The organism is Pseudomonas agarici (assembly GCF_001543125.1).
Taxonomy (GTDB): Bacteria; Pseudomonadota; Gammaproteobacteria; order Pseudomonadales; family Pseudomonadaceae; genus Aquipseudomonas; species Aquipseudomonas agarici.
In genome coordinates this window covers 3,673,337-3,904,022 of the sequence record NZ_CP014135.1, presented here as the reverse complement: position 1 = coordinate 3,904,022, position 230,686 = coordinate 3,673,337, and the positions used below count along the sequence as shown (strand labels likewise).

General features: G+C 59.4%; 201 protein-coding genes, 6 tRNA genes, 1 other RNA gene, 8 pseudogenes and 1 riboswitch (1 of these 217 only partly in view). Of the genes and pseudogenes, 82 read left to right on the top strand and 134 right to left on the bottom strand.

The window, feature by feature from the left end; genetic code table 11:
• The 12 genes from rlmN to trmJ form a co-directional block, all read right to left on the bottom strand.
• Positions 1-887, bottom strand: partial view of a dual-specificity RNA methyltransferase RlmN gene (gene rlmN / locus AWM79_RS17175; RefSeq protein WP_060783359.1) — the 5' portion only. 256 nt of this gene lie to the left of the window's left edge; 887 of the gene's 1,143 nt are visible here — the first part of the coding sequence; it begins with the start codon at positions 885-887; its stop codon lies off the left edge, out of view.
• 28 nt (positions 888-915) lie between these two features.
• On the bottom strand, positions 916-1,341 hold the full coding sequence (gene ndk / locus AWM79_RS17170; protein ID WP_017131694.1) for a nucleoside-diphosphate kinase: 426 nt from the start codon (positions 1,339-1,341) through the stop codon (positions 916-918).
• 92 nt (positions 1,342-1,433) lie between these two features.
• Positions 1,434-1,634, bottom strand: coding sequence for a Fe-S cluster assembly protein IscX (iscX, locus tag AWM79_RS17165; protein WP_017131693.1), 201 nt, complete (start codon positions 1,632-1,634; stop codon positions 1,434-1,436).
• A gap of 14 nt (positions 1,635-1,648) precedes the next feature.
• Positions 1,649-2,032, bottom strand: coding sequence for an ISC system 2Fe-2S type ferredoxin (gene fdx, locus AWM79_RS17160; RefSeq protein WP_017131692.1), 384 nt, complete (start codon positions 2,030-2,032; stop codon positions 1,649-1,651).
• Positions 2,033-2,034: 2 nt separating this feature from the next.
• A complete protein-coding gene (gene hscA, locus AWM79_RS17155) occupies positions 2,035-3,897 on the bottom strand; it encodes a Fe-S protein assembly chaperone HscA (protein WP_017131691.1) in 1,863 nt (620 codons plus the stop codon).
• 51 nt (positions 3,898-3,948) lie between these two features.
• Positions 3,949-4,470: a co-chaperone HscB gene (gene hscB, locus AWM79_RS17150; protein WP_017131690.1), complete on the bottom strand. Its 522-nt coding sequence runs from the start codon at positions 4,468-4,470 to the stop codon at positions 3,949-3,951.
• 8 nt (positions 4,471-4,478) lie between these two features.
• Positions 4,479-4,802, bottom strand: coding sequence for an iron-sulfur cluster assembly protein IscA (gene iscA, locus AWM79_RS17145; protein WP_017131689.1), 324 nt, complete (start codon positions 4,800-4,802; stop codon positions 4,479-4,481).
• A 37-nt stretch (positions 4,803-4,839) separates the two neighbouring features.
• The gene (iscU, locus tag AWM79_RS17140; RefSeq protein ID WP_003248539.1) at positions 4,840-5,226 is read right to left on the bottom strand and encodes a Fe-S cluster assembly scaffold IscU; all 387 of its coding nucleotides are present in this window, start codon (positions 5,224-5,226) and stop codon (positions 4,840-4,842) included.
• A 102-nt stretch (positions 5,227-5,328) separates the two neighbouring features.
• Positions 5,329-6,543, bottom strand: coding sequence for an IscS subfamily cysteine desulfurase (locus AWM79_RS17135; protein WP_026013141.1), 1,215 nt, complete (start codon positions 6,541-6,543; stop codon positions 5,329-5,331).
• A 49-nt stretch (positions 6,544-6,592) separates the two neighbouring features.
• On the bottom strand, positions 6,593-7,084 hold the full coding sequence (gene iscR / locus AWM79_RS17130; RefSeq protein ID WP_026013140.1) for a Fe-S cluster assembly transcriptional regulator IscR: 492 nt from the start codon (positions 7,082-7,084) through the stop codon (positions 6,593-6,595).
• A gap of 252 nt (positions 7,085-7,336) precedes the next feature.
• Complete coding sequence (gene cysE / locus AWM79_RS17125) at positions 7,337-8,119, bottom strand: serine O-acetyltransferase (protein WP_026013139.1); 783 nt, start codon at positions 8,117-8,119, stop codon at positions 7,337-7,339.
• Between the two features lie 2 nt (positions 8,120-8,121).
• Positions 8,122-8,892, bottom strand: a complete 771-nt coding sequence (gene trmJ, locus AWM79_RS17120) for a tRNA (cytosine(32)/uridine(32)-2'-O)-methyltransferase TrmJ (RefSeq protein WP_060783358.1) — start codon at positions 8,890-8,892, stop codon at positions 8,122-8,124.
• A gap of 145 nt (positions 8,893-9,037) precedes the next feature.
• Between trmJ and suhB the strand changes: the two genes are divergently transcribed.
• On the top strand, positions 9,038-9,853 hold the full coding sequence (suhB, locus tag AWM79_RS17115; RefSeq protein ID WP_017131684.1) for a type III secretion system regulator SuhB: 816 nt from the start codon (positions 9,038-9,040) through the stop codon (positions 9,851-9,853).
• A gap of 85 nt (positions 9,854-9,938) precedes the next feature.
• Here suhB and AWM79_RS17110 read toward each other — a convergent pair whose 3' ends face one another.
• The 6 genes from AWM79_RS17110 to queA form a co-directional block, all read right to left on the bottom strand.
• Positions 9,939-10,487 carry a glycine zipper 2TM domain-containing protein gene (locus AWM79_RS17110; RefSeq protein ID WP_017131683.1) on the bottom strand — a complete coding sequence of 183 codons (549 nt, stop codon included), beginning with the start codon at positions 10,485-10,487 and terminating at the stop codon, positions 9,939-9,941.
• A 120-nt stretch (positions 10,488-10,607) separates the two neighbouring features.
• Entirely contained in the window at positions 10,608-11,522 is a 915-nt protein-coding gene (gene secF, locus AWM79_RS17105; protein WP_017131682.1) for a protein translocase subunit SecF, read from the bottom strand.
• A gap of 9 nt (positions 11,523-11,531) precedes the next feature.
• Positions 11,532-13,400, bottom strand: coding sequence for a protein translocase subunit SecD (secD, locus tag AWM79_RS17100; RefSeq protein WP_017131681.1), 1,869 nt, complete (start codon positions 13,398-13,400; stop codon positions 11,532-11,534).
• A gap of 62 nt (positions 13,401-13,462) precedes the next feature.
• Positions 13,463-13,801 (bottom strand): preprotein translocase subunit YajC, encoded by a 339-nt coding sequence (gene yajC / locus AWM79_RS17095; RefSeq protein ID WP_017131680.1) that lies wholly within the window; start codon positions 13,799-13,801, stop codon positions 13,463-13,465.
• 182 nt (positions 13,802-13,983) lie between these two features.
• Positions 13,984-15,099 (bottom strand): tRNA guanosine(34) transglycosylase Tgt, encoded by a 1,116-nt coding sequence (gene tgt, locus AWM79_RS17090; RefSeq protein ID WP_167375466.1) that lies wholly within the window; start codon positions 15,097-15,099, stop codon positions 13,984-13,986.
• Between the two features lie 14 nt (positions 15,100-15,113).
• Positions 15,114-16,178 (bottom strand): tRNA preQ1(34) S-adenosylmethionine ribosyltransferase-isomerase QueA, encoded by a 1,065-nt coding sequence (queA, locus tag AWM79_RS17085; protein ID WP_060783357.1) that lies wholly within the window; start codon positions 16,176-16,178, stop codon positions 15,114-15,116.
• 108 nt (positions 16,179-16,286) lie between these two features.
• On the opposite strand from queA, the gene AWM79_RS17080 reads away from it, so the two are divergent.
• The 5 genes and pseudogenes from AWM79_RS17080 (at position 16,287) to AWM79_RS17065 (ending at position 18,938) form a co-directional block, all read left to right on the top strand.
• Positions 16,287-16,371: transfer RNA gene (locus AWM79_RS17080), tRNA-Leu, on the top strand.
• A gap of 262 nt (positions 16,372-16,633) precedes the next feature.
• A pseudogene (locus tag AWM79_RS17075) lies at positions 16,634-16,867 on the top strand (transposase); the annotation flags it as partial.
• A gap of 164 nt (positions 16,868-17,031) precedes the next feature.
• A pseudogene (locus AWM79_RS25675) lies at positions 17,032-17,221 on the top strand (hypothetical protein); the annotation flags it as partial.
• Positions 17,222-17,474: 253 nt separating this feature from the next.
• Positions 17,475-17,963 (top strand): annotated as a pseudogene (locus AWM79_RS17070) (Hcp family type VI secretion system effector).
• Positions 17,964-17,972: 9 nt separating this feature from the next.
• Positions 17,973-18,938, top strand: coding sequence for a hypothetical protein (locus AWM79_RS17065; protein WP_060783356.1), 966 nt, complete (start codon positions 17,973-17,975; stop codon positions 18,936-18,938).
• A 417-nt stretch (positions 18,939-19,355) separates the two neighbouring features.
• On the opposite strand, the gene AWM79_RS17055 is transcribed toward AWM79_RS17065, so the two are convergent.
• Together AWM79_RS17055 and AWM79_RS17050 are read right to left on the bottom strand one after the other, a co-directional pair.
• Entirely contained in the window at positions 19,356-19,919 is a 564-nt protein-coding gene (locus tag AWM79_RS17055; protein ID WP_244159570.1) for an ankyrin repeat domain-containing protein, read from the bottom strand.
• Positions 19,920-20,057: 138 nt separating this feature from the next.
• Positions 20,058-21,584 (bottom strand): catalase, encoded by a 1,527-nt coding sequence (locus tag AWM79_RS17050; RefSeq protein ID WP_017132733.1) that lies wholly within the window; start codon positions 21,582-21,584, stop codon positions 20,058-20,060.
• Between the two features lie 761 nt (positions 21,585-22,345).
• On the opposite strand from AWM79_RS17050, the gene AWM79_RS17045 reads away from it, so the two are divergent.
• The 5 genes from AWM79_RS17045 (at position 22,346) to AWM79_RS17025 (ending at position 28,443) form a co-directional block, all read left to right on the top strand.
• Positions 22,346-22,675 (top strand): hypothetical protein, encoded by a 330-nt coding sequence (locus tag AWM79_RS17045; protein WP_017132732.1) that lies wholly within the window; start codon positions 22,346-22,348, stop codon positions 22,673-22,675.
• Positions 22,676-23,289: 614 nt separating this feature from the next.
• Positions 23,290-23,766 (top strand): formate dehydrogenase subunit gamma, encoded by a 477-nt coding sequence (locus tag AWM79_RS17040; RefSeq protein WP_017132731.1) that lies wholly within the window; start codon positions 23,290-23,292, stop codon positions 23,764-23,766.
• Positions 23,763-25,325, top strand: a complete 1,563-nt coding sequence (locus AWM79_RS17035; protein WP_176986779.1) for a formate dehydrogenase beta subunit — start codon at positions 23,763-23,765, stop codon at positions 25,323-25,325. Before AWM79_RS17040 ends, AWM79_RS17035 begins: the two co-directional genes overlap by 4 nt.
• Positions 25,322-28,225 (top strand): formate dehydrogenase subunit alpha, encoded by a 2,904-nt coding sequence (fdhF, locus tag AWM79_RS17030; RefSeq protein ID WP_017132730.1) that lies wholly within the window; start codon positions 25,322-25,324, stop codon positions 28,223-28,225. The genes AWM79_RS17035 and fdhF overlap by 4 nt, the downstream gene beginning before the upstream one ends.
• Positions 28,222-28,443, top strand: a complete 222-nt coding sequence (locus AWM79_RS17025; protein WP_017132729.1) for a formate dehydrogenase subunit delta — start codon at positions 28,222-28,224, stop codon at positions 28,441-28,443. Before fdhF ends, AWM79_RS17025 begins: the two co-directional genes overlap by 4 nt.
• 2 nt (positions 28,444-28,445) lie before the next feature.
• On the opposite strand, the gene AWM79_RS17020 is transcribed toward AWM79_RS17025, so the two are convergent.
• Positions 28,446-28,937, bottom strand: coding sequence for a sterol desaturase family protein (locus tag AWM79_RS17020; protein ID WP_017132728.1), 492 nt, complete (start codon positions 28,935-28,937; stop codon positions 28,446-28,448).
• Positions 28,938-29,334: 397 nt separating this feature from the next.
• Between AWM79_RS17020 and AWM79_RS17015 the strand changes: the two genes are divergently transcribed.
• Positions 29,335-30,732: an amino acid permease gene (locus AWM79_RS17015; RefSeq protein WP_017132727.1), complete on the top strand. Its 1,398-nt coding sequence runs from the start codon at positions 29,335-29,337 to the stop codon at positions 30,730-30,732.
• A 52-nt stretch (positions 30,733-30,784) separates the two neighbouring features.
• Here the strand turns inward: AWM79_RS17015 and AWM79_RS17010 are convergent, their stop codons facing one another.
• On the bottom strand, positions 30,785-31,978 hold the full coding sequence (locus tag AWM79_RS17010; RefSeq protein WP_017132726.1) for a phospholipase D-like domain-containing protein: 1,194 nt from the start codon (positions 31,976-31,978) through the stop codon (positions 30,785-30,787).
• 299 nt (positions 31,979-32,277) lie between these two features.
• On the opposite strand from AWM79_RS17010, the pseudogene AWM79_RS26110 reads away from it, so the two are divergent.
• Positions 32,278-32,394: pseudogene (locus AWM79_RS26110) on the top strand (REP-associated tyrosine transposase); the annotation flags it as partial.
• Positions 32,395-32,453: 59 nt separating this feature from the next.
• On the opposite strand, the gene AWM79_RS17005 reads toward AWM79_RS26110, so the two are convergent.
• Genes AWM79_RS17005 through AWM79_RS16990 form a run of 4 tightly spaced genes read right to left on the bottom strand, consistent with a single transcriptional unit; the run spans position 32,454 to position 36,597 of the window.
• A complete protein-coding gene (locus AWM79_RS17005; protein WP_017132725.1) occupies positions 32,454-33,101 on the bottom strand; it encodes a MotA/TolQ/ExbB proton channel family protein in 648 nt (215 codons plus the stop codon).
• A gap of 40 nt (positions 33,102-33,141) precedes the next feature.
• Positions 33,142-35,421: a TonB-dependent receptor gene (locus AWM79_RS17000; protein WP_060783353.1), complete on the bottom strand. Its 2,280-nt coding sequence runs from the start codon at positions 35,419-35,421 to the stop codon at positions 33,142-33,144.
• A gap of 25 nt (positions 35,422-35,446) precedes the next feature.
• Positions 35,447-36,187: an energy transducer TonB family protein gene (locus AWM79_RS16995; RefSeq protein ID WP_060783352.1), complete on the bottom strand. Its 741-nt coding sequence runs from the start codon at positions 36,185-36,187 to the stop codon at positions 35,447-35,449.
• A gap of 2 nt (positions 36,188-36,189) precedes the next feature.
• Positions 36,190-36,597 carry an ExbD/TolR family protein gene (locus tag AWM79_RS16990; RefSeq protein ID WP_060783351.1) on the bottom strand — a complete coding sequence of 136 codons (408 nt, stop codon included), beginning with the start codon at positions 36,595-36,597 and terminating at the stop codon, positions 36,190-36,192.
• A 189-nt stretch (positions 36,598-36,786) separates the two neighbouring features.
• Between AWM79_RS16990 and AWM79_RS16985 the strand changes: the two genes are divergently transcribed.
• Positions 36,787-37,341, top strand: a complete 555-nt coding sequence (locus tag AWM79_RS16985; RefSeq protein WP_060783350.1) for a GNAT family N-acetyltransferase — start codon at positions 36,787-36,789, stop codon at positions 37,339-37,341.
• 19 nt (positions 37,342-37,360) lie between these two features.
• The gene (locus AWM79_RS16980; RefSeq protein ID WP_060783349.1) at positions 37,361-38,962 is read left to right on the top strand and encodes an alkaline phosphatase D family protein; all 1,602 of its coding nucleotides are present in this window, start codon (positions 37,361-37,363) and stop codon (positions 38,960-38,962) included.
• A gap of 31 nt (positions 38,963-38,993) precedes the next feature.
• Here AWM79_RS16980 and AWM79_RS16975 read toward each other — a convergent pair whose 3' ends face one another.
• Genes AWM79_RS16975 through bcsQ form a run of 9 tightly spaced genes read right to left on the bottom strand, consistent with a single transcriptional unit; the run spans position 38,994 to position 53,697 of the window.
• Complete coding sequence (locus tag AWM79_RS16975; RefSeq protein ID WP_060783348.1) at positions 38,994-40,142, bottom strand: alginate O-acetyltransferase AlgX-related protein; 1,149 nt, start codon at positions 40,140-40,142, stop codon at positions 38,994-38,996.
• Positions 40,142-41,557 (bottom strand): MBOAT family O-acyltransferase, encoded by a 1,416-nt coding sequence (locus tag AWM79_RS16970; protein WP_060783347.1) that lies wholly within the window; start codon positions 41,555-41,557, stop codon positions 40,142-40,144. The genes AWM79_RS16975 and AWM79_RS16970 overlap by 1 nt, the downstream gene beginning before the upstream one ends.
• Positions 41,558-41,576: 19 nt before the next feature.
• Positions 41,577-42,254 (bottom strand): cell division protein FtsQ, encoded by a 678-nt coding sequence (locus tag AWM79_RS16965; RefSeq protein WP_017132717.1) that lies wholly within the window; start codon positions 42,252-42,254, stop codon positions 41,577-41,579.
• A complete protein-coding gene (locus tag AWM79_RS16960; protein ID WP_017132716.1) occupies positions 42,251-42,937 on the bottom strand; it encodes an SGNH/GDSL hydrolase family protein in 687 nt (228 codons plus the stop codon). Before AWM79_RS16960 ends, AWM79_RS16965 begins: the two co-directional genes overlap by 4 nt.
• 18 nt (positions 42,938-42,955) lie before the next feature.
• A complete protein-coding gene (locus AWM79_RS16955) occupies positions 42,956-46,846 on the bottom strand; it encodes a cellulose biosynthesis protein BcsC (protein ID WP_060783346.1) in 3,891 nt (1,296 codons plus the stop codon).
• Positions 46,828-48,033, bottom strand: coding sequence for a cellulose synthase complex periplasmic endoglucanase BcsZ (bcsZ, locus tag AWM79_RS16950; protein ID WP_017132714.1), 1,206 nt, complete (start codon positions 48,031-48,033; stop codon positions 46,828-46,830). The genes AWM79_RS16955 and bcsZ overlap by 19 nt, the downstream gene beginning before the upstream one ends.
• Positions 48,030-50,339, bottom strand: a complete 2,310-nt coding sequence (gene bcsB / locus AWM79_RS16945; protein ID WP_060783345.1) for a cellulose biosynthesis cyclic di-GMP-binding regulatory protein BcsB — start codon at positions 50,337-50,339, stop codon at positions 48,030-48,032. The genes bcsZ and bcsB overlap by 4 nt, the downstream gene beginning before the upstream one ends.
• Positions 50,336-52,561, bottom strand: a complete 2,226-nt coding sequence (gene bcsA, locus AWM79_RS16940) for a UDP-forming cellulose synthase catalytic subunit (protein ID WP_060783344.1) — start codon at positions 52,559-52,561, stop codon at positions 50,336-50,338. The genes bcsB and bcsA overlap by 4 nt, the downstream gene beginning before the upstream one ends.
• Complete coding sequence (gene bcsQ / locus AWM79_RS16935; RefSeq protein ID WP_060783343.1) at positions 52,558-53,697, bottom strand: cellulose biosynthesis protein BcsQ; 1,140 nt, start codon at positions 53,695-53,697, stop codon at positions 52,558-52,560. The genes bcsA and bcsQ overlap by 4 nt, the downstream gene beginning before the upstream one ends.
• 349 nt (positions 53,698-54,046) lie before the next feature.
• Between bcsQ and AWM79_RS16930 the strand changes: the two genes are divergently transcribed.
• Positions 54,047-54,751 carry a hypothetical protein gene (locus AWM79_RS16930; protein WP_060783342.1) on the top strand — a complete coding sequence of 235 codons (705 nt, stop codon included), beginning with the start codon at positions 54,047-54,049 and terminating at the stop codon, positions 54,749-54,751.
• Positions 54,752-55,912: 1,161 nt separating this feature from the next.
• Here AWM79_RS16930 and AWM79_RS16920 read toward each other — a convergent pair.
• Positions 55,913-56,188 carry a hypothetical protein gene (locus AWM79_RS16920; protein ID WP_017132707.1) on the bottom strand — a complete coding sequence of 92 codons (276 nt, stop codon included), beginning with the start codon at positions 56,186-56,188 and terminating at the stop codon, positions 55,913-55,915.
• Between the two features lie 473 nt (positions 56,189-56,661).
• Between AWM79_RS16920 and AWM79_RS16915 the strand changes: the two genes are divergently transcribed.
• The gene (locus AWM79_RS16915) at positions 56,662-57,165 is read left to right on the top strand and encodes a RidA family protein (protein WP_017132706.1); all 504 of its coding nucleotides are present in this window, start codon (positions 56,662-56,664) and stop codon (positions 57,163-57,165) included.
• Here AWM79_RS16915 and AWM79_RS25050 read toward each other — a convergent pair.
• The 8 genes from AWM79_RS25050 to hmpA all read right to left on the bottom strand — a co-directional run bounded on the left by AWM79_RS25050 (position 57,160) and on the right by hmpA (position 64,983).
• Positions 57,160-57,330: a hypothetical protein gene (locus AWM79_RS25050; protein WP_156430122.1), complete on the bottom strand. Its 171-nt coding sequence runs from the start codon at positions 57,328-57,330 to the stop codon at positions 57,160-57,162. The genes AWM79_RS16915 and AWM79_RS25050 overlap by 6 nt on opposite strands.
• Positions 57,331-57,339: 9 nt before the next feature.
• Positions 57,340-58,227: a heme o synthase gene (gene cyoE, locus AWM79_RS16910; protein WP_060783340.1), complete on the bottom strand. Its 888-nt coding sequence runs from the start codon at positions 58,225-58,227 to the stop codon at positions 57,340-57,342.
• 10 nt (positions 58,228-58,237) lie between these two features.
• The gene (gene cyoD / locus AWM79_RS16905; RefSeq protein WP_060783339.1) at positions 58,238-58,567 is read right to left on the bottom strand and encodes a cytochrome o ubiquinol oxidase subunit IV; all 330 of its coding nucleotides are present in this window, start codon (positions 58,565-58,567) and stop codon (positions 58,238-58,240) included.
• Positions 58,568-59,194 carry a cytochrome o ubiquinol oxidase subunit III gene (locus AWM79_RS16900; RefSeq protein ID WP_017132702.1) on the bottom strand — a complete coding sequence of 209 codons (627 nt, stop codon included), beginning with the start codon at positions 59,192-59,194 and terminating at the stop codon, positions 58,568-58,570.
• Between the two features lie 3 nt (positions 59,195-59,197).
• Positions 59,198-61,219: a cytochrome o ubiquinol oxidase subunit I gene (cyoB, locus tag AWM79_RS16895; RefSeq protein ID WP_060783338.1), complete on the bottom strand. Its 2,022-nt coding sequence runs from the start codon at positions 61,217-61,219 to the stop codon at positions 59,198-59,200.
• A 3-nt stretch (positions 61,220-61,222) separates the two neighbouring features.
• Entirely contained in the window at positions 61,223-62,149 is a 927-nt protein-coding gene (cyoA, locus tag AWM79_RS16890; RefSeq protein WP_060783337.1) for a ubiquinol oxidase subunit II, read from the bottom strand.
• A 788-nt stretch (positions 62,150-62,937) separates the two neighbouring features.
• Positions 62,938-63,447 carry a disulfide bond formation protein B gene (locus AWM79_RS16885; RefSeq protein ID WP_017132699.1) on the bottom strand — a complete coding sequence of 170 codons (510 nt, stop codon included), beginning with the start codon at positions 63,445-63,447 and terminating at the stop codon, positions 62,938-62,940.
• Positions 63,448-63,801: 354 nt separating this feature from the next.
• The gene (gene hmpA / locus AWM79_RS16880; RefSeq protein WP_017132697.1) at positions 63,802-64,983 is read right to left on the bottom strand and encodes an NO-inducible flavohemoprotein; all 1,182 of its coding nucleotides are present in this window, start codon (positions 64,981-64,983) and stop codon (positions 63,802-63,804) included.
• 157 nt (positions 64,984-65,140) lie between these two features.
• Between hmpA and norR the strand changes: the two genes are divergently transcribed.
• The 4 genes from norR to AWM79_RS16860 all read left to right on the top strand — a co-directional run bounded on the left by norR (position 65,141) and on the right by AWM79_RS16860 (position 68,579).
• Positions 65,141-66,691: a nitric oxide reductase transcriptional regulator NorR gene (norR, locus tag AWM79_RS16875; protein ID WP_060783336.1), complete on the top strand. Its 1,551-nt coding sequence runs from the start codon at positions 65,141-65,143 to the stop codon at positions 66,689-66,691.
• A 131-nt stretch (positions 66,692-66,822) separates the two neighbouring features.
• Entirely contained in the window at positions 66,823-67,725 is a 903-nt protein-coding gene (locus AWM79_RS16870) for a chemotaxis protein (RefSeq protein WP_060783335.1), read from the top strand.
• A 1-nt stretch (position 67,726) separates the two neighbouring features.
• A complete protein-coding gene (locus tag AWM79_RS16865; protein WP_060783334.1) occupies positions 67,727-68,218 on the top strand; it encodes a GNAT family N-acetyltransferase in 492 nt (163 codons plus the stop codon).
• A 37-nt stretch (positions 68,219-68,255) separates the two neighbouring features.
• On the top strand, positions 68,256-68,579 hold the full coding sequence (locus AWM79_RS16860) for a hypothetical protein (RefSeq protein WP_060783333.1): 324 nt from the start codon (positions 68,256-68,258) through the stop codon (positions 68,577-68,579).
• Between the two features lie 142 nt (positions 68,580-68,721).
• Here AWM79_RS16860 and AWM79_RS16855 read toward each other — a convergent pair whose 3' ends face one another.
• The 8 genes from AWM79_RS16855 to AWM79_RS16820 form a co-directional block, all read right to left on the bottom strand.
• Complete coding sequence (locus tag AWM79_RS16855; RefSeq protein WP_060783332.1) at positions 68,722-69,900, bottom strand: transporter substrate-binding domain-containing protein; 1,179 nt, start codon at positions 69,898-69,900, stop codon at positions 68,722-68,724.
• Between the two features lie 171 nt (positions 69,901-70,071).
• Positions 70,072-70,314, bottom strand: a complete 243-nt coding sequence (locus AWM79_RS16850; protein WP_060783331.1) for a hypothetical protein — start codon at positions 70,312-70,314, stop codon at positions 70,072-70,074.
• A gap of 84 nt (positions 70,315-70,398) precedes the next feature.
• Positions 70,399-71,379, bottom strand: coding sequence for a fimbrial protein (locus AWM79_RS16845; protein ID WP_060783330.1), 981 nt, complete (start codon positions 71,377-71,379; stop codon positions 70,399-70,401).
• Positions 71,376-72,155 carry a fimbrial biogenesis chaperone gene (locus AWM79_RS16840; RefSeq protein WP_060783329.1) on the bottom strand — a complete coding sequence of 260 codons (780 nt, stop codon included), beginning with the start codon at positions 72,153-72,155 and terminating at the stop codon, positions 71,376-71,378. The genes AWM79_RS16845 and AWM79_RS16840 overlap by 4 nt, the downstream gene beginning before the upstream one ends.
• A complete protein-coding gene (locus AWM79_RS16835) occupies positions 72,152-74,593 on the bottom strand; it encodes a fimbria/pilus outer membrane usher protein (RefSeq protein ID WP_060784003.1) in 2,442 nt (813 codons plus the stop codon). The genes AWM79_RS16840 and AWM79_RS16835 overlap by 4 nt, the downstream gene beginning before the upstream one ends.
• A gap of 250 nt (positions 74,594-74,843) precedes the next feature.
• Entirely contained in the window at positions 74,844-75,578 is a 735-nt protein-coding gene (locus AWM79_RS16830; protein WP_060783328.1) for a fimbrial biogenesis chaperone, read from the bottom strand.
• Positions 75,579-75,639: 61 nt separating this feature from the next.
• Complete coding sequence (locus AWM79_RS16825) at positions 75,640-76,197, bottom strand: fimbrial protein (RefSeq protein ID WP_060783327.1); 558 nt, start codon at positions 76,195-76,197, stop codon at positions 75,640-75,642.
• 412 nt (positions 76,198-76,609) lie between these two features.
• Positions 76,610-76,942, bottom strand: a complete 333-nt coding sequence (locus tag AWM79_RS16820) for a type 1 fimbrial protein (protein ID WP_156430120.1) — start codon at positions 76,940-76,942, stop codon at positions 76,610-76,612.
• A 375-nt stretch (positions 76,943-77,317) separates the two neighbouring features.
• Here AWM79_RS16820 and AWM79_RS16815 point away from each other — a divergent pair, with 375 nt between their 5' ends.
• From AWM79_RS16815 to AWM79_RS16800, 4 genes are read left to right on the top strand one after another with little or no spacing between them, the layout of a single operon-like run.
• A complete protein-coding gene (locus AWM79_RS16815; RefSeq protein ID WP_060783325.1) occupies positions 77,318-78,481 on the top strand; it encodes an efflux RND transporter periplasmic adaptor subunit in 1,164 nt (387 codons plus the stop codon).
• A complete protein-coding gene (locus AWM79_RS16810) occupies positions 78,478-81,573 on the top strand; it encodes a multidrug efflux RND transporter permease subunit (protein WP_060783324.1) in 3,096 nt (1,031 codons plus the stop codon). Before AWM79_RS16815 ends, AWM79_RS16810 begins: the two co-directional genes overlap by 4 nt.
• A 9-nt stretch (positions 81,574-81,582) precedes the next feature.
• Positions 81,583-82,263: a heavy metal response regulator transcription factor gene (locus AWM79_RS16805; RefSeq protein WP_017132683.1), complete on the top strand. Its 681-nt coding sequence runs from the start codon at positions 81,583-81,585 to the stop codon at positions 82,261-82,263.
• Positions 82,253-83,617: a heavy metal sensor histidine kinase gene (locus tag AWM79_RS16800; protein ID WP_017132682.1), complete on the top strand. Its 1,365-nt coding sequence runs from the start codon at positions 82,253-82,255 to the stop codon at positions 83,615-83,617. The genes AWM79_RS16805 and AWM79_RS16800 overlap by 11 nt, the downstream gene beginning before the upstream one ends.
• Positions 83,618-83,705: 88 nt before the next feature.
• Here the strand turns inward: AWM79_RS16800 and lpxC are convergent, their stop codons facing one another.
• From lpxC to rsmI, 18 genes are all read right to left on the bottom strand, one after another.
• Positions 83,706-84,617: a UDP-3-O-acyl-N-acetylglucosamine deacetylase gene (gene lpxC / locus AWM79_RS16795; protein WP_017132681.1), complete on the bottom strand. Its 912-nt coding sequence runs from the start codon at positions 84,615-84,617 to the stop codon at positions 83,706-83,708.
• 112 nt (positions 84,618-84,729) lie between these two features.
• The gene (gene ftsZ / locus AWM79_RS16790) at positions 84,730-85,914 is read right to left on the bottom strand and encodes a cell division protein FtsZ (RefSeq protein ID WP_017132680.1); all 1,185 of its coding nucleotides are present in this window, start codon (positions 85,912-85,914) and stop codon (positions 84,730-84,732) included.
• Positions 85,915-85,986: 72 nt separating this feature from the next.
• The gene (gene ftsA / locus AWM79_RS16785; protein ID WP_017132679.1) at positions 85,987-87,252 is read right to left on the bottom strand and encodes a cell division protein FtsA; all 1,266 of its coding nucleotides are present in this window, start codon (positions 87,250-87,252) and stop codon (positions 85,987-85,989) included.
• A 14-nt stretch (positions 87,253-87,266) separates the two neighbouring features.
• Positions 87,267-88,136 carry a cell division protein FtsQ/DivIB gene (locus AWM79_RS16780; RefSeq protein WP_017132678.1) on the bottom strand — a complete coding sequence of 290 codons (870 nt, stop codon included), beginning with the start codon at positions 88,134-88,136 and terminating at the stop codon, positions 87,267-87,269.
• Between the two features lie 4 nt (positions 88,137-88,140).
• Entirely contained in the window at positions 88,141-89,121 is a 981-nt protein-coding gene (locus AWM79_RS16775; protein ID WP_060783323.1) for a D-alanine--D-alanine ligase, read from the bottom strand.
• Positions 89,118-90,578, bottom strand: a complete 1,461-nt coding sequence (gene murC / locus AWM79_RS16770; RefSeq protein WP_017132676.1) for a UDP-N-acetylmuramate--L-alanine ligase — start codon at positions 90,576-90,578, stop codon at positions 89,118-89,120. The genes AWM79_RS16775 and murC overlap by 4 nt, the downstream gene beginning before the upstream one ends.
• Positions 90,571-91,641, bottom strand: coding sequence for an undecaprenyldiphospho-muramoylpentapeptide beta-N-acetylglucosaminyltransferase (gene murG / locus AWM79_RS16765; RefSeq protein ID WP_060783322.1), 1,071 nt, complete (start codon positions 91,639-91,641; stop codon positions 90,571-90,573). The genes murC and murG overlap by 8 nt, the downstream gene beginning before the upstream one ends.
• The gene (ftsW, locus tag AWM79_RS16760) at positions 91,631-92,845 is read right to left on the bottom strand and encodes a putative lipid II flippase FtsW (protein WP_060783321.1); all 1,215 of its coding nucleotides are present in this window, start codon (positions 92,843-92,845) and stop codon (positions 91,631-91,633) included. Before ftsW ends, murG begins: the two co-directional genes overlap by 11 nt.
• The gene (gene murD / locus AWM79_RS16755) at positions 92,842-94,188 is read right to left on the bottom strand and encodes a UDP-N-acetylmuramoyl-L-alanine--D-glutamate ligase (RefSeq protein WP_060783320.1); all 1,347 of its coding nucleotides are present in this window, start codon (positions 94,186-94,188) and stop codon (positions 92,842-92,844) included. The genes ftsW and murD overlap by 4 nt, the downstream gene beginning before the upstream one ends.
• 5 nt (positions 94,189-94,193) lie before the next feature.
• The gene (gene mraY / locus AWM79_RS16750) at positions 94,194-95,276 is read right to left on the bottom strand and encodes a phospho-N-acetylmuramoyl-pentapeptide-transferase (protein WP_017132671.1); all 1,083 of its coding nucleotides are present in this window, start codon (positions 95,274-95,276) and stop codon (positions 94,194-94,196) included.
• A complete protein-coding gene (locus tag AWM79_RS16745) occupies positions 95,276-96,658 on the bottom strand; it encodes a UDP-N-acetylmuramoyl-tripeptide--D-alanyl-D-alanine ligase (protein ID WP_060783319.1) in 1,383 nt (460 codons plus the stop codon). Before AWM79_RS16745 ends, mraY begins: the two co-directional genes overlap by 1 nt.
• A complete protein-coding gene (locus AWM79_RS16740; RefSeq protein ID WP_017132669.1) occupies positions 96,651-98,114 on the bottom strand; it encodes a UDP-N-acetylmuramoyl-L-alanyl-D-glutamate--2,6-diaminopimelate ligase in 1,464 nt (487 codons plus the stop codon). Before AWM79_RS16740 ends, AWM79_RS16745 begins: the two co-directional genes overlap by 8 nt.
• Complete coding sequence (locus AWM79_RS16735) at positions 98,114-99,850, bottom strand: peptidoglycan D,D-transpeptidase FtsI family protein (protein ID WP_167375464.1); 1,737 nt, start codon at positions 99,848-99,850, stop codon at positions 98,114-98,116. Before AWM79_RS16735 ends, AWM79_RS16740 begins: the two co-directional genes overlap by 1 nt.
• Positions 99,850-100,143: a cell division protein FtsL gene (ftsL, locus tag AWM79_RS16730; protein ID WP_026013247.1), complete on the bottom strand. Its 294-nt coding sequence runs from the start codon at positions 100,141-100,143 to the stop codon at positions 99,850-99,852. The genes AWM79_RS16735 and ftsL overlap by 1 nt, the downstream gene beginning before the upstream one ends.
• Positions 100,140-101,087, bottom strand: coding sequence for a 16S rRNA (cytosine(1402)-N(4))-methyltransferase RsmH (gene rsmH / locus AWM79_RS16725; protein ID WP_060783318.1), 948 nt, complete (start codon positions 101,085-101,087; stop codon positions 100,140-100,142). Before rsmH ends, ftsL begins: the two co-directional genes overlap by 4 nt.
• Positions 101,084-101,539 (bottom strand): division/cell wall cluster transcriptional repressor MraZ, encoded by a 456-nt coding sequence (mraZ, locus tag AWM79_RS16720; RefSeq protein WP_026013246.1) that lies wholly within the window; start codon positions 101,537-101,539, stop codon positions 101,084-101,086. Before mraZ ends, rsmH begins: the two co-directional genes overlap by 4 nt.
• Positions 101,540-101,849: 310 nt before the next feature.
• Positions 101,850-102,203: RNase P RNA component class A (gene rnpB / locus AWM79_RS16715), an RNA gene on the bottom strand.
• A gap of 144 nt (positions 102,204-102,347) precedes the next feature.
• Complete coding sequence (rsmI, locus tag AWM79_RS16710; protein WP_167375434.1) at positions 102,348-103,190, bottom strand: 16S rRNA (cytidine(1402)-2'-O)-methyltransferase; 843 nt, start codon at positions 103,188-103,190, stop codon at positions 102,348-102,350.
• Positions 103,191-103,419: 229 nt separating this feature from the next.
• Between rsmI and AWM79_RS16705 the strand changes: the two genes are divergently transcribed.
• The 4 genes from AWM79_RS16705 (at position 103,420) to AWM79_RS16690 (ending at position 107,046) form a co-directional block, all read left to right on the top strand.
• Positions 103,420-105,231 (top strand): penicillin-binding protein activator, encoded by a 1,812-nt coding sequence (locus tag AWM79_RS16705; protein WP_060783316.1) that lies wholly within the window; start codon positions 103,420-103,422, stop codon positions 105,229-105,231.
• Positions 105,231-105,602, top strand: a complete 372-nt coding sequence (locus AWM79_RS16700; RefSeq protein ID WP_060783315.1) for a YraN family protein — start codon at positions 105,231-105,233, stop codon at positions 105,600-105,602. Before AWM79_RS16705 ends, AWM79_RS16700 begins: the two co-directional genes overlap by 1 nt.
• A gap of 275 nt (positions 105,603-105,877) precedes the next feature.
• On the top strand, positions 105,878-106,471 hold the full coding sequence (locus AWM79_RS16695) for a phosphoheptose isomerase (RefSeq protein WP_017132661.1): 594 nt from the start codon (positions 105,878-105,880) through the stop codon (positions 106,469-106,471).
• The gene (locus AWM79_RS16690) at positions 106,468-107,046 is read left to right on the top strand and encodes a BON domain-containing protein (protein ID WP_060783314.1); all 579 of its coding nucleotides are present in this window, start codon (positions 106,468-106,470) and stop codon (positions 107,044-107,046) included. The genes AWM79_RS16695 and AWM79_RS16690 overlap by 4 nt, the downstream gene beginning before the upstream one ends.
• A 68-nt stretch (positions 107,047-107,114) precedes the next feature.
• On the opposite strand, the gene AWM79_RS16685 is transcribed toward AWM79_RS16690, so the two are convergent.
• From AWM79_RS16685 to rplM, 7 genes are all read right to left on the bottom strand, one after another.
• On the bottom strand, positions 107,115-107,528 hold the full coding sequence (locus AWM79_RS16685; protein WP_060783313.1) for a ClpXP protease specificity-enhancing factor: 414 nt from the start codon (positions 107,526-107,528) through the stop codon (positions 107,115-107,117).
• Positions 107,529-107,539: 11 nt separating this feature from the next.
• Positions 107,540-108,157 carry a glutathione S-transferase N-terminal domain-containing protein gene (locus AWM79_RS16680; RefSeq protein WP_060783312.1) on the bottom strand — a complete coding sequence of 206 codons (618 nt, stop codon included), beginning with the start codon at positions 108,155-108,157 and terminating at the stop codon, positions 107,540-107,542.
• Positions 108,158-108,341: 184 nt separating this feature from the next.
• Complete coding sequence (locus AWM79_RS16675) at positions 108,342-109,124, bottom strand: cytochrome c1 (RefSeq protein ID WP_060783311.1); 783 nt, start codon at positions 109,122-109,124, stop codon at positions 108,342-108,344.
• Positions 109,124-110,335 carry a cytochrome b gene (locus tag AWM79_RS16670; protein WP_017132656.1) on the bottom strand — a complete coding sequence of 404 codons (1,212 nt, stop codon included), beginning with the start codon at positions 110,333-110,335 and terminating at the stop codon, positions 109,124-109,126. Before AWM79_RS16670 ends, AWM79_RS16675 begins: the two co-directional genes overlap by 1 nt.
• Positions 110,332-110,928 (bottom strand): ubiquinol-cytochrome c reductase iron-sulfur subunit, encoded by a 597-nt coding sequence (gene petA, locus AWM79_RS16665; RefSeq protein ID WP_026013244.1) that lies wholly within the window; start codon positions 110,926-110,928, stop codon positions 110,332-110,334. The genes AWM79_RS16670 and petA overlap by 4 nt, the downstream gene beginning before the upstream one ends.
• Positions 110,929-111,182: 254 nt before the next feature.
• Positions 111,183-111,575 (bottom strand): 30S ribosomal protein S9, encoded by a 393-nt coding sequence (rpsI, locus tag AWM79_RS16660; RefSeq protein ID WP_017123589.1) that lies wholly within the window; start codon positions 111,573-111,575, stop codon positions 111,183-111,185.
• A gap of 14 nt (positions 111,576-111,589) precedes the next feature.
• Positions 111,590-112,018, bottom strand: a complete 429-nt coding sequence (gene rplM, locus AWM79_RS16655; RefSeq protein ID WP_060783310.1) for a 50S ribosomal protein L13 — start codon at positions 112,016-112,018, stop codon at positions 111,590-111,592.
• A gap of 245 nt (positions 112,019-112,263) precedes the next feature.
• Here rplM and AWM79_RS16650 point away from each other — a divergent pair, with 245 nt between their 5' ends.
• The 6 genes and pseudogenes from AWM79_RS16650 to AWM79_RS16625 all read left to right on the top strand — a co-directional run bounded on the left by AWM79_RS16650 (position 112,264) and on the right by AWM79_RS16625 (position 119,882).
• Positions 112,264-113,304, top strand: coding sequence for an NADP(H)-dependent aldo-keto reductase (locus AWM79_RS16650; protein WP_060783309.1), 1,041 nt, complete (start codon positions 112,264-112,266; stop codon positions 113,302-113,304).
• Between the two features lie 416 nt (positions 113,305-113,720).
• On the top strand, positions 113,721-114,641 hold the full coding sequence (locus AWM79_RS16645) for a GlxA family transcriptional regulator (RefSeq protein WP_176986801.1): 921 nt from the start codon (positions 113,721-113,723) through the stop codon (positions 114,639-114,641).
• Positions 114,642-115,070: 429 nt separating this feature from the next.
• Positions 115,071-116,510: pseudogene (locus tag AWM79_RS16640) on the top strand (FAD-dependent oxidoreductase); the annotation flags it as partial.
• 201 nt (positions 116,511-116,711) lie between these two features.
• Positions 116,712-117,599: a nitrilase family protein gene (locus AWM79_RS16635; RefSeq protein ID WP_017132650.1), complete on the top strand. Its 888-nt coding sequence runs from the start codon at positions 116,712-116,714 to the stop codon at positions 117,597-117,599.
• 18 nt (positions 117,600-117,617) lie between these two features.
• The gene (locus AWM79_RS16630; protein WP_060783308.1) at positions 117,618-118,826 is read left to right on the top strand and encodes a hypothetical protein; all 1,209 of its coding nucleotides are present in this window, start codon (positions 117,618-117,620) and stop codon (positions 118,824-118,826) included.
• A 78-nt stretch (positions 118,827-118,904) separates the two neighbouring features.
• Positions 118,905-119,882: an asparaginase gene (locus AWM79_RS16625; protein WP_060783307.1), complete on the top strand. Its 978-nt coding sequence runs from the start codon at positions 118,905-118,907 to the stop codon at positions 119,880-119,882.
• A 126-nt stretch (positions 119,883-120,008) separates the two neighbouring features.
• Here AWM79_RS16625 and zapE read toward each other — a convergent pair whose 3' ends face one another.
• The 3 genes from zapE to AWM79_RS16610 form a co-directional block, all read right to left on the bottom strand.
• Complete coding sequence (zapE, locus tag AWM79_RS16620) at positions 120,009-121,103, bottom strand: cell division protein ZapE (protein WP_060783306.1); 1,095 nt, start codon at positions 121,101-121,103, stop codon at positions 120,009-120,011.
• Between the two features lie 90 nt (positions 121,104-121,193).
• Positions 121,194-122,546, bottom strand: coding sequence for a tryptophan--tRNA ligase (locus AWM79_RS16615; protein WP_060783305.1), 1,353 nt, complete (start codon positions 122,544-122,546; stop codon positions 121,194-121,196).
• Between the two features lie 25 nt (positions 122,547-122,571).
• Entirely contained in the window at positions 122,572-123,201 is a 630-nt protein-coding gene (locus tag AWM79_RS16610) for an alpha/beta hydrolase (protein WP_060783304.1), read from the bottom strand.
• 149 nt (positions 123,202-123,350) lie between these two features.
• Here AWM79_RS16610 and AWM79_RS16605 point away from each other — a divergent pair, with 149 nt between their 5' ends.
• Positions 123,351-123,788 (top strand): Z-ring associated ZapG family protein, encoded by a 438-nt coding sequence (locus tag AWM79_RS16605; RefSeq protein ID WP_060783303.1) that lies wholly within the window; start codon positions 123,351-123,353, stop codon positions 123,786-123,788.
• Between the two features lie 82 nt (positions 123,789-123,870).
• Here the strand turns inward: AWM79_RS16605 and AWM79_RS16600 are convergent, their stop codons facing one another.
• Both AWM79_RS16600 and AWM79_RS16595 read right to left on the bottom strand, forming a co-directional pair.
• Positions 123,871-124,650: a YiaD family glycine zipper/OmpA-like lipoprotein gene (locus AWM79_RS16600; RefSeq protein ID WP_017132644.1), complete on the bottom strand. Its 780-nt coding sequence runs from the start codon at positions 124,648-124,650 to the stop codon at positions 123,871-123,873.
• A gap of 205 nt (positions 124,651-124,855) precedes the next feature.
• The gene (locus tag AWM79_RS16595; protein ID WP_060783302.1) at positions 124,856-125,641 is read right to left on the bottom strand and encodes a FadR/GntR family transcriptional regulator; all 786 of its coding nucleotides are present in this window, start codon (positions 125,639-125,641) and stop codon (positions 124,856-124,858) included.
• Positions 125,642-125,798: 157 nt separating this feature from the next.
• On the opposite strand from AWM79_RS16595, the gene AWM79_RS16590 reads away from it, so the two are divergent.
• From AWM79_RS16590 to otnI, 5 genes are read left to right on the top strand one after another with little or no spacing between them, the layout of a single operon-like run.
• Entirely contained in the window at positions 125,799-127,109 is a 1,311-nt protein-coding gene (locus AWM79_RS16590; RefSeq protein WP_060783301.1) for an MFS transporter, read from the top strand.
• Positions 127,110-127,124: 15 nt separating this feature from the next.
• Positions 127,125-128,099: a D-erythronate dehydrogenase gene (denD, locus tag AWM79_RS16585; RefSeq protein WP_017132641.1), complete on the top strand. Its 975-nt coding sequence runs from the start codon at positions 127,125-127,127 to the stop codon at positions 128,097-128,099.
• Positions 128,100-128,119: 20 nt separating this feature from the next.
• On the top strand, positions 128,120-129,412 hold the full coding sequence (gene otnK, locus AWM79_RS16580) for a 3-oxo-tetronate kinase (protein WP_060783300.1): 1,293 nt from the start codon (positions 128,120-128,122) through the stop codon (positions 129,410-129,412).
• Positions 129,409-130,047, top strand: a complete 639-nt coding sequence (otnC, locus tag AWM79_RS16575; protein WP_017132639.1) for a 3-oxo-tetronate 4-phosphate decarboxylase — start codon at positions 129,409-129,411, stop codon at positions 130,045-130,047. Before otnK ends, otnC begins: the two co-directional genes overlap by 4 nt.
• A gap of 42 nt (positions 130,048-130,089) precedes the next feature.
• Positions 130,090-130,893, top strand: a complete 804-nt coding sequence (gene otnI / locus AWM79_RS16570; RefSeq protein WP_017132638.1) for a 2-oxo-tetronate isomerase — start codon at positions 130,090-130,092, stop codon at positions 130,891-130,893.
• 144 nt (positions 130,894-131,037) lie between these two features.
• On the opposite strand, the gene AWM79_RS16565 is transcribed toward otnI, so the two are convergent.
• Entirely contained in the window at positions 131,038-131,934 is an 897-nt protein-coding gene (locus AWM79_RS16565; RefSeq protein ID WP_017132637.1) for a LysR family transcriptional regulator, read from the bottom strand.
• A 110-nt stretch (positions 131,935-132,044) separates the two neighbouring features.
• Here AWM79_RS16565 and AWM79_RS16560 point away from each other — a divergent pair, with 110 nt between their 5' ends.
• On the top strand, positions 132,045-132,803 hold the full coding sequence (locus AWM79_RS16560) for a sulfite exporter TauE/SafE family protein (RefSeq protein ID WP_017132636.1): 759 nt from the start codon (positions 132,045-132,047) through the stop codon (positions 132,801-132,803).
• A gap of 60 nt (positions 132,804-132,863) precedes the next feature.
• On the opposite strand, the gene AWM79_RS16555 is transcribed toward AWM79_RS16560, so the two are convergent.
• The 6 genes from AWM79_RS16555 to AWM79_RS16530 form a co-directional block, all read right to left on the bottom strand.
• A complete protein-coding gene (locus tag AWM79_RS16555; protein ID WP_060783299.1) occupies positions 132,864-137,174 on the bottom strand; it encodes a CHASE domain-containing protein in 4,311 nt (1,436 codons plus the stop codon).
• A gap of 73 nt (positions 137,175-137,247) precedes the next feature.
• Entirely contained in the window at positions 137,248-138,942 is a 1,695-nt protein-coding gene (locus tag AWM79_RS16550) for a two-component system response regulator (protein WP_060783298.1), read from the bottom strand.
• Positions 138,943-139,293: 351 nt separating this feature from the next.
• Positions 139,294-140,658 (bottom strand): DUF1329 domain-containing protein, encoded by a 1,365-nt coding sequence (locus tag AWM79_RS16545; RefSeq protein ID WP_060783297.1) that lies wholly within the window; start codon positions 140,656-140,658, stop codon positions 139,294-139,296.
• A gap of 29 nt (positions 140,659-140,687) precedes the next feature.
• The gene (locus AWM79_RS16540) at positions 140,688-142,562 is read right to left on the bottom strand and encodes a DUF1302 domain-containing protein (protein WP_060783296.1); all 1,875 of its coding nucleotides are present in this window, start codon (positions 142,560-142,562) and stop codon (positions 140,688-140,690) included.
• Positions 142,563-142,875: 313 nt separating this feature from the next.
• Complete coding sequence (locus AWM79_RS16535; protein ID WP_017132631.1) at positions 142,876-144,558, bottom strand: fatty acid--CoA ligase; 1,683 nt, start codon at positions 144,556-144,558, stop codon at positions 142,876-142,878.
• Between the two features lie 148 nt (positions 144,559-144,706).
• Positions 144,707-145,891, bottom strand: coding sequence for an MFS transporter (locus AWM79_RS16530; RefSeq protein WP_060783295.1), 1,185 nt, complete (start codon positions 145,889-145,891; stop codon positions 144,707-144,709).
• Positions 145,892-145,995: 104 nt separating this feature from the next.
• On the opposite strand from AWM79_RS16530, the gene AWM79_RS25670 reads away from it, so the two are divergent.
• A complete protein-coding gene (locus AWM79_RS25670) occupies positions 145,996-146,160 on the top strand; it encodes a hypothetical protein (RefSeq protein WP_244159569.1) in 165 nt (54 codons plus the stop codon).
• Between the two features lie 15 nt (positions 146,161-146,175).
• On the opposite strand, the gene AWM79_RS16525 is transcribed toward AWM79_RS25670, so the two are convergent.
• A complete protein-coding gene (locus AWM79_RS16525; RefSeq protein ID WP_017132629.1) occupies positions 146,176-146,805 on the bottom strand; it encodes a LysE family translocator in 630 nt (209 codons plus the stop codon).
• Between the two features lie 92 nt (positions 146,806-146,897).
• Here AWM79_RS16525 and AWM79_RS16520 point away from each other — a divergent pair, with 92 nt between their 5' ends.
• From AWM79_RS16520 to AWM79_RS16510, 3 genes are all read left to right on the top strand, one after another.
• Positions 146,898-147,863: a 2-hydroxyacid dehydrogenase gene (locus AWM79_RS16520; protein WP_017132628.1), complete on the top strand. Its 966-nt coding sequence runs from the start codon at positions 146,898-146,900 to the stop codon at positions 147,861-147,863.
• Positions 147,864-147,896: 33 nt separating this feature from the next.
• A complete protein-coding gene (locus AWM79_RS16515; protein ID WP_017132627.1) occupies positions 147,897-148,895 on the top strand; it encodes a class I SAM-dependent methyltransferase in 999 nt (332 codons plus the stop codon).
• Between the two features lie 40 nt (positions 148,896-148,935).
• Positions 148,936-149,057: riboswitch (yybP-ykoY riboswitch) on the top strand.
• Between the two features lie 87 nt (positions 149,058-149,144).
• Complete coding sequence (locus AWM79_RS16510) at positions 149,145-149,729, top strand: TMEM165/GDT1 family protein (RefSeq protein ID WP_017132626.1); 585 nt, start codon at positions 149,145-149,147, stop codon at positions 149,727-149,729.
• 57 nt (positions 149,730-149,786) lie between these two features.
• On the opposite strand, the gene AWM79_RS16505 is transcribed toward AWM79_RS16510, so the two are convergent.
• From AWM79_RS16505 to AWM79_RS16490, 4 genes are all read right to left on the bottom strand, one after another.
• Positions 149,787-150,605 (bottom strand): M48 family metallopeptidase, encoded by an 819-nt coding sequence (locus AWM79_RS16505; protein ID WP_060783294.1) that lies wholly within the window; start codon positions 150,603-150,605, stop codon positions 149,787-149,789.
• Positions 150,606-150,851: 246 nt separating this feature from the next.
• Positions 150,852-151,472, bottom strand: a complete 621-nt coding sequence (locus AWM79_RS16500) for an SOS response-associated peptidase (protein WP_060783293.1) — start codon at positions 151,470-151,472, stop codon at positions 150,852-150,854.
• A 33-nt stretch (positions 151,473-151,505) separates the two neighbouring features.
• Positions 151,506-151,766, bottom strand: a complete 261-nt coding sequence (locus AWM79_RS16495; RefSeq protein ID WP_017132623.1) for a putative signal transducing protein — start codon at positions 151,764-151,766, stop codon at positions 151,506-151,508.
• 13 nt (positions 151,767-151,779) lie between these two features.
• The gene (locus AWM79_RS16490; RefSeq protein WP_060783292.1) at positions 151,780-151,962 is read right to left on the bottom strand and encodes a CPXCG motif-containing cysteine-rich protein; all 183 of its coding nucleotides are present in this window, start codon (positions 151,960-151,962) and stop codon (positions 151,780-151,782) included.
• A 288-nt stretch (positions 151,963-152,250) separates the two neighbouring features.
• Between AWM79_RS16490 and AWM79_RS16485 the strand changes: the two genes are divergently transcribed.
• Complete coding sequence (locus tag AWM79_RS16485; RefSeq protein WP_208599952.1) at positions 152,251-153,414, top strand: 1-acyl-sn-glycerol-3-phosphate acyltransferase; 1,164 nt, start codon at positions 152,251-152,253, stop codon at positions 153,412-153,414.
• Between the two features lie 33 nt (positions 153,415-153,447).
• Here the strand turns inward: AWM79_RS16485 and AWM79_RS16480 are convergent, their stop codons facing one another.
• On the bottom strand, positions 153,448-153,735 hold the full coding sequence (locus AWM79_RS16480) for a hypothetical protein (RefSeq protein WP_176986800.1): 288 nt from the start codon (positions 153,733-153,735) through the stop codon (positions 153,448-153,450).
• A 172-nt stretch (positions 153,736-153,907) separates the two neighbouring features.
• Here AWM79_RS16480 and AWM79_RS16475 point away from each other — a divergent pair, with 172 nt between their 5' ends.
• Positions 153,908-154,114, top strand: a complete 207-nt coding sequence (locus AWM79_RS16475) for a hypothetical protein (RefSeq protein ID WP_017132619.1) — start codon at positions 153,908-153,910, stop codon at positions 154,112-154,114.
• A 68-nt stretch (positions 154,115-154,182) separates the two neighbouring features.
• Here the strand turns inward: AWM79_RS16475 and AWM79_RS16470 are convergent, their stop codons facing one another.
• Positions 154,183-154,767 (bottom strand): YajG family lipoprotein, encoded by a 585-nt coding sequence (locus tag AWM79_RS16470; protein WP_017132910.1) that lies wholly within the window; start codon positions 154,765-154,767, stop codon positions 154,183-154,185.
• Between the two features lie 866 nt (positions 154,768-155,633).
• Here AWM79_RS16470 and mqo point away from each other — a divergent pair.
• Positions 155,634-157,142, top strand: a complete 1,509-nt coding sequence (mqo, locus tag AWM79_RS16465) for a malate dehydrogenase (quinone) (protein WP_017132909.1) — start codon at positions 155,634-155,636, stop codon at positions 157,140-157,142.
• Between the two features lie 114 nt (positions 157,143-157,256).
• Here the strand turns inward: mqo and AWM79_RS16460 are convergent, their stop codons facing one another.
• A complete protein-coding gene (locus AWM79_RS16460) occupies positions 157,257-157,544 on the bottom strand; it encodes a PA4642 family protein (RefSeq protein WP_017132908.1) in 288 nt (95 codons plus the stop codon).
• A gap of 226 nt (positions 157,545-157,770) precedes the next feature.
• Between AWM79_RS16460 and glsB the strand changes: the two genes are divergently transcribed.
• Positions 157,771-158,679, top strand: a complete 909-nt coding sequence (gene glsB / locus AWM79_RS16455; RefSeq protein ID WP_060784001.1) for a glutaminase B — start codon at positions 157,771-157,773, stop codon at positions 158,677-158,679.
• 164 nt (positions 158,680-158,843) lie between these two features.
• On the opposite strand, the gene AWM79_RS16450 is transcribed toward glsB, so the two are convergent.
• The 3 genes from AWM79_RS16450 to AWM79_RS16440 all read right to left on the bottom strand — a co-directional run bounded on the left by AWM79_RS16450 (position 158,844) and on the right by AWM79_RS16440 (position 162,480).
• On the bottom strand, positions 158,844-160,577 hold the full coding sequence (locus AWM79_RS16450; RefSeq protein ID WP_017132906.1) for an ABC transporter ATP-binding protein/permease: 1,734 nt from the start codon (positions 160,575-160,577) through the stop codon (positions 158,844-158,846).
• An 86-nt stretch (positions 160,578-160,663) separates the two neighbouring features.
• Entirely contained in the window at positions 160,664-161,224 is a 561-nt protein-coding gene (locus AWM79_RS16445; protein WP_017132905.1) for a response regulator transcription factor, read from the bottom strand.
• Positions 161,221-162,480 carry an ATP-binding protein gene (locus tag AWM79_RS16440; RefSeq protein ID WP_017132904.1) on the bottom strand — a complete coding sequence of 420 codons (1,260 nt, stop codon included), beginning with the start codon at positions 162,478-162,480 and terminating at the stop codon, positions 161,221-161,223. The genes AWM79_RS16445 and AWM79_RS16440 overlap by 4 nt, the downstream gene beginning before the upstream one ends.
• A gap of 782 nt (positions 162,481-163,262) precedes the next feature.
• Between AWM79_RS16440 and AWM79_RS16435 the strand changes: the two genes are divergently transcribed.
• The 13 genes and pseudogenes from AWM79_RS16435 to AWM79_RS16380 all read left to right on the top strand — a co-directional run bounded on the left by AWM79_RS16435 (position 163,263) and on the right by AWM79_RS16380 (position 178,259).
• Positions 163,263-163,559, top strand: coding sequence for a polymorphic toxin type 15 domain-containing protein (locus tag AWM79_RS16435; RefSeq protein ID WP_156430177.1), 297 nt, complete (start codon positions 163,263-163,265; stop codon positions 163,557-163,559).
• Positions 163,560-163,746: 187 nt separating this feature from the next.
• Positions 163,747-164,457 (top strand): SIMPL domain-containing protein, encoded by a 711-nt coding sequence (locus AWM79_RS16430; RefSeq protein ID WP_060783289.1) that lies wholly within the window; start codon positions 163,747-163,749, stop codon positions 164,455-164,457.
• 106 nt (positions 164,458-164,563) lie between these two features.
• A pseudogene (locus AWM79_RS16425) lies at positions 164,564-166,165 on the top strand (ABC transporter substrate-binding protein).
• Between the two features lie 258 nt (positions 166,166-166,423).
• The gene (locus tag AWM79_RS16420) at positions 166,424-168,049 is read left to right on the top strand and encodes an ABC transporter substrate-binding protein (RefSeq protein ID WP_017132894.1); all 1,626 of its coding nucleotides are present in this window, start codon (positions 166,424-166,426) and stop codon (positions 168,047-168,049) included.
• Between the two features lie 294 nt (positions 168,050-168,343).
• The gene (locus tag AWM79_RS16415; protein WP_060783288.1) at positions 168,344-169,942 is read left to right on the top strand and encodes an ABC transporter substrate-binding protein; all 1,599 of its coding nucleotides are present in this window, start codon (positions 168,344-168,346) and stop codon (positions 169,940-169,942) included.
• A 168-nt stretch (positions 169,943-170,110) separates the two neighbouring features.
• Positions 170,111-171,511, top strand: coding sequence for an OprD family porin (locus AWM79_RS16410; protein WP_060783287.1), 1,401 nt, complete (start codon positions 170,111-170,113; stop codon positions 171,509-171,511).
• A 77-nt stretch (positions 171,512-171,588) separates the two neighbouring features.
• Positions 171,589-173,184 (top strand): ABC transporter substrate-binding protein, encoded by a 1,596-nt coding sequence (locus AWM79_RS16405; protein ID WP_060783286.1) that lies wholly within the window; start codon positions 171,589-171,591, stop codon positions 173,182-173,184.
• 75 nt (positions 173,185-173,259) lie between these two features.
• The gene (locus AWM79_RS16400) at positions 173,260-174,270 is read left to right on the top strand and encodes an ABC transporter permease subunit (RefSeq protein WP_060783285.1); all 1,011 of its coding nucleotides are present in this window, start codon (positions 173,260-173,262) and stop codon (positions 174,268-174,270) included.
• A gap of 10 nt (positions 174,271-174,280) precedes the next feature.
• The gene (locus AWM79_RS16395; protein ID WP_017132889.1) at positions 174,281-175,192 is read left to right on the top strand and encodes an ABC transporter permease subunit; all 912 of its coding nucleotides are present in this window, start codon (positions 174,281-174,283) and stop codon (positions 175,190-175,192) included.
• A 10-nt stretch (positions 175,193-175,202) separates the two neighbouring features.
• Positions 175,203-176,171, top strand: coding sequence for an ABC transporter ATP-binding protein (locus tag AWM79_RS16390; protein ID WP_060783284.1), 969 nt, complete (start codon positions 175,203-175,205; stop codon positions 176,169-176,171).
• On the top strand, positions 176,171-177,139 hold the full coding sequence (locus AWM79_RS16385) for a peptide ABC transporter ATP-binding protein (RefSeq protein WP_060783283.1): 969 nt from the start codon (positions 176,171-176,173) through the stop codon (positions 177,137-177,139). Before AWM79_RS16390 ends, AWM79_RS16385 begins: the two co-directional genes overlap by 1 nt.
• Before the next feature lie 273 nt (positions 177,140-177,412).
• On the top strand, positions 177,413-177,736 hold the full coding sequence (locus tag AWM79_RS25040; RefSeq protein ID WP_156430117.1) for a hypothetical protein: 324 nt from the start codon (positions 177,413-177,415) through the stop codon (positions 177,734-177,736).
• Positions 177,726-178,259, top strand: coding sequence for a hypothetical protein (locus AWM79_RS16380; protein ID WP_060783282.1), 534 nt, complete (start codon positions 177,726-177,728; stop codon positions 178,257-178,259). The genes AWM79_RS25040 and AWM79_RS16380 overlap by 11 nt, the downstream gene beginning before the upstream one ends.
• Positions 178,260-178,373: 114 nt before the next feature.
• Here the strand turns inward: AWM79_RS16380 and AWM79_RS16375 are convergent, their stop codons facing one another.
• Complete coding sequence (locus AWM79_RS16375) at positions 178,374-178,625, bottom strand: hypothetical protein (protein ID WP_060783281.1); 252 nt, start codon at positions 178,623-178,625, stop codon at positions 178,374-178,376.
• A 260-nt stretch (positions 178,626-178,885) separates the two neighbouring features.
• Complete coding sequence (locus AWM79_RS16370) at positions 178,886-180,469, bottom strand: peptide chain release factor 3 (RefSeq protein ID WP_060783280.1); 1,584 nt, start codon at positions 180,467-180,469, stop codon at positions 178,886-178,888.
• Positions 180,470-180,810: 341 nt separating this feature from the next.
• Between AWM79_RS16370 and AWM79_RS16365 the strand changes: the two genes are divergently transcribed.
• The 7 genes and pseudogenes from AWM79_RS16365 to AWM79_RS16335 form a co-directional block, all read left to right on the top strand.
• Positions 180,811-181,527 carry an ABC transporter permease gene (locus tag AWM79_RS16365; RefSeq protein WP_060783279.1) on the top strand — a complete coding sequence of 239 codons (717 nt, stop codon included), beginning with the start codon at positions 180,811-180,813 and terminating at the stop codon, positions 181,525-181,527.
• Positions 181,528-181,541: 14 nt separating this feature from the next.
• Positions 181,542-182,435, top strand: coding sequence for a glycine betaine ABC transporter substrate-binding protein (locus tag AWM79_RS16360; RefSeq protein WP_017132883.1), 894 nt, complete (start codon positions 181,542-181,544; stop codon positions 182,433-182,435).
• 9 nt (positions 182,436-182,444) lie between these two features.
• Positions 182,445-183,098: an ABC transporter permease gene (locus AWM79_RS16355; protein ID WP_017132882.1), complete on the top strand. Its 654-nt coding sequence runs from the start codon at positions 182,445-182,447 to the stop codon at positions 183,096-183,098.
• Positions 183,095-184,252: an osmoprotectant ABC transporter ATP-binding protein OsmV gene (locus AWM79_RS16350; protein ID WP_060783278.1), complete on the top strand. Its 1,158-nt coding sequence runs from the start codon at positions 183,095-183,097 to the stop codon at positions 184,250-184,252. The genes AWM79_RS16355 and AWM79_RS16350 overlap by 4 nt, the downstream gene beginning before the upstream one ends.
• Positions 184,253-184,580: 328 nt before the next feature.
• Positions 184,581-185,744 carry a type III PLP-dependent enzyme gene (locus tag AWM79_RS16345; RefSeq protein ID WP_060783277.1) on the top strand — a complete coding sequence of 388 codons (1,164 nt, stop codon included), beginning with the start codon at positions 184,581-184,583 and terminating at the stop codon, positions 185,742-185,744.
• A 104-nt stretch (positions 185,745-185,848) separates the two neighbouring features.
• A pseudogene (locus AWM79_RS25665) lies at positions 185,849-185,944 on the top strand (type II toxin-antitoxin system HicB family antitoxin); the annotation flags it as partial.
• 265 nt (positions 185,945-186,209) lie between these two features.
• Positions 186,210-187,376: pseudogene (locus AWM79_RS16335) on the top strand (PepSY-associated TM helix domain-containing protein); the annotation flags it as partial.
• Between the two features lie 15 nt (positions 187,377-187,391).
• Here the strand turns inward: AWM79_RS16335 and AWM79_RS16330 are convergent.
• The 4 genes from AWM79_RS16330 to ptsP form a co-directional block, all read right to left on the bottom strand.
• The gene (locus AWM79_RS16330) at positions 187,392-188,933 is read right to left on the bottom strand and encodes an alkaline phosphatase D family protein (protein WP_060783276.1); all 1,542 of its coding nucleotides are present in this window, start codon (positions 188,931-188,933) and stop codon (positions 187,392-187,394) included.
• Positions 188,934-189,150: 217 nt separating this feature from the next.
• Complete coding sequence (locus AWM79_RS16325; RefSeq protein ID WP_017132875.1) at positions 189,151-190,881, bottom strand: PTS fructose-like transporter subunit IIB; 1,731 nt, start codon at positions 190,879-190,881, stop codon at positions 189,151-189,153.
• A gap of 11 nt (positions 190,882-190,892) precedes the next feature.
• The gene (gene pfkB / locus AWM79_RS16320; protein WP_060783275.1) at positions 190,893-191,834 is read right to left on the bottom strand and encodes a 1-phosphofructokinase; all 942 of its coding nucleotides are present in this window, start codon (positions 191,832-191,834) and stop codon (positions 190,893-190,895) included.
• Entirely contained in the window at positions 191,834-194,695 is a 2,862-nt protein-coding gene (gene ptsP / locus AWM79_RS16315; RefSeq protein ID WP_060783274.1) for a phosphoenolpyruvate--protein phosphotransferase, read from the bottom strand. The genes pfkB and ptsP overlap by 1 nt, the downstream gene beginning before the upstream one ends.
• Before the next feature lie 550 nt (positions 194,696-195,245).
• On the opposite strand from ptsP, the gene cra reads away from it, so the two are divergent.
• Positions 195,246-196,241, top strand: coding sequence for a catabolite repressor/activator (cra, locus tag AWM79_RS16310; protein ID WP_017132873.1), 996 nt, complete (start codon positions 195,246-195,248; stop codon positions 196,239-196,241).
• Between the two features lie 2 nt (positions 196,242-196,243).
• Positions 196,244-197,035 (top strand): TatD family hydrolase, encoded by a 792-nt coding sequence (locus AWM79_RS16305; RefSeq protein WP_017132872.1) that lies wholly within the window; start codon positions 196,244-196,246, stop codon positions 197,033-197,035.
• Here AWM79_RS16305 and AWM79_RS16300 read toward each other — a convergent pair.
• The 4 genes from AWM79_RS16300 to AWM79_RS16285 form a co-directional block, all read right to left on the bottom strand.
• Positions 197,010-197,393 (bottom strand): hypothetical protein, encoded by a 384-nt coding sequence (locus tag AWM79_RS16300; RefSeq protein WP_039792707.1) that lies wholly within the window; start codon positions 197,391-197,393, stop codon positions 197,010-197,012. The genes AWM79_RS16305 and AWM79_RS16300 overlap by 26 nt on opposite strands.
• Positions 197,394-197,746: 353 nt before the next feature.
• Positions 197,747-198,586: a regulatory signaling modulator protein AmpE gene (ampE, locus tag AWM79_RS16295; RefSeq protein WP_017132870.1), complete on the bottom strand. Its 840-nt coding sequence runs from the start codon at positions 198,584-198,586 to the stop codon at positions 197,747-197,749.
• Complete coding sequence (ampD, locus tag AWM79_RS16290; protein ID WP_017132869.1) at positions 198,583-199,146, bottom strand: 1,6-anhydro-N-acetylmuramyl-L-alanine amidase AmpD; 564 nt, start codon at positions 199,144-199,146, stop codon at positions 198,583-198,585. Before ampD ends, ampE begins: the two co-directional genes overlap by 4 nt.
• Before the next feature lie 85 nt (positions 199,147-199,231).
• Entirely contained in the window at positions 199,232-201,454 is a 2,223-nt protein-coding gene (locus AWM79_RS16285) for a DUF1631 domain-containing protein (protein WP_060783273.1), read from the bottom strand.
• A gap of 375 nt (positions 201,455-201,829) precedes the next feature.
• On the opposite strand from AWM79_RS16285, the gene nadC reads away from it, so the two are divergent.
• On the top strand, positions 201,830-202,678 hold the full coding sequence (gene nadC / locus AWM79_RS16280) for a carboxylating nicotinate-nucleotide diphosphorylase (protein WP_060783272.1): 849 nt from the start codon (positions 201,830-201,832) through the stop codon (positions 202,676-202,678).
• Positions 202,679-202,756: 78 nt separating this feature from the next.
• Here the strand turns inward: nadC and AWM79_RS16275 are convergent, their stop codons facing one another.
• The 5 genes from AWM79_RS16275 to AWM79_RS16255 form a co-directional block, all read right to left on the bottom strand.
• Positions 202,757-203,254, bottom strand: a complete 498-nt coding sequence (locus AWM79_RS16275) for a methylated-DNA--[protein]-cysteine S-methyltransferase (RefSeq protein ID WP_017132867.1) — start codon at positions 203,252-203,254, stop codon at positions 202,757-202,759.
• Positions 203,251-204,747: a DNA-3-methyladenine glycosylase 2 gene (locus AWM79_RS16270; RefSeq protein ID WP_017132866.1), complete on the bottom strand. Its 1,497-nt coding sequence runs from the start codon at positions 204,745-204,747 to the stop codon at positions 203,251-203,253. The genes AWM79_RS16275 and AWM79_RS16270 overlap by 4 nt, the downstream gene beginning before the upstream one ends.
• Positions 204,748-204,869: 122 nt before the next feature.
• Positions 204,870-204,945, bottom strand: a tRNA-Thr gene (locus tag AWM79_RS16265).
• Positions 204,946-204,984: 39 nt separating this feature from the next.
• Positions 204,985-206,391 carry an O-antigen ligase family protein gene (locus AWM79_RS16260; RefSeq protein WP_051000651.1) on the bottom strand — a complete coding sequence of 469 codons (1,407 nt, stop codon included), beginning with the start codon at positions 206,389-206,391 and terminating at the stop codon, positions 204,985-204,987.
• A 77-nt stretch (positions 206,392-206,468) separates the two neighbouring features.
• Positions 206,469-206,900, bottom strand: coding sequence for a pilin (locus AWM79_RS16255; RefSeq protein ID WP_017132864.1), 432 nt, complete (start codon positions 206,898-206,900; stop codon positions 206,469-206,471).
• Between the two features lie 226 nt (positions 206,901-207,126).
• On the opposite strand from AWM79_RS16255, the gene pilB reads away from it, so the two are divergent.
• Genes pilB through yacG form a run of 5 tightly spaced genes read left to right on the top strand, consistent with a single transcriptional unit; the run spans position 207,127 to position 211,741 of the window.
• Positions 207,127-208,827 (top strand): type IV-A pilus assembly ATPase PilB, encoded by a 1,701-nt coding sequence (pilB, locus tag AWM79_RS16250; RefSeq protein ID WP_060783271.1) that lies wholly within the window; start codon positions 207,127-207,129, stop codon positions 208,825-208,827.
• Between the two features lie 3 nt (positions 208,828-208,830).
• Complete coding sequence (locus AWM79_RS16245) at positions 208,831-210,048, top strand: type II secretion system F family protein (RefSeq protein WP_017132862.1); 1,218 nt, start codon at positions 208,831-208,833, stop codon at positions 210,046-210,048.
• Entirely contained in the window at positions 210,049-210,921 is an 873-nt protein-coding gene (locus AWM79_RS16240) for a prepilin peptidase (protein WP_017132861.1), read from the top strand.
• The gene (gene coaE, locus AWM79_RS16235; RefSeq protein WP_060783270.1) at positions 210,918-211,541 is read left to right on the top strand and encodes a dephospho-CoA kinase; all 624 of its coding nucleotides are present in this window, start codon (positions 210,918-210,920) and stop codon (positions 211,539-211,541) included. The genes AWM79_RS16240 and coaE overlap by 4 nt, the downstream gene beginning before the upstream one ends.
• Positions 211,538-211,741, top strand: a complete 204-nt coding sequence (gene yacG, locus AWM79_RS16230) for a DNA gyrase inhibitor YacG (protein ID WP_017132859.1) — start codon at positions 211,538-211,540, stop codon at positions 211,739-211,741. The genes coaE and yacG overlap by 4 nt, the downstream gene beginning before the upstream one ends.
• Before the next feature lie 69 nt (positions 211,742-211,810).
• Here the strand turns inward: yacG and AWM79_RS16225 are convergent, their stop codons facing one another.
• Entirely contained in the window at positions 211,811-212,509 is a 699-nt protein-coding gene (locus AWM79_RS16225; RefSeq protein ID WP_060783269.1) for an energy-coupling factor ABC transporter permease, read from the bottom strand.
• Between the two features lie 135 nt (positions 212,510-212,644).
• Between AWM79_RS16225 and AWM79_RS16220 the strand changes: the two genes are divergently transcribed.
• From AWM79_RS16220 to AWM79_RS16210, 3 genes are all read left to right on the top strand, one after another.
• On the top strand, positions 212,645-213,274 hold the full coding sequence (locus AWM79_RS16220; protein ID WP_017132857.1) for a DUF1780 domain-containing protein: 630 nt from the start codon (positions 212,645-212,647) through the stop codon (positions 213,272-213,274).
• Positions 213,275-213,342: 68 nt separating this feature from the next.
• On the top strand, positions 213,343-213,516 hold the full coding sequence (locus AWM79_RS16215; protein ID WP_017132856.1) for a DUF3094 family protein: 174 nt from the start codon (positions 213,343-213,345) through the stop codon (positions 213,514-213,516).
• Positions 213,517-213,579: 63 nt separating this feature from the next.
• Positions 213,580-214,881: an NAD(P)/FAD-dependent oxidoreductase gene (locus AWM79_RS16210; protein ID WP_017132855.1), complete on the top strand. Its 1,302-nt coding sequence runs from the start codon at positions 213,580-213,582 to the stop codon at positions 214,879-214,881.
• Positions 214,882-215,002: 121 nt separating this feature from the next.
• On the opposite strand, the gene AWM79_RS16205 is transcribed toward AWM79_RS16210, so the two are convergent.
• The 17 genes from AWM79_RS16205 to rluD all read right to left on the bottom strand — a co-directional run bounded on the left by AWM79_RS16205 (position 215,003) and on the right by rluD (position 229,169).
• A complete protein-coding gene (locus tag AWM79_RS16205; RefSeq protein ID WP_017132854.1) occupies positions 215,003-215,782 on the bottom strand; it encodes a cephalosporin hydroxylase family protein in 780 nt (259 codons plus the stop codon).
• Entirely contained in the window at positions 215,769-216,491 is a 723-nt protein-coding gene (locus AWM79_RS16200) for a WbqC family protein (protein WP_060783268.1), read from the bottom strand. The genes AWM79_RS16205 and AWM79_RS16200 overlap by 14 nt, the downstream gene beginning before the upstream one ends.
• Positions 216,492-216,498: 7 nt before the next feature.
• Positions 216,499-217,011, bottom strand: a complete 513-nt coding sequence (locus AWM79_RS16195; RefSeq protein WP_017132852.1) for a GNAT family N-acetyltransferase — start codon at positions 217,009-217,011, stop codon at positions 216,499-216,501.
• Positions 217,008-218,162, bottom strand: a complete 1,155-nt coding sequence (locus tag AWM79_RS16190) for a class I SAM-dependent methyltransferase (RefSeq protein ID WP_060783267.1) — start codon at positions 218,160-218,162, stop codon at positions 217,008-217,010. Before AWM79_RS16190 ends, AWM79_RS16195 begins: the two co-directional genes overlap by 4 nt.
• Before the next feature lie 3 nt (positions 218,163-218,165).
• Positions 218,166-219,008 carry a phytanoyl-CoA dioxygenase family protein gene (locus AWM79_RS16185; RefSeq protein ID WP_060783266.1) on the bottom strand — a complete coding sequence of 281 codons (843 nt, stop codon included), beginning with the start codon at positions 219,006-219,008 and terminating at the stop codon, positions 218,166-218,168.
• A 48-nt stretch (positions 219,009-219,056) separates the two neighbouring features.
• Entirely contained in the window at positions 219,057-220,157 is a 1,101-nt protein-coding gene (locus tag AWM79_RS16180; RefSeq protein ID WP_060783265.1) for a DegT/DnrJ/EryC1/StrS family aminotransferase, read from the bottom strand.
• Positions 220,154-221,377: a class I SAM-dependent methyltransferase gene (locus AWM79_RS16175; RefSeq protein ID WP_017132849.1), complete on the bottom strand. Its 1,224-nt coding sequence runs from the start codon at positions 221,375-221,377 to the stop codon at positions 220,154-220,156. The genes AWM79_RS16180 and AWM79_RS16175 overlap by 4 nt, the downstream gene beginning before the upstream one ends.
• Positions 221,374-221,925: a dTDP-4-dehydrorhamnose 3,5-epimerase gene (rfbC, locus tag AWM79_RS16170; protein ID WP_017132848.1), complete on the bottom strand. Its 552-nt coding sequence runs from the start codon at positions 221,923-221,925 to the stop codon at positions 221,374-221,376. Before rfbC ends, AWM79_RS16175 begins: the two co-directional genes overlap by 4 nt.
• Entirely contained in the window at positions 221,922-223,001 is a 1,080-nt protein-coding gene (rfbG, locus tag AWM79_RS16165) for a CDP-glucose 4,6-dehydratase (RefSeq protein ID WP_017132847.1), read from the bottom strand. The genes rfbC and rfbG overlap by 4 nt, the downstream gene beginning before the upstream one ends.
• A complete protein-coding gene (rfbF, locus tag AWM79_RS16160; RefSeq protein ID WP_060783264.1) occupies positions 222,998-223,768 on the bottom strand; it encodes a glucose-1-phosphate cytidylyltransferase in 771 nt (256 codons plus the stop codon). The genes rfbG and rfbF overlap by 4 nt, the downstream gene beginning before the upstream one ends.
• A gap of 223 nt (positions 223,769-223,991) precedes the next feature.
• Positions 223,992-224,068: transfer RNA gene (locus AWM79_RS16155), tRNA-Pro, on the bottom strand.
• 107 nt (positions 224,069-224,175) lie between these two features.
• A tRNA-Lys gene (locus AWM79_RS16150) sits at positions 224,176-224,251 on the bottom strand.
• A 5-nt stretch (positions 224,252-224,256) separates the two neighbouring features.
• A tRNA-Pro gene (locus AWM79_RS16145) sits at positions 224,257-224,333 on the bottom strand.
• A gap of 9 nt (positions 224,334-224,342) precedes the next feature.
• Positions 224,343-224,418: transfer RNA gene (locus tag AWM79_RS16140), tRNA-Asn, on the bottom strand.
• 316 nt (positions 224,419-224,734) lie between these two features.
• Positions 224,735-227,299, bottom strand: coding sequence for an ATP-dependent chaperone ClpB (clpB, locus tag AWM79_RS16135; protein ID WP_017132845.1), 2,565 nt, complete (start codon positions 227,297-227,299; stop codon positions 224,735-224,737).
• A gap of 185 nt (positions 227,300-227,484) precedes the next feature.
• Positions 227,485-228,210 carry a peptidoglycan editing factor PgeF gene (gene pgeF, locus AWM79_RS16130; RefSeq protein WP_060783263.1) on the bottom strand — a complete coding sequence of 242 codons (726 nt, stop codon included), beginning with the start codon at positions 228,208-228,210 and terminating at the stop codon, positions 227,485-227,487.
• On the bottom strand, positions 228,207-229,169 hold the full coding sequence (gene rluD / locus AWM79_RS16125) for a 23S rRNA pseudouridine(1911/1915/1917) synthase RluD (RefSeq protein ID WP_060783262.1): 963 nt from the start codon (positions 229,167-229,169) through the stop codon (positions 228,207-228,209). Before rluD ends, pgeF begins: the two co-directional genes overlap by 4 nt.
• 150 nt (positions 229,170-229,319) lie before the next feature.
• Between rluD and AWM79_RS16120 the strand changes: the two genes are divergently transcribed.
• Entirely contained in the window at positions 229,320-230,336 is a 1,017-nt protein-coding gene (locus AWM79_RS16120; RefSeq protein WP_017132842.1) for an outer membrane protein assembly factor BamD, read from the top strand.
• 151 nt (positions 230,337-230,487) lie between these two features.
• Here the strand turns inward: AWM79_RS16120 and AWM79_RS25305 are convergent.
• A partial coding sequence (locus AWM79_RS25305; protein ID WP_167375432.1) for a Tc toxin subunit A-related protein occupies positions 230,488-230,686 on the bottom strand: 199 nt, incomplete at its 5' end.

Sequence of the window (230,686 nt, the reverse complement as noted above, 5' to 3'; positions counted from 1 at the left end):
ATCTTGCACGGCGTATCCTTGAGCAGCTCGATCATCTCAAGCGCATGCTCGACCTGATCATTGACATCCTTGAGCAGGGTGTATTCAACGGTCAGGACGCGCTTCTCGCCAAGGGTCGCCATATAGCGACGGCACGATTCGAGCAACATCTTAAGCGGATACTTCTTGTTGATCGGCACCAATTGGTTACGCAATGCGTCATTCGGTGCGTGCAGCGACAACGCCAGGGACACGTCGATATGCTCGGCCAGCACGTCGATCATCGGCACCACGCCGGAAGTCGACAAAGTCACCCGACGCTTGGAGATGCCGTAGCCCAGGTCGTCCATCATCAGGCGCATGGCGGCAATGACATTGTCGAAGTTGAGCAACGGCTCGCCCATGCCCATCATCACCACATTGGTAATGGCGCGGTCGATGGTGGCCGGGACGCTGCCGAAGGATTTGTTGGCAATCCACACCTGGCCGATCACTTCGGCGGCGGTGAGGTTGCTGTTGAAACCTTGCTTGCCAGTGGAGCAGAAACTGCAATCCAGGGCACAGCCTGCCTGGGACGAAACGCACAAGGTGCCACGCTTGCCCTGGGGAATGTAGACGGTCTCGACACAGCTGCCGGACGCCACGCGCACCACCCATTTACGGGTGCCATCGGCGGAAATGTCCTCGCTGACGATTTCAGGACCGCGAACCTCAGCAACAGCCTTGAGCTTTTCGCGCAAGGCCTTGCTGACGTTCGTCATGGCATCGAAATCATCGACGCCAAAGTGGTGAATCCACTTCATGACCTGACCGGCACGGAAACGCTTTTCCCCGATTGAGTCGAAGAATTGTTCCATTTCCGGTTGAGTCAAACCCAACAGGTTGGTTTTGCCGATCGATGTCGTCATGGTTTCATCCTCACTCCAAAGCCTTCGCTTAGCGAGTGGTTACTTCGGTAGCCGCGAAGAAGTACGAGATTTCGCGAGCAGCAGCGGCTTCGGAGTCCGAACCGTGTACAGCGTTGGCATCGATGGATTCGGCGAAATCGGCACGGATGGTGCCGGCGGCGGCTTCTTTAGGGTTGGTGGCGCCCATCAGTTCACGGTTCAGAGCGATAGCGTTTTCGCCTTCCAGAACCTGGACAACCACAGGGCCGGAGATCATGAAAGCCACCAGATCGCCGAAGAAACCGCGAGCGCTGTGCTCAGCGTAGAAGCCTTCGGCCTCGGCCTTGGACAATTGCTTGAGTTTCGACGCGACAACGCGCAGGCCGGCTTTTTCGAAACGGGTAGTAATCTCGCCGATAACGTTTTTTGCAACAGCGTCAGGCTTGATGATGGAGAAAGTGCGTTGAACAGCCATGGTGTAACTCCAGAAACGATAATTTGCGAAAAATTAAACCCGCGAATTATACGCGGGTTCTCGGGTATTGCCTAACTGCGTAGGGTGCAAACTCAGCCCGCTTCATCGATCCAGGCGAGCTGAATAGCTTCGAGAACCTTTTCGCCACCGCGCTTAGGATCGTCATCAAACCCCGGCAACGTGACGACCCAATTGTGAAGATCGACGAAGTTCACGTAACGCGGGTCCACCTCAGGCCTGCGTTCCGCCAGCTCGATGGCGATGTCCGACACATTAGTCCACTTGAGACTCATCACAACTCCCCGAGTCAGTGCGGCGCCTCGGCCGCAAGGTTGAGCGTATACTTAGGAAACTCTATCGTCAGATCTTCCTCCCCGACGACTATCTGGCAGGACAAGCGTGATTGCGCCTCCAGCCCCCAAGCCTTGTCCAGTAAATCTTCTTCCAGTTCGTCGGCCTCGTTCAGCGAATCGAAGCCCTCGCGAACAACACAGTGGCAGGTGGTACACGCGCAGACACCACCGCAGGCACTCTCGATTTCGATTTCGCCATCGTGACCATGCCCATACTCAAGCCGCTGCTCGTTGTTATACTTCTTTACCAATTCGAAAATGGAAGTACCCGGTTCAGCGTCCAAAACCGCCCCTTCCGGACAGAACTTCTCATGGGGAAGAAAAATCACCTGCGGCATTGTTATTCCTCAATCTCATTCAGGTTGCGCCCCGCCAGGGCAGCTTTCACCGTTGAATCCAGGCGGCGGGCGGCAAAGGCATCGGTCACTTGCGACAGGCGCTTGGTTTGTTGCTCGATGGCATAACCGTCGGTGCCTTTCATCAACTCACCCAATTCTCGCATCTGCAGCTCGATGACCCTGCGCTCTTCGTCATCAAGCAGGCGTTTGCCATCTGCCTCAAGGGCGCCCTGCACCGCTTCGATCAAGCGCTGGGCATCGACCTGTTGCTCGCGCAGCACGCGGGCAACCTTATCGTCGCCGGCATATTGGAAGGAATCCTTGAGCATCCGGGCCACTTCACCATCGGTCAGGCCATACGATGGCTTGACCTGGACGCCCGCCTCGACACCCGAACCCAGCTCGCGGGCCGTGACATTGAGCAGGCCGTCGGCATCGACCTGGAAGGTCACGCGGATCTTCGCCGCACCGGCAACCATCGCCGGAATACCTCGCAGTTCGAAGCGAGCCAGGGAACGGCAGTCGCTGATCAGCTCACGTTCGCCTTGCAGCACGTGAATCGCCATGGCCGACTGACCGTCCTTGTAGGTGGTGAAATCCTGGGCACGGGCCACGGGAATAGTGGTGTTGCGCGGGATCACCTTCTCCATCAACCCGCCCATGGTCTCCAAGCCCAGGGACAGCGGAATCACATCGAGCAGCAACAACTCGTCACCGTCGCGCTTGTTGCCAGCCAGTGTATCGGCCTGGATCGCGGCGCCGATGGCCACTACTTGATCCGGGTCGATTTCGGTCAGCGGCTGGCGACCGAACATCTCGGCCACGGCCTCGCGCACTCGGGGTACGCGGGTCGAACCGCCCACCATGACCACCGCACGCACTTCTTCAAGCTCGACATTCGAATCACGCACGGCACGCCGGCACGCCTTGAGACTGCGGGCGACCATCGGTTCGATCAGCGCGTCAAACGCTTCACGAGTCAGTTGCCCGTGCCACACGCCATAGCTCACCTGGACCGAGGCAATGTCGGTGAGGGCTTCTTTCGCCGCACAGGCTGCCTGTAGCAAGCTGCGCTGAGCACCCGGATCGAGATCGGCGGACAAACCAGCCTGCTCGATGATCCAGCCGGCAATCGCGTGATCGAAGTCATCACCGCCCAGGGCGCTGTCGCCGCCGGTAGCCAAGACCTCGAAGACCCCGCCGGTCAGGCGCAGGATAGAAATATCGAAAGTGCCCCCACCCAGGTCGTAGATCGCGACCAGGCCTTCGGCATGCTGGTCCAGGCCATAAGCCACGGCGGCGGCGGTGGGCTCGTTGAGCAGGCGCAGCACGTTCAGGCCAGCCAGCCGGGCCGCATCCTTGGTCGCCTGGCGTTGAGCATCGTCGAAATAGGCCGGCACGGTGATCACCGCCCCTACCAGTTCACCACCCAGGGTCGCCTCGGCGCGGCGGCGCAACACCTTGAGGATATCGGCGGAAACTTCGACCGGGCTTTTGGGACCTTGGACAGTGTCGATGAACGGCATGTGCGACTCACCGCCGACAAAGCGGTAAGGCAGTTGCTCGCCCAATTGCTTGACGTCCTCCAGGCCACGACCCATCAGGCGCTTCACGGACAACACGGTATTGAACGGATCACTGGTGGCGGCAAGCTTGGCTGACTGGCCGACTTCGATGCGGTCGGCGTGATAGCGCACCGCAGACGGCAGGATCACCTGCCCGTCGGCGTCGGCCAGCGGCTCGCAAAGACCACTGCGCAATGCAGCGACCAGCGAATTGGTAGTACCCAAGTCAATCCCGACCGCCAGGCGACGCTGGTGCGGTTGGGGACTTTGGCCGGGTTCGGCGATCTGCAGTAGGGCCATCGTTATCTGGACTTATCTGAATATCAGGCGTGCCACCGCAGCGGCACTGGGTTAATCGTCGAGGCGCTCTTCTAACTGGCGCACTTCGTAGGTGAGCTTGTCGAGGAACTGCATGCGCCGCATCAGGCGTTCGGCCTGCTCACGTTGCGCGGCATCGTTCCAGCAGGCTGCGAAGCTGTCGTTCAATTGATTCTGCGCGGCCTTCAGGCGCTGCTTGAACACGACGATGCCCGGCAGGTCGGCATCGTCCTGCAGCTCCTCAAGCTCCTCGCGCCATTGCATCTGCTGCATCAGGAAGTCGGGGTCATGCACCGTGACTTCCAGCGGCAACTCACGACCGCCCATGGCGAGCAGGTAACGCGCGCGCTTGGCCGGACTCTTGAGCGTCTGGTAGGCCTCGTTGAGGCTCGCGGATTGCTCCAGGGCCCGCCGCTGCTCACGCTCGGAAGCGTCGGCAAAGCGATCCGGATGAACAGCGCGCGCCAACTCTCGGTAACGCACGGCCAACTGCTCGAGATCCAGCGTAAAGCTCGGCTGCAGCTCGAATAAAGCGTAATGACAAGGAGTACCCACACATAGCCTCAGATGTTGAAGCTTTCGCCGCAGCCACACTCACCGCGCACGTTGGGGTTGTTGAATTTGAAGCCTTCGTTCAACCCTTCCTTGACGAAATCCAGTTCGGTGCCATCCAGGTACGTGAGGCTTTTGGGGTCGATGATCACTTTCTCGCCGTGACTCTCGAACACCTGATCCTCGGAAACCACCTCGTCGACGAACTCCAGCACATAGGCAAGGCCGGAACAGCCCGTGGTGCGAACACCCAGACGAATCCCTTCACCCTTGCCGCGCCCGTCAAGGGAGCGTCGCACGTGCCGAGCAGCCGCTTCTGTCATGCTGATAGCCATCGTTGACTCCTTACTTTTCGCTTGAACGCCGGATCCTTCAGATCAGGCCTTTCTTCTGCTTGTAGTCGCGAACGGCAGCCTTGATGGCGTCTTCGGCGAGTACCGAGCAGTGGATTTTCACCGGCGGCAGAGCCAGCTCTTCAGCCAACTGAGTGTTCTTGATGGTCTCTGCTTCATCCAGAGTCTTGCCTTTCATCCACTCGGTCGCCAGGGAGCTGGAGGCGATGGCCGAACCGCAACCGTAGGTCTTGAACTTGGCATCTTCGATAACGCCCTGCTCGTTGACTTTGATCTGCAGGCGCATCACGTCGCCGCACGCCGGCGCGCCGACCATGCCGGTACCGACATCCGGGTCCTCGGCATTCATCTTGCCGACGTTGCGCGGGTTTTCGTAGTGGTCGATGACCTTTTCGCTGTAAGCCATGATACTTAATCCTCTCTCATCAGGGCCGCTCTTGAGACCCTGTAGTTGCGCTTGCGTCAGTCGCCGCGTCACTACAGGAGCTGTACCCGGCGGCTTCTATGGTTAGTGTGCCGCCCACTCGATCTTCGAGATATCGACGCCGTCTTTGAACATGTCCCACAGCGGCGACAGAGCGCGCAGCTTGGTCACGGCCTCGCAGACTTTCTGCGCGGCGTAATCGATTTCTTCCTCGGTGGTGAAACGGCCGAAGGTGAAGCGGATCGAGCTGTGTGCCAGTTCGTCGTTGCGGCCCAAGGCGCGCAACACATAGGAAGGCTCCAGCGAGGCGGAGGTACAGGCCGAACCGGAGGAAACCGCCAGATCCTTGAGCGCCATGATCAGCGACTCGCCTTCGACGTAGTTGAAGCTCAGGTTCAGGTTGTGCGGTACACGGGCGGTCACGCTGCCGTTGACGTACAGTTCTTCCAGGTGCTCGACCTGCTTGTAGAAACGGTCGCTCAGAGCCTTGATTCGCACGTTCTCGGTGGCCATGTCTTCTTTGGCCACACGGAAGGCTTCGCCCATGCCGACGATCTGGTGGGTCGCCAGGGTGCCGGAGCGCATGCCACGCTCATGGCCGCCGCCGTGCATGGTCGCTTCGAGGCGCACACGCGGCTTGCGGCTCACATACAGCGCACCGATACCTTTGGGGCCGTAGGTTTTGTGGGCCGAGAAGGACATCAGGTCGACCTTCAGCTTCTGCAAATCGATCTCGACCTTGCCAGTCGATTGGGCGGCATCTACGTGGAACAGCACACCGCGCGAACGGGTCAGCTCACCGATGGCGGCAATATCGTTGACGGTACCGATCTCGTTGTTCACGTGCATGATCGACACCAGGATGGTGTCGTCGCGCAAGACAGCTTCGACCATGGCCGGCGTAATCAGACCATCTTCACCGGGCTCGATGTAAGTGACCTCGAAACCCTCACGCTCCAATTGGCGCGTGGTGTCGAGAACCGCCTTGTGCTCGATCTTGCTGGTGATCAGGTGCTTGCCCTTGGTGTGGTAGAAATGCGCGACACCCTTGATCGCCAGGTTGTCGGACTCGGTGGCACCTGAGGTCCAGACGATTTCACGGGGGTCGGCATTGACCAGATCAGCGACCTGGCGACGTGCGTTCTCGACGGACTCCTCGGCTTTCCAGCCAAACACGTGGGAACGTGAAGCCGGGTTGCCGAAATTTCCGTCAACCAATAGACACTCACTCATTTTCTGCGCGACACGCGGATCAACCGGTGTAGTTGCAGAGTAATCAAGGTAAATCGGCAATTTCATCAACTATCTCCTAATCAGGCTGGCTGGCGCACCGCGGGCTCTTTGGCTGTCATTCGACGGCGGACGCTTCGATCTTATCCAGGCGTGGCGCCTTGCCATTACAGCGGCGCTGATCCTGACGCTGGGCGACTTCTTGTACCTCACGGCGAGTCACAAGGTCCGCCAAGCTGATACCACTGAGAAATTCGTGGATCTGCAGGCTGAGGTCGCACCACAAGTGATGGGTCAAGCAGGTGTCGCCGGAGTGGCAATCACCGAGCCCCTGGCACTTGGTGGCGTCAACCGATTCATTCACTGCGTCGATCACCTGAGCAACCTGGATCCCCTGCATGTCACGCGACAGCTGGTAGCCGCCGCCCGGACCACGGACACTGGAGACCAGGTTGCTGCGACGCAACTTGGCGAAAAGCTGTTCGAGGTAGGACAGGGAGATGCCTTGGCGCTCGGAGATATCGGCCAGGGACACCGGCCCGTGCTGCGCGTGCAACGCCAGATCGAGCATGGCGGTCACGGCATATCGGCCTTTTGTAGTCAGTCGCATGGACAATTACCACGGAGTTACGGGATAGGTACGAGTATGCAATTCCCGAGTATTTAAGTCAACTATAAGACCCAGTACTTTAGTCAGGTTTACCCGTAAAAGAGCGCGCGCATTATAGCAAAGTCCCCAGCGCAATGGCACTGATGCTAGCTCGGTGCGACTACTGACTCAGTGGCGCCCTTTCGGACGCCTGCGCCAGCGAGCCCATGGGAGCCGGTTCGCCAACGACGCGGCTGGCAAACCCAACGAGGATCAACCTGTCTTGGCCTCACCCTCATTCTCATCTTTCACTTCGACAAAACCCTCACAGTGCAACTCCGGCAAGTCCTTGGCGCGGTAGTTGCTGCCCAGATCCTTCAGCGCACCGCACATGTCTTCCAGACGTCCGTCGACCGCCTGCAAATGATCGAGCATCTGGCCGATGGCCCGCGCCACTGGGTCCGGCATATCCTCACCGACACCATAAGCATCGAAGCCCAGCTTCTCGGCCATCGCTTTGCGCTTGGCCTGCTGCTGATCGTCGGATTTCATGATAATCCGTCCTGGGATACCCACCACCGTCGCCCCCGGCGGAACCGCCTTGGTCACTACCGCATTGGAGCCAACCTTGGCTCCAGCGCCGACAGCAAACGGCCCCAGCACCTTGGCCCCGGCACCGATGACCACGCCGTCCTCCAGGGTCGGATGACGCTTGCCCTTGTTCCAGCTGGTCCCTCCCAGGGTGACGCCTTGATAAATGGTCACGTCGTTGCCGATCTCGGCGGTTTCGCCAATCACGATGCCCATGCCATGGTCGATAAAGAAGCGTCGCCCGACCTTGGCGCCTGGGTGAATCTCGATGCCGGTCAACCAGCGGCCAAAGTTCGACACCACCCGCGCCAGCCACTTCCAGCCCATCCCCCACAGCCAATGACTGAGGCGATGCAGCCAGATGGCGTGCATGCCGGGGTAGCAGGTCAGTACCTCAAAAGCATTGCGCGCCGCCGGGTCACGATGGAATACGCTCTGGATATCTTCACGCAAACGCTCGAACATCATTAATCCTTCCGTTTAAGAAGCTCGCCACGGGCCGCTTTCTGGGTTTCCGTGAGAATGCCACGCAATATATTCATTTCCGCTCGACTAACCGAGCTGCGTCCGTAAAGGCGGCGCAGGCGCGCCATCAGGTGCCGGGGCTTTTGCGGATCGAGAAACTCGATGGCCGTCAGCGTTTGTTCCAGATGCTCATAGAATCGCTCCAACTCATCCATGGTCGCCAGCTCACCACTGCGGGTGGACGCCACTTCATCCTTCTCGATCTTGTGCGGTTGGCCTTCGGCCGCCAACCACGCCATGCGCACCTCATAACTCAACACCTGCACCGCCGCCGCAAGGTTCAGCGAGCTGAATTCGGGATCCGATGGGATATGCACGTGGTAATGACAGCGCTGCAACTCGTCGTTTGTCAGGCCGCTGTCTTCACGACCGAACACCAGGGCGATCTGCGCATCGTGTGCCGCCGCCTCGACCACCTTCACACCGCACTCGCGAGGATCGAGCAACGGCCACGGAATCCGCCGATCCCGCGCACTGGTACCGAACACCAGTTTGCAGCCGCTCAGCGCATCCTCCAAGGTGGCGACGACCTGGGCGTTTGCAAGGATATCGGTGGCGCCGGCGGCACGTGCGTCAGCCTCATCGGACGGAAAGGTACGTGGTTCAACCAACACCAGGCGCGACAACCCCATGTTCTTCATGGCTCGCGCAGCCCCGCCGATATTGCCCGGATGACTGGTATTGACCAAGACGACACGAATATTTTGCAACACGAAGAGGCGCTCTCGGACAGGGCAAAGGGGAGCAAATCTTACAGAAGCGCTCAGGTTTACGCCACGAAGCTGAATGTCGTCCTTCACCGATAATACTTTTCTGTTAGAATATTCGGCTTTCTTTAACACTCTAGGTGAAACGTCCATGCAGCCCATGCTGAATATCGCGCTGCGCGCCGCCCGCAGCGCCAGTGAATTGATTTTCCGCTCCATCGAGCGCCTGGATACCATCAAGGTCGACGAAAAAGACGCCAAGGACTACGTGTCCGAGGTAGATCGCGCCGCCGAACAGAAAATCATCGATGCGCTACGCAAAGCGTATCCGACCCACGCCATTCGCGGCGAAGAAACCGGCTTCCATGCCGGCAGCGGTGAAGGCGAAGATTACCTGTGGATCATAGACCCACTTGATGGCACCACCAACTTCCTGCGCGGCATCCCCCACTTCGCGGTCAGTATCGCCTGCAAGTATCGCGGCCGCCTTGAGCACGCCGTGGTTCTGGACCCGGTTCGCCAGGAAGAATTCACCGCCAGCCGTGGCCGTGGCGCCCAACTGAACGGTCGTCGCCTGCGCGTCAGCGGTCGCACCAGCCTCGACGGCGCCCTGCTGGGTACCGGTTTCCCGTTCCGTAATGACCAGATGGACAATATCGACAACTACCTGGGCATGTTCCGCGCCCTGGTCGGCCAGACCGCCGGTATTCGCCGCGCAGGCGCTGCAAGCCTCGACCTGGCCTATGTGGCTGCCGGTCGTTTCGACGCTTTCTGGGAATCTGGCCTATCCGAATGGGACATGGCGGCGGGCGCCCTGCTGATTCAGGAAGCAGGTGGCTTGGTGAGCGATTTCACCGGCAGTCACGACTTCCTTGAGAAAGGCCATATCGTCGCCGGCAACACCAAGTGCTTCAAGGCCGTGCTGACCGCGATCCAGCCGCACTTGCCGGCCTCGCTGAAGCGCTAAGCGCCAGAGAATGAAAAAGCACCCCGAGGGGTGCTTTTTTTGTACCTGTGATTCGTCAACCGACCCCACAGGGGACAATCAACATTTACTGGCCGGGCTGGTTCTGGCTGAGAATCAGGCGACCTTCCTTGTCGACTGGAATCTGGTTGCCAGGATCGCGATCCATGCGCACCTTGCCCTCCTTGCCGTCGAGCTGGTAGCGCACGTCATAACCGACGACCTTGTCGCTGATATCATTGACCGTGTTGCAGCGGGTCTGGGTTGTGGTGTAAGTGTCACGCTCCTGCATGCCCTCCTGCACCTTGTTACCGGCATAACCGCCACCCACCGCGCCAACCACAGTGGCCAGGGTCTTGCCCTTGCCGCCACCGACCAGACTGCCCAGCAGGCCACCGCCCACTGCGCCCAACGCCGTACCCGCCAGGCGATGCTCGTCCTGGACCGGTTTCTGCCGGGTCACGGCCACATCCTTACACACCTCACGCGGCGTCTTGATCTGCGTTTTCACAGGCTCGACCGCCAACACCTGTGCATACTCGGGGCCGCTTTTCACCATGCTGTAGGTCGCAACAGCACCTCCGGCAGTGACACCGACAGCACCTAATACCGCACCCACCAGCAACGATTTGTTCACGTGAACCTCCAGACCATCTCAAGCGGAAAATATCCGCACTCTCCTAGCCTTGGAGCATAAAAAAAGGCGCGAGTTCAATACTCGCGCCTTTCAAGGCGACAGCCGGAAGGGAAACCAGCGTCAAGGACGGTCGTCGATTTCCTTCTGGGTGTTGGCCGCAGGAATCAGGTCCTCGCTACTCAGGTTCAGCCAGATCAACACCACGTTGGCGATATAGATCGATGAGTAGGTACCGGCCATCACACCGACGAACAGTGCAATGGAGAAGCCGAACAGGTTGTCGCCACCAAAGAACAGCAAGGCCGCAATCGCCAGCAACGTGGAGATCGACGTCGCCACGGTGCGCAGCAAAGTCTGGGTGGTCGAGATGTTGATGTTCTCGATCAGGCTGGCCTTGCGCAGGACCCGGAAGTTCTCGCGAACCCGGTCGAATACCACGATGGTGTCGTTGAGCGAGTAACCGATGATCGCCAACACCGCCGCCAGCACCGTCAGGTCGAAGGTAATCTGAAACAGCGACAGGATCCCCACGGTCACGACCACGTCGTGGATCAACGACACGATGGCGCCGACCGCGAACTTCCACTGAAAGCGAAAGGCCAGGTAGATCAGCACGCCGCCCAGCGCCATCAGCATGCCGAGACCGCCCTGGTCGCGCAGCTCCTCACCCACCTGCGGGCCGACGAATTCGACACGCTTGACCTGTGCCGGGTTGTCGCCACCGGTCTTCTGCAACGCCTCGGCGACCTGGTGACCCAGTTGCGGGTCTTCACCCGGCATCCGCACCAGCAGGTCGGTGGTTGCACCGAAGCTTTGCACAATCGCATCGTGATAACCGGCCTCGGCCAGTTGCGAGCGCACCTTCATCACATCGGCCGGACGCTCATAGGTCAGCTCGATCAGCGTACCGCCGGTGAAATCCAGACCGTAGTTCAAGCCCTTATGGAACCAGCTGAACAACGCCAGAACGGTAAGGAGCACAGTGACGCCGAACGCAACGTTGCGAACGCCCATGAAGTTGATAGTACGTAACATGGCAGCCCCTTAAATCCACAACTTCTTGAAGTCACGACCGCCGAAGATCAGGTTGACCATCGCACGAGTCACCATGATGGCCGTGAACATCGAGGTAAAGATCCCGAGGGACATGGTCACCGCAAAGCCCTTGACCGGACCGGTACCCATGGAGAACAGGATGCCGCCCACCAGCAACGTCGTCAGGTTGGCGTCGACAATTGCCGTATAGGCGCGATTGAAGCCCTCGTTGATCGCTCGCTGAACCGTCATGCCTGCGGCGATCTCTTCACGGATCCGCGAGAAGATCAGTACGTTGGCGTCGACCGCCATCCCCATGGTCAAGACGATACCGGCAATACCCGGCAGAGTCAGGGTCGCCCCCAACAGCGACATCAATGCCAACAGCGCGACCATATTGAAGGCCAGCGCCACGGTGGCGATGATACCGAAGAAGCGATAGATGGCGATGATGAACAGAGAAACGAACAGCATCCCCCACAGCGACGCGTCGATACCCTTGGTGATGTTGTCGGCACCCAGGCTCGGGCCGATGGTACGTTCTTCAGCGAAGTACATCGGCGCAGCCAGACCACCGGCACGCAGCAGCAGAGCCAGTTCCGACGATTCACCCTGACCGTTCAGGCCGGTGATACGGAACTGCGCGCCCAACGGCGACTGGATAGTCGCCAGGCTGATGATTTTCTTGTCTTCCTTGAAGGTCTGCACCGGCACATCTTTCTCGACACCGTCGACCATCTGCTTGGTGTAGGTGGTGACCGGACGCTGCTCAATGAAGATCACCGCCATCTGGCGACCGACGTTACTGCGCGTGGCACGGCTCATCAGTTCGCCGCCGTGGCCATCCAGGTGGATGTTCACTTCCGGGCTACCGTGCTCGCCGAAACCGGCCTTGGCATCGGTCACCTGGTCGCCGGTGATAATCAGGCCACGCTCGATCAGCGCGGGAGGGCGATTGCCTTCACGGAACTCGAACTCTTCGGAAGTCGCCTTCGACGCTCCCGGCTCGGCGGCCAGGCGGAACTCGAGGTTGGCGGTCTTGCCCAGAATTCGCTTGGCTTCAGCGGTGTCCTGCACACCCGGCAGCTCGACCACGATGCGATTGGCACCCTGGCGCTGAACCAGTGGCTCGGCCACACCCAGTTCGTTGACGCGGTTACGGACCGTGGTCAAGTTCTGCTTGATGGAATATTCACGGATTTCCGCCAGCTTGACTGGGGTCATCGCCAGACGCAGCACCGCCTGACCGTTCAGATCAGCCGGAACAATGTCGAAATCGTTGAAGTTCTTGCGAATCAGGGCACGAGCCTGCTCGCGGGAATCATTGTCAGCGAAGCCCAGTTGAATGGCGCCGTTGAGCTGCGGCAGGCTACGATAACGTACACGCTCTTTGCGCAACAGGCTCTTGACGTCGCCCTCGTAGACTTTCAGGCGGGCATCGAGGGCCTTGTCCATGTCCACTTCCAGCAAGAAGTGCACACCACCGGACAAATCCAGACCCAGCTTCATCGGGTGCGCGCCAAGGTTGCGCAGCCATTGCGGGGTGGTTTGTGCCAGGTTGAGGGCCACTACGTAGTCGTCACCGAGGGCTTTACGCACCACGTCCTTGGCCGGCAGTTGGTCTTCCTGCTTGGTCAAGCGCAGCAGGCCGTCCTTGCCGTTGGCAGCCAGGGTCGCCCCCTTGACAGCGAAACCGGCTTCGGTGAGCGCTTTGCTCGCTCGATCCAGATCGGCCTGATTGACCCGCAACGCCGTGCTGGCGCCACTGACCTGGATTGCCGGATCGTCAGGGTAGAGATTGGGAGCGGAATAAATAAAACCGATCGCCAGCACCGCCAGGATCAGTACGTATTTCCACAGAGGGTATTTGTTCAGCATCACGCCGCCCGCTTATGACGCGAGGCGCCTTGCGCGCCCCGTCGATTGTTAAATATTGAAACTTAGATCGCTTTCAGCGTGCCTTTAGGCAGAGTGGCCGCGATGGCACCCTTTTGGAACTTCATTTCAACGGTGTCGGAAACTTCCAGTACGACGAAATCGTCGGTCACTTTGAGGATCTTGCCGGCAATACCACCGGTAGTCACCACCTCGTCGCCCTTGGCCAGGTTGCCCAGCAGGTTCTTCTGCTCCTTGGCGCGCTTGGCCTGCGGACGCCAGATCATCAGATAGAAAATGACCAGGAAGCCGACCAGAAAAATCCATTCGAAACCACCGCCCATCGGACCGGCAGCAGCAGGTGCGGCGCCATCCGCGAACGCGTTAGAGATAAAAAGGCTCATATAGCACTCCAGTTGCAAAATTATTCCGGGATCTGAGCAAAACCCGCCGTGCGACGATCATGCTGGGTTAAAAACAGGCTCGCAATGCGGTTTGACACCAGTCAATCGCGCCTCTTTGCCTGTTTTTGCCTTGCCTGATCATCGCTCGGCAAGTTTTTGCTCGGACCCTGCGGTCTGAAAACTCAGTCCAAAGGCGGCACGCAAAGCCCGCGTTTGGCGTAGAAGGCATCGATAAAGGCGGCCAATGTACCCTGTTGAATAGCCTCGCGCAAACCAGCCATAAGCCGTTGGTAATGGCGCAAGTTGTGAAGGGTATTCAACATACTCCCCAGCATTTCGCCGCACTTGTCCAGATGATGCAGATAAGCGCGGGAGAAGTTCTGGCAGGTGTAGCAATCGCAGGTCGGATCCAGCGGCGAATCATCATGGCGATGGAACGCGTTACGGATCTTCAGCACGCCGGTATCGACGAACAGATGCCCATTGCGGGCATTGCGGGTCGGCATCACGCAATCGAACATGTCCACCCCGCGGCGCACACCCTCTACGAGATCCTCAGGCTTGCCAACACCCATAAGGTAACGAGGTTTGTCAGCAGGCATCTGACCCGGCAGGTAATCGAGCACCTTGATCATTTCATGCTTGGGCTCGCCCACCGACAGACCACCGATGGCCAGGCCATCGAAGCCGATCTTGTCGAGACCTTCGAGCGAGCGCATACGCAGGTTCTGATGCATGCCGCCCTGGACAATACCGAACAGCGCCGCGCTGTTGTCGCCATGGGCATTCTTCGAACGCTGGGCCCAACGCAGCGACAACTCCATGGAGGTCCGGGCGACGTCTTCATCGGCGGGGTACGGCGTACACTCGTCGAAAATCATCACAATGTCCGAGCCGAGGTCGCGCTGGACCTGCATCGACTCTTCCGGCCCCATGAACACCTTGGCACCGTCGACCGGCGAGGCGAAGGTGACCCCCTCCTCCTTGATTTTGCGCATGGCGCCCAGACTGAACACCTGGAAACCGCCGGAATCGGTGAGGATCGGGCCGTTCCACTGCATGAAATCATGCAGGTCGCCATGAGCCTTAATCACTTCGGTGCCTGGGCGCAACCACAGGTGGAAGGTATTGCCCAGAATGATCTCGGCGCCGGTAGCGACAATATCCCGTGGCAGCATGCCCTTGACCGTGCCGTAGGTGCCCACCGGCATGAAGGCCGGGGTCTCGACGGTGCCGCGCGGGAAGGTCAGGCGACCGCGACGGGCCTTGCCATCGGTGGCGAGCAACTCGAACGACATACGACTGGTACGACTCATGCTTGATCCTCGGAGGCCGATTTTTGGGGTCCGGTCGGCGCGGGGTTTCGGGTGATGAACATCGCATCACCGTAACTGAAAAAGCGGTAACCGTTCGCCACAGCGGCCTGGTAGGCGGCCATGGTCTCGGGATAACCGGCGAAGGCCGAAACCAGCATCAGCAGCGTGGATTCGGGCAGATGGAAATTGGTCACCAGTGCATCGACCACATGGAAGGGTCGGCCAGGATAGATAAAGATATCGGTATCGCCGCTGAACGGCTTGAGCACGCCATCGCGGGCGGCGCTTTCCAGCGAGCGCACACTGGTGGTGCCAACGGCGACCACCCGCCCACCGCGCGCGCGACAGGCGGCGACGGCATCCACCACCGCCTGGCTGACTTCCAGCCATTCGTGGTGCATGTGGTGGTCTTCGATACGCTCCACGCGCACCGGCTGGAAGGTCCCGGCACCGACATGCAGGGTAACGAACGCGGTCTCGACACCCTTGGCGGCGATGGCGTCCAGCAGCGGTTGATCGAAATGCAGGCCGGCGGTGGGCGCGGCCACGGCCCCCAGGCGCTCGGCGTAGACCGTCTGATAACGCTCGCGGTCCGCGCCCTCGTCGGGACGGTCTATATAAGGAGGCAACGGCATATGGCCGACCCGCTCCAGCAAAGGCAGTACGTGCTCTGTGAAACCCAGCTCGAACAGCGTGTCGTGACGGGCCAGCATCTCGGCCTCGCCACCGCCTTCGATCAGGATCTTCGAACCGGGCTTTGGCGACTTGCTGGAGCGCACGTGGGCCAATACGCGGTGACTGTCGAGCACCCGTTCCACGAGAATCTCCAGCTTGCCGCCGGAGGCTTTCTGGCCGAACAGACGGGCTGGAATGACCCGGGTATTGTTGAACACCATCAGATCGCCTGGGCGCAAATGCTCAAGCAAATCAGTGAATTGACGGTGTGCCAGCGCGCCGCTGGGCCCATCCAGGGTCAGCAGGCGGCTATTGCGACGCTCGGCCAGTGGATGGCGAGCGATCAGGGAATCGGGGAGCTCGAAAGTAAAGTCAGCGACACGCATGATGGGGTTCGTCTAGCAGGGCCGGAAAGTTTAGCGGAATTCAGCAAAATTGACCATGAAAGGCGATTGACCAACGGTAATCACGTCTCTATACTTCGCCGCCATTGAGCCCTGATGGCGGAATTGGTAGACGCGGCGGATTCAAAATCCGTTTTCGAAAGGAGTGGGAGTTCGAGTCTCCCTCGGGGCACCATACAAATCCTTGTAAATCAAGGACTTAGAGAAGGGGTAGAAAGAAATTTCTACCCCTTTTTCTATCCAAAAAATCTACCCCTTTTTACTTTTTTATCCTCTCTTACCCCCTCGCTCAGGCGTGCAACGGTTCGCCATTTCGGTACCGCTTGCACCTCCCGAGCCCCCAAAAAATACCAAACGCCAACCATCACTAAAGTGCCATTTCCGGCTGGATTTAGTCGCTTTGGTGCATCTGCATCAACGAAAATAGAAAAGCCACGCAATTATTGGGCATGCGCGTGGGGCCGTTGGAAGCGGATCCATTCTGGACGGAGTTCTTGCGCAACCTGATGCGCCGTGGGCTGCGGGGTGTGAAGCTGGTCATTTCGGATGCCCATGAAGGCCTGAAGGCGGCGATCTCCAAAGTCCTCAACGCTAGTTGGCAGCGTTGCCGCGTTCATTTCATGCGCAACGCCATGGCCCATGTCGGCAAAGGCCAGCGCACGAGGGTGGCCGGATCACCGTGGAATCAGTGGCCGGATGGCCGTGGAATCCGCAGGTGGGGGGGGGGGAAGTAAAAACGAGATGATCAGGTTCTGAGGATTTGACTAAGTCGCGAGAGACCTCCCCACCAGCACTTGCCAGAGAATATGGAAGATTTGATAGAAAACGCATATGAATCAAGCTCGAGTGTAAGCACCGCAAGGAGTCCGTCATGGTCGGCTACAGCGAGCCAAAAGACGCTAGAACATCGTTTGGAGCACTGCTGCTGAGATTGGCGAGCTTCGATATGCGGGAAAAGTGGGTACGGGGTTCAATGACAGCACGCCTTGACAATCCATACCCAGCTTCAGCCCCTGGAGAATAAGGGGGTGGATATGAATAAATACACGGCGCAGGATAAACCTGCGGCAGTACGGACCAGTGCTCCGGTAAACCGGAGCGCCTAGGGAGCCAGTGCCCAATATCGCCGATATCGCCGATATCCTTCGCCGAAACCCGCTATAATCTCCCATTGCTCATTGAACGAAAATAGACACCGACCTACGGAACCCAAAAAGAAAAACGTTGTCCGTAATATCAGAATTTACCTTGCTTACTACTTACCAAGGATAGGTAAACATGGCTTTTGATGGTTATATTCAGATCGCAGAAATTCCCGGCGAAGCTTTGGACGAGAAGTTCAGCAAATGGATCGAAATCACTGGATACAACTTCGGCGTTAGCCAAAGCACTTCTGCAACAGCCAGCTCGGCAGGAGGCGCGTCCTCCGGTCGAACTACAATGAGCAACTTCACCTTCACAAAATATCTTGACAGCGCCAGTTGCAAGCTGATGGAGGCTAGCTGTGCAGGTCAGCACCTCAAAGAGGTGAAACTAGTGCTCTGCCGAGCAAGCTCCGAAAGACTCAAATATTATGAAGTAGTACTTGAAGAAGTCATTATGGCTGACTACTCCCAAAGTGCTAGCTCAGGCGTGCCAATCGAAATTGTGTAACTGAACTACGGTCGTATTAAAACCACATACACCTTGCAAAAACGCAGCGATGGTCTCGCGGGCGGTAACGTAATCGGTGGATGGGATCGGATCGGCAATAAGAAATATTCATGAGGCGATGGCATGTCCGAAGTTCAGTCTTTCATCAACTCCAAAACGCAAAACTTCGAAACCCTGAAGGCAAATATCGCGCTTTCCAAAAACTCGAAAGCCAAATTCAACATCCATAATGCCCATATAGCAGGAAGTGTTGTACTCGCGGGCGAGCTTGTAATTTTAGGTGATTCATCTACCCCCTCCTGCACCAGCCAAGAAGCCTACGTGATGGGTAAAGCCAGCCAAGTCCATACGGACTTGCTAAGTAACGGCGCGGAGGCGGATGATTATTTTCTGGATAACTTTGAACTATTGCAAAGCCTTCTTTCAAATGCCTCCATCGGTGTGGGTGCTATAACCGACGGATGGAACAAGCACCTGAACGCCATCAAGACCACGCTCGATGACATGGAAAAGTTACATAGAGAGCACCTCGGATCAGGTTCTATGTCAGCCCGCGACACGTTCTGTGCACAACGAACCGCCCTTTTCTTGAAACTGGATAAGCAACTATCAAACATGGCGTCTTACGGTTCGGGGTTACGTAACGAAGGTTCAATTAAAAGGCTTTTGGGAATTTCCACCTCTAGCTACATGCACACAGGTGAGATATCTGGATATGCAGATAAAGTTTCCGGAGTCGCTAGACTAGTAAAGAGAGGAGCTTATATAGGCACGGCTTTAGACGTAGCATCCACCGGTTTGTCGATCCATAAAGCTTGTACATTGGGCAGAGAACAAGAGTGCAAAAAAGCTACATATGTTGAGGGTAGCTCACTGCTGGGGAGTCTGGGTGGCGGAGCGCTAGGCGGGACGGTTGGTAGTGGTCTTGCGGGAATAATATGTGTTGGGTTAAGCATACCCACAGGCGGAGGTGCTGCATTAGCTTGTGCAGTAATCGGGGGGGCTGCCGGTGGTATGGCGGGAGGTGCGCTGGGGACTAAAGGCGGTGAGTTGATGGGTGACTATCTATACAGGCAGACAAGCCCATGACCAACGTGGATCCTGGGCTGATAGCGACGATCATTATTTTATCCATCGTGATCACAATGTGTATTTCTTTTTATGTGGCTCACGCCTATACCGAGAAATTTGAACATTGCCTTACAAACTGTCTATTTGTAGAGCAAAATAAACGGGTTTTTTCGAGCGCAGGGCTTCTGGGAAAGACTATGCGTTGCAACATGATTTATTTTTACCTCTGGATACCAAGTCTAGGAGAAAAAAGGGGCTTAGTGGATATAAATGAGATCGAACGCTTCCCTGTAAAACTTAAATACTTGCTTACGATTCCTTGGACCGCGCAGATTATTCTTTTAATAGCGCTAGCTTTGTTTATTCAATTATGCGCAAGTTAATTCCACTTATTTCCCTCCAAAAAAACATGAGGTATTTCTTTATTAGCAATCATTAGTTCCGTGCGCCGACCGCTTCCAACGCGGCGACCGCGGCGTCGTTACCTTGCATTTGCACAATCATTTTCGCGCTATTTCCCTTCTTGTCCCGATGCCCAGGATCCGCACCGAGCTGCACAAGCTGCGCAAGCATGTCGAGACGGCCAAATAAGGCTGCGAATGACAGCGCCGTTTGACCATTGTCGTTAGCTGCGTCGATCGGACATAAGTCGAGCAGGCGTCGGGCGACGTGGATTTCGCCTTTGAACAATGCGCCCATCAATGCAGTGTTGCCACTTTGGTCAGGGATGCAAGGATCGGCACCGGCAGTGAGCAACAGGTTCACCTCGTTGAGGTCGCCATGATAAGTGGCAAGCACCAATGCAGTGTATCCAGAGCCTGTGCGGGCGTTGACCGGAAAGCCGGCCTTGAGCAGCGCATCAGTGATGTCGGTACGGCCAGCACGGGCAGCGTCGAACCACTGGCGGTCATAAATATGCGGGTTGACCCGCTGCTGGCTGTCGGTCTGCAGGGCTTCTGCTGTTTTTGGCAGCCATAAATTGGGAAAGAACAGGTGCATGGCCCGATAACCTGCTACCACAAGCAGGACCATGAGCAGCGCAGCTATGTAGCGTGTTCTGCGAGTAACTATCATAAGAGCCCCTCCCTCTCAGACAACCTGTCATGCCTTGCATGACAGGTTGTCAATACACGGCACTCAGTCCTGAAGTGCCTTGGCTGCAGTTTCGACACGACTCAGGTCCGCATGCGTGGCTTTGGCCAGGCGCGTCCCATAATCCGCATCAGCCTTGTAGAAATAAGAGAGCATGGCGTATTTGTTTGCCTCGTTAGAAACGTGATTCAGATCACCGCTCAATGCCTCCACCAGAAACTCCTGCTCTTTGCTGGGGAGAGCCCGGTAATACTCACCTGCTTGCAGGAAGTTAGCGGTTTTTTTCAGGGCCAGTTGTTGCGTGACGCCGCTGACTGGAGTGCTTGCATATTTATACTGCGGGTCCTGCGCAAGCTCATTGATACCTGACGGCTCGAAGTTTATCTCGCCAGTGCGGCCGCTGCTGTTCATCGCGCCATCCTGCGAGTTGTTACTCACTTTGTTCAGCGGACGGTTAACAGAGATCTGTTGGTAGTTAGTACCAAGGCGGTACATTTGCGTATCGGCGTAGGAAAACAATCGCCCTTGCAGCATGCGGTCCTCGGAACCTTCAATTCCCGGCACCAATCGAGAAGGGGCGAAGGCCGATTCTTCGGTAGACTCGAAGTAGTTTTCCGGGACTTTATTCAGGGTCAGTGTACCGACCTTCTGCTCAGGCACCCCCGTCCAGATTTTCGTGTCATCCAGAGCGTTGAATGCGAATTTACTGAGCTCGCCCGGCGTCAAAGTCTGGATATACAGATCCCATTTTGGATAATCGCCCTTCTTGATCGCACCGTACAGGTCGTTCGTCATGAGGTTCCAGTCCTTGCCGATGGCCTCAGCAATCTGCTTGGGCTCGAAACCGTGAACGCCCTGCTGGCTCTTCCAGGCAAACTTAACGTAATGCACCTCGCCATTGGCGTTGATGAACTTAAAGGCGTGGACCGCCGAACCATTCATGTGCCGATAGGAATCGGGCATGCCCTCCAGCGAATACATGCGAGTGAGCATGTTGGTCGCCTCCGGACTATGAGCGAAGAAGTCGAATGCCAGGTTGGGGTCTTGCACCCCAGTCACCGCACTGGGTTTGTTCGCGTGTACGAAGTCGGGAAATTTGATGGCGTCACGGATAAAGAACACCGGAACGTTAATCCCGACCATGTCCCAGTTGCCTTGACTGGTGTAGAACTTGACCGCAAACCCACGTGGATCACGGGCCTGTTCCGGCGAACCGCGGTATCCCATCACCGTACTGAAACGTACAAAAACCGGAGTTTTGGTGCCCGGTTTGAATACCTCTGCCCGGGTCAAATCCTGGATATCCGTCGAGGCCTGGAAATCACCAAAAGCGCCAGTACCTCGGGCGTGCACTACGCGTTCGGGAATGCGTTCCCGGTCAAAGCGCTGCAGCTTCTCGATCAAATGACTATCTTGAAGGAGCACAGGACCATCGGCACCTGCAGTTTGCGAGTTTTGATTATCTCCCACCGGTGCACCCGAATCGCGTGAGAGGTTATCGGCGCCAAACGCGGTGGAGCTAAGGCCAGCGATCAGCACACATAATGGCAACACGGAAATTTTGCTAGGCATTGCAGGTTCCCTTTATTTTGGGTTTGGTCAAAGAGAATGACCGTTAAAAACCAGGCGAGCCATCTCGTCATATTTATGGCATCAATAGGAAACCGCTATCGGGGAATTGAGGGAACGGTGTGTCGCGTAGGCGCGCAATCTGGACACAAGGTGGAGGGATTCATCAAAGCCTTCGAAATCAAAGTAGCCAAACTACCAAATACGCATTTTGCTTTTTTGCTTTCATGGAACACCATACAGACATGATTATTTCTAAATAGCCCATTTATTAAAGAAGCCTTCATAAATTCACGATCGCAAACCGACATTTATCAGCGCCTATACTCCCCTTACTAGGCCAGCTACTCCAGCAACATGTGTAGGATCAACAAAGTGCAATGATCAATATGAAATTGAATTACCGGCAAAGAAATACCTTTAAGCTTACGTGCGGTGTTTTCTAAAAGCGTTAGTTGTTGCTCGAAAGTCATCTTGCGAAACAGGTTTCCAGTGTGCGGGCATAGCGTCAGCGCCGACACGATAAGGCTGGAGCTGGAAAGCAAGCCGCCGATAGCCTGTTCCTTACAAGCCGCCAACCTCTGCGCAGCCCTCGCCTATCCCTGTGTATCCCTTGTCGTATAATCCGCCAGCATGTCACAGATTCTATGGAGCTCTACAGTTTCCCTCGGCACCAAAACTGAAAACCTACTTGATTTTCAAGGTTTTTTCCGCGCACAAAATAGCAATCATTCACCGCACACGACGACAGAGAAGCTTGCACCATGAAATCATCACTGGAGACCACCGCCCTTTTTGCGCTCAAGCTGGCTTATGAAACCGACGGCCAGAGCCCGCTTTTGCGCGATGATCCGGTCATGAGCGACTACCAGAAGGACGTGTTTGAGTTACTGGTACGCAACCGCGATGTTGACGCTATCCAACTGAAGGTCAATGCGTGTGTAGCCGTGGCGCTGGATGCCGTGGGCGGAACGGACAAACCCCTCGGGCGCGAGTTGCAGAGGCTGGCTACGGACTTCAGCAAGGCACGAACGACCGAGGAGCTGAGTGCCCCGCTTATCGTGCTCAAGGACTATTTGAAAGACATTCAGTGATGGTTTCCCACAACTGACGAATGATCGACTCAATAGAGTGCTCCGAACGAGAGAGCAAAAGGGTAATACTTGAATCTTTGAGAACAAAAGCCTGAAACAAACGCTCATTGTGTTACCACATTAATCAACATACATCAGTGGAAGGCTATCACTGTGGTATTTCCGGAAGTCTTCGGTTACCCCCGAATATGGCAAGCGGTAAAACGTCTCAGCAAAACGAATGCTCACGTTGATGCGCTCAGTGAGACCCACAAGCCTGCGGTAAGCAGACTTGTGGAAAAACCGCCCTACTAAGGCGTTTTTTTATCTCGATTTTTTCGGCCTCCCCTCCTCGCCCATCCCCCCAGCCACATCCTTCTATACTCAACGACGGTCGCAGAAAGAACCGTGCAGGTCGCTTTGGTGTCGATGAGCCCAAGACTGCGTGGCAAGCTGCCCTTTATACCCTGAAGAGGTGCGGCAACGATCGCACCGGGCACAACAAGATGCCCGCCCGGGGTGCCTGGCCAACGGTCGACAATGCCACGATACCGTGACGTGGCGTGAATGCCGCAGCCGATACTTTCGGACAACCGACAACCTTGTGGTTTGTCCGTGACCATGAGGAATGCCGTATGCCTGATGAGATGCTGCACCTGCCTATGGTTAACAGCCTGCTGGAGTGCCATAAAGGCTCCCCCGGCGCACTGTTGCCGATCCTGCATGAGATTCAGGCGAACATCGGTTATATCCCCGATGTCGCCGTCCCCGAAATAGCCCACGCCCTCAACCAGAGCCAGGCCGAGGTACGCGGGGTGATCAGCTTCTACCATGACTTCCGTACCGCGCCACCGGCCCGGCATATCCTGCGCTTGTGCCGGGCCGAGTCCTGCCAGAGCCGTGGCGCCGAGCAGCTCGCCGCGCAACTGCGCGAACGCCTGCAACTGGACGACCATGGCAGCAGCGCCGACGGCAATATCAGCCTGCGCCCGGTCTATTGCCTCGGCGCCTGCGCCTGCTCGCCCGCCTTGGAGCTGGATGGTCAGGTGCATGCGCGGCTCAGCGCCGAACGCCTGGATGCCCTGCTCGATGCCTGCCAGGAGGGCTCATGATGCCGAGCCTCTATCTGCCCGTTGACTCCCTGGCGCGTGCCGTCGGTGCCGATGAGGTTGCCGCCGCCCTTGTCGCCCAGGCTCGCGAGCGCGGTCTGTCGCTGGAGCTGCACCGCACCAGCTCCCGTGGCCTGTACTGGCTGGAACCGCTGCTGGAAATCGACAGCCCGCGAGGCCGTATTGGCTTCGGCCCGTTGACCGCCGCCGATGTGCCGTCGCTGCTCGAGGCCCTGCAAGGCGATCCCTCCACCCATCCACTGGCCCTCGGTCCGGTGGAAGCGTTGCCTTACCTGAAATCCCAGCAACGCCTGCTGTTCGCCCGCGCCGGCATTACCCGGCCACTGTCCCTGGAAGATTACCGCGCCCACGGCGGTTTCGAGGGCCTGACCCAAGCCATTACCCTGGGCAGCGAGCAGACCGCCACTGCGGTGTTCGACTCGGGCCTGCGCGGTCGCGGCGGCGCGGCCTTTCCCGCCGGGATCAAATGGCGCACGGTACGCGCTACCCAGGCGATACAGAAATACATCGTCTGCAACGCCGACGAAGGCGACTCCGGCACCTTTGCCGACCGCATGCTGATGGAGGGCGACCCTTTCCTGCTAATCGAAGGCATGATCATTGCCGGTCTCACCGTCGGTGCCAACCATGGCTACCTCTATGTGCGCTCGGAATATCCACAGGCCGTGGCGACATTGCGCGAAGCGCTGGACATCGCCCGCTCCGCCGGCTACCTCGGTACCGATGTCGCGGGCAGTGGCCAGGCCTTCGAGCTGGAAGTACGCGTCGGTGCCGGCGCCTATATCTGTGGCGAGGAAACCGCGCTGCTCGATTCCCTCGAAGGCAAACGCGGGATTGTCCGCGCCAAGCCGCCGATCCCGGCCCTGCAAGGTCTGTTCGGCCAGCCGACGCTGGTCCACAACGTGCTGACCCTGGCCTCGGTGCCACTGATTCTAGCCAAGGGCGCGCCGTTCTATCGCGACTACGGCATGGGCCGCTCGCTGGGCACCATGCCCTTCCAGTTGGCCGGCAATATCCGCCACGGCGGCTTGGTGGAACGGGCCTTTGGCCTGACCCTGCGCGAGCTGGTGGAGGATTACGGCGGTGGCACCGCCAGTGGCCGGCCACTGAAGGCGGCTCAGGTGGGCGGCCCCCTCGGTGGCTGGGTGCCACCGGAGCACTTCGACACACCGCTGGATTACGAAGCCTTCGCCGCCATCGGCGCCATGCTCGGTCACGGTGGCGTGGTGGTGGCTGACGACAGCCTCGACATGGCCCATATGGCGCGCTTCGCCTTGCAGTTCTGCGCCGAGGAGTCGTGTGGCAAATGCACGCCCTGCCGCATCGGTTCCATTCGCGGCGTGGAGGTGATCGATCGCCTGCTGGCCGCGCCCGACCAGGGCGGTCGCGATGCACAGGCGATCATCCTCAAGGACCTGTGCGACACCCTGCAATACGGTTCGCTGTGCGCGTTGGGCGGCATGGTTTCCTTTCCGGTGGCCAGCGCTCTCAAGTATTTCCCCGCCGACTTCGGTCTGCAGCCCTCGGAGGCCGACCAATGATCACTCTCTTCGACCCGAAAACCGATACTGCCCCTGGCACCTTTGACCTTGGCACGCCGGCCCGCGACAGCCAAGTGCAGATCACCCTGAACATCGATGGCCGCAGCATCAGCGTGCCCGAAGGCACCTCGGTGATGCGCGCCGCCGCGCTGCTGGGCACCAGCATTCCCAAACTGTGCGCCACCGACAGCCTGGAAGCCTTTGGCTCCTGCCGTATGTGCCTGGTGGAGATCGACGGCATGCGCGGCTATCCGGCATCCTGCACCACGCCAGTCAGCGCCGGCATGATCGTGCATACTCAGACACCGAAGCTCGCTACCCTGCGCCGCAACGTCATGGAGTTGTACATCTCCGATCACCCGCTGGACTGCCTGACCTGCTCGGCCAACGGCAACTGCGAACTGCAAACCGTCGCCGGCCAGGTCGGCCTGCGGGAAGTGCGTTATGGTTACGAAGGTGAAAACCACCTGACCGATAAGAAAGACACTTCCAATCCCTACTTCGACTACGACCCGAGCAAGTGCATCGTCTGCAACCGTTGCGTGCGTGCCTGCGAAGAAACCCAGGGCACCTTTGCCCTGACCATCACCGGGCGCGGTTTCCAATCGCGGGTCGCGGCCGCTGGCGGCGAGAATTTCCTCGACTCGGAATGCGTTTCCTGCGGCGCCTGCGTACAAGCCTGTCCGACCGCGACCCTGATAGAAAAAAGCGTGGTTGAATTGGGCCAACCCGAACACGCCGTAATCACCACCTGCGCCTATTGCGGTGTGGGGTGCTCGTTCCGTGCCGAGATGAAAGGCGATCAAGTGGTGCGCATGGTTCCCGACAAGAACGGCCAGGCCAACCACGGCCACTCTTGCGTCAAGGGCCGTTTTGCCTGGGGCTACGCCACCCACCCGGATCGCATCACCAAGCCGATGATTCGCAAACACATCAGCGACCCCTGGCAGGAAGTCAGTTGGGATGAAGCAGTGACCTACGCCGCCGGCGAGTTCCGTCGCTTGCAGCACAAATATGGCCGCGATGCCATCGGCGGCATCACCTCCAGCCGCTGCACCAACGAAGAAACCTACCTGGTCCAGAAACTGGTACGCGCCGCCTTCGGCAATAACAACGTCGACACCTGTGCACGGGTCTGCCATTCGCCCACCGGCTACGGCCTGAAACAGACCTTGGGCGAGTCCGCCGGTACCCAGAATTTCGATTCGGTGATGCGCGCCGACGTCATCCTGGTCATGGGCGCCAACCCCAGCGACGCGCACCCGGTGTTCGCTTCCCAACTCAAGCGCCGCCTGCGCGAGGGGGCACGCTTGATCGTCATCGATCCGCGCCGCATCGATCTGGTGGACTCGGTGCATGCCCGCGCCGAGCTGCACCTGGCCCTACGCCCAGGTACCAACGTCGCCATGCTCAACGCCCTGGCCCACGTCATCGTCACCGAAGGCCTGCTTGACCAAGCCTTTATCGACGCCCGTTGCGAGGGCAGTGATTTCGCCCGCTGGAGTGAGTTCGTCAGTCGCGCGGAAAATTCGCCGGAGGTTCTTGGCGTCATCTGCGGCGTCGAAGCAGCCGACATCCGCACCGCCGCCCGCCTGTACGCCAACGCCGGCAATGCCGCTATCTACTACGGCTTGGGCATCACCGAGCACAGCCAGGGCAGTACCGCCGTCATGGGCATCGCCAACCTGGCCATGGCCACCGGCAACATCGGTCGCGAAGGCGTCGGCGTGAACCCGCTGCGGGGACAGAACAACGTCCAGGGCTCCTGCGACATGGGTTCCTTTCCCCACGAGCTGCCTGGCTACCGACACATCTCCGACGAAGTGGTGCGGGCGCAGTTTGAACAGGCCTGGAATGTCACCCTGCAACCCGACCCAGGCCTGCGCATTCCGAACATGTTCGAGTCTGCCCTGGCCGGTAGCTTCAAGGGTCTGTACTGCCAGGGGGAAGACATCGCCCAGAGCGACCCGAATACCCAGCACGTCACCGCAGCGCTGTCGGCCATGGAATGCGTGGTGGTGCAGGACATCTTCCTCAACGAAACCGCCAAGTTCGCCCACGTGTTCCTGCCGGGTAGCTCGTTCCTGGAAAAAGACGGCACCTTTACCAACGCCGAACGGCGCATTTCGCGGGTACGCAAGGTCATGGAGCCGCTGGGCGGCAAGGCCGACTGGGAAGGCACCGTGGCTCTGTCCAACGCCCTGGGCTACCCGATGAGCTACCAACACCCAGCGCAAATCATGGACGAAATCGCCAGCCTGACGCCGACCTTCGCCAATGTCAGCTATGCCTCCCTGGACAGTCACGGCAGCCTGCAATGGCCCTGCAATGCCGCTGCGCCGGATGGCACGCCGACCATGCATATCGAGCAATTCGTGCGAGGCAAAGGACGCTTCATGCTCACCGGCTACGTGCCCACCGAAGAAAAGGTCAACAACCGCTATCCGCTGCTGCTGACCACCGGGCGAATCCTCAGCCAATACAACGTCGGCGCCCAGACCCGACGCACCGAGAACGTCGCCTGGCACGACGAAGACCGCCTGGAAATCCATCCGACCGATGCCGAAAGCCGAGGCATCAACGAAGGTGATTGGGTCGGTATCGGCAGCCGCGCGGGCCAGACTGTCCTGCGCGCACGGGTCACCGAACGGGTGGCTCCGGGCGTGGTGTACACCACCTTCCACTTCCCGGAATCGGGGGCCAACGTCATCACCACCGACAACTCCGACTGGGCCACCAACTGTCCGGAGTACAAGGTCACCGCCGTGGAAGTCAGCCGCGTCTACCACCCTTCCGAGTGGCAAAAACGCTTCCAGGCCTTCAGCAACGAACAACAACGCCTGCTCGATGAGCGCCGCCAGGCGCGCAACGCCGGGGAAAAAGCGGAGGCACGCCGATGAGCACCGACAACCTGATCAAGATGGCCAACCAGATCGCCCAGTATTTTTCCAGCGAACCGGACCAGCAGCAAGCGGTGCTCGGCGTGCGCAATCACCTGCAAATGTTCTGGACACCGGGCATGCGCAAGGAACTACTGGCCTGGCAGGCAACACATCGGGGAGCGGACCTGCATCCGCTGGCGCAGGCGGCGGTCAGCGGAGCGGGGTGGGAGGCCTAGGCCTACTCACCCCTCTCACTCCGAGCTGCAACCCGACGGCGCGACTCACGCAACTGGCGCTTCAAGGTCCGCAGCGGAGGCGCATACAGGAAGCCGAACGACACACTGTTGTTGCGCCCTTTCACCGCGTGGTGCAGCAGATGTGCCTGGTACAGGCGTTTGAGGTAACGATTGCGCGGCCGGGGTCGCAACGGCCAATAACGGTGCACAATGCCGTCATGCACCACTACATAGATGATCCCGAAAGCCGCGACCCCGGCGCCGACCCACTGCAAGGGGTCGTGCCCGGTATTGCCCAGGACGATCAGGAGGCTCGCCACCGCCGCCAGCACCAACAGGTAGAGATCATTGGTCTCGAACGCTCCCAACTGTTCCTCATGGTGCGAGCGATGCACAAACCAGCCCCAGCCATGCATGACGTACCTATGCGCCAGGTAACCGACGCCCTCCATGGCGACCAGGGTGCAGAGGAACAGGGCAAGATGGCTGATCATGGAACGCGGTCGGCTCATGGTAACGTCAGGGAGTCAAGCGGGTGAGGTCGTCGAACGGTGCCCAAGCATACCTTGCCGAGCGCGAAAATCGAGCCCTGCGACGCCAGGCGTTACGCAGAAATCGGCAAACCTCGGCCTGCACCGGCTTGAGCCCGATGCACGGATACGCCTGAGTATCGTCGCTCGCCGCCAGCTCCGGTACCGCTCGTCGATTGGGCACGCTACTGTCGGAAACCTCCGAATCCATCGCTAATTTGCCCTCGAGCCCGCGTACTACTTGAGCCCCGCCACTTTCGGGATTTACTATCCACGCCGCTTATGTCGAGCACTCAGTCCCGGTTGCACACCTGACCCGCTCAGGGCCCCGCTGAGAAGAAAAACCAGAAAAGGTGAAGCAATGACGGGTGACAACCTGACATCGGGTCTGCTCAAGCGCGGCCTGAAGAACCGCCATATCCAGTTGATCTCCCTGGGCGGGGCGATTGGTACCGGGCTGTTCCTCGGTTCCGCCGGGGTACTCAAGTCGGCCGGCCCGGCGATGATCTTCGGCTACGCGATCTGCGGTTTTATCGCGTTCCTGATCATGCGCCAGTTGGGCGAAATGATCGTCGAAGAGCCCGTAGCCGGCTCTTTCAGCCACTTCGCCCACAAATACTGGGGCGGTTACGCGGGGTTTCTCTGCGGCTGGAATTACTGGGTGCTCTATGTCCTGGTGGGCATGGCCGAACTTACGGCGGTGGGCAAGTACGTGCAGTTCTGGTGGCCCGAGGTGCCGTCCTGGGTCAGTGCGGCGGTGTTCTTCGTGCTGGTCAACCTGATCAACCTGACTAATGTGAAGACCTTCGGTGAAACTGAATTCTGGTTCGCGATCATCAAGGTGGTGGCGATTATCGGCATGATCGCCCTCGGCTGCTACCTACTGATCAGCGGCACCGGCGGCCCGCAAGCCTCGGTCAGCAACCTGTGGAGCCACGGTGGATTCTTCCCCAATGGCATCAGCGGCCTGCTGATGGCCCTGTGTTTCATCATGTTCTCCTTCGGTGGCCTGGAGCTGGTGGGTATCACCGCCGCCGAGGCCAGCGAACCGCGCAAGGTGATCCCCAGAGCGATCAACCAGGTGGTGTTGCGGATCCTGATCTTCTACGTCGGGGCGCTGACAGTGCTGCTGTCGCTGTACCCATGGGACCAACTGCTGACCACCCTCGGCGCTTCCGGCGATGCCTACAGCGGCAGTCCCTTCGTGCAGATCTTCGCCCTGATCGGCAGCGACACGGCGGCACAGGTTCTCAACGTGGTGGTCCTGACCGCTGCTCTTTCGGTGTACAACAGCGGCGTGTACAGCAATAGCCGCATGCTGTTTGGTCTGGCCGAGCAAGGCGATGCGCCAAAATCGCTCATGAAACTGAACAAACAAGGCGTACCGGTACGCGCCATCGGCGTCTCGGCCCTGGTGACCTTGCTGTGCGTGGTGGTCAACTACATGGCGCCCCATGAAGCCCTGGAATTGCTTATGGCGCTGACAGTGGCTTCGTTGATCATCAACTGGATCGTGATCAGCCTGACCCACCTGAAATTCCGCAAGGCCATGGAGCAGCAAGGCGTGGTGCCGGGCTTCAAGGCGTTCTGGACGCCTTTGAGCAATTACCTGTGCCTGGCCTTTGTCGCCCTGATTCTGGGCGTGATGCTGATGATCCCCGGCATCCGCGTGTCGGTGTATGTGCTACCGGCGTGGGTGCTGCTCATCTACGGCCTGTATCGCTTGCGGTTGGCGAAGGGCGCGGCTCGGCCGGCCTGATACCTGGTCCCTGAGCCCCGAACCATAGGATCACAGTCCCTTGGTTCGGGGCTCAGGGTTTGCCTGGGTGCGGTTGCGGGTAATCGCGCAGGATATCCACCGGCCACGCATAGGAGCCGTCCCACAACTGCTCATGCAAGGCTTCGATCCGCTCGGCCATGGCATTGTCGCGCATCACCACTTCCAGGTTGCGCGAGTTGTCGAGGTAGCCGCCCAGCCAGTTGCTGGTGCCGACCCAAGCCACTTGCCCGTCGATTTCCATCGTCTTGCTGTGGATAACTCGCGCATAGGGAATAAAGCCCCGTGGGTCTTGGGGCAAGGTGACGATCTTGACCTGCACATTGGGCAACACCGCCAGGCTCTTGAGGTAGGCAATTTCCGGTGTTCCGGTGTTCCAGTCGGAGACCATCAACTTGATCGACACCCCACGCGCCGCCGCCGCACGTAGCGCGTTATCGATCAGCGCATAGTACGGGCGGCTTTTATCCGGACCGTAGGACAGCGGTGCATAGTCGAGCAGTTGCACCCGCACTTCGTACTTCGCCTCGGCCAGCAGGCGCGGCAGTTCCAACTGCGAGTCGCCGACGCCGGGCGGGTTGTAGCGTTGCGGACTGGCCACCAGATAGTTGCCGGTGCGCGCGGGCTCTTTCCCGGTCTTAGGCAACGGCACCGGCTTATTCTCGGCCAAGGCGGCTTGGGCCTTCCAATCCTGGTCGAAGATCGCCTGGACCTGACCGACCAGTGTGGCGTCGCTGATGCGCAAGCCGGTTTCATGGATGTGCTCAAGTGAGCGCCAGTCGAAATTCTGGCTGCCGACAAAGGCCTGGCGACCATCCACCACCAAGTACTTGGCGTGGATGATGCCGCCACTCAAGCGTGCGTACGACAGCACGCGCAAGGTCAGGTTAGGGATCTTGCGCAACCGTTCCAGGGTGGACTCTTCGGAAAGCTTCAGGCCCTTTTCTTCCAGCAGGAAACGAATCTTGACGCCTCGTTTGCCAGCGGCCTCGAGGCTTTCAATGACCTTGTCCATCACCGACCCAGGATGGTCCGCAACGTAGAATTGGCCGATGTCGATGCGGTTTTTCGCGCTGTCGAAGAGTTCAATCCAGACCGGGCCGGGTTGACGCAAATCATCGGTGCCAAGATCGGTGGCCAGTGGAACGCTATGTACCAGCTCGAAACCGGGAATGGAAAAGTCCGCCAGGGCCAGCGGACTGAGCAGCAAGCCGACAAGGCCCGCCATACCGACGCACAACAGCGTCGATCGACATTTCGAGAGGGGCGACATTAGGCGTCTCATCATCAAAAAGTACACGGCTCGCGCCTGGAATGAATTGTCGCGAGCGGGCTTACCACCCACGCAAGCCCTGAGTCCTGTAACACACAGCAAACCCTCCACAGTCCGTATCATCACCTTTACTGCTGGCGTTAACAGCACCTCCCTCAACAAAGAGTGCAACGGATTGCCTCGACGCCCTTACTCACATCGTCTATGCATAGGTCGAGACTCCGAACCAGGACGCGCCTACCTGATCACCGCCGATACGCGACGGCGAAAACCTGCGCGATATCGCCAGATACCTCGTCGCCAATCCGCTGCGCGCCGGCTTGGTCGAGCAGATTGGCGACTACCCGTTAAGGGATGCCATCGGGCTCTGAGCACCAATGTGGCGACAGCGCCCGTCCACAGAGGTCGTCCCTGACCCGCGAAATAGAAATCAGGCCGTCTGCAACTGCACCGGACTCGCCACCCGATGCGCCACCTCACCCTGCACACGGGCACCGGTCGACGCACGGATCAGTAACATCTTGAGCTGGTCGTTGATGCGCTCCAGGCTGTCCTGGAAGAAGTTGTGGAACACCACGCAGAACAACGCGATGGCAATCCCCAAGCCAGTGGCGAACAGGGCCGTACCGATACCACCGGAGATCTGGCCCGGATCGGACACCCCCGCGCTGGCCAACGCCTTGAAAGTATCGATGATGCCGAGGATGGTTCCCAGCAAGCCGAGCAGGGGCGCGGCAGTGGTGATGGTCTCGATAATCCACAGGCTGCGGGCCAACGGTGCGCGACTGGCCAGGTACTGGGTGTCGATCACATCGTCCAGGTCCTTGCGCGGGCCCTGAGCGGCCTTCTGCGCCAACACCGCCGAGGCCATGTCCAACGGCAAGCTGGCACGCCGGGTCAGTTCCTGCGGCAGCTCCTGTGCGCTATGCACATGAGAGCCCAGGGCCGCCATCAACGCACGGGCCGAACGCCGGACATAAGCGAAGTAGATGGCACGCTCGATGGCGATGAAGATCGCGATCGCCAGGGCCGCATACATCACATAAAAGGTGATTTCGTGAAGCAGGTTCATGTCCATGATCGGGTTACCTCTGTTGATAATACGCAGGGGACAAACATCAGAAATTCGCTTCCAGCGACGCGGTCACTGTACGGTCCAGGCCGACGATGTAGGCGGGGTCGCCATCGCGGAAACCGCTGTAGGTGGCGGAGTTGGTCTTGGTGGTGTACACGCCGGCCAGGTACTTCTTGTCGAACAGGTTGTCGACGTTCAAGCGCAGGGTGGCGCTCTTGACCACTCTCTTGTCTACCGGCAAGTAGATACCGCCGCCGAGGTTGAACACAGTGCGCCCGGAAACGGCTTCGTCGTTGGTCAGGTCGCCATACAGCTTGCTGGTGTACTTGCCACCGAAGGTGCCGTAGAACAGGCCGTCGTCATAACCGATATTGGCGGCCAGCATGTTCTTCGGCACGTTGGTAAACTGCCGGCCGGCGGTCGGCAGCAGGATGGCCTTGCCGGCGTTGTAGACGGTCAGGTCGTTCTGCTGCTCGGCACGGGTGTAGGTATAGGAGGTGTAGAAGTTGAAGTGATGCGCCAGCAGGCCGCTCCACTCCAGCTCCAGGCCCTTGTTGTCGACACTGCCGGCGTTGACGTCGGCGGAGTCGCCGTTGATGTCCTTGGACGACACCTGGCGGTTCTCGAACTGCATGTAGAACAGGGTGGCCGCAACGGTCATGTCCTGTTCGGTATAGCGCCAGCCCAGCTCATGGTTCCAGCTGGTTTCCGGCTTGGAGTCGATGGAACCCGCACCCTGGTCATACAACACGTAGTTCTGTGGCACGCGCATGTTGCGCGACAGGCTGTAGAACAACTGGTCATGCTCGTCGAGCTGGTATTTCAGACCAGCGTTGGGCAGTAGCTTGTAGTAGCTTTGGTGACGTTTTTCCGCTTTCTCGGTGAGGCTGCCGTGGTTGCTGCCGTCACGTTCGACGTTCATATAAGCCAGGCCCGCCACCAGGGTCCAGTCCGGGGTGAAGTACCAGGTGTCCTGGGCCCAGACTTTCTGCGCTGGGGTCACGGTGAAGCGATCGCGACCCTGGATGGTCTTGCCGTTGGCATCGACCATGTAGTCAGAGTCCGGCCAGACGCTTTCCGGCTTGCCGTTCTGTCGCAGGCGAATGAACGGCTGGGTCTGGCTCTGGCGCGCGCGCTCGTACCAGTAGCCGAACTGCAGGCTATGGCTTTCCAGGTCCCAGTTCAGTTTGGTGGTGATACCCGGACGCCAGGTCTGGGTGCGTGAAGGCCGGTAGTAGACGCCGGTGTTCGGCTGGCCGTCGGCGTTGTATTGAGCTGCGGTCGGCAGGTTGCCAAGGTCGAAGACCCCGCCGACGTTGGAGCCGCTGTTGAGCGCATAGGTCGAACTGCCCGCGCCGCTGCCGTTACCCCAGAAGTAATATGGAATCACCGACAGGGACAGGTTGTCGGCCAATTTGAACTGGGTGTTGAGCACGCCGGTGAAGGTCTTGAACGGGTTGAGCGCCAGGCCCTCATAGCTGCTGATCTTACCGTTGCCGCCCAGGGCCGGAGTCGAAGGATACGGGTCGTAGCTACGCCCGTATTTTTGGAACTGGCCTTTGGTCAGTTGACTGTAACTGGCGTTTTCCTGCTCGTGGTACTTGAGGATCAGGTTGGCGGTGTTGCCGCCGCCCATGTCGAAGAAGCTGTTCCATTCGACCTTGTCGGCGCGCTCAGCACCGTCGCCGCGCCATTTCTGGCCTTCGGTGTGGGAGACCGACAACCAGTTGCTCAGGCCGTTGACCTCACCGGTGTTGAGACGGGCGAAGGTCTTGGTGGTGGCATGGCTGCCCATCACTTGCTTGACGAAGGCTCCGGTTTCCTTGGTCGGGCGGATGGTCACCACGCCGATATTGCCACCGCTCGAGCCGATGTGCGGGCCGTCGGCCTCGGACGAGCCCTGGGTGACGAAGATTTGCTCGATGTTCTCTGGGTCGCCCAGTAGGTTGGCATACAACGCGTAGTTGCCGGAGTCGTTGATCGGCATGCCATCGACGGACATGCCCACCTGGTCGGAGTTGAGCCCGCGCATAGTAAAGCGGAAGCTGCCCAGGCCCGTGGCGTCTTCACTGGAGATGTTCAGGCCCGGGGTGTACATGAGCTTGTCGATGGCGTTGCCGGTCGCGGTCTGTTTGTCCAGGGCTTCCTTGGTCACGGTGGAGCGCCCCTTGATGCTCTCCTCCTGGACCATGTAGCCGCCACCGACGGTGGCCTTTCCCTGGACACCAATGGTACCGATGTCACTGTCGTTAGTGTCTGCCAACGCAACACCTTGGCTCATGCTCACGGCAATCAATGCCAGGTGAATCTTTGAGAACCTCATTACTGTATTCCTGATCGTCGGTGCTTTATTGCAAGCTGTAGTTGAAAGTGGCGGTGAAGCGTTGCTCGTTACGGCCGCCAAAGGCCTGTTCAGGGAAAGGCTTGACCTGCTTGATGCGATGCAGGCTGTTGGTGGCCGCACGGTTGAGCAGCATGCTCGGCGCCGGGGTCTGGACACCGGAGTCGAGGACACGGCCCTGCCGGTCCACCAGCAGCCAGACCACGACCTCGCCGCTGGGGCGCTCAAGCGAGGCCTGGCGTCCCGTGGGGTATTGCTTGTAAGTATCCAATTCGTTGCGCAGTCCCTTGAGATAGCCACCTTCCAGCGCCTGGCCGTCGATTTTCGGCGGAGCAGGTGGTGCGGGCGGTGCCGGCGTACGGGCGACCACCGGCTCGGGGGCGGGCTTGGCTTCGACCGGAGGCGTTTGCGCCGGCTTGGCGACCACCGGCTGTGGCTTGAGCACAGGCTTGGGCTTGGGCTCAGGTTTTGGCTTAGGCAGCGGCTTGGGCTTGGGCTTGGGCTTGGGCGGCGGCGGCGCGGGCTCGGCCTCCTCGTCCTCGATCACCGGTGGCGGCGGCTCTGGCGCAACCACCGATTCAAGCTCGGGCTCTGGCTCCGGCTCGACCAACGCCAACTCGACCGCCGACTCGTCATACACCGGCTGGACCTTCAACGGTTGGGACTGGATGCCCATGGCAATCAGCACCAACGCCACGATGGCCGGGACGCTGCCCAGCAACTGACGGACTCGAAACAGGATGTACATGGTCAGGACTTACGCGTGGCAATGGAGACGGACGTGAAGCCACCCAGACGCAGGGTGTCCATGACTTCCACCAAGCGCGCGACTTCCACGCCCTTGTCGCTGTTGACGATGATCGTCGCCTTGGTGTCCGGCTTCTGCGCTGCCTTGAGCGCCACCACCAGCGCGTCCACGGCAATGCTCTTGCCGTCGAGTTGCAACTGGCCCGCGAGCCCCAGAGTGAGGATGAATTTGTTCTGTGGCTTGAGCTGCTGCGAACTGCTGGCGCTCGGCAATTGAGTCTTCATGCCCAGCGCCGGAATCACGTTCAGACTCACCAGCACGAAGAACACCAACAGGAACATCATCACGTCGATCATGGGGATCAACTCGATGTGTGCCTTGCGCTTTTTGGGTTCGTCCCAGGTTCTCATTCCGATGCCCTCATTCAATTAGGGGCGACAACCTAACAACCAAAAATGACCAAATGGTTAATATTAATTTACGGTTTAAAGGCTCTAAACCGGGCATTACAAGCCACCACACATTAAATTCATGTATGTAATTAATTTGACACATAGCTAGTACAGCCTTGAAAAATTTGACTGAGCGGGCCTCCCACCATGAGTGTTGCCTTACCCCACCTAAGCACCCGGCGCCTGCTGCTGATGCCCTTGCAAACGGAGCAGGCGCAGACGTCGGCGCGGCTGGTGGATAAGCCGACCATCGCCGACAACACGGCAGCGCTCCCCTCGCCTCACACCATCGAAAACGCACTGGAATTCATTGGCGGCCAGGAGGAGCAATATCGTTCAACTCGTTTGATGGGACTGGGTATTCACCTGAGGGAAAATCGTGAGCTGGTCGGCGTCATCAGCCTGAGATTTTCACCGGCCCATGACAGCGCTCACCTGGGGTACTGGGTTGGCGCGCAACATCGCAATCGCGGCTATGCTGGCGAAGCGGTCGGCGCGATGCTCAAGCACGGCTTTGTCGAGCTCAAGCTGCACCGCATTGCCGGGCAATGCTTCAGGCGCAACAAAACCTCTGCCCGGGTACTGGACAGAGCCGGACCGCGCCACAAAGGCTGCCTGAAAGGCGCCTTTCTCAAAAATAGGGTCTACGAAGACATGCTGCTGTACGGGCTGTTGCGTGACCATTGGCAACCTCTCACCTGATCATCCGCGAGCAATGTCCATGACCGATCATGTTGTACAGACCGAGCACGAACCGGGGGTCGATCAGGACCGCCGGCGAATCATCACCGGGCTGGCCGGGGCGGCGGTATTGTCGATCCTCAGCCCCTTCGCCCGTAGCGCGGGGGTCGACTACCCCTTCAGTCTCGGGGTGGCTTCAGGGGACCCGCTGCCGGACGGCTTTGTCATCTGGACCCGGTTGGCACCGCGTTTCAACGCCGCCGACGGTAGCGGCGGCCTGAGCAAGCCGGTGCCGGTGCGCTGGCGGGTGGCGAGCGACGCGGCGATGACTCGCATCGTCAAACGGGGCGAGGTGGTGGCCGACCGGCGCTTCGCCCATTCGGTACACGTCGAGGTCGGCGGGCTGGAAGCCGGACGGCCCTACTGGTATCAGTTCGAAGGTTTGGGGGCGCAAAGCCCGGTAGGGCAGTCACGGACCGCGCCGGCGCTGACCGCCATGACATCGGCACGCTTGGGTTTCGTCTCCTGCTCGCATTGGGAGCGCGGCTATTTCAGCGCCTACCGACACCTGGCGGCGGAACAACCGGACCTGGTGTTTTTCCTCGGCGACTACATCTACGACAGCTCCTATGCCGCCGACTCGGGCAAGATCATTCGTCCCCACGGCGCCGGCAACGCCAGCGATCTCGCCGGTTATCGCAACCGTTACGCCCTCTACAAGACCGACGCCGACCTTCAGGCCCTGCATGCCTGTGCGCCCTGCGCCGCAACCTGGGACGATCACGAAGTACAGAATGACTATGCGAACCAGTGGTCACAGGATCCGACTATTTCCCCCCGTGACTTCCTGCTCCGGCGGGCGGCCGCCTATCGGGCCTTCTATGAACATATGCCGTTGCGCGCCAGCAGCCTGCCCAGGGGGCCGGACATGCGCGTCTATCGACGACTCGACTACGGTCGACTGGTGCAATTTCATATCCTCGACGGTCGCCAGTACCGCTCGGAGCAACCGTGCATTCCCGCCAATCGCAGCCATCAGGGGCATGTCGCGCCGCCGGATTGCGTCGATCTCGGCGACCCGAAAAGAACCATGCTGGGCTGGGAACAAGAGGCTTGGCTGGAGCAAGGCTTTGCCCGTTCGCAAGCCCGCTGGAACGTGATTGCCCAGGACTTGCTGGTGGCGTCGTTGATGCAACGCAATCCGGCCACCCAGGAGTTGGGACACTGGACCGATGGCTGGGACGGCTATGGGGCAACCCGAGATCGGGTGCTGGCCTCCATCGAACGCAGCAAGGTCAGTAACCCAGTGTTCTGGGGCGGGGATATTCATTCGTTCTGGACCACGGATTTGCATGCACGCTCGGGGGACCCGGAGTCGAAGATCGTCGCAACCGAGTTTGTCGGTACCTCGGTGACCGCCGATGGGCCGCCGTTCGAGTTGTTCAACAAGGAATTGCCGCTCAATCCCCATGTGCGTTTTTTCGACAGTCGCCAGCGCGGGTATGTGTCGGTCGAGTTACAAGAGCAGAAGATGCTGACGAACTTTCGGGTAATTTCCGATCCTCGGGATGTGAATGCCAGCGTGTCGACGCTCAAGCAATTCGTGGTAGAGAGCGGGCGGGCCGGGGCAATTGCGGTATGACGCGGTCTGACAGACCATCGTCATACCCGCCTCAAGGCAAACGCACATTGCCGTCATACGGCGTCTGTAGATCCCGCTCCGGGATCTCCCAGATCAGCAACTTCGGCGGCGTCTGCTTGAACGCCGGGCTGTCGAAGTACGCTTTGGCCGCCCCGGAAAACTCGCCACCGTCCTTGGCGAAGTTCCCCATCGGCGCGCCCACCGCCGCTTCCAGGAATCCGCCAAAGTTCGAGTTACGCGAAAATGAGGTGCCGATCAGCGCCGTGTTAGGCAGGTTGTCATCGCCAAACAGATCGTCCAGATTGTCGGCGCTTGCCGTCTCTTCTACCAGTTCCTTCACTTGCGTGGCCGCCGCGTATTCGGCCGGAGGCTGCAACGCCAACGGTAGCCAATCGATCCCCGCCAAGCGCACCAGATCGCCCGGCCGCGCTACGCTGGCTTGTGTCACCAGGTCAAAACGCTTGCGTGGTGTCGCATTGAACTTCAGTCCCGCGACTGCCACGGCCACCTGCCCCGCCGCCGCCCTGGCACCGGCTTCGCTCCAGTGCGTATCGGTGCGCAGGTAGGCGCCCTCGCCCACCGCCCGCAAGGCCGGTGTCAGGTCCAGAGCGGGCACTCCGGCGCCATGCAACAGGGTCAGCCATTCGTCGATGCGCGATGCCAGCAGCGCCGGGCGGGTCAATTCGCACAGCTGTGTCGCGGCGATCCGGCTCTTGTCCGGCACCACCGCCACCACCAACTGGATACCCCGCTTCGCCAATCCTTGCCGCAGCTCGATCACCGCCTGGGCTTTGGCTCGGGCATTGAGCACGGCGTTGTGGTTCACGCGCAATTCATCGGTGAGGAACAACCAGCCAGGACAGCCCGTGCGTACCCGTGGCCCAAGGTCGCCCAACACCAACCAACTACCACCGCGCTCCAGTTCGGCGAGCTGTTTCGGCGCGGGGGCATCGGACAGCGTCTTGGCGAAGCGATGGGTGATATCGCCATGCAGCAGAAGGTCCAGGGTGACCACCTTGGGCACGAACTCGACCGTGCCCTTGAGCATCAGCCAGACGCAGGACAGCAAGCCCAGGGACAGGAACAGTGTGAAGATCACCCCGGCGAGCGGGCTGACGCGCAACGCCAGTTCGCTGGGTGGGGTGGGCGCGGTTGACGGAGATTGCGTTGGCTGGGTCATCAGAATTGGAAGTACAGAAAGGGCACGGCTTCACGACTGGCGATCAGCGCGAACGACAGAATGAATCCGAGCACAGGCCAAAGGGCTGCCGTCAGTGCGAACCAGCCACTGTCGGCGAATCGTCTTGCACAACGCGCTTGCAACAGGGGCGCAAGGACACACGCCACACCCAGCAAAGCCGCCATGCCGTGCACCGGGCGCAGGGTCACCGCCAGCGCATCGCCCAGGGCGAAGCCATGCTGGCCGAATTGCCCGCCATACATGCTCAGGGCCGTGGCAAAATCCGGGGAGCGGAACAGCGTCCAGGTCAGACACACGAACAACAGCGTCGCGCTGTGCGATGCCCACCGGGGCAGGCCTGGCAGGCTGGAGCGCGACCAGGCGCGATCGATGCACAACGCCACGCCATGGGCCGAGCCCCACAGCAAGTAATTCCAACTGTCACCACCATGCCACAGGCCGGCGATGGCCATGGTCAGAAACAGGTTGCGATAGGTTTTCCAAGTGCCCAGGCGATTGCCACCGAGGGCGATATACAGGTAGTCGCGCAGCCAGCTGGACAACGACAGGTGCCAGCGCCGCCAGAAATCCTGGATGCTGTAGGCCAGGTAGGGGCGGTTGAAGTTTTCCGGAAAGTGAAAACCCAGCATCAGTCCCAGGCCGATGGCCATGGCGCTGTAGCCGGCGAAGTCGAAGAACAATTGTAGCGAGTACGCCAGGCAGCCAATCCAGGCATCGACAAAGGACGGCGAGTCCAGGTGAAAGGCCACGTCTACCAGCGGTGACAGGGTGTCCGCCACCAGTACCTTCATGCACATGCCAATCATGAAGCGGCGTGCGCCGAGGGAGAAGTTCAGCCCGTTGAAGTAACGCTGGTTGAGCTCCCGACGAACCCAGTCATAACGAATGATCGGTCCGGCAATCGAATGGCCGAACATGGAAATGTAGGTCGCATAATTGACGAAGCTGCGCTCCACCGGCACCACCTGCCGATGCACGTCGACCAGATAGGAAATCGCCTGGAGGACAATGAACGACAGCCCCGCCGGTAACGCCACCCGCTGCCCGGCCATGGGCAGAGCGCCGTAGTAGCTGATCAGCTCGTTCCAGGTGCCCGCGAGGATATTGGCGTACTTGTACCAAACGAGCACCGCAGTGTTGATCACGATCAGCGCGATCAACAGCCGTACCCGCCTGCGCCCGTCCTCCCGCGAATGCTCTACCAGCAAACCACCCACCCACGCCAACACGGTCAGGGCCATGTGCAGGAACAGGAACAACGGGCTCAGCCAACCGTAGAACAACCAACTGCCCAGCAACAGGATCACATTGCGCCAGGCCGGTCTTGCCAAGGCATAGATCAGCAGGAACGCCGGCAGAAACAGCGTCAAAAACTCGAGTGAGGCGAAGACCATGGCGACAGGTGCTTCCGATTCAGTTGGACACGCTGTCCGTGGTGGTAACAAGGCGTGGCCCTGTCGACGAAGGCAACACCAGCAAGCTGTAGCGCTTGTTCGCCTCCAGCGGCCCTAGCTCGACCGCCGCGCCGACCGGCCTGTTGGCGCAGATCAACTGGACCGCCAGCGCAGCACGCGGATTGAGTTCCTGGCGGCGTGGATTGCCCGTCGCCGCCTTCTGGAACAGATCGACATCGCGCCCGGCCAGGTTGATTCGCGCGTCGGCGCACCCGGCGTCGGCGTTGAACAAGGCCAGCGACGCCTTGAGCTGGTTCGGGATATCGAAGGCTTCGTTGACCACCAATTGCCGGATGCCAGGGTGCCCGTCGTCCAGGGCAAACACCGTGGCGAAATCCCCTGCGGCAACCTGCACCTGCAACGGCACACTCTGACCGTCACGCTTGAGGGTGCCCTTGACCGGCTGGCCGCCAGGTACCGGGATAAAGTCGCTGATAGCCTTCTCACCTTCCAGCTTCAGGCTGGCCTTCGCCCCTTCCGGTATCAGTTCCAGGGCGCTGGCGGAGACGTTGACGAAGCGCAGATAGGCCGAGTCCCGTGAGGGACCGGTGGGATACAGCGCAATCTGTGCACTGAATGCGCTGGTACTCAGGACCGCGCCGAGCAGACCGCCCACGAGGCTGAAAGTCCGCTTCACTGTTTTGCTCCCTTGACCGCGTTCGCGGGCAATTCACTGATGGATTTGCCGATGGCCGCCGCCCAGGACTTGTACCCGGCAATGGTGAAGTGTTGGCCGTCGGAGGTGACCCACTCGCCTGGCTTGGAGAACTTCGTGGAATCGATATAGGTACACGGCGCAACCATATTCGCCAGGGTGCCGGACACCAGTTGGGTGCGCATCTGGTTCTTGCCGTAGCTGTTTTCATGGGTGTTGCTGCCATTCGCCTTGCCCCAGGCCGGCCCCACCCACACGCACTTGACGCCGCTGTCGGCAATCTGTTTGGTCAACGCGGTGACACTCTGGTAGGCCCAGACCTTGGGAAACGGCGTGGTCTTGTAGGAGGCCATGGTGTCCCCCATGATCAGCACCACCAGGTCCGGTTTGTCCTTGGCGATCACCGCCTTGATCGGCTGGGTATCCAAGGTGCCACGGCTCATCACCTTGATCTTCTCGCCAGGATCGCGGGTGGCGCCGCAGTCGAGCTTCAGTTTCGGCGTGACCCAGTCCGCCGGGTTGGCGCCACAGGCACCGATCGCGTGGACCTGCGCACCCTGCTGGGTGAGGTTGTCATACAGCGGGTTCATCAGTGAGTCGGGGAAGCTCATGTGGCTTTCGCCAATCACGAGCAACGTCAAACCAGCGAGCACAGAAGAAGCCATGAACCATTCCTCGTTGAATCAATTCGAATAAGGGGAGCCAAAAGGGCTGACAGGCAAGTCCATGGGGCCGCTCATGTCCTCGAAGGTGTAGCGCAGGTACAGGCCACCGATGACCTGGCGGTAATCGCTGGCGTTGTCCACGCCCAGCGAGCCGCCGAGGAAGAAGTTCGAGCCGAACTTGTATTCTCCAGCGGCGTTGAAGCTGTAGCCGATACCGGTCTTGTTTTCGCCGTCATAACGCGTCAGTCCGGCCGCCGTGGCGTTCGGTTGCAGCTCGCGATGACCGGGGAAGATAGCGGCGCTGTCCTGGCCGATATGCTGGACCCCCACCGAACTCTTGATCCGGTAGGTGAAGCGTTCGGTACGTTGTGACCAACTGACCGGCACGCCCAGGGCGAAGAACGTCTGCGGGCTGAAATAACCGCCGTGGCCGTAGGTGTAGAAGTCCTGGTTCTCGGAATAGCTCAGGGCCGAGCCACTGAGGCCGAGGGTCAGGATGCTGTCCGGGGTATTGCGCAAGTACCAGTAGACGCCGCTGCCCAACTCGAAACGGTCGTTGTCTTCGACGTTATGGCCCATCAGCCGGTGCGCCGAACCATAGCCATAGGCGCCGAATTTCTGGTTGTCGTAACCCAGTTCGCCGCGTACACCGTTGGCCGTGACGCCGCCCCATTTATCACCGGTACGCCGGTCGCGGGAGCCGGCGAACGAAGTCAGGCTGTCGGTCACTGCCCGCCGCGAAGCGCTGACGCCGTAGCTGAAATTGGAGTTAGCCTCAAAGGGCCGCTTGAGGCTGACCCCGCCAATTGGCGTGCTGTAGGTAAAGCCAAGCGGGCTGACTCCGACATCCGCCTTAAGACCTTCATCCTTGTTGCGATAGGCCACGGCCAGCCCAACGCCATTGTCTTTCTGTGAGCCGACCGACTCCAGGCCGCTGGTGCCCAAACGTGCCTGGGCGAAGCGGCCCGGGCTGCCCGAATGCAGCGAGACCGGGGTAATCTGCAACGCCATACTTGCCGTCTCGCTCCCCACGGGAATGCTGGCTTCGAACGGTGTCTCGATATCCGTCAGCTTGCCCAGGCCTTTTTCGCTGTTGTTGCTCCGCACGCTCAGTCCCTGCACCACATAAGCGCTGCGATCCTGGAGGATATCGTCCAGGGCCAGTTGCGCCGGACTCAGTCCCACTCGCGGTGCCGTATCGCGAGCGTAACTGTCGTCGAACGGATTGCCACTACCATTGGCCGCAGGCACGGCCCGGCGCCCGACTGGCGCCCGGACCGGCTGCAGATTCTCCGCACCCAGTCCCGTTGCCGGGCCATCCAGCGCCGGCGGAATCAGCGCGGCCTGGGCCAGTGCCGTGGTCTGGCGCCGCTGTCCGGCCAGCCCGACAAAGGGATTGGACGAGGCTGCCGAGCCGGCGGAAGTGACGACATAGGTGTCGCTGCGCTGGCTGTTTTCGATCTCGATGGCCTTGCGCAGCAACCGACTCGCTTCGCCGGTCCGGCCCATGCCGCGATAGATCCGCGCGGAAGCGGTCAGGGTCTGCGGCACACCCGGTTCCAGTTCGAGGGCTTTGTTCACCGAGCTTTCGGCCAGGGCATAGTCCCGGCCCTGCATGGCGATCTCGGCCAGGCCCAGTTGCAGTTTAGCGTTACCCGGATCGGCCTTGATCAGCGGCTCATAGAGCTGCCGGGCTTTGGCGACATTACCGCTGGCGGCATACATGCGTGCCAGCGAAGAGACTGCCAGGCTGTCGTTCGGGCGCTGTTGCAGGGCCGGCGACAACATATCGTAGGCGGCCACCAGATCATTCCTTTCTCGCAATCCGTCGGCCTGTTTGACCCGGTAGAGAAACACCAGGTCCTCATAGCGCTTGCTTGCGGTTTCGCTCATCGGCTGGCCCTGCAACCGGCGCAGGATGTCGCTGGCTTCGGCCTCCTGGTCAGCCTTGAGCAGCACGCCCGCATACAGTAGTTGCAGGTCCGGCGTCGAGGCGGACTTGTCCAGCAGGCCGCGCATCAGGCTCAGCGCCCGGTCCGGGTTGCCAGCTTCGGCGTAGGCACTGGCCAGTACCGCCAGTCGCTCGGCCTTGCCCTGGGCCAGTGGCTCGCAACGCGACAGCAGTGCCCAGGACTCTTCCCGCTGGCCACGACGGGCGACATCCACCGCCAGTTCGGTCTGGCTATGCAGACGGATATCCAGCTCCATCTCGTTCATGTCGGCGCTGCGTCTGGCCGCCGGAATCCGCGCCAGGGTACGTTGGGCCTTGGTCCACTCCCCCAGCTCGGCAGAGAGCAAGGTACTGGTGTACAGCGCATCCGGTTGATCGGGTTGTTGCTTGAGCAGTTCGTCGATCAGGTCGCGGGCGATCTGGGTTTGCCCGTTGCGCAGGTAGACCCGCGCCAGGGCAAAGCGCGTCCAGGGATTTTTCGGGTCGTCGGCCAGGGCTTCCTTGTAGGCTTTCTGCGCAGTACCGAGATCGCCGCGACGCTCGGCCAGCTTGGCCACCTGGATGGCCCGTAGCGCCCGAACACGCACGCTGGGCGCCAAGCGCGCCTGTTCAGTCGGCGACAACCCGTCGATCAGTTGCAGCGCCTGATCGGAGTGGCCCGCCCGCGACAGCACGGTGATCAGCCCACTCAAGGCATTCGGGTAGTTCGGCGTGCGCGCCAGCACCTGGCGATAACCGGCTTCGGCGCCCTCCAGTTGGCCGGCCTGGGCCTGCAGCCCGGCCAGCGCGGTTGGGCCAGCCGGTTCCATCGGGTTCTTGGCAATGGCCTGCTCGATCAGTTCCCGTGCCTGGGTCTGGCGCCCACTGCGCTGTGCCTCGCCGGCCTGGTCGAGAAGGATCCAATAGCGCACATCCTCAAGGGCATTTTTCCATTGGCCGCCACCGGCGGTACGGGTCGCCTGCACCAGATAGTTCTGCGCCTCGTCCAGCCGCTTCTGCTGCTGGCGCAGGATGCCCATGCCACCGAGGGCATCGTAGTCGCCGGGCTGGTCCTTGAGGCGCGCCTGTAACGCCTGCTCGGCGCCGGCCAGGTCACCCGCATCGAGGGCCTGGAGACCACGCGCGACATGGGGATCGCGCTGCCAGCCAGAGCCGCCTCGGCCCTGGGCAATACCCTTGTTCATCAGCGCACGGATTTGCATGTCGTTCGGATGCGCCTGCAAATACTGCTCGAACAACGACACCTGATCCCGCGATGGCGGGCCGAGCCAGACCAGAGCGAAGCGCCAGGTCTCGTCGGCATTCCCGCCGATATCCGGGTTATGCGACAGCCGCGCCAGCGCCCGAATACCTTCCGGACGACTGTCGGGGTTGCGCGCCAGGTGCAATGCCAGCCACAGGTCGAGGATCGCGTCATCCGGACGCTCCCGGCGCAGCCGCTCCAGCCCGCTGCGCGCCTCGGGCCAGCCACCCGTGGCGAAGCCCAGCGTGTTGTAGTATTCGCGGGCGATCAGGCCCTGCGGTTGATGGCCTTCCAACAATTGTCGATAAGCCTCGACCGCCTTGTCGCGTTCGCCCGCATCGCTTAGTTCACGGGCTTTTTCCAGCCGTTGTTGTTTGTCGGGCGAACTCAGGGCGATGTCCTGTTCAAGCTGCAACGCCAGGCGCGGCAACGGCTTGATCGCCTGCAAACGGTTCAAGTAATCCTGCGCGCCAGCCAGGCGCTGTTGCTGCACGTCGATCAGGCCCAGGCCATACAAGGCGTCAGGCTGCTCGGGTTGCAGGTTCAACAGCCGGGTCCAGGCCTCGGCGGCACGTTCGGGCTTTTCCTTGGTCTGCCAATAATAACCCTGGCGGATCAGCAGCGACTGCACGGTGTCGGTGTCGGTGTCGGTGGCGAAGCAGGCGCCGGATGCCAGGGCGGCACACACCGCCAGGGCTAGGATTTGCTGGCGCATGCGGCCTCCCAGGATACTTTCACGGTGCCGTCTTTATTGAACTGATAGCGCTTCTCGCTCCAGCCGAGGGAAAACAGGCTCAGCATCACGTGGTAATACTGGTGCTGTTGATAAGCCGGATCGGCCGGATTGCTCAAGTGCGCCAGCGCTTGGTCGACCAGGCGTTGCTGCTGGTCCGCCAGCAGCGGCAGGCCCTTGGCCCGCAGATAGGGCACCAGCGCCGCCGAGAACCCGTAGGGGCCGATTCCTTCGGTGGCGCCAGTCAGCACCTGGACCTTTTCCGGCGGCACACCGGTGGAAGCCGTGGATTGCGCCATGCCGTCGAGATTGTCGAGAATCGGCCTGGCCAGCGGGTCGGCCGGTGATGTCAGGCCGGCCCAGAGGTAGGTACGAATGGCGTCATAGCTGCCCTGGGCATTGGTGAACTTGTCCACCACGAACATGCCTTTGTTGACATCCGTGCCGCGATAGCCGATCCAGTCCGGGACAAATCCGAAGCGGTTCATGTTCTTGTCCGCGATCATCTTCGCAGTGCTTTCGGCGACTGCTTTCCACGGACCGGACGGCGTCTGCATGCTGAAACGACGCAGTAGTGGGATCGGTGTGTAGCTGGCGTTGAAACGCCATAACTGATCCGGGTGCTCATAGCCCACCGGCCCAGGCAGGAGCATCTTGCCGAGTCCGGGGATGTCGCGGATCAGGGTCTTTTCCACCGAGCCGAGGATGTGTTGCGCATCGCCCCGGTACGCCGGTTTTTTCCACAGGCGGTCGGCTTCCAGCAGTGCGTAGGCGAACCACAAATCGGCATCGCTGGCCGAGTTTTTGTCGAGCACGCCCCAGGTGCCAGTGGGCGTTGGCCCCCACAACCAACCGGGCAGGTTGCGGGCGATATCGGCACCGGCCATATTGTCACGGGTCCAGCGCCACAGTGCCTCGAAGGTTTCCGGGTCATTGGCCACCAGCGCCAGGAACATCCCGTAGGACTGACCTTCGGAACTGCTCTGGTTGGGGTCCATGCTCGATCCAAGCATGCGCCCGTCCTTCTGTACGAAACGCTGCGCGTAGCTTTTCCACAATGGCCAGTTCTGCACGCTACAACTTTCGGCATGCACCGTCGCCGAGACCAGCAGCACCAGCGGCAACAGGCTGCCCAGGCGCCGAGGCAGGAACCATCGAGCGACACTCATGACAGGCGCTTCCGCGCCCGTGAACGCAAGAACAGGAACAGCAGCACACTCACCAGTGCCAGACCGGCCACCGTCACCAGCAGCATCCACAATAAGTTCTGCGACAGGGTCCATTGCACCCGTTTGAACAGACTCAGGTAGCCGACATAGTACTGCTCGTAGGCCTCCAGCGAGGTAATCCGCTTGTCCTGCACCACCGCCAGGCTGCCCTGGATGCTGTCCTTATACTGGTCGCCACCGATCAGCGCGGCGGTCGCATCGGCCAGGCCTTCGGGCTTACCGCTGGCAATCACCACCACGCTACGCTCAGGCTTGAGCGGCGATTGGAAACCGGCCAGGTAGGTGCTGCTGTTGGCACCGCTGTAGGTTACCTGGAGGCGCGGCTTGCGCTGGTTGGCCTGGGCATCCGGGCTGATCCACTCACGCAGGCGCAAGGTCAGGTCGGAGAGGTTGAATCGATGGCTGTCGCCATGGGTACTGGCCGGCAGGCGATCAGCCCACTGCTCCAGCAGGGGTTGATTGGCACCCGAGGCGAACACTAACAGGTCCTTGTCGCTGACTGCTTGCACATCCTTGGCCTGGACCACCGTCACCGCCGTGGCCGGGTAACCGGTGGACTCGCCGAACCGGCCGAGCACCGTCAGGTAGGCGCCCCACTCTTGCGGACCGCTGCCGTCCGGCAGCACCACAGCACTCTGTGACAGGTCCGCCAAACGAGTAAACGGGAACCCGCTGTCGTTGAACACCCCCAGGTTGGGCAAGGCGATGTAGTGGTTGAAGCCACGCAGGTCGAGGCTCGAATCCGGATCGATCAGGCCGCGCATGTTGTCGATGATGATATCGCGGCATTCGCCCTGCTTGACGTAGTCGAACATAAAACGCAGTTGCAGCTGCGAGCGCGGCGACGCCACGCCCAGGGGCAACAGCACATTCGCCTCGCGGGGTAGGCTTTCATCCTTCTTGAGCAGTGCCAGCAGGTTCTCGCCGCCATCGAGGCTCTTGAGTGACGGCAATGGCATGGATTTCATGAAGGTATTGTTCAGACTTACCAGCAGTGAGGAATTCGCGGATTCCTGCTGCGGGGTGTAGCGATATTTCAGGTCCAGCGGCACACCCGCTTCGCGCCAGTTGAATAGATCGGGGGGCAAGCGCACGGGGATATTGATAGTGCCGGGGTTATAGCCGGACACACTGAGTTGCCGGGTGTCGATCAGTTCGCCCAGGCGCACCGGCCGATCGGACGGCAGCCAGTTCGGTGCGTCGTAAGGCTGGCGCGGGCTCAGCAGATCGAGATGATCGATCACAACGCTGGTACCCACCAGCGCTTTGCTGCCCACAGCCACAGCGGAAGCGGCAAGTTTGAGTTCCGCGCCATCCCGTCCGACGACGAGCAGCAGCTTGCCGTGAGGATCGTTGGGATTGCTCACCAGCGTGACGGTCGCGCCGGTGGGCGCCGGCACTTGCAGGCCGCCTAGTTGCACGGCCTCTCGGCTTTCGATCAAGACCATCGCGTTGCCCTGCTCTGGAAGCTGCCCCAGGCTGCTGGTAAAACGGGCACCTCGATAAGCCGCCAGGCCACCGATCCAAGACGACAGCGCGCCCGCCGCTTCCAGGGCAGCGTTATCCGGTGGTCGGGCAAACACCACCGGCAGGTTGACCTGCCGTGAGTCGCGGCGATCGAAGAACGGCAGCGGCAGGATCGACAGATCGTCCTTGAGCTGGATCGGCGAAACGCTGAGCTTGAGTTCCGAACTGTTGTTGATCTTGGCCCACAGGCTGCTATGGCGCGGGTCCTCGCACTGCATCGTGTAGTGCCCGATAAATTGCAGGCGCAGCCGGTTGAACTCGGTGATCAGGTGCGGCGGGATCTGGACCACTTGTTGTTGCGGCTGGCCGGCGCCCTCCTTGGGCAGCGCCAGGCTGGCGGCGACTTCGTCGTTGACCAGCACGTTGATCTGCGACAGGTCGGCGAGCAACGCCGGCGAGTAGCTGTAGCGCAGTACCAGTTGCGCACCATTGACCACTTCGTCGGCGCGGATATCGAAATTGACCCCATCGGCCGCTTCGACACCCTGCAAGTTCATGGTGTCCAGTCGGCCCAACTGCTTGAGGGTCAGGTCGCGGTTGTAGCTGCCCGCAGTCGTCTCGACCACGGGGCCGGTCGGCGCCACCACCGTATCGGCATAGGCCAGGGAGGTCATGCTGCCCAGACAGAGCACCGATGAAGCCAGTACCGACGAGGCCAGGCGCATGAACGGATGACGGGGGCCGCGAACGGCGCTGCGTGCTGAGGATGTGGTGGTCATGGCTTGTCCATAAAGGGTTCGAGCGGCTGCGAAGGAGCGGATTTGGCGACCAGACGGTCACGGGCTTGCAGGACCACGGCCTTGAGTAGGGTGCCCATGCCGAGCAGGCCGATGACACTGACTTCCCGCAGGGCCGACAACGGGGTATCGAGCTTGCCGCTGCCCCAACTACTGGCCCAGGTATCGGCGCGGGAGAAGGTCATGTGGACCAGTTCGCTTTGCTGGCGCAGGCTCAGCGGGTCGAACAGTGCGCCCACGTACTGGCCCTTGCTGAACACCACCGTGGTGTCGAACCGACTGGTACGCGAATTGCGAAACAACGACACCCGCACCCGTTCCCCCGCCGCCACCGTGGTTCCCGCCGGCAACCTGAGGCCCAGGCCGCGCTGGGAGAAGTCCTGAGTCGTGCCATAGACTTCGCAGCCATCGGCTAACTCGATCCTCACCGGCAACTCAGCCCGGACCCGTGGTTCGGCGCGCACCTGGCGGGTCTCACTGGCCACCGCGACCGCAGCACTGGTGATGATCAGGTTATAGAGCGTCCAGACACCGTTGATCAGCACCGTGATAGCAGTGTCCGCAGCCCCCCAGATCAACTGGTGGATACCGAAACCGAGGCCGGTCAGGTTCAGTGCCAGCAACACGATGTAGGGTCGGGCCAGCTTCCAATCGAAATATTCCTTGTCGATGATCCCGCCCTTGTCGGTGACGTTGAAGCCGCCAAACGTCGGCTTGACCAGTGCCATCACCACCGGCGGCATGATGTACCAGGCCAGGACCGTCTCGTAGACCTCGTTCCAGAACGAATGCCGAAAGCGCCCCTGGATGCAGGAGTTGGTCAGGTTGGAGTGGAACAGGTGCGGCAAGGCATAGGCGATGATCATCAAGGCCGAGGCGTGGAAAATCTGCGCACCGAAGATCAGATAGGCCAGCGGCGCAGTGAGGAACACCAGCCGTGGCAGGCCATAGAAAAAGTGCAGCATGGCATTGGCGTAGCAGATGCGCTGGCCGAGGTTCAGGCCCTTGCCCATCAGTGGGTTGTCGAGGCGGAAGATTTGCGCCATGCCTCGTGCCCAGCGGATCCGCTGGCTGATATGCCGCGACAGGCTCTCGGTAGCCAGGCCAGCCGCCTGGGGGATCGCCAGGTAGGCGGTGTTGTAGCCGGCGCGGTTGAGCTTGAGCGCGGTGTGGGCGTCCTCGGTCACGGTTTCGACGGCTACTCCGCCGATTTCTTCTAGCGGCTTGCGGCGCAAAATGGCGCAAGAGCCACAGAAGAACGTTGCGTTCCACAGGTCGTTGCCGTCTTGCACCAGGCCATAAAACAACTCGCCTTCGTTGGGCACGGCGCGGAAGGTGTTGAGGTTCTTCTCGAACGGGTCCGGCGAAAAGAAGAAGTGCGGTGTTTGCAACATCGCCAGCTTCGGATCCTTGAGGAACCAGCCCATGCCGATCTGCAGGAAGGACCGCGTCGGCACATGGTCGGCGTCGAACATAGCGATGTACTCGCCGTCGGTGACCTTGAGCGCTGCGTTGAGGTTGCCGGCCTTGGCCTGAACGTTGTTGTCGCGGGTGATGTAGTTGACACCGATGCTCTGGCAGAACCGGCGAAATTCATCGCGTCGACCGTCATCGAGCACATGCACCCGAAGCTTGTCTTTCGGCCAGTCCATCGCCTGCGCGGCAAAGACACTCAACTTCACGATGCTCAGGCTTTCGTTGTAGGTGGGGATGAACACATCCACCGTCGGCCATTCGCTCGGATCGCCCGCCAGCAGCACCGGGCTGCGGCGCAGCGGCCAGGCGGTCTGGACATACCCGAAGACCAACACCACCAACGCATAGATCTCGGCCAGCACCAGGCCGTAGCCGAAGAGCATGTCCAGCCAACCGTCGAAACCGAGGGTGTCAGTCAGGCGCCAGTACAGATAGCGTAGCGAGGCCACCAGCGATAGCACGATCAGCGCAAGGATCGGCAGGCGCCCCGGTAGACGCTTGATCAGCAACGCCGAACCGAAGCACAGCGCGGCGAACAGACACTGAGTGTAGAGGTCCAACGGGGCGCTGATGATGCTGGCCAACAGCAGGCCAGCGACAAGCGCGCCAGCGAGGATCAGCGCCCGGCGCAGCGTTCCAGGCCATTGGTTGAAGCGGGCCAGCCAACCGTTGAGGCGCTGTTCAGGGCGCCTCGGCAGATGAGACGTGAGATATGGATCGCGGGTCATGACAAATCGGACTCTGGCGGACCTTGCATGAGCAGTTCGCACAGCGAGCCTGCGATATCGAGGATGTCTTGGCAGCCTCGGGTGCTTGGGGTATGCGCCAGCGGCTGACGGTCGTATGCCAGTGCTTCACCGAGGAAATGATCCTGACGGATCACGCCAAGTAGCTGACTGCCTGTTCTTTTTTTCAGCACTTCACACAAGTCGAGGCTGAACTGGCGGGACGTATCCAACTGGTTGATGACGTATTTGCACTGCAACGGCTTGTCGCGCTGCAGATAGGGCGCGAGCAACCGCTCCATCTGGTTGAGACTGGTGTAGGACGCGGCATCGGCAAGAGTCACCACCACGGCGATGTCGGCGATTGCCAGAGCCTGGGCCAGGTAGACCGTCGCTCCGGGCGGTGTGTCGATGATCACCGTGTCGCGCTCGCCCAACCCAAGATCGCTCAGGTGGCGGACCAGCCACAGGGGGTCGGTACGCAGATCGTGTTCGAAATCCAGGCGTTCTTCTTCGTTGACCACTCCGTAGGCCAGACAGTGACTGGCCGAAAAATCCTCGCGAATCAACTGACGCCAGCCCTGCGGCTTCGGGTACTGCTGAGCGATGCCCAGCCACTGCTCATTACCGCCGAGATACAGGCACAGGGCATTTTGCGGGTCGAGGTCGATCGCCAGGGTACGTCCGCCGGAGCGCTTGATCGTACTCGCGAGGGCGCTGGCCAGAGTGCTCTTGCCGACCCCTCCCTTAACCGACACCACGGCGATGACCTTGGGCTTCAGGATCGGACGGACAGTGGTCGAAGCCGGGACATCGACAACAGCCGCTTCGCGCTGCTGCTCGATTTCCGCCAGCAGGCGGCTCAAGGATGTCGGGTTGCCTGAAGCCGCCGAGGCAATGGGTGAAGGCTCGACGACCGGGGTCGGACCCGGTGTTTGAGATCCGAGCAATGCCTCAACAGACAGCAACGAGGCCTCGACCGGGGGCATCGCATCCAACGGCTGTAAGTCGCTCACGCTGGTTGTCAATTGTGTGGCGGTCTCCTCGGCGTAGTCGTAGGACGGATCAATTTCCCGATAGCTCTGCGCACTTCCACCGAGCCTCTGGAACAGATTGGCGATATCGTCTGACCGGTGCATTCTGGTATCCCTTATATGCAAAAAAGCTTCAAAACCCGCATCCAAAAGGACTAGCACCAACCCTGGTAATACATTCCGTTGTTCCCCGACTACCCTCTACAAGTGATATCAATATGATGGTGTCATTATTTTGGAGTCTAATTGATTTTACTCAACAAGCAGGCCGTTATCGCCAATATTTTGGCGATCAAATTGTAAGTCATTGAATATACAGAAGGTCTTGAGTCCTTCACGAGCCACTCGCGCGCTGATCCGTGACAACGGCGCGTCGGTCCAATAGATTAGGCGCCCGGAAATGCCCACGGCATTTCGCGTCTCACACCCCGTTAAATGAAATAGCGAAATTTCGATGCCTGATTCTCATACCGATGAAGCCGTAACCTCCTTGTCCGCCAAGCACGAATACGAAAACGCGATCAATCTTTCCCAGCACGTGGCCCAGGCCAAGACCATCAGTGAAATGGTGCTCGACGCATTCCACACTTCCAAAGAAAGCGACGAGATTCGCCAATTGCGCACGGCAATCCGTCAGGCGCACGACCGTTTTGACGACGACCAAGCCTACGAACTCATGGGGCAGCTCAAGCAACTCAAGGACGCCGAGGCAGCGGATATCGCCGCATTGGAAGACCTGAGCACGAAATTCCCGATCAGCCGGATCCTCTCCTGCTACAAGGACGACCCTGCGTTCCAAGAATGGGTCTACGGTCTGGCACTCAAGGTGCTGAACCAGACTCACCAGGCGGTGAGCAACCCAAACGTCAGCAAAGGCAAGGCCACGCGCTCCAAGAAAGAAGCCGAAGTGTTCGTGATCCACAAGGACGGCAGCAGCGTCAACTTCCCGTTGCGCACGCCACGCGCCAAGGCCAACGCTGATCGCGAGGCCTACGAATTCCTGGGTTTCGCTTTTGCCGGCCATGGCGATCTGGCCGAACTGCTGAGTGAAACGTTTGTGGATAACGAAGGCAACGAGCAGCCAGCGACACGCAAGAACATCGTCGCCGCGATCCAGCGACAGACAGCATTCGCGGGCTACAGCATCGTTCAGCAGTAAACGGCGGCTGGCTTGATCGCAGCCGTGGTGTGAAAGGGTGGATTTGTTTCGAGGTACGACGTACCGGAGAATGGGTCTGCCCTTTTTGCGTTATGAATGCTTGAGCCTGCCTTGTTGAGAATAAGAGGCTCAGAAGCCTCTCATAAATTGACCTTTCAGCAGGAATAACCGAAGGAAACTCAAAGGAGCCCGGCGTATGGCATTCGACAGGAGCAGCCGCATGGGGTGCGTATCTGTATTCAGACGCAGACGGTTTCGCAAATGTGTTGAATATCGAGACGCGGCGAATAAAGCCGCGCTCGTACCTGGAACACACGAGCGCCAGCACGAATCTAGAGCAGAATTGTCGGCAGACGTTGAAACAAATCAGCCACGACTGCATTGCCCGCAGCATGCAGATAATCAATAGTCAAAACATGCCAACTACTCTGTTTTATACCCGCATGACGGCTCGCGGAGCTCATCGGCTATTGTGAATCTCAAGACGGGACTCCCTGCTTCGGAGTTCTTCAGTAACAAATTATACTCGCCCGCACTGGTTGCAACGATTTTGTAATGCGTTGCTCGTTGCATTCGATCCATGGCCTCAACCGACGGCGCCTTATAAATCTCACAAAAGCTTCCATCTACATCACACTCCGGATCAGCAACCAGGCTATCGAAGGAGATGCAAATACGCTCTGAGACACTGTCATGATAAAGGCGCCCCGATATCTCTTTATCAGTAGCCCCCTCGCTGAATAAACAGGTTATATTTCCTTTGAATGAGTAACCTTCGAACACTTCAAAGTAAGGTAGCATATTATCTGGCCACTCAAACGAGTCGACATTCCACAGCAACAAATACCTCCCCTGTAAGTCCTCGAATCTCATGAGCCATGTTCCTTGTTTGGTATGAACTTAGAACATAGCAGCGCTCGCAACACAGAACAAAATCACTGTATGAGCGACTATTTCAAATAAAGAAAAGGCAAGACGAGGGCGCAAAAAAACCCGCCGAAGCGGGTTTTTCTTTTGATCTTCCAACATCCTGTCAGAGGCCATCCTGGTCAAGTCGATCATCCCTGATCCTGCACACATCCTTGCGCAGCAGAGTTGTTTCAGATTAGGCGAGTCATTGTCGATGGCCAAGACGCGATCACCGGCATATCGTGTAAGCCTTTAGCCATAGACCAAGGCTTTTTGACCGCCTTGGCAGATTTTTCTGATGTTGACCCGCAGGACAGTGGCTTGGACGCAGGCAGCGACGACTGGCAGGCTCCGGGCAAGCGGTATGGCAACCTGAGCGCGCTTTCGAAAAAAAAAGCCAAATACCGGCAATGAGCTATTATTCTGAGAGGCCCAATCGATCTTGAGGCTACACATGGGGATGAAGTGCAACGTGGCTTTTTCCATCGGCCACAAAAAACCCGCCGAAGCGGGTTTTTTGTCGACCATTACGACATCCTGTCGCCGACCGTCCTGGCCTGGGTCATTCTTCCATGACTCTGTGCACATCCTTGCGCAGCAGCGATGGGTAAAGATTAAGCCCTGCGACAAGGGAGCAACAGAGGAGATCCCGGTGTCTGTCTGTAAGCCTTTTGCCATACCCCGCGACCCCGGCTGCAAACACCGTTGCATCCCTTTTGCGGATGATATCGTCCACCGATTATCCAGCGATGAGAACAGTGGTGATTTCCACGTGACTCTGATATACCGCGATCTTCAAGAGAAAAATGTTGGATCTACTGGCCTGTACAGTTAGCTCGGATGTCAGCAGTCCATGGCCAAGGCGCTGTGACGAGTCATAGCTGAACTATGGCGAAGAACAGCAACACGGCTCAGCGGCTTCTGGCGCCGAAACTGACTCACAGAAGTAGCTACACAGGCCACTAGACACGTCTAGATAAGGCATGGAGCCTCTGCTCTCAATGGAAGTGAAACTCATGTCAGCTGATGAACGATTTATCACGCTCGCCAACGAGCTGGGCTATGACATTTATGCTGAAAATACCCTCGATGACTATTGCTCCCCGGTCCTGCGCCGTCACGACGAGGTATACGCCAGCGGGCTGCTTCCATTGCTCGGCAATATGCTTATCTTTCCGGGACGCGTGGGGGCTGATCTAAGCGTTGCAGAAGGCCATCAAGCGGCCAAAATCACTGCCATGCACGGGCTGGCCCTGATCCTCCAGACCATCGGTTCACTGGACCGAATCAGGGCCCTCGCCAGGGTGACGGTCTACGTCAGATCGACAGAAAACTTCACCGGCCTCCTCGAAGTCGCCAACGGTGCTTCGGAAATTTTCCGCAACGTATTGGGCGAACTCGGCAAACACACCCGAACGACGATTGGGGTGTATCAGCTTCCCGAAAACGCCGCTGTGCAGATAGATATAGTCGCCTCAGTGGACGGGAAAGCTCGCCTGTTATAAGACTTCGCTCTCACCATCTTCCAGAGTCATCGGCTGAGCAGCCGCAGCCGGCTCGCCCTCGATCCCGGCATCGATCGTCTCATCTCCCACCGCCTTTACACACTTGAGCAAGAGATGGAAAGGCAAAAAAAACCGCTCATCTTCCGAAGGCGGTTTTTTTGTCATGTGGGTCACTCAGTGTGCGTAAGTCAGCAACAACTCGGTCGGCACCTTGAAATCCAGGGACATCATCACGCTCAGCGCGGTAATGGTGAAGATCGAGAACACGAACAGCTTGCGTGCCCAGACCGTATCATCCACCGCCTTGTAACCGGTCCAAGCCATGTACAACCAGTACATACCCATGGCCGCGGCTACAGCCAGATAGCTCATGCCGGCATAACCACTGAAGGTCAGCATCAGCGTCGCGCCGAGAAAGGCCAGAATGTAGAGCAGGATGTGCTTCTTGGCCACCAGGATCCCACGTTTCACCGGCAACACCGGAATCGATGCGGCCAGATAATCGTTGAAACGGAAGATCGCGATCGCATAGGAATGCGGCATCTGCCACAAACTGAACATCACCAGTAGCGTCAGCGCCGCCATGTCGAAGCTATTGCTCACCGCCACGTAGCCGATCACCGGCGGCATCGCCCCCGACAGACTACCGATCAGCGTGCCGTGAACCGACTTGCGCTTGAAGTACAGGCTGTAGAAACCGACGTAGATGATAAAGCCGATCACCGCGAACAGCGCCGCCAGCGGGTTGGCGATGCGATACAACAGGACCACGCCGACCACGCCGAGAACGGTCGCGTAGACCAATGCCAGTTTCAGGGAGATAAGCCCCTGGACCAGCACCCGGTTCTTGGTGCGCTCCATCTTCAGGTCGATGTCGCGGTCGATGCAGTTGTTGAACACGCAACCGGAAGCCACTACCAACGAAGTGCCGATCATGGCGGCCAGGAAGATAGCCAGATCGACATGCCCCTTGGACGCCAGGAAGAAACCACCTGCCACAGAAAGCACGTTACCGAAAATGATCCCCGGTTTGGTGATTTGGATAAAGTGCTTGAGCGACATCAGGTCTACCTCACTTCGCCATCATGACGGCGTGGATGCTGAACATGATCCACAGTGACAGACCTACCAGCAGGACAATCACCAGCGCCGCGAAGATAAACGCAATCACGTTGTTACGCTGTGCGGCGGAACGGTCAAGATGCAGGAAGTACACCAGGTGCACCAGCACTTGGATCACGGCAAAGATCAACACGATCCACAGGGTCATGGCCTTCGGCAGCGACGGGTACATCACCAGGCCGAACGGGATGGCAGTCAGGATGATCGACAGGACAAAGCCGATCATGTACGACTTCACGCTGCCGTGGTTGGCATCACTGGAATGGTGTGCATTAGCCATTTACAGGGTCCCCATCAGGTAAACAACGGTGAATACACAGATCCACACGACGTCCAGGAAGTGCCAGAACAGACTCAGGCAGCTCAGGCGAGTGGTGTTGGTCGGCGTCAGGCCTTTTTTCCAGACCTGATACATCATCACGGCCATCCAGATCAGGCCGCTGGTGACATGCAGACCATGGGTCCCGACCAGGGTGAAAAATCCGGACAGAAAGCCGCTGCGGTTCGGACCATAGCCTTCTTCGATCAGCTTGTGGAACTCGTTGATTTCCATGCCGATGAAGCCCAGGCCGAACAGGAAGGTGATCGCCAACCAGCCCAGCACCTGGCTTTTCTTACCCTTGAACAACGCCAGCATGGCGAAGCCGTAGGTGATCGAACTGAGCAACAGGCAGGCGGTTTCAGCCAGCACGTATGGCAGTTCGAAGATATCGTGGCCCGACGGGCCACCCGCTACGTTGTTAACCAGTACCGCGTAAGCGGCGAAGATCGACGCAAACAGGATGCAGTCGGTCATCAGGTAGAGCCAGAAACCGAATACGGTCATCTCGCCCGAGTCATGGTGATGGTCATCGTGCCCATGGTCATGACCATGGGCGTGTCCAGCATGAGTCACTGCATTCGACATGGTTTAAGCCTTTTCCAACGAGGTTTCAACACGAGCACCGGCCGCAATAGCCTTGGCCTCTACCAGCACTCTGTGCTGCTCGGCCTCGATGCGTTCGATAGTCTCTACCGGCACCATGTAGCCCTGATCGTCACGAGCGGCATGGATAATGAAATAAATCACGGTACCGGCCAGGCCAAAGATGGCCATCCACCAGATATGCCAGATCATCGCGAAACCGAAGACGGTCAACAGCGCGCCCATGACCAGACCGGTGGCGGTATTGTTGGGCATATGGATCGGCTGGTAGCGTTTTGGAACCGAGTACGCGGTGCCGTTTTCCTTGGCTTCGGTGAAGGCGTCGACCCCATCGGCTTTCGGCAGTTCGGCGAAGTTGTAGAACGGCGGTGGCGAAGAGGTCGACCACTCCAGGGTATGGCCATTCCATGGGTCGCCGGTCACGTCCAGGTTCTGCTTGCGATCACGCACACTGACGTAGATCTGGATCAGTTGCGAAGCGATACCGAAGGCGATCAGGACCGCGCCGAACAGCGCGACGTACAGGTACGGTATCCACTCAGGGTTGGTGCTGGCGTTCAGGCGACGGGTCATGCCCATGAAGCCCAGTGCATAGAGCGGCATGAACGCGACGAAGAAGCCCGAGATCCAGAACCAGAACGCCGCCTTGCCCCAACCTTCGTGCAGCTTGAAGCCGAACGCTTTCGGGAACCAGAAGCTGAAGCCGGCAATGTAGCCGAATACCGCGCCGCCGATGATCACGTTGTGGAAGTGCGCGATCACGAACAGGCTGTTGTGCAGGACAAAGTCAGCGCCCGGAATGGCCAGCAGTACGCCGGTCATGCCGCCAATGGCGAAAGTCACCATGAAGCCCAGGGTCCACAGGACCTGGCTGGTGAAACGCAGACGACCACGGTAGATGGTGAACAGCCAGTTGAATAGCTTCACCCCCGTCGGGATCGAGATCAGCATGGTGGCCAGGCCGAAGAAGGCGTTGACGTTGGCACCTGAACCCATGGTGAAGAAGTGGTGCAACCAGACCATGAAACCCAACACCGAGATCGCGCCACTGGCATAGATCATCGAGTGGTGGCCGAACAGCTTCTTGCCGGAGAAAGTCGAGATGACTTCGGAGAAAACCCCGAACGCCGGCAGGATCAGGATGTATACCTCGGGGTGACCCCAGGCCCAGAACAGGTTGACGTACATCATCGGATTGCCACCCAGTTCATTGGTGAACACGTGGAAATCCATATAGCGATCAAGCGTCAGCAAAGCCAGGGTAGCGGTGAGGATCGGGAACGAAGCGACGATCAGTACGTTGGCCCAGGTGCAGGTCCAGGTGAAAATCGGCATGTCCATCAGCTTCATGCCAGGGGTACGCATTTTCAGCACGGTAGCCAAAAAGTTTACCCCGGTCAGCGTCGTACCCAGCCCTGATAGCTGTAGCGCCCAGATGTAGTAATCGACCCCCACGCCCGGACTGTATTGCAAGCCCGACAGCGGCGGATAGGCGACCCAACCAGTCTTGGCGAATTCGCCGACACCCAGGGAAACGTTGATCAGCACCACACCGGATACCAGCAGCCAGAAGCTCAAGGAGTTCAGGAATGGGTAGGCGACGTCACGCGCGCCGATCTGCAGCGGCACGACGATGTTCATCAGGCCGGTGAAGAATGGCATCGCCATGAAGATGATCATGATCACACCGTGGGCGGTGAAAATCTGATCATAGTGATGAGGTGGCAAGTAGCCCGGCGAACCTTCGGTGGCCATGGCCAACTGGGTCCGCATCATGATGGCGTCGGAGAAGCCGCGCAACAGCATGATCATGGCCACGACGATGTACATGACACCGATCTTTTTGTGGTCGACGGACGTCAGCCACTCAGACCACAGATAGGTCCACTTCTTGAAGTAGGTGATCGCCGCGAACAACGCCAGACCACCGAGGGCGATCACGGCAAGGGTCACCATGACAATCGGCTCGTGGAACGGCACCGCTTCCCAACTTAATTTACCAAACATCGTTTACTCCTCTGCCCCGGCAACTGAATGCGAACCTTGCATCGCGGCTACTTCTTTCTTCTCGTGCTCGACCGGCTTGCCTGGTTTCATACCTTCGTACTTGTCGACGATGATCTGGAACAGGTTCGGCGTAACGCTGGAATAAAGCTCGACCGGGTTGTCCTGGCTCGGCTTGGAAAGGTTCGCGTATTCAACTTGTTCAAGCTGTTTAGGTGCCTTCTTGACCTCAGCTACCCAGGCATCGAAATCCGCCTGGCTGGTTGCGGTCGCTTTGAATTTCATACCGGTGAAGCCGGCGCCGCTGTAGTTGGCCGAAATCCCCTCGTACTCATGATTCTCATTGGAGATCAGGTGCAGTTTGGTCTGCATACCGGCCATCGCGTAAATCTGACCGCCCAGGCCGGGGATGAAAAACGAGTTCATCACGCTGTCGGAGGTGATCTTGAAGTTAACTGGAGTCTTGGCCGGGAACACCAGCTTGTTGACGGTGGCGATGCCTTGTTCCGGGTAAATGAACAGCCACTTCCAGTCCAGGGCAACCACTTCGACGGTGATCGGCTTGACGTCGGATTCCAGCGGACGATAGGGATCCAGGGCGTGGGTCGACTTGTAGGTCACGATACCCAGGAACAGGATGATGATCGCCGGAACGGCCCAGACCACGACTTCGATTTTGGTCGAGTGATTCCACTTCGGCGCATAGGTGGCATCCTTGTTCGATGCGCGGTATTTCCAGGCGAAAGCAAAGGTCATCAGAATGACCGGTACCACGACCAACAGCATCAGCAGCGTGGCGGTGATGATCAGGTTACGTTCGTCCAGTGCTACCTGACCTTTCGGGTCGAGCAAGGTCATGTTGCAACCTCCCAGCAACAACGTGCCGAGTAGCGGCAATAAGCCTAGGAATCTGGGGTACCTTGTTTTACTCATCTCACGACCTCTAAAGCAGCTTGCGCAATGCAGTTGGGTTTTGATCGCCAACACTTCACCCTGCCAAGGGTTGGCATTTTTCTTCAATTGACTAAGGGCCTGCCCTTCGCGCTAATCGCTGATCGGCACATCCGGAGCTAGCAGTGAGTTCTTATTCGATTTCGTCGGTCAAAGGCCTTGTTACAGACCAATTCCATTTGGAGCGGATACTTGGAGGTGGTCAGCACCCGGGATCGCATGGCACCGTTGAGCCCCTCGATCGCCCTCGTGCACTCAAGGATGAGCAGCGCTGGACATTCAGTGCGGCGATTGTAGATATGTCGCGTTTTATAAACCATGTCTCATCCTGAAATATTTTTTATCCATTCGCGCAACAATCACTCGCCAATTTTACAACGACACCAATCGTATCGCTTTTCATTCTCAACAAAAAGCTCTGATGTGCTCTTCTATCGGACAACTTGATAGATCCCTGGCGCTAGCCGGACGCCCCTTCGAGGTGGCGCTTACCCCCGGTAAATAGGGTCCCTAGCAGATATTGGGTCCCTTGCAAGGAGCGCTATTGGTGACCTGAGGCCCAAAAGCCGACAAGGAGCCCTTGCTGAGAATTGTTGTCAATTGGACAACCGCATCGTCGCCACAAACGCTCTCCGCGACATCGACAACGTGACAATATGTCGCACTTTTTCCGGACCTTTTGTGGCTTCTCATCACCGCCTCGTTACTCGGCACGCAGACACCACAACGCCCCGGCCTTCAGCAAGAAGACCGGGGCGTTTCGCAGAGAATTAGCGGTTTTGTCGACGATTGCGATAAACACCCAGCGGCACCAACACGACGGTCAGGACGAAGGCCACTAACGCCCATTGTGCCAGAGACAAGCCCAAGATCGGCGGGTATGGGGTCTCGCAGAAACCGTCGACCTGGAACCCTAGCGGGAAAAGCTTCGCCAGCGGTAAGCCATCGACGATCGGTTGCAGCACATCGATCCCGCAACTGACTTGCGGAAAGGCTTGGATATAGACATGCCGGCCTGCCACCAGCGTACCGGCCACCGCGCTCAACCACACCAGCACCTCCAGCACCGTGAGACTGCGTGGGGTGCGCATGCCGGCACCGACGAAGGCGAAGATGGCGATGAATAGCAATGCATAGCGTTGCAGGATACACAGTGGACAAGGTGCCTCGCCGAGCACCACCTGCATATAGAGCGCACCGCCGATCAAGGCCAGGCAGATCACCCCGAGCAGGACGAGAAAGCGCCGTTCCCGTCCCAGCCGCATCATTTCGTCATTCATCCCGTGTTCCTTTGACTCGTTATTGGATCAGCTGGAAGACAGCGCCGGCAGCGGCTGCATCAAGCCGAGGTGGTCTTCGACAAGCCGCTTTGGCCGCCATCGGAGCATGGTCGATCCGATCAGTATCCGTAGCCCGCAAGTCTACACGCAGCTCATGATCTTTGAACGTATTGAGTACGCGCCAAAGTGCTCCCGCGCACGTCGCCAGCCACAGAGTTTGCTGTTGGAATCAGCCCTGGAGAATTAACGACAGGCTGATTAAAGGCGGATTAACCGCCGAGGGGGTTTTCGGATTCCGGGAACACCCGGAATCCGAAACGACCGGGGAGCATGATCAATCAAGGGCAAATTAGCTTATTCAAGGGCCGCTGCCGGACCGAAGAATTCATACCGGCTCTGCTTCTCCGGTACGCCCAGCACCTTCAAATGACGCTTGATCGCCCCCATGAAACCCTTGGGCCCGAGGAAGTAGGCATCCAGATCACGCTGCTCTGGCAACCACTCGGCCAACTGTTCCAGGCTCAACAAGCCGACTTTGTGCGCCGCCGGGCTCACGCCGTCATCTTCGTCGTAGCAGTAGAAACACTTGAGCTGCGGATGCTGCTCGGCCAGGCCATCGACCCAGTCACGGAATGCGTGCACGCCACCGTTGCGCGCGCAGTGAATGAAATGTATCGGGCGCTGGGTCACCAATGCCGCTTCTAGCATCGGCAAGGTCGGCGTGATACCGACACCGCCGCTGATCAATACCAACGGTTTGTCGCTGGTGGTCAGGGTGAACTCGCCCGATGGCGGGAACAGGTCCAGGGTCTGGCCGACCGCCAATTGATCGTGCAGGTAGTTCGAAGCTCTACCGCCGGCCTCGCGCTTGACGCTGATACGGTACTGTCCGACTTTTGTCAGCGCCGACAGGGAATAATTGCGGCGCAGCTCTTCACCGTCGACAACCAGCTTCAGGCCAATGTATTGACCCGGCTCGAACGCAAGGATGGCCTGGCCATCCACCGGTTCGAAGTAGAACGAAGTGATTTCCGCGCTCTCCTTGACCTTGGCCGCGACCTTGAACGACCGGCCTCCACGCCAGCCGCCCGGTGCCTGGGCCTTCTCGTCATAGATCGCGGTTTCGGCCCCCATCAGGATATCGGCCAACTGGTTGTAGGCCGCCCCCCAGGCACTCATCACCTCGGGCGTGGCAATCTCGGCGCCCAGCACTTCGTGGATGGCTCGCAGCAGGCACGTACCGACGATGGGGTAATGCTCTGGAAGAATCTGCAACGCAACGTGCTTGTTGATGATCTTCGCGACCAGATCGCCCAACTGATCGAGCTGGTCGATATGCCGAGCGTACATCAGCACGCCATTGGCCAGGGCCCGGGGCTGATCGCCGTTAGCCTGGTGGGCCTGATTGAACAGTGGACGCACTTCTGGATACTCGGACAGCAGCATCTGATAGAAGTGGGTGATCAGTGCTTCTCCACCGCTTTCCAGCAACGGGACAGTCGACTTGACGATGGCACGGTCTTGAACGCTCAGCATGGGATCAACTCCTGGGGTTTGAGGCTTCGCCTGAATTGACTTTGACTATTCACACTCCATGCCAAGTAATAAAACATTAAAAATCAATAGGTTAAAATAACCTTAGTCAAAATAACTACAATCATTCTATAGTCAGTCTGACACCATCGGAGTCAATATGACTGCAAAATCCCTGCTGACTACCCTGCTGCCGCTGGTATCGGATCTCTCGCGGGAACTGCCCGAAAACGAACGTTATCGACGCTTGCTCGAAGCCATGCGCGCCCTACTGCCTTGTGACGCCGCCGCGCTGCTGCGCCTGGACGGCGAGTGGTTGGTGCCGCTGGCCGTCGATGGCTTGAGTAGCGATACCCTCGGTCGCCGTTTCAAGGTCAGCGAGCATCCACGCTTCCAGATCCTGCTCGGCAGCCACGGGCCAACCCGTTTCGAAAGCGAGAGTGAGCTGCCGGACCCTTATGATGGTCTGGTAGATGGCCTGACCAAACACCTGGAGGTCCATGATTGTCTGGGTTGCCCGCTGTTTATCGACGAACGCCCCTGGGGCCTGCTAACGCTCGATGCCCTCGACCCGGAACGCTTCGAGCGGATCGAGCTGGATGCATTACAGGCCTTTGCGAGCCTGGCGGCGGCCACGGTCAGCGCTGCTGAACGCATCGAGCGCCTGGCCTTACGCGCTGAGAACGAGCATCAGCGCGCCGAACTCTATCGCCAGGCCAGCAACCCACAGAATCGCGAGATGATCGGCCAGAGCAAAGCCCACAAGCGCCTGGTGGAAGAGATCGACCTGGTGGGCGGCACCCACCTGACAGTGCTGATCACGGGTGAAACCGGGGTCGGCAAGGAGCTGGTGGCCCAGGCGATCCATGCCGCCTCGCCGCGTTCGGAAAAGCCCATCATCAGTCTCAACTGCGCAGCCCTGCCCGATACCCTGGTGGAGAGCGAGTTGTTCGGTCACGTGCGCGGCGCCTTCACCGGGGCCGTAAACGATCGGCGCGGCAAGTTCGAGCTGGCCAATGGCGGCACCCTGTTTCTCGACGAGGTGGGCGAGCTCTCGCTGAGCGTTCAGGCCAAGCTGCTGCGAGTATTACAAAGCGGTCAGTTGCAGCGATTGGGCTCGGACCGGGAGCATCAGGTGGACGTGCGGCTGATCGCCGCCACCAACCGCGACCTGGCCGAAGAGGTGCGCGGAGGACGCTATCGGGCGGATTTCTATCACCGCCTGAGCGTCTACCCGCTGCGCGTACCCGCATTGCGTGAACGCGGGCACGACGTCTTGCTGCTGAGCGGCTTTTTCCTTGAGCAAAACCGCTCGCGCATGGGCCTGGGCAGTTTACGCCTGAGCCCCGATGCCCACGCGGCGCTGCTGGCGTACCACTGGCCGGGCAACGTCCGTGAACTCGAACACCTGATCGGCCGTAGTGCCTTGAAGGCCCTGGGCAATTGCCGGGAGCGGCCGAAGATTCTCACATTGAGCGCTACCGACCTGGATTTGCCGACGGTGACAACTCAAGCCCCGGCGATGCAGGCCAGCGCCCCGCTGAACCTGGAAACCGGGGTCGATCTGCGCCAAGCCACGGAGCACTACCAGCGACAACTGATCAGCAATTGCCTGGAAAAACACCAAAACAACTGGGCCAGTGCTGCTCGGGAGCTCGGCCTGGACCGGGCGAACCTGGGACGGATGGCCAAGCGCCTGGGCTTGAAATGACAAAAAGCCGCCCAAGCTGACAACAGCCCCCACAAGATATTCGCCTAAAGCCCACCCGGCTCAGGTCGATAACCCGTCATCGATACCTATTCGGGGCTCCCCTGAAGCAGTTTTTCCCACAGAAGGTTTTTATGTCCACCAACAAAGCCCGCGCAGACTCACTGTCACTTCTGCTTTTTACCTTGCGCAGCGGCAAGCTGATGGCGATCAACCTGCTGAAAGTCAGCGAAATCATTCCCTGCCCGCCACTGACCAAGCTGCCCGAATCCCATCCCCATGTGAAAGGCATCGCCACCCTTCGCGGAGCCTCGCTGTCGGTGATCGACCTGAGCCGCGCCATCGGTGAGCGCCCACTGGTGGACCCCGACGGCGGCTGCCTGATCGTCACCGATGTCAGCCGCTCCAAGCAGGGTCTGCATGTCCAGGCCGTGAGCAAGATCGTCCACTGCCTGACCACCGATATCCGCCCGCCGCCTTTCGGCTCCGGCGGTGTGCGCTCCTTTATCACTGGGGTAACCCAGGTCGATGACACGCTGGTGCAGGTGTTGGATATCGAAAAGGTCATCCATGTCATCGCCCCGGCGCAGATCGAAGTCGCCCCCACCGAATTGACTATGGAAGAAGCCCAAACCCTCGGCCACGCACGCATCCTGGTGGTCGATGACAGCCAAGTGGCCTTGCAGCAGTCGGTACACACCCTGCGCAACCTCGGCCTGACCTGCCATACCGCCCGTAGCGCCAAGGACGCCATCAACTGTCTGCTGGACCTGCAAGGCACCGCTGAACAGATCAATGTCGTGGTCTCGGATATCGAGATGTCGGAAATGGACGGTTACGCTTTTACCCGTACCGTTCGCGAAACCCCGGACTTCCAGGACCTCTACATTCTGCTGCACACCTCGCTGGACAGTACTATGAACAGCGAGAAAGCCCGCCAGGCCGGAGCCAACGCAGTGCTGACCAAGTTCTCTTCACCGGAACTGACCAAATGCCTGATCCAGGCGGCCAGGACCGTAGCCGCTCAAGGTATCTGAGATGCTCGATCGTCACTGCCTGTTGCTGCGCAAGGATCTCGATGATCTGCTGGAGGTGCCGCAATGGCCACCCGGGATTCGCCCGGGCGTGCTGGGAGCGGATCTGATGAAGGCGGTACACGATCTGATGGTGCTGGGCTATCAGGACGATGGTGTGTATGTGGCGGACTTCGCCAGTTGGCGCGAACGCTTCACCAAGGATGCCGAGTTCGACCCCACGCTGTGCCTGATTGCGATGGACGACCAGGGCCTCGCGGGTGTCGCCCAGTGCTGGACCAGTGCTTATATCAAGGACTTGGTCATCCACCCACGTCGTCGTGGCCAGGGCTTGGGCCTGGCGTTGCTGCGCCATGCTTTCCAGGTGTTCGCTTCGCGGGGCGAAGCCTTCGTCGATCTCAGGGTAATGGAAAACAACCTATCCGCCCGGCGCTTGTACGACCGTGTCGGCATGCGCTTTGTCAAGCGTTATGAAGTCAGCCCGGCTCGGGCATAATCTGCTTTTTGCCGTAAGCACCTTCAGGAGACCCACCATGAAAACCTCCACCCTGATCTTCATCAGCCTCGCCGCGCTGGCAAGCCAGGCCCAGGCGTCCAGTGCCGATGCCTGGTTGGCCTACGACAAGGCCGTGCTCGCCAGTTGCACCAAGGCCAGCGGCCTCAAGAGCGCGAAGCCGGTAGGCAGCCCCGCACAATTCGATGACCAGGTGGGCTACACCGCCGTATTGCTTCACGGCCTCTATCCGCAGGCTCATATGAACAACCAGCCGGGGACTGAGCTGTGCTTGTATAACAAGAAGAATAAGACCGCCGCCGTGACCGAGTGGGACTCGGTGATGCCGACCCCCTCCCGCTGAAGAGTCGACACGCCAATCGCTGCGATCCAGGCCCACGCGGCGGGTCGCTGTAGGATTGGTGCCGCCGCTCCAGCCTCTCTCGGCGTGGGTCGACCGATGCGGCACAGATCCTCCGTGCCGCTGACCTGGATCTTCAACAGACTCAAGGCCCGACGTAAGCCAGGCACTCGACTTCGACCCTGGCTTTATCCAGCAAACCACCTGCTTGAAACGTGGTGCGAGAAGGAAGGCGATCGGCCGGAAAGTGCCGGACATAGACTTCGTTCATGGCGGCAAAGTCCTTGATATCCGCCAGAATCACCGTGCATTTGGCCACCTGCTCCAGGGCACTGCCATTACGCTCCAGCTCTTGCGCAATCAGTTGCATGGCCTGTTGCATTTCCCCCCGTATCCCGCCCGGAACCAGCTTGCCGCTGCTGTCCGAACCCAGCACACCCGAGAGATAGAGCATCTCTCCCACCCGTACAGCCCTGGAAAACGGCATGCCCGGAGCTGCCGCAATGAACTGCATGGGCTCGGCGGCCACCGGAGCGGCGGAGGGCAGGTAACGCGCCACAATCGCCTGGTGACGGCCACTGGCCTTGAGGGACTTCAACGCCCGGTTCAATGTATCGCGCAGCTCGGAATCCGCTTGGCGAACCCCCATCGACACACCGTTGCCCAATCGTGGGTCGACAATTGGCGGCCCGGCAAAATCAAAACCATCGCCTTGCGGTGTCTTGAGCAGCGCTTCGCTGATTTCGATGGAGTCCTGCAGCGTCGCGTCGATCTCACCGGCCAACAGGGCGGCAATCAACTCGCTGTTCAGCGCATAGCGGCGGACCTGAACGCCCTTTGGCGCCCATTCGGCGTTGGCGAAGCCCTCGCGAACCGTGCCCGCCAAGACCCCGACACGTTTGCCTGCGAGGCGTTCGGCGGTCGGCCCGAGCCCGTCCCCCTTGCGGCTGACCAGGCGACTCTGGAGTGGATACATCGGGTCGGTGAAGTCGATGAGCTGGCGTCGTTCGGCGGTCGAGGTCATGGGCATGATCGCGTCGAAACGCTTGTCCTGTAAGGCCGGTATCATGCCCGCGTAATCCTGGTCGATCCATTCGCACCGGGTCTTGAGCTCGGCACAAAGCGCCTCACCCAACTCGATGTTCAAACCGACCAACTGCCCCTGCGCATCACGACTTTCAAAAGGTGGGACCAACGCCTCGACGCCAAAACGAAGAGTCCCTCGCTGTTTGTCCCATGCGCTGGCACAGGGTGACACGCTCACCATCGCCACCGAGAGGCAGGCCGCTCCAAGCAGCCTGGTCAATCTCTTGCCTTGTTCCATACGTTTCTTCCTTTTTTATAGACAGGAACGTCCGCCCAGTCAGGCCTGAAGGCGCACAGCGCCTCAGCCCGAACAGACGGACGGGACAAGAGAGTTTCTCTACAGTGGTAGCAACACCTCTACCTGAAAGGGCTGTCTTTCACGTGGGAAAAAACTGGGAATACCGAAGAATCAGCGCTTGCCCATGGATCGACGAGTGCCATTCGGGGCGCGGCCCGGTCTTTCGTGATGCCCGTCCTTGCCACCTTTCTGCTGCCAGGTCTGGCCGTTTTTTTTCGTCGCGGCGAATGCAGCAGGGTTGAACGGAAAGCTGAAAGCCGGGATGGCCGGTTTTTCGCCGACCGTAAGCTCAGCCTCAACTACAGATTCTGCATCCGGGTCGGCGGAAACGGGCGGTTGTTCAGGGGGTGTCATGGAAACTCCGAAAAGGCGGGACGGATCAGGTCGAACCGAAGGGTTGCAGTATACCTTCGAGCGCCCTGTCCGCATCGCCAACGGTCATTTATAGAACAGATCAACTACCACTCCAGCCGAGAACGGCCCGGCCTTGGGCCGGTCGCTGTGCCATAACAGTTCGGCGTCGAACTGAGTCATGGCGACTTGGGTGTCGCCCAGCAGCTCGGCCAGGTGGAAAGACCGATTGTAGGGAATCACCGCACCGCCCGCCCTGACGATACGAATGCCAACGCCGTCATTGCCGTTAGGAATCAGCAACTCGCCGGCCAGGGTGCCCGACACGGGCTTGAGCCGTGCGTCCAGGCTGAAGGCGCTGTCGCAGGTACGACTGGTGTGCAGGGCGAACGAGCGCCGCTCGGCCACCTGCCCGACCACCACGTTCTGGATGGCGATCCGGCCGAAATCGACGGTGTCGGGAATGACCTGCAATTGGGCATCACAGGCCACAAAGCGCAGACCACCGAGATGGTTGATCACATAGTTGAGCGAGTCGCCAACGGCGCTCGGCCCGCCGCTGCCCGCGAGCTGGAACAACCGGTAATCCTGCAGGCGGCTGGCCACCCCTGAAGGCGGCGTCGGTCCGAACTTCTCGATAAACACCGAAAAGCTCAGGTGGAAGCTCGACGAGCCACAGGAATGCGCCTCGATACAGGCCGGTACGCTACGACCGGTGGCGATACGACCGCTGCTCTGGCGATGGTCGATCCCTGCATGGCTCAAGCCGACACGAATCCCCTCGCCGACCACCTGATGGGCCGGGTTCAGGTGGATATAGATCTCCTCCTGAGGACCCGGCAGGCCGGCCCTGCCACAGTCGACCGCCAGGTTGATCGGCTCCGAACGCCAGACCACCGTACCATTGGGGGCCGACGCGGGAATCGCCACAGTGCTGCCGAGGTCGGCGCTAGCAATCCGCGAACCGTTGCCTTGCAAGGTACAAGTAAGGGCAAAACAACTGGCCGGGCTCAGCAGCCCGAGCAGCAACAGGGAACGCAACCACGCGAAATAAGGCGTCTTGGTCATGGGGAAGTCCGTTCTGCGGAGGAGGAAGCGTCGCCCACCAGCGACGCACTGAAAGGGCTGTCGAAATCGAAGCGGGCCGTGTAGGTTCGCTGACCGCCATAATCGGTCAAGGCGTTGAATCGCAGCCAATACCCACCGCTCGCCAGCCCGCTTACCAGCACGACTTCACGCTGTTCTCCCGGAAGCACCAGCAGGTCGTCGCCCAGTGGCCGGCTGCCTTGCTCATCGGCCAGCTCAAGGCGCAATAACGCCGCATGAAAGGCCGTCGGGTTCTCCACCCTCAGCCGGGGCCCCCCCTCGGCATCCGCGTCCACGACCCAGCGCAAACGCGCTGGTGTGAGCGCCGGATCACCGACCAGCCCCGGCGGACGGAACAGCACATTGATCCGCTGACGAATGGCAATGCTCAGTTGACTGTCACCGGGAAGCAGCCGAGGAATTTCCATCACATAGAGGTGCAGCAGCGACTCATGGTCCGTCGGCATGCCCCTTCCCTCATACATCAGCCGCAAGGCTTGCCGACCGTCGGGCGCCAACCGCGAAATCGGTGGCGTCAGCACAAAGGGCAGGTCAGTAGAGCGCGCCTCGGAGCCTTCTCGCGCCTCCAGCCAGGCTTGCAGCAGCACCTCCTGGGAACCCCGATTGCGAGCTTCGACGCTCACATCGGTAAAACGCCCGTCGAACACCAGGCGCGTATCACTCAGGGACACGGTCGCCGGAACCGGCCCGGCCGAAGCCACGCTCAACGCCAGGAATAACGCCTGTAAAAGCCTCATTGGCAGACTTCCTTGACCCGATCATAGGTCAATTGCGGATCCCGTGGCGGCAGGCGGAAATGCAACTGACAGCTCTGTCCAGACCATTTCACCTGCAATGTCCCCTCCTCCTGGTCACTGAGCACCAGCGCCCGGCTGGTCGGATCCACTACCGCCAGTTGCTTGCCGCCGGCATCCTGAACGCTGGCGCCCAACGGCAACGCACTGCCGTCGGCCAGGCTCAACTCGAACTGCACCCGGCGACCGGCACTGGCGTTAAAGCGGACATGGGTGGAGGAACCACGGCGCGGCACCACCTGGGCGATGGCGTTTTCTACCTCCACGTCCGCACCGAGATCACGGGTATCCAGGCTGATCCAATTGGCGCGGTAAGGCTGGGTATAAGGCAACACGGCATAGCCATTACCCGCCGTTTCGACCCCTCTGAAGTTGTTCAACCGCGCCCCACGCACACCGGGCACTTCCACCAGCGCGAAGGTGTCGCCCAGCGCTTGCCCCAAGTTCACCCCACCCGCGTGGGCCACCACCGATCCACGGGCACCGATGTTCCAGCTATTGAAGTCCTGGCCGTGGCTGTAGCCGGCCTCGAAGCGCCCGACCGAGGTGGTAGCATTGACACTGGCGGAACCGGCACGGGCACCGGAACCGTCATTGCCGGCCAGCACCGAGTAGAATGCTTGCTGATCCAGGATGCGCCCGGTCAGGCCGGCCATGACACTGGAGTCACCTTGGCTGTCGCGTACCGCCGTCAGCGAGGCACGGGTCGAACGCTCATGACGACCCAACGGTAGCGACAGCGTCAGGGTGAACTGATGGTCGGTTCCGACCCTGCCAGCGAAGTCCGTTGCCCGAGTCCGATCCACCGACAGGCTGTAGCTCAGGTCCCGCCAGTACCCGCCATAGGTGGCGTTGAACTGCCGCGACTTGCCCGGCAAGTTCCAGAACCGCTGCTCAAGGGCGGTAAAGCTGAAAGTCCCCGCCGCCACAGGCTGGCTGAGGGTGATATCGAAACGGTCGCGGGCGCGGCCAATCTGGCTCTGTACCAGATTGCTGCGCTCATCCACATGCTGGTCAAAGCTACGGTAGTGCTCGCTGGAGTAGCGATAGCCCGCCAGCGCGAAGGTGGTCCGCGTGGCATTCAAGGTATTGGCATAGCGCAGGCGCATACTCTGCCCGCCGATGTCGGTGGTGGCTTGGCGACTGAGCGAATGGGTCAGATCCGCCGAGACTGCACCCAAACCGGTGTTGACTCCGAACCCGAGGTTGCTAGCCCGAAAATTCTCGGCCAATTGGACGCCACCGTAGCCAGTGATCAGTTCGCTCAACCCGTAGATCAGCGTGGTGCTGGCAAAACCCGGACTCTGGTCCCGATCATCGTTGCTGTCGTATTGCCCGGCCTCGAGGCTGTAGCTGAAGGTGCCCTTGGGCAGCATCAACGGCAGCGAGGCGAACGCTTGGATAAAGGTCCGGATGCGACCGTCCGACTCGATCACTGTCACCAATAGGTCACCGTTGGAACCACTGGGATAGAAGTCACTGATCTCGAACGGCCCAGGTGGCACGTTCGAGCTGTACAGCAAGTAACCGTTCTGGCGAATCTCCACCGTGGCATTGCTTTCCGCCACGCCACGGATGGTTGGTGCATAGACCCGCTCGCTGTCGGGCAGCATGCCGTCGTCCGAGGCCACCTGGGCGCCGCGAAAACGGATACTGTCGAACACTCGCGAGTCGCTGTAAGTCTCGCCGAGGGTCAATTGGCCTTTCCAGGCGGTCAGGTCACGCTGGGCGTAGGTCTGGTTGCTGGTGAAGCGCGAGGATTGCCGGTCTGAGCGCACCAGCGAGGACTCGTTGCGCAACCGCCAGGCCCCGAAGTTCAGGCCATTGCGCAGTCCCAGATAATAGCTGTCGCTTTTCTGTCGATCGAGTTCGCGGCGGTTGCCGCTGAAGCTGTAGCTGATAAAACCGCTGTTGACCCCTTCGTCCCACAGCTCCGGCGACAGGTAGCCACGAGCGCTGCGGCGCAGCGCGATCTGCGGCACGCTGAGGTTGAGCGCCAGGGTATTAGGTTGGTAGTCGACACTGGCCTGGTCCAGCTTGCCGAGATCGAAACAGTATTCCTGGCCAGCTTTCGCCGGCACTTGCGCCAAGGCCTCAAGACGCTCGGGATCGAGCCCAAGGTCCTGCAGCAGTGCCAGGGTCAGGCAGGGTTCCACGCGCCCGCTGACCGCGTCACGACCAAAGTGCACGTCACGGCGAGCACTGAGTACACGGTTCAGGTAGATATCCACCCGGTAGAGGCCGGGCAAGACACTGTTGCCCTCCAGGAATGCCTTGATATCGGCCGGCTGCTCGCCGCCATGGATAAAGGCGGTATTGAACCTGACTGGCTCGCCGACCGACGCCGAAGCGGAAGGGTCCGCGAAGGCAAGCTCGGGCATCAGCAGCAAGCACAGGCCCAGAGGCGCCAGCGCCTGCCGGTTCACGTTCCACACCAGAGGGCGTGTCGCGACCTCCTTTTGTTCACGACACGATGACACCAGAACCTCCTTTGTTCTTCGATAAAGCCAATCCATTTGCAACCTTCACTGAATGTCTCAAGGTATTTGTTAGAGGCGAACGCCTTCACGCACGGGCTCTTGCGAGGATGCGGCGAACTTGAAAATGTAAGAGCGGCCCAGCGCGAGTACGCTAGTGCTCGACCCACAACGCCCGACCGGTTTTCCAGTCGCGGCTGGAAAGCTGATAAGGCACCACGGCACCATGGTCATTGATGCTCTTGAAGCTCAGTCGCGCCTGCTGCTCCGCGACGGGAGCAGGCAGCTCAAACACCTGCGCCTGTCCGGGGGCCAGCATCGCGTTCTTGCGGTGTATCAGCCGGGTCGCGGCACCGAACAACTCGATGTCCACCAGGGTGACGTGGAATGGTCCGGGATTGCTCACCGCCAATGTGCCGTCGGGCTTGAGCCGCCAGTGCAGTTGACGGGGCGCCTGATCCGGATCGGCCACCAGTTGCCGCGGGCGATAAAACACCTTGATCCGTTGGCGAATACCAATTTGCAGCACATTTTCCTGCTCGCTGGCCTGCGGTATTTCCTGGACATTCAACCAGAACAGCGATTCCCGATCGGTCGGCATCTCGACACCCGAGTGAATGATTCGCACCGTCTGCCGCCCACCCCCGGATAGCGGCACCAGGGGTGGAATAACGGCAAAGGGTAATGCCTCGCCAGCCGGGTCCTCGGCCTCCAGCCAGGACTGCAACAAGATCGTCGAGCGGTTATTGTTCAGGACACTGAGCACAGCCTCCTTGTGCTGCGCCGGATAGACTAAACGTGTGGTATTGAGCACTATCCCCGCGTGTGCATGGATGCCTGTCCACACGACAAGCGCCATGCCGATCATCGACGTTATCAACTTGCACATGTTGCGACCTATCTATATCCGATAAAAAACGGAGCTTTTCAGCTCCGTTCAAGACAAACACTTAGTTGTAGGTCAGCACGAAAGGTACCGTACCGGTGGCCGCACCCGGCACTGTGGGCACACCGTTCTTCACGAACACCGCCCGTAGCGCCAGAGTACCGCTGGAACCGCTGCCACTGGGTTGGAGAACACCGTTGACGGTATCGGTAGGGTCCTGGATATTCAGGAAGTCATCGTTTTCCCGACGTACCAGGCCGATCCCCACCCCTTGGGCCGCACCGGAGGTGGTCAGCAGGTAAGGGTCGTTCTGGTCGACCTGGGCCGGACGGAATGACATGTGCACGGTGTTTTCCGCAGCCGGTTGCAGACAGGTTACCAACAGGTCGATGTCCTTGGCCGTGCCCAGGCGCGATTCAGTGCGATTGCCAATATCGGCAAAAGAAACACGCCCGAGGTCGACAGGAATATTATCGGCGGACCCGCCTCCGGACGACACGTCACAACTGGTGTTGGTCAGTGCGCCGGTAAAGTTCAGCGTGCCACCGTTGGCCGCGTGGGCAGAGCTTGCCACACCGAGGACGGCACCTAATAACGCCAACGTTAGAGAAATCTTTTTCATGCGAACACAATCCTTCGAGTTAATCGTTTGCACCCATCACTCTGGGTGGCGGCCAATATAGTCGTGGATCTGGAATCGAACTATCGGACCGAGCCTTATTTAGGCAGCTGATTTAACGCGAAAGCAGGACATCTGCCTCCGTCAGAGAAACATGTCATTCGACGGGCACAGAAAAATGACCGGAGCAGCGTTTAAAATTAAAAACAAAACAATGAAAACCGTTAAAACTAAACATCCATCGCATATTCTCCCTGAAATATTTCAAGGCAGCTTTAATTATACTGATCAACAACTTGAGCACGCTGAGCGGTAGTGCATCGACACAGAGTCAACTTGACGCCGGATATTTCAGGAAGCGCCGCCCGACTGTATACAGTCCAGGCGGTGCTGAGGCCTGGTCACACGTACAGCTCTACAGGTACGTGATCACCACGATGCCCTTGGGAGAGACGGTGGTGGTGCTGGAAGCCCCGCTCGATAACGGTTGATAATGCACATCAAAAGGCCGCGCGCCGCCGCTACAGGCATTGTCCGTCGTGTCGACCGACACGACGACACCGGGCGCCAGCCGGATGCGTTGGGAGACACCCTGGGTATGTGCCGAACCTGATGAGGACACTTCGCACGCTGCCTCGACGATATGTCCGCTAAAACGAATCTGCCCAGCATTGGACGTTGCCGCCTGCACAGTGGAACAAACCCCCATCAACAACAAGACACCGGCCATCGATAATGTGTATTTCATATCAAGCACTCCCAAACCATGGGGAACCCCTTATCAAGTAAAGCCCACTGCAAAGAACCTCACAGGAAAAACGCGGAATATCCGTAGGACTTTTTATATTCAATTAAACGCATCCGCTCCTTCAATAGCACTTTGCGCAAAACCCATATCTTTGAAAAACAAGCAATTGAGCAAACAAAGGTGCTTATCCAGTTATCGTCCATACCTGCTGTTTCTTTAATACGCACCCTGCTATTTTGTGCCCGGCCCGCCGCCGGTCCTGGCTGACAGCCGTGTCAGTTAGCTGTCACCGTGCTGACCGGGTCATGGGGTTATAAAAAGGCTACTGTTCTGCCAGATTCACCTTCCCACTCCTGATCCCGGCGTTTTGACAGCATGCACATCCAGAAAAAAAACCTGTTGGGCCTTGTCGTGATTCTGGTGGTTGCCGCCGCAGCGACCTGGAAGCTGACCCGTCCGGTCCATACCAAACCGGCTGGCAACATGGCGATACCGGTCAAGGTGATCAATGTCGCGCAACGGGATGTGCCGCGCTACGCCAGGGGTATCGGCACCGTGTTGTCGCTGCACAGTGTGGTGATTCGTCCGCAGGTCGACGGCATTTTGACCCGGCTGTTGGTCAAGGAAGGGCAACTGGTTAAGGCCGGAGACCTGCTGGCGACCCTCGACGACCGCTCGATCCAGGCCAATCTGTCCCAGGCCAAGGCTCAACTGGCGCAAAACCAGGCACAACTGCAGATGGCGCAAGTCGATCTCAAGCGCTACAAGTTGCTGAGCGTCGATAACGGCATTTCGAAACAGACCTACGACCAGCAACAAGCGCTGGTCGATCAGCTCCAGGCCACTGCCCAAGGCAATCAGGCCGCGATTGCCGCCGCCCAGGTGCAACTCTCCTATACCCAGATTCATTCGCCGGTCACCGGTCGGGTCGGTATCCGTGCCGTGGACGAAGGCAACTTCTTGCGTATGAACGATACTCAAGGCCTGTTTTCCGTGACCCAGATCGATCCGATCGCCGTGGAGTTCTCCCTGCCCCAGCAGATGCTACCGACCCTGCAAAGGCTGCTCGGTGCCGCCAGGCCAGCCTCGGTAGATGCTTACCTGGGTGACGACGGACATACCGATGCGTTGCTCGGCACCGGTCACCTGACACTGATCGACAATCAGGTGGCGGCCAACACCGGCACTATCAAGGCCAAGGCCGAATTCAGCAACGCAGCGCAGAAGCTCTGGCCAGGCCAGTTGGTGAACATCAAGATCCAGACCGCCCTGGACCGCGACGCCCTGGTGGTTCCGCCGTCGGTAGTGCAGCGCGGCCTGGACGGTTACATCGTCTACCGGGTCAAGGGCCAGGGCGTGGAAGTCGTCCCGGTGGAAATGCCTTACCAGGACAGTGACATCAATATCATCAAGGGCGTCGAGGCCGGCGACCTGCTGGTCAGCGACGGCCAGTCGCGACTCAAGCCCAACTCGCAGGTGGCAATACCCGACAAACCCAAGTTGACGGAGCAGACCGTGGCAGTGGAACCCAAGCCATGATCAAGGAAAGTCGCGGTGTTTCCGCCTGGTGCATCGATCATCCGGTGGCGACCATCCTACTCACCTTCGCCCTGGTCCTGCTCGGGCTGATCGCCTTCCCTCGCCTACCCCTGGCGCCTTTGCCGGAGGCTGAATTCCCGACCATCCGGGTCTCCGCGCAGTTGCCCGGCGCCAGTCCGCAGACCATGGCATCCTCAGTGGCAACGCCACTGGAAGTGCAATTCAGTGCCATCCCCGGCGTGACCCAGATGACCTCTAGCAGTGCCCTGGGGTCGACCAACCTGACGCTGCAATTCACCCTCAGCAAGAGCATCGACACCGCCGCCCAGGAAGTCCAGGCGGCAATCAACACCGCCTCGGGCAAACTGCCCAAGGACATGCCAACGCTGCCAACCTGGCGCAAGGTCAACCCAGCCGACAGCCCGGTGCTGATCCTCAGTGTCAGCTCCAGCCAGATGCCCGGCACCGAGCTCAGCGACTACGCCGAAACCCTGTTGGCCCGCCAGCTCAGCCAAATCGAGGGTGTCGGCCAGATCAATATCACCGGCCAGCAGCGCCCGGCAATCCGCGTCCAAGCCTCGGCGGACAAGCTGGCGGCCATCGGCCTGACGCTGGCGGACATTCGCCTGGCGATCCAGCAAACCAGCCTCAACCTGGCCAAGGGCGCGCTCTATGGGCAATCGAGCATCTCCACTTTGTCGACCAACGACCAACTGTTTCAGCCGGAGGAATACGGCCAGTTGATCGTCTCCTATAAGAACGGCGCACCGGTCCAACTCAAGGACATTGCCCAGGTGATCCGTGGCTCCGAGGACGCCTATGTGCAGGCCTGGTCCGGCGACGAGCCGGGCGTGAGCCTGGTGATTTCCCGTCAGCCGGGAGCCAACATCGTCGATACCGTGGACCGTATCCAGGCGGCCTTGCCCGGCCTGGAGGCCATGCTGCCGGCCTCGGTGCAGGTCAAGGTGCTGATCGACCGTACCCAGACCATCCGGGCCTCGCTGCATGAAGTGGAAATGACCCTGCTGATCGCCATCCTGCTGGTGGTGGCAGTGATGGCGTTGTTCCTGCGCCAGTTGTCGGCGACCCTGATCGTCTCCGCCGTGCTCGGCGTGTCGCTGGTGACCAGCTTTGCGCTGATGTACGTGTTGGGCTTCAGTCTGAACAACCTGACCCTGGTGGCAATCGTAATCGCCGTGGGCTTCGTGGTGGATGATGCCATCGTCGTGGTGGAAAACATCCACCGCCACCTCGAAGCCGGCGACGGCATGCGCGAAGCGGCGATCAAGGGTGCGTCGGAGATCGGCTTTACCGTGGTGTCCATTAGCTTCTCGCTGATCGCCGCCTTTATCCCGCTGCTGTTCATGGGCGGTGTAGTCGGACGGCTATTCAAGGAATTCGCCTTGACCGCCACCTCGACCATCCTGATTTCAGTGGTGGTTTCGCTGACCCTGGCACCGACCCTGGCGGCGCTATTCATGCGCGCACCGGTGCATCATCAGCACTCGAAAGCAACCTTCAGCGAACGCCTGCTGGCCCTCTACGAGCGCGGCCTGCGGCGCGCCCTGGCACACCAGAAAACCATGTTCGGATTGTTCTGCGTGACACTGTGTCTGGCCATTGCCAGCTATGTGTTCATTCCCAAAGGGTTTTTCCCGGTCCAGGACACAGGCTTTGTCCTCGGCACCACCGAGGCCGCCGCCGATATATCCTTCACCGAGATGGTGGCTAAGCACAAAGCCCTCGCCGAGATCGTCGCAGCCGACCCGGCGGTGCAGACATTCTCCCATTCGGTGGGGGTTTCAGGGAGTAACCAGACCATCGCCACCGGCCGTTTCTGGATCGCCCTCAAGCCGCAGGAACAGCGCGATGTGTCCGCCAGCGCCTTTATCGATCGGATTCGCCCGCAACTGATGAGGATTCCGGGCATCGTCCTTTACCTGCGGGCAGGCCAGGACATCAACCTCAGTTCAGGCCCGAGCCGCGCCCAATACCAATACGTGCTCAAGAGCAACGACGGTGACACACTCAATACCTGGACCCAACGCCTGACCGAGAAACTACGGGGTCATCCGGCGTTTCGCGATCTGTCCAACGACCTGCAATTGGGCGGCAGCATCACCCATATCAACATTGATCGCAGCGCCGCCGCGCGCTTCGGCCTGACCGCCAGCGATGTTGACGAGGCCCTTTACGACGCTTTCGGCCAGCGCCAGATCAATGAGTACCAGACCGAGACCAATCAGTACAACGTCATTCTTGAACTGGACGCCGCCCAGCGCGGCAAGGCCGAGAGCCTGAGCTACTTCTATCTGCGCTCGCCGCTGACCGGTGAAATGGTCCCGCTGTCGGCATTGGCGCGCTTCGACGTGCCCACCAGCGGTCCGCTGTCCATCGCCCACGACGGCATGTTCCCAGCCGCCAACCTGTCGTTCAACCTGACGCCCGGCGTGGCCCTGGGCGATGCGGTGCTGTTACTCGACCAGGCGAAGAACGAGATCGGCATGCCCGCTTCCATCAGCGGCAATTTCCAGGGCGCGGCCCAGGCATTCCAGAGTTCCCTGGCGAGCCAGCCGTGGCTGATCCTCGCCGCGCTGGTGGCGGTCTACATCATCCTCGGGGTGCTCTACGAAAGTTTCGTGCATCCGCTGACGATCATCTCCACCCTGCCGTCCGCCGGCCTCGGTGCGATGATCATGTTGTGGCTGTTAGGCCAGGACTTCTCGATCATGGCGCTGATCGGCCTGGTGCTGCTGATCGGCATTGTGAAAAAGAACGGCATCCTGATGATCGACTTCGCCCTCGAAGCCCAGCGTGGTGGATTGTCGCCGGAGGAAGCGATCTACAAGGCCTGTATCACCCGATTCCGGCCGATCATCATGACCACCCTGGCGGCCCTGCTCGGCGCCCTGCCGCTGATGCTCGGCCACGGGACCGGCGCCGAGTTGCGTCAACCCCTGGGTATCGCGGTGGTCGGCGGCCTGCTGGTGAGCCAGGCGCTGACGCTGTTTACCACCCCCGTCATATACTTGTGGCTGGAGCGGCTTTTCCACGGGCCCCAATCGGCCAACGTGCCGGCGATCACTCATTGAGGCTGGGTCATGCGTGTGTTGATTATCGAAGATGAAGAAAAAACCGCCGACTACCTGCATCGCGGCCTGACGGAACAGGGTTACACCGTCGACCTGGCGCGCGACGGTGTCGATGGACTGCACCTGGCACTGGAAGGCGATTACGCGGTGATCATCCTCGATGTGATGTTGCCCGAGCTCGACGGTTTCGGCGTGCTCAAGGCACTGCGGGCGCGCAAGCAGACCCCGGTGATCATGCTTACTGCCCGCGAGCGTGTCGAGGACCGCATTCGTGGCCTGCGCGACGGAGCCGACGATTACCTCGGCAAACCGTTCTCCTTTCTCGAACTGGTGGCCCGCCTGCAGGCCCTGACCCGGCGTAGCGGCGGCGGTCACGAGCCGGTGCAGATCAGCGTCGCCGACCTGTGGGTCGATCTGATCAGCCGCAAAGCCAGCCGGGCTGGCAATCGCCTGGATCTGACTGCCAAGGAGTTCTCGCTGCTCAGCGTACTGGCTCGGCGCCAAGGGGAAATCCTATCAAAAACAGCGATTGCCGAAATGGTCTGGGATATCAATTTCGACAGCGACGCGAATGTCGTCGAAGTGGCGATCAAGCGCTTACGCGCCAAGCTCGACGGGCCGTTCGAACAAAAGCTGCTGCACACCATTCGCGGCATGGGCTATGTGCTGGAGAGTCGTGGTGTCGACTAACTCTATCGCCCTGCGTCTGAGCGGACTGTTCAGCCTGGTGGCGATGCTGGTGTTCCTGTTGATTGGCGGCGCCCTCTACCTGCAGGTCGACAGGGGCCTGGACCTGTTGCCCGAAGCTGAGCTGGATGCGCGCTACAGCGTGCTCGAGTCGTCGCTCAATCGCTTCGGCACTCAGGACCACTGGGCAAAGGTCCGCGCCAAGCTCAGGCAACTGACTGAAGAAGACAAGCGCATCCGCTTCTGGGTGGTCAGCAGCGATCCCCGCTATGAATATGGCAGTCCCGACGCGCAGATCCGCGCCTTCGCCGCCGGCCCCCAGGGCATGCGCGACATCCGCCTACCGGGACACACTAACCCGTTCAAGGTGCTGCTCAACACCATGCCGGCCAAGGACCAGCGGCCACCGCTGCAATTTCTGATCGCCATCGATACCGAGACGTTCTGGCAGACCCAGCATCGCTTGCTGATCGCCCTGATCAGCCTGGCCATCGTCGGCGTGCTAATGGCTTCGGCCTTGGGTTACTGGGTGGCGCGAATCGGCCTCAAGCCGCTGATCAAGCTATCCCAGGAAGCCCACAAACTGGCGCCACCCCGCTTGGCCGGACGCCTGCAACTGTCGTCATTGCCGCCGGAACTCAACCAGTTCGTCAACTCGTTCAACTCAGCCCTGGAACGAGTGGAGCAGGCCTATTCGCGGCTGGAATCGTTCAATGCCGATGTTGCCCATGAGCTGCGCTCGCCGCTGACCAACTTGATCGGCCAGACCCAAGTAGCGCTGACCCGAGGGCGTTCCGCCGAGCATTATTTCGAAGTGCTGCAATCGAATCTCGAAGAACTGGAGCGCCTGCGTTCGATCATCAATGACATGCTATTCCTGGCCAGCGCCGACCAGGGCAGCAAGGCCACCCAGCTGATCAGCACATCCCTGGCCGGGGAAGTCGCGACGACCCTGGATTACCTGGACTTCATCCTCGAAGACGCCCAGGTGCAAGTCCAGGTCCATGGCGATGCGCAGGTGCGGATCGAGATTGCACATTTGCGCCGAGCCCTGATCAATCTGCTGAGCAATGCGGTGCAACACACCGCGCCCGGCCAGGTGATCGAGGTGCGCATCAGCCAAGAGGGCGAGCACGTGGCAATCGCCGTGTCCAATCCCGGCGAGACCATTGCCAGCGAACACCTGTCACACCTGTTCGAGCGCTTCTATCGAGTCGACGCTTCGCGCAGCAACAGCGGCGCCAATCACGGCCTGGGCCTGGCCATTGTCCAGGCAATCGCGCTGATGCACGGCGGCGATGTGTTCGTGCACAGCGGCGACGGCATCAATACCTTTGGGATCTACCTCCCAGCCTGAGCAACCACCAGAAGCGTTCCTTGTAGGTGCGCACCCTAAAAAAAACCGCCCGAAGGCGGTTTTCAAATACAACAAAAGGAGAGAGTCGTTACACGGCCGCAACAGGACGCATGTAAGAGATCGGCGCGGTGCTGGCGTCTTCGAAGGTCACAACTTCCCAGGCATCGGTCTGCTCAATCAACTTGCGCAGCAGTTGGTTGTTCAGCGCATGGCCCGACTTGAAGCCCTTGAACTCACCAATCAGGCTATTGCCCAACAGGTAGAGGTCACCAATGGCGTCCAGGATCTTGTGCTTGACGAATTCGTCCTCATAACGAAGGCCGTCTTCGTTCAGAACACCGTCTGCATCGACCACGATGGCGTTTTCCACGCTACCGCCGAGTGCGAGGTTGTGCTTGCGCAGGTATTCGATATCACTCATGAAACCAAAGGTACGGGCGCGGCTGACTTCTTTCACGAACGAAGTGCTGGAAAAGTCCACGCTGGCACTCTGGGTGCGGTCCCGGAACACCGGGTGATCGAAATCGATCTCGAAGCTTACCTTGAAGCCTTCGAAAGGCACGAAAGTGGCGCGCTTGTCGCCGTCTTCCACTGTGACTTCACGCAGGATACGGATGAACTTCTTGGCTGCGTCCTGTTCTTCCAGGCCAGCAGATTGGATCAGGAATACGAAGGGTCCGGCACTACCATCCATGATCGGCACTTCGGACGCGGAGAGCTCGACGTAGGCGTTATCGATGCCCAGTCCGGCCATGGCCGAGAGCAGGTGCTCCACCGTGTCCACTTTGACGTCACCGTTGACCAACGTGGTCGACATCGTGGTTTCACCAACGTTTTCCGCGCGTGCAGGAATCTGCACCACAGGGTCGAGGTCGGTGCGACAAAACACAATGCCGGTATCCACAGGCGCTGGCTTGAGGGTCAGGTAGACCTTCTCCCCGGAGTGCAGGCCGACACCTGTAGCACGGATAATATTTTTCAGGGTGCGTTGTTTAATCATGGCATGGGCCGCTTCAGCGCAAATTGCGAACAGGTATCAACAAAGGCTGGCGATGATAGCAGACCAGGCCTTTGCTGAACACCAATCACCCTAATACTCCTGATACATTTCATCAATCGGCCTGGCGACGCAGGAAAGCCGGGATGTCCAGATAATCCAGGTCATCCTGCGGGTTCATCTTCGCGGCAGTCGCGGCACCGGCCTGGGCCTGGTTGCGCATGACGGTCGGACGGTCCAGGTCACGGTAGTTCACCGACGGCAGTTCCTGACGGGCAGGCGCCGCGGCAGCGGACTGCGTAGCCTGCAGGGTATTGTCGATCACCTTGACCGGCTTCTCGATTTTCGCTCCCAGGCCGGTGGCGACGACGGTCACGTGCAGCTCGTCGCGCATGTCCGGATCGATAACGGTACCGACCTTGACCATGGCGTGCTCGGAAGCGAAGGCTTCGATGATGCTACCCACGTCGGAGTACTCACCCAGGGACAGGTCAGGACCGGCGGTGATATTCACCAGGATGCCGCGCGCACCTTGCAGGTTCACGTCTTCGAGCAACGGGTTGCGGATTGCCGCCTCGGTGGCCTCGCGTGCGCGGTTCGGACCGCTGGCGCAGCCAGTGCCCATCATCGCCATACCCATTTCACTCATCACGGTCCTGACGTCGGCGAAGTCGACGTTGATCATGCCCGGACGCTTGATGATGTCGGAAATACCGCGAACGGCACCGGCCAATACGTCGTCAGCCTTGGCGAACGCCGACAGCAGGCTGGCGTCCTTGCCTAGGATGGTCAGCAGCTTCTCGTTGGGAATAGTGATCAACGAATCAACGCTTTCGCTCAGTGCGCGGATGCCCTCATCGGCGATCTGCATGCGCTTGCGGCCTTCGAACGGGAATGGACGGGTCACCACCGCAACGGTGAGAATGCCCATTTCCTTGGCCACTTCGGCGATGATCGGCGCAGCACCGGTACCGGTACCGCCACCCATGCCGGTGGTGATGAAGACCATGTTGGTGCCTTGCAGCACTTCAGCGATACGCTCGCGGTCTTCCAGAGCGGCCTGACGGCCGACTTCCGGGTTGGCGCCAGCGCCAAGGCCCTTGGTCACGCCGGTGCCCAGTTGCAGGATGGTCCGCGCGCCGATGTTCTTCAGCGCCTGGGCATCGGTGTTGGCGCAAATGAACTCGACGCCTTCAATGTTGCTCTTGACCATATGGTTAACAGCGTTGCCGCCGCCACCGCCGACGCCGATAACCTTGATTACCGGACTTTGTGGGACGTTGTCTACGAGTTCGAACATGTTCCCTCTCCTTTCATTCTCTAGTTTTTTTGCCTACTTCTACTGCTTTGAAACCGTTACTGCTTTGAAACTTTAAAAGTTGCCCTGTACCCAGCGCTTCAAGCGCTCCAGCACCGGAGCTTTCTGTTCTTCGTCGCGATAGTCGTTTCTGTTGCTGCTGTTGTAGCCGGACAGGGAAATGCCGTCCGACTGTTTTTGCAGCCCGTACAGCAACAGTCCGACCCCAGTCGAATAGATCGGGTTGCGCACCACGTCCGACAACCCTCTGACGGTGTGTGGCACGCCTAGACGCACCGGCATGTGGAAAATTTCCTCGGCCAGCTCGACCGCACCTTCCATCTTCGAAGTACCGCCGGTTAACACGATCCCAGCCGGGATCAAGTCTTCGTAGCCACTGCGACGCAGCTCGGCCTGGATCAGAGTGAACAGCTCGTCGTAGCGCGGCTCGACGACTTCGGCCAAGGCCTGGCGAGACAGCTCGCGCGGCGGACGATCACCGACGCTCGGGACCTTGATGGTCTCACCGGCACCGGCCAGCTTGGCCAAGGCGCAGGCATAGCGGACCTTGATCTCTTCGGCGTACTGGGTCGGGGTGCGCAATGCCATGGCAATGTCGTTGGTCACCTGGTCGCCGGCAATCGGGATCACCGCGGTGTGGCGAATCGCGCCTTCGGTGAAAATCGCAATGTCGGTGGTGCCGCCGCCGATATCCACCAGGCAGACGCCCAACTCTTTCTCATCGTCGGTCAGCACCGAGTAGGCGGATGCCAGTTGCTCAAGAATGATGTCGTCGATTTCCAGACCGCAGCGGCGCACGCACTTCTCGATGTTCTGTGCCGCGTTTACCGCACAGGTGACCACATGGACCTTGGCTTCCAGGCGCACGCCAGACATGCCCAGGGGCTCGCGAACGCCTTCCTGGTTGTCGATCACATAGTCCTGCGGCAGGGTGTGCAGGACTCGCTGGTCAGCCGGAATCGCCACGGCCTGGGCCGCGTCCAGTACCCGTTCGAGATCCGCCGAACTGACTTCGCGATCACGGATCGCGACGATACCGTGGGAATTGAGGCTGCGAATATGATTGCCGGCCACACCGACGAACGCCGAGTGGATCCGACAGCCGGCCATCAGTTGCGCTTCTTCTACCGCGCGCTGGATCGACTGCACGGTGGACTCGATATTCACCACAACGCCCTTCTTCAGGCCGCGTGAGGGATGGGTACCGATGCCGACGATTTCCAGCGTGCCATCGGCCGCGACCTCGCCCACCAGCGCCACCACCTTGGAGGTGCCGATATCCAGCCCGACGATCATTTTGCCGCTTTGCACGTTTGCCATGGTCCTGCCTCTTCTTAATTCTTCGCAACGGCGGGTTTGGCCGTCACGGGCGCCACAGGTTCCCGCCATCCGACGGCCAGGCCGTTGGAGTAACGCAGATCGATGCTGGCAATGTTCGTAATCTGTTCTTTCAACGTTTTTTCATAAATGGCAATGAAACGGCGCATCTTCTCGACCAGATGATCGCGGCCCAACAACAACTGGATACCTGGTCCCGCGCTTCCCGCGCCGGTGGTCAGAAACCAACTGCCCCGCTCACGCAGTTCCAGCCGGGCGATGGAGAAGCCCAGCGGGCGCAACATCTGGCTCAGGACCTGATACTGCTGCATCACCTGCTGTTGAGCCCGCTGTGGGCCAAACAGCTGCGGCAGGTGTTCATAGTTGGCCAGTTCCCGTGGCGCGAAGGCCTGGCCCTGGTTGTTCAATAACGCTTCCTCACCCCAGCGAGCCACCGGCAACTGTTCTTCCAGGCGAATCGCCACCTGGTCCGGCCACACACGCCGGACTTCGGCGTGGGCGATCCAGGGCATAGTCTCCAGCTCGGCGCGCATGCCCGCCAGGTCGATGGTGAAGAAGCTCGCCGCGACGTAGGGCGCGATTCGCTGCTGCACCGCCTGCTGACTGATGTAGCTGAGGTCGCCCTGGACGTTGATCTTGCTGATCGGTCGGTCCGCATAAGGCAACAGGCGCTGGGCGCCTTCATAAGTGCCAAAACCCATGGCTACCAGCAACACCGGCCACATCAAGCGCTTCAGGAAGCCGAAATTGGCTTTTGGCAGACGCACCGACATCGGCTCTTTAGCCACCATGCGGCTGGCACCCCGCGGCACCGGCTTGTTACGGCTGGGGACGGGGGACGGGTGACGAATCTGCGCGCCGTGCATGGGGTTAACCTCGCGGCTCTAAGTGACTGGCGGCATGAGCTGCAACGCTCTCGGCCAGAATCGCCAGCACCAACTGCTGAAAATCGAGACCGGCCGCCCGTGCCGCCATCGGCACCAGACTATGGTCAGTCATGCCCGGAGCGGTGTTGACTTCCAGGAACCAGAACTGCCCGTCGGCATCCTGCATCACATCGGCACGCGCCCAACCGGCGATACCGAGCGCCTCACAGGCTTTCGCCGTGAGGTCCATCAGCTCTTTTTCCTTGTGACTGTCGAGCCCGCATGGGATCCGGTACTGGGTATCGCAAGCCAGGTACTTGGCGTCGTAGTCATAGAACGAATGCGGAGTGCCGAGGGCGATCGGTGGCAGGATCTGCCCACGCAGGGTGGCAATGGTGAACTCCGGACCCTGGATCCATTGTTCGACCAACACTTGCGAATCGTAGGCGGCAGCGGCTTTCCAGGCGACGATCAATTCATCGACGCCGGTCACCTTGGCCATCCCAATACTGGAACCTTCATGGGCGGGTTTGACGATCAACGGGAAACCCAGTTCCGCCGCGGCGCAAATACAGTCGGCCCGCGAGCTCAATACGGCATGACGGGGCGTCGGAATTCCCACGCTGTGCCAGACCTGTTTGGTGCGCAATTTATCCATGGCCAGCGCCGAAGCGAGAATGCCGCTACCGGTGTAGGGAATCCCCAGGCACTCAAGCAGGCCCTGCATGCTGCCGTCTTCGCCGCCACGGCCATGAAGAATAATAAAGGCACGGTCGATCTTCTCGTGCAGCAGACGTTGCAGGAAGTCGTCGCCCACGTCGATGCCGAACGCATCGACACCTGCACTTTGCAGGGCTTCCAGCACCGCGTTGCCGGACTTCAGCGAAACTTCACGTTCGGCACTCTTGCCGCCGAACAGTACGGCGACGCGGCCAAAGGCGTTTGGCTCGAGCGTCGAGAACAGATGGGCGTAAGCAGCGCTCATTTCGATTTCCCCGGGCTGACTGCGGCAACGGCGCCGGCGAACAACGCACTCTTGAGCAACTGCGGGGCGAGACCGCCGATATCGCCGGCGCCCTGGCACAGCAGGATATCGCCCGGCAGCAATAGCGGCTTGACCAGCGGTGCCAACTCCACGCCACGCTCGATATAGATCGGGTCGAGTTGGCCGCGCTGACGGATGCTACGGCACAACTGGCGACTGTCCGCCCCCGGAATAGCCTCTTCGCCAGCCGGATAGACCTCCATCAGCAACAGCACATTGGCGTCGGCCAGCACCTGGACGAAATCGTCGTACAGGTCGCGGGTGCGGGTGTAGCGGTGCGGCTGGTAGACCATCACCAGGCGGCGCTCCGGCCAGCCACCGCGCACCGCCTTAATCACCGCCGCGACTTCGGTTGGGTGATGACCGTAGTCATCGACCAACATCACGCTACCGCCGTCCACCGGCAATTCACCGTAGACCTGGAAGCGCCGACCGACGCCCTGGAAGCCCGACAGGCCCCGGACGATGGCGTCGTCGCTGATCCCCTCGTCGGTGGCAATAGCGATGGTTGCCAGGGAGTTGAGCACGTTGTGGTTGCCCGGCATGTTCACCGACACGTTCAACGGCTCACGGTCGCGGCGCAGCACGGTGAAGTGGGTCTGCATGCCGGCCTGGCGGATATTGATCGCCCGCACATCAGCCTCTTCGTGAACCCCATAGGTCACGGTCGGACGGGCAATCTGCGGGAGGATCTCGCGCACCACCGGATCGTCCAGGCAGACCACGGCCAAGCCATAAAACGGCAAGTTGTGGAGGAACTCGACGAAGGTCTTCTTCAATTTATTGAAGTCACCTTCGTAGGTGTCCATGTGGTCGGCGTCGATGTTGGTGACCACGGCGACCAGCGGCTGCAGGTGCAGGAAGCTGGCATCGCTTTCATCGGCTTCGGCGATCAGGTAGCGACTGGTGCCGAGCTGAGCATTGGTGCCCGCTGCATTCAGACGACCACCGATGACGAAGGTCGGGTCCAGGCCGCCGGCGGCGAACACCGAGGCGATCAGGCTGGTGGTGGTGGTCTTGCCGTGGGTACCGGCAACGGCGATCCCGTGGCGATAACGCATCAGCTCGGCGAGCATCTCGGCCCGTGGCACCACTGGGATACGCCGCTCCAGGGCGGTCGCGACTTCCGGGTTGGACTTGTTCACGGCGCTAGACACCACCAGTACATCGGCGCTGGCGGCGTTCTCGGAGCGGTGGCCGATAAAGATCTGCGCGCCAAACGACTCGAGCCGCTCGGTGACCGGTGAAGTTTTCAGATCGGAGCCGGACACTTCGTAGCCCAGGTTCAACAATACTTCGGCGATCCCGCACATGCCCACACCGCCGATACCGACGAAGTGGATACGGCGGATACGGCGCATTTCCGGTTGCGGCATGGCTTTCTGACTTTCAACCATGGGCCACCTCCAGGCAGATTTCGACGACGGTGCGAGTAGCATCAGGCTTGGCCAGGCGGCGTGCGGTGCTCGCCATGGTGTTCAGTCGTTGCGGTTGCATCAAAACCTCTGTCAGGCGTGCCGCCAGCTCGGCGGCGCCAGTTGTTCTTTGCGGCAGCAGGAAGGCGGCGCCCTCCCCGGCCAAATATTCGGCATTGCGGGTCTGGTGGTCGTCGATTGCATGGGGCAAGGGCACCAGCAATGAAGGCAGACCGGCGGCGGCCAGTTCACTGACGGTCAAGGCACCTGCGCGACAGACCACCAGGTCGGCCCAGCCATAGGCTTGAGCCATGTCTTTGATAAAAGGCGCCACTTGCGCCTCGACGCCAACCGCCTGGTAGCGTTCGGCGGTCACTTCGTCATGGTTGCGCCCGGCCTGATGGAAAACTTCCGGGCGATACTCGGTCGCCAACTGGGCCAGGGCTTCTGGTAGCAACTTGTTCAACGGCTCGGCACCGAGGCTACCGCCGAGGATCAGCAGCCGTGCCCGACGCCCGGCCAGGGCCTGGCGCGGAGTTTCCAGGAACAGCTCGGCACGTACTGGATTACCAGTGGTGCGGCGTTTGCCCGAAGCACCGAAGGTGTTCGGGAACGCTTCGCAGACCCGTGCCGCCATAGGCGCCAGCAGCCGATTGGCGGTCCCCGCAACGGCATTCTGCTCATGCACGATCAGCGGCACACCGAGCAGCCGAGCGGCCACGCCACCTGGGCCGGTGACGTAACCACCAAAGCCCAACACGCAGACTGGTCGTAGTTGGCGAATGACCCGACGGGCCTGCCAGATGGCGCGACACAGAATGAAGGGAGCCTTGAGCAGCGCCAGCCTGCTCTTGCCACGCAACCCCGCGACGTTGATCAGGTGCAACTTCAATCCGGCATTCGGCACCAGTTCGTTTTCAATGCCCCGTGGCGTACCCAGCCAATGCACGGCGTAGCCCTGGGCCTGGAACTCGTGGGCACAGGCCAGCGCCGGGAACACGTGGCCACCGGTGCCGCCGGCCATGATCAACACGTTAGCGCCCATGGGGAGTGTCCTCCGCAAAGTCGCTTTCATCGAACTCCATATCTTCGCTGCCCAGGTGGGTTCGACTCTCCCACTCGATACGCAGCAACAGGCCGAGACAGACACAGCAGATCACCAACGAACTGCCGCCATAACTGAGGAACGGTAGGGTCAGGCCTTTGGTCGGCAGTAGGCCGACATTCACGCCGATATTGATCAGAAACTGACCGATCCACAGAAACGCCAAGCCATAGGCCATATAAGCGGCGAAGAACTGCTTGGCCTTCTCGGCCCACAAGCCGATATACATTGCCCGCACGCTGACAAACACGAACAACGCGACGGTGCACAGCGACCCCACGGCGCCCAATTCTTCGGCCAACACCGAGAACACGAAGTCAGTATGGGCTTCCGGTAAATAGAACTGCTTCTGCACACTGTTACCCAAGCCGACACCCAGCCATTCACCCCGACCGAATGCGATCAGCGCCTGGGTCAATTGATAACCGGAGCCGAACTGGTCGGCCCAGGGATCGGTAAAGGTGGTCAAGCGCGCCATGCGGTAAGGTTGCGCCTGGATCAACACCACCACCGCGACCACCGCCAACAAGACCATCAGGCCAAAGCGCAATAACCCCACGCCGCCGAGAAACAGCATTGCCGCCGCCGCGCCCATCATCACTACGGTGGCGCCGAAGTCCGGCTCCATCAGCAACAGCCCAGCCATCGGCAGCAACACGATGAACGGCTTGAAGAAGCCCATCCAGCTTTCGCGCACTTCTTTCTGCCGGCGCACCAGATAGCCGGCGAGGTAGATCACCACGAAGACTTTGGCAATTTCCGAAGGTTGCACGTTGAAGAAACTGAAGCCGATCCAGCGCATCGAACCGTTCACTTCACGGCCAATCCCCGGCAGCAGTACCAGCACCAGCAGGCCGAAAGCGCCCACCAGCATCATAAAGCCCATGCGCTGCCAAGTAGCGATGGGCACCATCATCGTGGCGACACAGGCAACCAGGCCGATGACCAGATAGATCAGGTGACGAATCATGTGATACAGCGCGTTGCCCGACTGCGCGGCGGCCACTTCGGAGGAGGCCGAGGTGATCATCACCAGCCCCAGGCCCAGCAGCGCCAGGCAACCGGCGAGCATCGCAAAATCGACGTCGATACCCCGTCCAGTGATGATCGGCGATGGATAAGGCTTGATGATGTTGAAGTTCATACCAACCCCTCCACGGCCCGGGCGAACAGGCGTCCGCGCTCTTCATAATTCTTGAACATGTCGAAGCTTGCGCAGGCCGGCGACAGCAACACCGCGTCACCTGGCTCGGCCAGTTCGGCACAGTGCCGCACGGCATCGTCCAGGGTCTGCACGCGGATCAGCGGCACCTCATCGCCGAGGGCCTGAGCCAGCAATTCGCCATCACGCCCCAGCAGGACCACCGCACGGCAATTGGCTGCGACAGGGCCGCGCAAGCCGTTGAAGTCCGCGCCTTTGCCATCGCCACCGGCAATCAATACCAGCTTGCCGGTAATGTCGCCGCCCAGGCCCTCGATCGCGGCCAGGGCCGCGCCGACGTTGGTAGCCTTGGAATCGTTGTAGTAATTCACGCCATTGAGTTCGCGCACCCATTGGCAACGGTGTTCAAGACCGGCGAATGTCCGCAGGCTCGCCAGCATGGCGTCGAACGGCAACCCCACCGCATGCCCGAGTGCCAGCGCCGCGAGGGCATTGGATTGGTTGTGGGCGCCACGGATCTTCAGATCGCGCACCGGCATCAGCTTGTCGAACTCGAAGGCCAGGTATTTCTCGCCAGCTTCTTCACGCAGGCCAAAGGCCTTGAAATCCGGTTGGCCGAGGCCGAAGGTCCAACATGGCAGGTCTTCGCCCATCAACGGACGGGACAGCGCATCCTGGCGGTTGACCACCACCTGTTTGGCACCTCGGAAGATCCGGTGCTTGGCCAGGTGATAAGCCGGCAGACCGCTGTAGCGGTCCATGTGGTCTTCGCTGACATTGAGCACGGTCGCCACTTCGGCGCCCAGTTGATCGGTGGTTTCCAGTTGGAAGCTCGACAGCTCCAGTACGTACAACTCGACATCGTCACTGAGCAGGTCCAACGCCGGGGTGCCAAGGTTGCCACCGATCGCCACGCGCTTGCCGGCTGCCGCGGCCATCTCGCCGACCAGGGTGGTCACGGTACTCTTGGCATTGGAGCCGCTGATGGCGACGATAGGCGCCTTGGCGTTGCGTGCAAACAGCTCGATATCGCCGGACAGCTTCACGCCACGGGCCGCCGCCGCCTGCAAGGCCGGCGTCGCCAGAGCCAGGCCGGGGCTCACGTAAAGCTCGTCGGCGCGGCAGAGGAACTCCACGTCCAACTCGCCACAACGCACTTCCACCTGCGGATAGTCACGACGCAGCGCGGCCAGCTCCGGTGGGTTGTCCCGCGTGTCGGCCACCGCAAAGGCAAAGCCCCGGCTCGCCAGGAAGCGAACCAGGGACATGCCGCTCTTGCCGAGGCCGACAATGATGCGGAAGTGGTCAGAAGCGATCAGCGACACGTGTTCTACCTCAGCTTCAGGGTGGCAAGACCGATCAACACGAGAATCACGGTGATGATCCAGAAACGGACAATCACACGCGGCTCGGGCCAACCCTTGAGTTCAAAGTGGTGGTGAATCGGTGCCATGCGAAATACCCGGCGACCGGTCAGCTTGAACGAGGCAACCTGAATCACCACCGACAGGGTTTCCATCACGAACACGCCGCCCATGATGAACAGGACGATTTCCTGACGAACGATCACCGCGATGGTGCCCAGGGCGGCGCCCAGCGCCAACGCGCCGACGTCGCCCATAAAGACCTGGGCCGGATAGGTGTTGAACCACAGGAAGCCCAGGCCGGCACCGATCAGCGCGCCACAGAACACGATCAGCTCGCCCGCGCCCGGCACATAGGGAATCAGTAGGTATTCGGCGAACTTCACGTTACCCGATAGATAACAGAAGATACCCAGCGCGCCACCGACCATCACCGTCGGCATAATCGCCAGGCCATCGAGGCCATCGGTGAGATTGACCGCGTTACTCGAACCGACGATCACGAAATAGGTCAGGATCACGAAGCCCACACCCAGTGGGATGCTCACGTCCTTGAGCATGGGCACGATCAAAGTGGTTTCCACCGGGGTCTGTGCGGTCATAAACAGGAAAATCGCCGCAGCCAGGCCAAACACCGACTGCCAGAAATACTTCCAGCGACTGGGCAGCCCACGGGAGTTCTTTTCGATCACCTTGCGATAGTCATCGACCCAGCCGATGGTTCCGAACAGCAGGGTAACCAGCAGCACCACCCAGACGTAGCGGTTATACAGGTCCGCCCATAGCAAGGTACTGATGCCGATGGACGATAGGATCAGTGCGCCGCCCATGGTTGGCGTGCCCGACTTGGACAGGTGCGATTGCGGGCCGTCATTGCGCACCGACTGACCGATCTGCAGACTCTGGAGGGTACGAATCATCCACGGGCCGAGAAACAGCGACAGAGACAACGCCGTCAGCACCCCGAGAATCCCGCGCAGGGTCAAGTACTGAAAGACCGCGAAGCCTTTGTAGAACTGTTGCAGATACTCCGCTAGCAGCAGCAGCATTAATGCGTCTCTCCCTTATGCACATGAGGCGCGGGCTGGCACAAAGCCGCGACGATGTTTTCCATCGCAGCGCTGCGCGAACCCTTGATCAAAATGGTGGTATTAGTGTCTTGCTCGGCGCCAAGCGCCTCGATCAGATCGGCCTGGGTGGCGAAATGACGAGCGTGTTGGCCAAATGCGCTGACGGCGTGAACCATCATGGGTCCCACCGCATACAGCGCTGAAACCTTACCGGCGGCATAAGCGCCTACTTCACGATGCCCCTGCTGCGCCCACTCGCCCAACTCGCCGATATCTCCGAGTACCAGGACGGTGCGGCCGCAAAAGCCAGCGAGTATATCAATGGCCGCGCACATGGAGCTGGGGTTCGCGTTATAAGTGTCATCGATGACCCGCAGGCCATTGCTGGCCAGTTGCGCGACCGCCCGCCCCTTGACTGGCTGGACAGTTTCCAGTCCGGCGACGATACCTGGCAGCGAAACTCCCAGCGCATGGGCCGCCGCCGCCGCCGCCAAGGCGTTGGCAACGTTGTGGCGGCCCAACAGGTTGAGTTGGACAAGCGCCGTACCATCGGGACCGTGCAGTTCGAATCGCGCACAGCCACGCGCATCGACGGAAATAGCGCCACCATGGAAATCGGCGGCGCTGTTGCCCAGGGCAAAACTCAACACCTTGCGCGTACCGGCACGGGCTTTCCAGATGGTAAAAGCCTTGTCGTCCAGATTGAGCACGGCAATACCATCGGCTTGCAGCCCATCGATGATCTCGCCCTTGGCCTCGACGATCTTGTCGGGACCGCCGAACTCGCCGACATGGGCGGTCCCGGCGTTATTCAGCACCGCCACATGCGGTTTGGTCATGGCGACGGTATAAGCAATTTCGCCAATGCGCGAAGCACCCAGCTCGATAACTGCGGCACTGTGTTGCGGCGCCAGTTCGAGCAGGGTCAATGGCACGCCCAGATCGTTGTTCAGGTTGCCCTGGGTCGCCAGTACCCGCCCACGGGTCCGCAGAATGCTCGCGAGCATCTCCTTGACCGTGGTCTTGCCACTGGAGCCGGTAATCGCCGCCACCGGCTGGGTGAACCCGGCACGGTTCAAGGCAGCCAACTGACCAAGCGCCAGGCGGGTATCACCCACCAGCAACTGCGGCAGTTCGACACCGGGCACTTCTCGCTCGACCAGTGCCGCAACAGCGCCCTTGGCCGCCACGTCGCTCAGGTAATCGTGCCCGTCGAAACGCGGGCCGCTCAGGGCGACAAACAACTGACCCGGCTGGATCGCCCGGCTGTCAATGCTCACTCCGGAGAAACTCGCGTCGACCGAAACCAGACGAGCCGACAGATCATGGGCGACGCTACTCAACTTCATCGCTTCAAGCATGCGCGGCCTCCCAGGCTTGCAGCGCCTTCAATGCCTCGACCAGATCGGAGAAGGCATAGCGCTCGCCATTGATTTCCTGATAATCCTCATGGCCCTTGCCGGCCAGGACGATCACATCGTCGACCTTGGCCGCAGCGATCACTTCGGCGATGGCCAGTCCACGACCGGCCACGAAGCGAACGGCTTCGGGGGCGGCAAAGCCGGCACGGATATCCTCGAAGATTCCCAGGGGATCTTCGGTCCGAGGGTTGTCGTCGGTCACCAGCACACTGTCGGCCAGGCGTTCGACTACTTGAGCCATCAGCGCACGCTTGCCGCGATCACGGTCGCCCCCACAACCGAACAGGCAATGCAACTGCCCCTTGGCATGCGGTCGCAAGCCCAGCAGGACTTTTTCCAGGGCATCCGGGGTGTGGGCATAATCAACCACCACCAGGGGACGGGCACCGCCCCCCAGGCGCTGCATGCGACCGGCCGGGCCTTCGAGCTGGGGCAGCACCCGCAGAATCTCATCCAGCGCATAATCCAACCCCAGCAATGCACCCACCGTAGCCAGTAGGTTGCTCAGATTGAAACGGCCAATCAGCGTACTGCGCAGATGGTGTTCGCCTTGCGGGGTCACCAGCGTGGCGCGCACGCCGTCGTCGCCGAACCGCGCGTCGCGGCAATATAGATAGGCGCTACTGTCCTCGAGGCTATAGGTGATCAGCCGGGACTCGTGTTTTTGCGCCGCCAACTGACGACCGAAATCATCATCGAGGTTGATCACCCGGCAGCCCAGGTCGGTCCAACCGAACAGCTTGGCCTTCTCGGCACCGTAGGCTTGCATGGTGCCGTGGTAATCGAGATGATCGCGGGACAGGTTGGTCAGCACCGCCACATCGAACGCCACCGCGCTGACGCGCCCCTGATGCAGGCCGTGGGAGGATACTTCCATGGCGACTGCCTTGGCGCCGGCTTTCTTCAGATCAGCCAGGGTCGCCTGTATGGCAACCGGGTCCGGTGTGGTATGCAGGCCGCTCTGCAGCGCACCATAGAAGCCGGTGCCCAAGGTACCGACGATCCCACAGTGCTGGCCGAGCAGGTCCATGGCTTGGGCAATCAGTTGGGTCACACTGGTCTTGCCGTTGGTTCCGGTGACGCCCAGCAGTTTCAACTGGCGGCTAGGCTCACCGTAGAACCGCCCGGCGATATCCGACAACTGTGCCGCCAAGCCTTTGACCGGAATCAACAAAATATCGGTGATTGGCAGTACGGTGGCGCCTTCCACTTCATAGGCAACTGCCGCTGCGCCACGCTGCAAGGCATCGGCGATATGGTTGCGGCCATCGACCTTGCCGCCCGGCACCGCCAGGAACAGATCACCGGCACGCACTTTGCGACTGTCCAGCGCCAGCTCGCGAATCAATAGATCGTGTCCGGCGTGAGGAAAGATCTTGTTCAGACTCAAGGACATTAACCACGCCCTCCTTTGAGCGGTACCGGCGCGACAACGGCCTGCTGCTGCGGAATGCTCGACAGGTCATCCGGGCTGACGTTCATCAGCCGCAGAGTGCCGGACATCACTTTGCTGAAGACCGGAGCCGATACCAGGCCGCCGAAGTAACCGGCCTTGCTCGGCTCGTCGATCACCACCACGATGGCGTAGCGCGGATCGCTCATCGGGCCGAAACCGGCGAACAGCGAACGGTAGGAGTTCTCGGCATAACCCTTGGTGCCGACCGACGTCTTACGGGCAGTACCGGATTTGCCCGCGACATGATAGGCCGGGACTTTTGCACGCCAGACGCCACGCGGTGCCTCGATCACCTTCTGCAGCATGCCTTGCATGGTCTTGGCGACATTTTCCGGGATAACCTGGGTGCCCTCGGAGATCTTGTCGGTCTTGATCAGTGTCAGCGGCACAATCTTGCCGTTGTTGGCCAGGGCCGAGAACGCATGCACCAGCTGGATGGCGGTTACCGACAGACCGTAGCCATAGGACAGGGTCGCCGTCTCGGCCTTGCGCCACTCACGATAGTTCGGCAGGTTGCCCACACGCTCGCCGGGGAAGCCCAGGCCGGTGTCCTGGCCCAGGCCAACTTTCTGCATCACGCGGAAAATCGCCTCGCCACCGATATCGAAGGCGACCTTGCTCATTCCCACGTTACTGGAGTTGATCAGGATGCCCGTCAGGTCGAGTACCGGGCCTTCGGTCTTGGACACATCACGGATGGTGTATTTGCCCAACTGCAGGGTGCCCGGATAAACCTCGACCGTATCGGTGGGTTTCCAGCGCCCGGTTTCCAGGGCGGCACTCATGGAAATCGGCTTCATCGTCGAGCCCGGCTCGAATACGTCAATCATTGCACGGTTGCGCATCATCGCCGGCTGCAGGTTGCGACGATTGTTGGGGTTATAGGTCGGCTGGTTGACCATGGCGAGGATCTCGCCGGTCTTCACGTCCATGATCACCAGACTGCCGGCCTTGGCGCCGTTTTCCACCAGTGCGTTGCGCAGCTCGCGATTGGCCAAGTATTGCAGGCGCAGGTCAATGGACAACGCCAAGGGCTTGCCGGCCTTGGCGTTCTTGGTGACTTGGACATCCTTGATCAGCCGACCGCGCCGGTCCTTGATGACCTGGCGCTTGCCGGGCACCCCGGCCAACCACTCGTCGTAGGCCAGCTCCACCCCTTCGCGACCATGATCGTCAATGTCGGTAAAACCGACCATATGGGCCGCCACTTCACCGGCGGGATAAAAGCGCCGGAACTCCTCCAGGCCATAGACACCCGGCACTTTGAGATCGAGCACGGCCTGACCTTGCTCCGGGGTCAGGCCCCGAACCAGGTAGATGAATTCCTTGGTGGCCTGTTGCTCAAGGCGTTCGCTGAGCAGCTTGGGGTCTTGTCCGAGTGCCATGGCCAACGCCGGCCAGCGGTCCTTGGCCAATTGCATTTCCTTGGGATTGGCCCACAGCGTGGTGACCGGCGTACTCACCGCCAGAGGCTCGCCATTACGGTCGGTGATCAACCCACGATGTGCCGGAATCGGTATATGCCGCATGCTGCGCGCATCGCCCTGGCCGATCAGGAACGCTCGATCGACCACCTGCAGATCGACGATCTTCCAAACGATATAGCCAACCATGATCGCCAACGCGCCGAGCACCACGCGAAAGCGCCACGGATAGAGTGCGCCCTCGAGCTTCATCATGGCGCCACCATCCTGACATCAGACGGGCTGGGGATGAGCATCTTCAATTGTTCGGTGGCCAGAGTTTCGATGCGGCTGTGGGCTGTCCAGGTGCTCTGTTCAAGGATCAGGCGTCCCCATTCGGCCTGGGCCTTGTCACGCACACTCAACTCGCCATACAACGAATTGAGCAATTGACGATTCCAGTACGCGCTATAGGCCACGCCGATAGCGGACACCAGCACGCCAACAAATAGAAGGAACATGAAAAAGCTTCCGCCCGGAAGGGGTTTGGCATAGAGCCTGCTCACCGCAATTTCTCCGCAACCCGCATAACGGCGCTGCGCGCACGCGGGTTGATCTTGAGCTCGGCTTCGGAGGCGAATTGTGCTTTACCGTGCACCTTGATCCGCGGCTCGAACGCCTGATGGCGTACCGGCAGATTACGCGGCAGATGATCGTCTTCGCCTTTGACCAGGCGCCGCATGAACAGTTTGACGATGCGGTCTTCCAGCGAATGGAAGCTGATCACCACCAAGCGACCACCGACCTCCAGAGCGTCTAGCGCGGCATCGAGGCCGGTTTCGAGATCGCCCAGCTCATTGTTGACATGGATGCGCAGGCCCTGAAAAGCTCGGGTAGCCGGGTTCTTGCCCTTTTCCCAGGCTGGGTTGGCGACTTTGAGCACTTCGGCCAAATCGGCGGTGCGCTCGAAAGGTTTGATTTCACGACGTTCCACCACAGCCCTGGCCATGCGACCGGAGAAGCGCTCCTCGCCATACTCCTTGAAGACACGGGCAATTTCATCCACCGGGGCCGTGGCGATGAACTCGGCGGCACTGACCCCGCGCGACGGATCCATGCGCATGTCCAGCGGACCGTCGTTCATGAAACTGAAGCCGCGCTGCGGGTCATCCAGTTGTGGCGAGGACACACCGAGGTCGAGCAGGATGCCGTTGATCTTGCCCGCCATATTGCGCTCGACAATCTCCGAACCCAGCTCGGCAAAACTGCGTTGCACAACGACAAAGCGGCCGTCTTCGGCCGCTAGCGCTTGCCCGGTGGCAATCGCCTGTGGATCTTTGTCAAAACCGAGCAGTCGGCCAGCGGATCCGAGCTTGCCGAGAATCCGTCGGCTGTGCCCGCCTCGACCGAAGGTGCCATCCAGATAGCAACCATCAGGACGCACAGCGAGAGCCTCGACGGCTTCGTCAAGCAGTACGGTGATGTGGTTATAGCTGCTATCAATAGTCACAAGATCAGATCACGCAGTTCATCAGGCATAGCGCCCGGTTGTTGAATGGCCGCCAGGTCAGCTGCGGATACAGCATTCCAGGCGTCCTCGTCCCACAGTTGAAACTTGTTCAATTGGCCCACCAACATCGCGCGCTTGTCCAGCTTCGCGTACTCGCGCAGACGCGGCGGCACCAGGAACCGACCGCTACCGTCAAGTTCGAGATCAACGGCATTACCGATCAGCAAACGTTGCAGGCGACGGTTCTCTTCCCGCAGTGACGGCAACGCCCGCAACTTGGTTTCAATCAGTTCCCACTCGTCGAGCGGGTACACACACAAACAGGGATCCACCGCATCAATGGTGACGATCAATTGCCCGGAACTACGCGAATCGAGCTCGTCACGGTACCGGCTCGGCATGGCGAGACGGCCCTTTGCATCGAGACTGATAGCGTTAGCTCCGCGAAACACAGATGCGTTTCTCCAAATATTAGCGTTTTACGCTCAAAAAACCCACTTCATGCCACTTTCCGCCACTTACGCACACTATAGGAATGCGCCCACCACACCGTCAAGGCGCGGTCTTAAGGAAAAGCCTTACAGATCGGAGATTTAGGAGCATAAAAGGAGACTTGAGGACAATTCGGAGAGGGTTTCGCCAGACAAATCTCATGCAGCTCAGAAAGTTGAGCCCGAAAGTTAAAGTGATTTGTTAAGAGTAAGATTTTTTCGGTATTACAAATGCACTTCTGCCAGCGATTGCGAGCAGGGAAGGAAAGAGGTGGAGAGTCGATCTGTAAGCCGGGTTCTGTCGAGGACAGTCATTCCTCTACGATGGCCATCACTGGACATCTTTAGCAACCTACCCGGTTCCAGCGCGGGCCACGCCTAGGAACCCTATTTGGTCTTGCTCCGAGTGGGGTTTACCTAGCCACGAACTGTTGCCAGACGTGCGGTGCGCTCTTACCGCACCTTTTCACCCTTACCGGCACCGAAGTGCTTAGGCGGTTATTTTCTGTGGCACTTTCCGTAGGCTCGCGCCTCCCAGGCATTACCTGGCACTCCGCCCTATGGAGCCCGGACTTTCCTCCCCCCCCTAATTTTCATAGAGGGCAGCGACTGTCCAATCGACTCTCCGCCGCGCAGGTTACCGGTACATGGCATCCAGGACAAGCTTTAAAGCCGCCACTGTTCCGACAAACCTGGCCATACGACCTCCGAGCACTTTATCTAGGAAAAATCCCACCCCAGCAAGGGATCAGCCCCACATCAACATCAGTCAGTGATTTTTCTGCTTCTCAAGCGCGACCTGATACAACACATTCTTGCGCACACCGGTGATTTGCGCTGCCAAGGCCGCAGCACGCTTGAGTGGCATCTCCTTGAGCAACAGGTCGAGGATCCGCATCGCCTCGACACCAACCGCATCGTCACTGTCCGGCGCGCTCCAACCGGCGACCAACACCACGCACTCGCCACGCTGTTGATTGCTGTCAGCCTCGACAAAGCGGTGTAACTCGCCCAATGGCAAGCCTTTGAGCGTCTCGAAGGTTTTGGTCAGTTCACGCCCCAACAACGCCGGGCGCTCAGAGCCGAACACCAGCTCCATGTCCGCCAGGCATTCGAGGATCCGATGCGGCGCCTCGTAGAAAATCAGGGTCCGTGGCTCCTCCTTCAATAGCTCCAGGCGCGAGCGACGACCGATCGCCTTGGCCGGCAGGAAACCTTCGAAGATAAACCGGTCGGAGGGCAACCCCGCCGCCGACAGCGCCGTAATCAGCGCACACGCACCGGGTACCGGCACCACCTTGATTCCCGCAGCACGAGCCTGGCGCACCAGGTGGTAGCCTGGGTCGGAAATCAGCGGCGTGCCGGCATCGGAGATCAGTGCCACATCCTCGCCCGCCAACAACTTGGCAATAAAGCGGCTACCCTCATCACGTTCATTGTGCTCATGACAGGCGGCTAGTGGCGTGGAAATACCGAAGTGCTGTAAAAGCCGCAGCGAGTGCCGGGTATCTTCCGCTGCGATCAGCGACACATCGCGCAGCACTTTCATCGCACGCGCACTGATGTCATCCAGGTTACCGATGGGTGTCGCCACCACATAAAGAGAGCCCATCGCGGAATTCAAAGTACCTGGAGCAGTCAAAGCGCGCACCTCAAGAAGAACCAAACACCCATTGTAGCGCGTAGCGGCATGGCCGATACGCTTCACATACAGCAGACCCGGCTCTCACAGACACGCTTTGTACGAGCTAATTTAACGGTTTCATGCCAGCAACATCGCGCCCCGGCCAGTGCTTGGGTACAATTCCACGCTAATTTGATCGAGTATCAGGAACACTTACATGATCGCTTGCCTGCGGCTGTTCTCTGCCCTCTGCCTTGCTGCCTTGTTGGCGGCATGCGCCAGCTCGCCCTCTTCCAGCCTTGGCGAACTTCCACGCACCCCGGATGCCAGCATCGAGCAACTGCTCGAGCAAGCCGCAGCCAGCAAAGCACCGGACAAGGCCGCCTTGCTGCGATTGACCGCCGCCGACCTGGCTTACCGTCAGAAAGATACCGGTCGTGCTTCACAGATCCTCGCCCAGGTGCCACTGGACTCACTCAAGCCCGCCCAACAGGTGTTCGCCAGCACCCTGGCGGCCGAACTGGCGATGACCCGTAACCAGCCCAAGGCCGCCCTGGCCGCCTTGAGCCACCCGAGCCTGGAACGCCTTGGTGAACTGCCGGTGGAGCAGCAGATCCGCACCCAGACCGTCCGCGCCCGTGCTTTCGAGGCCGATGGCCAAACCCTGGCCGCTGCTCGCGAGCGCATCTTCATCGCGCCGTTGCTTGGCGGCGACATCGCCCATGCCAACCACGAAGCGATCTGGGCACTGATTGCCGCGCTGCCAACCGATCAACTGCAGTCGAGCGGTGCCGATGACCTCAGCGGCTGGCTCAGTCTGGCTCGGGCAGTCAAGACCTCCGGCACTCTGCAACAGCAGCAGGAAGCCATCGATACCTGGCGCGCACAGAACCCAAAACACCCGGCCGCCCTGCAATTGCCACAGCCGCTGGTCAAGCTCAAGGAACTGGCCAGCCAGCCTCTGAGCAAGATCGCCCTGCTGCTGCCCAATGACGGGCCGCTGGCTTCCGTTGGCAAGGCTCTGCGAGAAGGTTTCATGGCCGCCCACTACCAGGCCCAGCAGGCCGGGCAGAAGCCGCCGGTCATCGAGTTCTACGACAGCTCGCGCCTGAGTTCCCTGGATGATTTCTATCGCAAGGCCCAGGCAAGCGGCGTGCAACTGGTGATCGGCCCGTTGGAAAAACCACTGGTCAAGCAACTCAGCGCTCGCCCGCAACTGCCAATCACCACCCTGGCGCTGAACTACAGCGAAAGCACACAGAACCCGCCACAACTGTTCCAGTTCGGCCTAGCGGCTGAAGACGAAGCCCGTGAAGTATCGCGTCGCGCCCGTGCCGACGGCCTGCATCGCGCCGCCGCCATGGTGCCCAAAGGCGAATGGGGCGATCGGGTGCTCAAAGCCTTCCGCCAAGATTGGGAAGCCAACGGCGGCACCGTGGTTGGCGTCGAGCACGTCGATCAACCGGTGGCCCTGGCCCAACAGATTGCCGACCTGTTCCAGTTGCGCCAGAGCGAAGGCCGCGCCAAGAGCCTGCAAAACACGGTAGGTGGCCAGGTGGCCGCGCAACCTTCGCGCCGCCAGGACATTGAGTTCATTTTCCTCGCCGCGACACCGCAGCAGGCCCAGCAGATCAAGCCGACCCTGAACTTCCAGTACGCGGGCGATGTACCTGTGTACGCTACTTCCCACCTGTTTAGCGCCACCGGCGATATCAACCAGTACAATGACATGAACGGCATTCGCTTCTGCGAAACCCCATGGCTGCTGGATGCCAACGATCCGTTGCGCAAACAAGTCACCGCCCAATGGCCACAAGCCGCCGGCAGCTTGGGGCGCCTGTACGCCATGGGCGTCGACGCCTATCGCCTGGCACCACGCCTGGGTCAACTCAAGGCACTGCCGGACAGCCGTATCGACGGTCTCTCCGGCAGCCTGGGCATGGATCAGGGGCAACGGGTCGAGCGCCAGTTGCCATGGGCTCAATTCGTCGGCGGCCAGGTCCAGCGCCTGCCGGATACTCTGCGCTGATGCCACAGGGCTCGCACCTTAAACGCGGCAAGGATGCCGAGAGCCTCGCGCTCCGGCACCTTGAACGACACGGATTGCGCCTGTTGGCGCAGAACTGGTTATGTAAACGGGGCGAGCTTGATCTGGTCATGCTCGACGGCGATACAGTAGTATTTGTCGAAGTTCGTTATAGAAAAAATGCTCAATGGGGTGGCGCCGCAGGCAGCATCGATACCCGCAAGCGCAAAAAGTTAATATTCGCGGCACAGTATTTCCTGCAACGCGAGTCACGCTGGGCCAGCCGCCCCTGCCGCTTCGACGTGATCGCCATAGAGGGCAACCTGGAAGCAGCACCCCAGTTGAACTGGCTTCGCAATGCCTTCGACAACTGATCGTTAGTTGTCGAGCCGGCTACTTTTCATTCAACGATTTTGCTCTTTGCTTTGCGCACTGCACACTCTTGTGCCGGGCAGCCTGCGGAAAAACCCGGACAGCGCTCAACCCAGGTATCTTGAAAGCGTAGCGAGCATAGGTAAGGCAAAAACGGACGAAAGCGCGGAATTTATTGATTGTAAATGAGCAGCTCGAGTCTGTTTTTAACGTAGCATTGCCCAGCGCAGTCGCTTTCATGCTGCCTGGCAGCCGCCCCACTTAAGGTCACAATTTGATGGACATGCAATCCCGAATTCGCCAGCTTTTCCAGGCCAGTATCGATACCAAGCAACAGGCGATGGACGTTCTTGCACCGCACATCGAGCAAGCCAGCCAGATCATGGTCAATGCCCTGCTCAACGAAGGCAAAATGCTTTCTTGTGGCAATGGTGGCTCAGCGGGTGATGCCCAGCACTTTTCCTCGGAGCTGCTCAACCGCTTCGAGCGTGAACGGCCGAGCCTGCCGGCTATCGCCCTGACCACCGACAGCTCGACCATCACCTCGATCGCCAACGACTACAGCTACAACGAAATCTTCTCCAAGCAGATCCGCGCGCTCGGCCAACCCGGCGATGTACTACTGGCGATTTCCACCAGCGGCAATTCGGCCAACATTATTCAGGCAATCCAGGCCGCACATGATCGCGAAATGGTTGTCGTAGCCTTGACGGGACGCGACGGCGGCGGCATGGCGTCGCTGCTGCTGCCCGAGGACGTGGAAATCCGCGTCCCCGCCAACGTCACCGCACGTATCCAGGAAGTCCACCTGCTGGCGATCCACTGCCTGTGTGATCTGATCGACAGCCAACTGTTCGGGAGTGAAGAATGACCGTTAATCGCCTTACCTTGCTAGCCTTGACCCTGTGTCTTGGCCTCAGCGGTTGCAGTTCGGTATTGACCGCAACCCGCGACGAGCCGATCAATGATAATCGGGGAACCCGCACCTTCGGCAGCAAGATCGACGATTCGCTGATCCAGACCAAGGTCGAAGTCAACGTAGCCAAGGCCGACCCAGCCCTGGAGGTGTCTTCCCATATCGTTGTGACCAGCTTCAACGGCATTGTCCTGCTGGCCGGCCAGACGCCTAGCCAAGAACTCAAGGCCAAGGCCGAGCAGGCTGCCGCCGCAGTTCAACGTGTGAAGAAGGTGAACAATGAACTGCAGGTCCTCCAGCCCTCTTCGTTCGCTGCCCGCAGCAACGACGCGTGGCTGACCAGCAAGATCAAGGCACAGATGTTGACCGACAGCAGCATCCCCGGCTCGCGCATCAAGGTGGTGACCGAAAACGGCATCGTTTATTTGCTGGGCCTGCTCACCCAACAGGAAGCGACACGCGCCACCAACCTGGTGCAAGGTGTTGGCGGCGTACAGAAAATCGTCAAACTCTTCGAGTACATCGACTGATCCGATACTCGGACGTAAAAAAGGCGCCTCATCGCAGGCGCCTTTTTTATTCCTTCGCTATCGTTTTATTACTTCACCACCTTCAGGCTCGGTCGACCGCTTGGGCGCGGCGGTTCCGACCCCGAGGGTGGGCCGTCATCATCGGGCTCGACCTCTTCGACCTCCTCGAGGGAGGGCTCCACGTCGAACACCATGCCCTCACCATTCTCCCGGGCGTAGATCCCCAGAATGGCACCAATGGGCACGTACAATGTATGCGGTACGCCACCGAAACGCCCTTCGAAACTGACCGCTTCGTTGTCCATGTGCAAGTGGCGCACGGCGCTGGGTGAAACATTCAACACGATCTGCCCCGCGCTGGCGAAACCCTGCGGCACCTGGACCGAGGGGTACTCGGAATTGACCAGCATGTGCGGGGTGCAATCGTTATCCACTATCCATTCGTATAGAGCACGAACCAAATAAGGACGACTGGAGTTCATTAAACTGCTCCTTAGCGCATATCGCGTTCGACACCAGACAGACTTGCCTGGAAAGCCTCACGCGCAAACTGGCGCTCCATATAATCAAGCAGCGGCTTGGCCGGCCGCGGCATTTCAATACCCAAAATCGGTAGGCGCCAGAGTATCGGCAATAGACAGCAATCCACCAGACTTTGCTCCTCGCTGAGGAAAAATGGCTTGTCGGCGAACAGCGGAGAAACCCCAACGAGGCTTTCGCGCAGCTCCTTACGAGCCTGTACGCGTGCCGGCTCCTTGGTCCGCGAATCCAAGATCAGGTCCACCAGCCCACACCAGTCGCGCTGGATGCGGTGTATCAGCAGCCGGCTATTGGCCCGCGCCACAGGATAAACCGGCAGCAATGGCGGATGCGGGTAGCGCTCATCCAGATATTCCATCACCACCGTCGACTCCCATAACGCCAGGTCACGATCGACCAGGGTTGGCAGGCTGCCGTAAGGGTTCACTTCGATCAACTTCGGCGGCTGACGCCCCGCCTCGACACTGATGATCTCGACGCTGACACCCTTCTCAGCCAGCACGATGCGCACTCGATGGGAATAGTGGTCGGCGGGGTCGGAGTAACAGGCCAACCGGTTGGTCACGCCCATGGCGGTCCTCCTCGCTTGTTGAAATTATCGGAAACGAAAAAAGCGCGCGCCCAAGGAGGGCCTCCCGTAGCGGCAGAACAGGCGGGGGATGAAACCGTAGCCGGCTTCATCTCGCTGGTCCCACTTGCTACATCTTCAGAGGCACCCTTGGGCGCGCACGATTGACAGTTATATTACAGCGTTATCAGTGAACATCCTTCCAGTATTCGCGCTTGAGCAAATAAGCGAACACGAAGAAGAAGGCCAGGTACAGCAAGACGTAGGTACCAATGCGCTGATGTGCAAGCTTCACCGGGTTGGCCGAATAAGCCAGGAAGGTTACCAGATTCTTGACCTTCTCATCGAACTGCTCGTCAGTCAGACTACCGCTTTTGGGCACAATGGTGAGCTGATCGCACGCCTCATGGGTCAGTGGCGTACCGGTCAACGGATCATACTGCTTCTTGCCGTCCTCGATGATCTGCACCTGCTTGCAACCGACAACCTGACGGCCTTGCAGGCCCACCAGCACGTTGGGCATACCGACATTCGGCAAGACCTTGTTGTTCACGCCCCACGGACGTGCCGGATCCTCGTAGAAGGACCGCAGGTAGCCATAGAGCCAGTCGGTGCCACGCACCCGCGCCACCAGAGTCAGGTCGGGCGGAGTCGCACCGAACCAGGCCTTGGCGTCCGCCGGCTGCATGCCGATGTTCATGTGGTCGCCAATCTTGGCACCGGTGAACAGCAGATTCTTGAGCATCAGGTCATGAGGAATCCCCAGGTCATCGGCCACGCGCTCATAGCGCTGGAACTTGGCACTGTGACAACCCATGCAATAGTTGGCAAAGGTCCGTGCGCCATCCTGCATGGCAGCCTTGTCGGAAACGTCGATATCGACCTTTTCAAGTGGCGGACCGCCATGTTCGGCGGCAAAAGACAGCGCCGGCAGAGCCGCGAGGATCAAAACAGCGAATAGTTTTTTCATCAGCTAGTCACCCTTTCCGGAACCGGTTTGGTCTTTTCGAGCCGGGTGTAGAACGGCATCAGAATGAAGTAGGCGAAGTACAGGAAGGTGCAGACCTGCGACAGCAATGTACGCTCGGGGTTTGGCGCGAGAACGCCCAGCACCCCCAGGATCACGAAGGAAATGCAGAACACCAGCAGCCAGATCTTGCTCATCCAGCCTTTGTAGCGCATGGACTTGACCGGGCTACGGTCAAGCCATGGCAAGACGAACAACAAGGCAATCGCGGCGCCCATGGCGATCACGCCCATGAGCTTGTCGGGAACCGCACGCAGGATCGCGTAGAACGGCGTAAAGTACCAGACAGGAGCGATATGCTCCGGCGTCTTGAAGGCGTTGGCTTGTTCGAAGTTCGGTTTTTCGAGGAAATATCCGCCCATTTCCGGGAAGAAGAACACGATGGAACAGAAGATGAACAGGAACACCACCACGCCGACGATATCCTTCACGGTGTAGTACGGATGGAAGGCAATGCCATCCAGCGGTACGCCGTTTTCGTCCTTGTGTTTCTTGATGTCGACGCCATCCGGGTTGTTCGAACCGACTTCGTGCAAGGCCAGCACGTGCAGCACCACCAGGCCGAGGATCACGATCGGCAGGGCCACCACGTGCAGGGCGAAGAAGCGGTTCAGGGTGATCCCGGAAATCAGGTAGTCACCTCGAATCCACTGGGTCAGGTCGTTACCGATGACTGGGATTGCACCGAACAGCGAAATGATCACCTGCGCGCCCCAGTAAGACATCTGGCCCCACGGCAGCAAGTAGCCCATGAAAGCCTCGGCCATCAGCGCCAGATAGATCAGCATGCCGAACAACCACACCAGCTCGCGTGGCTTTTGGTACGAACCGTAGAGCAGGCCACGGAACATATGCAGGTAGACCACGATAAAGAACGCCGAGGCGCCTGTAGAGTGCAACACGCGCAGGATCGCACCGTACTCGACATCCCGCATGATGTATTCGACAGAGGCGAACGCCTCTTCCGCCGAAGGAGTGTAGCTCATGGTCAGCCAGACACCGGTAACGATCTGGTTGACCAGTACAAGCAGGGCCAGGGAGCCGAAGAAATAGAAGAAGTTGAAGTTCTTCGGCGCGTAGTATTTGCTCAGATGGTCTTCCCACATCTTGGTCGCGGGGAAACGCGCATCAACCCAATCCATGAACTTGCTCATTGCGCGTTCTCCTTGTCGACGCCGATGACGATCAGTTCATCGGACTCATAGGAATGCGGCGGAACCGGCAGATTCAAAGGCGCGGGCTGGGACTTGTAGACGCGCCCCGCCAGATCGTAGTGGGAGCCATGGCAAGGGCAGAAATAGCCACCTACCCACTTGGGCCCCAGATCGGCAGGTGCCACTTCCGGACGGAATGTCGGCGAACAACCCAGGTGCGTACAGATACCGATCAGCAGGAGGATTTCCGGCTTGATCGAACGCGTTTCTGGATCAACATAGGTTGGTTGTGTCGAGTTCTTGGACTGGGGATCGGAAAGTTGATCTTCGATCTTCTTCAGATTACCCATGATTTCCGGGGTTCGGCGAACAATGAAGACCGGCTGGCCGCGCCATTCAGCAATCATCTGCTGACCTGGCTCGATCTTGCTGACATTCACTTTCACCGGTGCGCCCGCGGCTTTCGCCTTGGCACTGGGAAACCATGACCCCACGAACGGGACCGCAGCCCCTACCGCTCCTGCAGCCCCTACCACGGACGTGGCTGCTACGAGGAAGCGACGTCGGCCTGCATTCACGCCGTCATTGCTCATTCAGTCCTCTCCCATCAGCTTTGTGGCCTGTTAAATCAGGCGTCTACTAAGTAAAAATCTTGTACTTATAAAAATTTTGCAGAATGGTAATGAAAAGCCCCACCTCTGACAAGGTAATTACCGGACCCACACTGCCCCGAGCCTTGGAGTATAGGGGGTCTACGGATGTGGCAAGTTGTCACAGCAAATATTTCGCCCATAAAAAAAGCCCGGCTCCACAAAGGAGCCGGGCTTCTTCCGACGCAGAAAGCGAATTAACGCTTCGAGTACTGCGGACGCTTACGCGCTTTACGCAGACCGACTTTCTTACGTTCAACTTCACGGGCATCGCGAGTGACGAAACCAGCCTTACGCAGGGCGCTGCGCAGAGTCTCATCGTAGTCCATCAGGGCACGGGTGATGCCGTGGCGGATTGCACCAGCCTGACCGCTCACACCACCACCGATGACGGTGACGTAAATGTCGAATTTTTCGACGGTCTCGGTCAGTTCCAGCGGCTGGCGAACTACCATGCGGGCAGTTTCGCGACCGAAGAACGTGTCCAGGGTGCGGTTGTTGATGGAGATGTTACCAGTACCTGGGCGCAGGAAGACGCGCGCGGTCGCGGTCTTGCGACGGCCAGTACCGTAATTTTGAGTCGCCGACATATTGAACTACTCCGTTAAATCTTCAGTTCTTGAGGCTGCTGAGCGGTATGAGGGTGTACAGCGCCCGCATAGACTTTCAGCTTACGGTACATGTCGCGACCCAGCGGGTTCTTCGGCAGCATGCCTTTGACCGCGGTCTCGATCACGCGCTCTGGCGCCTTGGCGATCAGCTTTTCGAAGTTGATCGACTTGATGCCACCCGGGAAACCGGAGTGGGAGTAGTACATTTTATCGGTGGTTTTAGCACCGGTAACACGAATCTGCTCGGCATTGATGACAACGATGTAGTCACCGGTGTCAACGTGCGGAGTGTATTCAGCTTTGTGCTTGCCACGCAGGCGGCTCGCGATTTCGGTGGCCAGACGACCCAGGGTCTGACCAGCAGCGTCGACGATAAACCAGTCGCGCTTAACTGTTTCCGGTTTAGCAGTAAAAGTTTTCATTCTTTATAGCCTCAGGGGCCGCCTGTAAATAAGACGGCGGATCTTACTGAATAGTGCGTACTTTGACAAGGTCAAAGGCAGCCGGATACAGACGCTTTCGGGGGCTCGGGTCGGCGCGTCCGTTCAACGGCAAGATTCTTTGGCGGCGGCGCATCACTTCCACTGCATAAAGAGGTGCGCAATTATGCAGATTGCGAAAAATTTTTCAACCTGCTTTTATGCTTGTTTTCCTACAGGAGCCTCCAATGGATTATCGACAGCTGGGTCAGACCGATCTGAATGTGAGTGCAATTTGCCTGGGGACCATGACCTGGGGCGAGCAGAACACCGAGTCCGAGGCTTTCGCCCAGATCGAGCGGGCCAAGGCCGCTGGCATCAATTTCATCGACACCGCCGAGATGTACCCGGTGCCGCCCAAGGCCGAAACCTACGCCAACACCGAACGCATGATCGGCAACTGGTTCAAGCAGCGCGGCGACCGCGCCGACTGGATCCTGGCGAGCAAGATCGCCGGGCCGGGCAACGGCATCAACTACATTCGCGACGCCAGCCTCAAACACAACCGCCAGCATATCGTCCAAGCCCTCGACGCCAGCCTCAAGCGCCTGCAAACCGACTGGATCGATCTTTACCAGTTGCACTGGCCGGAGCGCAGCACCAACTTCTTCGGGCAACTGGGCTACAAACACAAGACCGACGAGGACTTTACACCGTTCGAGGAAACCCTCGAGGCGCTGGACGAGCAGGTCAAGGCCGGCAAGATCCGTCATATCGGCCTGTCCAACGAAACGCCTTGGGGCACCATGAAATGCCTGCTTGAGGCCGAGCGTCGCGGCTGGCCGCGGGCAATGTCGATCCAAAACCCCTACAACTTGCTCAATCGCAGCTTCGAAATCGGCCTGGCGGAAATCGCCCTACGAGAACAGTGCGGCCTGCTGGCCTATTCGCCGATGGCGTTCGGTTTCCTGTCGGGCAAATACGAAGGCGGCGCACGTCCGGACAAGGCTCGCCTGACGCTCTACAGCCGCTTCAGCCGCTATTTCAACCCGCAGTCGCAAGCCGCGTGCAGTCGCTATGTCGCCCTGGCCCGCGAACACGGCCTGGACCCGGCGCAGATGGCCCTGGCGTTCGTGACCCAACAACCGTTCGTAACCAGCAACATCATTGGCGCGACCACTCTCGAACAACTGGACAGCAACATCGCCAGCGCCGCGTTGAAGTTGTCTGACGAAGTTCTGGCCGGAATCGAGGCGATCCACAAGGATCATCCGAACCCCGCACCGTAAGCACGCTCCCGGGCCGGGCCGAAATTTGTGGCGAGCGGGCTTGTCGAAATGCCGCTCACCACAAACGCCGTAATGCAGATCGATAACCGCACTTCCCCCAACTGAACAAGGAAAGGCCCCCCTCCCGCTCGAGAAACCGGCGCACGCCGCTGCAAAAAAGCTCGTGCCCGGAACTGAGCAGGGTTCGACGACCATGCGCACACCTTGCAAACACGCTGAAGCCGGGATGGATTCACCGCGCCTATGCCAGTGTTTTACGTTGAACCACTGGACACATGCGACAAAAAATAAGACGATCCAGCCGTCTGTTGACCACTTTCCCCTATAAGAATAATTGAATTATGGCTAACGCTCTCTCGACGCCCCTACGGCGCGTCAGCATCCTGGCTATCGACCGGGTATTCGCCTCTACCCTCATGCAAGCCAAGGATTTTTTCCATCTCGCCAGCCTGCGCTACGCCAAGCAGCTCGGCCACGGACTCATCCCGGCTTTCGAGACACGCCTGGTCAGCCCCGACGGCCATTGCGTGTGCAGCTTCAGCGACGTCATCCTGCCCGTGGACGGTGGCCTGGAAAACGCCGATGTGATTATCCTGCCGGCCTTCTGGGACGACTTCGACACACTCTGCCAGCGCTACCCGCAGGTTCTGCCCTGGCTGCGCGAACAGCACGCCCGTGGCGCTGTGCTCTGCGGCGAGGCGACCGGCGTCTTCTGGCTCGCCGAAGCGGGCCTGCTCGACGGCAAGGAAGCCACCACTTACTGGCGGTTCTTCAACGCCTTCAGCGAGCGCTTCCCTAACGTCTACCTGAACCAGGACAAACACCTGACCGACGCCGACAACCTGTACTGCGCAGCAGGCACTACTTCGGCCTGCGACCTCTACATCTACCTGATCGAGCGCTTCTGCGGGGCCAACGTCGCCCAAGCCGTGGCACGTGACATCCTCTATGAAGTACAGCGCAGCTACGCGCCAGGGCGCATCGGGTTCGGCGGCCAGAAGCTGCACCAGGACGTGATCATCTTGCAGATCCAACATTGGCTGGAGGAGCACTTCGCCGACAAATTCCGCTTCGAAGACGTTGCTCGCGAGCACGGCATGAGCATCCGCAACTTCATGCGCCGCTTCCAGACCGCCACCGGCGATAAGCCGCTGCACTACCTGCAACGTCTGCGTATCGAGACCGCCAAGGGCCTACTGTCCGGCAGCCGCAAAAGCATCAAGACCATTAGCTACGAAGTCGGCTATGACGATGCAAGCTTCTTCGCCCGCCTGTTCCGTCAGCACACCGAATTGTCGCCGAACCAATATCGGCAACAGTTCCAGCAGGCGGCTTGATACTCAAACCCACCCTATATCCAATGTGAGAGCGAGCTTGCTCGCTCTCACAGCGGTTCTTCGACATCCCCAAAAGGGTCTATTGATAAAACAAAAAAACGCCTGCAACCGCAGATCCTTTTTATGAGCAACTCTATGGAAAAACCCTTCGGCATTGCCGTTTTCTACAAAAAGATGTTCTATAGGAACACTCCGAGTGCTATGTAGGCTATTAACTGAAACTAACGGCAACATAAGGTGGACGGGCGGATAAATGTTTGACTCTGAAGTGTATGCTGGTTAATAAGATCATTTACCGATAACTGCCTTTCGAAAGTATCCTACTTGCGTTCGAAAAACAAAGTTGTAGGGTTTGACTGCGCTGATTACCTCCTCTCGCTCAACTATCCTCGGCAATATCGGATATGCCACTCTCGCCGGGGTAGAGGGGAGGGCAGCATGGGCGGTGGACTGACTCCGCAGATGCTGGTCTGGAAAAATGGAGATGGTCAGACACCACCTCCCGGTGCAGAACTGCAAAAGGTGTATGCAAAGTGGAAAACCTTTGCCGATCGCATGACTCGCCACGTTGCAGAGGTTTATGCCAGTCGGGCATGGGAAGCCATGTGGACTGCTATCGTCGAAAAATACGAAGGCGTTTCGTTTCGAGACTTGGTCAGCATGCCTGCTCTGCAAGCCTGGGATGAACGCTCACCGGGGGACTTTGGTGGAATGGGAATGTCCCCAGAGGAATCTGCGATCTTCTACGCCATTGGCATCGGCGACGGTAGCTGGGGGGCCTTTTACGATGTCTGTTGCCTCTATCCCCTACGCACGGCCATTTTTGGATTCAGCAGCCAGTTGCAACTGATCCATGGTCGGGTGGACTCAAATGGCGATCCACTTGACTCGCCCCATCTGCACAGTGCAGCCGTTTACGACTCGATGGGACTGAGTTTTGACAGGCCCCGCTATATCGGACTCTGTGCTTTGGACGAATGTCTGCTGTTCATAAAGACCGACGAAACCGCAAAATCCTTCTATGAACACTGCAGGGAAAGAAACAACGGCTTGCTCATTGATTCATCTGTTACAAAACTTAAAAAACTGACGAACCAGAAAATACGCGTCCACTACAACTCGAAACATAGCCAATCCGCGCAAACCCAGGAACACTACGATGACTTTGATTCAGTCATCATGACCCTCCCCTCCTGGTTAATCGAAACTCGTATCAAGCTTGAAAGCTTCACGCCACAGATGCTGCCTTTCGAAACCATCAATGCCTATAAAACCGCACACTGGGAAACCAGCTGCAAAGTGTTCGCGCCATTAAAAAAGTCGTTCCTCTCGAAAAACAGCAAAATTCCGCAAGTCATCGTCACCGACAGCTTCATACACGACGTCTACACCTACCGGTACAACGATAACTACAGTTATGACTGCATCCTTTTAAGTTACACATGGGAGGACGACGCTACCAAACTGGCCACATTCACCGACAAAGAACTGGTGAACAAGTGCGCCAAAGAGCTGGATCGCATCCTCATGAACTCCGCCAATATCCAGGAGAAAATCTCTCCCTACATTAGCCTTAATCAAGCCGTGGTCCAACGTTGGATGAGCGATAAAAATGCGCTGGGTTGTGCAAAGTTATACCGACCTGGCACCTACTACGACGCCGTCAGCCTGCTGAAGTACAACCGGGACTTCGCACATGTTTCAGGCCTGTATTTTTCCGGGGAATCATTTTCAGTTGACGCCGGCTGGACCGAGCCATGCTTTCGGGGCGCCGTCGATGCGGTCATTCATATCTGCAACAAAACCGGCGCGGTCTTCAATGGCGGCTTTTCCATGAGCGACTATCCGCACTATAACGTCAGAACCTGATCACCTTTCTTGCCTCGAGCCATGCACGATGTGCATTGGCTCAACTTCGCAGCCCCTCCTGCCAAGCGCCTCGCGCAGACATCTTGTGATACGGACTACACCCTAAACGGAAGTGGCTGACTTACATACTCTCGTCGATTCGACTTTCATAAGCACGCAGCTAAAACGGCGTGAATAACAATAATAAAGAGGTCATCGGCAATGAACGATCCAACCACTCCTGTTCGTGTAGCAGTCGTGCAGTTCGATCCACAAGTTGGCGTGCAAAATCACGAAACAAATCTGCGAAACAGCCTGGAGTTAGCGCTGGAAGCGGTAAATGACGGGGCGACTCTCATCGTCCTGCCCGAGCTTTCGAGCACAGGCTATTTCTTCAAAACACGGCAGGATGCGTTCGAGCATTCGCAGGCCGTCCCCGGCGGAACGAGCGTACAAAGCTGGATGGACTTTGCCCGCCAGCACAAGGTTTATCTGGTCGCCGGTTTGACCGAGCGCGACGGCATGCAGTTGTTCAATACCGGCGTTCTTGTCGGACCTGACGGCTTCATCGGCAAGTATCGAAAAGCACATTTATGGAATCTGGAAAAACTGTGGTTCACGCCGGGCAACCTGGGCTTCCCGGTTTTTGACACCCCAATCGGTCGCATAGGGTTGTTGATCTGCTGGGATATCTGGTTCCCGGAAGTCCCGCGCATTTTGAGCCAGCAAGGCGCTGACATCATTTGCAGCCTGAACAATTGGGTCTGGACTCCGCCGCCCCTGTTCGATGACGCCGGCAAGTGCATGGCGTCATACCTGACGATGACGGCGGCTCACGTCAACAACGTGTTTATTGCGGCGGCGAGCCGGATAGGTGAAGAGCGAGGCGCACGTTACCTGGGTTGCTCATTGATCGCCGGCACCAATGGCTGGCCGATTGGCAAGGTGGCGTCAGCGGACCAGCAGCAAATCCTGTTTGCCGACATCGATCTGACCAGCTCGCGCAGCGCGCCCATCTGGAACAATTTGAACGATTTGCATCGCGATCGTCGAGCCGATCTTTACGATCAAATGCTCGGTTACACCCAGCACCCTTGTCTGCCGCGCTGATAAGGGGGGGTATGACTGATGGAAACCGCAAACAAAAAACCGCAAAACCGACTTGCCGCCAGGTCGGCGCTGGATACGGCGATCATCTGGCTGATGCTCGGCATGGCACTGTTGGTCATCTGGCTTTCATTCACCTACCGCTCCTCCTGGTCAGCTCATTGGCCGGACTACAGCCACATGGTATCGAGCCTTTCGGAGCCGAGCGCCTGGTTGCGCTGGGTCCTGGGAGACATCAGCGAGGTGGCGTTCTACAAACATGAGTTCGCTTCGATCGGGCTGCTGGCAGGCGCCTATCTGGCCTACTGGGCGAATCGAACGGGCAGAGCCTGGCAAGGCTTCACCATTTGCTACGGCAGCGGTTTATGGCCATGGCTTGTAACCAGTTCATTGCTTGGACTGTTGCTGAGCAACCTGCTGTGGGGCTGGACGGTCACAGCCACTCGTTGGCAACCGACGTTCGCCGCATTTGTTTCGTTGCCGGCGGCGATGGTATTGATATTTGGTGGTGGTTGGAAGGTTGCGATCAATGGCGCAATCATGGGCGCGCTGTTCGTCACGCCTCTGTGTCTGCTGATCGTCAATTACATCTGCAATCCCTTGGGATTGCCCGCCGTGATCGGCAACGTCACCGGCATGGCGGTCGCCAGCGTCGGCGCTTTTGTGCTCTGCCGTTGCCTGCCGAGCCTGATGAAATCCGACCGAACCGAAGAACCCTGCGCCCCTCCACCTTCGCCCGCCGTCGCCAAAACGCCTGACTACGGCGCCGTGTGGACGCTGCGCCGGGTGTTGGCGGACTTTTCCGAAGCGCCGTTCTTTGGCAATGAATGGGCCAGTCTCGGTTTGATCGCGGGCGCCTTGCTGGCTTACACCTTAAACCCGACCAGCCCGGTGTATGGCACGGGCCTGCTGCCACAACTGCTCGCCGCGCAGGCGCTGACCTCGGCGTTAGGCGTGCTGATCTGGCGTCGACAATGGATATTGTGTGGCTGGTATCCTACCTACGTGCCGTTGGTGTCAGTCGTGCCGGCGGCCATTCTGACGCACGGGAGTAGCTGGGCGGTCATTGTCTCGAGCGCGTTATTGGGAGCCCTGATTGCACCTCCACTGGCATGCGCGATCGCCAAGCGCTTGCCGCCTGACATGCATGGTTTTATCGGCAATGTGCTGTCCATGGCCATCAGCACGCTGCTGATCGTTCCGTTTATCGGGCTATTGATCGCTAACTGACGCGCATCACTTTTTGGGCCGTATCACGACGCCAATCCGGATACAGCCACTTCTCATCACAAACAAAGGAGGTGTCCCATGGACCTGCCCAAACTGGCCATTGCGGCGCTCGGCGGCACCGTGAGCATGCAGGCCAGGAATGCCGATGAAGGGGTGATCCCGACCGTCAGCGGCGAAACCTTGCTGGAATCGATACCAGAGTTGTCGACTCTGGCACGGGTTAGCGTAGAAACGCTCGGGCTGTTACCTAGTGCCTCGTTGGATTTCGAGTTCTTACTGAGCGTCCTTTCCTGGGCACATGGGCAAATCAGTCAAGGTGCGGTGGGTGTGGTCATCACTCAAGGCACGGACACTCTCGAAGAAACCGCGACGTTCTTCGACTATTTGTGGGACCACGAGGAGCCGTTGGTATTGACCGGTGCCATGCGCTCAGCCGCACAGGCAGGGGCCGATGGGCCGGCGAACCTGCTCGATGCCTGCCGGATCGCATTGGCCGAAAACAGCCGTCATCGAGGCGTTCAAGTAGTGATGAACGGTCAGATTCATGCTGCGAGTACGGTTCGTAAAACCGATTCGTTGGCATTGCAGGCATTTACCTCTCCGGTCTTTGGCCCCGTGGGTATGCTCGTGGAAAACGCCGTTCGCTATTTGCGCCCACCGGCTCAGCGCAGGGTTTTGCCTATACCGCACCAGTGCGCAAAGGTCGCCCTGCTGGAGGCGTCGCTCTGCGCCGACACGCTTTTACTCGAGAACATTGTCGAACTGGGCTACGACGGTCTGGTAATCGCAGGCTTCGGTGCTGGACATGTTTCTGAGCAGTGGGCCGAGGTAATCGAAGGCATCACACGAAAAATCCCCGTCATCATTGCGACCCGTACTGGCTCGGGGCCTACCGCGCAGTGCTCATATGGGTTTAAGGGTGGGGAGATCGATTTGATCCAAAAAGGCGCATCGATGGCCGGGTTTCTTTGTCCGCGTAAAGCTCGGGTGCTGTTGTGGCTGCTTATCGGTTGTCAGCGACAGGATGAGCTGGCGAGCTATCTGATGGACAATTGAAATCAAACCCTGTGCAAGCGAGTGAATCAAGTAATTCGCAGGCCCTCGAGATTTCCTCGACGCGAAAAAAAGCCTGCGGTTGCAGGCCTTTTTTTGCTTTCCCAATTGCCTTGCTATCTGAAACGCTTATGGCTTGTGCGCTCGCGACAGAAATTCGTGGGACTGCATTTCCAACAAGCGGCTCAGGGTCCGCTGAAACTCGAAATTCAAGCGACCGCCCGTGTACAGGTCCTTGAGTTCCACTTCCGCCGAAATAATCAGCTTGACGTTGCGGTCGTAGAATTCGTCGACCATGTTGATAAAGCGTCGAGCGATATCATCGGTAGTGACGCTCATCTGCTCGACACCGCTGAGCAACACGGCGTGGAAGATCTTGCCCAATTCGATATAGTCGTTCTGGCTGCGCGGACCGTCGCACAGTTCGCGAAAGTCGAACCAGGCCACATCGTCACAAGTACGGATTGCCCGAATCTCGCGATTCTCAATCATCAGTACATCGTTCTCAACAGCCTGGGTGCACTCCGGCGTCAACGCCCGAAAGCTTTTACGCAGACTCTCCTGAGCGGCTTCGTCCAGCGGAAAATGGAACAGCTCGGCCTGTTCCAGATGACGCAGGCGGTAATCGACACCGCTATCGACGTTAACGATCTCGGTGTTCTGCTTGATCAGCGCAATCGCCGGGAGGAAACGCGCCCGCTGCAGGCCATCCTTGTACAGGCCGTCCGGTACGATGTTCGAGGTCGCCACCAGGGTCACGCCGTTCTTGAACAGCTCTTCCATCAGGGTGCCGAGAATCATCGCATCGGTAATGTCGGAGACGAAGAATTCGTCGAAACAGATCACTCGGGTCTCGGCGGCAAAACGCTTGGCGATGAGGGTCAGCGGGTTTTTCTCGCCATGCAGGGTTTTCATTTCCTCGTGCACCCGCTTCATGAAGCGGTGGAAGTGCGTGCGGGTCTTTTCCTTGAACGGCAGCGCTTCGAAGAAGGTATCGACCAGGTAGGTCTTGCCACGGCCAACACCGCCCCAAAAATACAGGCCCTTGACCGGCGCCAGGTCTTTCTTGCCGAACAGTTTGCCGAACAGGCCCGGCTTGTTCTGCGAAGCCGCGACGAGGTCGTCGTACAGGCGTTGCAAATGGCGCACCGCCGTTTCTTGGGCCGCGTCGTGAAAGAACTCGGGGCGTTTCAGATCAGCTTGATATCGTTCTAGGGGGGTCATAATTTCGTTAGCAAGGTAACAAAAACGGGCGGTCACTTTAGCGATGGCCCGTGGGAATGGCAATCGGCCCTTGGTCGGGCCGACGGTCGATTAGTCTTGAACGGGGGTCAAGGCGACCCGCAATGCTTCGATGGCGGCGTCACGGGCCGTTTCATCGCTGAACTCGGGGCTGTCGGCCACCGGCTCGCCTTCCAACCAGACACTGAAGCGTTGCGCCTCGGCGCGGATGTCCAGGGCTTGACCCGATTGCAGTTGCCTGGTCACGCCACCAGCGGCCTGGCCATCGGTAAAGCCGCGCGACAGCAACAGTTGCTCACCATCGGCGGCCAACAGACGGAAACGAAAGCTGTCGCCCTCGCGGAAGCTGACAAAACGCGCCGCCTTGGCGGTTTTCTTCTTGGTGGTCGCGACCCTCTGAGCCGGGTTGACGAACGAACGCAGGCCGACCGCCTCACGCAACTGGGCAAGGAACGGCGTCGCGACGCTGCGGGCCTTCTTCGCCCCGGCCTGGAGAATATCCTCCAGGTCCGATGGTCGGGACATCAGTTCATGATAACGCTCGCGCTTCTCGGCCAGCTCACTGTCCAGCAACTGGAACAGGCGGCTCTTGGCCTCGCCCCAACCCAGCCCGCCCAGCAATTGATCGCGGAACTCGGCGGCTTGCGCGGTCGTGGAGAACGCCTGGAACAGGGTGAACAGGTGCGAGTTGTCCGGGTCCTTGGCTTCGCCCGGCGCACGGGAGTCGGTGACGATCCGCGAAATCGCGTCCTTCATGTCCTTGGCGCTGGTGAACAACGCAATGGTGTTGTCATAGCTCTTGGACATTTTCCGACCGTCGAGGCCTGGCAGCGTCGCGACGCTTTCTTCGATCAGTGCTTCGGGCATGACAAAGAACTCCTTGCCCTGGCCGAACAGGTGGTTGAAACGCTGGCCGATATCGCGGGCCATTTCCACGTGCTGGATCTGGTCGCGGCCGACCGGCACCTGGTGGGCGTTGAACATCAGAATGTCCGCCGCCATCAGCACCGGGTAGCTGTAGAGCCCCATGGTGATCCCGGCATCCGCGTCTTCACCGCCCTCGAGGTTCTTGTCCACCGAGGCCTTGTAGGCGTGCGCACGGTTGAGCAGGCCCTTGGCCGCGACACAGGTCAGCAACCAGGTCAGCTCGGGAATTTCCGGGATGTCCGACTGGCGATAGAAGGTCACACGCTCCACATCCAGGCCACCGGCCAGCCAGGTCGCGGCGATTTCCAGGCGCGAGCGCTGGATGCGCAACGGATCGTCACATTTGATCAGCGCGTGATAGTCGGCCAGGAAGTAGAAGGAGTCGGCATTGCTGTCACGGCTGGCGAGGATCGCCGGACGGATGGCCCCAGCGTAGTTACCCAGGTGCGGGGTGCCCGTGGTGGTGATGCCGGTGAGGATACGTGTACGAGTCGTCATGGGTAATCGCTTAGTCAGACTGCTATCAATTCAAAAGGCGCGGCAGGATCAGATCCTTCAGATCGGTCAGCTTGCCATGAAAAAAGTGCCCGCATTCTGCCACTTTCAGCAGCTCATGGGGACGCTCAAGGGCAGCGGACCAATCGTAGACCCGCTGCGGATCGATCACTTCGTCGCTTTCCGGTTGGATCAGGGTCAGCGGACAGTCCTCCGGCAGGTGGTCCACGGCACGCAAGCGCATGACTGCCGCAGCCACCAGGAACAGGTGCTTGAGCGTCTGTCCGCCAGCTTCCAGTCGGCCGCCGAGGGCCGCTGCGACAAAACCACCGAAGGAGAAACCGAACAGTGTCAACGGCAGGTCCGGGTGTTTGGACAGTAACCATTGCGCGGCGGCTTGCGCGTCGTCGACTTCACCGGTGCCCATGTCATGGCTCCCGGCACTGGCGCCGACACCCCGATAGTTGAAACGCAGAGTGATCAATCCGCCATCGCGGGCGGTGCGTTGCAGGGTTGAAACGACTTTATTGAGCATTGTCCCGCCCTGTACCGGGTTGGGGTGGCAGATCAGCGCCAGCCCACGGGGTTCGGGGGTGTCCAGGTACAAGGCTTCCAGTGGGCCGACCGGGCCATCGATAAACAAAGGGGTTTCGCGCATAAGCAAGGAATGAACTCCGTGACCTCTCAAGGGGTCGACTCGTCTAGCTAAAAGTCTCTGCCTGACATCATTGCGACCTTAAGATCGCGGTATACAGCGCAGGTCCGAGCCGTTAACGTAAAGCAAAGCCGTTTATAGAGGAAGGACTCGTGGAACACTCGCTCTTAGTTTGGTTGTTGCCGACTCTTGCCCTGGTTGCCGGTGTCGCTATTGGTTTCCTGGTCGCCCGTCTGGTGCCGAGTGCCGCGCCCAGCAGCACGCAGCGTCAGTTGGACGATATCCAGGAACGTTTTGACAGTTATCAGAACGAGGTGGTCACCCACTTCAACAGCACCGCGGCACTGGTCAAGAAACTCACCCAGAGCCACCAGGAAGTGCAAGACCACCTCGCCGAGGGTGCTAACCGCCTGGCCCTGGACGAGCTGACTCGCCAGCGCCTGCTCGCCGCCCTACACACCGATGCAACGCAGACACCACGGGAACGCCTGACACCGCCTCGCGGCAACCAGGAGCCGCCTCGCGACTACGCCCCCAAGGCGCCAAACGCCCCCGGCATGCTCGACGAGCATTACGGCCTGAAGAAGTAACCCGCCTTCAGGCACCTTGAGAAAGCCCGCTCGATCATTGATCGGGCGGGCTTTTTTTTACACGTGTAGATTCAGCCAGGTGTCATGGGTACTGCTGAACCGGCTGACCATACTGCTGACCCTGCTGGTATTGCGGCTGGCCCTGTGGCGAAGGCTGACCTTGTGTCTGGCCGTACTGCTGGCCAGGAATGGCTCGCAGGTTGACTTCCACGCGACGGTTCTGCGCCCGACCATTGACATCGGCGTTGCTCGCGACCGGATTATCGGGACCGGCGCCACGGGCCGACAGGTTGGCTCCGCTCACGCCCTGCGAGGTCAGGTAGTTGGCGACGCTCTGGGCACGGCGCTGGGACAAGTCCATGTTCAGTTGGCGGCTACCGGTGCTGTCGGTGTAACCGACGATCTCGATCTGGTTCTGGTTGAACTCCTTGAGGGAGTTGGCCAGGTTATTCAATGGCTGATAGAAACTGCTGGCAATGGCGTCGGAGTTGGTGGCGAAGGTGATGTTGCCGGGCATGATCAGCTTGATCTGGTCGCCCTGGCGCTGCACCTGGACGCCGGTGTTGGCCATGCTCGCACGCAGCTTGGCTTCCTGCTGGTCAGCGTAGTAACCGTAACCGGCCGCACCCGCACCAGCCACCAGGGCACCAATCAGCGCACCCTTGCCACGGTTGTTGTGATCGATCGCGGCGCCAGCCACCGCACCGGCCAAGGCGCCAAGACCACCGTACTTGGCGGTTTTACTCATACCCGAGGAGCCTTGTTCCGCCTGCCCCTGGTTGTCATACGGGTTTTGCGACGCGCAGCCAGACAGCACGGCAACGGCGGTGGCGGCGATAATCAAACGACGCGAGGTGAACATGGGTCTAGCTCCTACTCATTTGGGGTGCACAGGTCGTTGGCGACGGATCTGCGTCGGCCTTAGAACACAATCGATGAAAAAAATTCCATAAAAATTTTTTGCGCGAACGAACAGATTTCCACCTATCTGGTCGCCCTCCCGTGAGCCTGGAACGGATGTTGCGCAGGCCTGGCAGCACGACGCCGAGGGTTTGGCTCGCCTGAGTCTATGGCGTCTGCCCCCCTGGCTTCGACCAAAACGAAGGGTCGGCACTCTTGAGCCGTTCCACCGCATTATTGATGTGGTTAAGCGCGGCATGGCGCGCGCCTTCCGGGTCACGTGCGGCAATGGCCGCGTAGAGAGCGCAGTGTTCGACCCGCACCGTACTGGCCAAATCGCGGCGACGCTCCTCGTTGGAACGCGTGATGCGAATCGCCTCTTTGATGTATTGAGCGATAAATTCGTGCAATGACGGGTACAGCGGATTGCCCGTGGCCCGGGAAATGGAGTGATGGAACGCCAGGTCTTCCTCAACGCCATCGCGGCCCGCCTGCTCGGCGGTGTCGATGGCTTTCAGCGCCTGGTGGATGGCCTCCAGTTGCGCCGGCGAATGCCGTTGCGCCGCCAGTGCGGCTGCCTCCCCTTCGATGCCACGACGCAGCTCGGTGACCCGCAGCACCACCTCGATCGAGCCAATGACATCCAAATCGATTGTGAACGCTTTGAGAGGCGCGTTTTCGCTGACCACCGTACCGCTGCCTTGGCGGACCTCCACCAGGCCGACTGACTTCAGGCGCGATATCGCCTCGCGGATAACCGTCCGGCTGACCCCAAAACGCTCCGCCAGCACGGACTCAGTCGGCAGGCGAGCGCCCGGCAGCACTTCACCATTAGCGATATAGGCCTTGAGGGCCGCCGTGACCTGATCGGACAACGTGCCCTTGGCGGAGTCCTTCAGCGCTGCCAGCGTATCGGCGGAGCACGAAGATTTATCAGGTGTGAGCATAGGCATCTCCGGGCTCAAATCGGTGAACGGTACTGCATTTTAGCCCCGTCGTCCTCTCTGGATTCCATGATTGAATTTGTATGATGTATTATGATAAAAACCACTTTATCTAATCCGACAAAAACAAAATCACCCACTACAAAAATAAGGATGGGGGAAACACATGACGGAATCAGTGATTCAAACCGGCGCCATCGCGCCGGCCGATCGCTTCGAGGATCAGGCGTATCGCAAAGTTGCCTGGCGTATCCTGCCGCTGTTGTTGCTGTGCTATCTGGTCGCTTATCTGGATCGGGTGAACGTGGGTTTTGCCAAATTGCAGATGTCCGACGATCTGCAATTTTCCGAAGCGGTCTATGGTCTCGGCGCGGGGATCTTCTTCATTGCCTACTTTCTGGTGGAAATTCCCAGCAACCTGATCCTGCATCGCGTCGGAGCGCGGTTGTGGATCGCGCGCATCATGATTAGCTGGGGCATCATTTCCTCGGCCATGGCCCTGGTCAGTACGCCGATGTCCTTCTACATCATGCGTTTTCTGTTAGGGATCGCCGAGGCCGGGTTTTACCCAGGTGTCATCCTCTATCTGTCCTATTGGTTCCCGACCCATCGCCGCGGCAAGATGTACGCCCTGTTCGCCACGGCAGTGCCGCTGTCCGGTCTGATTGGCGCGCCGTTGTCCGGCTGGATCATGAGCGCCCTGAACGGAACCCACGGGTTTGCCGGCTGGCAGTGGTTGTTCTTTCTCGAAGGGCTGCCCTCGATTGCCGTCGGCATCCTGGTGATCTTCTGTCTCAGCGACCGGATCGCCAAGGCAGGCTGGCTCACCCGCGAAGAAAAAACCCTGTTGCAAACCCGCATCGATGCCGAAGCCGCCGGCCATCAGCAGCACAACCTCAAAGAAGTGTTCCTGCAGCCGCGCATCTGGCTGCTGACGGCCATCTACTTCTGCATGATCGCCGGTTTCTACACCGTGGGTTTCTGGTTACCGACGCTGATCCGCCAAGCCGGGGTCAGCGATGTGTTGCAGGTCGGCATGCTCACCGCCATCCCTTATGCCGCGGCGGCGCTCACCATGATCCTGGTTTCGCGCAGCGCCGACCGATTGCGCGAGCGGCGCTGGCACCTGGCGTTGACCGCCGTGCTCGGAGGCATCGGCCTGTTCATCTCCGCCACCTGGAGCGACAACTTCACCGTTTCCATGATCGGCCTGACCCTGGGTTCGATGGGCGCGATGAGCACCCTGCCACTGTTCTGGAGCCTGCCCACCGCCTTTCTCGGCGGCACGGCAGCCGCCGCCGGCATTGCCCTGATCAATTCCTGGGGCAACTTGGCCGGTTTCGTCTCTCCGTACCTGATGGGTTTTCTCAAGGACGCGACCCACAGCACCACGATCGGTATGTATGTCATGGCCAGCGCATTGTTTCTCGGCGCCCTGCTGGTCTTCAGAATTCCCGGAAAACTCGTCAACCGCTGACGTTTGGAGTCACTTATGAACATTCTCGTCACCGGCGCCGCCGGCTTCCTCGGCCGCCGTCTGATCGAAGCCTTGCTGCGACGTGGCTCGCTCACTAACCGAGCAGGCCAGCCCCAGGCCATCCAGCAAATTATCGCTTTCGATCAGGTTGCCCTGGAGGGAATCGACGATCCTCGGGTCAAGGTGGTGTGTGGCGATATCGCCGCGCCGCACGTGCTGGATGGCCTGATCGATGCCAGCACCGACAGTATCTTTCACTTGGCGGCGGTGGTGTCCAGCCAGGCGGAAAGCCATTTCGAACTGGGTATGCGCATCAATTTCAGCGCGACGCAGAGTCTACTCGAACGCATTCGCCTGCTTGGCACGTGCCCAAAATGGGTGATGACCAGTTCCGTGGCGGTGTTCGGCGGGCAGTTGCCGGAGCGTGTCCGCGATGATCACGTCTGGGCGCCGCAGAGCTCCTACGGCACGCAAAAAGCCATGAACGACCTGCTGCTCGCCGATTACAGTCGACGCGAGTTCGTCGATGGCCGCAGCCTGCGCATGCCGACTATCGTGGTGCGTCCGGGGAAACCCAACCTGGCCGCTTCCAGCTTTGCCAGTGGCATCATCCGCGAGCCGCTCAATGGCCAGGACAGCGTGTGCCCGGTAGCACTCGATACCCGCCTCTGGCTGATGTCGCCGGCGCTGGCGATTGAAAACCTGATCCATGGGCATGAACTGCCCGGCAGACAGTTGACCCAGGGGCGCGTGATCAACATGCCGGGCCTGTCCATCAGCGTCGAACGGATGATTGACGCCCTGCGCCAGACCGCCGGCGCCGAAGTCGCCGGACGGATTCGCCTGGAGCGCAATCCGGCGATCGAGCGCATCGTCGGTTCCTGGCCGGGTTCCTTTTGCGCCACCTACTCCCGAGACCTGGGCTTCATCGCGGACGAGGACTTCACCGACGTGATCAAGCAGTTCATGACTGAGTATGTGCGCGGATAAACCAGATGAAGGAACACAGTATGTCAAATGCCCCCACCCGCCCTCTGCTGGGTTGCATCGCCGACGATTTCACCGGCGCCACGGACCTGGCCAACATGTTAGTGCGTGGCGGCATGCGCACCGTGCAAAGCATTGGCATACCCGATGCCGATGTCGCCGGCCAACTCGACGCCGACGCGCTGGTCATTGCCCTGAAATCCCGGACCCTGCCAGCCGCCGACGCGGTGAGGGAGGCGCTCGAAGCGCTGCGCTGGCTGCGCGAGCGCGGCTGCGAACAGATTTTCTTCAAATACTGCTCGACCTTCGACTCGACCGCCGCCGGCAATATCGGCCCGGTCAGCGAAGCCCTGCTGGAGGCCCTGGACAGTGATTTCGCCCTCGCCTGTCCAGCCTTCCCGGAAAACGGTCGCACGGTCTTTCGCGGGCATCTGTTCGTACACGACCAATTGCTCAGCGAGTCGGGGATGCAACACCATCCGCTGACACCGATGACCGATGCCAACCTGGTGCGCGTGCTGCAATCGCAGAGCCAGCACAAGGTCGGCCTGCTGCGCTATGACACTGTCTCCAAGGGGGTCGAAAGCATCCGCCAGCGCATGGCGCAACTACGCGCCGAGGGTGTGCGCCTGGCAATTGCCGATGCCTTGTCCGATGCCGATCTCTATGCGTTGGGCCAAGCCTGCACCGACCTCCCTCTGCTGACAGGCGGTTCCGGGTTGGCACTGGGCTTGCCGGATAACTTTCGGCGCGCCGGTAAACTACGCGCCGTAGACGCCGCGCGATTGCCAGCGGTCGAAGGCGGCGAAGTGGTGCTCGCCGGTAGCGCTTCGCACGCCACCAATGGACAAGTGGCGACCTGGCTGCAAGCCGGTCGCCCGTCTTTCCGTGTCGACCCACTGGCCCTGGCTGCGGGGGAACCGGTCATCGAACAGGCACTGGCCTTCACCGCCGCCCGTACCGAGACGGTATTGATCTACGCCACCAGCCCGGCGGACGAGGTCAAGACCGTACAACGTAAGCTAGGCACCGAACGGGCTGGCAACATGATCGAACAGGCCATGGGCAAGATCGCCAGCGGGTTGCACGCCTCAGGTGTGCGTCGCTTTGTCATCGCCGGCGGGGAAACCTCGGGGGCCGTGGTTCAGGCCCTGAATATCCGCTTGTTGCAGATCGGCGCGCAGATCGATCCAGGGGTGCCTGCCTGCGTCAGTACCCCCGGAGACCCCTTGGCCCTGGCGCTCAAGTCGGGCAACTTCGGCGGCCCGGACTTCTTCGCCAAGGCCCTCAAGCAACTGGCGGGAGTGGCGGCATGAGCAACGAAAACGCCTTGCGCGAGGAGATCTGTGAGGTCGGCGCGTCCTTGTACCGCCGTGGCTACACGGTAGGCAGTGCCGGCAATATCAGCGCCCGGCTGGATGACGGCTGGCTGATCACGCCCACGGATGCCTGCCTGGGCCGGCTGGACCCGACCTCAATCTCCAAGGTCAACCTGGCCGGGGAATGGATCAACGGTGACCGGCCATCAAAAACCCTGGCCTTGCACCGCCAGGTCTATGATCGCAATCCGGGCGTCGGTGGCGTGGTACACACTCACTCGACGCACCTGGTGGCGCTGACCTTGGCTGGGGTCTGGCACGAGGATGACATCCTGCCGCCACTGACCCCCTATCAAGTGATGAAGGTCGGCCATATCCCGTTGATCGCCTATGCACGTCCCGGCTCACCGAAGGTGGCCGAACGTGTCGCGCAACTGGCCAACAGCGTGCGCGGGGTCATGTTGGAACGGTTGGGGCCAGTGATGTGGGAAAGCTCGGTATCCAGGGCCAGCTATGCCCTGGAAGAACTGGAAGAGACCGCACGACTTTGGCTGATGAGCAACCCCAGGCCGGCCCCTCTGGACAGCGCGGCACTGGATGAATTGCACGAGGCTTTTGGTGTTCACTGGTAGCCCATCGACCGTACACTTGTTTTTCTGATTTCAGGAGCCGCCATGCCCCGTTTCGCCGCCAACCTCAGCATGCTCTACCCGCAATACGACTTTCTCGAGCGTTTCGCCGCCGCCGCCGCCGATGGGTTTGAAGCAGTGGAATACCTGTTTCCCTACGACTACAGCGCGCAACAATTGAAACAGCGACTCGACGACAACGGCCTGGTCCAGGCTCTGTTCAATGCACCGCCAGGCAGCATCGCCGCTGGCGAAAAAGGCACCGCATCCTTGCCAGGCCGTGAGTTGGAGTTTCGTGCCGGTTTCGACCAGGCCCTGGAGTATGCCGCGGTGCTGGGCAATGACCGCATCCACGTCATGGCTGGTTTGCTCGCGCACGAAACAGATCGCGCCCGCCACCACGACACCTACCTGGAAAACCTCAGCCACGCGGCGACAGCAGCGGCAAAACTGGGCATTACTGTGTTGATCGAACCGATCAACACCCGCGACATTCCAGGGTTTTTCCTCAACCGTCAGGATCAGGCGCAGGCCATCTGCACAGCGGTCGGCAAAGCCAATCTCAAGGTCCAATTCGACATCTACCATTGTCAGATCGTCGAGGGTGACGTGGCGACGAAACTGCGTCGGGATTTGCACGGCATCGGGCATATTCAAATCGCCGGAGTACCGGATCGCCACGAACCGGACTTGAGCAACGAATTGAATTACCCTTATCTGTTCGAGCTGATCGATCAATTGGGCTACAACGGCTGGGTCGGTTGCGAATACCGTCCGCGTGGCGACACCAGTGAAGGTTTGAACGGGTGGCGCGACTGGCAGGCCCGTACAGGCCGGGGCAAGGCGTAGTTTGCCGTTCGGCGACTGGATGGAGGTCGGCATTGCTCCGGGTGCTGGCGACCCACCCTGGAGACTGTGTTTTTGTTGGTGGCTTTTCGATAACCGACGGCGGCACAAAGTGGTAATCGAACATGGGCACTCGCCCGTGGCCAGCTACACGGTCTGCGGCCCACCACCGAGATGCGCCAGCAGACTTTGCATTGGCGTAGAGAGCATGTGCCATTGCTCAAAGCACAGACAGAGCTGCCTACGCGCCCAACTATCGCTGATCCTCAGGATCTTGAATGGGTATCGACGTCGAAAGCGCTGTGCAGCCGTCAATGGAATAATCGCGACCCCTATCCCCTGCGATACCATTTGGCACGATCCCTCGAAGTTTTTCATGCGAATACGCAGGGCTAACGTCTTGCGCAGCTCGGCCGCGTGTTCGTCGATATGATCTTGAAGCGCGCTCCCGGCTTCCAAGCCAACGAACGGCTCACTGGTCACATCGGCAAAGCAAACCGCCTTCGACTCCGCGAGCCTGTGCGCCACCGGAACGATCAGCGCCAGAGGGTCGCTGGCGACCGGCTGGACGATGAGACCCGTGGCGTTGACGGCATCCGATACCACACCCGCTTCGGCCAGCCCCGCGCCGATCATCTTCACAATCTCGGCACTGGTACGCTCCCGCAGGTCAATGTCCAGGCGCGGGCGCTGCGCAAGCCACGGGGCAAGCTTTTGCGGCAAGAGGCCAGTCAGCGCCGCTGTATTGGCGTACAGCAGCAACGTACCTCGGGCACCGGCGCTAAAGTCGCGTAGCTCCCCTTGCAACAGACTGTGTTGGCGCAGAATCAGACGCGCATGATGCGCCAGCGCCTCTCCCGCCTCGGTGCTCACGACCCCTTTGCGGCTTCTTTCAAGCAGAACCACTCCGGCGTCCGACTCGATATTACTGATACGCTCGCTGGCCGACGCCAATGCCAGGTTGGCTTGTCTGGCTCCGGCGGTAATGCTGCCGGCATCGACCACGCAAAGAAACAAGCGCAGATCCGCAAGATCGAAGCGCATACACCCTCCCAGACAGACTTCCTTCGGCAAATCCGAAGGCGGTATCGGAAAAACCGCATTGTGCCAGCCTCTGCCTGGATATGTAATGTTGACCACGAATACTCTGACCGATGCCGACTATGAATGCTCCGACTATTGAATTGATCTGCTTGCTCTTTGCCACGTTTCTCGGTGCCGGTGTCGTTAAAGGCGTGACCGGAATGGGCTTACCCACGGTTGCCATGGGGGTGCTGGGGGCTATCATGTCACCGCTTACGGCAGCGGCGATCCTGATCATTCCGTCGTTCGTGACCAACGTGTGGCAAATGTTGGCTGGGCGAAACGTACTCAGCCTCATGCGACGACTGTGGGCGATGATGCTCTGCATCGTGATCGGCACTCTTCTGGGAACGCGACTGCTGGCAGTCGTTGACCCTGTCTGGTCGGGACGTGCGCTGGGATTTGCCCTGATCGGCTATGCGGTCTATGGGTTGTTCTTGCCGACACTCTCGGTCCCGCAACGGCTCGAATCCAGACTGTCGCCCATCGTCGGCATGGTTACCGGGTTGTTGACTGGCGTCACCGGCATCTTCACGCTTCCCGCCGTGCCTTATGTACAGTCGCTGGGCCTTCAGAAAGACGAGCTCGTGCAGGCCCTCGGCCTTTCGTTCACCGTCTCCACGGTTGCTCTGGCAGGAGGACTGTTGGCCCAGGACGCCTTTCGACTCGACCAACTGGGCTTGTCGCTGCTGGCGATCATTCCGGCGTTGATCGGAATGTGGCTGGGCTCGATTGTGCGGCATAAAATCAGCCCAAAAACCTTCCGTCGTTGCTTTCTCCTGTTCCTCATCATCCTGGGTCTCGAACTGGCGCTTCGTCCGTTCTCTTGATTGTCTCGCACTACCGGAAGATGAAAAGCTTCGCGCACGATACACACTCATCGAGCCTGCTTATCCAATATCCTGTGACGAATTTCCCCCTCCTCCCGCGCCAAACGCCGCCTGCAACTGTTCGACGCTACGCTTCAACACCTCCTTGAGTTCGGGCAGCCACTGCGGATCGTCGAGTACGCGGCCAACGGCAGCGGCATCGCCATACAACAGCTCGCGTTCCAAGGCACCGGCACGGGCCGATAGCACCTGCGCGCCCATGGTTCCGGAGCTGCCCTTGATCGCATGCAACACCGCCGCCAGGGCCGGTCCGTCTCGGTCTTGCAGGTGCGCGGTGAGCAACACCAGTTGTTTTTCCAGTTCCGTACCAAAACCGGACAAGACGGTGCAGATCAGTTCGAAATTGCCACCGAAGCGGCTCATGATCGAATGACGCGCTTCGATCATTGTCTGCGCCGGAGTCTGCGGCGTCTCGCTCATCGTCAGCGACCGCGGTGTCTCGCGCCCAGTCTGGATACGCAGGGCCAGCACCAGCTCTTCCAGATCGATGGGTTTGCTCACATGGTCGTTCATCCCCGCCGCCAGACAGGCTTCGCGGTCGCTGTTGGAGGCGTTGGCGGTCATCGCCAGAATCGGCAACAGGGCAAACTGCGAGTGCCGACGAATATGTCGCGTGGCTTCCATCCCATCGATATCCGGCATCTGGATATCCATCAGCACCGCATCGAACGGCGTCGAGGCCAACAGGACCTGACTGACCCCTTCCAGGCCACCTTCCGCCAGGCTGACCTGGGCGCCCTCGCCCGTCAGCAGCTCATCGGCGACCTGGCGATTGAGGGCATTGTCTTCCACCACCAGCAGGCGCAAACCGGCCAGGCGCCGGGAGCGGGTCGCGGGCAAGGTCGAGGGGGTCGGCTCAGCTACGCGGAAGGCGCGCTGGACCGCATCGGCCAACTGCCGGGGCGTCACCGGTTTGGTGAGAAACCCGACGAAGGGTGCATCCCCCTCATGGTATACATCCGCCAGGACTTCACGCCCATAAGCGGTGATCATGATCACCATCGGCGGCGGTACGGCCTGCTCCTGCAGACTGATCATCCGGGCAGCACTGAGGCCGTCCATGTCTGGCATGCGCCAGTCCATCAGCACGACGTCGTAGGGTTCGCCGCGCAATTGCGCATTGCGCACGCCTTCGACCGCCAGGGTGCCACCGCTCACCGTGTCCGCCGTCCAGCCCAGGGAGCGCACGATACGCAGTAACAGTTCACAGGCCATGGAGTTGTCGTCGGCCACGAGCAGGCGCATCGCCGAATCGACACCGGGGCACGACAGGCGCAGCGGCTCCTCGCGGGCCACCTCCAGGCTGATATCGAACCAGAACCGACTGCCGACGCCCACTTCACTCTCGACCAGCAACTCGCCCCCCATCAGGCCCACCAGTCGCTTGCAGATCACCAGGCCCAACCCGGTGCCGCCGAAACGGCGGGTGGTCGAGGCTTCGGCCTGGGTAAAACCCTCGAAGATGCGTTGCAACTGCTCGGCACTGATACCGATGCCGGTGTCGCACACCTCGACCTGAAGCTTCACCCTACTCTCGAACCGTTTCAGTTGGCGGACACTGACCACCACCTGGCCCTGCTGGGTGAACTTCAAGGCATTGCCGGCCAGATTGATCAACACTTGTTGCAGGCGCAGGCTGTCGCCCACCAGACTGGCGGGCAAGTCGGAGTCGAGATCGAACATGACCTCGACCTCCTTGTTGCCCTGATTACCCGCCAGCACCACCGCGAGGTCGCGCATCAGCGATTCCAGTTCAAAGGGGTGCGGATCCAGGCGCAGTTTGCCGGCCTCGATCTTGGAATAGTCGAGGATATCATTGAGCAGGCCCAGTAATGATTTGGCCGCCGTTTGGGCCTTGATCACATAGTCACACTGGCGAGCATTGAGCTCGGTGTGCTGCATCAGTTGCAACATCCCCAGCACCGCGTTCATCGGTGTGCGGATCTCGTGGCTCATATTGGCCAGGAAGAACGACTTGGCCGCGCTGGCGCTGTCGGCGCGGTCCTTAGCCCGCAGCAGGTGCGACTCCAACTCGCGCTGGGTGGTGATATCCCGGTTGATCCCCGTTACCCGCAATGCCTGTCCCTGCTCATCGCGATCAATCTGCGCGCCGGCCTGGATATAGCGGATGCGCCCATCGGGCGCCAACAGCCGGAAGATCGGGTCATAGACGCCTTCCCCGGCCACCGCCGCCGCCAACTGCGCAGCCACGGCCTCGACGTCCGCCGGATGGACCCGCTCGTACCAGTGGGCGTAGTTCAACCCGTTGTCACGCAGGCTCAACGGCTGGCTGTAAAACTCGAACATCCGATCGTTCCACTGCAACGCATTGTCCGCCAGCGTCCAGGTCCAGATGCCCAGTTCGGCGACATCGGCGGCCATCAGCAACTGGTCACGGATCACCCGGGTCGCCTGCAGGCTCAGTTCCAACTGACGCTCGGCCGCCTTGCGCTGGGTGATATCGACGGCGATGCCCAGGTAGCCGGTCAGTTGCCCGTCATCGTCGCGCAGGGACGTCACCACCAAGGTGACTGGCACATGGGAGCCGTCCTTGCGCACATAGGTCCACTCCCGAGTTTCCGACGGCTCGCATTCCGGCTTGTGGGCAAATACCCGGAAACCCTCGATGACCTGGGCATACTCCGCGCTGAGCTCGACCCCTCGGTCGATGACTTCCTGGGCCAGGTGCAGGACCATTGGGGTGGCCTTGCCCAGCATTTCCTCGGCGCGATAGCCGAGCATATGCTCGGCACCCTCGTTGAACACGCTGAACACGCCATCCAGATCGGTGGCGATGATCGACACTTCGGAGGCCGAGCGCAGCACGCTACTGAACAGCAAGTTGATCCGCCGCAACTCCGCAGTCCGCGTCGCCACCTGCTCTTCAAGGCTGGAGTTGAGTTCGAGAATTCGCGCCTCGGCAGCCTTCTGGGCAGTAATATCGCGCAGGATCTTCGAAACCCCACTCACCCGGCCGCCGGCGTCGTAGATAGGTGAAACATTCACCGAGACATTGAGACGGCAATTATCGTTGCAGCGCCGCACGGTATCGAAGTTAGTGATCTTCTCGCCGAGGGCGATACGTGCCAGGATCTCGATCTCTTCCGAGGCCAACTCGGGCGGAACGATCAGTTTAACCAGCGGCTGACCGACAGCTTCCTCGGCGCAATACCCCAACAGCATCTGCGCCCCCCGGTTCCAACTGGTCACCACGCCCTGCAGGGTCGTGCCGATAATTGCATCCGCCGAACTCTCGACGATCGAAGCCAAACGGGCCTGTTCGGCGATCACCTGCAAACGGCGCTGGGAACTGACCCCCGCGATGGCGGCCAGCGCTGCCACCAGCAAGCTGGCCAGCACGCCGAGGGCAAACACCATCGTCGGTGATAACAGATGCAGGCGCTGCACGAATAAAGGCAGGGCCTGCAGTTCGATCTGCCAGCGCCGCCCATAGACCTCCCATTCCACGGTGTGAGTGAGCGACCCCGGCAGTTGCGCCTGCGCCTCATGAATCGTCTGGTAGAACTGCACTGCCGGTCCCGGCCCGGTGATGTCCTTGAGCCGCAGGTTCACCGCCTCGCTTTCCGGCACCAGCCCAGTCAGGACGCTCTCGATCAACAAGGGTGCATAACTCCAGCCAACCAGCGCGCTCGCCCGCTGCGCCTCGGTTTGCGGAACGACACCGCTTTTGTAGATCGGCAGCAGAATCAGGAAGGATTGTTGCGGCTTGCCCATCGCCTGCACCAGCGTGATGGGCGAGGTCAGTCGCACTTCCCCTGTACGAGCGGCCATCCGTGCCGCCTCGGCCCGATCAGGCTGTGAGGCGATATCCAGGCCGAACGCCGGCGCCTGCCCGGTGCCAGGCTCAAGGTACTGGATGACATAAAGATCACCCGCATGGGGCGCAAACTGGCGAATACTGAAGTCGGGCGCGCCATCGGCCCGGGCACGCTGCAAGAACGCCTCCAGCTCCTGCACGGGCACTCGACGGATAAAACCGAATCCACGGGCACCGGGAAACTCCCTCGGCACATCGCGCATCTGACTGTAGCGATGGAAAGCCTCCCGCGTAATACCGTCCTCGCCCGCGGTGACAACCGCGCCACGTGTACCTCGCAGACCGTACTGATACAACTGGAGTCGGCTATTGACTGAGCGCACCGCGCTTTCAGTGGCGGCACCCAGTGCCTCACGAGTGCGTTGCTCGTTGCTGTGTTGCAGGGTCACGCATCCGACGATGGTCGCCAGCAGCCCGAGGGCCAGGAGCAGCACGACACGTCCATTCAGGGCATACAGACTGGCTCGTTTCAACGCGGGTTTCCTCGGCTACTACGACTGTCCCGAAAGCCGGGATGGCGCTCATCGACAACGGTTAGTAGTGCCCTCATGGCATTTGCGGCCAGGCGGACAGCACACCGCAGATCCGGGTGAAGGGAAGCGGTCTGCAGTAGAGATAGCCTTGCATGATCCGGCAACCGCGCTCCAACAGCAGATCAGCCTGTCGCTGTGTCTCCACACCTTCGGCGACGAGTTCCAGCCCAAGCGCCTGCCCCAGCTTGATGATTGCTTCGACGATAGCCAGGTCGCTCTTGTCGGCGAGCATGTCACGCACGAAGCTCTGGTCGATTTTCAAGACATCGATGGGAAAGCGCTTGAGATAGGCCAGGCTCGAATAACCCGTGCCGAAATCGTCGATAGCCACGCGCACCCCCAAAGCCCTGAGCGCCACCAGGGTTTCGCGGGCGTTGTCGATATCCCGGGCCAACACGCCTTCAGTGATCTCCAGTTCCAACCATTGCGGCGCCAGGCCGGAGTCGAGCAGGATGTCCTTGACCATTGCGAGGAAAGACTCTTCGCGAAACTGCACGGCACTGATGTTGACGCTGACGCAAACCGAATAACCCAGCTTATGGAGCTTGCGGGTGTCCTTGCAGGCCTGGAGCAGCACGTATTTACCGATGGGAATGATCAGCCCGGTTTCCTCGGCCAGCGGAATGAAATCCGCCGGGGGCACCAGGCAGCCATTGCCGTCGTGCCAGCGGATCAGCGCCTCCATGCCGACCACGCGATGCTCCCGGGCATCGACCTTGGCCTGGTAGAAGACCTCGAACACCCCCTCTTCAATGGCCGCGCGCATATGCCGCTCAAGCAGGTGGCGGGCACGCATGCCGTTTTCGATGGCGGCTGAAAAGAACTGGTAGCCGTTGCGCCCGGCCTGCTTGGCCTGGTACATCGCGGCATCGGCGTGACGGTACAGTGACTCCAGGTCGTCGCTGTCCTCCGGGAAGACCCCGATACCGATGCTGGCGCTCAGGTCGTAGCGATTACCCTGCAGCGAAAACGGGTTGGAAATGGTGGTCAGCACCTGTTCGGCAAAATCGCCCACGGCCTGAAAACCCTCCACCTCCGACAGCAGGATGATGAACTCGTCACCACCTTGGCGACTCAGCGTATCCATGCCGCGCAAAATCATCGACAAGCGCGTGGCGACATACTTGAGTATCTGGTCGCCGACCGAATGCCCCATGGAATCGTTGATGGCCTTGAAATTGTCCAGATCCAGCAACAGCATTGCCAGCCGCCCATGATTGCGCCGGGCCATTTTCAGGGCCTGTTCCGCCCGGTCCTGCAGCAGCATGCGGTTGGGCAAGCCGGTCAGTGCGTCATGATTGGCCAGGCGCTTGGCTTCGTTACGCAGGGTGATATGGGCATTGATATGGGCCCGGGCCACCGGCAAGTTCAGGGGTTTCTGGATAAAATCGATGCCGCCATAACCCAAGGCCTGGAGTTCATAATCAGCCTGGGCATGGGAGGTGACGAAAATCACTGCGGCCTCGGACAGCTTGGGGTCGGCCTTGAGTTCCTTGCAGACCTCGAAGCCGTTCATTCCCGGCATCTCGATATCGAGCAGGACCACATCCGGGCGACACTGGCGAGCCACGCGCAAGGCTTCTTCGCCGCTGCTGGCGACATACACCTGTGCCAGATCCCGAACCGACTCGCTGAGAATGAGCGCATCGGTCTTCTGGTCATCGACAATCAGGACGACCGGAGCGGGACTGAAGGTGATCTCGCGCATTCCTGGCTCCCAGGCAATTCTCTCGTGATTCACGACCAAAGAGCGCTGAGAAGTTCCCTTGTGGTCTGTGTGGCTGCTTCTGTCAGTCAATTTCCGCACCATCAGCCCCTGGCCTGGGTTGCTGCTCCTGGCCATGAGCTTGTAGCAACCGGGCTTGAGTTCACTCACCGTACAGGCCACCCGACCTCAAGCAGGCGCAGGACGTGCAGCGCACTTAAGGCACGATAAGGGCACTCAGGCGTGTATTGGTTATAGCGCAATCAAGGCAGATAGCCACTCCGGCAGGGAAGGATTCTTCGCTGGCCGACCGGCCAGCTCACGGGGGATCCACGCCTGCTTTACAGCCGAGTGTCAGCGAACGCCGTCCTGGCGCAAGGCCGCTGGCGTGAAGTCGCTGGTGTTGGGGGTGAAGCCGAAGTCATACGCTCGCTTCTCTTCGTTCTTCATGCCCAGCGCCAGATAGCGGCCGGACTGCAGGTCGTAGAGGGTTTCCAGGGCGTACCACGGCACTTGCTTGTCGTAGTAGTTCTCGGCATGAGCCTCGGCCACCCGCCACAGTTGGCCGCGACCGTCATAATGATCGATCACCGCAGCCTGCCAAGTGTCTTCGTCGATGTAGAAGTCACGCTTGGCGTAGATGTGGCGCTGGCCCTCCTTCAGGGTCGCGACCACATGCCAGACACGGCGCAACTCGTAGCGAGCCAGGTCCTGGTTGATATGGCCGGCCTTGATGATGTCGGCGTACTTGAGCTTCGGGTCGTCGAGCTTGTGGCTGTCGGAGGCGATGTACATTTCCTTCTTGCCTTCGAGCTTCCAGTCGTAGCGATCCGGCGCACCGTTGTACATGTCCAGGTTGTCGGAAGTGCGCAGGCCATCGGCCGCGGTACCTGGGCCGTCATAAGAGACTTGCGGAGCGCGGCGCACGCGACGCTGGCCGGCGTTGTAGACCCACGCCGAACGCGGCTCCTTGACTTGGTCGAGGGTTTCGTGGACCAGCAGCACGCCACCGGCCAGGCGCGCTGGCGCGGTCACTTTCTGCTTGAAGTAGAACAGGATGTTGCCCGGATTGGCCGGATCGTAATCCTTCATTTTTTCGCGGAAGACGAACTGATCCTGGAAGTACACCAGGCTGAACGAACCGTTGGCCTGCGGCGTAGCCTGGGTCAGCAGGCGGGTCACCGTGCCGCCGCGATAGCGAGTGATGTGGTTCCAGATTACTTCCACACCGCTTTTCGGGATGGGGAACGGCACGGCGGTCTTGAAATTCTCCAGGCCGTTGCCGCCGCTGATCAGGTGGGTCTTGGTGGCGTTTTCCTTGATGGCGGCGAACACCTCTTCCGGCACGGTGGCACCGCGACGGGACGGGTAGACCGGCATTTTGAAGGTGTCCGGGTAACGTTTGAACATCGCGTATTGGCCGGGAGCCAGTTGGTTCTTGTATTGCTCGACATTCTGCGCGGTGATGGTGAACAGTGGTTTGTCACTCGCATACGGATCGGACAGGAAACCCTTGCTGTCCACGCTGCCGATGTTCTTCGGCAGCGGTTTCCAGGCCGGGATGGTGCCCGCCGCATTGGCGGCCATTTCCGCGCCCATCGGGGTCAGGGTGGTACCCAGTTTCGCCGCTTCATCGGCGGACACTGCCGCCATCACCCCACTCGCCAACAACGACAATCCGAGTACGCCGACCTGCAACAGATTCTTGGTTATCTTCATGTTCTTGTTCTTCCTGAAGTTCAGCGTACTTAGAAGTTCACACCGACGCTCAGCGCCACGAAATCACGGTCATCCACCGTGCTATAGGCGCCGCCGAAGAAGTTGGTGTACGCCAGGCTCGCGGTGTAGGTGTTCTGGTATTCGGCGTCGAGACCCAGGCTGACGGCTTTGCGACCTTCCTCGAAGTTGCCGCCAGGACCTGGCGAGTAACCGTTCACATCGTGGGACCAGGCTACGTTCGGCTTGAGGTTTACTCCGGCGAAGACATCCGGGTATTCCCAGATGGCCCGGCCTCGATAGCCCCAGGAGGTCGCCGTGGTGAAACCGTCGTTGTTGCAGTTGCGTGAAACGTTTTTCGACGAAGCCCCTGGCCCGGCCCCCAGAACGGTGCCGCCATTGAGGGTCGTGCATAAAGCGCCTCGACCCGGACCGAATACGGGATCACGGCCATAACGGGCTTCGTCGCCGCTTTCCAGGCCACCCACGTGGGTTATACCCAACTCGCCTACCAGGGTGAGGCGGCTGGCGCCCATGACCTGATCGAAGAAATGCGTCAACGTGGTCTGAAACTGGCTAACTTCCTTGCGACGATAACCATGCAGGTCCTGATCCGGTACAGCTTTAAGCGGTGAGGCCCCATTGAGGTTAGGCAGCGGGGTGACACCGGCATAGAGAATATCGGTGGTATTGAGCTGCACAGGTGCATTCGGACGGTAGCTGATCTCGCCACTCCAGGCCGTACCGGTAGATAAGGTGGTGGAAAAGCTCAATCCGTACAGACGGATGTCCTCAGGGTATTCAATAAAGTATTTGGAGTTCCCCGCGATGGCGAGCGGACGTAAGGTCGCCGCCGCCCCAGGCAGAAATGTCACGGCATCCGCATAAACGGAAGCCGGAGCGCCCGTCGCACTGAAAATCGGCGCCCGGCTGTGGTAATTCATGAAATAGGCACCAAACTCGGTGTCCAGCGGCTCGAAGTTATAGTGAAAGGCAACGCCAAACTGACCGCTGTCTCGGGCATCGCGATCCGCGCCGCGCTCGACCAGTACCCCTTCCTCATTGATATCGAGACCAAATCGGTCCAATCCCGCCAGGGCACCAGGAGTCGCCGCAAGGGTCGAGCGCTTGGATAGCAGGCGCAGATTATCCGAGCAGCCGTCGGCGACAACATCCGGCTGCGAGAAGAACGTGCCGCAGTTATCCACCACGGTTTGATCCCACTCCAGCTGATAGAACGCCTCGGCGGACAGGCTGTCGGTCAGCGTCTGGGACACATAGAACATATTGACCGGGATCAAGCCTTCCTTGATCTCGGCACCCGGACGGCGAAATGCCGATACATCGATGGGGTTGATGGAGTTGATACCACCGCCAATAAAGGTACTTTCACCCCAGCTCACTACTTGCTTACCAAAGCGCACGGAGCCCGGTTGGTCGGCGATGGCGTAGTTGTGATAGACGAAGGCGTCGAGAATCTGCCCGCCGGACGACTTGGCGCCTTCCTTGCGGTTGTCGTCGCTGACGTTCTTGAAATCCAGGTCTTCATCCTGCAACTTGAAGTCGTACCAGTACTTGCCGCGCACGAATACGCCGGTGTCGCCGTATTTCAATTCAAGATCATGGATGCCCTTGAAAATCTTCGAGAAGGTGTGTCCGGCCTTGAAGTTCAGGTGCCCGTCGTCGGAGGTCTGCGACAAGCCCTTGCCGCCGTTGTTGACACCTATCAGATCCTTGTTGGGGTTTTGCGTCGACCAACTCGCCCCCAAGGACAGGGACGAGTCGAAACTGCCCTCGATTTCACCGATATTGAAACTGACGCCGAATGCAGGGCCGGCGAGCGTTGAGGCGAGACTGACGGCCAAGGGCAGCTTCGCCCGGTGCCAGAACTGGGTTACTGAGATCATCGACGCTACTCCATGTGCTTTATTGTTATGTCAGTGAGCACTTCTAAAAACGCCTGGGACAAACGGGAGCCATCATTCCCTAAATCACCCAAGGCGGCATCGTTGTGTCGCGTACTTGCTCCGCTCTAAAAAGCTCCTGGGCGGACGACTATAGCCAGCTGCTAGTACTGCTTGATCTCTCTAAACGGGCATGGCCCTTTCGCCAGGCTCACCGATACCGGCTCGGCAAGAATGGCTGAAAAAAATAATTTGGCAAGGCGAGCGCTTGTCGGGTGTGGGGTTGCCACGCCCTTTCGGGCGTGACGGAGACATCTTAGAGGGTCGAAAGGAAGGTGCTGTTGCTCGCTTGCCATTCGACGATGTCGAGGCGGATACGTTTCTTGTCGAGTTTGCCGACGCTGGTCTTGGGAATTTCAGTAACGAGGGCAATCTGATTGGGGATCGCCCACTTGCTCAGATGGCCCTGCTCAACGAGCGGTTTAAGGTGCTCCTTGAGTTCCCGAGCGCCGATTTCATAGCCCTCGCGCAATACGAGCAGGGCAAACGGGCGCTCACCCCATTGCGGATCGGCGACCCCCACCACGGCGACTTCACGTACCGCCGGATGACGGCTGATCAGGTCTTCCAGGGCTAGGGAGGATATCCACTCCCCGCCGGTCTTGATCACGTCCTTGATCCGATCGCGGATATCGATCACGCCCATGCTGTTCAGTGTCGCGACATCGCCCGTATGTTGCCAGCCACCGGCCCAGAGTTCCGCGCCCTTGCCCGGCTCGTTGAAATACCCCTCGCTCAGCCAGGGCGCACGCAGCACCAGTTCGCCCTGACTTTCACCGTCAGCCGGCAGGAAACGCCCCTGAGCATCCATGATCGCCGCATCCACCAACGGAACCGGTACGCCGGCCTTGATCCGATAGGTAGTACGCTCGTCCTCGCTGGCAGCCATCAATTCATCATTGAGGTGCGCGCAGGACACCAGCGGACCGGTTTCCGACAGCCCGTAGGCCGCCGTCAATTGGATACCCCGACTCTTGGCGGCGTCGTACAGCGAGCGGTTCAGCGCGCTGCCGCCGATCACCATCTTCCAGCCTTTGAAATCGATGCCCTGGGCCGCCTTGGCATTGAGCACCATTTGCAGGATGGTCGGTACACAGTGGGAGAACGTGACTTGCTCCTTGCGCCACAACGCCACCAGAAACTCCGGGTCATAGCGACCGGGATAGACTTGCTTGAGCCCGAGCATGGTCGCCACGTAAGGCAGGCCCCAGGCATGTACGTGGAACATCGGCGTGATGGGCATGTACACATCGTTAGTGCCCAGCAGGCGCACGCTGTCGAGACTGCCCATGATCGTCGCCACGCCCATGGTGTGTAGCACCAATTGCCGATGGCTGAAGTACACGCCTTTCGGGTTGCCGGTGGTACCGGTGGTGTAGAACAGGGTGGCGACCGAATTCTCGTCGAAATCCTGAAAATCATAGACCGGGCTCGCCGCCGCCAGCAGTTGCTCGTACTCGCCAACCAGGTTCGGCAGGTCGCAGGTCGTGGCCTCGGTATCGGTGAGCAGCAGGGTTTTCTCCACTGTGGTCAGTTGTCCGGCAATCGCCTGGTACAACCCGACGAAGTCGCTGTTAACCAGCACGAAGCGGTCGGCCGCATGGTTCATGGTGTAGAGGATCTGCTCGGGCGACAAGCGCACATTGACGGTGTGGATCACCGCGCCAATCATCGGAATGGCGAACATGCACTCCAGGTAACGATGACTGTCCCAATCCATCACCGCCACCGTATCGCCGGCCTTGACGCCGACCGCTGTCAGCACGCCGGCCAGTCGGGCGACACGCTCGCCGAGGGTCGGATAGCTGTAGCGCACCTGGTCGCGATAGATGATTTCGCGGGTCTTCTCGTAACGGCTACCGGACATCAACAACCGCTTGATCAACAGGGGATATTGATAGGCACCTTCGGCGGATGGAATTATACGGGTCTGCAACATGAACGTCCCTTTGTCTGATTGCACAATCGTGCTTAAAGATAAGCACTCCAGAGCCCTCGCGCACGCGCTAAATCACCCAAAGGAATGATTTACAGGCGCAAGTGAGTAACGGCCTTGAGACATCATTCACGGCAAAACGCTCATCTTTTCAGGCCACCTGCCCGACTGCCACCTGGGCCGGGGTTCTTGGAAACACCAGCGCGGCGATAAGGGTCAAGGCGCCGACCCCCGCCAAAATCAAGTACAGCCCGGTAAAACCCTGGCGTGGCTCGACATAGGCGATCAGCGGAATCGCCGTGGCGCTGGCGCCGAACGACAGGCAGTAACGCAGGGCAAACACCCGCGATTGCCATTGTGGGGCAACGAAGTTGGCGACCATCGCGTCATTCACCGTCACCTGGCCGAACACCACGAACATCAACGCCGCTCCCAGGACCGTCACCGACAGGCCATCGACATGGGCCAGACCGAACAGCAACGGGGCCTGACATAGCGTCAACAGCACGAACGGCCACTTCAGGCTGACATGATCGATCACCCGGCCGATACTCAACTGCGCGACAGCTCCAAAGGCATAAGCCAGGCTGACGATCAGACCCAGGGTTTGCGGCGAAGCGAACAACTCATGCAGACGCTGCTGGAACAGTTTCGGGTACGTCATGGTGGTGGCGCTGAAGACCACCCCGCTTGTGGCGGTCACCAGCGCCAGCACGGTAAATACCATGACCATGGAAATCTGCTGGCCATCGGCGCCCTTGAGCTGCACATGGGCACGCACGGGAATCGGCTCTTCACGCACCTGCAAGGCAAACAGCGCGCCCAGCAGGAGCGAGATTGCCCCCGGCAGGATAAACGCCGCGCGCCAGCCGAAATGTGACACCAACAGTCCGGTGATCAAGGCGGAAAACGCCACTCCAAGGTTGCCCCACATGCCATTGATACCGATCTCACGGCCGCGGTTATCGGCGTAACTGACCAGCATCGCGGTGCCGATCGGATGATAGATCGCGGCAAAGATACCCATCAGGGTCAGGCCCAGGGCCAACATCGGTACCGTCCCGCTCAACCCGGTAAACACCGAGGCTGCGCCGAGGCCGAAAAAGAACAGCAACATCATACTGCGACGACTCCAGCGATCACCCAGCCAGCCCGCCGGCAGGGAACACGCGCCGAAGGCAATGAAACCGCCGAGGGACAGACCAATCATTGCGGCGAAATCCAGGCCGAAGGACTGGCCCATGCCGAGCACGGCGGCTGGGAAGATCAGCATCAACAGGTGATCGATCACATGGGCGGCATTGATGTAGCGGATTACGTTTCTGGGTTGATTCATCACGGCACGCTTGAGAAGGGTTATTGGTACCTGATGCTAAGCTGGCCGTAAAGTGCATTTGTGCCATGTCACTCATCAAACCAGACAGACTGGAAGAGCCGCACATGTTGATCAGCCACTTCCTGCACGCTTGCGTCAGTGCCTACCCGCCCGACCATGCCGACGGCGCCCACCAGGCGCTGTACCGGCATGGGGTAGGGTCCGGACGTTCAGTTCGATATTTCACCGCCTGCTCGGGGAAAGCCCGCGGCACTATGTCGTCAATCTGAGCCGATTCAGCGAGATCAGTGCGTCTCGGTAAAAGCCAGCTTCACGCCGATGGCGATCAACACGGCACCCATCGTCCGGTCGAACCAGTGGCCCATGCGGGCGAAACCGGCGCGCACCCGCTGCTGGCTGAACAGCATCGCCACCAGACAGAACCACAGTGCGGTCGCCACCGCCAGGTAAACACCGTAGCCGGCCTGGATCATCAGCGGGGTATGTGGGTTGATCACCACAGTGAACAGCGACAGGAAAAACAAAGTTGCCTTAGGATTCAGCCCATTGGTCACGAAGCCCGAGGTAAAAGCACCGCGCACTGTGCGTTGGCCCAGCGGCAAGGCCAGCTCATCCGCCGCCGGCTTGGCCGGCCTGGCACGGATGGCCTTGAAGCCGATGTACAGCAGATACGCCGCCGCCAGCCATTTCAGGGTGTTGAACAGCACGATCGACTGCGACACGATCAGGCCGATGCCCAGCAGCGAATAACCCACATGCAGGAAGATCGCGCTACCAACCCCCAGCGCGGTCCAGGTGCCGGCGCGACGGCCATGGGTCACGCTCTCGCGCACCACCACGGCGAAGTCCGGGCCGGGACTGGCCACCGCCAGCAGGTGGATCAGCGCAACCGTCAAGAATTCAGTCAGGTACATGGACACGTCCGCAGGCTCCTCGGTAACTAAACAGGTCATCTGATAGGCTGGTTACCTTACGCCTTCATTGGACAGCACAAAAGGTACAGTTGATGAGCCATCCTCGCCGTGCGGTATTTCTCGATCATCCTTCCCTGGACCTCGGCGATCTCGACCTCGAACCGCTGCGGGCCTGCTTCGACGAGCTACGGCTGTGTGATCGCAGCTCCCCACAGAACCTGCTGGAACGCCTGGCCGGCGCTACCGTGGCCATCAGCAACAAGATCGTGCTGAACGCCGAGACCCTGGGGGCCTGCCCCGACCTGAAGCTGATCCTGATTTGCGCCACCGGCACCAACAATGTCGACCTGATAGCGGCACGGGCCCTGGGCATCACGGTGAGCAATTGCCAGGGTTACGGCACGCCCTCGGTGGCTCAGCATACGCTGATGTTGCTGCTGGCTCTGGCGACCCGCTTGAGCGACTACCAGAAAGCCGTGGGCGAAGGTCGTTGGCAACAGGCACAACAGTTCTGCCTGCTGGATTTCCCCATTGTCGAACTGGAGGGCAAGACCCTCGGCCTGCTCGGCCATGGCGAACTGGGCGGCGCCGTGGCGCGGCTGGCCGAGGCCTTCGGCATGCGTGTGCTGCTGGGGCAGATTCCCGGTCGCCCGGCCCGTGCCGATCGTGTCCCGCTGGCGGAACTGCTGCCACAAGTCGATGCCTTGACCCTGCACTGCCCATTGAACGAACACACCCGTCACTTCATCGGCGCCGCCGAACTGAGCCAGCTCAAGCCTGGGGCATTTATCGTCAACACCGCTCGCGGTGGGCTGATCGACGAACAGGCCCTGGCCAATGCCCTGCGCAGCGGGCATCTCGGCGGTGCCGCGACCGATGTGCTGAGCGTCGAGCCACCGAGCGCCGGCAATCCCCTGCTGGCCGGCGACATCCCGCGCCTGATCGTCACGCCGCACAACGCCTGGGGCAGTCGCGAGGCTCGTCAACGCATCGTCGGCCAACTGACGGAAAATGCCCGGGGCTTCTTCAGCGGAGCAGCGCTGCGGGTGGTCAGTTGATAAACTGCGGCACTTTTTTTCAGGGAGCAGACCATGGATCCGCGCAGTGAAGTACTGCTTCGTCAGGCTGAATATTTTCAAGGCAAGCTGCTGCTGGCGGGATTGCCTGCCGACGACCTGCTCGGTCGCCTGCCCAATGCCCACGGCTGGTGCTGGCACGCCGGCGACCAGGCGGCGCTGGATGCCCGTTTCGCCGGACGCAGCCACTTCGGCGTGAACCCGCCGGAGCTGGCGTTCGACGCCGCCGTGGTGTTCCTGCCCAAGTCCAAGGACCTGACCGACTACCTGCTCAACGCCGTCGCCTCGCGGCTGCCTGGTGGCGAGGTATTCCTGGTCGGCGAGAAACGCAGCGGGGTCGAAGGCGCGGCCAAGCAACTGGCGCCCTTGGGCAAGCCGCGCAAGCTCGACAGCGCCCGGCATTGCCAGCTGTGGCAGGTCACGGTCGCTGAGGCGCCGGCAGCCAAGCCGCTGGAAAGCCTGGCCCGACACTACCAACTGGACCTGACGGAAGGTTCGTTGAACGTGGTCAGCCTGCCCGGAGTGTTCAGCCATGGCCGACTGGATCGGGGCAGCGCCCTGCTCCTTGAACACCTGGACAAACTGCCGAGCGGCCCGTTGCTGGACTTTGGTTGCGGCGCCGGGGTGCTCGGCGCGGCGGTGAAGCGTCGTTACCCGCACAACACTGTGATCCTGCTCGATGTCGATGCCTTCGCCACCGCCAGCAGTCGGCTGACTCTGGCTGCCAATGGTCTGGAAGCCGAGGTGCTGACCGGCGATGGAATCGATGCCGCGCCGATGGGTCTGAGTGCGATCTTGAGCAATCCACCGTTTCATGTCGGGGTCCATACCGACTACCTGGCCACAGAAAATCTGCTGCGAAAAGCAGCCAAACATCTGAAAAATGGCGGCGAACTTCGGCTTGTTGCCAATAGCTTCCTGCGCTATCAACCACTGATCGAAGAGCATCTCGGGACCTGTGTCACCAAGGCCGAGGGACAGGGTTTTCGAATCTATAGCGCCAGGCGCGGCTGAAAAATAAACGCTTGCGCAATGGATTTTGCCTAGGCAAAATCCGCTCCGTCCTAGGGGAGTAGTCTCCCACGAGCCTCACGCTCGTCCGGCATGCGTCAACATACTTGGTCCTCAGACCATGGCGCATGCGACCCACGGTTCGCACAGACGAACCCAGGGTTTGACAAGACCTATGACACGAACACCTTACCCGGGGCGGGAAGGCTGTACGTGTCATAGCCGTGTCGACCCGCCCCCTAGGAAAACCTGATGCTGGATTCTCTCCTCGTTCCGACCGCAATCGTTGCCTTGGCCGAAATCGGCGACAAGACGCAACTGCTCGCGCTCCTCTTGGCAGCCCGTTTTCGCAAGCCCTGGCCGATCATCGCTGGCATCATTGCCGCCACCCTCGCCAACCACGCGGCTGCGGGTGCCGTGGGTGCCTGGTTCGGCAGCTTCTTCTCGGATGCACTGCTGCACTGGGTCCTCGCCGCGAGCTTCACCGCCACCGCGCTGTGGACCCTGGTGCCGGACAAGATGGACGATGACCCAGCCAGCAGCTCACGCAAGTTCGGTCCGTTCCTGACCACGCTGATCGCGTTCTTCCTCGCGGAAATCGGTGACAAGACACAAATAGCCACGGTGATGCTGGCGGCACAGTATCCACACCTGTGGCTGGTGATTATCGGTACCACCGTGGGCATGCTGATCGCCAACGTGCCCGTGGTGCTGGCCGGCAACTTCGCCGCGGAAAAACTGCCACTGACCCTGATTCGTCGCCTGGCCGCCTCGGCGTTCTTCATCCTGGCGATCGTTGCGGTGTACAAGGCCATGCAAAGCAGCGGCTGGATCTAGTGGCCTGTGAGGCTCTCGTGGCGAGCGGGCTCCTGGGTCCAGGAGACCTGCAGGCCTTCAAGACTTGCGGGCCTGCTGATACAACGGCATCACTTTCGGAATGACCGCTTCCAGCGAAGCAATCCGGCTGGTGGACGCCGGGTGAGTACTCATGAATTCCGGCGGGGCACCTTCCGCCGCCTTGCTCATCTTATTCCACAGGCTAATCGCCGCGTTCGGGTTGTAACCGGCACGCGCAGCAAGTTCCAGGCCAATCAGGTCCGCTTCGTTTTCATTGGCGCGGCTATTGGGCAAGGTCATGCCGTAGTTCGCCACCGTATCGGCCAGCGCCAGACTGTCCTGGCTGAGGCCGAACAAGACGCCAACGCCTTGCTTCGCCATCTCTATGCCGTAGGCCTTGGACATCGCTTCGCGGCCATGCTCACGTAGGGCATGGGCGATTTCATGGCCCATCACCGCGGCGATCTCATCGTCGCTCAGTTTGAGCTGATCGATCAGTCCGCTATAGAAGATGATCTTGCCGCCGGGACCGCAGTTAGCGTTGAGTTCGTCGCTTTTAATCAGATTGACCTCCCATCGCCATTGCGCGGAGTCCGGGCGGAATGTCGGCGCCTGAACAATCAGTCGGTTGGCAATTGCCTGGACCCGCTTGGCATTAGCGCTGGTTTTATCCAGTATGCCCTGGCCCTTCGCTTCTCCCAGCGTCTTCTGATACGACTGGGCATACATCTGATCGACTTCCTGGCTCGACAGCATGCTGAACATATATTGCTTGCGCTCAACGCCTACGGCACCGCCGTTGGTGGTATTGACCGTTTGGCACCCGGCAACTAGCAGGCCCGCCGCCAGCGCACACAAAACCAATCGTTTAGCCATAAGCCACTCTCCCTAAAAACTGCCGGCTATCCTAGGCGCTGATTTGTATCAACGCCAGATACAAACAATCTGCAGTCCGGGATTTCAGACAAACCTCAAATATTTGTAGGAAAAAACACAGATCGACACCAAGCCACCACCTGCCGAGTCCAACGACCTATTCATCCACCGCCTGGCAGGCGTCATCCTGCAGCGCTTCAGGAGAAATCGTCGCCGCACAGCCTCAGTTGAACGCATCACCGCGCCTTAGCCCGGCGTCAGGCACTCCGGCGCATTGAGCTTGGGATCATTTACCAGGTTGGCCAGCAGGCGCTCGCGCAATGGCGCCTGGGAACTGGCCAGCAAGGCCTGCAACTCATGCAGTGGTGTATCCTGCGCTAGCCATGCCGCCTGCCCCGCCGCATCGAGAATCAGCGGCCGCCGCTGACTCGCCGCCGGCTGCGTCACGACCGCGGTACTCAGCCAAACCTGCTCCTGCACTGGATAGGCCTCCCAAATCGCCGCGAAAAACAAGCTTGAACCTTGCGCTGGCGTCAACCAATACGGGCGCTTGCGCTGCGTTCCGCGCCACTCGTAAAAACCATTGGCCGGCAACAGGCAGCGCCGTTCACGAAACGCCTGACGAAACATCGGCTGCTCGGCCACGGTTTCCGCCCGGGCATGGGCCGGTGTACGCGACAGGTCGGTCAGCCACGGCGGTGTCAGCCCCCAACGCGCGCGCGCCAATTCGCGCTGGCCCGTCGCAGCCCGCAGGATCAACACCCAATCGTTGGGCGAGATGTTCCACTGCGCCTGCTGGTCGGCAGGAAAGCCGGGCAAGGCCGCAAAGGTGGGATTCCAACGAAACAGGGCAAAACGTCCACACATGAGGCAAAACGACTCTTTTATGCAAAGACGCGGCTAACAGAGCAGCACGTCGGGGAAACTCTCCGGTTCATCGCCGGGCAGCGGTAGCGCGGCATTGTACGCGGCGATCAGCTCACGTGCGTATTGCGCCCGATCATTCTCTACCGCCAGGGCCAGCAAACCGAACACCGGCAACTCTCCCGTCCCGCCCAGCAGATCGCGCCCCACCAGATGCGCCTGCACGCCTTCGCTGGCGAGCATGCCTTGCAGCAGCTCACCTTCCATCAGGTTTTCCGGTTCGTAGATTCGTTGCATCCGGGCGCCCTCATCACTCGTTCTCACTGTGAACATTGAGCATCCATTCATAACCATCGGTCTGCAGGGTAAAAACAATCGGCCGGCAGCACACCGGGCAATCCTCGATATAGGTCTGGTCCCCGCCGGACAAATCCAGCACGGCCTCGACCTCTTCACCACAGTAGGGACAGCAGTAGCGTTCAGTTTCCAGCATCGCGGCCTCCGAAGTGACTTGTGCGTATAATCGCGGGTCTATTTGCAGGGCTAATTTTTTATCTGGGCTTTATTTTTCAGATCAGGCTTTGTTATTTATCACTCAAACCCAGGCTTTTGTGCGAAAACTCGCGAAGCGAAGGTCAGGCAAGACAAAAATAGGCAAGGACCGGCCAGAGTCGCGCCCGACTTTACGTGTTGTACATGAGCAACGCAGCATTACCGATGCGCAGTCACTTTACGTGCAAAGCCTACTACTTACCCTAGCCGTTTCTAACAAGAGAGCATGATGGGCGAATTCGATGCCATCCGACCTTACGACGACTCCGAGGTGCCAGCCGTGCTGGCCCGGTTGCTCGGCGACAAGGCGTTTCTAGATATCCTCACGCATTTTCGCTTCCCGCGCCTGGCCGATGCTTTCGGTTGGCTACTCAGGCCCTTGATCGCCTATCGACTGCGCCGTGAGTTAGCCGGAGTGAAATGCGTGGCGTCACTGCAAGACAAGATCGAGGTCTATGTCGATAACACTATCGAACGGGCCACTGACGGGGTGACCTACACCGGAGTCGAGCAGTTCAAGTCCGGCAGCGCCTACCTGTTCCTGGCCAACCACCGCGACATCGTGATGGATCCGGCCTTCGTCAATTATGCCGTGTACCATGCCGGCCTGCCGACACCGCGTATCGCCATCGGCGACAATTTGCTGCAAAAGCCGTTCGTCAGCGATCTGATGCGCTTGAACAAAAGTTTTATCGTGCACCGCTCGATCACCGGACGACGCGAGAAGATGGCGGCCTATCAACTGCTGTCGGCCTATATCAACCATTCGATCCGCAACGACTGCCAGTCGATCTGGATCGCCCAGGCCGAAGGTCGCGCCAAGGACGGTGACGACCGCACCGAATCAGCCATCCTGAAAATGTTCCATATGAGTCGCAAGGACGAGCCATTCGCCGAAGTCATCCGTTCGCTGAACCTGACACCGGTCTCGATCAGCTACGAATACGATCCTTGCGATCAGGCCAAGGCCCGCGAGCTATACATCCGCGCCACTACCGGCACCTATAACAAGGTGCCGGGCGAGGATGACGCGAGCATTGCCAAGGGCATCACCGGCTATAAGGGGCGGGTGCATGTGAACTTTGCCGCACCGCTGAGCGGGGCGTTCGAGGACACCAAAGTGCTGGCCCAGGAAATGGACCGACGGATCCTCGGTGGCTATCGATTGTTCCCGGTGCACTATCTGGCATATGCCCAATGGGGCGATGCCGACCCGCAGTTGCAGGTACCTGCCGCCACAGAGCTGTTTCCCGCCCAGGAACTGGCCCAGGCCCAGGCAGAATGGCAACGCCGCCTGGATGCCTGCCCGGCAGAACATCGACCGTACCTGGTGCAACAGTATGCGACGCCGGTACGCAATCAGTACCGGATCAAGGCGGGATGGCCGCTCTGATCAACCGTAACGCCCGGCCTGGCAGCCTTCCGCTCAGAGCCTGGTACTGAGCCAGGACAGCAGCAGTGCGATGCCGAGGCAGGCAAACCCGAATCGATAGAAAAATCGGTTCGCCCGCAGCACGCGGGAATCGAGCAATAACAGCGGCAGCTCAATCGACCGCCCTTCGCTCTGCATCTCCAGGTTTTCCAGCGCCCGCTGCTCACGGCGGCGGGTAATCTGCAACAACCAGGCCCCCGGACAGGCCAGCAACAATGCAAACAGATTGAGCCATTTGCCCGGATGGCCCGCCAACGCGCTCCAGATCAAGTGCAGCGACATCATGAGCCCTCCGATAAATAGCCGTTCGCGACACGCACAAGTATCAAATCACGCGTGCATGACAATTTCTCGTGTCCGTCTCCCTACAATTTACGGGGTAATTGACACTGTCACCTGAACGTCACCTTAACAGGCCAGTCTGTCGCCCCTCGATACCGTCACGGAGCTAGTCATGTTGCACGCAGAGAACCAGGATCGGCTTTACCTGATCGCCCCCAGCGATGAGCAGGAAGCCCTGGTGGACGCCCTGTCGTTCAACGTCCAGGACCGTCATTGGCTGGTCTATTGTGCTCTTGGCGGCCATCAGCACGCCGATCTGCCCGAAACCGACCTGACGACCGGCGTGAGTCTGCTGGACTTTTATGTGCAAGCCGCCTGATTTCAGGCAGGAATAAAAACCCGGCCATGAATGGCCGGGTTTTTCGTTTCTCGGACTCGGGCCGTGAATTACTGACCCAGCAATCGACCGATGCTCGGGTCCTTGAAGACCCGGGTCAGCGCGTCGCTCAGCACGTCGCTGATCAGCTTGGTGTTGGTTTCCTCATTGGGCGCCATGCCGAAACGCTGGTTCAGCGAAGCACCGTACTGGCCGCTATAGCGTTGGTTGGCATTGGTCACATCGGAACGGAAATTGGCGCCGATGGTGGCTTCGGTCACATACGTGGAGTCCTTGGGCGACTGATAGGTCAGGTCCGACAAGGTCACGGTCAGGCTGGGTGCATTCATGGCGTTAGGCGTCGGGGTATAGCCCAGCAGGCGCACGGCGGCTTCGGCCTGGGCCTGAAGTTTTGGCACGATATCGGCGCTCTGCACGGTAATAGCACTGGTTTCAGGGTACAGGCCACCACGGGTTCCCAATACCGGCGAACGACGACCATCGACAACCCTTACCACCACTTGCTGACCATGGCCCACCGGCGCGAGCTGGGTGGTGAGCTTGGGTTGCGGGCTAAGCTGCTGGGGGCTGTTGGCACAGCCGACCAAGGTCAGACTGGTCACAGTGATCAAACCGAACAACAGGCGTTGCAACATGCTCATCTCTCCAAGGACTAGGCACAATCAGGTCATCAGTATAGCCGTGCGCGGGCGCGGCTAACCAGACATCCGCCTCGCTACCGGGCCGCCTGTCCGCCACCCGCAGGCGACCTCAGCCGTCGAGCATCTGACCGGCTGACTAATAAAACTCATTTAACAGGATCATTTCTGCGCGATTCTTAGTTACAATCTCCCCCCGATTATAAGGACGTCTCCTGATCGGGCCTCGCAGCATCGTTAATGCCCTGGCATTAGCTCCCCGCACCGCCCACAGAGAGCCGCCCACACAGATCGAGTGAAATCGGCGGGCTTGCTGTCATACCTGTAAACCGCCGTTTTTGCCGAATCTGCCAGAGCTGCCCTTGCGCTCGTTCACTGAGCTGTTTGCCCGCACGCCAGCCTCGTTTCCTGGCCGGCATTTGCTTCGCGGGCCCGGTGACAGGTTGCAGCAGCCCTTTTTTGAGGTTCACGTCTTCAAAAGAGCGTGAAAAAACGGGTATTCACTACTTCACGAGAGTGTGGCGAGCAAATGAAAAGTTTTGCGTCTGGAAATGCACCATCAGTGTCCTCAACGACTCAATCACATAGGACCCGATATTCCCGGACAGGTGCTTGAAGCCTGTCCGCTCACGGATTTGGTTGCACGATCGGATGCTCTCGACCCTAAGTCGAATGGCGGGAGGCTACCTGGAATGCGTTCATACGCACTTCAAACCTACCGCCAGCGTCCGCTGAAGTTGCAAAAAATTGCGAAGAATCGAACATGGCGAACCTGGCCATGAGTGACCCGGAGCTGCTTGAGCCCGGTCAATTCCTGGCGGCCATGCCGTCAATGTGGTGCTGCAGATTTTGGAGACGCGGTAATGGCGCATAACGAAGCAGTCGATGTGGTCCTGGTTGGGGCTGGCATCATGAGTGCCACCCTTGCGGTGCTACTCAAAGAGCTCGACCCCGGTATCAAGCTGGAAGTCGTTGAGCTGATGGATTCGGGTGCCGCAGAGAGTTCCAACCCGTGGAACAACGCCGGGACTGGCCACGCGGGGCTGTGCGAGCTGAACTACACGCCGCAGGCCACCGACGGTTCCGTCGACATCAAGAAAGCCGTGCACATCAACACCCAGTTCGAGGTGTCGAAGCAGCTCTGGGCCTATCTGACACAAAAAAACACCTTCGGCTCGTGCAAAACGTTCATCAGCCCCGTACCGCACTTGAGTTTCGTCCAAGGCGAGGAAGGTATTGCGTTCCTGAAGAAGCGCTTCGAAGCGCTGCACCAGCACCACGCCTTCGCCGAGATGGAATACACCGAAGACCGGGCGAAGATGAGCGAATGGATGCCGTTGATGATGCCAGGCCGTCCAGCCGACGAGCCGATTGCCGCGACCCGCGTGATGAACGGCACCGATGTCAACTTCGGCGCCCTGACCAATCAGCTGCTCAAACACCTGACCAGCGCCCCGGATGCCCAAGTCAAGTACTGCAAGCGCGTGACCGGCCTCAAGCGCAATGGCGCTGGCTGGACCGTGAGCATCAAGGACGTGAACACCGGCAACAGCCGTGAAGTCGACGCCAAGTTCGTCTTCCTCGGTGCCGGCGGCGCGGCCCTGCCGTTGCTGCAGGCTTCGGGCATCGAGGAAAGCAAAGGCTTCGGCGGCTTTCCGGTCAGCGGCCAATGGCTGCGTTGCGACAACCCGGAAGTGGTCAAGCAGCACCAGGCCAAGGTCTACAGCCAGGCCGCAGTGGGTTCGCCACCGATGTCCGTACCACACCTGGACACCCGGGTGGTGGATGGTAAGAAGTCGCTGTTGTTCGGACCGTATGCCGGCTTCACCACCAAGTTCCTCAAGCATGGTTCGCTGATGGACCTGCCGCTGTCGGTACGTGCCGGCAACATCGGCCCGATGCTGGCCGTGGCCCGCGACAACATGGAGCTGACCAAGTACCTGATCAGCGAAGTCATGCAGTCGATGGAGCAGCGCCTGGAGTCCCTGCGGCGTTTCTATCCGCAAGCAAAAGCCGAAGACTGGCGTCTGGAAGTAGCCGGCCAACGGGTGCAGATCATCAAGAAAGACCCGAAGAAAGGCGGCGTGCTGCAATTCGGCACCGAACTGGTCACCGCCAAGGACGGCTCATTGGCCGCCCTGCTCGGGGCATCGCCGGGGGCTTCGGTCACCGTGTCGATCATGTTGGAACTGATCGAACGCTGTTTCCCGGAAAAAGCCAGTGGCGAATGGCTGGCCAAACTCCAGGAGATCTTCCCGGCGCGGGAAAAAGCCCTCGAAACCGACGCGGCGCTGTACCGCAAGATCAACACCCAGAACAACATCAGCCTTGAGCTGGTGGAGCCAAGCAGCGAGACCGAAAGCTACGCCTGAGGTCATCGCGAATAAAAACCCTGGGATCGTTGCTTGCCACGCGGGCCAGCAACGATCCCACCGGTGATGCGTTCACTCGGCCCTATAGGGCCTGCTCAGTGCTTACCACCCGACTCAACCGCGAGCGTTGTTGATCAGGTCGATGTAGCCGGGAGCGTTGCGTTGGTCCTGGATCAGCGCAACGAAGTCCCGGCCATGCTCATCCTGACCGTCAAGGTCATAACCGGCTTCCTTGAAGAACACCAGGAAACGCTCGAAATCGTCGATCCGCAGGCCCCGATAGGCCTTGATCAGCTTGTGCAGGGACGGCGAAGTCGCATCGACCGGCTCGAAGTCGAGGAACAACTTGATCTGCGCGTCGCCGATCTCGTCACCAATCACCTGTTTCTTATCTTTGCGCATTACCGGCTCCAGCCACAGACATTACACGGGCGGGCAGTTTACCCCCGCATCTGCTCCGCTCTCAACGAGTACGCACCGATCCGGTCGGCAGATCGGCCCGCAGATGTCCGTTGGCGTAGAGATCCCAAGCGCTTCTTCGACCACAAAAACTGTGCTTCCAACCCGGTGTCCGGCGTCTAGCAGCATGGAGTCCTGCAACCCGCGGGAAGTGACTGCGAGCCCGAGCATGCAAGCACTGTTGAGCGAAATTCTAGATGAAGTCCGGCCAATGATCGGCCAGGGCAAGGTAGCTAATTACATTCCGGCGCTGGCCGATGTACCGGGCAATCAGCTGGGTATTGCCGTGTACAGCAACGACGGCGAGGTGTTCTGCGCTGGCGATGCGCTGATACCCTTCTCGATCCAGAGTATTTCCAAGGTGTTCAGCCTGGTACAGGCGATCAACCATTCCGGCGAGGCCATCTGGCAACGCTTGGGCCATGAGCCCTCGGGGCAGCCGTTCAACTCGCTGGTACAGTTGGAATTCGAACGCGGGAAACCGCGCAATCCGTTCATCAATGCCGGGGCGCTGGTGATCTGCGACATCAACCAGTCGCGCTTCGCCGCTCCGGCGCTGTCGATGCGGGACTTTGTCCGGCGGTTGTCCGGCAATATGCAGGTGATGGTCGACGGCAAGGTGGCCGACTCGGAGTACCAGCACCGCGCACGCAATGCCGCCATGGCCTACCTGATGCAATCGTTCGGCAACTTTCACAACGATGTGGAAGCGGTACTGCATAGCTATTTCAGCCACTGTGCGCTGCGCATGAACTGCATCGACCTGGCCCGAGCCTTCTGTTTCCTGGCCAACGATGGTTTCTGCAAGCACAGCGGCGAACGGATCCTGACACCGCGCCAGACCCAGCAGGTCAACTCGATCATGGCCACCAGCGGGCTGTACGACGAGGCCGGCAACTTCGCCTATCGGGTCGGCCTGCCAGGCAAGAGCGGTGTGGGTGGCGGGATCGTTGCCGTGGTGCCGGGACAGTTCGCCGTGTGCGTCTGGGCACCGGAGCTGAATGCCGCCGGCAATTCACTGGTGGGCATGGCGGCGCTGGAACTGCTGAGTCAGCGGATTGGCTGGTCGGTGTTCTGATCCGCGAAGGGGGAATGTCTCACAGGCCACCGTGCAGCTCCCCCGATGGGTGCTCATGGTCGCCGACTCGCTGGGTACGCGAAGCACGCTGCACTGGCTTTCCTTATCACTCGGCTGAACGGATGAGCCCGTAGCGTGGCTCAACCGGGTTGTACGATCACAGTCTATGCATGGGCCGGTTCTTGAGACACCAGCTGTCCTCGCTCTATGCGCAAATGCCGAGTATGGAATTTGTTCAAACTGCTGCGATGGCCGACGCTGACGATCCCGATGCCGGGAATCTGCTCGATCAGGGCCTCGTAGAGATCGGCTTCATCCTCTTCGTCCATGGCCGAGGTCGCTTCATCCATGAACAACCATTGCGGTGCGTACAACAGGGCACGGGCGAAGGCCAGGCGTTGCTGCTCGCCCGGAGACAGCATGCGCTGCCAGTGGTTACTCTCGTCCAGGCGCGCAACCAAGTGATGCAAGCGACAAGTTTCCAAAACCTGGACATAGCGCTCTTGCGCATAGGCATCGCCCGCCTGTGGATAACTCAGTGCCTCACGCAGGCTACCAATGGGCAGGTAGGGCTTCTGCGGCAAAAACAGGTAGCGTCGGGCGGGTAGGCGAATACTCCCATGGCCCTGCGGCCAGAGGTTGCCCATGGCGCGGAACAAGGTACTTTTACCGCTGCCAGACCGACCGGCCAGCATCAGGCGCTCACCTGCCGCGACGGCCATATTGGCGCCATTCAACAGTGTACGGTCATTGTTCAACTGCAGATCGAGGTTGCGCACCTTCAACTCGTCGCCCTCGCTTTGTACATCGATGGTCTGGACACGGTCCTCGTTGTCGCCCATGGCCTGACGAAAGCTCAACAGACGATCGCATGTCGCACGCCACGCGGCCAGATCCGAATACGCCGTGATGAACCAACTGAAATTTTCCTGCACATTGCCAAACGCAGAGTTTATCTGCATCAATTCGCCCAGTTGGATCTTGCCGGCAAAGTAACGCGGGGCGGCCACGATAAAGGGAAAGATTGTGGCAATCTGGCCATAGCCCGCCGTGAAAAAAGTCAGGCGCTTGGAAACGCGCATGATGTCCCAGAAGTTGTGCCAGACCTTGCCAAAACGAGCGCTCAAGCGTTGATTTTCGTTCGACTCACCATTGAACAACGCAATACTCTCGGCGTTCTCACGAACCCGGATCATGGAGAAACGCAGATCGGCCTCAAAACGTTGCTGGCGATTGTTCAAGCCAATCAGACGATGACCGATCCGGTGAGTCAGCCAACTGCCCACCGCGGCATAGAGCAAGGCACACCAGAACATGTAGCCGGGAATGGTGATGCCCAAGACTTCGATGCTGCCTGAGACACCCCACAGGATGATCGAGAACGACACCAGGCTGACCACGGTGCGGATCAGGCCCAAGCCCAGGCTCAAGGTGTTGGAGGTGAAGCTATTGAGGTCTTCGGAAATCCGCTGGTCAGGGTTATCGGTGTAGCCGCCCTGTTCCAACTGGTAGTAGTTCTTGTGACCGAGCCAGCGCTTGAAATGTTGCTCGGTCAGCCAGTTACGCCAACGGATCGTCAGCATCTGAGTCAGGTACAGTCGGTAGACCGCACCGAGAATCGCCGCCGCGGCGATACCACAAAAATACAGGATCAGCCGCCAGAAGGCGCTCTCGTCCTTCTGTTGCAAGGCGTCGTAGAAATCCTTGTACCAGCTGTTGATCCAGACCGAAATCGCGACGCTGAACAACGAAAGACCAATGACCGCCAGCAACAATAACCAGGCCTTGCCCTTCTCTTCACTGCGCCAATAAGGCGTTGTCATGTGCCAGACCCGGCGAAAAAACTGTCCCTGCACGGCATCGTTGACCGCGCAATACTCGGCGTTCTTCTCAGTCATTGTTCAGGCTCGATTAGCGTAAGAAAATTTATTGGCCGATCATAGAGGATTCGCACAGGCGATAATGCAGGCGAAGAACGATTCGTTCAGCGCCGCACTGGCCGCTTCTGCAATTTGCGCTGCAAGGTCCGCCGATGCATGCCCAAGGCACGGGCCGTCGCAGAGATATTGCCCTCGTGCTCGGTCAACACGCGCTGGATGTGTTCCCACTGCAGGCGGTCCACCGACATCGGGTTTTCCGGCACCAGGGTATCGAGGTCGGCGTGCTCGGAGAGCAAGGCCGCCAGCACATCGTCGGCGTCCGCTGGCTTGCACAGGTAGTTGCAAGCGCCGCGCTTGATCGCCTCCACCGCCGTGGCGATGCTGGAATAGCCCGTGAGGATCAGCACGCGCATCTCCGGATCGAGCTCAAGCAGCTTGGGCAACAGCACCAGACCGGAGTCGCCGTCCATCTTCAGGTCTAACGCGGCGTAGTCCGGCAGGTCCTGCTGGGCCAGGATCAGGCCTTCTTCGGCGGAGCCGGCGGTGCTGACACGAAAACCGCGCCGGCTCATGGCCCGCGCCATCACACGGGTAAAAGTGGCGTCGTCGTCCACCAGCAACAGATGCGGCAGTTCTTCGCCTTCGACTGGGATCTCGTCATTCATGCTTCGTCTCCTCGGGCGACACGAGGCAGGCGCAGCTCGGTGAGCGTGCCGCCTTCCTCATGACTGTAGAGTTTCACCGAGCCGCCGGCGCGTGTCACGCTGGCCTTGCTCAAGAACAGGCCCAGGCCGAAACCTTTGCCCTTGGTGGTAAAGAACGGTTTGCCGATCTGCTCGGCGATGGCCAACGGCACTCCGGCACCGTGGTCGCGAATACTGATGGTGAGGTTTTCCTCGTCCCAATCGAGCTGTACTTCCAGGCCCTCGGAACAGGCATCGGCGGCGTTGTTCAACAGATTGAGCAGAGCCTGGGTCAAATCCGGTGGCGGCGCCAGGCGCGGCACTTCGCCCTGCCCCAGGAGCTGAAAACGATAACTGGCCTCCGGGCGCATCAGGTGCCAACGGTTCAGCGCTTCGTCGAGCCAGACCGTGACATCCTGCATCTCCACCGCCAGCCGGCGATTGGCTTCCGCGGCCCGCACCAGTTGCTGCAGGGTCTCCTTGCACAGCTTGACCTGATCCTGGAGCACACTCAGATCGTCCTGCAACGCCGGGTCCGAATGGTCCTGGCGCATCTCCTTGAGCAACACGCTCATGGTCGCCAGTGGCGTGCCCAATTCATGGGCGGCCCCGGCGGCCTGGGTCGCCACGGCCAACAGTTGCTGGTCACGCAGGCCTTCTTCACGACGCAACGCACGCAGCTCTTCCTGGCGACGCAATTCCTCGGCCATCTTCGCGGCAAAAAAGGTGATGACCGCCGCCGCCAGGGCGAAGCTCAGCCACATGCCATAGATCTGTAGATTTTCCCGGGAGATCGGAAAGGTTTCCAGCGGGTAGAACTGCACCAGCAGCAAGGTGTACAGAACCAGTGCAATACCGGAGAGGGCTACCGAATAACGCCAGGACAACGTCACGGCGGCAATGGTCAGCGGCACCAGATAATAGGAGACGAAAGGGTTGGTCGAGCCACCGGAGAAATACAACAGGGCGCTGTGGATAAACAGGTCACAGGCTAGCTGTACGGCGTATTCAAGCTCGGTGACCGGCCAGGTCGTGCGCAGGCGCACCACGGTGAAAGCACAGAGCACTATGGAGCAGACCAGCGTGGTTGCCAGTTGCAGCCAGGGCAGCGGCAACAGATCGAACCCGTAGGCGATACCGACCGAACCGGCCTGGGCGGCCAGCACCAGAATGCGGATGAACGTCAGGCGCCACAGGTTCTGGCGAGTCGCGGACAACAATGGAAAGGGGGTGAGCATGAGCTCTCCTGATGAGCGCTCCAGGTGGATCGCCACGAGTATAACCAAGCCGGGGGCGGACAGGCCAATGTGCGGCAAACCGCCACAGTTGGCAAATCTCGTCGTGGGTAAAGATGCACAATGGCAAGGGGGGGTTGTGCCGATGCCATTGGGTTGGAAATTCGAAACCAAACGCGATCGTGCGGCGAGTGGGCTTGCCCACGCTGGGGCGCGAAGCGTCCCTAAAGCCAGTGAGTGCAATGTATCAACTAGAACGAGGTGTCTGGTTTTTCGGCTGTTTCACAGCCCGATCGAATGTATGCGTCTGGCGAAGTCATCTAGCAGGTAAATTTTTAGACGTCCGACGTGGGTATCTCGACTCTGTGTCGCACTGCCTGAACCACAGGGGAGCGGGAATCATCTAGCACAGGCCTTTCGACTGCCGCTGCCTTAAAGGGTTGGATCCCTTGAAATCACTTTTGACAGAGCATGGCACAAAGCCTAGCTTTCCCAATTCTCCCCCGAACGCAGGAGCGATGAATGCCTTTATGGACAAGAATCCCCAGTTGGCTCGATATCGAGGCTTATGCCGAACGTCTATTTCGTCAGGGCGGCCTAGGGGAACGCGAAAGGGGCACAAATCCTCTCAGCCCACCCAGCTCCACAAATTTACCTAGTCTCGATCTGATCTATCGCCGAGTCAGATGTGTCCGTCAAGCGTGTGATTTGGGCGAAAAAGAGGCCGCCAGCAGCATCCTGAAGCGCTTTTCTGACCTTGATATTCGAAGCATTCTTGATGAGAGCTGAATCGGCTGACGGTTGAGGAATACTTAGAAAATATAGCTAACCCCGGTAAACGCGATGCTATGGCGGCGAAGAAAGCCCGTAAGGATCTAAAAGATACTTTGCAAGAACGGTTTCAAAGGCAATTTCAAAAAGAGATGAGCCCTCTAGACGCTGAAGAGGCCGCAATCAAAGAGGCCGCGAGAACCATGTCAAGTCTTGCTGGGTTGCACAATTCTGACCTAACAGTTGGCGGGAAGGACATCATCGCGGATTTCGGGGACAGGCAAGTCAACTCCAGCATTGGGCCACAGTAGCGACCCAAAATCCAAAATCTAAAAACTGCTGCCGAGAAAGTGCCAGAATCCCTGCGAGTGAGCCATATAACTTTTAAGTATATGTATTGAAGTTGTAATCAGCAGAACCGGACAATCCCGGCGTAGTCTGATACCTGCACGCGGAGCTGTCCGACACCCACCGCGTCCCGTATCCCAAGGAGTTTTTATGCAACGGTTCACTCGCAGCGCCACCCTGCTCGCGCTTAGCATCGCCACCCTGACCAGCCTGCCGGCGCTGGCGGCCGACGAGCTTCATTACAACCAGATTTCTCTGCGGGCCCAAGCCAGCCAGGAGGTAGCACGGGATCTGATGACCGTCACTCTCTATACCGAGGCGCAGAACACCGACCCGGCCAAGCTCGCCGCCGAGATCACCAACACCATGAACAAAGCCCTCGGCCAGGCCCGTGAAGTGAAGGCCGTGAGCCTGCGTCAGGGCAGCCGCAACAGCTATCCGGTCTACGACAACAAGAGCCAGAAAATCACCGGCTGGCGTGAACGCGCCGAACTACGCCTGGAAAGCGCCGACTTTGCCTCTCTCTCCAAGCTGACCGGCGACCTGATGCAGACCCTGAAAATGGACAGCATGAATTTCTCCATTTCCACCGCGGCCCGCAAGGCCAGCGAAGATGCCTTGCTCAAGGACGCAGTGAATGCCTTCAAGGCTCGCGCTCAGTTGGCCACCGACGCCCTGGGCGGCAAGGGCTACAAGATCGTCAACCTGAACCTCAACAGCAACGGTTATCCACCGCCCTACGCCCGTGGTGCGATGATGATGAAAGCCGCTGCCATGGACGCGGCACCGACTCCGGACATGGAAGCCGGAACCAGCGAAGTCAGCATGAGCGCCGATGGCGTGATCGAGGTCCAGCAATAAAGACCCAGTGGCCTGTGTGGTGAGCGCTTTCTAAGCAGGCCAGAACGGCGGTAACCTCGGTGACCGCCGTTTTTTTTGCTCTAGAAAAGCGCTCCCAGAGGATTCCATGGAAAGAACCGTATTCAAACCGCTGCTCCTTGCCGCCAGCCTACTGGCCGGTGCACCGCTGGCCCAGGCCGCTACCACCTTGGTCTACTGTTCCGAAGCCAGCCCGGCTGGTTTCGACCCCAGCCAGTACACCAGCGGCACCGATTTCGACGCGTCGGCCGAAACCGTGTTCAACCGCCTGACCCAGTTCAAACGCGGCGGCACCGAAGTCGAACCTGGCCTGGCAACACGCTGGGAGGTCTCCACCGATGGCCTCGGCTACACCTTCCACCTGCGCCCCGGCGTGAAATTCCACACCACCGACTATTTCACGCCAACCCGCGACTTCAACGCCGACGATGTACTGTTCACCTTCAATCGTCTGCTCGACCCGAACCAGCCCTTGCGCAAGGCTTACCCTTCGGAGTCGCCGTACTTCACCGACATGGGCCTTAATACCACCATCAAGAACGTCGAGAAACTCGACGAACACACTGTGCGTTTCAACCTGAACACGGTCGATGCGGCATTTATCCAAAACCTGGCAATGAGCTTCGCCTCCATCTAGTCCGCCGAATACGCTGACAAGCTGCTCAAGGAAGGCAAGGCCGAGGAACTCAACCAGAAACCGATCGGCACCGGCCCCTTCGTGTTCAAGCGCTACCAGAAGGACTCGCAGATTCGCTACGTGGCGAACAAGGCATATTGGAAACCCGAGGACGTGAAACTCGACAACCTGGTCTTCGCTATCACTCCCGATGCCGCCGCGCGCCTGCAGAAGCTCAAGGCCGGTGAGTGCCAGGTCAGCGGTTACCCGCCCCCGGCGGACATCGAGATCATGAAGCAAGACCCGAACCTGCGAGTGCTCCAGCAGGCTGGCTTCAACCTGGGTTTCCTGGCCTATAACGTGACCCACAAGCCGCTGGACCAACTCAAGGTGCGCCAGGCGCTGGACATGGCCATCGACAAGCCGGCGATCATCAAAGCGGTCTACCAGGGTGCCGGACAACTGGCACAAAACGCCCTGCCACCGGCGCAATGGTCGTTCGACCCGAACATCAAGGATGCGCCCTACGATCCAACCAAAGCCAAGGCGTTACTGAAAGAGGCCGGGATCGCCCCCGGCACCAGCATCGACCTGTGGGCCATGACCGTGCAGCGCGCCTCGAACCCCAATGCGCGGATGTCGGCGCAGATGATCCAACAGGACTGGGCCAAGGTCGGGATCAAGGCCAATATCGTCAGCTATGAATGGGGCGAATACATCAAGCGCGCCAAGAACGGCGAACATGACGCCATGATTTATGGCTGGACTGGAGACAATGGCGATCCGGACAACTGGCTCGGTGTGCTGTACAGCTGCGGTGCGCTAAAAGGCAGCAACTACGCCAAATGGTGCAACCCGGATTATGATCGACTGGTCCAACAAGCCAAACTCGCGAGCAATCGCGACGAACGGGTCAAGCTCTACCAACAGGCACAGAAAGTCCTCAAGGAACAAGTGCCCATCACGCCCATCGCGAACTCGACGGTATTCCAGCCGCTGCGCAAGGAAGTACGTGACTTCAAGATCAGTCCCTTCGGCTTGACGCCCTTCTACGGGGTAAGTCTGGATAAGTAACACGCACGCCCCAACCATGCACGCCAGAGGCCTCGCTTGCCCGCTAGCAGGGCGCTAGATGCAGCGAAAAAGCCAGACGCAAACGATTAAATGCGCCGAAATTTATACAATTGCGACATTCGTGTACGTTCGTGCCACAGTTTAAGGCTTGCGGTGTTTCTGCATCTTGCATTGGGTATGGGGCCTGCATAAGTATCCCTAGGTCGACTCACGAGGTCGTCCTCACAACAAAAAATGACAACAAATCATGAGGCCACCATGCTTAAAAAAGCCGTCATTCCGTTTTTAGTGGGCGCAGGCCTCCTGGCATCTGCACCGTTCGCCCTCGCGGCGACAAACCTGGTGTACTGCTCCGAAGGGAGCCCGGCCGGTTTCGATCCAGGCCAATACACCGCCGGAACCGACTTCGACGCCTCCGCGGAAACCGTCTTCAACCGTCTCAGCCAGTTTGAACGCGGCGGCACCGCCGTGGTTCCTGGCCTGGCGACTAGCTGGGATATTTCGCCGGATGGCCTGACCTACACCTTCCATCTGCGCGATGGGGTGAAGTTCCACACCACCGACTACTTCAAGCCGACCCGCAACTTCAACGCCGACGACGTGCTGTTCACCTTCAACCGCATGCTCGACAAGGACATGCCATTTCGCAAAGCCTATCCGACCGAATTCCCGTACTTCACCGACATGGGCATGGACAGCAACATCACCCAGTTGCAGAAGATCGACGACCATACTGTCAAGTTCACCCTGAAGACGGTTGACGCCGCGTTCATCCAGAACCTGGCAATGAGCTTCGCTTCCATCCAGTCCGCCGAGTACGCCGATAAGCTGCTCAAGGAAGGCAAGACCAGCGACATCAACCAGAAGCCGATCGGTACTGGGCCGTTCGTGTTCAAGAGCTACCAGAAAGACTCCAATATCCGCTACACCGCAAACAAGGACTACTGGAAGCCTGAAGACGTCAAGATCGATAACCTGATCTTCGCCATCACCACCGACGCCTCGGTGCGGATGCAGAAACTGAAGAAAAACGAATGCCAGGTCAGCGTCTACCCGCGTCCGGCCGACCTTGCACCGCTCAAGGCCGACCCGAAACTGCAGATGCCCAGCCAGGCCGGTTTCAACCTGGGTTACATCGCCTATAACGTGATGCCGGTGCTCAAGGGCGAAACCGCCGCCAATCCGTTGGCCGACCTGCGTGTTCGTCAGGCACTGGACATGGCGGTGAACAAGCCGCAGATCATCGAATCGGTGTACCAAGGCGCTGGCCAGTTGGCCGTCAACGCCATGCCGCCGACCCAGTGGTCCTACGACACCACCATCAAGGATGCCAAGTACGATCCCGAGAAAGCCAAGCAATTGCTCAAGGAGGCCGGCATCAAGGAAGGTACCGAAATCAAGCTGTGGGCCATGCCCGTCCAGCGCCCGTACAACCCCAACGCCAAGCTGATGGCCGAAATGCTCCAGGCCGACTGGAAGAATATCGGCCTGAACGTGAAGATCGTCAGCTACGAATGGGGTGAATACATCAAGCGGTCCAAGGCCGGCGAGCAACAAGCCATGATCATCGGCTGGAGCGGCGACAACGGCGACCCGGATAACTGGCTGAACGTCCTGTTCGGTTGCGATGCCATCAACGGCAACAACTTCTCGAAGTATTGCACGCCCAAATACGACAGCCTGATGAAAGAAGCCAAATCGACTACCGACCAGGCCAAGCGCACCGAGCTGTACAAGCAGGCCCAGCACATCCTCAAGGAAGACGTCCCGTACACACCTATCGCGCACTCGACGGTGTACCAACCCATGAGTGTCACCGTGAAAGACTTCAAGATCAGTCCGTTTGGCTTGAACTCCTTCTACGGTGTCAGCGTCGGCAAATAAGGTCGCGCAAGGGCGACGTAGTACGACGTCGCCCTTGCGCTAGCGCCAGAATTGCAGGAATTGCCATTACCTCACCGCTCCCGGTTTCAGCCGAGCGAGTCAGAAGCGCAGTTTTTTCCTACAACTTTCTAAGGCTCTACGCATTTACGGCAGGGACTTGGCGTCATAACGTCGAGATACCGCTGATAGGCGTTCGAGCGGGATTGCTGTACTTACTGGCTCAGTCGGTGATGTTTCCATGTTTCAGCACATGGCAATCGCTCATCGATAACAATAAAAATGGATGGAATCGTCATGCGCCACACCTTCGTTTTATCCGCTTTTACCAGCACGGCCCTGCTGGCGGGTGCCTCTTTTGCCCAGGCTGGCGGCAGTCTGGTGTTCTGCTCCGAGGGTAGCCCCGCCGGGTTCGACACTGCACAGTACACCGCCGCTACGGACAACGACGCCGCCGAACCGATCTACAACCGGCTGGTGGAATTCGTTCGAGGCGAGACCACCGTCGCACCGGCGCTGGCCAAGAGCTGGGACATCTCACCCAATGGCCTGGTGTACACCTTTCATTTGCGTGAAGGGGTGAAGTTCCACACCACCCCATACTTCACGCCGAGTCGCGATCTCAATGCCGACGATGTGCTGTTCACCTTCAATCGCATGCTCGATCCCGAGCAGCCGTTTCGCAAGGCCTACCCCACTGAGTTCCCCTACTTCACCGGGATGAGCCTGAACAAGAATATCGCCAAGGTCGAAAAAACCGGGCCGCTGACTGTGGTCATGACCCTCAACAGCATCGATGCCGCGTTCATCCAGAACATCGCCATGAGCTTCGCCTCGATCCTGTCCGCCGAATATGCCGACCAGTTGCTCAGAGAAGGCAAGCCCAGCGACATCAATCAGAAACCCATCGGCACCGGGCCCTACGTGTTCCAGCGCTATCAGAAAGACACGCAGATCCGCTACATCGCCAACAAGCACTACTGGGACTCGAGCCAGGTCAAGCTCGATCAGTTGATCTTCGCGATCAACGTCGACGCCTCGGTACGGGTACAAAAGCTCAAGCGCGATGAGTGCCAGGTCACGCTGCATCCACGCCCCGCCGATGTCGATGCGCTCAAGAGCAACCCCAAGCTGCAGGTGATCGAAAAGCCCGGCTTCAACCTCGGCTACATTGCCTACAACGTGCGCCACAAGCCTTTTGACCAACTCGAAGTACGTCAGGCCCTGGACATGGCGGTAAACAAGCCAAGCATCCTCAACGCGGTCTATCAGGGTTCCGGTCAGTTGGCCGTCAATGCCATGCCTCCGACCCAGTGGTCCTACGACGAGACAATCAAGGACACCGCCTACAATCCGGAAAAAGCCAAGCAATTGCTCAAGGCTGCCGGCGTCAAGGAAGGCACCGAATTCACGCTCTGGGCCATGCCCGTCCAGCGTCCGTACAACCCCAACGCCAAGCTGATGGCCGAAATGCTCCAGGCCGACTGGGCGAAGATCGGCCTCAAGGTGAAGATCGTCAGCTACGAATGGGGCGAGTACCTCAAGCGCACCAAGAACGGCGAGCATGACATCAGCCTGATGGGCTGGACCGGCGATAACGGCGATCCGGACAACTGGCTCGGCACCCTCTACAGCTGCGATGCCATCGGCAGCAACAACTACTCCCTGTGGTGTGACCCGCAATACGACAAGCTGGTCAAGCAGGCCAAGATCGTCACCGATCGCGACGAGCGGACGGTGCTCTACCAACAAGCCCAGCAGTTGCTCAAGCAACAGGTGCCGATCACCCCCATCGCTCATTCGACGGTCAACCAGCCGCTGAGCGCCAAAATCCAGGACTTCAAAGTCAGCACGTTTGGCCGTAACTCATTCTCGGGCGTCAGTATCGAACAATAAAAACCGTGACCAGCGCGTGAGGGCGAATTTCGCCCTCACGCAATCTTGCAGCCGAAATTCGGCGAAACCTGCCAAGCAAACGTTTGCGAAGACAAAAAAGAGTTCACCACAAATAGCCGGCTCACCCAAAAAGGCCGGCATTCTAACAATAAGTAAAGGAGCTTTACGTTGAAACTCTCTCAAAAAGCGTTGTTAGCCTTAGCCATCAGTAGCGCCACCCTACCGGCCCATGCGCAATCCCAGAGCCAGGATTTCATTCCGACCGGCATCAATACCAGCAATGCCCAGAGTGAAGCCAAGGGTTTTATAGAGGGTCAGAGCCTGGGGGGCACAACCCGTAACTGGTACGCCAACGAACTGAGACGGCGCGATGATCGCTTCTCCTACAAAAAAGGCGGGACCACGCCAACACCCACGCCCCGGCGCATCAACTGGGTGCAGGGCACCATCCTGAACTACAGTTCGGGTTTCACTCAGGGCACCGTGGGTATCAAGACCGAAGTGGCGGTCTACAACGCCGTCGCCCTGGACCGTGACCGCAAGGACCTGGCCGGCGGTTCCAACCGTACCCTGACCCACGGCGACGGCGATGCTGTAGGCCAGTGGAGCAAACTGGGCCTGGCCAACGTCCAGGCCCGCGTTTCCAACACCACCCTGATCGCCGGGCGCCAGAGCTTCAGCACGCCGATTGTCGATACCATCGGCAACCGTCCGCTACCTTCCAGCTTCGAAGGGGTGAGCATCCATAGCGAAGAGCTCAGCAACATGGCCTTCGACCTGGGCACCTTCGACCGTGTATCGCCACGGACCGAGCAGAGCCTGTCGAAATTTCGCAGCGAATACGGCAACGGCCAGGAAGCCGATCACGTCCATACCGCCGGCATGACCTACCAGCCGCTGGAAAGCTTGAAGACCAGCCTCTACGCGGCCAAGGTCGAGGACTTCTGGAATCAGTACTACGCGGGATTCGTCCATGACCTGGGGGACACTTCGGTGCTGGGTCTGAGCACCGGATTCAACTATTACAAGACCGTCGATGCCGGCAAGAAGAAGATGGGTGAAATCGACAACGATACCTACTCGCTGTCGCTCGGCCTGACCCACCAGGCCCACAGCCTGACCTTCTCCTATCAGCAGGTGAACGGTAACGAGTACTTCGACTACCTACACGAAACCAACGGCATCTACCTGGCCAACTCCCTGCTGTCGGACTTCAACGGCCCCAACGAGAAATCCTTCCAGGTCGCCTATGGCATCAACATGGCCGAATACGGTGTGCCCGGCCTCAAGTTCAACATCTACAGCGCCCGCGGCTGGGGTATCGACGGTACCCACTACAACGGCACCGCTTATGGCAGCCCCGGCGAAAGCCGCAGCGACCTGCGTCTGATGGACGGCGAGAAACACCAGGAATACGGCATCGGCGCCTCCTACTCGGTGCAGAGCGGTCCACTGAAGGCCACCGCCATCCGTGCGACCTACACCACTCACCGCGCCAGCGAGCAGCAAGCGGATGGCAACCTCAAGGAGTTCCGCCTGGTCACCACCATTCCATTCAAGATCCTTTAAGACGTAACGCGATCAGGGCCGATTCAGCGAGTCGGCCCTGACGACTCATCTGGCTCATTTGATTACGGAGGGTTTATATGAAGATGCTTCCCTTGCGAGCGGCTATCGCAGCCACCTTGCTGACCGCCGCCATCGGCGTTTCGGCGAAACCCTTGGTGGTCTGCACCGAAGCCAGTCCGGAAGGTTTCGATCCGGTTCTTTACACCACCGCCGTCACTTCCGACGCCTCGTCTGAAACCGTGTTCAACCGCCTGGTGGACTTCAAGCCAGGCACCGCCGAGATCCAGCCGGCCCTGGCTGAAAGCTGGGAAACCAGCCCCGACGGCCTGCAGTACACGTTCCACCTGCGCAAAGGCGTCAAGTTCCACAACACCGACTACTTCAAACCGACTCGCGAGCTGAATGCCGACGACGTGATCTGGAGCTTCCAGCGCCAACTGGATCCGAATCACCCCTGGCACAAGCAATCGAGTGTCGGTTTCCCCTACTTTGAAAGCATGGACTTCCAGAACCTGCTCAAGAGCGTCGAAAAAATCGACGACTTGACCGTCAGGTTCACCCTGTCCCGACCCGAGGCACCGTTCCTGCTCGACCTGGGTATGGCCTTCACCTCGATCCACTCCGCCGAGTATGCCGACCAGCTGCTCAAGGCCGGCAAGATGGACGACCTGAATGCCAAGCCAATCGGCACCGGCCCGTTCATTTTCCAGCGTTATGCCAAGGATGCCCAGGTCCGCTACAAGGCCAACCCGGACTACTTCCGTGGCAAACCGCCCGCCGATGCACTGATATTTGCCATTACCCCGGACAACAACACGCGCCTGCAGAAGCTCAAGGCCAACGAGTGCCAGGTCGCCCTGTACCCAAAACCGGATGACGTCCCGAGCATCCAGGCCGATCCGAACTTGCAGGTCGTCGGCATGGCTGCCATGTCCACCGGTTACATCGCCATCAATACCGAGCACAAGTACCTGGGTGATGTGCGAGTGCGCCAGGCCATCGAATTGGCGCTGGACAAGCAGACCTATGTCGATACCCTGTATGGCAAGGGCAACGCCATCGCGGCGGTCAACCCCTACCCGCCCACCCTGCTGGGCTACAACGACAAGCTGAAGAACCCGGCGCAGAACCTGGACAAGGCCCGTGCGCTGCTCAAGGAAGCCGGCGTGCCGCAAGGCACGGTCTTCACCCTGTACACTCGCAATGCGGGCGGCCCAACCAACCCGAACCCGCAACTGGGCGCGCAGTTGGTCCAGTCGGATTTGGCCAAGGTCGGTATCAAGATCGATATCCGCGTCATGGAGTGGGCCGAGATGCTCAAGCGCGCAAAAAAAGGCGAACATGACCTGGTGTCCGCCGGTTGGAGCGGCGACAACGGCGACCCGGATAACTTCCTCACTCCGCTATTGAGTTGCGAAGCGGCCAAAAACGGCGAAAACTACACCCGCTGGTGCAACCCGCAATTCCAAACCCTGATCGACCAGGCTCGTACCAAGACCGAGCCGGCCGAACGTGCAGCGCTCTATGAACAAGCCCTGGAAATCTTGCATCAGCAAGTACTGTGGGTCGACCATGCTCACCCCAAGATGTTTACCGCCATGCGCAAGAACGTAGTGGGTTATCACATGAACCCACTGACCACCAATAACTTCGCCACGACCCAGGTGAAGTAGAAAAAGACACCGGTCGCTGCCCGCACCCCGGGCTGCGACCGGAATGCCTAACCGGCTGATGAGGTACACCATAAGATGTTTAGTTTTATTGCCCGCCGATTGGGGTTATTGATCCCCACGTTTTTCGGCATCACACTGCTGACCTTCGCATTGATTCGCATGATTCCTGGCGATCCCGTGGAAGTCATGATGGGCGAGCGCCGGGTCGACCCCGAAATGCATGCCCAGGCGATGGAACGCCTCGGCCTGAACAAACCGCTTTACGCGCAATACATCGATTACGTGGGCAAACTCGCCCATGGCGACCTCGGCGAATCCTTGCGCACACGCACCAGCGTGTGGAGCGAATTCACCGCCCTCTTTCCGGCGACCCTGGAATTGTCCATGGCCGCCCTGCTGTTCGCTGGCGTCTTCGGCCTACTGGCCGGCGTGATCGCAGCCCTCAAGCGAGGATCGCTGTTCGATCATGGGGTCATGGGTATATCCCTGGCGGGATACTCGATGCCGATCTTCTGGTGGGGTCTGATCCTGATCATGTTCTTCTCCGTCAGCCTGGGCGTGACCCCGGTTTCAGGGCGAATCGACCTGCTTTACGACATCGAGCCGAAAACCGGTTTCATGTTGATCGACACCCTGCTCAGCGACCAGCCGGACGCCTTCTGGGATGCGCTGCACCACATGATCCTGCCCTCCATCGTGCTGGGCACCATCCCGCTGGCGGTGATCGCCCGGATGACCCGTTCCTCGATGCTCGAAGTCTTGCGCGAAGACTACATCCGCACCGCCCGCGCCAAGGGGCTGTCCTCGGCCCGCGTGGTGTTCGTCCACGGCCTGCGCAACGCGCTGATCCCGGTGCTGACGGTCATGGGCCTGCAAGTCGGCACGCTACTGGCCGGGGCGGTCCTCACCGAAACCATTTTCTCCTGGCCCGGCATCGGTAAATGGCTGATCGAAGCCATCGGCGCCCGGGACTACCCGGTGGTGCAAAACGGCATCCTGTTGATTGCCTGCATCGTGATCCTGGTCAATTTCGTGGTGGATATCCTCTACGGCTTCGCCAACCCACGTATCCGTCACCAGCGCTGAGATCCTATACATGAGCACTCCAACTTCCTCTGTAGCAGTCGATCAAAGCCTGCTGTATCCGTCGCCGTACAAAGAGTTCTGGCAAGCCTTCGCCAAGAACAAGGGTGCCGTCGCCGGCCTGTTATTCATGCTGCTGGTGATCTTCTGCGCGATTTTCGCCCCCTGGGTCGCGCCGCACGATCCGAGTGAGCAGTTCCGCGACTTCCTGCTCACCCCGCCGTCCTGGCTCGAAGGTGGCCAGTCCCGGTTCCTGCTGGGCACCGATGAACTAGGCCGCGACCTGCTGTCGCGACTGATCCAGGGCTCGCGCCTGTCGCTGCTGATCGGCCTGTCCTCGGTGGTGATGTCGCTGATTCCCGGAATTCTGATGGGCCTGCTGGCCGGCTTCTTCCCGCGCATCCTCGGGCCGACCATCATGCGCCTGATGGACATCATGCTCGCCCTGCCATCGTTGCTGCTGGCGGTGGCGATCGTCGCCATCCTCGGCCCTGGCCTGATCAACACCGTGATCGCCATTGCCATCGTCTCGCTGCCGTCTTATGTGCGCCTGACCCGCGCCGCGGTCATGGGCGAACTGAACCGCGACTACGTGACCGCCGCCCGCCTGGCCGGTGCCGGCCTGCCGCGCCTGATGTTTATCACCGTGCTACCCAACTGCATGGCGCCGCTGATCGTCCAGGCCACCCTGAGCTTTTCCTCGGCGATCCTCGACGCCGCCGCCCTGGGCTTCCTCGGCCTCGGCGTCCAGCCGCCCACCCCGGAGTGGGGCACCATGCTGGCCTCGGCCCGCGACTACATCGAACGCGCCTGGTGGGTGGTCAGCCTGCCCGGCCTGACCATTTTGCTCAGCGTGCTGGCAATCAACCTGATGGGCGACGGCCTGCGCGATGCGCTGGACCCGAAACTCAAGAACGCCGCCTGAGGAGATTCCCATGTCACTGCTAGAAATCAAGAATCTCAATGTCCGCTTCGGCGACAAGACCGCCGTACCGGTGGTCGACGGCCTCGACCTGGCCGTGGACAAGGGCGAAGTACTGGCCATCGTCGGCGAATCGGGCTCGGGCAAATCCGTCACCATGATGGCGCTGATGGGCCTGATCGAGCACCCCGGTATCGTCACCGCCGACGCCCTGCGCTTCGACGGCAAGGACATGCTCAAGCTCAATGCCCGCCAGCGCCGGCAAATCGTCGGCAAAGATTTGTCCATGGTCTTCCAGGACCCGATGACCGCTCTGAACCCCAGTTACACCGTGGGCTTCCAGATCGAGGAAGTGCTGCGCCTGCACCTGAAGATGTCCGGCAAACAAGCCCGCAAACGGGCCATCGAACTGCTGGAAAAGGTCGAGATCCCAGGCGCGGCCAGTCGGATGGATGCCTATCCGCACCAACTGTCCGGCGGCATGAGCCAGCGCGTGGCAATTGCCATGGCCATTGCCGGCGAGCCGAAACTGCTGATCGCCGATGAGCCGACCACCGCTCTGGACGTGACCATCCAGGCGCAGATCATGGAGTTGCTGCTCAACCTGCAACAAGAGCAAAACATGGGCCTGGTGCTGATTACCCATGACCTCGCCGTCGTCGCCGAAACGGCCCAGCGGGTCTGCGTGATGTACGCTGGACAAGCCGTGGAAGTCGGTCGGGTCCCGGGCCTGTTCGATGTTCCGGCACACCCCTACAGCGAAGCGCTGCTCAAGGCGATTCCGGAACACAGCCTGGGTGCCGCCCGGCTGTCGACCCTACCGGGTATCGTGCCTGGCCGCTATGACCGCCCGCAGGGTTGCCTGTTGTCGCCGCGCTGCCCCTATGTGCAAGAAAACTGCCGTCAGCAACGCCCGGACCTGGACGCGAAAACCCATAGCCTCGCCCGTTGCTTCTACCCGCTGAACCAGGAGGTGGCGTAATGGCCGTCGTTCTCACCGCCCGCGACCTCACCCGTCACTACGAAGTCTCTCGCGGCCTGTTCAAGGGTCATGCGCTGGTGCGCGCCCTCAATGGTGTGTCGTTCGAATTGGAAGCCGGCAAGACCCTGGCCGTGGTAGGCGAGTCCGGGTGTGGCAAGTCCACCCTGGCCCGCGCCCTGACCCTGATCGAGGAGCCCTCGTCCGGCTCGCTGAAGATCGCTGGCCAGGAAGTCAACGGCGCCAACAAGGCCGAACGCAAGCAACTGCGCAAAGACGTGCAGATGGTGTTCCAGAGCCCTTACGCGTCGCTCAACCCACGGCAGAAGATCGGTGATCAGCTCGGTGAACCGCTGCTGATCAACACTCACCTGTCGGCCGCCGAGCGCCGCGAAAAAGTGCAGGCGATGATGAGCCAGGTCGGTTTGCGGCCTGAGCATTATCAGCGTTACCCGCACATGTTCTCCGGCGGCCAGCGCCAGCGGATCGCACTGGCCCGAGCGATGATGTTGCAACCCAAGGTGCTGGTGGCGGACGAACCGACCTCGGCCCTCGACGTCTCGATCCAGGCCCAAGTGCTGAACCTGTTCATGGACCTGCAGCAGCAGTTCAACACCGCCTACGTGTTCATCTCCCACAACCTGGCGGTGGTGCGTCACGTGGCAGACCAGGTGCTGGTGATGTACCTTGGCCGGCCAGCCGAAATGGGTCCGAAAGAGGACATCTACACCCGTCCGCTACACCCGTATACCCAGGCCCTGCTGTCGGCGACCCCGACCATCCACCCGGACCCGCTGAAACCGAAGATCAAGATCGTCGGCGAACTGCCCAACCCGCTCAACCCGCCGAGCGGCTGCGCCTTCCACAAGCGCTGCCCCTACGCCACCGAGCGTTGCAGTACGGAGTTGCCGGAGCTGCGTCAAGTGGATACCCGCCAGGTCGCCTGCCACTACGCCGAGCAATTCCTCTGACCGACACTCCAAAAACGCCTTCCTGAAAAAGCGAAGGCGCTGAAAACCCAGCCCTTTTTGCCAGGTGGCGCATCAACTTGGCAGAAAGAGCCTTTTCATGTGGGGAGCCGCTCGATCAAATAGCGCCATCGCCCTGGCAGCCTCATTGACCCAGATATATCCTACCGAAAATAGAAAAGAAACCTACAGAACAACGCTCCCGACCCTACTTCCTTCGGTTCTGAACAGCTGCAATCTGCCCTTCCTGATATTTTAACGAGAGGGGCATATCAAATGAGCTGTGGCATCAACGGTGTTACGTTTGGGCATAGAAGTAAAGAAGGCTTTAAAAATATAGGACGCATTTATAGGTACGGCAACATGCTGAGCGCGACTCTGTCAGGCGGCGTTATTACCAACCTATTCTTCAACAACGGCCCTTTATCTGCTACATATTCAATATCGCAATACGACTTCACTCTATTTACCCGTGCTATGGCCGCAACCCCAACAATAGTCAAGAATAGGGTTAACTTAGAAGTAGCTGCCATCATTACAGATAACACCATTAACTACAAAGAAAGAGAATTTTGGAAGTGCATATACAATGCACACTAAAACGCTCATCATGATTTTATCCGTATTGGCAATAACCGACGCCTTCGCCTCGCCTCTTCAAGAAAAGGAAGCCGAATTAAAATATACATATATAGCATCACTTAAAAAAGCTCATGAAAATTATAATTCAAAATTTGAAATCTGCATAAAAAATGAAAAACTAAAAACCCCACTAAAAATTTCCGACATAGAATTCTTGAAGAAACAATATGCACAAACAATGATTTTCATTGAAAAAAAGCATAGACTATCAACATGTATTTACCCTGAAGAAAATATCGTCATCCGTAAACACATCGAGACGCTAAGCCTCCTTCGCTCAGAAAAAATACTTCCAACAGAGGAAGAAACCCTCACTCAAACAATAGATATCTATTTCGGTCTTGAAAATAAACACGACCTTGAGTTTAAAAAAAAATACGAACTCATACCCGAAGAACTGCGGAAGCGATTTGACCGTGTGGTCAAGGATAAAAGCCTGGAAATCAACTTCGTCAAGATCACCGATGCCCTGCCCGAATGATCGTTGCCATGTTGCCTGGAAAGATACAGCGCAACATCAACAGCGCAAGGCATTCCCACGCAGACGGCTCAACGCCTCGATGTGGGAACGATCTGAATTTGCGCCGCCGAGCAATCAAGTATCCTCGTCGCTCTCTTCATCATCGCCGGTATCAGGCTCTTCGGTGGTGGGGCCATCATCGCTCTCGCCATCGCCCTGCTCCTCGTCGACGGAGTCGGCGACCGTCAAAGCACGGCCCTGGACACTGTTCGCTGTCCACACACCAGAGGCCTGGGGCGGACTCGCACTGGCCCAGGCTGCCGTGGTGCCCAGCGCCAGCATCACCAGCACCTTGAGCAGCAACACAATGCGTTGAAAGATGTTCATCGTCGATCCAGTCCTTCTATAGGTAAGTCGCGATTGCCTGAGCGCCAGTTCAAACAACCTGCGCCAGCTTCCTCAGACGCTAGTCCCGTCGACGAACTTTTTCCATACTGGCTACATGAAACTTTCCAGTGCCTCTTAGAATAATTCCAACTAACCGTCAGATCCGAAGAACCTATGGCACTTTTCAATCACTCATAAAAAACCCCGCCGACGAGCAGCGGGGTTTGCGGCTGGAGGACTTTACCTTCGGCTATGGCAAATCAGTGATGCTCACGCGTCGCGCGGAATTTCACATCCGGCCAGCGCTCTTCCATCAGTGCCAGATTGACCCGGGTCGGCGCCAGGTAGGTCAGGTGACCGCCGCCGTCGATGGCGAGGTTTTCTACGGCCTTGACCTTGAACTCTTCCAGCTTCTTCTTATCACTGCAATCGATCCAGCGAGCCGAATACACGGTGATCGGCTCGTAGGAGCATTCGACTTTGTATTCCTCTTTCAAGCGGCTGGCCACCACATCAAACTGCAGCACCCCGACGGCGCCGAGGATGATGTCGTTGCTGCGCTCCGGGAAGAACACCTGGGTCGCGCCCTCCTCAGCCAACTGCTGCAAGCCCTGGCGCAGTTGTTTGGACTTGAGCGGATCGCGCAGCCGTACTCGGCGGAACAGTTCCGGGGCGAAGTGCGGAATACCGGTAAAGCCCAAGGCCTCGCCTTCGGTGAAGGTGTCACCGATCTGGATGGTGCCGTGGTTGTGCAGGCCGATGATGTCGCCCGCGTAGGCTTCTTCCAGCTGTTCGCGCTCGGAGGAGAAGAACGTCAGCGCATCGCCGATCCGCACGTCTTTGCCGGTCCGTACATGGCGCATCTTCATGCCCTTGTCGTACTTGCCCGAGCAGATTCGCATGAAGGCGATGCGGTCGCGGTGCTTGGGGTCCATGTTCGCCTGGATCTTGAACACAAAACCGGAGAATTTCTCTTCCACCGGCTCGACCGTGCGCTCGTTGGCGACACGCGCCAACGGCTTCGGCGCCCAATCGACCACGGCGTCGAGTACATGGTCGACACCGAAGTTGCCCAGCGCGGTGCCGAAGAACACCGGGGTCAGTTGGCCATCGAGGAATTCCTGCTGGTTGAATTCATGGCAGGCGCCCTGCACCAGTTCCAGTTGCTCGATAAACCGCTCGTACTCGTCACCCAGGTGGGCGCGGGCTTCGTCCGAGTCGAGTTTCTCGATGATCTTTACCTCGGTGCGCTCATGACCATGGCCGGCGATGTAGACGATGATGTAGTCGTCGGCCAGGTGGTAGACGCCCTTGAAGTCGCGGTAGCAACCGATCGGCCAGGTGATCGGCGCCGCCTTGATCTTCAGGACCGACTCGATTTCGTCGAGCAGTTCGATCGGGTCGCGGATATCGCGATCGAGCTTGTTGATAAAGCTGACGATCGGTGTATCACGCAGGCGGCAGACGTCCATCAGGGCGATGGTCCGCGGTTCGACGCCCTTGCCGCCGTCGAGCACCATTAGCGCCGAGTCCACGGCGGTCAGGGTCCGGTAGGTGTCTTCGGAGAAGTCTTCGTGGCCTGGCGTATCGAGCAGGTTGACCATGTGATCCCGGTAGGGGAACTGCATGACCGAGGTAGTAATGGAAATACCCCGTTGCTTCTCCATTTCCATCCAGTCGGAGGTGGCATGGCGATCGGATTTGCGAGATTTCACCGTGCCCGCCACCGCAATCGCCTTGCCCATCAGCAACAGCTTTTCGGTGATGGTGGTCTTACCCGCATCCGGGTGGGAAATAATGGCGAAGGTGCGGCGTTTCGCGACTTCGGCGGCCTGGTTGGTCATGGGAAATCGCCTGACAGGTGATTCAAAAAAGGGCGCCGATTATAGACCAAAGCCGACACCAGCGGCCACCGCTGCCCTCTCGCCCGGCGGGCCACCGGATAGCCCAAAGCGATTAATTGGGGAACCTTTTAAAGCGCACAGGCGTCCACTCCCCTGTCATGACCTTTCATCAGGTGTAGAAAAATCAGCCAGTTAGCCTGATGACATGACGCTTATGGCTAACCCTCTAGCTCTTCGTCGACAAGGGGGGAAAGCTGCTTTTCGCGGACATTCTTCCCGGCATCCAGCAATGGCCTTGCCTCAAGGGAATGTGTCTGCCGACTGAAAAAAGGAGTCCATCTGTGGCTAATCGCTATGGCCAAGGGCTTATCGGAGGCGCGGTGGTCATCGCCCTCCTGGCCCTGCTGATCCACTGGATCGGCATCAGCACTATCGAACACTACCGAGACGACTTGTGGTTCTACCTGCAAGCTCACCTGTACCTGGTCCTGGCGTCGATGTTGGCCGCCCTGCTGGTCGGGATTCCCGCCGGCATCTTCCTCAGCCGCCCCGCCATGAGCGGTCGCGCCGAACGCTTCATGCAGGTGTTCAATATCGGCAATACCGTCCCGCCCCTGGCGGTACTGGCGATTGCCCTGGGGATCCTCGGCATCGGCGCGGGCCCGGCGATCCTTGCTCTGTTCCTTGCCTCCCTGCTGCCCATCGTGCGCAATACCTATGAGGGCCTGAAAAACGTCGAGGGGTCTCTCAAGGAGGCTGCCGTGGGCATCGGCATGACCCCACGCCAAGTGCTCTGGCGGGTGGAACTGCCCAATGCCGTACCGATCATCGTCGGTGGCGTGCGAGTGGCCCTGGCGATCAACGTCGGTACCGCGCCGCTGGCCTTCCTGATCGGCGCCAACAGCCTGGGCAGCCTGATTTTCCCCGGCATCGCCCTGAACAACCAGCCGCAACTGATCCTCGGCGCAGCCTGTACCGCCTTGCTGGCGCTGCTGCTCGATGGTCTGGTGACATTGGCCAGCCGGCGCTGGCTGGAACGCGGCCTGCGGCCCGCCTGAGCAAAGGAAAAACCATGAAAAGACTCTACTTGTTTTTAGGCTGCGCCCTGCTGTTCGCAGGATGGGCCCAGGCCGCCGAAAAACCCGTGATCCGCATCGGCGCGCGGGTATTCACCGAACAAACCCTGCTTGCGGAAATCACCGCGCAATACCTGCGCACCAAGGGCTACGACACTCGGATCACCGGCGGCCTGGGCAGCAATCTTGCCCGTAGCGCCCACGAAAGTGGGCAACTGGACATGCTCTGGGAATACACGGGGGTGTCGCTGGTGGCCTACAACCATGTAACGGAAAAACTCGACAGCGAACAGTCCTACGCACGAGTCAAGGAACTCGATGCCCAAAAAGGCCTGGTCTGGCTCACGCCGTCGAAGTTCAGCAACACCTACGCCCTGGCCCTGCCGCAGAAGATCGCGGAACAATACCCACAGGTCAGCACCATCAGCCAACTGACCACGGTGCTCGCCGCCGAGGCAAAAAACCATCATCTGGTGGCGCTGGACACCGAGTTCGCCAACCGCTCCGATGGCCTGGAAGGTATGGTGAAGCTGTACGACATGAACCTGACCCGCCAGAACATTCGCCAGATGGATGCCGGTCTGGTTTATACCGCACTGCGCAATGGCCAGGTATTCGCCGGGCTGGTCTACACCACCGACGGGCGCTTGAACGCCTTCAAGCTCAAACTGCTGGAAGACGACCGCCACTATTTCCCGGATTACACCGCCGCGCCCGTGGTGCGCCAGGCCTATCTCGACGCCCACCCGCAATTGGCCGCCGATCTCAAGCCGTTGGCCGAGCTGTTCGACGACGACACCATGCGCCAGCTCAATGCCCGAGTCGATGTCGACCACCAGAGCCCCTCATCCGTGGCGGCCGACTTCCTGCGCCAGCACCCCATCCACTAAGGAGGAGACATGGAATTTCTCAACGCCTTTTCCCACCTGGACTGGCCACAGGTCCTGCATCTGACCGGGCAACACATCACCCTGGTCGGCATTGCCGTGACCCTGGCGATTGTTATCGGCGTGCCCCTGGGCGTACTGATGACCCGTTTCCCGGTGCTGGCCGGTCCCCTGCAAGCCAGTGCCACGGTGCTTCTGACCGTGCCGTCGATTGCGCTGTTCGGCCTGTTGCTGCCGTTCTATTCGAAATTCGGCCAGGGCCTCGGACCGCTGCCGGCGATCACTGCCGTGTTCCTCTACTCCTTACTGCCGATCCTGCGTAACACCTATCTGGCCCTGACCGGTGTCGAGCCGGGTATCCGCGAAGCCGCCCGTGGCATCGGCATGACCTTCGGCCAGCGCTTGCGCATGGTCGAGTTGCCGATTGCGGTGCCGGTGATCCTCGCCGGCGTGCGCACCGCCGTGGTGATGAACATCGGCGTCATGACCATCGCCGCCACCATCGGCGCGGGCGGCCTGGGCGTACTGATCCTGGCCTCCATCAGCCGCAGCGACATGTCGATGTTGATCGTCGGTGCCGTACTGGTCAGTGTCCTGGCCATCGCCGCCGATCTGCTCCTGCAATGGCTGCAACGCTCGCTGACTCCCAAAGGACTCCTGAAATGATCGAACTACAGAACCTGAGCAAGACCTTTCAAAGTAGCGGCAAGGTCGTCAAGGCCGTCGACTCCGTGAGCCTGACCGTCAACGAAGGCGAGATCTGTGTGTTTCTCGGTCCCTCGGGTTGCGGTAAGAGCACCACGCTGAAGATGATCAACCGTCTGATCGTGCCGACATCGGGTCGGGTCTTGATCAACGGCGAAGACACCACCCTGCTCGATGAAGTGACGCTGCGGCGCAATATCGGCTACGTGATCCAGCAGATCGGCCTGTTCCCGAACATGACCATTGAGGAAAACATCACCGTGGTGCCACGCCTGTTGGGCTGGGACAAGCAGAAATGCCATGACCGCGCCCGCGAGCTGATGAGTATGATCAAGCTCGAGCCCAAGCAATACCTGGGCCGTTACCCACGGGAACTGTCCGGCGGCCAGCAACAGCGGATCGGCGTGATCCGGGCCCTGGCGGCCGACGCGCCGTTACTGTTGATGGACGAGCCCTTCGGCGCGGTCGATCCGATCAACCGGGAAATGATCCAGAACGAATTCTTCGAGATGCAACGAGCGCTGAACAAGACCGTGATCATGGTCAGCCATGACATCGACGAAGCCCTCAAGCTGGGCGACAAAATCGCCATCTTCCGCAGCGGCCAGCTGATCCAGATCGACCATCCGGACACGCTGCTGGCGCATCCGGCGGATGATTTCGTCAGCAACTTCGTCGGCCAGGACAGCACCCTCAAGCGCCTGTTACTGGTCAAGGCCGAGGATGCGGCGGACAACGCGCCGTCGGTGAGCCCGCAAACGCCAGTGGCCGATGCGCTGGAACTGATGGATGAGCACGACCGTCGCTACGTGGTGGTGACCGATGCCGCCAACAAGGCGCTGGGCTATGTTCGCCGCCGCGATCTGCATCGCCAAGGCGGCGAATGCGGGCAATACCTGCGCGAATTCAATGCCACCGCGGCCTACGACGAACACCTGCGCATCCTGCTGTCGCGGATGTACGAGTTCAACCGCTCATGGCTGCCGGTGATGGACGCCGAGCGGGTGTTCCTCGGCGAGGTGACCCAGGAATCGATTGCCGCCTACCTGAGTTCCGGCCGTTCACGCGGGGCCAAGACCTGCATTGTTTCGCCCGCCGAAATGGCGGTGGTCTGACCTGACTCCAGGAACATCAGACTGTCATCCGGGTCGGTTACATAAGGAGCTGATCCGGGTCACGCGACGAGCGCGTGCAAAAACGCGACATTTTTAGTTGATCTAAAGCCCCTCACGTCCTAAAGTTCGCGCCGAACGTCCATGCTGGAAACGATCCATCCGGCTCAAGTACTGACGACGAGACAGCGAGGCCAAGGGAAGCGGTTAATCCCATGGCCTTTTTGCTTTCGGCGACGTGCCTTGGGAAGTAGGCGAACCAAAGTGGGGATACGGAGGACGTTCATTTGCACCCATTGATAACGCACGTTTGCCACTAGGAGTCCCCCGCATGTCGATCCAGGTCGAAGACTATTTCGCGCGCGATACCTTTCAAAAAATGAAGGCTTTCGCCGATAAGCAAGAAACCCCTTTCGTGGTCATCGATACCCAGATGATCGCCCAAGCCTACGATGACCTGCGGGCAGGTTTCGAATTCGCCAAGGTCTACTATGCCGTCAAGGCCAACCCGGCCGTCGAAATCATCGACCTGCTGAACAAGAAAGGCTCGAGCTTCGACATCGCCTCGATCTACGAGTTGGACAAGGTGCTGGGCCAGGGCGTCAGCGCGGATCGCATCAGCTACGGCAATACCATCAAAAAATCCAAGGACATCCGCTACTTCTACGAGAAGGGCGTGCGCCTGTACTCCACCGACTCCGAAGCCGACCTGCGCAATATCGCCAAGGCCGCACCGGGCTCCAAGGTCTACGTGCGTATCCTCACCGAAGGCTCGACCACCGCCGACTGGCCGTTGTCGCGCAAGTTCGGTTGCCAGACCGACATGGCCATGGACCTGTTGATCCTCGCCCGCGACCTGGGCCTGGTGCCTTATGGCGTGTCCTTCCACGTCGGTTCGCAGCAACGTGATATCAGCGTCTGGGACGCGGCCATTGCCAAGGTCAAGGTGATCTTCGAGCGCCTGAAGGAAGAAGACAACATCCACCTCAAGCTGATCAACATGGGCGGTGGCTTCCCGGCCAACTACATCACCCGCACCAACAGCCTGGAAACCTATGCCGAGGAAATCATCCGTTTCCTCAAGGAAGACTTCGGCGACGATCTGCCGGAAATCATCCTTGAACCCGGCCGTTCGTTGATCGCCAATGCCGGCATCCTGGTCAGCGAAGTGGTGCTGGTGGCGCGTAAATCCCGCACCGCCGTCGAGCGTTGGGTATACACCGACGTGGGCAAGTTCTCCGGCCTGATCGAAACCATGGACGAAGCCATCAAGTTCCCGATCTGGACCGAGAAGAAAGGCGAGATGGAAGAAGTGGTTATCGCCGGCCCCACCTGCGACAGCGCCGACATTATGTATGAGAACTACAAATACGGCCTGCCGCTGAACCTGGCCATCGGCGACCGCCTCTACTGGCTGTCTACCGGCGCCTACACCACCAGCTATAGCGCGGTTGAATTCAACGGCTTCCCGCCGCTGAAATCATTCTACGTATAACCGGTCGCTTCCGCGTCGTAACCGCAAGGCCCGTGATCGCTCACGGGCCTTTTTATTTACATACGCTGCAAAACCTTTAGAAGAAGTGGAAGGTTGCCCTAGGAAACTGGGTCGACGCCTATGTCCGCCATCATCCCGAGCAGAAAAACCGCTCGGGCTTCTTGGCGACGGCGGCCCTGAAAGTGCTCCAGGGCGCTTGAAGGCCCAACCTGCCAGCGCGTCCAACGCCTCGCGGTCCTGCTTGTCGCCCAGAGCCGCCTGCCCCGGATAGGATCGTCAGGGCCACCCGAACCGAATTATCTTCCAGCATGACCTTGAGCCAATCGCTGTCCAATAGCTCTTCACGCCCGCGTAACAGCATGATCCGCACCTTAAAGAGAAGTCATCTCAATGGTATTTGATTCCTATCAACTGAGCTAAGATGCGCGCCGTGGCGAATGACTTTGATTGAGCAAGGCGATCACCGTGTTGAAGAAAGCACTGTTGCAACTGCATTGGCTGTTCGGCATCACGGCCGGGTTGGTGTTGGCGGTCATGGGCGTCACCGGGGCCATCGTCTCTTTTGACGACGAATGGTTGCGCCTGCTCAACCCTTCGGTGCTGCAAATCGAAGCGCCGAACCACGAGGCTCTGCCGCCTGCCGAACTGGTGCGCAAGCTTGAAGCCCGCGAAGGCCAGACCGTTGCGATGCTGTGGAGCGAGCCCCATGGCGACACCGCTGGCCGGGTGTTCTTCACCGCACCGCCGGGTGAGCGACGTGGACAGTTGCGCTATTTCGATCCCTACACCGGTGACTACCGGGGCGAGGTTCGCGGCCAGGACTTCTTCAATCTGATGCTGCAACTGCACCGGTTCCTGGCCATGGGCGACATTGGCCGCCAGATCACCGGCGCCAGCACCCTGATGCTGGTGTTCTTCTGCCTGTCCGGCCTATACCTGCGCTGGCCGCGCAAGCCCCTCGACTGGCGCGCCTGGCTGACCCTCGACTGGTCGAAAAAAGGCCGTGCCTTCAACCGGGACTTGCACTTGGTGGCCGGTACCTGGTGCCTGGCGTTCTACCTGTTGTCGGCCCTGACCGGATTGTTCTGGTCCTATGAGTGGTACAACAACGGCCTGAACAAGCTGCTCGCCGACTCAGCGGCCCAGCAGCGCAAGATCGAACGTGGCCCGGCCCCGGTCGGCCCGGCGCCGACGGCCGACTATGGGGCCATCTGGACCAGCATCCAGCAAGCCGCCGGCCCGGACCTCAGTGCCTACAACATCCGCATGCCGGCGTTGGCCGGCCAACCGGCCACCGTGTATTACCTGCTTAACGACTCGCCCCACAATCGCGCCCTCAACCAGATCGTGCTGGACCCAGCCACCGGCACGATCCGCGAGCACTTCCGCTATGCCGACAAAAGCCTCAAGGGACAACTGCTGACCAGCCTCTATGCGTTGCACGTCGGCAGTTATTTCGGCGTCATCGGGCGCATCCTGCTGACGGTTTCCAGCCTGATCCTACCGTTGTTCTTCGTCGTCGGCTGGTGGTTGTACCTGGATCGCCGGCGCAAGCAGCGCGCCCGAGGAAAAGCCCGCGAAGGGCTCGCCCCGGACAAGCGCGACGCTGCCAGCCAGGGCGGTTGCGCCGAATAGTGCGCAGGGCACTCAAACCGGTTGCAGCTTCTGCTCGAACACTGACACACCGTCCAGGTCACGTAGCACCACGCCCATCTCACCGCTCTGTCCGTCGATATTGACCTCGCCGAAAAACTGGAACCCGGCAAACGGCGAACTGTTCTGCACCGCCGGGGCTTTCTCGAACACCACTCGCGGCCCGAAGGTCTTGTCCAACACATTGGGGCCAAAGCTGCCGGCGTTCAGGGGACCGGCGACAAATTCCCAGAACGGCTCGAAATCCTGGAACGCGGCACGATCCGGATGATAGTGGTGGGCGGCGCAGTAGTGCACATCGGCGGTCAGCCAGACCGTGTTATGCACCTGTCGCGCCCGTAGGTGGCCGAGCAACTCGGCGATTTCCCGCTCACGGCCCTGAGCCGGCCCAGGGTCGCCGTTGGCAATCGCCTCCCAACGCGCCAAGCCAGGGCTAACCTCACCATCCGGCACCCCGAGGCCGATGGGCATATCGGCGGCGATCACCTTCCATTGTGCCTTCGAGTTCTCCAGCTCGCGTTTGAGCCATGCCAATTGCTCACGCCCGAGAAAGGCTTTTGACGCCCCCAGATTGTCGTCGTTCGGCCCACGATAGCTACGCATATCGAGCACGAACACATCCAGCATCGGCCCGTAGCTGAGCTGGCGATAGATCCGCCCGCCCTGATCGGCCCGCTGTCGACGCACAGGTGCATATTCCAACCAGGCCTGGCGAGCACGCCCGACCAGGCTGTGGATATCTTTGCTCCGGTAGCGCTCGTCTAGCTGTTTGCCGGGCGACCAGTTGTTGGTCACTTCGTGATCGTCCCACTGCCAGATCTGCGGCACCTCGGCGTTGAAGCGCCGCAGGTTGTCGTCCAGCAGGTTGTAGCGGTAATTGCCACGAAACTCGGCGAGGCTTTCGGCAACCTTGCTTTTGGCTTCGGTCGTGATATTGCACCAGATGCGCCCGCTTTCCGTGGCGATCTGCGCCGGGATCGGACCGTCGGCATAAATGGTGTCGCCGCTGTGGATAAAAAAGTCCGGTAAGCGCAGGCGCATCGCTTCGTAGATACGCATCCCACCGATTTCCGGGTTGATGCCAAAGCCCTGACCAGCCGTGTCGCCACTCCAGACAAACCGGATATCGCGACGTTGCTGTGGCACGCTGCGTAAATGGCCGAACCAAGGCTCGCTGGCAACACCGGATTGGGCATCTTCGAAGTGTACACGGTAGAAAATCGCCTGGTCGGCAGGCAAACCGCTCAGTTCGACGCACGCGGTAAAGTCGCAACCAGCGTCGGCCAGCGCCGAGACGAAGCGGCGCGGATTGCTGAAGACACTGCGGGTGTCCCACTCCACCACCATCCGTGCGGGGCGGTCGGTGCGACTCCAGACCATCGCCTTGTCGCCCAGCAGGTCGCCGGACTGTACGCCATCGGTCAGTTGTGGGCGGTCCTTGACCGAGGCGATCACCGCCGGCGCCAGGCCGGGCAGCAGCATGCCCGCACCCACGACCTGCATGATGCGTCGTCGTCCGAGATTGAAGTCGCTCATGATGAATCCCTGAAGAAGAAACCAAACACTGAATTTAGCGTCAGGGAATGAAGCGGGTATGACAGTCGACCGTACAGGCTGGGGCCGGGCGGCGTGGCGACGCAGCTTTCAGCGACTTCGAAGACCTCCTCGCGGGCCAGCTCTGCTCCCACGGCGAGCGGCACCGGCCTTGGCCGAAACGACAGTCAAGACCCGCTCGCCACCAGAAGCCACAACGTCAAGCGCCGGTCGGTTCAATGCCCAGCTCGATCCCCTCCGACCGTTTGAGCACGGCATAGACCACCGCCGTCAGCACGCTGCCGGCAATGATCGCCAGCAGGTACGCCAGCGTGTGATTGATCGCATTGGGAATCAGCATCACGAACAGTCCGCCATGGGGGGCCATCAGCTTGCAGCCGAAGTACATGGACAGGGCGCCGGTCAGCGCGCCACCGGCGATACTCGCCGGAATCACCCGCAACGGGTCTTTGGCGGCAAACGGAATCGCCCCTTCCGAGATAAAGCACAGGCCCAGTACCAAGGCCGCCTTGCCCGCCTCCCGCTCACTCTGGGCAAACTTGCGCCGGGCGATCAACGTGGCGATACCCAGGCCAATAGGCGGCACCATGCCAGCTGCCATGGTCGCGGCCATCGGTGCATAGCTCTGCGATGCCAGTAGCCCGACCGAGAAGGCATACGCGGCCTTGTTGATCGGCCCGCCGAGGTCGACGCACATCATCGCGCCAAGCACCACACCCAACAGGATCGCGTTGGTGGTGCCCATGCTGTCGAGAAAATGCGTCAGGCCTTCGAGCATTCCCGCTACCGGTTTGCCGACCACGTAAATCATCACCAAACCAGTGAACAGGCTCGCCAGCAACGGAATGATCAGAATCGGCTTCAGTGCTTCCAGGCTCGCGGGCAACCGCGCATAGCGATTGATCGCCTTGGCACTGTAGCCCGCGACAAAGCCGGCGACGATACCGCCGATAAACCCAGCGCCAAGGGTGCTCGCCAACAGCCCGCCGATCATCCCTGGCGCCAGTCCCGGACGATCGGCAATTGAGTAAGCAATGTAGCCGGCCAACAACGGCACCATCAGCTTGAAGGCGCTCTCCCCGCCGATCTGCATCAGCGCAGCCGCCAGCGTGCCGGGCTCCTTGAACGCGGTAATACCGAACACGAATGACAGCGCGATCAACAAGCCACCCGCCACCACCATCGGCAACATAAACGAAACACCTGTCAGCAGGTGCTTGTAGACACCAGTCTTTTCCTGCCTGACCGGTGCCGAGCCATCCCCTGAGACGGCACTCTGCGGCTTGCCTTCGGCCAGGGCCTTGTTCAAGGTGGCCTCCGGTTGCTTCAAGGCAACGCCGGTACCGCAACGGTAGATGTTCTTGCCGGCGAAACGCTCGGTGGCGACGTCGATATCGGCCGCCAGCAAGACCACGTCAGCCTCGGCTATCGCCGCCGCGCTCAACGGGTTACAGGCGCCGACCGAACCTTGGGTCTCCACCTGCAACTCGTAGCCCAGGCGCTTGGCCGACTGCTGCAAGGCTTGCGCCGCCATGAAGGTATGCGCGACACCGGTAGGACAGGCGGTTACTGCCACCAGGCGCGGTGCCCGTGGGTCCTCACCCGGCGCCTCGGCGGCGACGTGAACACGGGCCTCTTCAGCACCGCGACGCAGTACAGCTTCGACATCCTGTAATGCCTCGGCCGGCGTGGTCTGGAATACCCGTTTGCCAACAAAGCGCGACATATCCACTGGCGTGCTGCTGACCACCAGTACCCATTGCGCCGCCGAAAGGGTGGCCGCCGATAGTTGGCGCTCCGGATGCCCGCTGTCATGCACTTCGACACGGGTGCTCCAGCCCAGGCGCAGGGCGACCGCTTCCAACAGCCGAGCGCACAGCACACTGGTGACCCTGCCGTTCGGGCAAGCGGTAACAATGGCTAACTTCATCACAATCCCTCTTATTGTTCTGCCAGGGCGTGCACGCTAACGCCGTATTCAAGCTGCGCCAGTTGCGCCGTGTCAGCGATGCCGAAACCGATCTGGGTCACAGCCAGGGCGGCAATCGCCGTCGCCGTGCGCAGGGTTTGTTCGGCACCATGTCCACTGAGCATGCCATGGAGCATGCCGGCCAACAATGAGTCGCCGGCACCGACGGTGCTCGCCACGCTAACGGTCGGCGGCAGCCCGTGCAGGGCCGGTGCAGCGCTGAACCAGTTGACCCCTTCGGCCCCCAGGGAGACCACCACGTGCTCGATGCCCTGGGCGTGCAAGCGGGCCGCGGCCTCGGACTGCGCGACTAACGAGGTCACGGGACTGCCCAGCGCCTCGGACAATTCCTCGATATTCGGCTTGACCAGCCACGGCGCTGCCGTCAGTCCAGCCCGCAAGGCCGCGCCGCTGGTATCCAGGGCGACTTTCAGGCCGCGCTGCTTGAGCCGCAGCAACAGGGCTTGCAGCCATTGCGCACTGACCCCCCGAGGCAGGCTGCCCGCCACCACCACTGCATCGTGACCGGGGGCAATCTGCTCAAGCCGATCCAGCAAGGCTTGCTGGGCCTCGACACTGACGAACGGGCCGGGTCCATTGAGATCGGTGATCCGCCCGTGGTGCTCGGCGAGTTTGATGTTGCTGCGAGTTTGCCCCGGTACGCGAACAAAGGCATCGACAAAACCACGGCGGGCGAACAGAGTTTCGAAAGCCTGTGGATTGTCCTCCCCGAGAAAGCCACTCACGGTCAACCGATGCCCGAGATCCGCCAGCACCTGGGCGACGTTCACGCCCTTGCCGGCCGCATGGGTCTGCATCGCCTCGCTGCGATTGACCTGACCCGGCTCCAGCCGCATTAACTGCACGGTCAGATCCAACGCCGGGTTCAGGGTCAGGGTCAGAATCCGCGCCATTACACTGCCTCAACGAGGGTGCGCACGTCATCGGCGCTGCCCACAATCAGCGCCGAACGGGCCAGGGCCTGCGCTGCCGACAGGGTCAGTTCGCGTACCCGTGCCTTGACCTCGGGAATGCCGCGAGCGGCAACGCTCAATTCGTCCACCCCCAGCCCCACAAGCACGGGTATCGCCAGCGGGTCACTCGCCAGTTCACCGCAAACCCCCACCCACTTGCCATGGGCATGGGCTGCGCGCACGGTGATGTCGATCAGTTGCAACACCGCCGGGTGCAAGCCATCGGCCTGGGCCGAGAGTGTCGGATGACCACGATCAATGGCCAGGGTGTACTGCGTCAAATCATTGGTTCCGATGCTGAAAAAATCCACTTCCGGAGCCAGCACCGGGGCCAACAGAGCCGCCGACGGCACCTCGATCATGATCCCCAGTTGCAGGTCGGCCACCGGGATTTCCAAGCGCAGCCGCTCGGTCATTTCCCGCGCCTGGCGCCACTGCGCCACAGTGCCGACCATGGGGAACATGATCCGCAGGGGGCGATTGTCAGCAGCCCGCAACAGGGCACGCAACTGGCTTTCCATGATTTTTGGCCGTTGCAGGGTCAGGCGAATACCGCGCACGCCGAGGAACGGGTTCTCCTCTCTAGCAATCGGCCAGTACGGCAGCGGCTTGTCACCGCCGACATCCAGGGTGCGAACCACCAGCGGGCGCCCGCCCAGGCCGTCGAGTACCCGTCGGTATTCGGCCTCCTGGGTGGCTTCGTCGGGTGCCTGTCGATGCGTCATGAAGATCAGTTCAGTGCGCAATAGGCCGATGCCTTCGGCCCCTCGCTCCACCGCACCGGCGACATCGGCGCTTTCGCCGATATTGGCGAAAACTTCAACCGCCCGCCCGTCGCGGGTCAACGCTGGCTCATGGCGTTTCTCCGCCGCCAGACACAGGCGCTGCTCGCGGCTGTCGCGCTCCGCGGCGGCGCGCTGCAAGGTTACGGCATCCGGCGACACGTGCAGCCGGCCCCGCTGACCGTCGAGCAACAAGGTCGTACCCGGCGCCAGCAACAGCACCGCCGCTCCCGCCCCCACCAACGCGGGGATGCCCAAGGCCCGCGCAATAATCGCGCTGTGCGCCGTGGCCCCGCCACGGGCGGTGACAATCCCCACGACCCGCGTCGGATCGAGGCGCGCCACATCGGACGGGCCGACTTCATCCATCACCAGAACATAGGGCCGGTCCGGCTCGACCAGCGTTTCGCTGCCGCACAACCGCGCCAGCACACGCCGACCGATGTCTCGCAGATCCGCCGCCCGCTCGGCCAACAGCGCATCCGACAACGACTCCTGCTGCCGGGCCGCCGCGTCGATCACCGCCATCCAGCCGGCTTCGGCGCTTTCACCCTGCTTGAGGCGATTATCGACCTCGTCGCCCAGGTCCGGATCGTCGAGCATTTCCTGGTGAGTAACGAAAATCTCGCGAATGGCCTGAGCCTTGCTACGCTGGATCAGGCCATCGATATCCCGGCGGACTTCGCTCAAGGCGCTGTGCAGACGCTGGCGTTCAAGCACGGCTGACTGACCGCGCAAGGGGTAGTCGAACGTCTGTGGGACCTGGATATAAGCCGGGCCGATAGCGATTCCCGGCGCGCCGGCGATCGCCTGGACCTGGCTGCCGGCACCCGGTGCCGTCAAGGCCTCTGCCACCTCGTCCTCGACCACGCTGGCGGCATTCACCGCCGGCAAGGGTTCGACTTCCTCGCCGAGCCCCTCTTCCACTGCCGTCAGCAAGGCTGGCAAGGCATCGGCGGCAATAGCCGGCTCAACAATGAACTCCAGCACTTGAGCCCGCCGAGCGCCGAGACTGAGCAACTTACTCAAGCTTTTCACCGACACCGCCTTGCCTGCCACATCGACAATACGCACACGAATATCGCCATCGAAACGCTTCGCCAGTTGCGCCAGGACCTTCGCTGGCCGGGCATGCAGACCATGGGCATTAGCCAGGGTGATGCGCGCGCTCGGCCAATCGGCCGGCAGTTCGCCACCAAGGACCTCCAGCACCGCCCGGCTGCTGGTGGCACGCCCCAGTTCATGGCCACGGCCTTCGATCAGCAAGGTGCACAGACGTTCGAGCAAAGCCTGATGGGCCTCACCGAGACTGGCGAGACAGAACAGGCCGTTCAACGGTTGGCCGAGATAACGCAACGGCTTTTGCGGAGTGACAAATGCCAGCCCCGGCTGCCTGACCGTTTGCTCGCTGTGCAGCCACCACAGGCCGTCACCCAGCGGCAGCGCTTGGACCTGCTGCAGGATCGCGGCAAAACCGTTGCTCACACAATTGGCCTGGCGCAATAGACGGGCGCCTCGCCAGACCAGGTCCTCGAAATCATCCGCCCCCACGCCAAGGCCGATCATTTGTGCATCCAGTGCCAGTTCCTGGGGCGCGCCTTGCAGCAGTTTCAGCAATGCCTCGGCGGAACCGGCACGGCGCAGGGCCTGGCCCAGATCGGTCTCGCCGAGGGCACGGGTAAGCAGTTGCAGCAAACGCAGGTGCTCGTCGGATGTTGCCGCGATGCCGATGGCCAGATAGACGATCTGGCCGTCACCCCAATCCACGCCCTCGGGAAATTGCAACAGGCGCACGCCGGTGGCGAACACCTGATCACGGGTTTGCGGGGTGCCATGGGGAATCGCAATACCCTGGCCGAGAAAGGTCGAGCCTTGCATCTCACGATCTTGCAAGCCGGCCAGGTAACCCTCGGCCACCAGGCCGTCAGTCACCAGTGCGTCCGCAAGCAGCTGCAGGGCGGCAGACTTATCGACGGCCGACTGGCCCATGGAAATCTGCTCTACGGTGAGTTCGAGCACGCCTTTCTCCTCTATCAATGCCAACCGCCAGCGGCCTGTACGGTTAGTGCGTTAGCTCAAGTTCGGATGCCAGAAGTCCATGGCCAAGGCGCTGCGAACCGTCTAGCCCGGCTATGGCGAGCAACAGCAACGCCGGCCAGGGGCTGGTGGCGCCGAAATTGACTAACAGAACTCACCACGCAGGCCACTAGGGATTGTTTTGAATGTATCAGCCAGGGCTTGCGCACCAAACAGGACGAAACGGTCTTTCGGCATGACCGTGACACAGGGCGCATCTCCTGGAAAACAGCAAAGCTGAAACGTTTAATCTAGATCGTGAGACACGTTACTCGATTATCCTTGCGAGTTGAAGCCCTGCTGATCGACAACTGATTGCTGGCAAACCTGCAGCAGTGCCTTGAGACCGCTGGGAGCTTGCTCGGAACACTGCCCGGACTCCGTTGCACTCCCACAGAACCCACCCTCCCCCTGCTCCCACAGTCAGCGGCTGGAATAGGATACGATCAGAGAAAATGTAGCCATGAACGACAGCAAATAAGGAATCGTTCGCTTGAAACTCAGTGATATTGCCCGCCTGGCCGGTGTGTCCGTCACCACCGCCAGCTACGTCATCAACGGCAAGGCCGAGCAACAGCGTATCAGCAACAGCACCGTGGAGCGGGTCCGCGCCGTGGTCGAGCAGCACGGCTTCACGCCTAACCCCCAGGCCGCCGGCCTGCGCAGCCGCAAGACGCGCACCCTCGGGTTTATCCTGCCGGACCTGGAGAACCCCAGTTATGCACGCATCGCCAAGCTGTTGGAGCAAGGTGCCCGTGCCCGCGGTTATCAGTTGCTAATCGCCAGCTCCGACGATGATCCGGACAGCGAACGCCAACTGTTGCAACTGTTCCGTGCCCGTCGCTGTGATGCCTTGTTCGTCGCCAGTTGCCTGCCAGCCGAAGATAATAGCTATCGCCAGTTGCAGGACTGGGGAATGCCGGTCATTGCCATCGACCGGGAAATGCAGCCCGCACATTTCTGTTCGGTGGTCAGTGACGACCATCGGGCCAGCCTGCAATTGACTCGCAGCCTATTGCAACCGATACCGCGCCATATCGCCCTGATCGGCGCTCGCGCCGAACTGAGCATCAGCCGGCAGCGGGCTGCCGGTTTTCAGGACGCGCTGAACGATTTCAAGGGCGAGGCACTGATCGAACACGGCGAAGCGTTCAGCCGCGATTGCGGTCGGCGACTGATGGATACGCTGGTCAAACGTCTCGGCCATCTGCCCGATGCCTTGGTCACCACCTCTTATGTGCTGCTACAGGGCGTATTCGATGCCTTGCACAACCACCCACTCAAGCCGCAGCCGCTGCGCCTGGGGACCTTTGGCGACACTCAGTTGCTGGACTTTCTGCCCCTGCCCGTGAACGCCATGGCTCAACAACACCGGTTGATCGCCGACAAGGCCCTGCAACTGGCCATGGCCGCCATCGAGGACAAGGACTACCGGCCCGGTGTGCAGGCGATCGCACGGACCTTCAAGCAACGTATCCACGAGGCCTGACCATGGAGTTGATCGACACCCATACCCATCTCGATTTTGCGGATTTCGATGAAGATCGCGACGCGCTGCTCGATCGCAGCCGCGCCTTGGGTGTCGGTCGCATGGTGGTGCTGGGGGTTTATCGGCGGAATTGGCAGCGGGTCTGGGATCTGGTGCTGCGCGATCCGCAACTGCATGCCGCATTCGGCCTGCATCCGGTTTACCTGGAGGATCATCGCCCGGCCGATCTGGACCAATTAGGCGACTGGCTCAGCCTCCTGGCCAATCATCCGCAACTCTGCGCGGTGGGTGAGTTCGGCCTGGACTACTTTCTGCCGCAGCTCGATCGCGAACGCCAGCAAGTGCTGTTCGAGGCCCAATTGAAGCTTGCCGTGGACTTTAACTTGCCCGCGCTGCTTCATGTGCGTCGCAGCCACGCGGCGACCATTGCGACACTCAAACGCTTTCGCCCGGCCCGTGGGGGGATCATCCACGCCTTTGCCGGCAGTCGCGAAGAAGCCCGGGAATACCTCAAGCTGGGCTTCAAGCTTGGCCTGGGCGGTGCTGGAACCTGGCCACAGGCCTTGCGTCTGGGCAAGGTGATTGCCGACCTGCCTCTGGACGCCGTGGTGCTTGAAACCGATTCGCCGGACATGGCGCCGGTCATGTATCCCGGCATGCGCAACAGCCCGGAACACCTGCCGGCCATCTGCGCCGCCCTGGCCAAACTCATGGCCATCAGCCCACTGGCATTGGCTACCGCCAGTACCGCCAACGCTTGCACGCTGTTCAACTGGCCATTGAGTCCGACTTAACCCCGACCTGCAAGATCAGCGTCACCTGTTGCCGGTGGCGGGCATAGCGCAAGATCGTGAAATACAGCAACAGCATCAGCAGGGAAAAATTGAGTTGTTCGACCACGCTGATCAGACCGACCCATTCGCAGACCAGGGCGACCAACAACGAGGTAGCCATCAACACAATCATGCTAACCTTGAGCGGCAACCACATGTCCAGTGATCTGAAGCGCTTCAGTTGCTTCGAACAATTGAGTTGTACCGCCTCGTGACAGTAGCGACAGGCAAAACTTTCATTGATAGCAATGGCGTTCAAATGCCATGTACTAAGGGGAAATGTGCAACTGCAATGCGCGCAAACTCCTTTGACGCTCATGAGCGTATCCTTCAAATCTGCTCCTCCCGATCAGTAACAGCTCACCGATGAGTTCGGTATAGATGGGTTTTCGCTCATCGTAAGCAGAAAGATCGATCCAGAAAGAAAACAGGATTTGACCTACATTCAAAGAGCTTAAGTACTACAAACCATTCCAAAGCGCACGGCAAACCTCATTTTGCCCAGGCGGCGCAATATGATGCGGATCGACGCGTAGAAACCGCCATAGAGGCCGATGATGGAAGGAAACATCACCACTAACTTTGCAACCAACCTATGCAGGCGACAAGGTTAACCGCCACCGTTGAAATCTATAGGCGAGGGCTTGCTCCGAGTCCGTGCTACCTTGGGGGTCAGATCAGCAGCGTCCACAGGGCAAAACCGCCATACCAGAGCACCGCCGCCCGCAGCAGCAGCCCCCAGAGGCTGTCCAGGCTCATGACACCATCGGCGCCGATGCTGGTGGCCGGTAGTTCTCCGGCCATCCGCCCGACTTTCGCCACCAATTGCTCGGCGCCGATATCCCAGTTGAGCAACTCGTGCAACATCACTCGGCTAACCGCCACGAAATTGCCAACCAGCGCCAGACTCGCCGACAGCAAGCGTACCGGCAACCAATCGAATGCATGGCGCAATAGGCTGGCACGCTCGGCCAGGGCCGGATTGTGGCTGTGCTCCGTGGCCAGGGCGAGCAGGCGATAACTCAAGGCGGCCACCGGACCCAGCAGGAAATACCAGAAGATCACCGCAAAGAAACTTTGATAGGCCTGCCACAGCAGGTATCCCTGGACTTTTTCCAGCAGTTGCTCGCCGTTCTCGACACACGTCACCTGCATGTCGCGCCTGGCCACATGCACTCCGGCCTGCATGTCACCGCGCCGCCAGGCATCGCGAAAGGGTCCCAGTGTCGCCAATAGATCGCCGCGCCCCAGACTATAAATCACCACCCACAGATGCACCGGCAACGCCAGCAGACCATAGGCAAGCGGCTGTACCACCATCAACAACAGGCCGAGCAAGGCGACCGGCAGCAACACCAACAGCACCAGTATCCACCAAGGCCGTTTCGCCCAACGCGCACTGGACTCGAGCCGGGCCAGCTCGCCCAACCAGGCACCGTCACGCTGGACACGCTGGCGCAAAGCCGAGAACTTCTCGATCCATACCGCCAGCAGCAGTACCAGAAAACTCATTGCGACTCTCCTTTTTCCAGTAGGGCGACGCGCAAACGCTCCCAGTCAAAGCCTGCTCCCGGATCGGTTTTGCGGCCCGGCGCAATGTCGCTGTGGCCGCAAATCCGTTGTGGAGTAATTGCAGGGTAAGCGGCCAGCAGATACCGGCTCAAGGTAATCAGCGACGTATACTGCGCGTCGGTGAAAGGCAGATCATCAGTGCCCTCCAACTCGATGCCCAGAGAGAAATCGTTACAGCTCTCGCGACCCTCGAAACTCGACACGCCAGCATGCCAGGCCCGTTCCAGACAGGAGACAAACTGCGTGACCTTGCCGTCACGTTCAATCAGAAAGTGCGCGGACACCCGTAGGTGAGCGATGCCGTCAAAGTAGGGATGTTCCGTAATATCCAGGCGATTCTGAAAAAACTCCTGGACTTTACCCGTGGCGAATTGCCCAGGCGGCAGGCTGATGTTGTGGATCACCAGCAGGGAAACTTCCCCTTCAGGGCGCTCATTGGCGTTGGGCGACGGACAATGATCCACGTCCTGGCACCACCCCGTGGCGGGATCCAACTGCATACAGGTTCCTTCGAGGATAAAAAGCGACAGGCCCAGTATGCCGCGATAGAGGCCGACATGGGCAGCACTCTCTGCGCAAAAAAAATCAGCGAGCCTTCAGTCGCCGCAAATTGCCGATGACCGATTCCAAGGCGCGGTCGAACAGCAGCGCATCGTCCAACAGCCGCACCGCACCGCGACGAAATTCGACAGCCAGCCCCTGGCCCGTGCGCTCCAGCACTTTCATACCGGTACGATTGACGAAGATGTATTTGCCAGTCGACTCGATGATCGCCGTCAGTTTGCACCGCAGGCTGTTTTCATCGTCCTCACGGATCTCGACCCAGTTGCCAATCCGCAACTGCCTGACCCACAGCAGCCCGGCGTCATCTTCAGGCAACGCCACAAGACGCTCCTCGGTCAGCATGTCGTCGGGTGAGCCGAGGACAATTTCCTCCAGCACCGCGACCATCGCCGGTTGCGTCTCCTCGACGGCAACCGGCTCGGCGCGTTGCTTCGCCAAACGCTGAAAGACCTGGACATGCAGGCTTTCGAGCTGGCTGAAAAACTCGCTGGTGGCAAACGGATCGAAAGCGGCACTGGTCAGTCCATCGCGCAACGCCTTGAGCAAACCGGGCACCAGTTCCAGCAAACGCAGGCGAGCATCGACCTGGCCCTGGGGCTCCACACTCCAGATCAGGTCGTCCATGGTTTGCAGGCCGGCCCGCCACTCGACGGACGCTTCGCCGTGCTTGAGACAGGTCAGCAATAGAACCTTGCTCCAGGCCTCCTGCAGCAAACGCACCACGACTTCGGGCAGGGTCTTGCCCAGCAGCCGCTGGTTCAACACCTCCTGGACCCGTCGGCGAGCCTGTTCGGCCTTGGCCCGGCCTTCTTCGGCGTCACGGGTGCGCTGCTCGAGCAACTCACTGCGGCGGCGCTCATCGCCGGTAAAGTCGAGGAAGTCCACCAGCAGTTCGGAGAAGATCGCCGGATCATCGACGAAATCATTCAACAAACGCTGGACGACCTGTTCGATACGCACGTACAAGGCATCGCGCTGATAGTCGTCGCGCGCGCCCCAACCCATGGCTGCCGCGGCGATTTCATTGAGCAGGCGTCGAGCCGGATGACTGCCACGGCTAAAAAAGCTCTTGTCCAGCACCGCCACCTTCAACATCGGAATCTGCAAGCGTCCGATTAGCGCCTTCAGGGAATCCGGTAGGTTGCGGTCATCGAGGATAAATTCGAAGAGCATGGCGATCAGGTTGATCACATCTTCGTCCATGACTGCAACCACGCGTGACTTGCCACTTTTGACGCTGACCCGGGTCAACAACTGCTCAAGCTGGTTGCGCAGGTCGAAATCGTCGGCAACGGTCTGCGTCGGTACGTACTGCTGCAAATGTGAAAGCAGTCGCAATAGATCGCGGGTGGAAATCGGCTGAATCTCGGAGCCCACATCCAGCCTGGGCGCCACACTGCCGCGAACATGTCGCAACAGCTCCTGCAAGGCCGAGAATACCTCCTGAACGCTGGCATCGAGGAGTGAGGAGCCCGACTTGGCCGTTCCCGCCTCACCCTGGCTGGCCCGTGCACTGGCCGGCGGGCGATCGGAAGCACGACGGGCCGGCACGGCCTTGAGTTCCGGCAATACGCCGGTGGCGATCAACAACTGGTTGGCTTCGGCGTACAACTGATCGGCATCGCTAAGCACATATTTCTCGAACAGCTTGAGAATGATCAGTTTGACCTTGATTTCCACCCCCAAGTCGCCGTCGGCCCCCAGGAAATACTCACAAAGCATCGCCGGCCCCATGGGGTTGTCCTGGTCCTCGATGCGTCGAGCGATCAAGGCATTCAAACGAGTGGTCAATTGCCCGAGGGAAAAACCGTCCCGGCTCAAGACCTTGGCAACCATCGCATCCAGGGCAACGGTTTTTTCCAGCTCATCGTTCGGAACCAGTGCCAGCTTGTCGTAGGACATCGGCGTCGGTAGCGCCGCCTCGTTGAGGTCATATTGACCGAGACCGACAAACGCCTCGAAAAAACGCTCGAGAAAGCCGCGCTCGATACTTTTACGCTTGAGCCGCAGATCGCGCATGGCTTCGAAGAAAGTGTTCTGGTCGACATTGTTCAGGGCCCTGTCAGCCATTTCGAACAGGGTGTCATCGGCATTGTCGAACAGCGCCTGCAAGCCTTGTTTGAGCTGCTGCGCGGCCTTGTCGCGAACCTGAAGCAGAACCACGGGCAAACGGGCGAGCGGCGACGGCGTCGCTCGTTTATCGGTGGCCTTGTGCAAAGGCACTACCTTCCCGTCATTGTGCATCCAAGCCTCCAGCTACCGCGGTTCTTCGGTTCTGTGTAAACAATAGGTCTGCGCAGGCCATGGGCAAATAGCTCACAACCCCTTCGCAACGGCTGCCGGTGCAACCGCCGGGGGTATCGATAATCAGGAAATCACAGGTACGTCAAAGGTATGACGTCAATTACAAGGCATATTATCTTGCAAAAGATGTCACTTTTGCCAGCGAACTCTGCAACTCCTTTTCGTTCATTGCATTGGATAGACCCTCGAAGATGCAAAAATGCTCAATCGAGGCGACCAAATGCAGGTTAGTGGCGGCATGGTGTTGGCGGGCGCACCTTGGGTTAGCGAGCGCCAAGGCTCTATAATCGGGCCACTTTGTTTGTGGAGCCCGTTATGCCCAATCTACGTCTTGCCGACCTGACCGCCGAAATCGAAGCCAACGTGCGCCGTGCGTTGCGCGAAGACATCGGCAGCGGCGACATCACCGCGCAACTGATCCCCGCCGAACGACTGGCCAAGGCCTCCATCATCACCCGTGAGCCAGCGACGATTGCCGGCACGGCCTGGGTCGATGCAGTCTTTCGCCAGCTCGATCCACGGGTTGCGGTGCATTGGCAGGTGCGCGATGGTGAGCGAGTCAATCCTAACCAAGTCCTGTTTCACCTCGAAGGCCCGGCACGCTCGCTGCTGAGCGGCGAACGTTGCGCATTGAACTTCCTGCAGATGCTCTCCGGTGTCGCCACCCATGCGCGCTACTACGCCGACCAGGTGAGCGCTACTTCGGTCAAGTTACTGGACACACGCAAGACCCTGCCGGGCCTGCGCCTGGCACAGAAGTACGCGGTGACCTGCGGCGGCTGCCATAACCACCGCATCGGCCTGTACGACGCCTTCCTGATCAAGGAAAACCATATCGCCGCCTGCGGCGGGATTGCCCAGGCTATCGGCGCCGCCCACAAAATCGCACCGGGCAAGCCGGTGGAAATCGAGGTGGAAAGCCTGGCCGAATTGGAGCAAGCGCTCGCGGCGGGTGCCGATATCATCATGCTCGACGACCTGAGCCTGGAGGACATGCGCGAAGCCGTGCGTCTGAACGCCGGCAAGGCCAAGCTCGAAGCCAGCGGCGGCATCAACGAAAGCACCCTGCAGCCGATTGCCGAGACCGGCGTCGACTACATCTCGATTGGCGCACTGACCAAGGATGTGAAGGCGGTGGACCTGTCGATGCGCCTGAGTCTCTGAGGCCACGGTTTTGTGGAGAGCGGGCTTATCGGAACGCCGCTCACTGCAGAAACCCTCATCTCAGGACGGACGCCGAACTTAGCGAAGCTGGAAATGCCGCGATTCATGCTCCAGCAGCCACTGCTTGGCTGCCAGCCCGCCGCCGAAACCGGTCAGCGTGCCGTTGCTGCCAATCACCCGATGGCAAGGCACGATCACCGGTACCGGGTTACGGCCATTGGCCGCGCCCACCGCCCGTGCAGCCTTGGGCCGATCGATCTGCTGGCAAATTTGCCCGTAGCTGGTGACCACACCATAGGGAATCGTTGTCAGCGCATCCCACACTTCCCTCTGGAAATCCGTACCCTGCATATTGAGCTTGAGGTCGAACTCCAGGCGCTCGCCGGCAAAATACTCCTCCAGTTGCCTACGCACCGCAGCCAGTTTCTCCGGGGCATGCAGCCAACCCGTCAATGGCGTCTGGGGTCGATAGTCCAGTTCGAAGCGCAACTCGCGCAGTCCTTCATCATCGGCCACCAACATCATCGGCCCAATGGGCGAAGGGATCACATCATAATAAATCTGGCTTGCTGTCATTTCAGGCTCCTGCGTATCCATTCAGATTCCACTGCCGCGCGCCACAGATACATCACCGAATAGGCCCGCCAAGGGCGCCAGTTCTCGGCCAGTACCTCAAGGGCCTTGGTGCTCAGCGGCGAACCTTTCTCCACAACTTCCCGCCGCAGGATCAGATCCGCCGCGGGAAACGCATCCGGATGGTTGAGCACCCGCATGGCAATGTAATGGGCCGTCCACTCACCGATACCCGGCAAAGCGACCCAGCTTCTAACGAAGTCGTCCAGCCGCTGCTCTGTGCCAAAGCTCACCCGGCCATCGAGCAAGGCCTGGGCAATCCCACGGATGGTGGCGGCGCGTGTACGGATAACCCCGATCACCTCCAAGTCGGCGTCGAGCAATTGCTCGGGCGTGGGAAATAATCGGTCCAGACCCGGCCCCGCGGGTGTTTCGAGTACGCTCGTGAAGCGCGTCAACAAACGCGTGGCAAGCGTGCGCGCCGCGGCGACGCTGACCTGCTGGCCCAGTACTGCCCGTACCGATATTTCGAAACCGTCCCAACCACCCGGCAGACGCTGGCCGGGATAACGTTCGACCAGCGACGCCAGCACCGGGCTGGCACCCAGCGAGGCGACAATGGCTTGCGGGTCGGCATCCAGATCGAACATCCGCCGAATCCGCGTCACCACCGGCAACATCTGCGCGGGCGTCACGTTGAACAGCTCCAGCTTCAAGGCATGACCGCCAGCGGGCCACGGACTGACCCGCAGCCACCCAGGCGATTCGGCACGACCGAATACCCGTCGATAGCTCTGCTCCTCGACCACCTCGATACCCGGCAAGGCACGACCGGCAAGAAACACCAGCAGCGCCTTGAAATCGTAGGGGGGCCGATAACCGAGCCGCAAGACCAGGGCGTTACTGCCGCTTGCGTTGGGTTGGCGCCGCAACTCCCGAGGCGCGACATGGTTGGCGTCGGCAAAAGCCGAATTGAACCGACGCAGGCTCTGGAAACCCGACGCCAATGCCACCTCGGTAATCGACAGCGTGGTTTCGCTCAGCAGTTGCCTGGCGAACAGCAGGCGCTGGGTCGCATGCACCGCGATCGGCGGTGCGCCAAGGTGTTGGACAAACAGGCGACGTAATTGCCGCCCTCCCACGTCCAGCCGAGCCGCCAGTTCGTCGAGCGAGTGCTCGGCGAGAAAGCCTTCATGAATCAACTTCAGGGCACGTGCCACCCGATGTTCGCCATGGAGCCAGACGCTATTGCCCGGCGCGAGCTCCGGGCGGCAGCGCAGACAGGGCCTGAAACCCAGTGCTTCGGCGGCGGCGGCACTGGGGTAGTAACGTACATTCTCCACCTTGGGCGGTCGCGCCGGACAGACCGGTCGGCAATAGATCCGGGTACTGAGGACAGCGGTGAAAAACACCCCATCGAACCGCGCATCACGGCTCAGGCGAGCCTTTTCGCAGATATCGGCAGTGGGAAATGTGGCAACGGTTGTCGTGTTCATGGGTGCAGGCTAGCATCGTCAGCATGAACGATCTCGCCATTTTCGGACGTTAATGCCCAGTGACTTTTGCCTGATGAGGCCAGACAATAAAAAACGGCCTGGGAAGCCGATTCTTTTGCTGATGGTGCCGGAGATAGGAATCGAACCTACGACCTTCGCGTTACGAGTGCGCTGCTCTACCGACTGAGCTACACCGGCCTGGCGCTAACGCTAGCATCGAGCGACGAGCGGAGCAAGCTATCCGGGCTTGATCGCAATCACACCCTGAGTCCAGAAGCGCGGCTGGAAGTGACCGCCATATTGCTCTTGGTAGAGCTTGTTGCGCTCGTCCAGGTGGGGGCCATCGCGGATCGCGATGTAGACCAGCAACAGCACGGCGCCAGTGCTGATCCCCATCCACGACCGCTGTATTAAAGCGCTGGCTTCGGTCGGCTCACCCTTCCACACGTGGATACCCATCAACCAACCGACCACCAGGGATAGCCAGAGCTGGGAGTACGGCATGACGATCACTCCGTCGACCATGGATTGGGTCAGGGCACCGATCAGGCTGGCGAACAGGCAGACCCGTAGCAGGTCGACCGGATCGTTGGAATTAGCGCGTTCGCGGATCAAGCGAAAGGTTGCCCAGAGTCCGCGACCGACCAGCCACATCACCAGCAAGGTGGAAGGGATACCCCACTCGCTGGCCCATTGCAGGATAGCTTGGTGCGGGTGGGCGGCGATGGAGTTGTGGATATCGGCGAAGTGCATGGGGCCGAAGCCGAGCAGCGGACGCTCGCGGATCATCTCCCAGGCCTGCTGCCAGAGTGGGCCGCGACCCGAGAGGGAGGTAGTCAGGCGGTCGCCCGCGAAGTGGCTGACCTCTATGCCAAGGTAGTCGGTCAGAACGCTGAACAGGAGCCAGTAGAGAGCAATACCAGTCGCGACAGCAGGGATTTGCCAAGTGATCCAGCGTCTACCGGAGCGACCGGCGATAAACAACACGCAGGCCGCCACACTCATGCCAAGCCAGGTGCCACGTGTGCCGCCGGTTATTGCAATAAGCCACCAGAGGCTCAAGAGGGAAAAGACCCCGATTTGGCTGAAGCGCCGGGTGATCGTCAGTAACAACGGCAGCGCCAATAGCGGGAGAGTGAACGTCTGGAATTGGCCGTAGAAACGTTTGTTGGAAAATCCCTCGATAAAAAGATCTGTATCTAAATGCTTCGACTCTTCTCCAAAAAAAGATACAAGCACAATAAAAAACTGGCTGCCCTTAGCTGCGCACAAAAAAATCAAGAACCACAAAAACCACCTGTCAAACTCTTCTCCTTCACACACCCTCGCTTTGAAAAAAGCCAATGAAATAAAAATACCAACAATCACGACAGATATTTCTACAAAGGCCCAGGTCGGTTGCCGGGAACCCATGGCAGAAAAAACAGCCAAAAACAAAATAATCAAAATACAGCAGGATGGCTCACGAAAAAAGCTGTCGTCCTTGCTTCTTTTGCGCCAAAGAAAGCATAAACAGAGAAGGCCAACCAGCAGTTGCCCAACGCGCTGAAGGTCATGACCAGAACTAGAAATGCAAATAACGACAAGATATATAAAAAAACAACATAGCATTTCCCATCGACCATTGAGCCTAGAAAAAACCATGCGATCTCTCAAATATCATCGATATAAAATAAGCGCCCCAAAAGGCGCTTACTCTAAAAACGCCAAAAATATCGCTATTAACTACCGGTCAGCTTACACAAGGCCGGAGCGCTGCCCTGAGCTGAAAGACAACCGCTCGATGAGCCTACGCTCCAAGTCAGCGCGGCTGCACCGAGGACCGGGATGAGAATAAGAGTCGAGCCTGCATTAGTCGTTGAGGTCGGCGTCACCGTTATTGTTCCATCGGTCACACCAACGCTGGCCACATGAGTCGTAGCGACAGTGGCTGGTATCCCATTGGTGCCCAAGGCGCAGCCAGTCACCGTGCCCTTTTCCTGAGCGCAGGCTGCCACGGCAGTTTGATAGGTGTTGGCCACCGACACAACTTCGGCAAATTTTGCTCTGTATGTATAGTTTTGGTATGCCGGGATCGCGACCGCAGCCAAAATACCAACGATCGCTACGACGATCATCAGTTCGATCAGCGTAAAACCTTTTTGTAGATTCATCCGTTACCTCCAAAGCGTGGGAGAAAGCCCATGACTTATCAGATTAGCAGCACACAGCATGCCAACCACTGAAATTTCGATATTCTGATGATCCGCCGCCTCGCAACCAAACAGGAGCTGCTGACGTACAACAAAATCTGACATTTTTTGTCACCCGTCTTCACTCCATTTGGCGCCACCGCCCGACTAGGCTATAAGAGTCCGACTGTTTGCGTTTGGTGCAAAAATGAACGATATCGCTCTTTCTGGCCTAGCTAAGCAATTGGTTGCAGCCGAGCTCATCACCGACAAAAACGCTCAACAGGCTTGTCAGCAAGCCCAACGCAACCGCATATCCCTGGTCAGCTATCTGGTTCAAAATAAACTGGTCAAAAGCCGACAGGTGGCGGAAATTGCCTCGGAGCACTTTGGGGTCGCTCTGCTTGACCTGAGCACATTCGACAAAGAAAGCCAACCTAAAGGCCTGGTCAGCGAAAAGCTGATCCGCCAGCACCATGTCCTGCCCTTATGGCGACGTGGCAACAAGCTGTTTGTCGGTATCTCCGATCCCAGCAATCATCAGGCAATTACCGATATTCGCTTCAGCACCGGCCTGACTACCGAAGCGATTCTGGTAGAGGACGACAAGCTCAGTGATGCCATCGATAAACTCTTCGACAGCCACCCCAGCGGCTTGGAGGAAATGGCGGATGTCGACCTCGAAGGCCTGGACATTGAATCGGTAGACGACAAGAAACACGAACAGATCGCGGGGCAAGACGCCGATGATGCTCCGGTGGTCCGCTTCGTCAACAAGATGCTGCTGGATGCCATCAAAGGCGGCTCTTCGGACTTGCACTTTGAACCCTATGAAAAGATCTACCGCGTGCGTCTGCGCACCGACGGTATGTTGCGGGAGGTCGCCAGGCCACCTATCCACCTCGCCAGCAGGATCGCCGCCCGTATTAAGGTAATGGCCAGCCTGGATATTTCCGAGCGGCGCAAGCCACAAGACGGGCGCATCAAGATGCGCATCTCGAAAACCAAAACCATCGATTTCCGGGTCAACACGCTGCCGACCCTGTGGGGCGAAAAGATCGTTATGCGCATCCTCGACCCTTCCAGCGCACAAATGGGTATCGACGCATTGGGCTACGAACCGGATCAGAAGGACCTTTATATGGCGGCGCTGAAACAGCCGCAGGGAATGATCCTGGTCACCGGCCCCACTGGTTCCGGTAAAACGGTTTCGTTGTATACCGGCTTGAATATCCTTAACACCGTGGATATCAATATCTCCACCGCCGAAGACCCGGTTGAGATCAACATGGAAGGCATCAATCAGGTTAACGTCAACCCGAAACAGGGGCTCGACTTCGCCCAGGCGCTGCGCTCGTTTCTACGCCAGGACCCGGATGTGATCATGGTCGGCGAAATCCGCGACCTGGAAACCGCCGAGATCGCGATCAAGGCCGCCCAAACAGGCCATATGGTGCTTTCAACCCTGCACACCAATAGCGCGGCGGAAACCCTGACCCGCCTGCAGAACATGGGTATTCCCGGCTTCAACATCGCCACTTCGGTCAGCCTGATCATCGCCCAGCGCCTGGCACGTAAGTTATGCCTAAACTGCAAAAAGGAAATTGATATTCCCGAGGAAGCCTTGCTCAAGGAAGGTTTTCCGGCAGAGCAACTCGGCAAATTCAAGATCTATGAAGCTGTCGGTTGCGATCAATGCAACGGTGGCTACAAAGGCCGCGTCGGGATCTACGAAGTGGTAAAGAACACCGCTAACCTGCAACGGCTGATCATGGCCGAAGGCAACTCGATTGAAATCGCCACCCAGATGCGCAAGGAAGGCTTCAACGACCTTCGTACCTCAGGCTTGCGCAAAGCCATGCAAGGGCTGACCAGCCTGGAAGAAGTCAACCGGGTCACCAAGGACTAAGCCATGGCAAGCAAAGTAGCAAAAGTCAGCGTTTATGCCTGGGAAGGTAAAGATAAAAAGGGTACGAAGATCACCGGTGAACTCAGCGGTCACAACCCCGCGCTGGTCAAAGCTCAGCTACGCAAACAAGGCATCAATCCGATCAAGGTACGGAAAAAAAGCAGTTCGATCTTCAGCAAGGGCAAACGCATAAAACCCTTGGACATCGCTCTGTTCACCCGACAGATGGCTACCATGATGAAAGCAGGCGTACCGCTCTTGCAATCATTCGACATTATCGGCGAGGGTTTCGATAACCCAAACATGCGCAAGCTGGTTGACGATATCAAACAGGAAGTTTCTTCCGGAAATAGCTTTGCAACCTCTCTGCGCAAAAAACCGGAGTACTTCGACGAATTGTATTGCAACCTGGTCGACGCGGGAGAGCAGGCGGGTGCTCTTGAAGGTTTGCTGGAGCGCGTGGCCACCTATAAAGAAAAAACCGAGGCGCTGAAAGCAAAGATAAAAAAAGCGATGACCTACCCTATTGCAGTGGTCATTGTGGCAATCATTGTTTCCGGTATTTTGCTTATAAAAGTGGTACCGCAATTTCAGACCGTTTTTGCCAGTTTCGGCGCACAACTACCTGCCTTTACATTAATGGTCATCGGCCTCTCGGAAATTCTCCAACAGTGGTGGTGGGTGGTCATCGCGTCGATCGTGGGCAGCAGCTTTTTGTTCAAACGTCTTCATGAACGCTCGGAACGCTTTCGAAACTGGTTAGATAGAAGCATGCTTAAGCTTCCTATAATCGGCGGATTGATTTATAAATCCTCAGTCGCACGATACGCCCGCACACTGTCGACAACCTTTGCAGCCGGTGTGCCCTTGGTGGAGGCTCTTGATTCCGTAGCGGGAGCAACGGGGAATATTGTGTTCAGAAATGCTGTTAACCGCATCAAGCAAGATGTCTCGACAGGCATGCAACTGCATTTCTCCATGCGTGCCACCGGCGTATTCCCAAACATGGCGATTCAGATGACCTCAATTGGCGAAGAGTCCGGTGCATTGGATGATATGCTCGACAAGGTAGCCAGTTACTATGAGGGCGAAGTCGATAACATCGTCGATAGCCTGACTAGCCTCATGGAACCGATGATCATGGCAGTGCTGGGCATTATTGTCGGCGGCTTGGTCATTGCCATGTACCTTCCAATCTTCCAGCTAGGCAATGTGGTCTAGATGTCCCTACCCGAATACCTGACCAACCACCCGCCGGCCTTTGTTTTATTCGCGCTGATGCTCGGCCTGATTGTCGGCAGCTTTCTCAATGTCATTATCTGGCGCTTGCCGAAGATGCTCACACGCGATTGGCGTGCACAAGCCCATGAGGTCCTCGGCCTTCCCCAGCCCGACCTCGCTGCGACCTACAACCTGCTACTGCCTCACTCCCATTGCCCGCATTGCAATCACCGGATCCGCGCCTGGGAAAACCTGCCGCTGATCAGTTACGCCCTGCTACGCGGCAACTGCTCAAGCTGTCAGGCGCCTATCAGCAAGCGCTACCCGCTGACCGAACTGGCCTGTGGCCTGCTCTCGGCCTTTATCGCCTGGCAGTTTGGTTTCGGTTGGCCCGCCGGCCTGATGCTGGTGCTGACCTGGGGCCTGCTGGCCATGAGCCTGATCGACGCCGATCATCAATTGCTGCCCGACGCTCTGGTCCTGCCGCTGCTCTGGTTGGGCCTGATCGCTAACCACTTCGCGATCTTCACCACCCTGGACGACGCGCTCTGGGGCGCTGTCGCCGGCTACCTGAGCCTGTGGTCGGTGTACTGGGTGTTCAAGTTGCTGACCGGCAAGGAAGGCATGGGCCACGGTGACTTCAAGTTGCTGGCGATGCTCGGCGCCTGGGGCGGTTGGCAAATTCTGCCGCTGACGATCCTGCTGTCATCGCTGCTGGGCGCGGTACTGGGGCTGATACTGCTACGCTTGCGCAATGCCCATGCCTCGACCCCGATACCCTTTGGTCCCTATCTGGCGATAGCCGGCTGGATTGCTCTGCTCTGGGGTGGTCAAATAACGGCTTCCTATCTGCAATTTGCCGGGTTCAAATGACCACATCTGTTGCAAAACCCTGGATTCTCGGTCTTACCGGCGGTATCGGCAGCGGCAAGAGCGCGGCGACCCAACACTTTATCGACCTTGGCATTCATGCCGTGGATGCCGATCAAGCCGCCCGCTGGGTGGTGGAGCCTGGGCGCCCGGCGTTACTGAAGATCCTCGAACACTTCGGCTCTGGCGTGCTGCAAGCCAATGGCCAACTGGATCGCGGTGCCTTGCGCGAGCTGATTTTCGCAGACGCCCAACAACGACGCTGGCTGGAAGCACTGCTGCATCCGCTAATCGCCGAGGAAGTCGCCAGCCATCTGGCCCTCGCGCAATCGCCCTACGCGATCCTGGTTTCACCCTTGCTGATCGAGTCAGGCCAGTACGCCACGACCCAACGCCTACTGATCATCGACGCGCCGCAGACGCTACAGGTTCAACGCACCCTGCGACGTGACCAGACCAGCGAAGAACAAGTGCAAGCCATCCTCAAGGCCCAGGCCAGTCGCGAGGAACGGCTGAAACACGCCGACGATGTGCTGGTCAACGACCGCGATCTCGCCTGGCTACACAGCGAAGTCGAACGCCTGCACACCTTTTACCTTACCTTGAATGGAGGCCAATCATGAGCCAATCCCTGACCGTCGAGTGCCCGACCTGCGGCGCCCCCGTGGAGTGGAGCACAACCAATGCCAACCGGCCCTTCTGCTCCGATCGCTGCAAGCTGATCGATCTAGGCGCCTGGGCCTCGGAGGAACACAAGATTGCCGTCGGCCCGGATGCCGAAGACGACCTGTTCTGCGACGATCTGCCACCTCGCGCCCACTGAGCTGATCAGAGGGCGCATATAGCGCTAGCGCACCCGATCAAGCCGCTGGGTACCGACCGACGATACCGGTCAACGCGAGCCTCCGGGCGGCTCGTGGTCCTTCCACGGCGCAGACAGGTAACGTGTGCGGTTGAAGGTCTCCAGCCATTGCGGGCAAAACACCACCAGCGCACTGATCACCAGGCCGTTGATAAAGGCCTCGGGAAAAATGATCAGCCAGAGGTAGCCGATAAAGTCCCCCAGCCACTCCGGCATGGCGAAACGCTCGTCGAACCACAATAGCGCCAGGCCCGACAGCAGGCAGAGCAGCGCCGCCAGGGCGGTAGCAAAAAAACCCGAACAGAAGATATACACAAAGGGATTTCGCGGCTGAGCGCGCTCCACCAGGACCGCGCAGGCTTGCGTTACCAGCACCGGCAGCAGGATCAACAATGTACCGTTGACCCCCAGGGCCGCCAGATCCTGGCGTCCGAGCAGGACCAGTCCAAGTTGCGCCACCAGGCCCGCGACAATCGCCAGCGGCCAATCCAGCAGCAAGGTGACGGCGGTCAGGCCGATAAAGTGATAAGACACACCACTGTCGAAGTCACGCCGTACCAGCCAGAGCAGGAACAACGCGAACACCGTGCCGAACAGCAAGTGCTGGCGCCGGCTGTCGGTGAACAGCTCGACCCAGGGGGAGCGCCAGACCGCCCAGAACACCACCGGCACATAAATCAGCCAGCCACTGACCAGGGTGGCGGACGACAGCAGTTGCGCACCGATCATGAAACCACCTCCGTCACCCCTGAGACGCCCTTTGTGCGTAGGTCCTACAGTCTACACCGAGCCTGGCGGCGATCCGCACCGACAAAATCTTCGATGCACTACCAGCGATGATGATTTCGACGCTAAGCTTGGGCCATGGACGACTCAGACTTCTTACGTTTGCTGACCATCCAGGCCGAGCAAGCCAACACGTTTCTCTCCAATGCCCGTAAATGGGAGCGTGAGCGTTGGGTCTGCCAACGCCTCCTGCAAGGGCTGAATGTACCCTACCGCAACGAAGACTTTCATCCCGCCGGGCAGGAACCGCCGGATGTGCTGTTTCGCGATGCGTGCTTCGAAGTATTTTTCGTCCTCGACGAAGGCCGTCGCCTCAACGACGAATGGCGTGAAGAGCTGCAGCGCCGACGCAGCGCTTTCTCCCTGAGTCAGCTAGTGCGCCGAGAGGCCAAGCCCCGGCGTATTCCTGCTGCTGAATTGCTGCAACGCCTGGCACCGACCCTGCGCAAAAAAAGCCACAACTACCAGGAACGTGGCCTGGACCTCAGCGAGTTGGACATCATCGCCTTCGCCAGCCTGAAACGCGAAGTGCTGGACCTCAACAGCCACTTCCCACCGCCCACCGAATACCTGCGCCAGGGCTGGCGCTCGCTATCGCTGGTGGGCCCGACTTTCGCCCGAGTGCTGTTCGCCCACCCTGATGCGCCGGATTTTCTGCGCGGCAACCTCGGGCGCAGCATTGTCTTCGATGTCGGTATCAGCCTGTGAACCATAGTGTAAGCTCCTACTATGTAGCGTTTACCTATCCAGTTACGTCTACCTGACGAGGCCTTTTTATGAGCAGCCGCCTGAACCCGGACGACCAGAAGCATGTCGAAGAGTACCTGCAACTCTCCCAGCACCAAGTCGAGCGCCGGCCTTTCCGGCCGTGGATGCTCCTGCTGGTGGTGCTGGTCGTGGTGATCGGTTTGGGCCTGTTGAGCCGCCTCTTGAGTTATCTGGCGCTATGAGCTGCCTCGCGCTCGCGCGGATAACGCAAGCACAGATTTCCTTTAGCCTTGCGAGATATCCCCATGAACCATCGTATTGTGATCGTCGGCGGCGGCGCTGGCGGCCTGGAGTTGGCGACCCGCCTGGGTAAAACCCTGGGCAAGCGCGGCACGGCCAGCGTCGTGCTGGTCGACGCGAATCTGACACACATCTGGAAACCGTTGCTGCACGAAGTGGCCGCCGGCTCCCTGAACTCTTCGGAAGACGAACTCAATTATGTCGCCCAGGCGAAATGGAACCACTTCGAGTTCCAACTGGGGCGCATGAGCGGGCTTGATCGCGCTGGAAAAAAGATCCAACTGGCCGCGACCTATGATGAAAACGGCGTGGAATTGCTACCCGCCCGCGAGTTGGGCTATGACTCCCTGGTGATCGCCGTGGGCAGTACCACCAACGATTTCGGTACTCAGGGCGCCGCCCAGCACTGCCTGTTCCTCGACACCCGCAAACAGGCCGAACGCTTCCACCAGCAACTGCTCAATCACTACCTGCGTGCCCATGCCGGCAACCTTGATGCGCCAGAGCAAATGATCAGCGTGGCCATTGTCGGCGCCGGTGCCACCGGCGTGGAGCTTGCCGCCGAACTGCACAACGCAGCCCATGAGCTGGCCGCCTATGGCCTGGACCGGATCAAGCCGGAAAACATGCATATCACCCTGGTCGAAGCCGGGCCACGGGTGCTGCCCGCCCTGCCAGAGCGGATCGGCGGCCCCGTGCATAAGACCCTGGAAAAGCTCGGGGTCCGGGTCATGACCAACGCCTCGGTCAGCGAAGTGACCGCCGAAAGCCTGATCACCGCTGATGGCCAGGTGATTGCGGCGAGCCTCAAAGTCTGGGCAGCCGGAATCCGCGCGCCGGGCTTCCTGAAGGACATCGACGGCCTGGAAACCAACCGGATCAACCAGCTCCAGGTGCTCCCGACGCTGCAAACCACCCGCGACGAAAACATCTTCGCCTTTGGCGATTGCGCGGCCTGTCCGCAACCTGGCAGCGACCGCAATGTGCCGCCACGTGCGCAAGCGGCGCATCAACAGGCGTCGTTGCTGGCCAAATCGCTGAAGCTGCGGATCGAAGGCAAGACCTTGCCGGAGTACCGCTACACCGACTACGGCTCACTGATTTCACTGTCGAAATTCTCCGCCGTCGGCAACCTGATGGGTAACCTGACCGGCAGCGTGATGCTGGAAGGCTGGCTGGCGCGGATGTTCTACGTGTCGCTGTATCGCATGCACCAGATGGCGCTGTATGGCACCTTTCGCACGTTGATGCTGATGCTCGGCAGTCGGATCGGGCGCGGGACCGATCCACGGTTGAAATTGCACTGATGGGTTGTGTGCCCTCACGAGTCGCGTTGGGGGCATGCGGTCTTTTAAGGTAATTGTCACATCAACCGCTCAACAGTAAGTTTGGCGACCAGACTGCTCGGAGCCTCTTGTCGCCCCAACCCTACCTAACGCGCTTCAAAAACCCATCCGGGGCCACGCTGATTTGCAATTTATGATCGATCTTCTTATCGATCTCGAATTCAGGATGTTGCTTCAAATAATCTTTTACCGCACTTTTCGGGCTGTTTCCCGGACCCCACGGGCGATCCTGGATCAAATCCACCGGCATATCTTCAATCAAGGTATCGAAGACGACGCAATAGCTACCGACGCTCACCAGATCAGCATAAGCCTCAAGCTCACCCAACACATGATCATGGGTATGATTGGAGTCCAGGCAGACCAATACGCGTTTGTAACCTTTCGCGTATTCCCGAACCTTGGAGATCGTAGCGTCATCGATGCTCGAACCCTGGATCATTTCAATCATGTGCGACATCGGGTGCGCTTTGATCGCCTCATGGTTGTGCTGGCGAATATCGATATCGATACCCAGCACTCGACGCTTGCTAGCACGCGGATCAAGGGGGGTGCCCTGCTCGACTGCCTCGCAATAATCAAGCATCGCCAGCATCGAGGCACTGAAAATCAATGACCCGCCATGGGCGATCCCGGTTTCGATGATCAGGTCCGGCTTAATATCCCAGATCAGTTCCTGCATCGCCCAGGTATCGTTGGGGAACTGGATGGCCGGGCGACCGAACCAGGAAAAGTTATAGGCCCATTTGTGTCGGCTGATCTCGCGAACCCAGACCCGGGACAACGCTTGCAGATCGGTGTCGGCTCCCAGTGCTTCAATGTTCTCTGCGACTTCCTGACGAAACTGCTCATGCGGGTTCATTTTTAAAGCTTCTCCAATCTGTAGTTGCGGATTTTATAGACTCAAGCCCAAGCTTGCCGCAGTTCGCCACCAGGTCCAGGGCAGATACATACGGCGTAAAATCGCCGTGGGCCTGGGGGTAAGGTGTGCAGTTATAAGCCATGTATTCAACGGCCACCCCCGAACGTTCGAACAGTTCGTGATCGAGGTAGCGGCAGGCACCATGGCCTGTAATGTATGTGTCCCCGTCCAGGCTTTTGACCACACGAAGGACACGATCGCTGCTGCTTCCCGGGATATCCAGCGACTCCACGTCAATGAAGCGGCAATGGCTATCCAAGCCAAAATACTTGACCAACGCCATCAAGGATGCGCGGGCCAGCGCTCCGATATTGCGGTAATCCACCGCGTAGAGTCCTTCGACGAGTTCAAGGGCGTCACGACGAAAGGGCGCATTCGCCAGGCTGCTTTCCAGCAATGCCAGGTGAGTATCCCGCCATTGCTCGCTGGGTGGCACCTGCACTTCATTGATCTTTTGTCCAAGATGAAGATCCACCAGCGGAACCGTCATCCAGCGCATACCCTGCGGCGTCTTGATCTGTACTCGATTGACGAAGCTGCCCTTGGAAAACTGCACGTCGTCGTAGTGCACAAATACGTCGGCCAGGCGGACTTGTTCCAGAAGTCCTACCCATGGAAAAAGCATTGATTGCGAAATGACGATGTTCATAATTCACTTAGCTCAAAAAGAGTTCCATAAGCACCACGTCCTGCCAGGCACCGGAAATGAACACGTGATTCGAGAGTTTTCCACAGTGCTTGAAGCCAGCTTTTTCATAGCATCTGATTGCCGCGCCATTGTCGCCCCTGACCTTCAGCCAGATCTTGCCCAGTCCCCAGGTATCGCGCAGGTAGGCACTGGCCAGAGCTAGCACCTCAGGGCCGATCCCGCGCCCTTGGGCGGGGGCAGCCAGGCAAATGCCCAGCTCCGTATTGCGGCTGACAAAATCGGTATTCTTGAACTGCACAAAACCCAGTGCCGAGTCATCGCCAGGATCCGCCAGAATAAACATGAAGCTGTCGTTGGCGCTTGAAAAGCCTTTCAGCCATTCACGTACCTGGCTTTCGTCACTGCCCCGCGCACGGGCCAATAATTGCGCCTGTAAGGCGATATCGTTACGCATATCGCGCAACAGAGGCAGGTCCGCCTCTTTCCAGGTCCGCAGAAGAACATTTTTCCCGACGATCATGCTGCTTGCCCGTCTAGATACACCAGGGAAATATCACGGTCCCGCAGCCAACCCAAGCCGTTGATGACCGCGTGGGCAATACTGGGATTCAAACCCACATACAGTACTTTCACATCCAGGGGCAAAGACTCGGGAGCAAGGATTGGCTTGCCGAACAGTTCTTTCCCCTGCTGGAAAGGACTGGCATCCAGGAAACAACTGACGTTATCGAAATCGCTCATGGCGCTCGCGATATAAGCACCATAGAAACCCGAACCGTAAATGGCCTTGGTGATACCGGCGTTGGCTTTCGAAGTTTCGAAAATCCGCTGATTGACCGACTCCCAATAATGAGCCAGCGACTGCGACTGCTTGAGCGTTTCAGCGATATCGACAGTCATCGGCTGCTGGCGGCCCTTGCGGGCGGTAAAGACCAAAGCCCCCCGGTGTGCGCTGTCGTCGATCTGGATATCGGTAAATCCGGCCGCGTCGAGCAAATGAGCCAGCGACGGCGTAGTGAAATGGTTGACGTGATCAATCACGACAAAATCCGCGACATTGCCGAAAGTGTCGGGAACGATGCCATAGAACACCCCGCCGTCCTTGAGCAAGGCGTGAACCTTCTTTACCGTCTCGACCGGCTGAGGAATATGTTCCAGGGCGAAGAAGGAGGTCAGTACGTCAAAGCTGGAGGCCCAGGATTGAGGTGTCGTATGGATCGCGTACTTTTCGCGACTGATGAACTTCTCCCAGTACTCCTTGTACATGGAACTGACATCGAACAAATGAATGTTCAAGTCGCTACGCACACCACCCAATTTTTTCAGCGTGGAGGCCTTGGCGCACCCGTAGTCAAGAACCCTGGCACCTTCAGGTAGGTTCAGCTTGCCCAGCAAGGTAGCGATCTGATGGTCGGTACGGTAGACAATTTCGCCGTCCTTGACCTCATAGATCTGATCTTCTTCTTCATCACTCAGAAGAATCCTGTAATCGGATTCATAATAAGCAACCGTGTCGGCAAACGCCTCGCTGCGCAGATGCGCGCACAGCGGGCACGACCAAACATTGACTTGCCCATCGCGAAGCTCACACAGCGAAGTCAGGGACTGATTCGAGCTGGCCGTATAGATAGGCTTCTCGAGCTCAGTGAGACAAACATTGCAGTGCATCATTGTTTACTCCGCGTGAAATAATTCTGGATGTACGGTGCGAAAATCAACGCCCGCCGCATAGGACCCTTTCCAGCCGTGCGAACGACCGACGGGATCTGCGAAATTGAAATATCTGAACTGCATGGACCAGCGCGCTCTGTCACTTTTGTTATAACCAGAGCAATGCAAGAGCATGAAGTCGACAACGACCAGATCACCGGGTGAAGTCAGCGGGGCGATTTGACTGTACCTCTGCAGGTACTGTTGCTCATCCTTGATCATCAACGCGTAAGCTCCGGTACGGCCAGCACCTTCCGGGTCGGCATTGCAAACAGGCAAAGCCCCCAGCTTATGCGACTCAGGACAAAATACCACCGGCCCCAAAGCCTCTGTCACACTGACCAGAGGGCTCCAGAAAACCAGCCCATCGACACTGCGCAGTTGGGCCGGATATTCCTGATGCCACATCGCGCGATATTTGTCTTCGAACGGGCAATCGATACGGATGCCATACCCTCCCGCCGCGATGCCGGGGATAGAGCCCTGCCTTAACGCCGAAAACAGCGCCTCATGGCGCGGATGGGCGACCAGGCGCATGAATGCGGGAATCTGCTTCACGGCGTCATAGACCTCACCGCCCCAGGCACGATTTACCTTGATCAGGTCCAGAAATCCCTTGTCGAATGCCCGCGGGTCATAAGCCCCTCGCAGGTCCGCAATACCATGCCTGAGCATGACCTGACCGATGACGTTGTAGATACCGCGCTGGACTGCATCGATATCGACCTCGTCATAAAAATTCCGAATGATCAAAACACCCTTGTGTTCAAACTCGGCGATCTGCTCTGGCTTCAAGTCTCTATTCATGGTGCGCTCTGGATCAGGGTCGATGAACACTCGATTGATTCGAAGTGCTTACAGCGTCGAGAAAACCGCGCACACCCGCTCTAGCTCAGCGATAGTGAGGTCGTGATAACTCGGCAGATTCATTGCGCGCAACGGAATGGAATAGGCGTTCACATTCTCGGGCCGTGCGTCGAACATCGGCAGGCTGGAGAGCGGATGGAAAAATACCCGAGCATCGATATTGGCGGCTTTAAAGGCCGCCTGCAGCCGTTCGCGACTCATGCCGGCTTGTTCTTCAAACACCACCGTCGGCATCCAGGCTCCGATAACCGTGCCTTCATACTGGGCATTGAGCTCAATATCCGGGTACGGCTTGAGTCGCTCCCGATAGAGCGCCATGATTTCCCGCTTGCGCTGGATCAGATCCTCAATGCGTTCCATCTGGGCGCAACCGATTGCGGCCTGAATATTCGACATCTTGTATTTGAAGCCGACAACGTCCGGCCAGAATTGCCGGGGCTGCCCTCTTGCCCTGCCATGATTTGACAGGGTCAGCACTTTTTCATACAGCGCGGCATCGTTGGTGACAAACATGCCGCCCTCGCCGGTAGTCAGCGTTTTCGTGCCATGAAAGGAAAAACTGCCAAAAGTGCCCATGCTACCGGCGCGCTTGCCGTGATATTCCGAACCGATCGCTTCGGCCGCATCCTCGATAACGGGAATGCCGTAGCGTTGGCCAATTTCCAGCAAGCGGTCCATATCACACAGGTTGCCGTACAGGTGCACGGCAACAATGGCCTTGGTGTTGACCGTGATGGCGGCTTCGACCCGCTCAGGATCGATGCACCAGGTATCAGGAAGAATATCGACGAATACAGGTATCGCCCCCAGGTGCTCGACAGGTGCGACGGTCGCGATCCAGTTCGTGTCCGCCATGATCACTTCGTCACCGGGGCCTATGTCCAGGGCCGCCATGCCCATGTGCAGCGCACCCGTACAGCTGGAGGTAGCGATTGCATAATCAACACCGAGATGAGCCTTGAACGCATTCTCGAAACGCACGATGTACTCGTAGCATTTATCGCCCCAGCCATTTCTGGCGGCGTCGGCGGCGTACTCGACTTCCAATTCGGTAATCGACGGCTTGGTGTAGAAAATCCGCTCGCTCATTTGACCTCCAACGTGGGAATGGCGGCAACGAACTGCCCTCCCCAATCTCTTACATAGCGATGATGGCCGATCACTTCATCGGCGATATTCCAAGGCAAAATCACCACTGTATCGGGTTGGGTTTCCTTGAGTTTCTCCGGCGAATACACCGGGATATGGCTGCCCGGCAGATACTTGCCTTGCTTGGACGGCGCGGCATCACAGACGTAGGACAAAAGGTCGGGCTTGACGCCCGCATAATTCAACAGCGTGTTGCCCTTTGCCGCGGCGCCATAGGCGACGACCTGCCGACCCGCCCGCTTTTGTTCGATCAGGAAACCGAGCAAGCCATTCTTGACTGCATCGGCCCGTCCTTGAAAATCTTGATAGACCTCAAGCCCGCGCAAACCAAACCGCGCCTCGGCGTCCAGCACACGAACGACCTCATCGCTGTCGCCACGAAGGTCTTCGACATGACAGCCATACACCCGCAGGCTACCGCCATGGGTCGGCAACTCTTCGACATCGCAGACCCGCAAGCCGGCCTGGGTAAAGATCCGCTTCACGGTATAGAGCGACAGATAGGAAAAGTGCTCGTGATACACCGTATCAAACTGAGCATGCTGAATCAGGCGCATCAGATGCGGAAACTCGAGGGTAATGGTGCCCTGCGGCTTCAAGGCCGCTTTCAGTCCACGGGTGAAATCATTGATATCCGGCACATGGGCAAACACGTTATTGCCTGCGATCAAATCCGCCTGGCGACCCTCGTCGGCGAGTCGCTTGCCCAGGATCTCGCCGAAGAACTCACGCAACACCTCGATACCCATTTCTTGCGCGGCGGCGGCGGTGCTGGCAGTCGGTTCGATGCCCAGGCACGGGATATCGGCAGCCAGAAAATTCTTTAACAAATAGCCGTCATTGGAGGCCACCTCGATCACGAAACTGTCAGGCCCAAGCGCCAGGCGCTCGATCATGGCTTTCGAATAGGCGCTTGCGTGGGCCAGCCAACTGCTCGAAGTCGATGAGAAGTAGGCATAGTCCTTGGAGAAGAACAGGTCTGCCTGAGCGTAATCTTCGGTCTGGACCAACCAGCAGTGCTCACACACTTTGAGCTTCAGCGGAAAGTAAATCTCCGGCGCACTCAACTGTGCCTCGCTCAGATACGAATTGGAGGGCGGGGCAAAGCCGAGATCGAGAAAAGTGTGCTGTAGCGGCTCACAACAATGGCGACATTTCATACATGAAGTCCGGCAAATTCGTTGGATAGCAAAGCGTGATGCTTGTCGCGCTCGGAGAGATCGGTCACAGGCAACGGCCAGGTGATTCCGACCCGAGGATCGTCATAACGGACGGCGCCCTCGGCTGCCGGTTCATAGAAAGCCGTGTGCAGGTAGAGCAATTCACTATCGGCCTCCAGCACCTGGAAACCATGGGCACAGCCTTGTGGAATGACCAGCATGCGCGCGGTCTGGGGATTCAGTTCCTCGGCATGCCAGCGCAGAAATGTCGGCGAGTCGACGCGCAAATCCACAACAACATCCCAGACACGCCCCTTCAGGCAACGGACCATCTTCATCTCGGCATGCGGAGCCTGCTGGAAATGCAAGCCACGCACCGCCCCTACGCTGGCCGTGCGCGAATGATTAATCTGCACAATACGTTGCTCGCCTAAAGCCTGGGCCAGACTCTTTTCGCAAAACAAACGGCTGAACGCGCCGCGGTGATCCTGATAAGGCTGGGTTTCGACCACCAGTGCGCCATCTATGGGCGTGGGCCGAATATTCATGAGTCGATCCAGATACAACCCGCCTCTGCTGCGGCGTTGACATATCGTTCCAGTTGCTCACGGGTGATTGCCTGCCCCGTGGTGGACTGATGACGATACCAATCGGCGGTCATTTCCAGGCTCTGCTCCAGGGTCCAGACCGGCTGCCAGGCCAAGCGCGCTCGTGCTTGTGCGCAGTCGAGGTAAAGCAGGTTGGCTTCGTGGGGCTGCTGCGCCGCCGTCGTATGCCAGGAAAGTTCGGGCCAATGCAGCCGTAGCCCGGCGAGTACCTGCGCGACGGTTCGATTGTCTTGCGCGGCGGGGCCAAAGTTCCAGGCGCCCGCCGCCGATTGGTCAGACGCCAGAAGGCGTTGGCCGAGCAAAAGATAACCGGACAGGCATTCGAGCACATGCTGCCAGGGACGGGTCGACTCAGGAGAGCGGATTTCCAGCGATTGGCCAGCTCGCACCGCCTTGACCAGATCGGGAATGAGGCGATCCTCGGACCAATCCCCTCCACCGATGACATTGCCGGCACGCGCCGAGGCGATCAGTGGCGCATCATCGCCGCCCCAGAAGGCCTTGCGATAGCTATCGACAACCAGTTCACTGGCGGCCTTGGAGGCGCTATAGGGATCATGACCGCCAAGACGGTCATTTTCACGATAGCCCCAAGGCCACTCATTATTGGCATACACCTTGTCCGTGGTGATCACCACCACCGCGCGCACGCTGGGCGTCTGCCGGCAGGCTTCAAGGACGTTCGCGGTGCCCATTACATTGGTCGACCAGCTTTCCAACGGATCACGGTACGAGCGCCTGACCAGTGCCTGGGCAGCCAGGTGGAAAACGATTTCCGGTTGAGCCTGCTCGAACGCGCTGCGCACCACTGCCTGATCACGGATATCGCCACGCCAGTCAACCAAGGGATTGTTCAACAGGTCCCAGTGAGCCGGGACGCTCTCGGGAGCCAGACCGAACCCCGTGACCTGCGCACCGAGTTCGCAAAGCCAAGTCGCCAGCCAACTGCCCTTGAACCCCGTATGCCCGGTCAGCAAGACCCTGCGGCCTCGATAGCGCTCACCGAACTGTTTCATGCCCAGTGCTTCCAGGGTGGATTACCTTTGCTCCACAAGTCCTCGAGGTGATTCTTGTCTCGTAAGGTATCCATCGCCTGCCAGAAGCCATGGTGTTGATAGGCCATGAGGTTGCCTTCTTCCGCCAACTGCATCAGCGGCTCAGCCTCCCAACTGGATTGATCATCGACGATATAATCAATGACTGCCGGATCAAGCACAAAGTAACCGCCATTGATCCAGGCACCGTCACCAGCGGGTTTTTCCTGGAAACTATTGACCTGGCCGTCCTGCAGGTTCAAGGCTCCATAGCGTCCCGGCGGCTGGATGGCGGTTACCGTGGCGGGCTTGCCATGGGCATGATGAAAATCGATCAGCTCACGGATATTCACATCCGACACACCATCGCCATAGGTAAAGCAGAACGGCTCGTTGCCAAGGTGTTCGCGAACACGCTTCAGGCGCCCCCCTGTCAGGGTGTCCTCGCCGGTATTGACCAGGGTCACGCGCCATGGCTCAACATAGCGTTGATGCACTTCCATGCTGTTATTGGACATGTCGAAGGTGACATCGGACATATGCATGAAGTAGTTGGCGAAATATTCCTTGATCACATAGCCTTTGTAACCGCAGCAAATCACGAAGTCATTGATCCCATAGTAGGAATAGAGCTTCATGATATGCCAGAGAATTGGCTTGCCACCGATCTCGATCATCGGCTTGGGACGCAGATGAGACTCTTCGGAAATACGCGTACCCAGCCCACCCGCCAGAATTACCGCCTTCATGGGAAAACCTTACTGCTGATGTCGATAAGGACCGCTGGTTGAATCAAAAGCGCGGCAGTACTCCTGTTTGCACCAAGGCTCTACAAGACCGAGGTACTACAAGGATAGGAACAAAAGCAGGTTTTAGCATGGCGATAGGGGGATGAATAGCCCGTCATCCTGGCCCATTTCTTGAGTTTGAACGCAAAAAAAAAGCACCCTGACGGATGCTTTTTTTTGTATATGGTCGGGGTAAGGGGATTCGAACTCCTGACATCCTGCTCCCAAAGCAGGCGCGCTACCGGACTGCGCTATACCCCGGTAAAAAAAAAGCACCTTTTAGTTTGAAATTAAAAGGCGCTTTCCTCGATCAGCGCTTTTGGCTTCTGATCTTAAGATTCGATCCCAGCGCTAGCTGGTTTCAAAAATGGTGGGTCGTGTGGGATTCGAACCTACGACCAATTGGTTAAAAGCCAACTGCTCTACCAACTGAGCTAACGACCCAAAAATGGTCGGGGTAAGGGGATTCGAACTCCTGACATCCTGCTCCCAAAGCAGGCGCGCTACCGGACTGCGCTATACCCCGATTTGAAATTGGCTCCGTGACCAGGACTCGAACCTGGGACCCAATGATTAACAGTCATTTGCTCTACCGACTGAGCTATCACGGAACTGCATATTTCAAGTTACAACTTTTACAGCTAACGCTCACTTTCATCGCTGAAAGCTGGCTCTTCGACTCGCTCGCATCACTGCGTTCGTGTGTCTGAGGCGCGCTATTCTACAACCTTAAACCACTCTGTCAACCCCTTAAATTGCTTTCAAGACAATGATTTGCAATCTTTTTTCAGGAATTTCCCTAGAGAGAAAATCCGGGGTGACTGTACTGCGGGGCGCACTTTACAAGCCTTTTTCTTTGAGTTCAACGCCCTATCGAAAAAAAGCCCCGCGATCACGAAGCTCTTTCCCCGTCAGTGCCGCAATGACTCAGGCAAAGACGATTTCATCGTTTTCCACCGTGCCCATGACGCTCGCCCCTGGGATAAAGCGTCCCGACAGGATCAATTGGGCCAACGGGTTTTCGATCCAGCGCTGGATCGCCCGCTTAAGCGGCCGTGCGCCATAGACCGGGTCGTAACCGACAGCAATCAGCTTGTCCATGGCCTCGTCGCTCAGTTGCAGTTTCAATTCGCGCTCGGCCAGGCGCCCACGCAGGCGTCCCAGCTGGATCTCGGTGATACCCGCGATCTGATCCCGCGCCAATGGCTCGAAGATCACCACTTCGTCGACCCGGTTGATAAACTCCGGCCGGAAATGGCTACCCAGCGCGTCCATTACCGCTGCCCGCTGCGCCTCGCGATCACCGACCAACTCCTGGATCTGCACCGAGCCCAGGTTGGAGGTCATCACGATGACCGTATTGCGAAAGTCCACGGTACGACCATGACTGTCCGTCAGCCGGCCATCCTCCAGCACCTGCAAGAGGATATTGAACACATCGGGATGAGCCTTCTCGACCTCGTCCAGCAGGATGACGGAGTATGGCTTGCGACGCACCGCCTCGGTCAGGTAACCGCCTTCTTCATAGCCCACATAGCCCGGTGGCGCCCCGATCAGGCGAGCCACGGAGTGTTTCTCCATAAACTCGGACATATCGATGCGTACCATCGCCTCTTCGGTATCGAATAGGAACTCGGCCAGGGCTTTGCACAGCTCGGTCTTGCCCACGCCGGTCGGCCCGAGGAACATGAATGAACCGCTTGGTCGATTCGGGTCGGACAACCCGGCACGGGAGCGCCGCACCGCGTTGGCAACCGCCACCACCGCCTCGTCCTGACCGATGACGCGCTGATGCAGGAGGCTTTCCATCTTCAACAGCTTGTCGCGCTCACCTTCTAGCATCTTCGACACCGGGATGCCGGTCCACTTCGAGACGACCTCGGCAATCTCCTCTTCGGTCACTTTGCTGCGCAGCAACTGGTTTTCGCTGTGACCGTGCTGGTCGACCATCTGCAGGCTGCGCTCCAAGTCAGGGATAACCCCGTATTGAAGTTCGGCCATGCGGTTGAGGTCGCCCTTGCGGCGGGCAGCTTCGAGCTCCTGGCGCGACTGCTCGATTTTTTGCTGGATCTGCGCGGAACCCTGCACCTCGGCTTTTTCCGAGGTCCAGATTTCCTCCAGATCGGCGTATTCGCGCTCCAGGCGGATAATTTCTTCCTGGAGTTTTTCCAGGCGCTTGATCGCCGCTTCGTCGTCTTCTTTCTTCAGCGCCTGGGATTCGACCTTGAGCTGAATCAGACGACGCTCCAAACGATCCAACACTTCCGGCTTGGAGTCGATTTCCATGCGGATGCGGCTGGCAGCTTCATCGATCAGGTCGATGGCCTTGTCCGGCAACTGGCGGTCGGTGATGTAGCGATGGCTGAGCTTAGCCGCAGCGATAATCGCGCCGTCGGTGATCGCCACCTTGTGGTGCACCTCATACCGTTCTTTCAGGCCGCGCAGGATGGCAATCGTGTCCTCCTCGCTCGGCTCGTCCACTAGTACCTTCTGGAAACGCCGTTCGAGGGCCGCGTCCTTCTCTATATATTGGCGATACTCGTTGAGCGTGGTCGCTCCAACGCAGTGCAGCTCGCCGCGAGCCAACGCCGGTTTGAGCATGTTGCCAGCATCCATCGAGCCTTCGCCCTTGCCGGCGCCGACCATGGTGTGCAATTCGTCGATAAACAGAATGATCTGCCCTTCCTGCTTCGACAGTTCATTGAGCAGCGACTTCAGGCGCTCTTCGAACTCGCCCCGGTATTTCGCCCCGGCAATCAGCGCGCCCATGTCCAGCGACAACAGGCGCTTGCCTTTCAGGCCATCCGGGACTTCGCCATTGATGATGCGCTGGGCCAGGCCTTCGGCGATGGCAGTCTTGCCCACGCCGGGCTCACCGATCAACACCGGGTTGTTCTTGGTCCGCCGTTGCAAGACCTGGATGGTGCGACGGATTTCGTCGTCACGCCCGATCACCGGATCGAGCTTGCCCTCTTCGGCGCGTTTAGTCAGGTCGACGGTGTATTTGTCCAGGGCCTGGCGCGACTCCTCGACGTTGGCGTCATTGACCGCCGCGCCACCGCGCAGGTTGGTAATCGCGTTCTCCAGCGCCTTCTTGCTGACGCCCTGGCCCAGCAGCAACTTGCCGAGCTTGCTGTTCTCGTCCATCGCGGCGAGCAACACCAACTCGCTGGAGATAAACTGATCGCCTTTCTGCTGGGCCAGCCGGTCGGCCTGGTTCAGCAGGCGCGCAAGATCCTGCGACATGTTCACGTCGCCGGTAGGATTCTGGATTTTCGGCAATTGGTCGAGCTCTTTGCTCAACGCCTTGCGCAGGCTATTGACCTCGAAGCCTACCTGCATCAGCAGGGGTTTGATCGAGCCGCCCTGCTGCTCCAGCAACGCCTGCATCAAGTGGGCAGGCTCGATGGCCGGATGATCGAGCCCCACGGCCAGGGACTGAGCATCGGATAATGCCAACTGCAATTTGCTGGTTAATCGGTCTATACGCATTTTTCACCTTCCTTTTGAGCAGGCCGGAGCGATGGACACACCTGAATGAAAAAAACCTGCCAGATACCTCTATAGATGCGGTCGACTCCTGGAGTTTCAAGCGTCGGAAGGTTGACGCAGATCAACAGAGTCTAGTGGTCTGTAAGGTTAGCTCGTTAGCTCAAGCTCGACGGCCACGCAGGCCACTAGCCTTCGAGCCAGATCAGCGAAGCGAAACGACCGGTGCGCGGGCTGCGCCGATAGGAATAGAAGCGCGGATCGGAAACCGTACAGAAGCCGCCACCATGCACCGAAGTGATGCCACATGCCGCCAGACGCACGCGCGCCAAGGCATAGATGTCCGCCATGAAGCGCCCGGCGTTGCGACTGGGCACAAAGGTCTCGATGGTTTGCGGATGGCTTGAGGTAAAGGCCTCGCGGACCTCAGCCCCGACTTCAAAAGCTTGCGCACCGATGGCCGGACCAAGCCAGACCAGAATCTCGGAGGCGGGCACATCAAGGCTGTCGACGGCCGCTTCCAGTACACCTGCCGCCAGGCCGCGCCAACCAGCATGAGCCGCCGCTACACGGCTACCGGCACGATCACAGAACAAGGCCGGAAGGCAATCGGCAGTCATCGCCGTACAGGCAATCCCTGGCGTTGCGGTCCAACTGCCATCGGCCTCGGCGGTGACCGCAGGATCAGCCTCGACCACCACCACCCCATGCACCTGGCGCAGCCACGCCGGCTGGATAGCAAAAGCGTCATTGAGGCGTCGGCGATTTTCCGCGACCGCAATCGGGTCGTCATCGACATGATCGCCCAGGTTCAGACTATCGAACGGTGCCAGGCTGACACCGCCCGCCCGAGTGGTGACGCAGGACCTGACCCTCGCCGGCGCGGGCCAGTCAGGAATCAGCCAGTCACTCACCCGATGAACGCCTCGCGATCCTGCTTGAGCAGCGACAGCAACCAGACGAAATCGTCCGGCAGTGGCGATTCCCAGCTCATGCGTTGACCCGTCGTCGGATGGTCCAGTTCCAGGAAGCGTGCATGCAGGGCCTGACGCGGAAAACTTTTCAACGACTCGACCATGGTCATGCTCGCCGCCGGGGGAATCCGGAAACGTCCGCCATAGGCCGGATCACCGACCAACGGGAAGTTGATGTGGGCCATATGCACACGAATCTGGTGGGTGCGACCGGTTTCCAGCTTCACTCGAACGTGGGTATGGGAGCGGAAACGCTCAAGTACGCGGTAATGGCTCACCGCCTGCTTGCCGCCCTCCATCACTGCCATGCGCTGGCGCTGCTGGCCGTGCCGACCAATCGGCGCGTTGATCTTGCCACCCGCCGTCACCACGCCGATCACGATGCATTCATAGATGCGGCTGACGCTGCGACTCTGCAACTGTGTGACCAGTTGCGTCTGCGCCTGGATGGTTTTGGCCACGACCATCAGGCCGGTGGTGTCCTTGTCCAGGCGGTGTACGATGCCCGCGCGCGGTACGTTGATGATATCCGGCACATGGTGCAGCAAGGCGTTGAGCAAGGTGCCATCGGCATGCCCGGCGGCTGGATGCACCACCAGGCCCGCTGGCTTGTTGATGACCAAAATATCGTCGTCTTCGTAGACGATATCGAGCTCGATGTCCTGGGCGATCCATTCTCCCTGCGCTTCTTGCTCGGCGGTCAGCTCAAGAACGGCTCCGCCGTGGACGATGTCTCGCGGGCGAATGACCGCTCCATTCACTGTCAGGCGACCGTCTTTGATCCAGGCACAAAGGCGCGAACGCGAGTGCTCGGCGAATAGTTGTGCGGCAACTTGATCGAGGCGTTGGCCACCCAGTTCGGATGGCACCTCTGCGCGAAGTTCAATTTTATCGGACATGCTCGGACTGGGCGTCGGCACAGCCTTTGGTTTCGGCTGCGCGCTTGTGGTTAAATACGGCGTCTTTTGCCCTGAGGCTTTCAACGGGGCACTCATCATAACAGGACGGCTCCGCTCAAGACAGCGGCCGTCATAGGGACGCAAGCCGCCATGCAAGTGAAACACCTGCTGCTGATCGCCATCCTCGCACTGACCGCTGCTTGCTCATCGAAGGAAGTCGTTGACGAAAACCTGAGCGAAGTCGAGCTGTACCAGCAGGCGCAGACCGACCTGGATAACCACAGTTATACCAGCGCCACCACCAAGCTCAAGGCCCTGGAGTCGCGTTACCCGTTCGGCCGCTATGCCGACCAAGCCCAACTCGAACTGATCTACGCCAACTACAAGAACGCTGAGCCGGAAGCGGCCAAATCCGCGGCGGAGCGTTTTATCCGCCTGCACCCACAGCACCCGAACGTGGATTATGCCTACTACCTCAAGGGGCTGACCTCTTTCGACCAAGACGTGGGCCTGCTGGCGCGCTTCCTGCCGCTGGACATGACCAAGCGTGACCCAGGTGCCGCCCGCGACTCCTACAACGAATTCGCCCAGCTCACCAGCCGCTACCCCAACAGCCGCTACGCACCGGATGCCAAGCAGCGCATGATTTATCTGCGCAACCTGCTGGCCTCCTACGAAATCCACGTGGCCGACTACTACCTGACTCGTCAAGCCTACGTCGCGGCGGCCAACCGGGGTCGCTACGTGGTGGAAAACTTCCAGGAAACCCCTTCGGTCGGTGACGGTCTGGCGGTGATGGTCGAGGCCTACCAGCACCTGCACTTGGACGAACTGGCCAGCAGCAGCCTGGAGGTGTTGAAAACCAACTATCCAGACCATCCAAGCCTGGTCGACGGCCAGTTCGTGCCACGCGTCGCCAAGGCGGACAACCGTTCCTGGCTGAGCAAGGCCACTCTGGGCCTGATCGAATCCCGTCCGCCGCTGCCACCGGGAGAAACCCGCGCCAACCAAGACGTACTCAAACAGTTCCAGGATGCCAAGGATGCGATTCCGGCAGACCTGAAACCGGCTGAAGGAGACGCTGTTGAAGAAGAGCAGCATGAAGCCCAAGGTAGCAACAGCAACCGTTCGTGGTTCAGCTACATGACTTTCGGTGTGTTCGACTAAGCGCTTCAATCGAACCGCTGTCCAGGAAAGAGCCTTTCAAGGCTCTTTTCTTATCTTGGAGCCGACCTAGTGGCCTGTGTGGTTAGGTCTATGAGTCAATTTCGGTGCCACAAGCCCCTGGCCAGCGTTGTCGTTCCTCGCCATAGCCCGGCTATGACTCGTCACAGCGCCTTGGCCATGGACTTATGGCATCCGAACTTGAGCTAACGAACTCACCGTACAGGCCACTAGCGCTGTATTGCACATGCACAATGATGTCGGTCAGGGATTCGAGCGCCGCCATTTGCGTGGCGTGATTGGCAAATCGCAGGCTCCAGCGTGAAACCGCGCCCGTGAGCTCGAACGGCAGG

Coding starts and splice junctions, on each gene's coding strand:
- tgt (WP_167375466.1), bottom strand. CDS start 15,099: ATGTCGTTCGAGTTGCTCGCCACCGATGGCAAGGCCCGTCGCGGTCGC.
- AWM79_RS16970 (WP_060783347.1), bottom strand. CDS start 41,557: ATGGTCTTCGCCTCACTCGAGTTTTTGACGCTGTTTCTGCCGGCGTTC.
- ampD (WP_017132869.1), bottom strand. CDS start 199,146: ATGCAGTTGGATCCCGCCACGGGGTGGTGCCAGGACGTGGATCATTGT.
- AWM79_RS16870 (WP_060783335.1), top strand. CDS start 66,823: ATGTCCACCAACAAAGCCCGCGCAGACTCACTGTCACTTCTGCTTTTT.
- AWM79_RS16625 (WP_060783307.1), top strand. CDS start 118,905: ATGGACCTGCCCAAACTGGCCATTGCGGCGCTCGGCGGCACCGTGAGC.
- AWM79_RS16430 (WP_060783289.1), top strand. CDS start 163,747: ATGCAACGGTTCACTCGCAGCGCCACCCTGCTCGCGCTTAGCATCGCC.
- AWM79_RS16990 (WP_060783351.1), bottom strand. CDS start 36,597: ATGAGAACCTGGGACGAACCCAAAAAGCGCAAGGCACACATCGAGTTG.
- rplM (WP_060783310.1), bottom strand. CDS start 112,018: ATGAAAACTTTTACTGCTAAACCGGAAACAGTTAAGCGCGACTGGTTT.
- AWM79_RS16355 (WP_017132882.1), top strand. CDS start 182,445: ATGGAATTTCTCAACGCCTTTTCCCACCTGGACTGGCCACAGGTCCTG.
- AWM79_RS25040 (WP_156430117.1), top strand. CDS start 177,413: ATGAGCTGTGGCATCAACGGTGTTACGTTTGGGCATAGAAGTAAAGAA.
- AWM79_RS17010 (WP_017132726.1), bottom strand. CDS start 31,978: ATGGCGGGCCTTGTCGGCTTGCTGCTCAGTCCGCTGGCCCTGGCGGAC.
- AWM79_RS16840 (WP_060783329.1), bottom strand. CDS start 72,155: ATGAGGCTTTTACAGGCGTTATTCCTGGCGTTGAGCGTGGCTTCGGCC.
- norR (WP_060783336.1), top strand. CDS start 65,141: ATGACTGCAAAATCCCTGCTGACTACCCTGCTGCCGCTGGTATCGGAT.
- AWM79_RS17065 (WP_060783356.1), top strand. CDS start 17,973: ATGTCCGAAGTTCAGTCTTTCATCAACTCCAAAACGCAAAACTTCGAA.
- AWM79_RS16450 (WP_017132906.1), bottom strand. CDS start 160,577: ATGACTGAGAAGAACGCCGAGTATTGCGCGGTCAACGATGCCGTGCAG.
- AWM79_RS17040 (WP_017132731.1), top strand. CDS start 23,290: ATGCCTGATGAGATGCTGCACCTGCCTATGGTTAACAGCCTGCTGGAG.
- AWM79_RS16470 (WP_017132910.1), bottom strand. CDS start 154,767: ATGTTGCAACGCCTGTTGTTCGGTTTGATCACTGTGACCAGTCTGACC.
- AWM79_RS16305 (WP_017132872.1), top strand. CDS start 196,244: ATGGAGTTGATCGACACCCATACCCATCTCGATTTTGCGGATTTCGAT.
- AWM79_RS16445 (WP_017132905.1), bottom strand. CDS start 161,224: ATGAATGACGAGATCCCAGTCGAAGGCGAAGAACTGCCGCATCTGTTG.
- AWM79_RS16820 (WP_156430120.1), bottom strand. CDS start 76,942: ATGAAATACACATTATCGATGGCCGGTGTCTTGTTGTTGATGGGGGTT.
- AWM79_RS16650 (WP_060783309.1), top strand. CDS start 112,264: ATGGATTATCGACAGCTGGGTCAGACCGATCTGAATGTGAGTGCAATT.
- AWM79_RS16515 (WP_017132627.1), top strand. CDS start 147,897: ATGGATCCGCGCAGTGAAGTACTGCTTCGTCAGGCTGAATATTTTCAA.
- AWM79_RS16780 (WP_017132678.1), bottom strand. CDS start 88,136: ATGCACGGCGCGCAGATTCGTCACCCGTCCCCCGTCCCCAGCCGTAAC.
- AWM79_RS16985 (WP_060783350.1), top strand. CDS start 36,787: ATGAGTGTTGCCTTACCCCACCTAAGCACCCGGCGCCTGCTGCTGATG.
- AWM79_RS16600 (WP_017132644.1), bottom strand. CDS start 124,650: ATGTTCACCTCGCGTCGTTTGATTATCGCCGCCACCGCCGTTGCCGTG.
- AWM79_RS16645 (WP_176986801.1), top strand. CDS start 113,721: ATGCAAGCCAAGGATTTTTTCCATCTCGCCAGCCTGCGCTACGCCAAG.
- mqo (WP_017132909.1), top strand. CDS start 155,634: ATGGCGCATAACGAAGCAGTCGATGTGGTCCTGGTTGGGGCTGGCATC.
- cyoD (WP_060783339.1), bottom strand. CDS start 58,567: ATGGCTAATGCACACCATTCCAGTGATGCCAACCACGGCAGCGTGAAG.
- AWM79_RS16520 (WP_017132628.1), top strand. CDS start 146,898: ATGAGCCATCCTCGCCGTGCGGTATTTCTCGATCATCCTTCCCTGGAC.
- nadC (WP_060783272.1), top strand. CDS start 201,830: ATGCCCAATCTACGTCTTGCCGACCTGACCGCCGAAATCGAAGCCAAC.
- AWM79_RS16865 (WP_060783334.1), top strand. CDS start 67,727: ATGCTCGATCGTCACTGCCTGTTGCTGCGCAAGGATCTCGATGATCTG.
- AWM79_RS16360 (WP_017132883.1), top strand. CDS start 181,542: ATGAAAAGACTCTACTTGTTTTTAGGCTGCGCCCTGCTGTTCGCAGGA.
- AWM79_RS16610 (WP_060783304.1), bottom strand. CDS start 123,201: ATGCGCGAAACCCCTTTGTTTATCGATGGCCCGGTCGGCCCACTGGAA.
- AWM79_RS16920 (WP_017132707.1), bottom strand. CDS start 56,188: ATGGTCGACAAAAAACCCGCTTCGGCGGGTTTTTTGTGGCCGATGGAA.
- iscX (WP_017131693.1), bottom strand. CDS start 1,634: ATGAGTCTCAAGTGGACTAATGTGTCGGACATCGCCATCGAGCTGGCG.
- AWM79_RS16375 (WP_060783281.1), bottom strand. CDS start 178,625: ATGAACATCTTTCAACGCATTGTGTTGCTGCTCAAGGTGCTGGTGATG.
- AWM79_RS16205 (WP_017132854.1), bottom strand. CDS start 215,782: ATGAACCCGCATGAGCAGTTTCGTCAGGAAGTCGCAGAGAACATTGAA.
- cyoA (WP_060783337.1), bottom strand. CDS start 62,149: ATGAGTAAAACAAGGTACCCCAGATTCCTAGGCTTATTGCCGCTACTC.
- AWM79_RS16330 (WP_060783276.1), bottom strand. CDS start 188,933: ATGAGCGACTTCAATCTCGGACGACGACGCATCATGCAGGTCGTGGGT.
- AWM79_RS16775 (WP_060783323.1), bottom strand. CDS start 89,121: ATGAGCGCTGCTTACGCCCATCTGTTCTCGACGCTCGAGCCAAACGCC.
- AWM79_RS16510 (WP_017132626.1), top strand. CDS start 149,145: ATGCTGGATTCTCTCCTCGTTCCGACCGCAATCGTTGCCTTGGCCGAA.
- AWM79_RS16475 (WP_017132619.1), top strand. CDS start 153,908: ATGTTGCACGCAGAGAACCAGGATCGGCTTTACCTGATCGCCCCCAGC.
- AWM79_RS16700 (WP_060783315.1), top strand. CDS start 105,231: ATGCCACAGGGCTCGCACCTTAAACGCGGCAAGGATGCCGAGAGCCTC.
- AWM79_RS16615 (WP_060783305.1), bottom strand. CDS start 122,546: ATGACGACTCGTACACGTATCCTCACCGGCATCACCACCACGGGCACC.
- mraY (WP_017132671.1), bottom strand. CDS start 95,276: ATGCTGCTGCTGCTAGCGGAGTATCTGCAACAGTTCTACAAAGGCTTC.
- AWM79_RS16400 (WP_060783285.1), top strand. CDS start 173,260: ATGTTTAGTTTTATTGCCCGCCGATTGGGGTTATTGATCCCCACGTTT.
- AWM79_RS16540 (WP_060783296.1), bottom strand. CDS start 142,562: ATGATCTCAGTAACCCAGTTCTGGCACCGGGCGAAGCTGCCCTTGGCC.
- AWM79_RS16980 (WP_060783349.1), top strand. CDS start 37,361: ATGACCGATCATGTTGTACAGACCGAGCACGAACCGGGGGTCGATCAG.
- iscU (WP_003248539.1), bottom strand. CDS start 5,226: ATGGCTTACAGCGAAAAGGTCATCGACCACTACGAAAACCCGCGCAAC.
- AWM79_RS16590 (WP_060783301.1), top strand. CDS start 125,799: ATGACGGAATCAGTGATTCAAACCGGCGCCATCGCGCCGGCCGATCGC.
- cyoE (WP_060783340.1), bottom strand. CDS start 58,227: ATGTCGCTCAAGCACTTTATCCAAATCACCAAACCGGGGATCATTTTC.
- AWM79_RS16960 (WP_017132716.1), bottom strand. CDS start 42,937: ATGGCTTCTTCTGTGCTCGCTGGTTTGACGTTGCTCGTGATTGGCGAA.
- AWM79_RS16835 (WP_060784003.1), bottom strand. CDS start 74,593: ATGCCCGAGCTTGCCTTCGCGGACCCTTCCGCTTCGGCGTCGGTCGGC.
- fdx (WP_017131692.1), bottom strand. CDS start 2,032: ATGCCGCAGGTGATTTTTCTTCCCCATGAGAAGTTCTGTCCGGAAGGG.
- AWM79_RS16240 (WP_017132861.1), top strand. CDS start 210,049: ATGTCCCTACCCGAATACCTGACCAACCACCCGCCGGCCTTTGTTTTA.
- ftsA (WP_017132679.1), bottom strand. CDS start 87,252: ATGGCAAACGTGCAAAGCGGCAAAATGATCGTCGGGCTGGATATCGGC.
- murC (WP_017132676.1), bottom strand. CDS start 90,578: ATGGTTGAAAGTCAGAAAGCCATGCCGCAACCGGAAATGCGCCGTATC.
- AWM79_RS16255 (WP_017132864.1), bottom strand. CDS start 206,900: ATGAATCTACAAAAAGGTTTTACGCTGATCGAACTGATGATCGTCGTA.
- AWM79_RS16850 (WP_060783331.1), bottom strand. CDS start 70,314: ATGACACCCCCTGAACAACCGCCCGTTTCCGCCGACCCGGATGCAGAA.
- petA (WP_026013244.1), bottom strand. CDS start 110,928: ATGAGCAATGACGGCGTGAATGCAGGCCGACGTCGCTTCCTCGTAGCA.
- AWM79_RS25050 (WP_156430122.1), bottom strand. CDS start 57,330: ATGACAAAAAAACCGCCTTCGGAAGATGAGCGGTTTTTTTTGCCTTTC.
- AWM79_RS17025 (WP_017132729.1), top strand. CDS start 28,222: ATGAGCACCGACAACCTGATCAAGATGGCCAACCAGATCGCCCAGTAT.
- AWM79_RS16350 (WP_060783278.1), top strand. CDS start 183,095: ATGATCGAACTACAGAACCTGAGCAAGACCTTTCAAAGTAGCGGCAAG.
- AWM79_RS16480 (WP_176986800.1), bottom strand. CDS start 153,735: ATGTCGCTGCACTTGATCTGGAGCGCGTTGGCGGGCCATCCGGGCAAA.
- AWM79_RS16415 (WP_060783288.1), top strand. CDS start 168,344: ATGCGCCACACCTTCGTTTTATCCGCTTTTACCAGCACGGCCCTGCTG.
- AWM79_RS16185 (WP_060783266.1), bottom strand. CDS start 219,008: ATGAATAGAGACTTGAAGCCAGAGCAGATCGCCGAGTTTGAACACAAG.
- AWM79_RS16270 (WP_017132866.1), bottom strand. CDS start 204,747: ATGAACACGACAACCGTTGCCACATTTCCCACTGCCGATATCTGCGAA.
- AWM79_RS16225 (WP_060783269.1), bottom strand. CDS start 212,509: ATGATCGGTGCGCAACTGCTGTCGTCCGCCACCCTGGTCAGTGGCTGG.
- AWM79_RS16565 (WP_017132637.1), bottom strand. CDS start 131,934: ATGCGCTTCGATCTTGCGGATCTGCGCTTGTTTCTTTGCGTGGTCGAT.
- AWM79_RS16380 (WP_060783282.1), top strand. CDS start 177,726: ATGCACACTAAAACGCTCATCATGATTTTATCCGTATTGGCAATAACC.
- yacG (WP_017132859.1), top strand. CDS start 211,538: ATGAGCCAATCCCTGACCGTCGAGTGCCCGACCTGCGGCGCCCCCGTG.
- AWM79_RS16420 (WP_017132894.1), top strand. CDS start 166,424: ATGCTTAAAAAAGCCGTCATTCCGTTTTTAGTGGGCGCAGGCCTCCTG.
- cyoB (WP_060783338.1), bottom strand. CDS start 61,219: ATGTTTGGTAAATTAAGTTGGGAAGCGGTGCCGTTCCACGAGCCGATT.
- AWM79_RS16195 (WP_017132852.1), bottom strand. CDS start 217,011: ATGATCGTCGGGAAAAATGTTCTTCTGCGGACCTGGAAAGAGGCGGAC.
- AWM79_RS16525 (WP_017132629.1), bottom strand. CDS start 146,805: ATGTACCTGACTGAATTCTTGACGGTTGCGCTGATCCACCTGCTGGCG.
- AWM79_RS16740 (WP_017132669.1), bottom strand. CDS start 98,114: ATGTCCTTGAGTCTGAACAAGATCTTTCCTCACGCCGGACACGATCTA.
- AWM79_RS17000 (WP_060783353.1), bottom strand. CDS start 35,421: ATGAGGTTCTCAAAGATTCACCTGGCATTGATTGCCGTGAGCATGAGC.
- AWM79_RS16535 (WP_017132631.1), bottom strand. CDS start 144,558: ATGTTGCAGACCCGTATAATTCCATCCGCCGAAGGTGCCTATCAATAT.
- bcsB (WP_060783345.1), bottom strand. CDS start 50,339: ATGACCACCACATCCTCAGCACGCAGCGCCGTTCGCGGCCCCCGTCAT.
- rfbC (WP_017132848.1), bottom strand. CDS start 221,925: ATGAATATTCGGCCCACGCCCATAGATGGCGCACTGGTGGTCGAAACC.
- AWM79_RS16630 (WP_060783308.1), top strand. CDS start 117,618: ATGGAAACCGCAAACAAAAAACCGCAAAACCGACTTGCCGCCAGGTCG.
- AWM79_RS16500 (WP_060783293.1), bottom strand. CDS start 151,472: ATGTGTGGACGTTTTGCCCTGTTTCGTTGGAATCCCACCTTTGCGGCC.
- AWM79_RS16370 (WP_060783280.1), bottom strand. CDS start 180,469: ATGACCAACCAGGCCGCCGAAGTCGCGAAACGCCGCACCTTCGCCATT.
- AWM79_RS16675 (WP_060783311.1), bottom strand. CDS start 109,124: ATGAAAAAACTATTCGCTGTTTTGATCCTCGCGGCTCTGCCGGCGCTG.
- rfbF (WP_060783264.1), bottom strand. CDS start 223,768: ATGAAGGCGGTAATTCTGGCGGGTGGGCTGGGTACGCGTATTTCCGAA.
- rpsI (WP_017123589.1), bottom strand. CDS start 111,575: ATGTCGGCGACTCAAAATTACGGTACTGGCCGTCGCAAGACCGCGACC.
- AWM79_RS16815 (WP_060783325.1), top strand. CDS start 77,318: ATGCACATCCAGAAAAAAAACCTGTTGGGCCTTGTCGTGATTCTGGTG.
- bcsQ (WP_060783343.1), bottom strand. CDS start 53,697: ATGCACCGGTCAGACGATATCGCCAATCTGTTCCAGAGGCTCGGTGGA.
- AWM79_RS16390 (WP_060783284.1), top strand. CDS start 175,203: ATGTCACTGCTAGAAATCAAGAATCTCAATGTCCGCTTCGGCGACAAG.
- AWM79_RS17005 (WP_017132725.1), bottom strand. CDS start 33,101: ATGGACATGAACCTGCTTCACGAAATCACCTTTTATGTGATGTATGCG.
- AWM79_RS16900 (WP_017132702.1), bottom strand. CDS start 59,194: ATGTCGAATGCAGTGACTCATGCTGGACACGCCCATGGTCATGACCAT.
- AWM79_RS17050 (WP_017132733.1), bottom strand. CDS start 21,584: ATGCCTAGCAAAATTTCCGTGTTGCCATTATGTGTGCTGATCGCTGGC.
- AWM79_RS16885 (WP_017132699.1), bottom strand. CDS start 63,447: ATGAATGACGAAATGATGCGGCTGGGACGGGAACGGCGCTTTCTCGTC.
- AWM79_RS16485 (WP_208599952.1), top strand. CDS start 152,251: ATGGGCGAATTCGATGCCATCCGACCTTACGACGACTCCGAGGTGCCA.
- AWM79_RS16805 (WP_017132683.1), top strand. CDS start 81,583: ATGCGTGTGTTGATTATCGAAGATGAAGAAAAAACCGCCGACTACCTG.
- AWM79_RS16680 (WP_060783312.1), bottom strand. CDS start 108,157: ATGGGCGTGACCAACCGGTTGGCCTGTTACTCCGACCCCGCCGACCAC.
- AWM79_RS17055 (WP_244159570.1), bottom strand. CDS start 19,919: ATGCACCTGTTCTTTCCCAATTTATGGCTGCCAAAAACAGCAGAAGCC.
- AWM79_RS16595 (WP_060783302.1), bottom strand. CDS start 125,641: ATGCCTATGCTCACACCTGATAAATCTTCGTGCTCCGCCGATACGCTG.
- cysE (WP_026013139.1), bottom strand. CDS start 8,119: ATGTTCGAGCGTTTGCGTGAAGATATCCAGAGCGTATTCCATCGTGAC.
- AWM79_RS25670 (WP_244159569.1), top strand. CDS start 145,996: ATGTTGATCAGCCACTTCCTGCACGCTTGCGTCAGTGCCTACCCGCCC.
- AWM79_RS16300 (WP_039792707.1), bottom strand. CDS start 197,393: ATGAGCGTCAAAGGAGTTTGCGCGCATTGCAGTTGCACATTTCCCCTT.
- rluD (WP_060783262.1), bottom strand. CDS start 229,169: ATGTCCGATAAAATTGAACTTCGCGCAGAGGTGCCATCCGAACTGGGT.
- AWM79_RS16210 (WP_017132855.1), top strand. CDS start 213,580: ATGAACCATCGTATTGTGATCGTCGGCGGCGGCGCTGGCGGCCTGGAG.
- AWM79_RS16635 (WP_017132650.1), top strand. CDS start 116,712: ATGAACGATCCAACCACTCCTGTTCGTGTAGCAGTCGTGCAGTTCGAT.
- bcsZ (WP_017132714.1), bottom strand. CDS start 48,033: ATGAGTGTCGCTCGATGGTTCCTGCCTCGGCGCCTGGGCAGCCTGTTG.
- secD (WP_017131681.1), bottom strand. CDS start 13,400: ATGCTGAACAAATACCCTCTGTGGAAATACGTACTGATCCTGGCGGTG.
- secF (WP_017131682.1), bottom strand. CDS start 11,522: ATGTTACGTACTATCAACTTCATGGGCGTTCGCAACGTTGCGTTCGGC.
- AWM79_RS16175 (WP_017132849.1), bottom strand. CDS start 221,377: ATGAAATGTCGCCATTGTTGTGAGCCGCTACAGCACACTTTTCTCGAT.
- fdhF (WP_017132730.1), top strand. CDS start 25,322: ATGATCACTCTCTTCGACCCGAAAACCGATACTGCCCCTGGCACCTTT.
- AWM79_RS16830 (WP_060783328.1), bottom strand. CDS start 75,578: ATGTGCAAGTTGATAACGTCGATGATCGGCATGGCGCTTGTCGTGTGG.
- rfbG (WP_017132847.1), bottom strand. CDS start 223,001: ATGAAACAGTTCGGTGAGCGCTATCGAGGCCGCAGGGTCTTGCTGACC.
- AWM79_RS16560 (WP_017132636.1), top strand. CDS start 132,045: ATGCCGACTATGAATGCTCCGACTATTGAATTGATCTGCTTGCTCTTT.
- AWM79_RS16285 (WP_060783273.1), bottom strand. CDS start 201,454: ATGCACAATGACGGGAAGGTAGTGCCTTTGCACAAGGCCACCGATAAA.
- suhB (WP_017131684.1), top strand. CDS start 9,038: ATGCAGCCCATGCTGAATATCGCGCTGCGCGCCGCCCGCAGCGCCAGT.
- ndk (WP_017131694.1), bottom strand. CDS start 1,341: ATGGCTGTTCAACGCACTTTCTCCATCATCAAGCCTGACGCTGTTGCA.
- AWM79_RS16440 (WP_017132904.1), bottom strand. CDS start 162,480: ATGCTCACCCCCTTTCCATTGTTGTCCGCGACTCGCCAGAACCTGTGG.
- AWM79_RS16915 (WP_017132706.1), top strand. CDS start 56,662: ATGGAAGTGAAACTCATGTCAGCTGATGAACGATTTATCACGCTCGCC.
- iscA (WP_017131689.1), bottom strand. CDS start 4,802: ATGGCTATCAGCATGACAGAAGCGGCTGCTCGGCACGTGCGACGCTCC.
- AWM79_RS16685 (WP_060783313.1), bottom strand. CDS start 107,528: ATGAACTCCAGTCGTCCTTATTTGGTTCGTGCTCTATACGAATGGATA.
- AWM79_RS17135 (WP_026013141.1), bottom strand. CDS start 6,543: ATGAAATTGCCGATTTACCTTGATTACTCTGCAACTACACCGGTTGAT.
- AWM79_RS16860 (WP_060783333.1), top strand. CDS start 68,256: ATGAAAACCTCCACCCTGATCTTCATCAGCCTCGCCGCGCTGGCAAGC.
- AWM79_RS16405 (WP_060783286.1), top strand. CDS start 171,589: ATGAAGATGCTTCCCTTGCGAGCGGCTATCGCAGCCACCTTGCTGACC.
- AWM79_RS16995 (WP_060783352.1), bottom strand. CDS start 36,187: ATGTACATCCTGTTTCGAGTCCGTCAGTTGCTGGGCAGCGTCCCGGCC.
- queA (WP_060783357.1), bottom strand. CDS start 16,178: ATGCGTGTCGCTGACTTTACTTTCGAGCTCCCCGATTCCCTGATCGCT.
- otnI (WP_017132638.1), top strand. CDS start 130,090: ATGCCCCGTTTCGCCGCCAACCTCAGCATGCTCTACCCGCAATACGAC.
- AWM79_RS16705 (WP_060783316.1), top strand. CDS start 103,420: ATGATCGCTTGCCTGCGGCTGTTCTCTGCCCTCTGCCTTGCTGCCTTG.
- AWM79_RS16955 (WP_060783346.1), bottom strand. CDS start 46,846: ATGCGCCAGCAAATCCTAGCCCTGGCGGTGTGTGCCGCCCTGGCATCC.
- hscA (WP_017131691.1), bottom strand. CDS start 3,897: ATGGCCCTACTGCAGATCGCCGAACCCGGCCAAAGTCCCCAACCGCAC.
- AWM79_RS16845 (WP_060783330.1), bottom strand. CDS start 71,379: ATGACCAAGACGCCTTATTTCGCGTGGTTGCGTTCCCTGTTGCTGCTC.
- ftsZ (WP_017132680.1), bottom strand. CDS start 85,914: ATGTTCGAACTCGTAGACAACGTCCCACAAAGTCCGGTAATCAAGGTT.
- AWM79_RS17045 (WP_017132732.1), top strand. CDS start 22,346: ATGAAATCATCACTGGAGACCACCGCCCTTTTTGCGCTCAAGCTGGCT.
- AWM79_RS16275 (WP_017132867.1), bottom strand. CDS start 203,254: ATGACAGCAAGCCAGATTTATTATGATGTGATCCCTTCGCCCATTGGG.
- pfkB (WP_060783275.1), bottom strand. CDS start 191,834: ATGGCGCGGATTCTGACCCTGACCCTGAACCCGGCGTTGGATCTGACC.
- clpB (WP_017132845.1), bottom strand. CDS start 227,299: ATGCGTATAGACCGATTAACCAGCAAATTGCAGTTGGCATTATCCGAT.
- AWM79_RS16120 (WP_017132842.1), top strand. CDS start 229,320: ATGCAAGTGAAACACCTGCTGCTGATCGCCATCCTCGCACTGACCGCT.
- ampE (WP_017132870.1), bottom strand. CDS start 198,586: ATGAGTTTTCTGGTACTGCTGCTGGCGGTATGGATCGAGAAGTTCTCG.
- AWM79_RS16810 (WP_060783324.1), top strand. CDS start 78,478: ATGATCAAGGAAAGTCGCGGTGTTTCCGCCTGGTGCATCGATCATCCG.
- ftsW (WP_060783321.1), bottom strand. CDS start 92,845: ATGAACTTCAACATCATCAAGCCTTATCCATCGCCGATCATCACTGGA.
- AWM79_RS17035 (WP_176986779.1), top strand. CDS start 23,763: ATGATGCCGAGCCTCTATCTGCCCGTTGACTCCCTGGCGCGTGCCGTC.
- AWM79_RS16695 (WP_017132661.1), top strand. CDS start 105,878: ATGGACATGCAATCCCGAATTCGCCAGCTTTTCCAGGCCAGTATCGAT.
- AWM79_RS16345 (WP_060783277.1), top strand. CDS start 184,581: ATGTCGATCCAGGTCGAAGACTATTTCGCGCGCGATACCTTTCAAAAA.
- pilB (WP_060783271.1), top strand. CDS start 207,127: ATGAACGATATCGCTCTTTCTGGCCTAGCTAAGCAATTGGTTGCAGCC.
- AWM79_RS17020 (WP_017132728.1), bottom strand. CDS start 28,937: ATGATCAGCCATCTTGCCCTGTTCCTCTGCACCCTGGTCGCCATGGAG.
- iscR (WP_026013140.1), bottom strand. CDS start 7,084: ATGCGACTGACTACAAAAGGCCGATATGCCGTGACCGCCATGCTCGAT.
- AWM79_RS16325 (WP_017132875.1), bottom strand. CDS start 190,881: ATGAAGTTAGCCATTGTTACCGCTTGCCCGAACGGCAGGGTCACCAGT.
- AWM79_RS16460 (WP_017132908.1), bottom strand. CDS start 157,544: ATGCGCAAAGATAAGAAACAGGTGATTGGTGACGAGATCGGCGACGCG.
- hmpA (WP_017132697.1), bottom strand. CDS start 64,983: ATGCTGAGCGTTCAAGACCGTGCCATCGTCAAGTCGACTGTCCCGTTG.
- AWM79_RS16670 (WP_017132656.1), bottom strand. CDS start 110,335: ATGAGCAAGTTCATGGATTGGGTTGATGCGCGTTTCCCCGCGACCAAG.
- AWM79_RS16180 (WP_060783265.1), bottom strand. CDS start 220,157: ATGAGCGAGCGGATTTTCTACACCAAGCCGTCGATTACCGAATTGGAA.
- AWM79_RS16395 (WP_017132889.1), top strand. CDS start 174,281: ATGAGCACTCCAACTTCCTCTGTAGCAGTCGATCAAAGCCTGCTGTAT.
- glsB (WP_060784001.1), top strand. CDS start 157,771: ATGCAAGCACTGTTGAGCGAAATTCTAGATGAAGTCCGGCCAATGATC.
- AWM79_RS16975 (WP_060783348.1), bottom strand. CDS start 40,142: ATGACCCAGCCAACGCAATCTCCGTCAACCGCGCCCACCCCACCCAGC.
- AWM79_RS16690 (WP_060783314.1), top strand. CDS start 106,468: ATGACCGTTAATCGCCTTACCTTGCTAGCCTTGACCCTGTGTCTTGGC.
- denD (WP_017132641.1), top strand. CDS start 127,125: ATGAACATTCTCGTCACCGGCGCCGCCGGCTTCCTCGGCCGCCGTCTG.
- AWM79_RS16495 (WP_017132623.1), bottom strand. CDS start 151,766: ATGCAACGAATCTACGAACCGGAAAACCTGATGGAAGGTGAGCTGCTG.
- AWM79_RS16505 (WP_060783294.1), bottom strand. CDS start 150,605: ATGGCTAAACGATTGGTTTTGTGTGCGCTGGCGGCGGGCCTGCTAGTT.
- yajC (WP_017131680.1), bottom strand. CDS start 13,801: ATGAGCCTTTTTATCTCTAACGCGTTCGCGGATGGCGCCGCACCTGCT.
- AWM79_RS16530 (WP_060783295.1), bottom strand. CDS start 145,891: ATGAATCAACCCAGAAACGTAATCCGCTACATCAATGCCGCCCATGTG.
- AWM79_RS16245 (WP_017132862.1), top strand. CDS start 208,831: ATGGCAAGCAAAGTAGCAAAAGTCAGCGTTTATGCCTGGGAAGGTAAA.
- AWM79_RS16930 (WP_060783342.1), top strand. CDS start 54,047: ATGCCTGATTCTCATACCGATGAAGCCGTAACCTCCTTGTCCGCCAAG.
- AWM79_RS16550 (WP_060783298.1), bottom strand. CDS start 138,942: ATGCGCGAGATCACCTTCAGTCCCGCTCCGGTCGTCCTGATTGTCGAT.
- rsmI (WP_167375434.1), bottom strand. CDS start 103,190: ATGGGCTCTCTTTATGTGGTGGCGACACCCATCGGTAACCTGGATGAC.
- AWM79_RS16825 (WP_060783327.1), bottom strand. CDS start 76,197: ATGAAAAAGATTTCTCTAACGTTGGCGTTATTAGGTGCCGTCCTCGGT.
- AWM79_RS16220 (WP_017132857.1), top strand. CDS start 212,645: ATGGACGACTCAGACTTCTTACGTTTGCTGACCATCCAGGCCGAGCAA.
- coaE (WP_060783270.1), top strand. CDS start 210,918: ATGACCACATCTGTTGCAAAACCCTGGATTCTCGGTCTTACCGGCGGT.
- AWM79_RS16260 (WP_051000651.1), bottom strand. CDS start 206,391: ATGGTTTTTTCTAGGCTCAATGGTCGATGGGAAATGCTATGTTGTTTT.
- AWM79_RS16490 (WP_060783292.1), bottom strand. CDS start 151,962: ATGCTGGAAACTGAACGCTACTGCTGTCCCTACTGTGGTGAAGAGGTC.
- otnC (WP_017132639.1), top strand. CDS start 129,409: ATGAGCAACGAAAACGCCTTGCGCGAGGAGATCTGTGAGGTCGGCGCG.
- AWM79_RS16385 (WP_060783283.1), top strand. CDS start 176,171: ATGGCCGTCGTTCTCACCGCCCGCGACCTCACCCGTCACTACGAAGTC.
- murG (WP_060783322.1), bottom strand. CDS start 91,641: ATGGGCGCTAACGTGTTGATCATGGCCGGCGGCACCGGTGGCCACGTG.
- AWM79_RS17015 (WP_017132727.1), top strand. CDS start 29,335: ATGACGGGTGACAACCTGACATCGGGTCTGCTCAAGCGCGGCCTGAAG.
- zapE (WP_060783306.1), bottom strand. CDS start 121,103: ATGACCCCCCTAGAACGATATCAAGCTGATCTGAAACGCCCCGAGTTC.
- bcsA (WP_060783344.1), bottom strand. CDS start 52,561: ATGACCCGCGATCCATATCTCACGTCTCATCTGCCGAGGCGCCCTGAA.
- AWM79_RS16735 (WP_167375464.1), bottom strand. CDS start 99,850: ATGAAGCTCGAGGGCGCACTCTATCCGTGGCGCTTTCGCGTGGTGCTC.
- AWM79_RS16855 (WP_060783332.1), bottom strand. CDS start 69,900: ATGGAACAAGGCAAGAGATTGACCAGGCTGCTTGGAGCGGCCTGCCTC.
- AWM79_RS16745 (WP_060783319.1), bottom strand. CDS start 96,658: ATGCTTGAAGCGATGAAGTTGAGTAGCGTCGCCCATGATCTGTCGGCT.
- AWM79_RS16200 (WP_060783268.1), bottom strand. CDS start 216,491: ATGAACATCGTCATTTCGCAATCAATGCTTTTTCCATGGGTAGGACTT.
- otnK (WP_060783300.1), top strand. CDS start 128,120: ATGTCAAATGCCCCCACCCGCCCTCTGCTGGGTTGCATCGCCGACGAT.
- AWM79_RS16215 (WP_017132856.1), top strand. CDS start 213,343: ATGAGCAGCCGCCTGAACCCGGACGACCAGAAGCATGTCGAAGAGTAC.
- lpxC (WP_017132681.1), bottom strand. CDS start 84,617: ATGATTAAACAACGCACCCTGAAAAATATTATCCGTGCTACAGGTGTC.
- AWM79_RS16545 (WP_060783297.1), bottom strand. CDS start 140,658: ATGAAGATAACCAAGAATCTGTTGCAGGTCGGCGTACTCGGATTGTCG.
- AWM79_RS16190 (WP_060783267.1), bottom strand. CDS start 218,162: ATGATGCACTGCAATGTTTGTCTCACTGAGCTCGAGAAGCCTATCTAT.